The following is a 228,202-nucleotide window of genomic DNA, read 5'->3' as shown; positions in this document are numbered from 1 at the left end:
GATGCAATCTTCCAGGCTTTCCTCTTTCAGTAATTCAGCCCAGCCGTATTTCTCCGCCCAGTGATAAACAATGCGGGCAGAGGTTAAATTGAGTTCGGCGGCGATCTCTTTCGGCGTCCAGCTTTTTAAATAAAGCGAACGCGCCACCTTTTTAATTGCGTCGGGATATATAGCCATAGTCTTTATTATGCAGGGCAAGCATTTCCGACATTACAATTAAATATCGGATACATTCGGCTAATGGCTTATATCCGAACGTATCAGAAGTAAAGTTATCGCAGCATTAAAAAATATCCGCAATACTCGCTTTACTTTATTAGAGCGCAGATATTTAACCGGGATTAACCAATGGGTGGCACATCATCGCAATTAATGACTGACTGGATTTGCATTGCAACCGAAGGCGAAACCGTCGACGGTCGCGACATTCCTGCATCATGGCTTACCGAAATGGCCGAAACTTATGATCTGGAATTGTACACCGCATTAATCTGGCCGGAGCATGAACGCTATTGGGGTAATTCTGGCGAAGTGCTGGAACTGAAAGCAGAAGTCAATGACGCCGGGTTAACCAAGCTTTACGCCCGCCTGTGCCCTACCGACGATCTGATCTACTCGAACCGCCGCAATCAACTGTTGTTTGCCTCAATTGAGCCTGTCGAGAATTTCCGCAATTCGGGTAAAGCCTATTTGAAAGGCCTGGGCGTAACAAATACCCCGGCCAGCATCGGTACCGACCGCATGCGCTTTAACGCTGAACAGAATAACGCTATCTACGGTGCTCCGGTGCCGTTTGTAATCGATATGGTCACAACACGGCCGGGAGATAAAAAGATGTCTGAAGAAAAGAAACCATTATGGCAAAGCCTTTTCGGTGCGAAGCAACCAGAGCCGACACCAAAGCCAGCGCCTGCCCCGTTGCCACAAGGTGACAATAAGGAATTTACCGAAGCTTTATCGGGTATGGCGCAAGCCATCGTAGATTTGCAGCAGAAATTTAATGCCATTAACAGCGGCGCAGAAAAAATCACTCAGTTGGAAAAGACTGTCGGCGACATTAAAACGCAGATCACCGAAATCACTCAGCTGTTCAGCACTGAGCAGGCCAAAGAATTGTTTACCGCCCTGCCTGACCTGATGCCGAAATTTAAAAAGCTGGATGAAACCTTCAGCAAATTACCAGACCCGAATCCAGGCGAAAAAGATAACACCGCCGCCCCGATGATTGTTTAACCGTTCATCGCATCGATTAATAGCGCTGCCAACGGCGGCGGGAAGAAGGAATAAAATATGTTGCAACAATTATCCGTGCTGAGCGATGGCGCCCGCAAGGCGATGGAAACGTATTACAGCACGCTGCTGAAAAATATCGGCCAGCCAGAAACTGCCGACCGCACCAAATATTATGCGGTCACGCCACCGATGGAAACCGCCATCCGCAAGGCGCTGCAGGAGTCGCTCGATTTCTTGTCATTCATCACCATGAAAGACGTGGATCAGATGACCGGCCAGGTTGTCGATGTGGGCGCCTCCCGCCTGCATACTGGCCGAACAGCCGGCGCACGTTTCCACCGCAATATCGGCGTAAGCGGTAACACCTATAGCCTGGCGCCGACGGACTCCGCTGTCGATCTGGATTGGGAAACCCTGTCGAACTGGGCGAACAGCGGTGACGCCAACGAATTCATGCAGTTGGTGAATGCGTTCACCATGCAGGCTTTCTCGCTGGATATTCTGCGCATCGGCTTCAACGGCACCAGCGTAGCCCCAACCACCGACCCGATCGCCAACCCGTTGGGCCAGGACGTGAACAAAGGCTGGCACCAGCTTGCCAAAGAGTTCAACGGCGGCTCCCAAATCATCACCGACCCGGTCACCATCGGGCCGAGCGGTGATTACAAATCGCTGGACGCGGCGGCAGCCGACATCATCAACACCAAGATTCCGCAGGAATTCCGTAATGATCCACGCCTCACGATCATGGTTGGCGCTGACCTGGTGGCTGCTGAGCAATTCCGCCTGTATGGCAAAGCCGACAAGCCAACCGAGAAGATCGCCGCGCAGCTGCTGGCTGATTCTGTTGCCGGCCGTCGCGCTGCCATCCCACCGTTTATGCCTGGCAAGCGCTTAGCCGTCACTATTCCGGCAAACCTGCAGGTACTGACGCAGCGCAATACCCGCCAGCGCAAGGTCGAATTTGTAGAAGACCGCGCGCAGTACGAAAACAAATACCTGCGTAACGAAGGCTATGCCCTGGGCTATCGCGAGCTGTACGGCGCGATCGATGAATCTGCCGTCACCATCGTAGGCGAAGAAGCAGTCGTCCCACCGACTGAGGGCTAACCATGAGCATGTCACCCGGTCTGAGGCATAACGCCCGGATTGCCGCACAGCACACGCTGAACCAGGGCCAGGCGCTGAGCGCCAACCCTGACAGCCTTCACATTCAGTTGCGTGAGTTGCGGCTGGACGTTGAACGCCTGCGCCAATTGCCGACTATCCGCGACCGGGTAGACATGAAACGCCGCAAGCTGCTGCCTAAGTGGGCGCCCACCGTAGAGCGCTACCTGAGCAGCGGCGAGCAGTACACCAACCAGGTGTTTTCCTACTGTGTGATCTGGTTGTTCGACATTGGCGAGTTTGATCAGGCGCTTGATTGGGCTGACCTCGCTATCGAACAACACCAGCCCACCCCGGATAACGTCAAACGCACCTTCTCGGCCTTTGTAGCCGATACCGTGCTGGCCTGGGCCGAAAGCGAAGCTGAAGCCGGGCACAGTGTTGAGCCGTATTTTTCCCGCACCTTTGCGAACGTGCGGGATAACTGGCGGCTTCACGAAGAGATTAACGCGAAGTGGTTCAAGTTTGCCGGCCTGTTGAAATTACGCGACAGGAACGGCAGACCGATACCGTCAGCGGTCGAGGACATTAGCGTCCTGCAGGCGGCAGATGAACTACTGGCGCAAGCGCAAGCCTTCCATGCCCCGGTTGGGGTGAAGACGTTGCGAGAAAAAATTGAGATGCGCATTCGTGCGCTGAACAAACGACTGCCGCACGGCGGAGCGGACGCAGCGGAGGGTGACGCCGATTTGGCTAATCACGCCGTGGATGCTGGTCAGTCCGCTTCTTTAACAACAGGGGGTGAGCGGTGAGTTCTCTCGGTTTCAGCGGGAAAAGCCTCGACTACCAGGACGAAGCTATCACTCAGGGGCCGGGCAGCTTTTGGCCTGACCTGAACCTGGGCGAATTTCAGCTACAGCGAAAAGTGCCGCCACAGTTGCAGGGTGATACCGCGATCCAGGCCTTACTCGCCGCGATCGGCGACATCAACCGCCGCCTGACCAGCTTTGAAACATCGAAGCGGGCCGCAGGTTTTGCCACTGCGAAAGACTTGCCAGGCGCTCGCGCCGGCGACGAAAACCAGACAACCGCGCAGTACAAAAAAGCGGTATATGCCCTGGCAAAAGCCGACCTGGTCAGCGAAGTGACCAGCGTCAGCCGCGTAGGCAAGGCAACGGCGCCGGAGGGAACCAGTAGCGACGCCGCAGAATCCTTCACCCGTAGCGGGTTGTTGACCGAAGCCAGCCAGGCAGTGCGCGCCATCCTCGGATTGGGCCGCGCCTCGGTGTCGCTGTCATGAGCCAGTTATCTGAACTGACGGCATTCATGACCGAGCGTTTACCGCCACGGGTGAGAGGGTTCGACAGTTGGATGGACAACCAGAAGCTGACGCCCGCGCTGAAAAACCTCGGCAAAGGGCAGCGCCGTATTGGGATAACCACCTATGACGGCGTGCTGGAGTGGGACAAGTTCCCTTATCGCGAGCTTGATCCGGCGGTGTTGTTTGCGCTGGTGCTGTCCTGGTTGATGGAGGGTGCAAATGACGCCCGCAGCGATTTAAACCTGGACAACCCAGACGTTGAGGTCGAGCTGTACGACGAAGAGTCTGCCCTGGTCACGATCACCGTGCCGTTGGTCGACGAAATTGTCTTGTTACCCAATAGCAATGGAGAAATCCCGCTGGATGGGGAGTCATGGGGCGTTGTCGATCCGACCTATGACCATGCCGAAGAGGCAGTAATTTTCGGAGCGGACGCCACCGGCGCGCCGGTGAAAGATGGCGAAAATCATTGATGGCGAACTGAATAAAACCCAGCTGCGCGCGCTCAAGCAGGCGCTGAAAGAAAACGAAATGCCCAGAGCAAAGCGCCAACGGCTGCTGTGGCGAATTGCCAAGCGCGGGATCATCACGGCGTCAAAGCGAAACGCCCGTAACCAAATGGCGCCTGATGGTACACCTTGGGTGCCACGCAAACGCGGCCGCCGCAAGATGCTGCGCCAGTTACCGAAACTGATGAAAGTGCGAGAAATGCCCGAGATCGAAGCGGTACGTATTTACCTTCAGGGGGGCGATTACCGCAGCGGGGAACGCCGCATGCCGGCCGGCACTATCGGCGCCATCCATCAGGACGGCGCGCAGATAACCGTAAGGGCGTCAAGTTACCAGGGCCAGACAAGCCAGGAAGGCAAACCGGCAACCCGCCGCCAGGCTAAGCGCCTGCGTGACCTCGGTTACAAAGTGTGGTGGAACGGAAAGTATGTAAAGCCGGCGGTGAGTTACATCATCGCGGAACTGTCGATGAAAAAAGCCGGCTTTCTGATTAAAAAGCTGGCACCCAAGTCGAGCAAGGAGACGTGGACGATTGACCTACCCGCCCGCGCTTTTCTCGGCGTCAGTGACGAAGAATTTAACATGATCCTGGCCCGCCAGCTGCAAGGCATCGGGTTCGGCTGGGAAGTCAAAGCACAGGATATCAAGGGGAAACTATGACCTGGCCGAGTGTAGAAATTAACCAGCTAAACCAGTATCAGGGCACGCCTACCGAGATCGAGCGGGTTGTCCTGTTTGTCGGCATCGGCGCCACCCATGCCGGCACGCTGCAACCACTTAACAGCAACACCAATCTGGACACCGTACTGGGTGCCGCTGACAGCGTGCTGAAAAGCAACATCGCTGCCGCCCGCAGAAACGCCGGCAGTAACTGGTTCGCCTATGTCGCCATTTTGGCCGCTGATGCTGAAACCGCCGACTGGGTGGACGCCGTCAAAAGCGCCCAGCAGACGGCATCGGTTGAGGGGTTTGTCCTGTGCATGGACATCAGCACCAAGGCAGACATTAACGCCGCGGTGACGTTGCGCGCCGATCTTATCGGCAAAAACAGCCGCTGGCTGTGGGCGATCCTGTCCGTTGCCGGCCCTGATGAAACTGAAACCTGGGCGCAATACAACACGAAATTGGCAACGCTGCAGGAAGGCATCGCCGGGCCGAGCGTCCAACTGGTGCCGCGCCTGTGGGGCAATGATCCGGGTGTCCTGGCTGGCCGTCTGTGCAACCGTTCGGTAACCATTGCTGACAGTCCCGCCCGTGTTCGCACCGGCGCCCTGGTCGATATGGGCCGCGATGAATTGCCCGTCGACAGCACCGGCGCACCGTTGGATCTGGCTGTGCTGCAGGCGCTGAACGCCAATCGTTACAGCGTGCCAATGTGGTATGTCGATTACGACGGCCTTTACTGGTCTGACGGTCTGACGTTGGAAGTTGACGGCGGTGATTACTCAGTGATCGAGTACCTGCGCACCGTCGATAAAGCCGCGCGCCGGGTTCGTCTGCTGTCTATTCCTAAAATCGCTGACCGGTCGCTGAATTCCTCGGACAGCAGCATCGCCGCACATGAAACCTTTTTCAGCAAACCACTGCGAGAAATGGCGATTTCATCCCAAATCAACGGGGTGACCTTCCCCGGTGAAGTGAAGCCGCCGAAGGATGGCGATGTGGTGATCACCTGGTTGAACAGCACCAAGGTGCAAATTTTCATGACTGCGCGACCGTATGCCAGCCCGAAAGAAATTTCGATCGGCATCCTGCTCGACACCAGCCTGACGGAGTAACGCCCCATGAGTAAACGCATTTCAGGCATGAGCTTTGATTTCGATATGGAAGGCGTCGCCATCCATGCGGAAAGCATCTCGCTGAACATCACCGATAACACCGCCGTGACCAAAACCCGCGGCGTGCCGGATGGCTATACCGACGGCGATGTCGAGGCCGACGGCGAGATCGAACTGGACAGCAAAAACCTGATTGCCGCCCAGGCTTCAGCACGCAGTGCCGGCAGCTGGCGCGGTATTCCGCCGAAAGATTTCCTGTTCTACGCCAAGGCCGGCGACGAGGAAATGAAGGTCGAGGCATTTGGTTGCAAGATCATGATTTCCGATCTGCTGAACATCGATCCGACCAGCGCGGACAAAACAAAACACAAAATCAAGTACATCGTGACATCGCCTAACTTTGTGCGCCTTAACGGCATTCCGTATCTGTCCGCAGACGATACGCGCGATCTGCTGGGGTAACGCGATGCAAGACCATGAGAAAAAGATTTTAACGCTGGCGCTGATTGGCGCCGCCATTGCCATCGGGAAGGTACTCAGCAGCAACGAGCCGCTAACCCCGCGCCTGTTTTTCGGGCGCATGATCCTGGGCGCCGGTGTGTCGATGATTGCTGGCGCCGCGCTGGTGCAATTCCCTGACCTGTCGCCGGTGGCGATTAACGGCATCGGGGCTGCGCTGGGCATCGCGGGGTACCAGGTTGTTGAGCGCTGGCTGCGTCACCGTGGTAGCAAATTTGTGCAAGGGGATAGCAATCATGACGTTAAGTGAAAAACAGCAACTGTTTACCAAGCTGATCGCCCAGCTGATTTTATGGGCCGATGAGAAAGGCATGCGCGTGACGTTCGGTGAAGCCTACCGCACGCCAGAACAGGCCGCGCTCAATGCCAAAAAAGGCAGCGGCATCAGCAACAGCCTGCACACCAAACGCCTGGCCGTTGACCTGAATCTGTTCATCAATGGCAAGTACCAGACCGACAGCGCTGCCTATGTGGAGCTGGGTAAATTCTGGGAAAGTCTCGGCGGAAGTTGGGGCGGTCGATTTAAAACCAACCCCGACGGCAATCACTTCAGCCTTGAGCATGAAGGCGTGCGCTGATGGCCCAGGCGAAACCGTTCATCGTGCTGGCCCTGCTGGCCGCCGTGTTCTGTGCCGGCTGGTTCACCGCTGGCCTGTACAGCGACAGCCAGCAGCTGGTCATTGAACGGGCCGCCACCGCCGGTGCCGAGCAGTCGCGCCGGTATACAGAAAACATGGCGGGCGAGTCTGCCCGTCTGTTGGAAAGCAAATTAGCGGAGCTGAGCGCCAATGAAACGCACACCGAGCGGGTTATTCGCACTGAAGTGGTTAAGCCAGTTTTCAGTAACGTGTGCGCTACTGCTGACTATGTCCGGCTGTTCAACGCCGCCACCGACCGCGCCGAACGTACCCTATCAGGCCAATTTGTTGGCCCGATGCCCGGTAACGCTACCGCGTCTCAGCAGTAACACCGGCGAAGCGATGGCCGCAGCGCTGGAAGAATACCGCAAGATTTACCCCCCGTGCGCAGCCAGACATAACCAGTTGGCTGCTGAAATAGAGCAGAGAGAAAAAGGATTAAACCCATGAGCGACAAAGTAAAAATCGAAATCAAAGTTAACGGTCTGGATCTGGTCTTTGAGCCGAACATCACCGCTTACAACAAGTTTATCAATGAGATGTCGACCGACAATAAAGTCGCGCCGGCAACCAACTTTCTGCGTCGCATTGTTCACCCTGACAGCAAAGTCGAGCTGGACAAGATCCTCACCCTGCCAGGCGGCGCGGTGAAGCTGGTCGGCAAGGTTGTTGAAATTTACTCCCCTGATCTGGAGTTTGAAGTAAAAAACTAGCCCGCCGCGCGCAGGCGATCGACGACAACCAGATAGAACAGTTGTTAACCCTGCGCCGGCGATATCTGCCGGGCGAGCCGGACGATAGCGAGTCACTCGCCCGCGCGATGTGGCTGGATAATCGATATTGGCAAAACATGGCGATCGCAGTGAATAACGGGATCGGCAAAGCGTTCAAGGGTACAGGATGAAACAACTTGAGGTGATGCTCTCACTGGTCGATAAATTCTCTCAGCCATTAAAACAGGCTGGCGCAGGGATTAATCGATTTGCGAACCAGACCAAAGCCGGGCTAATGCAAGTTGGCGCCGGCGCTGCCGGTTTATGGGGCGCGGGGCAAGCCATCAAGGGATTTCTGGGGCCAGCTTATGACATGAATCGCGCGCTTGGCGAGGTTCGCTCTCTGGGCGTGGCAGAAAAATCATTGTCCAACCTGTCTGACGCCGCGCTGATGTTTTCCATGCAGTACGGCGGCAGCGCGGCGGATGTCGTGCGTTCGTCCTATGATATCCAATCCGCGATCGCTGGCCTGCAGGGCAATGAGCTAAGCGATTTTACTGTCGCATCTGGTGTGTTGGCAAAGGCCACCAAAGCCGATACCGCTGTGATCACAAAGTACATGGGCACCATGTACGGTATTTTCCAGAATACCGCTGACGCGATGGGCCGTTCGAACTGGGTGAAACAAATCGCCGGGCAGACGGCTGAAGCCGTTCGCGTGTTTAAAACGTCCGGTAATGATATGTCTGCCGCGTTCACCACGTTAGGCGCGGCGGCCACATCCAGCAAAATTGACATCGCCGAACAGATGGCCGTGCTTGGTATGCTGCAAGCTACCATGAGCGGCAGCGAGGCGGGCACCAAATACAAGGCATTCTTAGCCGGTGTGGGTAGCGCACAGAAAGCCCTCGGCCTGTCATTTACCAATACTGACGGCTCAATGAAAAGTGTCGTCGACATCATGGGACTAATCCAAAAGAAATACGGCGACCTGTCAAAAGTTGCGGATTCAGATCTGATTAAAAAAGCCTTTGGCAGTGATGAAGCTGTCGCCATGGTGAAATTACTGGCGACAAATACTGCAGGCCTGAAGGAAAATATCGACTCACTGGGCCGTATTACCGGCATGAAAAATGCCGAAAACATGGCTAAATCGATGGTGGATATCTGGGATCGCCTGAATGCCATTTGGAAAGGCTCCCGCATCATCATCGGCAGCACCCTGCTGCCCGTTCTCGATCCGCTGCTACAGAAGGCGGCTGCCGCGGGCATGCAATTCGCTAAATGGATGACGATGTTTCCAAATATCGCCCGCTGGCTAGGCTATATCACCCTGGCGATCCTGAGCCTAACGGCTGTCGGCGCGTTGGCAACGATGATGGTCGGAATAGCGCGCGTCGCCTGGGGTGGCTTCATTGTTGTGCTGAAATTGTTACGTCCACTTCTTTTGCTGCTGCGCCTTTCATTCTTCCTTACCGGCCTGGCGATCAATTTCATGTCCTGGCCGCTGTTGCTGATTATCGGGGTAATTGCCCTGTTGGCTGCTGGCGTCTGGGCAATGATCACATATTGGGATGAACTGAAAGCCGCCATCATGAACACCGCCGCTTTTCAGTGGTTGATGGGTATTGTTACCCAGGTCGGCGCCCTTTTCGCTTCCACCTGGGCAATGGTGACCGAAGGCTGGCAGAACGTGGTCAACTTCTTCATGGGACTGTCGCCTGTGCAGGCGTTCACCGATTTTAAAAACACCATTACCGATGTATTTAAGGGGCTGTGGGACTACCTGAAAAACAGCTTTGCGCAGACCTATAACTGGATTGTGGACAAGCTGAACATGATCCCCGGCGTCGACATCGAAATGAAAAACGTGGCGCCAGAAGTGACCCCTACCGGAAGCCAGCCAGGTAGCGCGCCGTTACTGACAGGCAGCAATCTGCAATCAACGGGCCGCGGCGGCATCATGGGCCAGGTTAGCCAGTCGACCAATAACAACAGCAGTGCGCGAACCCAGACGATCGGCACCGTGCAATATAACGTGACGCAACCACTGACCCCGCAGGCACTGCAAGAAAACATGGAGTTATACGGTCATGGCTGATGAAAAACTGTATATCGACCTGCTGATCACTGACCGCGACTTTACGCTGAATGCCGGCTTTGAGCCGGTACTCTGCAATAACCTGGTTAGCATCGGCCAGGACATCAAACACGCCATCATGGAAAGCGGCCTCGCGACGTTGCTGGTTGCCGAACGTAGCCCAACGCTGCGCGCTGACATCATTTTGCAAATCACTTTGTTGGTTGAAGATGACGAACGGCTGATCCCCAGCACTATCTATGTGACTGAGGAAGCCAGCGGCCACCTGCTAATTACCGCCGATACCTATGATTTTGGCCCACTCAGCACCGGGGTGACCTATGACGAGTAAACCAACCGTTGATTTTGAGGCCGCACTACGTGCCGGCGGCATGCCAACCACCGAGGCCGAAGTCAAAGCTGAATTCCAGAAGGTTGTCGACGACGAGGGCATGATCACCAACACCTCGAAAATGTCGCCATTCTGGCGCCTGATCACAGCCATCGTGACCAAACCCGTGATCTGGCTAAAAGACATCCTGGTCACTGTGGTGATGGCAAACATGTACCTCGCCACCGCAACAGGTGCCTATCTGGACTTGTTCGCCTGGGCGGTCAACCTGTCGCGTAAAGACCCAACCTTTACCCAGGGCGTGATCAGTTTCTTCAAATCTGACCCGACACTGTTGATCACCATTCCCGCAGGCACTGTGATCCAAACAGAACGCATCGACGACAAAGTTTACCGGGTAATGACCGTCGCTGAAGTGGTGATCCCCGCCGGAACGGCCAGTCAGGCGATCGCCGTGAAAGCCGAGGAAAGCGGTACCGCCTACAACCTGGCACCAGGATATTTCCGCATCTTGCCGACCGATATCCCCGGCATTTCACGGGTTGAGAACCTCGACAACTGGCTAACCCAGCCCGGCGCTGACAAAGAATCTGATGACGAGCTGCGCGACCGCAGCCGGAACCAGTACAACCTCGTTGGCTCCTATCACATCGATGCGGTTTACCGCAGCATGATCGCCAGCGTTGCCGGCCTCAGTACCGACCGCGTTTATTTTGAGCATGACGCCCCACGCGGCCCAGGCACAGCAAACGCTTATCTGTTACTTGATACCGGCGTACCGGCGGATTCTTTTATCGCAGCAGTCAATGATCACATCATGGTTCAGGGCTACCACGGTCACGGCGATGATATGCGCTGTTTTGCCATGCCAGAAACGCAGCATGATTTGACCGTTACCGCCTACATGTTTGCCACGCTGAACTTGACCGACGACGAGCAGGCCGATTTAAAGCAGGACATTGAAAACTTTATCCGCTGCGCATTCCGCGACAACGCGACCTATGAGGTTACAAAGACCTGGCCGCACAGCCGTTTTAGTTTTTCTCGTCTGGGCGAAGAGTTACACCTGGAATTTTCAGCCATTGAATCTATCAAGTTCTCACTGGACGACATCATCAGCGGCCTATCGGTGCCGCGCCTGGCATCGTTAAACGTGGTGCTGACCAATGGCTAAACCCGTGATCACCCTGCCGAGCTGGATGAACAAAGGCGAGCCAAAGAAATTGGCTACCGCCTGCGCCACGTTCTGGGAGAAGGTCAAAGGTTGGATCTCGTTTCCACTGGAACAGACCGACCCGGAAACTTGCACGGTTCAAATTCTGAACTTGCTGGCGTACCAGCGCGATATCGATCGCTTTGAGGGGGAACCGCTTTGGTTGTACCGGCTGCGCATTAAGCACGCCTTTATTAATGCCCAGGACAGCGGCAGTTTTATCGGCTTCAAGCGCATTTTTGATCGTCTGAAAATCGGCGATATGCAGCAGTTAGAGCGACAGCCTGGCATCGACTGGGACGTCATCATTATTCGCGTTAATGACAACCAGCTGGCCGCTAACGCCACGCTGATGAACGAAATCATCAGGAAATACGGCCGCACCTGCCGCCGGTACCGGTTCGAGGTGCTGAACGTCGCCCCGCTGGGTATGCGCGCCGGTTGGTTTGATAACGATCACCAGCTTATCAGCGCCAGGCCGGGCAAAGACGCCGCCATCATCACCGAAAGCCGGCTGTATATCATGACCGAAGCCGGCGAGATTTTGACAGTTTAACCATGTGGCATAGCGGGATCTGTCTGTAATGGCCAGCCCGAGTACAGACAATTACAGCGATGCTGCAGCACAACAAAAGGGGCCGACATGTCAGCCATTATCACCAGAAAATACGAACAATGGGCGGCAAGCCAAGCGGCCCAAAATCTGCCGGCGCGTCCGGATACGTTCGTTTTTGCCTATATCCCAGGACAAGACTCTGAAGCCGAGATAAGCCGCGATGAACCCTTGCCGGCAGCGGCCAGTATTGTGCACACCGCACCGGTGATGCAATACGGCATGCTCAATACTGACGCGGTAGTCTTTTCTGTGGTGCTCGACACTACCGTCGGGGATTTTGACTACAACTGGATCGGGCTACTCGACCAGGCCAGTAACACGCTATGCATGGTAGTGCATACACGCACCCAGCGAAAAATCGCAACCAGCGGCCAGGAACAGGGAAACACGCTGACCCGTACCCTGGCGATGGAGTTCAACGGCGCCGCCGGTGCTACTCAGATTAATGTTACCCCTCAGACCTGGCAAATCGACTTCTCGGCCCGCCTGGCCGGAGTCGATGAACGCCAACGCCTGGCCGGTCTGGATATCTACGGCCCTGGCGCATTTTTTGGCGATGGCTTTCTGGTCACCCGCACCGGTGCCAATTACCAGGCCGCCGCGGGGCTGGGTTATGTGGGAGGGTTGCGCGGCGCGCTGCCAGCACTGACGCCGATCGCCGTTGACCATACCCCGACACTGATCTGGGCTGATATCAGCCTGCAGGGCCAGGTGACCAGCCGTTGGGAAACAACGGTAAAACTCACCGCCGCCGACGCATTGCAGGATTACATCGACCCGCAGGGCTTCCCGCATCACGTCACACAGCTGGCCCGCATCAATGAAGACGGAAGCGTCACCGATCTGCGTCCGAAAGGTTCCCAGGGCGAGCAAGAAGCCAGCAGGCTATTTTTGCGTAAAAGCGCCAATCTGTCCGACGTCGTGAACGTTGAAGCCAGCCGCGACAATTTGGGGTTGGGTGATCTAGCGATAAAAGACGTGCTTTACGCCCACGATGTCGGGGCATATACCCAGGGCGAGGTCGATCAGAAATTTTTCCCCCGTACAGGAGGAACGATCGCCGGCCCGATAAACACCCTTGGCGACGTTGGCACCCAGGGCGGCGGATTTATCATCCGCAATTCAGACGGTGTGCAGATCGGGGCCGCCACCGCCGACAGTGGCGGGAACCTCACTCTTACATCAAATGTTTCAGGCGGAAATTTCGGTCTGGGCTTGGGCGGGAATTTTGGCACGTCGCCAGGTGTTGAAATTTACGAATCAGGACAGCGGGTTTACAGCCCGAATAACAAGCCGGAAGAGTTGCACGTCGACGGCCCTAACTGGTGGTCACGCGACGCCAGCGGGAAGATCACGCAAGGCGGCATCGTCAACAGGTCGGATAGCTCCAACCCCGTCACGTTTAATCTTCCGTTCCCTAACGCTGTATTGAGTATTCACTTAACTCTGTGCGAAGTCGCAAATAGTGGTGGTTCAACCGACAACATTATCGCTCAAGGTGCCAATAATGACGGATTTAATGTCTGGATGAATGCAAACGAACTTTCAGCCTACTGGCTGGCCGTGGGGTATTGATCATGTGGCAGCGCGTCACCCTGGGCTTTCCCGATAACCTTGCGCCGATCAGTTGTTCTTTACTGACCGTGAATCCGTGGACTTATGGCGCCGGCCAGGTGACGCCGTCCGGCAATTACTTGAGCCCTGAGAACGCCGTTAAATTCCTTGCCGGTAAGCTGAAAACCGCCGGCGGCACACCGGGCGCGGTCGGCTTTTTGATTACGGCGACGCAAAGCGATCGCTTTCTGTCTGACCTGGCCGCATTTGCTGCCCTGCTGCCATTACCAGACTTACAGAAAACTGCCCGCAAGGCCGTGGCCGAGGCCGAACTCGCCGCCACTAAAATTCAGTTACCAGGGCTGCAGGGTACAGGGTTGCCCGATGTTACCCCGCTGTCACTAAGCACCACTCGCGCCGCCCAGAATGCACAACGCATCCGGGCCGCGGCAGAGTCAGCCGCCGGCGGTATGTCGTTTGATGCCATTACGGACGCACTGCAGAGCTTGGAAGATGCCGCCAGTCAGGCACAACAAGCAGCGGAACAGGCGCTAACAGAACTGAAAAGCCGCCGCGTTGATGCCTGGATGTTCAGCGACCAGGGACACCCGGCCAACATGGCAAACAATCTGCTAAACGGCATCCCAGAACCTGACGCGATTTACACACTCGGCGCCCTGTTCGTGGGTGACGTTGGCGAGCTGTTAAGGATGGTGAAACCATGACGATCATACTGCTGGCGCTGGATGGCGAAGCTATCCCGATGAAGTCAATTAAGGTTTCCCCCAAAATGACTATCGAAACGAAAGACAAGTCGGGGCAATCATCAAGCACCACCCAATCAGAGAACGGCGTCAAGGCCAAAGAGCTGAGCGTGTCCGGCCTCGTCGACTTCAAAGACAAAACCTTACTGTCACGCATCTTTACCCTGGCCGAAGCCAAGGGCAGCGGCGGAGAAGGTCGACGCTATCGCATTGCTAACCCTGTCGCCCAGGCGATCAATATGCGGCAAGGGATGTTTACCGGCAGCATCGAAGCCACCGAACAAACCGATAAACTGGCATGGCAGGTGAGTTTCACCCTGACCGAACAGCTGAGTACCGCGGAAAAATCCAAGGGCCGTAAAGCGGCCAATGCGCCAGGCAACACCACGAAAACTCAAGGCGCCAGCGGCACCGCTGCGGCCCCGTCTGATGATGCCGTCGAGCAAGAAAAAGAGCTGACCGGTTTTGAGAAGATATTGAAAAATGTCGATGACAAACTGGGGGCGCTATGAAGCCCATAGTTACCTTGAAGATTGGCGCGGTAGATGCACCAGTATCAGCCTATGAAGTGGTGACCGACCTCAACGACACCGGCCGCGGCTTCATCACAGCCAAAATTGCAGACGACGCCACCGGGGCTATCGTCCGCCTCGATCTGGGTTACAACAACACTGCATACCGCTGGTTTACCGGGTATGTTGAACGCGATCAGCAATCTGATAACGGTTTCCGCCGGTTGTTCGTGCGTGAAATGACCGGGGTATTTGAAAGACGTTGGCCACTGTCACTACAGCACCCTACTCTGCGCCAGGTCACCCAGGCATTAAATGCGGCAAGCGGCATTGAATTCATTTTGCCGGCAGCGGATTACACCGACACACCGATCCCGCACTTTGTGCACAGCGGCACCGGTTGGCAGTTACTAAACACCCTCGGCCGGGCCTTTGGCATCGATGATTATATTTGGCAACAGCTACCTGACGGTTCCGTCTGGCTCGGCCGTTGGCAAGATTCGCGCTTTGCTGATCTGCCGGTTGAGATCCCGACAGAGTACGCATCCAGCACCGGAGCCGGTAATTCTGTTACCCTGCCGCTGATCCCCTCGGTGCGTCCGGGTGCAATGGTCAACGGCCAACGCATAACCCGCGTTGCCATCAAAGACGGTGACATGACGCTGACCTGGACACCACTAAATGCCAACGGCCAACCAAAGGTAAAGCCAGCGTTTCAGCGTCAGCTTGAGCAACTCAACCCTGAGATCGCCGCTGGCCTGCACCTGCCGAAGCTAGCGCGCGTAGAAAACTACACCGAGTCGGCAGAGCTGGGCGACATTGCCGACCCATTCCGCCCAAAATATGCCGTCGGGGTGCAGTTGCTTGACGAGAACGGCCAGGACAGCAAGGGTACCCCGTCTTATCCTGCAGTACAGCTACCTGTGACGATGGGCGGTGACGAAAGCGGCTTCATGCAGTACCCACCGCCTGGCACATTGGTAGAACTGGCGTTTCAAGACGGACGCCAGGACAAGCCCTTTATTCGCCAAGTATTATCAAGCAATGCCAGCCTGCCAGAGATAAAGCCGGGCGAACAGCTGCAGCAGCAGCGCGCCGGCGTCTTTCAGCGCGTCACGGCGCCAGGTGACTGGCACCGGGAAACTGACCAGGCTATCCGGGAGGTATCAACATCCCGCACAGTCGAAGCGGACAAGGAAACCCGCAAGGTTATCGACCGCGAGATCACCGTCCAGGCTGATGACAGCAAGACTGTGCTGGGCACGGCGAGAACCACCGCCGGCGCCGTAACGCATATTGCCCGCGGCGACTACACCGTCGGCACCAGTGCCAACCTGAAGACCGCAGCCAAGGCCGCAGACGAGAACATCGCACAGGGTAAAACCGTGAATATCGGCGGCACGCTCACCGAACGTATTGCCGGCATTCGTCAAAGCATATCCGCTGCGCTACAGCTGCAGGCGGGTACCACCACGATCGGCGATGGCGTGACTAACATCCTCACCCTGTTGACCGAAACCCTCGACCTGGTCGACACGCTGGCACAACGAACGGCAGAACACACCCACAGCAACACCGGCACCCCAACAAATGCCACTGAGATATCGCAGACATCGACCACGGTCACCGCGCTGAAAGGCAAGTACGGCCCCCTGATCGGCTAGACTAGCCACCTCGAAACCAAACCAGCCATTTAAACGCAACCAGCGGCCCATCACGGGCTGCTGCTGCATCTGCTCGCCCGCACCGGGCGGAACTCGAAACGACTCACGACGGCCCACGGAACGCACGGAAACCCACGGCACGGAGCCGCCGCGCCACGGAAACCGGACTACACCGCACCCGCCTGCCCGTTTCGCGTTGAGAAATTTTTGCAAAGGATCTTTTCTGCAATTGATACCGCCAGCCCGCGCCGTGCCTGGGGCTTTGCGAAAGAAACGCCATTGCACGCATTGCAATGATTTTCAACGATTTGCAGCGCCAGCACCGAGCGCAGTGAAGGCCGAAAAAGTTAACTCGATGAAATAAAAGGATCTCTTTTGCTTTCCGTGAGGATCTAAGCGAGCAGAAGACATAGAAGGGAATTCATCAGAGAGTGCCTTGCGTCCAGACGTGGCGGGGCTTCGGGGGGTATTTGATATCTTTGGAAGTTTTGCAAAGTTGCAACAATAGGATCTATAGACGACGCGAGCGGAAAACCAAGCGGCAAAGCCTCCGCAAAGTGGGTGCCATAACCAAATTAAGCGCTAAACCTTTCCACCGAGGTAACAATGTGGACAGGAAAAATAAAAAACCGTTATAAATCAATATATAAACCAATAAAAAAGGGAGGCTTTCGCCTCCCTTTGAAACTCCCCTACCTGAATTAATGATTACGGATGTATTCGTCCATATCCGTTTTCAGGTTGTCAGATTTGGTACCAAAGATAGCCTGAACCCCCGAGCCTGCGACGACTACGCCGGCAGCACCCAGTTTTTTCAGGCCAGCCTGGTCAACCTTGCTCACGTCCGCCACGCTAACGCGCAGACGGGTGATGCAGGCATCCAGGTTGGTGATGTTGTCTTTACCGCCGAAAGCCTGTACCAGCGCCGCAGACATTTCAGAACCACCCTGTGCAACTTGCTCAGAGATCGTGTCTTCACGACCTGGGGTTTTCAGATCCAGCTTGGCAATCAGCACGCGGAAGATGGTGTAGTACACCAGACCGTAGATGATACCGACGATTGGGAACAGCCAGATTTTGCTGCTGTTGCCGCTCAGAACGATAAAGTCGATCAGACCGTGTGAGAAGCTGGTGCCGTCACGCATCCCCAACAGGATACAGATCGGGAACGCCAGGCCAGCCAGGATGGCATGGATTGCGTACAGGATCGGCGCAACGAACATGAAGGAGAACTCGATCGGTTCGGTGATACCGGTCAGGAACGAGGTCAGCGCAGCGGAGATCATGATACCGCCGACTTTTGCGCGGTTTTCCGGCTTGGCTGAGTGCCAGATGGCAATCGCAGCAGCAGGCAGACCGTACATTTTAAACAGGAAACCACCGGACAGTTTACCCGCAGTTGGGTCACCCGCCATATAACGTGGAATATCACCGTGGAACACCTGACCCGCTGCGTTGGTGTATTCACCAATCTGCATTTGGAACGGCACGTTCCAGATATGGTGCAGACCGAACGGCACCAGCGCACGTTCAACCACGCCGTAAATACCAAACGCCACTACCGGGTTCTGATAAGCCGCCCACTGGGAGAAGGTCTGGATAGCCGTACCGATTGGAGGCCAGATAAAGGACAGTACTACGCCCAGAACGATTGCCGCCAGGCCGGAAATAATCGGCACAAAACGCTTACCGGCAAAGAAGCCCAGATATTCCGGCAATTGAATGCGGAAGAAGCGGTTAAACATATAGGCAGCGATGGAGCCGGAGATAATCCCCCCGAGCACACCGGTATCCGCCAGGTGTTTGGCCGCAATCTCTTCAGCCGGCAGGTGCAGCACCAGCGGCGCAACCACCGCCATGGTTTTCACCATGATGCCGTAAGCCACTACTGCGGCTAACGCGGAGACACCGTCGTTATTGGTGAAGCCCAGGGCAACACCGATGGCAAAAATCAGCGGCATGTTGGCGAAAACGGAACCGCCGGCTTCCGCCATCACGTGTGAGACTACCGCAGGTAGCCAGCTAAAGTTGGCGGAACCGACGCCCAGCAGGATACCTGCGATAGGCAATACGGATACCGGCAGCATTAGCGACTTACCTACTTTTTGCAGGTTTGCAAATGCGTTCTTGAACATAGTTGAGTGTGCTCCTGAGTAATAGTGCTTTGCTACTTTTCGCGATTCTTCGCGTTGCAAGGGGGGGAGAAAAAACCCCTGCAATTCAGGGTGTCTGAGCACCCCTTGAATTATTACGCAGAGTAAAATAAATAGGCTGCGCAATGTTTGATGACAGTCACGTTTCGATGAACAAAACCGGGTATTTTTCTTATATCGCTTATTTCTTGTTAAAAATGAGCAAAAAACGCCCGTAGCTCGCCCGAAAACGGGTGGGAACATTACCCGTTTCGGCGATTAATTACGAGCTTAAAAAAAATTCAGATTTCGTTAACCCCAGCTATAGCCTAGGCCAAAGATCAGAGTTCGATGTGAAATAAGCGTGAAAAGTTGGCGGTGGTGGTTTCGGCCAGCGTTTCCAGGCTCACGCCCTTCAATACCGCCATGTATTCAGCCACATCGCGCACATAGGCAGGTTGGTTTTCTTTACCGCGATGCGGCACCGGAGCCAGATACGGCGAGTCGGTTTCCACCAAAATACGATCCAGCGGCACGTAGCGCGCTACCTCACGCAGTTGATCTGCATTGCGGAAGGTCAAAATGCCGGAGAAGGAAATGTAGAACCCCAGATCCAGCAAGGCCTCCGCAGTAGCACAATCCTCAGTAAAACAATGCAACACACCGCCGCAGTCCTGGGCATTTTCTTCACGCAGGATCGCCAGCGTGTCTTCACGCGCATCGCGGGTATGCACGATCACCGGTTTGTTCAGATCGCGGCCGATACGGATATGTTCACGAAACGACGCTTGTTGCAGTTCGAGATTATCTTTCTGATAGAAGTAATCCAGCCCGGTTTCACCCAGTGCCACTACCTGCTCTGCCGCCGCCAGACGGCGCAGCTCAGCGTAATCGTAACCCCCTTCCAGATTGAGTGGATGTACCCCACAGGAGAACGCCACGTCGTCGCGAGAGCCAATCAGCTGGGTCATCGCCTGATAGCCCGGTAAGGTGGTAGCGACCGCCAGTACGTAACCCACATCGCGCGCCTTGGCCTTCGCCAGGGCATCATCCACGTTTTGGTGCAGCGTTTGGTAATCCAGGCCGTCAAGGTGACAATGAGAATCTACTAACAACATAATATTTAACTCTTTTACAGCGAATGAGGGTGGGAATAGCCGGTAGCGCCAAGCATCTGCTCCCAGCCAAGTAACTGTTCGGTCAGCAGCAGTTCACGGTTAACGCCGACGACGCTCAGCAACTGATGACGGCAATGAAGCCATTGCTGCAACCCTTGCTGCAGAGAAGTGCTGCTCAGGCGACTGGCCAGTTGGTGCACCAGCGGCTGCTGATCCTGATTCAACACAAAGCTGGCGGCCCCCTGCTGCCACTTCATGGCGTCCATCAATAACGCGCATAACCAGTGTAGCCGTTCAGCAACGTCTTCGTGATTCAACACCGGCAACAAGGACAGCATGTCATGCTGCGGCAATGCGGCACTCAGGGCGCTGCACAGCGCGCTGCGCTGCTGCCAACGTTCTGGCTGCAGCAACTGTTCAGCAGCCAGCGGGGCGCCATCGTGCAGGCGCAAGGCCGTCAGGAGATCAACCTGATTACCCGGCGTTTGACGGTTCAACCATTGCAGGCTGAGCTGCTCATCCGGGCTGGCAAGGTGCCAATATAAACAACGGCTACGCAGCGTCGCCAACAAACGTGAAGGCTCACGGCAACTCAACAGGAAAAAAGTTTTTTCTGGCGGTTCTTCCAGCGTTTTCAACAAAGCGTTGGCGGCGGCCTCGGTCAGCAACTCCGCCTGTGGCAGCCAAATCACCTTGGCGCCGCCCTGCTGCGCATGCGTATAAAGGATTTCAATCACCTGACGAATGGGTTCCACCCCCAGGCTGCTTTTGCCTTTTTCCGGCGTCAGCACGTGATAATCCGGATGGTTACCCGCCAGCATCAATCGACAGCTATGACATTCACCGCAGCTTTTCTCACCGTTGCGGCGCTGGCAGATCAGCCAGCGACTCAGCCCATAGGCCAGCGCATCCTCACCATTGCCCGCAGCGGCATGCAACAGCAGTGCGTGATGACCGCGACCGGTCGCATATTGTCCGACCAATTGCCGATAAGGGGTGTTCAGCCACGGATACCAGTTCATTACACGCCTTCCTGCTGCTGCAGCCATTGGCTGACGCTACGGCGGATCGCCGCCGTCACCTGCTCCAGCGATTGAGAAGCGTCAACGGTGACGATAGAGTCATCCTGTGCCGCCAACTCCAGGTAACGCGCGCGGGTGCGTTCAAAGAATGGCAGTGCCTCTTGCTCGATGCGATCCAGTTCGCCGCGCGCACGAGCCCGCTGCAGGCCCACTAACGGCGGCAAATCCAGGTAAAGCGTCAGGTTCGGCCGAAAATCTCCCAGTACCGTGTCACGCAGCGACGCCATCAGTTGTTGATCCACACCCCGGCCACCACCCTGATAGGCTTGAGAAGACAAGTCGTGACGATCGCCAACTACCCAGGCACCGCGCTCCAATGCCGGTTTGATCACCGTTTCCACCAGCTGTACGCGGGCTGCATACAGCATCAGCACCTCGGCCTTGATGGTCGGCAGTTCGCCATCCACGCCGCGCTTGAACAGGTCACGCAGTTTTTCTGCCAGCGGCGTGCCACCCGGTTCACGGGTAAAAGTAATATCGTTGATGCCATGCTCGCGTAGTACGTTGACCACGGTATCGCGTGCGGTAGTTTTACCCGCACCTTCAAGCCCTTCGATAACCACGAATTTACTTTTCATTCTTTTCCTTTAACGCCTGTCGATAGGCGCGCACTGCCTGATTATGGCTGGCCAGGTTAGTGGTAAATTGATGCCCACCCTTGCCGTCGGCAACAAAGTACAAATAAGGCGTTTTCGCCGGATTGGCAGCAGCTTCCAGCGAGGCCTGACCCGGCATGGCAATCGGCGTTGGCGGCAGACCGTTGATCACATAAGTGTTGTACGGCGTCGGTGTTTCCAAATCTTTGCGGGTAATGTTGCCATTATAACTGTCACCCATGCCGTAGATCACAGTCGGGTCGGTCTGCAAACGCATGCCAATACGCAGGCGGTTAATGAATACCGACGCCACTTTAGTGCGCTCCTCCGGCACTGCGGTCTCTTTCTCAATGATCGAGGCCATGGTCAGCAACTGTTCCGGCGTCTTGTACGGCAGGTCTGCCTCACGGCCCTGCCAGGCGCTCTCAAGCGCTTTTATCATACGCAGGTGGGCTCGTTTCAACAGCGCCATATCGCTCATGCCTGCCGTGTACAGATAGGTATCCGGGTACAGGCGCCCTTCCGGGCTGGTGCCTTCCGGCAGGCCCAGCGCCTCGGCGATTTCCGCCTCGCTTTTACCGGCTAGCGTATGTTTGAGGTATTTCGACTGTTGCAGCACCATCAGCCAGTCACTCAGACGGGAACCTTCAATAAACCGCGCGCTGAATTGGGCTTCTTTACCGCTGGCCAACAGTTTAAGCATTTGACGCACCGTCATGCCCGGCGTAAAGCGGTAGGTCCCGGCCTTAAACTCCGCCAATTGCGGCTCCAGGCGCAGCAGCCATGGGAACCACTTACCGTTGCGGATCAGCTTGTCGCGTACCAGCAGCCCTTCCAGCGCCACTCGTCCGGTCCCTGCCGGCAGTTTAAAAATGGCTTCCTGCTGGATCGCCAATGGCGTATCCGCAAAGCGCTCAACCTTCTGGTAACCCCAAAACAGCAGGCCCAATACCAGAACAACAATAATAGAAACGAACTTCAGCTTTCTTTTCTTCATCAATCAGCCATCGTTAACAGTGTGGGCGCAAAAAATCATACAGTTGGCGCGAAGGGTAACGCCATGATTGCGCAGTATTGACCGGCAGCAACGGCATTAACGCATTGCTCACCAGCACTTCTTCGGCATCGGCCAGCGTCTCCAGCGGCTCACTGACGCAATGCAGCGAGTATTCGCTGCCCGTCAGCAGCTCAATCACCCGACGACGCATCAACCCGGCCACCCCGGCCTGACCCAAGTCCGGCGTAAAAACCGCTTTTCCCTTACGCCAGAACAAATTAGCCGCACAGCATTCCACCAGCATACCGGCAGTGTCAAGCACCAGCGCCTCGTCGGCGGCCGTCTGGTCAAGATGCGTGCGGATCAACACCTGCTCCAAACGGTTCAAATGCTTCAGCCCAGCCAACAGGGGATTACGCCCCAGCGCTACCGGACTGACCGTCAGGCTGATGCCCCGTTCACGCCATGGCAGATAGTGCATCGGGTAGCTGCTGCGAGAGACAATGCGGGTAGGAGCCTCACAGCCTTTCGGGCTGTAACCCCTGCCACCGCTGCCGCGCGTCAATATCGCTTTGACCACGCCCAGAGGGATAGATTCTGCCGCGTGCACCATTTCATCTTCCAAAGCGCTCCAGTCACAGGCTGGCAGCATCAGCCGTTGTGCCGCCAACTGCAGTCGCTCGATATGCCAGGGCAACAGGTCGATTTTACCCTCGGTCACCCGGGCGGTAGTGAAACAACCGTCGCCAAACTGCAAACCGCGATCGCTTGGCGCGAGTGCATTATGCTGATACCCATTAATCCAGTACATAGACTCCCCCTGACCGCTTTGGTATCACTACAGAATAACAGGCGCAGGTGCCATTAGCAGCAGCTTGCCGTTTGGCTATAACACCGGCAAGCAGAGCTTTCCGAGTCACGGGTCAACGCCATAAAAAAAGCCCGGTTTAAAAAACCGGGCTTTTATAGCATCTGCCAACTGAGGTATTACACCTTGCGGAAGATCAGTGAACCGTTGGTACCACCGAAGCCGAAGGAGTTACACAGTGTGTACTGCATATCACTCACCTGGCGCGCTTCGTGCGGAACAAAGTCCAGATCGCAACCTTCATCCGGATTATCCAGGTTGATGGTTGGCGGAACGGCTTGGTCACGCAATGCCAATACGGTGAAGATCGATTCGATCGCGCCCGCAGCACCCAACAGGTGGCCGGTCATCGATTTGGTCGAACTGACCATCACGCGCTGCGCATCGCTGCCAAATACCGACTTCACCGCCTGCGTTTCGGCTTTGTCACCGGCCGGCGTTGAGGTGCCGTGCGCATTGATATAACCGATTTGTGACGTAGTCACACCGGCATCACGCAACGCATTTTCCATCGCCAGCGCTGCGCCCGCCCCATTATCAGGAGGGGACGTCATGTGATAAGCATCGCTGCTCATCCCAAAGCCGACAACTTCAGCATAAATCTTGGCGCCGCGTTTTTTAGCGTGCTCGTACTCTTCCAGTACCATCATGCCGGCACCGTCACCCAGAACAAAACCGTCACGGTCTTTGTCCCATGGGCGGCTGGCCGCTTGCGGGTTTTCGTTACGGGTCGACAATGCGCGTGCTGCGCCAAAGCCACCGACACCCAACGGGGTACTGGCTTTCTCTGCCCCACCGGCCAGCATGACGTCAGCATCATTGTAAGCAATGATACGCGCGGCATGGCCAATGTTGTGCACACCTGAAGTACAGGCGGTGGCGATCGAAATGCTCGGGCCACGCATGCCGTACATGATGGTCAGGTGGCCTGCAATCATGTTAACGATGGTTGACGGCACAAAGAACGGACTGATTTTCCGTGGGCCACCGTTAACCAGTGAACTGTGGTTTTCTTCAATCAAACCCAGGCCGCCAATACCGGAGCCGATAGCGGCACCAATGCGGCTGGCGTTAGCCTCGGTGATATCCAATTGCGCATCCTGCATAGCTTGCATGCCGGCCGCGATACCGTATTGGATGAAGGCGTCCATCTTGCGCGCATCTTTGCGTGAGATGAAATCCTCTGAATTAAAATCCTTTACCAGGCCAGCAAACTTGGTCGCATAGGCTGTGGTATCGAAATGGTCGATCAGGCTGATGCCACTCTGACCGGCAAGAAGAGCTGTCCATGTGGACTCTACCGTATTGCCGACAGGAGACAACATGCCCAGTCCGGTCACAACTACTCGACGCTTAGACACGTTTGTCCTCCAAGGAGGGAAAATATGACACTAGGGATAGAAAAAACTTAGGCGGTCGAGTGACCGCCTAGATATGTTCTCTTACTGCTGGCTGGCGTTGATGAAATCAATAGCTGCCTGAACAGTAGTGATTTTCTCAGCTTCTTCGTCTGGAATCTCTGTGTCGAACTCTTCTTCCAGAGCCATTACCAGCTCAACGGTGTCAAGAGAATCAGCACCCAGATCTTCAACGAAAGAAGCGTTATTTAAAACTTCTTCCTGTTTAACACCCAACTGCTCAACAATGATTTTCTTAACGCGTTCTTCGATAGTGCTCATACTCTTAAATTTCCTATCAAAACTCGCTTTCGCGATGGTTTTCGTAGTGTATAAAATGTTGAAAAAGATGCAACTAAATCCCGGCTGGTCAAACCACGATTTTACGCTATTCTGCGGTTTTTACCCCAAATAACGCAAATAGTTTTCGCATTTTTTAAATCATGTACATGCCGCCATTGACATGCAACGTTTCACCGGTGATGTAGCCAGCCTCATCAGAGGCTAAAAATGCAACAGCGCTGGCGATTTCTTTAGCATCCCCCAGCCGATTGGCTGGAACTGATGACAAAATGCCTGCACGCTGATCATCTGTCAACGCCCGTGTCATGTCCGTCTCAATAAAGCCAGGTGCCACGACGTTGACCGTAATGCCACGCGAAGCAACTTCACGTGCCAAAGACTTACTAAAACCAATCAAACCGGCTTTAGCCGCCGCGTAATTAGCCTGCCCTGCGTTCCCCATGGTTCCGACTACAGAACCGATGGTGATGATACGGCCAAACCGCTTTTTCATCATAGCTCGCATTACCGCTTTTGACAGACGGAATACCGAAGTCAGATTGGTGTTCAGGATATCCTGCCACTCATCGTCCTTCATACGCATCAGGAGGTTATCACGCGTAATACCGGCATTATTCACTAAAATGTCGATTTCGCCAAATTCAGCACGAATAGATGCCAGAACGCTGTCGATAGATTGAGCATCGACCACATTCAACGCAAACCCTTTGCCGCTTGCACCCAGGTAGCTGCTGATAGCCTCAGCGCCGCTTTCACTGGTGGCGGTGCCGATAACTTTAGCACCACGTGCTACAAACGTTTCTGCAATAGCCCGGCCAATACCCCGGCTAGCGCCGGTGACCAGAACAACTTTACCTTCGAAGCTCATTGTTTTCCTCTTTATTGTTCAAGCGCCGCTGTCAGGCTGGCTGCGTCATTAACCGCCGCCGCCGTCAGGGTATCAACAATACGTTTAGTCAGACCGGTCAGAACTTTACCCGGACCAACCTCTAGCAGCAGCGTAACGCCCTGTGCTGCCATAAACTCTACGCTCTCGGTCCAACGCACCGGGCTGTACAACTGACGCACCAGCGCACTGCGGATCGCTTCTGGATCGGTTTCGGTGCGCACGTCGACATTATTCACCACCGGCACCTGTGGCGCACTGAAGGTGATTTCCTGCAACGCGATGGCCAGCTTGTCTGCAGCCGGTTTCATCAGTGCGCAGTGCGAAGGCACGCTCACCGGCAACGGCAGCGCACGCTTGGCACCTGCGGCTTTACAGGCCGCGCCTGCACGTTCAACCGCTTCTTTATTGCCGGCGATCACTACCTGGCCTGGTGAATTGAAGTTCACCGGCGAAACAACCTGCCCCTGGGCAGATTCTTCACAAGCCTTGGCGATAGCCGCGTTGTCCAGGCCGATAATGGCGGACATCGCGCCAGTACCTTCCGGCACAGCTTCCTGCATCAGTTTGCCGCGCAGCTCAACCAGACGGATTGCCGCCTGGAAATCCAGCACGCCCGCACACACCAGCGCCGAGTATTCACCCAGGCTATGGCCGGCCATGATTGCAGGCGCTTTACCGCCCTGCTGCTGCCAGACGCGGAAAATCGCTACGGAAGCCGCCAGCAATGCCGGCTGCGTCTGCCAGGTTTTGTTCAGCTCTTCCGCCGGCCCTTGCTGCACCAGTTGCCACAGGTCGTAACCCAGAACGGAAGAGGCTTCGCTGAAGGTCGCTTCAACGATCGGATATTGAGTGGCCAAATCGGCCAGCATGCCCAGAGTCTGTGACCCCTGGCCTGGAAAAACAAAAGCAAATTGCGTCATTTTTTCTTCCTGTTAATCAGAAACGAACCAGCGCCGAGCCCCAGGTAAAGCCGCCGCCAAAGGCTTCCAGCAGCACCAGTTGGCCGCGTTGAATTCGCCCATCACGCACCGCTTCATCGAACGCTGCGGGGACCGAGGCGGCCGAAGTGTTACCGTGACGGTCGAGCGTCACTACCACTTTATCCAGCCCCATACCCAATTTTTTCGCCGTCGCGCTGATAATACGCAGATTGGCCTGGTGTGGCACCAGCCAGTCCAGCGAGCTGCGGTCCAGATTGTTGGCCTGCAAGGTTTCATCAACGATGTGAGCCAGTTCGGTAACCGCAACCTTGAAGACTTCATTACCCGCCATGGTGACATAGGCCGGTTTGTCTTGATCCTGACGATCTTTGAACGGCAAGGTCAACAAACCGCCGTAGCTGCCATCGGCATGCAGATGGGTCGACAGGATGCCGGGTTCTTCAGAAGCACCCAACAGCACGGCGCCTGCACCATCACCAAACAGAATGATAGTGCCGCGATCTTCCGGATCCAGCGTGCGTGACAATACGTCAGCACCAATCACCAGAGCATGCTTCACCGCGCCGTTTTTAACATACTGATCGGCGACGCTCAACGCATAGGTGAAACCGGCGCAGGCCGCAGCCAGATCGAATGCCGCACAGTCCTTAATACCCAGCAACTGCTGCACCTGGCAGGCAGAACTTGGGAATGCGTGGCTCGAGGTGGTGGTAGCCACCACGATCAGCCCGATGTCTTCTTTAGCCACACCCGCCATTTCCAGCGCTTTTTCAGCAGCATGGAAGCCCATCGTCGCAACGGTTTCATCCGCGGCGGCAATACGGCGTTCACGGATACCGGTACGAGAGACGATCCACTCGTCAGAGGTATCCACCATTTTTTCCAGGTCAGCGTTGGTGCGCACTTGTACGGGTAAATAACTCCCCGTACCGAGAATCTTTGTATACATGTACGATCAGTCACTCTTAGGTAATACAGCTTCAAGGCGCGCAGCAATCCTGTCAGGGACTTGCCGCTGCACCGCCTGCACAGCCTGTTCGATTGCAACTGCAAACGCGTGCGGGTTCGCAGCGCCGTGGCTCTTGATTACGGTGCTGCGCAATCCTAACAGACATGCGCCATTATACTGGTCGGGGTTCAGGTGGCCGAACCGCTTTACCACCCGTTTTTGCAACCAACGGCCCAACAATTTTAACCACCACGCCTGCTTGCCACCGTCTCCGGATGATTTCAGCAGCGATAAAAATACTCTTACCACCCCTTCCATGGTTTTCAGGGTGACGTTACCCACAAAGCCGTCGCAGACCAACACATCGGTTTTACCGGTGAGGAGATCGTTGCCCTCCAGGTAACCAATATAGTTGATTGCCGGAGTATTTTTTAGCACGGCGGCCGCTTCGCGGATGTTATCCAGGCCTTTGGTTTCTTCTTCACCAATATTCAGCAGCGCCACGCGTGGTTGCGCAATCCCCACCACCTCTTCGGCCATCACCGCGCCCATCACCGCAAACTGTACCAGCATGGTACTGTCGCATTCGACGTTGGCGCCCAGATCCAGCACCACGGTTTTGCCACCCAGCTGATTCGGGATCACCGTCATCAACGCCGGCCGTTCAATACCTTCCAGCGGCTTAATCAGCATTTTCGCCAACCCCATCAACGCGCCGGTATTGCCTGCGCTGACGCAGCCCTGCGCATCACCGTTTTTAGTCAGTTCCAGTGCAATGCGCATGGAGGTACCACGGCTGGCACGTATCGCTTGTGAGGGTTTGGCGTCGCCGGCAATCACTGATTCAGCGGGCACAACTTGCAAACGTTCCAGAAGAACCGGATCGGCTTTGGCAAGTAAGGGAGAGAGGGTGTCGGGATTGCCGACCAGCAGAAGATGAAGCTGTAAATTAGAGGCCAGTGCCTGCAATGAAGCAGGCACTGTGACGCAGGGACCGAAGTCCCCGCCCATTGCATCTAACGCCAGGGTTAGACGAGTCAAGGTACCGCTACTTAGCCGATAACCTTGCGACCGCGGTAGAAACCGTCGGCAGTGATATGGTGACGCAGGTGAGTCTCGCCAGATGCTTTATCTACAGACAAAGTGGCGGTGGTCAGAGCATCGTGTGAACGACGCATGCCACGTTTGGAACGGGTTGGTTTATTTTGTTGTACGGCCATGGACCTTACTCCTTAATTACTTACGCTTTAAACTGGCTAATACGGCAAATGGATTTGGTTTCTCCGCCTCTGCAGGCAGTTTGCCAAATACCATGTCCGCTTCGGACACTTCACAGTGTTCAGATTCATGTACCGGGACGACAGGCAGTGAAAGAATAATTTCATCTTCAATCATTGCCAGCAGATCGACTTCGCCAAACTCATCGACTTCGATCGGCTCGTACGCCCCCGGTAATGCCTCAGCCTGCTCATCATTGACGACCGGGCTAAAACAATATGTTGTGTGAACATGATGTTCAAACGGCACTCCACAGCGTTGGCACATCAGCATTACCTGGACGTCCGCATGCCCTGTTATTACCGCGAGGCGCTGGTTATCAATATCAAAGGATAACGAGACCTCAACATCACTGTCCACACTGACCACAGAGGCGGCAACACGTGTAACCTGCTCAGGCGCATAGGAACCAACATAGTCCAGGCGTTTCTGAGCGGTACGTACCGCATCAATGGTCAAGGGTAATTTTACCTTTTGCATAGGGCGCGCATATTAACTTTGTAACGACTTAGAGTCAAAGAAAAAGGCCGTAAAACGGCACCTTTCACCAATATTCGCTTCCTCAGCGGCGGACAGTTTAAAATGCCCACTCTATTTACGCTACGGTTTACGAAAAAAATTATGCAAAGACTGCTCCTTGCCTCCACCTCGACCTACCGCAAGACGCTGCTGGAAAAGCTGCATCTGCCTTTTATCTGTGCCGTTCCGCAGGTCGATGAAGCCCCGCTGGCCGGGGAAAACGCCGAAGCGCTGGTGCTACGACTGGCAGCGGCGAAGGCCCAGGCATTGGCCAGCGCCTACCCCGACCACCTGATTATCGGCTCAGATCAGGTCTGCGTGATTGACGGTAAAATCACCGGAAAACCACACACCGAAGAAAATGCCCGCGCGCAATTGCGTCAGGCCAGCGGCCAAAAGGTCACTTTTTATACCGGCCTGGCGTTATACAACAGCCATAGCCAACACCTGCAACTGCTTTGCGAACCTTTTCACGTGCATTTCCGTGTGTTGAATGAGGCTGAAATCGACGCCTATGTTCGCCTTGAGCAACCGCTCAACTGCGCAGGCAGCTTTAAAAGTGAAGGTTTGGGCATTGCGTTATTCGACAAGCTGGAGGGGCGGGATCCGAATGCGTTGATCGGTCTGCCGCTGATTGCGCTACTGGAGATGCTGCGGGCTGAAGGCATCAACCCGCTGGCATGAAGGTACGGCTTACTGTTCTTTAGACTGCTTGCGCAATACCTGCAGGCAGTGGCGCAACTCTGCGTCCATCGGCGCTTCGATACGCATCGTTTCGCCAGTGCCTGGGTGTTCAAAGCGCAGCGCTGCCGCATGCAGGAACAAACGTTTGAGCCCGGTTCCCGCCAATTGGCGATCAAATTCACGATCGCCATAGCGGTCGTCAAAGGCTATTGGATGTCCGGCGTGCAGGGCGTGAACGCGAATCTGGTGAGTACGTCCGGTGATCGGACTGGCCTTGACCAGCGTCGCATGCTCAAAGCGCTCTTCCACCTTGAAGCGGGTTTCCGACGGTTTGCCCTCGCTGTTAACGCGCACAATACGTTCACCGCTCTGCAGAATATTTTTCAGCAGCGGCGCCTGTACCGCTTTGCAATGCGACTGCCATTGACCGCGAACCAGTGCCAGATAATCCTTCTGCATCCCTTTCATCCGCAGTTGCTCATGCAAGGAGCGCAGCGCGGAACGCTTTTTCGCCACCAACAGCACGCCAGAAGTGTCGCGGTCCAGGCGATGCACCAACTCCAGGAAGCGGGCTTCCGGACGCAACGCACGCAAAGCTTCGATCACGCCAAAACTCAGACCGCTGCCACCATGCACCGCAGTGCCTGAAGGTTTGTTCAGCAGCAGCAGGTGATCGTCTTCATACAGAATGCAATTGGCCAGCGCGGCCACTTTATCCAGCTTGGCAGAGACCGGTGCCTCTTCACGCTCGGCAACGCGTACCGGCGGCACACGCACCACGTCACCGGGCGCCAGCTTGTATTCCGCCTTGATGCGTCCTTTATTAACGCGCACCTCGCCTTTACGTACGATGCGATAAATCATGCTCTTCGGCACGCCTTTCAGGCGGGCAAGCAGAAAGTTGTCGATTCGCTGACCGGCTTCGTCGTCAGAAATCGTGATTAGTTGTACTGCAGGAATGTTCGTTTTCATGGGGCAGGATTCTAAATAGAGCGCGTAAATAGCGCCACTTCTTTTTATGTGCTTAACTGTCTCTCTGACTGCAGGCGAAACTCCAGCGGACAATAAGGCAGCAAGCCGGTTTGAACGTTTGCGATTTCTTCCGCAGTTAAGGAAAAGTCACCTTGCTATAACAGTATCAGCAGTGGAATAATGCGTTTACTTTCCACGTTGATTCTCGTTAAACAGGGAAAACTGTGGAATTATAAAATTTGTCTGATGGCACAAAAACGCAGCAATGGCGTAAGACGTAATGTGAAATCAAACAATTAGCGGGCTGCGGGTTGCAGCTTGGCCGGCAAACGGAATCAGATCTGTCGACGTAAATCAGAGGCTATTCCCCTAGTAAAAGTGCTGTTTTTCACAAAGAAATACAGGCTTACCGAGATAATGCGCCCCTATGCAGGCGACAACCGTGAGGTTGACGGCTTTGCGAGAAGACACGGGGTTTTCGGTTTTAATCCGGCCATGAGGTTATTTTGCCCGCAGCTTTGTCGATAATGTAAAAATAACGAGTAAGTTAAGATGAAAAGAATGTTGATTAACGCAACTCAGCAGGAAGAGTTGCGTGTTGCCTTGGTAGATGGACAGCGGCTGTATGATTTGGATATTGAAAGTCCAGGTCATGAACAGAAAAAAGCGAATATTTACAAAGGCAAAATCACTCGTATAGAACCAAGTCTTGAAGCAGCGTTTGTTGATTACGGCGCCGAACGACATGGTTTCCTCCCTCTTAAAGAAATCGCTCGCGAATACTTCCCAAGTAACTACTCTTCCCATGGTCGCCCAAACATCAAAGATGTGCTGCGCGAAGGCCAGGAAGTGATCGTTCAGGTTGATAAAGAAGAACGTGGTAACAAAGGCGCTGCCTTGACCACCTTCATCAGCCTGGCCGGCAGTTATCTGGTGCTGATGCCGAACAACCCACGTGCCGGTGGTATTTCACGCCGCATTGAGGGTGACGACCGCACCGAACTGAAAGAAGCGCTTTCTTCCCTGCAACTGCCAGACGGCATGGGTCTGATTGTTCGTACCGCCGGCGTTGGCAAATCTGCCGATGCGCTGCAGTGGGATCTGTCATTCCGCCTGAAGCACTGGGAAGCGATTAAAAAAGCCGCTGAAGGCCGCGCTGCGCCATTCCTGATCCATCAGGAAAGCAACGTTATCGTGCGTGCATTCCGCGACTATCTGCGCCCGGACATCGGCGAAATCCTGATCGACAATCCAAAAGTTCTCGATCTGGCCAAAGAGCACATTTCTGCCCTGGGCCGTCCGGATTTCAGCAGCAAAATCAAACTGTACAGCGGCGAAATCCCTCTGTTCAGCCACTACCAAATCGAATCCCAAATTGAATCCGCTTTCCAGCGTGAAGTTCGCCTGCCTTCCGGTGGCTCGATCGTTATCGACTCCACCGAAGCGCTGACCGCTATCGACATCAACTCCGCGCGGGCAACTCGCGGCGGCGATATCGAAGAGACGGCGTTCAACACCAACCTGGAAGCGGCAGACGAGATCGCTCGTCAGCTGCGCCTGCGCGACCTTGGCGGCCTGATCGTTATCGACTTTATCGATATGACCCCGGTTCGCCATCAACGTGAAGTGGAAAACCGCCTGCGTGACGCCGTTCGTCAGGACCGCGCACGTATCCAAATCGGTCGCATTTCCCGTTTCGGCCTGCTTGAGATGTCACGTCAGCGCCTCAGCCCATCACTGGGTGAGTCCAGCCATCACGTCTGTCCGCGCTGTAACGGCACCGGCACTATCCGTGATAACGAATCGCTGGCACTTTCCATTCTTCGTCTGATCGAAGAAGAAGCGCTGAAAGAAAATACCAAAGAAGTTCACGCCATCGTGCCGGTTCAGGTTGCTTCTTACCTGCTGAACGAAAAACGTGACTCGGTGAGCGCGATCGAAAAACGTCAGGGTGGCGTGAAAGCGATCATCGTGCCGAACGATCAGATGCAAACCCCACACTACTCTGTACTGCGCGTGCGTAAGGGCGAAGAAACACCGACCCTGAGCTACCTGCTGCCGAAACTGCACGAAGAAGAAATGGCCCAGCCGCTGGAAGATGCGCCGATGGAGCGCAAGCGTCCTGAACAACCGGCTCTGGCTTCGTTCTCTCTGGCTGCGGACGCCCCACCACCGGCAGAAGAGCCGGTTGTGGCTCAAGCTACCGTCACTGCTACTGCGACCAAGCAAACCGCACCTGCTGCCGCTGCCAAACCGGGCCTGTTGGGCCGTCTGTTCGGTGGTCTGAAAGCGCTGTTTGCCGGTGAAGAACAGCCGGTAGTCGAAGCCAAACCTGTAGTGGAAGCGCCGAAGTCTGAAGGCAACGGTGAAAACCGCCGTCAGGATCGTCGTGGCCAACGCCGTCAGGGCACCGGTCGTAAAGATCGCGGTGAGCGCGGAGAACGTGGTGAGCGTAGCGATCGTCCAGAACGCGGTGAGCGTAAAGAGCGCGGTGAAGGCCGTGACAATCGCGAAAATCGTGAGCCGCGTGAAAATCGCGAACCTCGTGACAACCGCGAAGGCCGTGAAACACGTGAAGTACGCGATGAACAGCGTCGTAACCGCCGCAATGCGCCACAAGCCACTGCAGCCGTAGTCGAAGAGCCGCTGTCTGAAGAAGCCGCCAAGGCACAGCGCGAAGAACAGCAACAGCGCCGTGACCAGCGTGCCGATCGTCAGCGTCGTCGCCAGGAAGAAAAACGTCAGGCTCAGCAGGAAGTGGCCGCGCTGGAAAGCGTAGAAACCGCAACCACGACCACAACCAATGTCAGCGTTGACGAAGATCTCGAAGAACGTCAGATGCAGAACATGCAGCGTCGTCAGCGTCGTCCTCTGACGCAGAAAGTTCGGGTGCTGTCTGCGGAAGAAGAACTGCATCGTGCAGCGGAAGAACTGCTGGCGCCAAAAGCACCGGTAGCGAAAGTCCAGGACGTGCAGCCTGCTCAGGTTGAAGACAGCGTTAAACTGCTGCCGGAAACCCTTGAGGCACAGACTGAGGATGATGCACAGGACAATCGCGCTAATGGCGAAAACGGCATGCCACGCCGCTCACGTCGTTCACCGCGTCACCTGCGTGTTAGCGGTCAACGTCGCCGCCGCTACCGTGACGAGCGTTATCCTACCCAGTCACCAATGCCACTGGCAGGGGCTTTCGCCTCTCCGGAAATGGCTTCGGGCAAGGTATGGGTAAGTTACCCTGTCACACAAACCGCGCAACTGATGGAAGAAGCAGAAGTTCAGACTGAAGCTGTCGAAATCGCTGCTGATAATGTCATGGCACAGGAAGCCGTCAGCGTTGCCGCTCCGGTGATTGCTGAAGTCGCGGTGCAAGCCGTTGCGCCAGTGAGCGAGCCGGAAGTGGTGGCCACCGCAGTAGAACCCGTCCAACCGGTTGTTGAAACCGTTGAACCGGCGATCGCTACCCAGGCCGAAGAAACCACACCAGCCCCTGTAGCTGAAGCTCCAACAGTTGAAGAAACTGCGGTAGTTGAAGCTGCACCGGTGTTAGAGGAAGCCCCTGCGGTTGAACCTGCCCCTGTGGTTGAAGAAACACCGGTAGTGGCTGCAGCAACCGTTGCTGAAGAAACTGTCGCTGAACCAACACCGGCGTTCGTTGAGCCGGCAGTTGAAGTCGCCCCCGTGCAGGAAGTTGCTGCGCCGGTGGTGGTTGAAGAAAAAGCGCCGGTTGTGCAACAGCAGCCAGCGCCGGTGCAAGAGGTGCTGTATAAACACATCGCCACTGCGCCAATGACCAAGGCTCCTGCACCGGACTATGTAGCGGATCAGCAGCAGCAAAGTGATTGGCAGCGCCCTTCCTTCAACTTCGAAGGCAAAGGTTCAGCAGGTGGCCATGCGGCGGCAAATCAAGCCACCGCTCCGGCAACCAAACCACAGCCAATTAACGACTAAGTTAATCTGCTTCGATAAAAAAACCCGCCATTTGGCGGGTTTTTTATTGCCGATAAATCGGCTCAGGCAATTTTCTTCAACTGTTTGATATCCAGCAAATCCAGTTTGCCCTCTATCTGGCTAACGAAATGCTTAAAATGCTCGGTGGCATTGTGTTTTTCCAGCGCCTCGGCGCTTGCCCAACGCTCAAAGAATACGAAAGTGCCCGGCTTTTCGAGATCGCGGTGCAAATCATATTGCAGATTACCCAGCTCCTGACGGCTTGGATCGATAATCTCATGCACCGCATCGCTGACGGCGGACACAAATTCAGGTTTCGCCTGTAAGGTGGCAATAACACGTACTTCCATTTCTCTCTCCCATTCCACATGATTAATGTTGATAACCCGGCAGTTATCGCGCAGGCATCATTAAAATCTCTGACACTATGCGCCTGATAGCCAATTGATTTCAACTTGCCGTGAACAAACAGATGCATCGGGAGCGCTTTCCGCTTATCCTTACACCCCGGCGTGAATAACCCCCATTATTCGCTTTTATGTAGACCCGTATCTAACCGCCGGAGCCTTGCAACATGACTGCACAACCTCAAGCCCTGAAAATCCGCCGCCCTGACGACTGGCACATCCATCTGCGTGACGACGACATGCTGAAAACGGTTCTGCCCTATACCAGTCAGGTCTTTGGCCGGGCGATTGTGATGCCGAACCTGGCTCCGCCAATTACTACCGTCGCCGCCGCTCGCGCTTACCGTGACCGTATTCTGGCAGCGGTCCCTCAGGGGCATGATTTCACCCCGCTGATGACCTGTTATCTGACCAATTCACTGGATGCTGCTGAACTGGTTAACGGGTTCGAGCAAGGGGTGTTCACCGCCGCCAAGCTCTATCCGGCCAACGCCACCACCAACTCCAGCCATGGCGTCAGCGATGTCAAAGCCATCTATCCGCTGTTCGAACAAATGCAGAAAATGGGTATGCCGCTGTTGATTCATGGGGAAGTAACCGATGCCGCCGTCGATATTTTCGACCGTGAAGCACGCTTTATCGAGCAGGTTATGGAGCCGATTCGCCGGCAGTTCCCGGAGCTGAAAATTGTCTTCGAGCACATCACCACCAAAGAAGCGGCGCAGTACGTGCAGGAAGGCAATCGTTTTCTTGGCGCGACCATCACCCCCCAGCATCTGATGTTTAACCGTAACCATATGCTGGTTGGCGGCATCCGTCCGCACCTGTTCTGCTTGCCGATCCTCAAGCGTAATATTCACCAGGACGCGCTGCGTAAGGCCGTTGCCAGTGGTTCAGATCGCTTCTTCCTCGGTACCGACTCCGCCCCCCATGCCAAACACCGCAAGGAATCAAGCTGTGGCTGCGCCGGCGTATTCAACGCTCCCAATGCTATCCCGGCTTACGCCAGCGTTTTCGAACAGTTGGGTGCACTGGAGCATCTGGAAGGCTTCTGCTCGCTGAACGGCCCGCGTTTTTACGGCCTGCCGGTTAATACCGACTTCATCGAGCTGCAGCGCATACCCACTAGCCAACCGGAAGAGATCGTCATGGGCAGCGAAACGGTAGTGCCATTCCTGGCCGGAGAGAGCCTGAGCTGGTCAGTGACAGCAGAATAATCTTTTTTTAACCTAGCCTCTTGCCCCCGCGCACGCTTAACTGTATAAATATCCAGTAAATCGCTTCGGGGGCAATTATGCGTGTTGAAGTCACTATAGATAAAACCAAACCGCTACCGTCAGGAGCCATCGAGGCTCTGACCGGCGAGCTGAGCAAGCGGGTAAACCGCCAATTTCCAGACACCCTGGTGCAGGTGCGTTATGCCGGTTCCAACGGGCTCTCGGTATTGGGCGGCCTGAAAACAGATAAAGATCTGATCGCGGACATCCTCCAGGAAACCTGGGAAAGTGCTGACGATTGGTTTAGCGCAGAATAATACTGCAATGTAGTTTTTGCCGGGGGTCGCTCTCCGGCTTTTTTGTATTTAAAGCCCGGCACAACGCAGTTTAATTTTCTGCTGGAAGAAAAGCTTTATCTGGTCTGTACTGAATGCTTTAACAGGAGGTATTTGACATGGCCCCGGACAAGGTAAAAACCGAAGAAGCGATGACCTTTGGCGAACTACTGGCGCTGATTGCCGATCAAAAGCGACGTTTGAGCGTGCTGGAAGTGGCATTTTCCTATCTGGCCTTTGGCCTGGATGACAAAGCCAATCAATTATTAATTCACAGTCTGAAGCTCGAATCGCAAAATCAAAGTCGTGATGCCGAAACCCAACAGCACTTTGCCCATCTGGCCGCCGAGCTGGAAAAACGGCTACAGGGTACTCCGCGGCCCCCTGATGTTGAATGAATCTAATCTCGTTCCTCCGCATGGTTTTGCGAGTCGACGTGTAGAATAATCACTCAATTAAATAATTATTTTACAAAAGAAGGTGGGAAACTCTCCACCGCCGTAGCCAGATGCGTATACTGTAATTGCTCACATGATGATGGGCCGCATTGATCCTCGTTAGTCACTCACGGTAGTCACTACTCAATAAGGGGTCTTTATGGACAGAAATGATGAAGTAATTCAGACACACCCGCTTGTTGGTTGGGATATCAGTACTGTCGACGCTTATGACGCCATGATGATACGCCTTCATTACCTGTCTTCACGAGATCAGACACCCGAAGACGCCCAAGTAGACAGAACGCTTTGGCTAACCACAGATGTCGCACGTCAATTAATCAATATATTAGAAGCCGGCATCGCCAAGATTGAAGCAACGGATTACCAGGACCTTGATCGTAAAAAGCACTAATTCACTGTACCAAAATGCCTAAGGCGCCAGCGATTATCTCTGGCGCCTTTTTCTTTGCCTGCGAACCGCGCAACGGGTGCATTGCAGCGCCCAACCTTTTATCATAAAGAAATAAGAAACCTATAACAGAGAGGGGATGGCACGTGGAATATGACTTAATTGTTGTGGGCAGCGGCTCGGTAGGCGCGGCGGCAGGTTACTATGCAACACGGTCCGGCCTGAAAGTATTAATGATCGACAGCTCGATGCCCCCACACCGTAACGGCAGCCACCACGGCGATACCCGCATCATCCGTCATGCCTACGGCGAAGGCGAAAAATATGTGCCGTTGATCCTGCGCGCTCAGGCTTTATGGAACGGCCTGATTAAACAAACCGGTGAAGAGTTGTTCCAGGACTGCGGCGTTCTGAACATGGGGCCGCAGAATTCTGAGTTTATCAACAACGCCCAACACAGCGCGCAAAAATTCCACCTCAATACGCAAAACCTTAACGCAGAACAGATTAACCAGCGGTGGCCAGAATTCAATGCACCGGAAGGTTACGTCGGCGTATTTGAGCCAGACGCCGGGTTCCTGCGCTCTGAGCAGGCCATTGCCTGCCTGATTAAATTGGCTAAAGATGCCGGCTGCGGACAATTATTCAATTGCCCTGTCAGCGCAGTGCAACCGATCGAGGGTGGTGTTGAAGTGGTCACCCCTGAAGGCCGTTTTCAGGGCCGTAAAGCGGTGGTCACCGCCGGAACCTGGGTAAAAGCGCTGCTGCCAGAGTTACCGATAGCCCCACTGCGTAAGGTATTTTCCTGGCATCAGGCGGATGGTCGTTACAGCGTCAACAACCGTTTCCCGGCATTTACCGTTGAAGCGCAGGACGGCAACCATTATTACGGTTTCCCTGCCGATAAAGACGGGTTGAAAATAGGCAAACACGATGGTGGCCAACCGATGGAGACACCGGAGCAACGCAAACCATTTGGCAGTTTCACCACTGATGGAACCGAAGTTTTCCACTTCCTGCGCCAATTTTTGCCGGGTGTAGGGGTATGTTTACACGGTGAAGCATGCAGTTATGATATGAGTCCAGATGAAGATTTCATTATCGATACTCTGCCAGAATGCGATCGCTTAATGGTCATCAGCGGTCTGAGCGGCCATGGTTTCAAGTTTGCCAGTGTGTTAGGTGAGATCGCTGCGCTGTTTGCTGAAGATAAAACCCCACCGGTGGACATCGCTCCCTTCTCTCTGAAACGCTTTGCTTAACCCCTTCCCGTTAACTTAATCGCACCCGCCCACCCGCGCGGGTTGCGGTTACATTTTTTAGTTACATGACAAAACTATCATAACGATCTGAAATATATTGTTAAAAATATTTCAACGGAAATTTCTGGGGTAAGTATCCGGATTTCCGAATTGATCCCCCCTGGTGTAAGTTCTATTTTACAGCTGATATGCCCCTGCTATTTCTTCGAACAACAAGGACGTCACCATGAAACTGCTTGTCGTGGACGAATGCTGCTTCACTCGGGTCGGTATCGATAACTATTTTACTGACAATGTTTTCGCCCAGGTAAAATGTTGCCACAGCCTGGAACAGGCAACCCCCCTGCTGGACCACTACCGACCAAGTCACATTCTGGTAAACCTGACCAAACATTGCCGTCATAGTGAAGATGATGCTCAACTGCAGGCCTTTATTGAGGCCACCTCATCGGCACTGTTGTTTATTTATCTGGATACGCCTTACCCCTACAGCGAAACGCCAATGCGCATCGCCGATCATGCTTTCCTGTTCAATAAAGCCACTTTGCCGGTGACGTTGCGCATGATGCGCGAAAAACCGGTGTCACTGATGGATTGCAGCGTTGAACATTCACTGTTCAGCCCGCAAGAACTGACGGTGATGAAGCACTGGATGGCAGAAATGCCCAATTACCGCATCGCGAAAAAGCTGCAAATCAGTTCGCATACGGTTTATGTTCACAAACGTCATATCACCGAAAAAATCAACGCCCGCAATCGGCTGGAGTTTTATTCGCTGTATAACGTGCTGCGGTACTTCTATCCGCCAAGCGTCCCCACCAGCCCATTGTCACTGTCCCTGCTGGCGGTATAATCCAAAGCCTGCGCCAAAGCAGGCTGATTTTTCCTTTTAATTTGCCTCTGCTGCACGCTTTGCCCTCTCGACGGTATTAACGCCGCCCGCAAAAATCTATACTCTGCCTGTCCTTATCTTTTGGCTGCTGAGAATGCTAAACAAAATACTGTCGGCGATCGTCAACAATGTACGTGAACATCTGGTGCTGTATATCTGCCTGTGGCTGGTGTTGTTAGCGCTGGACGTCTATTTCTTCTTTATCCCTTAATTCATGTCGCCCACTTTTCCCCGTTTACGCTTTAGCCGTTTTGGCCTCCCGGAACAGGTCATTGCCCTGGAACAGACCGACCTTCCCAGGCCGCAATCCCATCAACTGCTGCTGCAGATGCGCTATGCCCCTATCAATCCATCCGATCTGATCCCTATCTACGGTCAGTATGCACACCGTATCGCCCTGCCCCAGGTCCCAGGCTATGAAGGCATTGGCGTGGTGGTAGATCCCCGTGGGCAACCGACCGGCAGACGCGCACTGGCTGTCAGGGGGAATGGCAGTTGGCAAACCTTTATCACGCTCGACCAGGATAAAGTCATTTGGCTACCGGACGATATTGATGACGTCAGCGCGGCGCAAATCTACATCAATCCACTCACCTGCTGGGTATTGTTGACGCAGTGGCTACCGCTAGAGGTTGGCGACATTCTGCTGATTAACGGTGGAGGATCGGCGATTAGCCTGCTTTTCTGTCAGTTGGCGGCGCTGCGCGGAATTAAATTGGCCGTGGTAGTACGTAATACAGCCCATCGACAGGCGCTGTTGAATGCCGGTGCCTGGCGGGTTCTTCCTGGGGATTTACTGCAACAGTATAGCCTGCAACAACTCACAGGCCATGCGGCACGGGCGGCGATTGACTGTGTCGGCGGAGAAGAGGGTTTGCATCTGGCGCGTTCAGTCAGCGCCAATGGTGACTTTGTTGCCCTGGGATTACTGAGTAACCAACAGGTTGACTGGCAGTACATTGCTCAGCAACTGCGCTTGCGTACTTCACTGTTCCACCTGCGCAAATGGAATGCACAGGCAACGCCAGCTCAGTGGCAGGCGGCGTTCCAACAGCTTTTCCACTTGCTGAGGCGTGGACAACTGGAGTTACGTCCCCCGGCAGCCATCTACCCACTGCGGCACTATAAATTGGCGCTGCAACATGCCGCCGCCAGCAAGACCCAGGGGAAAGTGTTCTTTACTCCGGAGTAACCTGTTTGCCCGGCTGACCGTCACCGAGGATCACCGCCAGTTTATGCCCACCCTCGGTGGTCTCCAGCGCGATACGGGTAATAATGGTCAGGGGAACCGACAACAACATCCCCACCGGCCCCATCAGCCAGCCCCAGAAAATCAATGACAGAAATACCACCAGCGTCGACAACCCCAGTCCGCGCCCCATCACCCGCGGTTCCAGCATGTTGCCAATCACCAGATTGATAGTGATAAAGCCCGCAGCCACCACCAGTGCATCGCCAAAACCGTTGAACAACAGGGCCTGAACCAACGGAGGAACGGCAGCGATCACCGAGCCAATATTGGGAATATAATTCAGCAAAAACGCCAGCAGCCCCCAGATAAAGGCAAAGCGCACGTCCACAACAGCCAGGAATGCCCAGACAATGATGCCGGTCGCCAGGCTGATCGCCGTTTTGATCAACAGATAACGAGTGACCCCATCCAGCGCGCGTTGAATGTTGGCAATGCCTTCACTCGGTTTATCCAGCGCCTGCTGCAATTTGTAGGGCAGCAGTTGTACTTCAAACAGCATAAATACCACGGTCATCAGCAGCAGGAAGATATTGGTCATCGCGCCGGAGAATCGGCTCAACAGGCGAGTGATCAGGTTCATCGCCGCGCTGGGATCGACATACTGCAACATCGCCTCGGTGGAAATGGTGATTTTGAAGCGATCGGCGTAATGCTGCAGTTCACTCAGCTTTTCCAGCATCATGCCGCGGTACTGCGGCAGCGAGCGCGCAAACTCGTTCAGTGATGCTCCCAACACGCCGACAAACAACATCACCACCACCACCACGGCCACCACCAACAAAGTCACGCCCAGTGCGCGAGGTATTCGCCAGCGTTCGAGCTGTGTCACCAGCGGATTCAGCACCATGGCCAGGAACAGCGCCAACAAGAAAGGCACCACAACATCCACCGCCGCTTTAACACCGGCAAGAATAATCACCAACATCGCCAGCATAATCGCCAGGCGCAGGCTGCGATCGGTCAACAGGGTTCGGCCCATACATGTCCTTTGCGTTAATAGCGCTGGCCCAGCGGGCCATCAGATGAATGGTATGTTAGCAAACTCTGAGGTCACGTCGCAGAGCTATTACCGGGAGAATAAAAATCGCCGTTTTACTGAACCTCGGCTGGAAATAATCGGCAATCTTGACTAGGGTTTATTTGTGAAAAAACTCAGGGTATTTACGTAAAATGACAAAAGCTGACACTAATAAATAAAACCTTTTTATTTCAATCAATAAGATAAAATCAATAATCGTCCCGCAGTCATCAATTCGACGATTTCACTGACTAACTTACCGCTATCTCGGCCAAATTCTCTGATTAATATTATTAAGAAGTAACATAGTTAAATTTATTATTGATTTTATGTTTCTTAAAGTTTAATTATTGCAGCCAGAAAATCAGGAAGGTAAGGAAACAGGATGCTTTGGAAAAATACCGCCAACCGTTTTGGTCATATTTCAGTGCTGATCCACTGGCTGGTTGCACTGACGGTGTACGGCATGTTTGCCCTGGGCCTATGGATGGTCACACTGGGATATTACGATGTCTGGTATCACCAGGCACCAGAGATACATAAAAGCATCGGCACGCTGCTGTTTATCGTCATGGTGGTCCGGGTCGTCTGGCGTTTTGTTTCGCCGCCGCCCAAACCTTTGGCCAGCTACAGCCGGTTTACCCGCGTGAGCGCAATCCTCGCCCATCTGGCGTTGTATGTCGTGCTGTTCAGTATCCTGATCAGCGGCTACCTGATTTCGACCGCCGACGGTCAACCGATCAGCGTTTTCGGCTGGTTCGATATCCCCGCTACCGTCACCGGTATGGCGGAACAGGCCGATACGGCCGGTACCATCCACCTTTACCTGGCCTGGGTCGTGGTAGTGCTTTCGGTATTGCACGGTCTGGCTGCGCTTAAACATCACTTTGTTGATCGTGATGTTACTTTGAAACGGATGCTGGGTAGCAGCGCCGATTAACCTTTGGATTTATGGAGATTGCTATGTTGAAGAAAACCGTACTGGGCCTGACCGCAGGCGCACTGCTGCTGAGCGCTGGTTCCGCGCTGGCTGCTGACTACAAGATCGACAAACAGGGTCAACACGCCTTTATCGAGTTCCGCATCCAACACCTGGGTTACAGCTGGCTGTACGGCACCTTCAAGGATTTTGACGGCGGCTTCACCTTCGACGAAAAAGATCCGTCCAAGGACAAGGTTAACGTCACGATCAACACCGCCAGCGTCGATACCAACCACGCTGAGCGTGACAAACACCTGCGCAGCGCCGAATTCCTGAACGTGGAAAAGAACAAGCAGGCTACATTTGAATCCACTGAAGTGAAAAAGAACGGCGAAGGCTATGCGGTGGTCGGTAACCTGACGCTGAACGGCGTGACCAAACCGGTCACGCTGGACGCCAAACTGATCGGCCAGGGCAATGATCCATGGGGCGGCTACCGTGCCGGCTTTGAAGCCAACGGCAAAATCAAGTTGAAAGACTTTGGCATCACCACCGATCTCGGCCCGGCATCGCAGGACGTGGAGCTGATTATTTCTGTGGAAGGCGTTCGCGCGAAGTAATATCAAAGCGCGGCGGCAAGGCTGCCGCGCTTACTGTTGGCTCAGCTTGCCGGGCCTTCATCTTCCGGTGCCGGAATGTGCATCGTGGTCTGCAATAACCCTTTCGACTTATTGAAAATCTTGACGCCATTTTCGCGGCCGGCACGGCGCGCACGCTGTTCTTCACGCGGCAACTTCAACTCTTCGCGGCAGATCTCGCTGCAACAGCCTTCAAATTTGGCCGCACAGCTCGGACACTGAATAAACAGCAGGTGACAGCCGTCATTCAGGCAGTTGGTGTGAGTATCGCAAGGCGCACCGCACTGGTGGCAATTGGCGATCACGTCGTCGGAAATCCGCTCGCCCATACGCTCATCAAACACAAAGTTTTTGCCGACAAACTTCAGCGGCAATCCCTGCTCTTTGGCCTTACGCGCATACTCGATAATCCCGCCTTCCACGTGATAGACGTTCTTGAAGCCGTTATGCAACATATAGGCACTGGCTTTTTCACAGCGGATACCGCCGGTGCAGTACATGACAATATTCTTGTCTTTATTGTCCTGCAGCATTTCAACCGCCATCGGCAGTTGGTCACGGAAAGTGTCTGAAGGCACTTCGATAGCGTTTTCAAAGTGGCCGACTTCATACTCGTAATGGTTACGCATATCGACAAACAGCGTATCCGGATCGTCAATCATCTGGTTAACGCGATCGGCCTGCAGATACTCACCGACGTTTGCCGGGTTGAAGCTCTCATCATCCAGACCGTCGGCAACGATGCGTTCGCGCACCTTCAGGCGCAGCACCCAGAAGGATTTTCCATCGTCTTCCAGAGCGATATTCAGACGCACCTGATCCAGCGCCGGATGCGAGGCAAACAGCGCGGCTTTGAACGCCTCAAACTTATTCTGCGGCACGCTGATTTGCGCGTTGATGCCCTCTTTCGCCACATAAATGCGGCCAAACACCTTCAGCTTGTCGAACTGAACGTACAGGCTGTCGCGAAACGCTTTGGGATCTTCGATGGTGAAATATTTATAAAAAGAAACTGTGGTGCGCGGCTCGGTTTCCGCCAGCATGCGCGCCTTCAGTTCCTCATTAGAAATTCGGTTATGTAACACTGGCATGGTGTACTTTCCTGTCTTTCGGGAGGTGACTGATTTGAACACGCGCCGACCGCCGGCCCACGCGCGGCCCACATGATACCCGAAAATGTGGCTCAAAACAGCAATAACCCGTCGATGAGGCGATGCGCTGGAAACTTGACGCTGTTCACAAATCCCGATACTCCTAGTGGGAGCTTATCCCCTATTGGCCACGGATCTGGAGGACGTCATGAGTCAGCTATTTACCCCGATAACGCTGGGAAAACTGAGTTTACCCAACCGTATTATTATCGCACCCATGTGCCAATATTCCGCCGAACACGGCAAAGCCACCGAATGGCATACCCTGCATCTTGGGCACCTGTCATTGTCCGGTGCCGGTTTGCTGATTGTAGAGGCCACCTCGGTGGCGCCTGAAGGGCGTATTACCCCCAACGATCTCGGCCTGTGGGACGACACAACCGAACAGGCGTTAGCGGATGTGGTACAGGCAGTGAAAAAACACGCCACCATGCCACTGGGTATTCAACTGGGCCATGCCGGGCGCAAAGCCTCCTGCGCTGTCCCTTGGGCAGGCGGTGGTCAACTTGATGCCGCCAACGGTGGCTGGCAGACGCTCTCCGCCTCCGCGATCCCCTTCGCCCAGCAGGATGAGTCTCCCGCGGCAATGAGCCTGGAACAGATTGAACGCTTGAAAGCCCAGTTTGTTGACGCAGCAAAACGCGCCGATCGGCTCGGTTTTGAATTGATTGAGTTACATGGCGCGCACGGCTATCTGCTGCACCAGTTCCTTTCACCGTTGGCTAACCAGCGCAACGACCAGTACGGCGGCTCATTGCAAAACCGCATGCGCCTGCTGCTGGAAATTTACACTGAAGTGCGTGCCGTGTTCCCGGCGCACAAGGCACTCGGCGTACGTATTTCCGCCAGTGACTGGGTCGAGGGGGGTTGGGATGAGCAGCAGTCGGTTGCGCTGGCAAAAACGCTGAAACAGCTGGGCTGCGACTATATTCACGTTTCCAGCGGCGGCCTTTCACCACAGCAGAAGATCCCGGTGGGCCCTAATTATCAGGTACCGTTCGCCGAAACCATCAAGCGGGAAAGCGGGCTGCCCACCATCGCGGTCGGGCTGATTACCGAGCCGGAGCAGGCGGAAGCGATTGTCGCCACCGGGCAGGCGGATATGATCGCGCTGGCTCGCGGCATCCTATACAACCCACGCTGGCCTTGGCACGCCGCCGCTAAACTGGGTGAAAAGGTCAGTGCACCGCCGCAATATTGGCGCTCTGAACCGCACGTATTAAAAGGCTTGTTTAAAAACGGCTGAGGAAACCGGGGTGAGGCTCAGCGCCCGCCCCGGCATTCGGTAAAACCGGAAATCACGATCCCCGCCAACAGGGCGACGCCCGACACCGCCAGCAACGGATTAAATTGCAGGTGGGCCCCCAGGCTGCCCAGCAATGCCCCGGTAACCAATAGTCCCGCACTTAACCATGATGCCAACATAAAACCCCCTGAATAATTGCGCGGTATAATACGCGTCTGTCGCTTACGGATTTTATCCTTTAGAGCGGTTCTGTCGAATTATTGGCCAACTTATATCCGTTTATCATTAAAAATGATGTTTTAATGCGGTGCCTTTTCACGTTGTGCGATAAAAATGCCACAATAGTCGGTTATAAACGGCAGAAAATCGTGCAGGGTCAAGGCTCCGGTGCAGAACTGGCCCTCCCATCATTCTGTTATTATCATTAAATGACTGCTTCTAAGCTGAGAACACATGACTCAAGTTCCTTCTTTTAATCGCTCTTTACTGCATCCGCGTTACTGGCTTACCTGGATCGGCATCGGTTTGCTCTATCTGCTGGTCTTGCTGCCTTACCCGATTATCTATCGCCTTGGCACCTCGCTGGGTCGTTTTTCCATGCGTTTTCTCAGACGCCGCGTGGAGATTGCCCAGCGTAACCTGATGCTGTGCTTCCCTGATATGCCACAGGCCGAGCGTGATGCACTGGTGGTTCAGAACTTTGAGTCCGTCGGCATGGGGTTATTTGAAACCGGCATGGCGTGGTTTTGGCCAAACTGGCGTATCGAGCGCTGGTTCCAGGTCAGCGGGCTGGAACATATTCAGAAGGCTCGAGACAACCATCAGGGTGTACTGCTGATCGGCCTGCACTTCCTGACGCTGGAGCTCGGTGCCCGGATCTTTGGCATTCATAACCCAGGTATCGGCGTTTACCGGCCGCACGACAACAAGCTGATGGACTGGCTGCAAACCTGGGGTCGCATGCGTTCCAACAAATCGATGCTGGACCGTAAAGACGTTAAAGGCATGATCCGCGCATTGAAACAGGGCGACATCATCTGGTACGCCCCGGATCACGACTACGGTCCGCGCAGCAGCGTGTTCGCCCCGCTGTTCGCCGTGGAGAAAGCCGCCACCACCACCGGCAGCTACATACTGGCGAGAATGGGTAAACCCGCGATTATTCCTTTTACCCCACGCCGCCTGCCGGACGCCAAAGGGTACGAACTGATCATGCAGCCGGCGGTGGAAAACTTCCCGCTGGATAATGAGTTCGAGGCCGCAGCCTTTATGAACAAGGTGGTGGAGAAGGAGATCCTGATGGCACCGGATCAGTACATGTGGCTGCATCGCCGCTTTAAAACTCGTCCGGAAGGCGAACCCTCACTGTACTGACCGCTAACCCGCCGCACGGCGGGTTTTTTATTCCGCTGATCTTGAGAATCGGCGGTAACGGTGGGATGGTAAAGCCTTCGTCGCTAATCCTGGAGTTGTTATGTACATCGTTAACCTGACCTACCACCGCCCGATAGCAGAAGTCGACGGCCACCTTGAAGGGCACATTGCCTGGCTGAAGAAATATTTCCAGGACGGCACCTTCATCGCCTCCGGCCGTAAGAATCCGCGCACCGGCGGTGTGATCCTGGTGAAGGGCATAGATCGCGCCCAACTGGACGCCATTGTCGCGCAGGATCCCTTCAACGCCGTAGCGCACTATGAGATTACCGATGTCGCCCTCTCCACCACCGCCAGTGGTTTTGAACTGCTCGCCGGGCTTTAAATCTGCCGATTTTCCGCGCGCACAGCGCGGAATACTGCCAATATTCTATTTTTAAAACTTTATTTCATTTTCCGTCTATCCCTCCCCACATCAATTGATGCCGCCTATAATTAAGCGCATACTTATCAGGCTAACTTTTTTGCTTTGCCCCCTTGCTTGTGCACGTCCGCAAAGCGCCCCACCTTATGCAGCAGGAAAATATGGCTTCGGCACCAGAACCCATCAACTGGAAACGCAATCTTTTTGTCACCTGGCTGGGGTGTTTCCTCACCGGTGCCGCCTTCAGCCTGATCATGCCATTCCTGCCGCTTTATGTAGAAACCCTTGGCGTCACCGGCCACCAGGCGCTGAACATGTGGTCTGGCCTGGTTTTCAGTATCACCTTCCTGTTTTCTGCGATTGCCTCCCCATTCTGGGGCGGGCTGGCTGACCGGCGCGGACGTAAGCTGATGCTGTTGCGCTCGGCACTGGGTATGGCGATTGTGATGCTGCTGATGGGCATGGCGCAGAATATCTGGCAATTTTTGGCGCTGCGCGCGGTACTGGGCCTGCTCGGCGGTTTTATCCCCAACGCCAACGCGCTGATCGCCACTCAGGTGCCGCGCAATCGCAGCGGCTGGGCGCTGGGTACCCTGTCCACCGGCGGGGTCAGTGGTGCCTTGATTGGGCCACTGATTGGTGGCCTGCTAGCCGACCAATATGGCCTGCGTCCGGTGTTCTACATTACCGCCGGTGTGCTGCTGGCCTGCTTTGTTCTGACGCTGCTGTATGTCAAAGAACAATTCACCCCGGTGCAGAAAAAAGACATGCTGCACGCCCGTCAGGTGTTTGCGGCGCTCAAGAGCCCCAAGCTGATCCTCAGTCTGTTTGTCACCACCATGATTATTCAAGTCGCTACCGGATCCATAGCGCCGATCCTGACGCTGTACGTGCGTGATCTGGCCGGTAATATTCATAATCTGGCCTTTGTCAGTGGCCTGATCGCCTCGGTGCCGGGCGTCGCCGCGCTAATGAGTGCGCCACGGCTGGGCAAGCTGGGCGACAGGATCGGCCCGGAGCGCATTTTGGTGTTTATGCTGATCGTATCGGTGCTATTGCTGATCCCGATGGCCTTTGTGCAAACCCCGTGGCAACTCGGCGTACTGCGCTTCCTGCTGGGTGCGGCCGACGGTGCGCTGTTGCCGGCGGTACAAACCTTGCTGATCTATAACTGCACCAATCAGGTAGCCGGGCGGATTTTCAGCTATAACCAATCATTCCGCGATATAGGCAACGTCAGTGGCCCATTGATGGGTGCCGCCGTCTCCGCCAGCTATGGCTTTCGCGCGGTATTCTGCGTCACCGCCGTGGTGGTGCTGTTCAACGCGATTTATTCCTGGTGGTGTTTGCAACGCCGACCGGCGCGGATGAGGGAAGACACCCTGCAGGAAGAGTAATAGCCGTATTTATCACCAGTTCCCTCACTTAAATGGGCTGACGGCCCGTTTACCCTACTTTTAGTATTGATACCCCTCAGTATCCCTCAGCCAGTGCTCATCAGATAATTCTTAATGCAATTGCTTGTTTTTAAAAAAGTTATTAACTTTTAGTGCAATAAACCACCTGTCAATAACATTCCCGCCGTAACCAACATAAAAACCAGGAAAGGAGATGTTTGTCGACTTTTCATCTAAAAAATGGGATACAGGGACTAGACAAAACCACCATCCAGTTATCAAATGGTTAAATAATATCACGCCCAATGTAAAGCATTGGCCAAGTGAAAAAAGGCCGACGCGCTTTCCACGGTTAACGGGCGCTGCGGCTGCGGTTTTGTCGGGTAATCCGCACTGGGTGGATCACCTTCCTTAAATACACATACATACCACAATATAAGCTGCATCAATGCGGCGCATTTTATTGGGAAGACGTTATGCAATCCTCTGTTAATAACCAAGAAAGCCGGACCTTCTTCGGCCATCCTTATCCGCTGGGATCCCTGTTCTTTACCGAAATGTGGGAGCGGTTCTCGTTTTACGGCATTCGCCCATTACTGATCCTGTTTATGGCCGCCACGGTCTACGACGGCGGCATGGGGTTGGCACGTGAAAATGCTTCGGCGATTGTCGGTATTTTTGCCGGCAGCATGTATCTGGCTGCCCTGCCGGGCGGCTGGTTGGCAGATAACTGGCTGGGTCAGCAAAAGGCGGTTTGGTACGGCTCAATTCTGATCGCCCTCGGCCACCTGTCGATCGCGCTGTCTGCCTTTATGGGCAACAACCTGTTCTTCATCGGCCTGATGTTTATCGTGCTGGGTTCCGGCCTGTTCAAAACCTGTATCTCGGTGATGGTCGGTACGCTGTACAAGAAAGGCGACAACCGCCGTGACGGTGGTTTCTCGCTGTTCTATATGGGCATCAACATGGGCTCGTTTATCGCCCCGTTGATCTCCGGCTGGTTGATCCGTTCCCACGGCTGGCACTGGGGCTTCGGTATCGGGGGTATCGGCATGCTGGTGGCGCTGGTGATCTTCCGCGTCTTTGCCGTCCCGGCGATGAAACGCTATGACAGCGAAGTGGGCCTGGACTCCACCTGGAACAGCCCGGTCGCCAAGAAAAACGGCGTCGGTGCCTGGCTGATTGCGCTGGCCGTCGGTGCGGCGGTGATTATCACCCTGATTGCCCAGGGCATCATCGTGATTAACCCGGTCGCTGTGGCCAGTACGCTGGTTTACGTGATTGCCGCCTCGGTCACCCTGTACTTCATTTACCTGTTCGTGTTTGCCGGCCTGAGCCGTAAAGAACGCGCCCGCCTGTTGGTCTGCTTCATCCTGCTGGTGTCCGCGGCCTTCTTCTGGTCAGCCTTCGAACAGAAACCGACCTCGTTCAACCTGTTTGCCAACGACTATACCAACCGTATGATTGGCGACTTCGAGATCCCGGCGGTGTGGTTCCAGTCGATCAACGCCCTGTTTATCATCCTGCTGGCACCGGTATTTAGCTGGGCATGGCCGGCACTGGCGCGTAACAAAATCCGTCTGAGCAGCATCACCAAGTTCGTTATCGGTATTCTGTTTGCCGCTGCGGGCTTCGGGCTGATGATGCTGGCTGCGCAGAACGTGCTGAGCAACGGCGGCGCGGGCGTGTCTCCGCTGTGGCTGGTCGGCAGTATTTTAATGCTGACGCTGGGTGAGCTGTGCCTTAGCCCTATCGGCCTGGCGACCATGACCCTGTTGGCGCCGGAAAGAATGCGTGGCCAGATGATGGGCCTGTGGTTCTGCGCCAGCGCGCTGGGTAACCTGGCGGCCGGTCTGATCGGTGGCCATGTGAAAGCCGACCAACTGGGTATGCTGCCTGATCTGTTCGCACGCTGCTCAATTGCGCTGTTGATCTGCGCCGCAGTATTGACCCTGCTGATCGTCCCGATCCGCCGCATGATGGAAAACACTCAGGGCAAAAGCGCACAGAAACCGGCTGCCAACGCCTGATTACTGTTTCGTTTACCCTTCAGCCAGCGCCCGGTGCGCTGGCTTTTTTATGCCTCCCAGGCCCTCGGTTACTCCATCGCGTTAGCTATTGGCATTACGTCTCCGCATCATAATGATTTCATACAGTGCCATGCCCACCAGCATCGCCGCCACGAACAGCCAGCCCGCCGAAGAGCCCGCCCCGGCGAGTACCCAGGCCGGCCCAGGGCAAATGCCCGCCATGCCCCAGCCAATGCCAAACAACGCGCTGCCTGCCAGTAAACGACCATCGAGACGACGGTTGGTTGGGATCTGCATCTCCTCCCCCAACAAACTGCGCTGTCGGTGGCGAGCCCAAAGAAACGCCGGTGCCGCCACCGCAATTGCCCCCACCATCACCAATGCCAGCGACGGATCCCAATGGCCGGTAATATCGAGAAACGCCAAGACCTTGGCCGGATTGGCCATACCGGCAACGATCAGGCCAAGGCCAAAAATCGCACCGCTCAGTAAAGCAAACAGGTATCTGAACATGGTGTTAGCCTCCCACCCAGTGACGAACTGCCCAGACCGTGGCAAAGCCCAGCAGCATGAATACCGCCGTGGCCGCCAGCGAACGCGGTGCCAGTCTTGCCGTACCGCAAACGCCATGGCCGCTGGTACAGCCGCCGCCCAACCGGGTACCCAACCCCACCAACAATCCGGCCACGATCAGCCACAGGCTGCTGCCACTCACTGGCATTGCCGGTAAGGGTGCGCCAATACCATACAGCCAGGGCGATACCAACAGCCCGACAAGAAATGCGGCCCGCCAGGCTTTCTCCTTGCCCCGCGGCGTCAGCAAACCCCCGGTAATCCCACTGATGCCGGCGATACGGCCGTTAAACACCAGTAGCAGCGTGACCGCGATACCAATAATCCCTCCGCCAGCCAGGGCCGATAACGGCGTAAAATGCAGCCAGTCAATGGTCATTGTGTCTCTCCCGGTTTTGGACAGTAGAGTTGATACAGGATGCCCAGTATTGCCAGCGCCTTTTCATCGCTGACCGCGTAGTAAATTTGCTTGCCGTCACGGCGTGTGGCTACCAACCCTTCCTGACGTAACACGCCAAGCTGTTGTGAAAGTGTCGGCTGGCGGATCGCCAACGCCTGAGCCAATTCCCCTACCGACATCTCGCCCTGGCTGAGCTGACACAGCAACAGTAAGCGATCCTCATTGCCCAGCGTCCGCAGTAATGTTCCGGCCTGCGCTGCCGCCTGCCGCATGCTGTCGATATCCATCACCCCTCCATATAGTTTATAAAATAATATATTGTATATTTATAAACTATATTCCCCCACCGCACCATAGGCTGGTACGAAAGGTTTCAGCATGGCATGCTGCCGTTATAACTTTCCGCGGACTGGGGATGCCCCAAACAATGCTGCTTTTCCATGACGCTGTGCCCGCCAACCGGTCGATTGTACCGATTGCCAAAGATTACCAGCACGGCGACTTCGAGCCGCCCCACTACCATGACTGCGCGCAATTGATTCATAGCCTCAGTGGCGTGGTGCAGGTCAATACCCGTCTGGGCAGTTGGGTGGTACCGCCAGGGCGCGGCGTCTGGCTGCCGGCACGGGTTGAGCACAGCCTGCGCATCACCGGCAAGGTCGCGGCAAGAGCTCTGCTGGTCGATCCGCTGGCGCGCGCCGATCTGCCGGCACGTTGTGAAGTGGTGCAGGTTTCCCCGTTGCTGCGCGAACTGATTATCTGTGCGATGGATATTACGGCGGACTACCCCACCGGAGGACGTGAAGAGCGGATCATGGAGCTGATCCTGGATGAGCTGCGCGTGCTGCCTATTTTGCCACTGAATCTACCCGAGCCGCGCACTGAGGCGCTGCTGACACTGTGTCGGCATATTCAGCAATCGCTGGCACACCCTTGGGAGTTGGAGCAGGCGGCCCGTTACATCAACGTCAGTGGCCGCACGCTGTCACGGCGCTTTCAGCGTGAGACCGGGCTGCGCTTTGGTGACTGGGTGCGACGTGCCCGGTTACTGGCGGCATTGAATGCGCTGGCCGCCGGGCATTCGGTGTTGGAAGTGGCGCTGGATCTGGGTTACGACAGCCCCAGTGCTTTCAGCGCCATGTTCCGTCGCCTGCTCGGCGTCGCGCCCAGTGCTTATTTCGCCAAATAACGTGCGGCAACGTTGAACAGTGCCTGCAACGAGGCACTGGCGGAATCGACGTCGATGCCCACGCCATAAGCCGCCTCACCGTGCGCCAGCGTACAGCGAATGTAGGCTACGGCGCGGCTGTGGCTCTGATGCCCTAATGTATGCTCGTGGTAGTCCTCTATCGCCAGATTCAGTCCAAAACTCTGACGCAGCGCATCCACGGCACTGGACAACAGGCCGTTCCCTACGCCCAGCAACCGCTGCTGTTGCCCTTCGAACAACACCCGGGCACTGAAGCTGTAGGCCTCGACGCTGTGACTCTCGGTCTGATAGCTCAGCAATTGCAAGCGCGGTTGCTCGACCAGGCCATAACTGAGGCGAAACAGTCGCCACAACTCGGCGGTGGTCATCTCTTTGCCGCTGCCGTCGGTCGATCGCTGCACTACCTTGCTGAAATCAATCTGCAGCCCGCGGGGTAACGACAATCCATGGTTCTGTTCCAGCAGCCAGGCCGCCCCACTTTTACCCGACTGGCTGTTAACCCGGATCACCGCTTCATAACTGCAGCCGACGTCCGCCGGATCGAGCGGCAGATAAGGCACCTGCCACAGGCCATCCTGTCGCTGCTGCTGGGCGGCGAACCCCTTTTTGATCGCATCCTGATGCGAGCCGGAAAAGGCGGTGAAAACCAGTTCACCAGCATAAGGATGACGTGGGTGCACCGGCAGTTGGTTGCATTGCTCGACCACCTCCACCAGCTGCTTCAACTGGCTAAAGTCCAGCCCCGGCGCAATACCCTGGGTATACAGATTGAGCGCCAGCGTCACCAGGTCAACATTGCCGGTGCGCTCACCATTACCGAACAGGCAGCCTTCCACCCGATCGGCGCCGGCCAGCATCGCCAGTTCGGCGCAGGCGACTCCGGTACCGCGATCGTTATGCGGATGCACGCTGATGGTCACCCGATTTCGCTGACTGAAGCGACGGCAAAACCATTCAATCTGGTCGGCGTAAACGTTCGGTGTACTGACTTCTACCGTCGCCGGCAGGTTGATGATCATCGGCCGCCCGGGGCCAGGCTGCCAGACATCCGCTACCGCTTCGCAAATTTCCAACGCAAACTCCAGCTCGGTAAAGCAGAAGGTCTCCGGCGAATACTCAAAGGTCCAGGCAGTCTCCGGCTGCTGCTCGCACTGCTGGCGAATACGCAGCGCCCCGTTGACTGCCAGCGCCACCGTTGCCGCCTTATCCTGCTTAAACACAATTTCACGGAACATCGGCGCGGTGGCGTTATACAAATGCACAATAGCTCGTGGCGCCCCCCGCAATGCCTCAAAGGTGCGATCGATCAGGTCATCACGCGACTGGGTCAAGACCTGAATGCTGACGTCGTTCGGGATCAGTTGCTCATCAATCAATGAGCGAACAAAATCAAAATCGGTTTGCGACGCCGAAGGAAACGCCACCTCAATCTCTTTAAACCCACACTGCAACAGCAGTTGGTAGAACTGGCGCTTACGGTCGTTATCCATCGGCTCTGCCAGCGCCTGATTGCCATCACGAAGATCGCTGGAGCACCAACGCGGCGCCTGCTGCAGGGTACGACCGGGCCATTGACGCTCCGGCAATACCACCGGCGGGAAAGGACGATATTTGATTGAAGGGTTGGCTAACATGGCGATCTCCTGGGCTGTCATAAGCGATGCCTTATTATTTCCTGCCGGAAGATGACCTGCTCCCGCTTGGCGGACAACCATCGTCGCGAAACGGACAACAAAAAAATTTGCATCCTGCGCCAGTGCAGCAACAATTACTTTTGATGTCAGTCATGGCGTTTTGGCACGGCCAAAATCCTTTCGTTACCCTCACTACTGGAGATAACCATGAGCCTGTATGCAACCCTGGAAGAAGCAATTGAAGCAGCGCGCGAGGAATTTATTGAGTCCGCCGAAAGCGGTAACGATGATCAACCGCCGGTGCCACAACAGTTCAATCTGCAAAAGTACGTGATGCAGGATGGTGATATCCTGTGGCAGGCCGAGTTCTTTGAGCAAGAAGGGGAATCGGTCGAGTGTCTGACGTTACGCAGCGGTGCCGCCGCACTGGCCATTTTCGACGGTGATTATGACGAAGTCGAAATCAGCGCCGAATGGATCGAGGAAAACACGCTGCACGAGTGGGAAGAAGGGGATTTCCAACTCGATCCCCCACTGGATACCGAAGAGGGCCAAACCGCCGCCGACGAGTGGGATGAACGTTGAATGATAGCGGGCGGGAGCGAAACTTCCCGCCCATAAACTCCCCATCATTTTCAGAGAGGCATCATGATTATCCGCCAGGCACGCCCCGAGGATTACCCCGCCATTCTGCAGCTGCAAACACAAAATACCCCGGCCAATTTAAGCGACAGCCAGAAACGTCAGGGTTTTATCGTTTCGAGTATGAACGAAGCCCAATTAACCCGCATTAACCAGGGTCTGGGTATTCTGGTGGCAGTTGAAGATCAGGCGTTGGCCGGTTTTGTTTGCCTGATGACCACGGACGCGCAGCCCCGCCCGCCGGTGGTGGATGCCATGCTGGAAAAACTTGCCTGCGAGTCGTTCAACGGGCAACCGTTGAATGAACAGCGGGTGTTTATGTATGGCCCGGTGTGTCTGGATACCGCCTGGCGTGGCAAAGGCGTGCTGAAGCAACTGTTCGCCGCCGTCAAGGCACACACCCGGGAGGAATTTGACGTTGGCGCTCTGTTTATTGACGACAGCAACCCGCACTCACTGGCGGCCCATCAGCAGGGGTTGAAGATGACGGTGCTGGCCCCCTTCCACTGCGGCCCGCATGGATACCAACTGCTGGTGTTTGCCACCCGGGACCAGGCTTATTCGTAAGGCCCGTGCTGCGCATCAAACGGCAGCATAAAGGTATCTACCACCATCGACAGCGGCACATCGATCACCGTGACATAACGCCAGGGCGTATCGCGCAGATCCCATTGCACACCAGGGTAATATTGATGGCCGTGGCCGGCACCCGGTACTGTGCGGCTGATAATACTGCCGCAGCCGGTTAACAGCGTCACGCCTGCTGCCAATAATGCCAGCCGAAGAAAAGCAGAAAGATTCACCAAATTGACTCTTGACCCTGGTTGTTCTGAAAGTAAACAACGCCCGGCGCGAATGTTAACATAGTTTTTTCCATTCAGATTGTCAGCATAGCGTAAGCGAAGCGCCAAAAAAAAACGGGGAACACGCAATGCGCATTCCCCGTTTCAGCTACCCGGTCAAGGCTTAACGTTGACCTTGCGGATGAGCCCGTTCATTGTGCGGCAGTTGCTGGTAGTGCTCGCGCCAGGCGGCCCCTTCCGGCAGTAACCAAACACGCTGATGCAAGCGCGATAACGCAACGGGATCGCTTAACAGCTCCAGGCGTTTGCCCTTCACCAGCTTCTCCGGCCCCAGTTGCAATGCCTCGTTCACCCGCTCTTCACGGTTGTGCTCGATAGCACCCCGCAGGTGGTGACGCGCGGTCGCCAGCGCAGCCGCCAAAGCATTGAACGACGGGTTAACCACCGCGTGCATAAAGCCATTGGCCAGAGCACGTTCACGGTTAAGCTGCAAATACTCTTCGGTCGCCAGCAGTTCACGCGGCGGAGAGTACTCTTCCGGGATCAGGAACAGTTTGGCTCGCTTGCTTTTGATACCCAGCGTCGCCCGGCTCGACAGAGACGAAACGATCGGTGACAGGATCAGCGAGAACACGATCGGCGATAACCACCACAGGAAGCGCAGATCCAGCCAGGCCATACCACCGGCCCAGACCAGACCGAGCAGCATCTGTGAACCGTGGCGTTTAAAGGCTTCGCTCCATGGCGTGTCATCGTCGTCACGCTGCGGAGAGTTCCACACCACTTCCCAACCGAGGAAGGCGCTGACCACGAACACCGTATGGAATAGCATACGTACCGGTGCCAACAGCACCGAGAACAGCATTTCCAGCAGCATTGACAGGAACAGACGCACGCCACCGCCGTATTCCTTGGCACCTTTCGCCCAGATCAGCACGATACTGAGCAGCTTAGGCAGGAACAACAGCACCAGAGTGGTAGAGAACAGTGCTATCGCCAGTTCAGGACGCCACTGCGGCCAGACCGGGAACAGCTGACGTGGCTGCAGGAAGTACTGCGGCTCCATCAGGGTATGCACCACCTGCAACGCAGTGGACAACGCCAGGAACATAAACCACAGCGGTGCAGACAGGTATGACATCACGCCGGTCAGGAACACCGCACGGTGCACCGGGTGCATGCCTTTCACCAGGAACAGGCGGAAGTTCATCAGGTTACCGTGGCACCAGCGACGGTCACGCTTCAGTTCGTCCAGCAGGTTCGGCGGCAATTCTTCATAGCTGCCCGGCAGATCATAAGCAATCCACACGCCCCAACCGGCACGGCGCATCAGCGCGGCTTCCACAAAGTCATGCGACAAGATGGAACCGGCAAAGGAGCCTTCGCCCGGCAGCGGTGCCAGCGCACAGTGTTCGATAAACGGCTTCACGCGGATAATCGCGTTGTGGCCCCAGTAGTGCGACTCACCCAACTGCCAGAAGTGCAGACCGGCGGTAAACAGCGGCCCGTAAACGCGGGTAGCAAACTGCTGCACGCGAGCATACAACGTATCCATACCCGAGGCTTTCGGCGCAGACTGGATGATACCGGCGTTCGGGTTGGCTTCCATCAGGCGTACCAGACCGGTGAGACACTCACCGCTCATCACGCTGTCGGCATCCAGGATCACCATGTAGCTGTACTCGCCACCCCAGCGACGGCAGAAGTCGTCGATGTTGCCGCTTTTACGTTTCACACGGCGGCGACGGCGGCGATAGAAGATACGGCCATGGCCTTCTACGTCACGGCACAGTTCCATCCAGGCCTTCTGTTCCGCCATGCAAATATCCGGGTCGTAGCTGTCGCTCAGCACGTAGATATCGAAATGTTCGAGTTGACCGGTGGCGGCAACCGACTCATAGGTCGCGCGCAGGCCGGCGAACACCCGTTCGACGTCTTCGTTACAGATCGGCATGATCAACGCGGTGCGGTGCGCCGGATTGATTGGCTCATCGCCCTTGATGGTGGAAGAAATACTGTATTTGTCTTTGCCGATCAGCAACTGCAGGAAGCCCATCAGCGCGGTCCAGAACCCGGCCGATACCCAACAGAACAGAATGGCGAACAGGATCAGAATGCCGGTTTGCAACACGTAAGGCAGCAGTTGCAGCACCGATTGCATCAGATCCTGGTCCAGCATCGCCAGCGGATCGATCAGCGCCCAGCCCTGATATGGCAAGATGGTTTTCATGTACCAGGTAGCGATACCGGTCTGCACCAGCATCAGCACCAACAGCACATAACGGCGCATCGAACCGACCACGCGCCAGCGGTTTTCCGCGGCGGCTTCCTCTTTGGAAGCATGACGGTTGTGCGGCGAGCGCCCCAGCAGAGAATCCCAGAAGCGCGCCACCGGGTTGGTGCGCCAGGCTTCCGGGAACATGCTGGTGCGTTTAATCGGCGGCGTGGCCTTCAGAATACTGCGGCCTTCCACGTCATTGTCAAAATCGTCGTCGCTGACCGCATCCGGCCAGGCGCTTTCGATACGCGCCTTGACCGAGGCCAGCGCCACGTCATCCGCCGACAGCGTATTGACGTTGGCATCGGCGGCGCCCATCTTGCGATGCAGCGCCTCCAGTGCCTGGGCGTCATCCGCTCCCGGCTGGGGTTTAAGCGCCTCTGACTGCTGAGCAGTCAGAGGCATTGCCGCAAGATAATCCTGGGCAAGTTGAGTAGGCTTATTCATTGGCAGGTAGCTGATAGCTCCAGGTTTCCGACAGGGTCTTATCACCATTGACCAGCGCTGCGCGCATTTCTACCGGCTTCTTGTCGTCTTTCACTTTCAGACGCACCGTCAGACGCCAGCCTTTGGTCACTGGATTATAGCGGACATTGTTTTCTACCATTTCACCGTTGTCACCGATGCTCACCTGAGCGGCAACCGGTGTCGCCGCGTCCAGACCTTTCAGTACCGGGCCAACGAAGTCAACCAGGAATGCCACGCTGCCGTCTGGCTCGCGGATCAGGTTAGACTGCTTCACATCACCGGTAGAACGCATGGTCTGGCTGACGTAGGCAATGTCCTGCGAATGCAGTTTGTCTTCGTCACGGGTGAAATGCAGGCGATAGTTTAGTGCCAGCGGCGTTTTGGCATCCGGCAACACGTCCGGAGTCCAGAAGGCCACGATGTTGTCATTGGTTTCATCCGCCGTTGGGATCTCCACCAGCTCAACTTTCCCCTTGCCCCAGTCGCCACGCGGTTCGATCCAGGCGCTTGGACGCAGATCGTAACGGTCGTCCAGATCTTCGTAATCCTTGAAGTTACGGCCGCGCTGCAGCAGACCGAAACCTTTCGGATTCTCGACCTGATAGGTGCTGACGGACAGGTGCTTCGGATTATTCAGCGGACGCCAGATCCATTCGCCGTTGCCGGCATGGATAGACAGACCGTTAGAGTCATGCAGCGCCGGACGGTAGTTCAGCGTCGGCGAAGGCTGGTTTGGCCCGAACAGGTACATGCTGGTCAGCGGTGCCATACCCAGTTTGCCGACCTTGTCGCGCAGGAACACTTTAGACTCGACGTCCACCGTGGTATCGCGGCCCGGATAGACCACAAAACGGTAAGCCCCGGTAGCACGCGGTGAATCCAGCAGCGCGTAAATCACCAGATGTTTGTCGCCCTGCTTCGGACGTTCAACCCAGAATTCGCGGAAACGCGGGAACTCTTCACCGGACGGCAATGCAGTATCAATCGCCAGGCCACGTGCGGAAATACCGTAAACCTGCCCTTTACCCACCACGCGGAAGTAACTCGCGCCCAGCAGGCTCATAATTTCGTCGTTCTTGTCCGCACTGTTGATCGGATAAATCACCTTGAAACCGGCAAAGCCGAGGTTTTTTACCGAATCCGGATCGTGCTTCACCGAACCAAAGTTGAAGTAGTCCGGGTTGTACTTGATCTGCTTCACGGTGGTCGAGGTGACTTCATTGATTTTCACCGGCGTGTCGAAGTACATCCCCTGATGATAAAACTCAAGCTTGAATGGGGTTTTCAGCTTGCTCCAATAGGCTTTATCGTGATTGAACTGAATTTGCTGATAGTCCGCGAATTTCATCTCACGGAATTGAGAAGGAAGGTTGCTCTTCGGAGCCTCAAAGCCTTTTCCTGCCAGATCCTGTGCCTGCTTGGCCACATCATCAATAGAAAAAGCCCATGCCGGCGAAGTAAACAGCGTGAACAATACGGTCGCACCTAACCAACGTACGCTCGCGGCGCGTGGTTTCTTGGATAATATATTAACTAGCACATCCCCCCCTATTCGTGTGCTCAAATCATTTAAATCCATATTAATGGATTATTCAGCTTTCCGACAACATGATAAATGGATGGTTCATGTTTATGGCTCATAGTTTAAGCAGCTGACTAAACACCAGCGTAGCAAGCCCCGCAACAAGACGCTATGGAAAAATGTGAAACGCTATAGTAGGGTTTGAGGTTCGATTTAACCATTGCCGACTTATTAAGCGTGTTAATGACCATTCGATAAAATCACCAGCGGTAACCTATGACTAAAGGCAGCAACCAACGCGAGTTTTTCCTCGATTCGATCCGGGCTTATTTGATGTTGCTCGGCATCCCTTTTCATCTGTCCCTGATCTATTCCAGCCACGCCTGGGCGGTAAACAGCGCTACGCCTTCCTTCTCGCTAACGGTGCTGAACGACTTCATCCATGCCTTCCGCATGCAGGTGTTCTTCGTGATTTCCGGCTACTTCTCGTACATGCTCTACGAGCGCTATGAGCGCCATAAGTGGTTGAAGGTCAGGCTGGAACGAGTGGCGATCCCGCTGCTGAGTTCGATCCCGTTAATTACGGTGCCACAGTTTTTCATGCTGAAATACTTCACCGATAAATTGAACGGCTGGGAAAATTTTTCGCTCTATCAGAAAATAAATGTCACAGTTTGGGAACTGGTTTCTCATCTGTGGTTTTTATTAACCCTGACATTGCTGACCACCCTTTGTTTTTATCTGTTCAAAAAAATCAAGGCGATTAAAAGCAATACCCTTCCCTATCCAATAAATAAAATGACTGGATTAGGAAATATCTCACTGTTCTTTCTTATTTATGCTTTATTCTATTCGGCCGCGCACCGCATTATTTTAATTTTCGCACCGCATTTACTCTCCAATGGCCTGTTCAATTTCGTGGTGATGGAGACCATGTTCTACCTGCCGTTCTTCATCCTGGGTGCTTACGCCTTTAAGTATGTGTGGCTGAAAGAGATTTTTCTCAAGCCCTCACTCTGGTCGCTGCTCGGCTCGCTGCTGTTGTTCATTGCCTACATGCTAAATCAGAAGTATCTGGCCCACAGCAGCTATATGTTCGAGCTGGAAGTGGTGATCAAAACCCTGCTGGGGATCCTGATGGCGAACGTGGTTTTCTCATTCGGACATAACCTGCTGAACTATCACTCACCCCGAATCACTTATCTGGTCAATGCATCGCTCTTTATATATCTGGTGCACCACCCACTGACCTTGATATATGGCGCTTTTGTGACGCCGTATATCGACAATAATCTGCTGGGTTTCGTGCTCGGCCTGGTGTTTGTCTTCTCCTGTGCCTTCGTCTTATATGAGCTGCACAAACGCATTCCCCTGCTGCGGTTCCTGTTCTCCGGAAAACCGCAATAAGCCAATGGCCCAGTATGCTGGGCCGTTTGCTGTCATACGTCTGTACGCCTTAACCGATATCATGATTTCGCATACCCGTACCTCAGCCTATTTGAGCCACTGAGCACACATTGCTCACCCCGTTGGCGAAAGTTAAGGCAAAGTTATGCTGGAGCATATTGCCGCTAGTTGTTATAACTACAACGCATAAGTGGAAATCCACATCCCTGCCTTACGGTAGCGATTGGGCTCAATGAACCCTGAGGGACGGCGTTGTCGCTATCATTACGACAATGTTTGCAGTATCTCCCTTCCGTCACGACAGAGAGGATTTTTAATGACTGATAAAGACACTTCGGCTCCGGAAGCCGTACCAGAAAACGCCACCCTGCTAAAAATTCTTGGCCGATTGCTGTCCGCACTGGATGCGTCGATCGGCGGCAAGGACCGCAGTATTCTGGTCACCGAGCTTTCCAGCCTTAACCTTGACGGTATTTCGGAGTCAGAACGCAAACTGGCTGCCGAGCTGATCAAGCGGGCTTTGCAATCACTCGATCATTAATCACACCACGCCTGCAAACCATTAAGCCTCCTGACGGGGGTTTAATGGTTTTTCCTCCACCATCGCAATGGAAATTGAGATTTATTGTCAGGACAGAACCACAGCAAGCTGATAAATATAGATAAAAGTAAGAAGTTCACCGATTTATCCCCACTTCCTCACGCTTTCCTTCTTAAATGACAATAAATGCCAAACTGTTTTGTAAATCAGCCTTGGCGTTTTACCTAAAAAACAGGCTATCATCATGGGGTATCTGCGCCCGCGCGCAACGCCTTTCCCCCAGCCTGCAGGAGAACGTTATTTTGGATGCCAGCACCATTAACAGTTTGTTCATCATCGGTGCCGTGTTGGTGGGAGCAAGTATTCTTCTCAGTTCATTTTCCTCACGCCTGGGGATCCCCATTCTGGTGATCTTCCTGGCTATCGGCATGTTGGCGGGGGTCGATGGCCCTGGCGGTATCGTTTTCAGCAATTACCCTGTGGCCTATCTGGTCAGTAACCTGGCACTGGCCGTGATCCTGCTGGACGGTGGTATGCGCACCCGTGTCAGCTCATTCCGCGTGGCACTCTGGCCGGCACTTTCCCTCGCCACCGTCGGCGTGGTGATCACCGCCGGGCTTACCGGGCTGGCGGCCGCCTGGCTGTTCAACCTCGACTTGCTGCAGGGCATGCTGATTGGCGCCATTATCGGTTCCACCGACGCCGCCGCGGTATTTTCACTGCTGGGCGGTAAAGGGCTTAACGACCGCGTCAGCGCCACGCTGGAAATCGAATCCGGTAGCAACGATCCGATGGCGGTGTTTCTTACCATCACCCTGATTGCGATGATCTCCGCCGGCGAAACCACGCTGAGCTGGATGTTCCCGCTCCATTTGCTGCAGCAGTTCGGCATGGGGATTGTCTTTGGCCTCGGCGGCGGTTGGCTGCTGTTGACGCTAATCAACCACATAAAACTGGCGGAAGGCCTGTATCCGCTGTTGGCCGTCAGCGGTGGCATTTTGATTTTTGCCCTGACCACCGCGCTGGACGGCAGCGGCATTCTGGCGGTCTACCTGTGCGGCCTGATGCTGGGCAATCGCCCGATCCGCAACCGGCACGGGATTGTCCAGACCTTCGACGGACTGGCCTGGCTGAGCCAAATCGGCATGTTCCTGGTGCTGGGGCTGCTGCTCAATCCGCACGAGTTGTTGCCTATCGCCATCCCTGCCCTGCTGCTGTCGCTGTGGATGATTTTGTTCGCCCGACCGCTTTCGGTGTTTATCGGGCTGTTGCCGTTCCGCAGTTTTACCCTGCGTGAACGCAGCTTTATCTCATGGGTTGGCCTGCGCGGTGCCGTGCCGGTCATTCTGGCCGTCTTCCCGATGATGGCCGGATTGCCGAATGCTCAGCTGTTCTTCAACGTGGCCTTCTTTGTGGTACTGGTCTCACTGTTACTGCAAGGCACCACGCTGTCGTTCGCCGCGAAGAAAGCCAAGGTAATCGTGCCGCCGGCACTGGCGCCAATTTCGCGGGTTGGGTTGGACGTACACCCTGAAAACCAATGGGAACAGTTTGTTTATCAGCTGTCGTCAGAAAACTGGTGTGTGGGTGCTGCACTGCGTGAGCTGAAAATGCCGCCGGGCACGCGCATTGCCGCATTGTTCCGTGGCAAAGAGTTGTTGCACCCCAGCGGTAGTACGCGACTGCGTGAAGATGACATTCTGTGCGTTATCGGCCACGAACATGACTTACCGGTGCTGGGCAAACTGTTTAGCCAGGCGCCGGTGGTCACCATGGATGAGCGTTTCTTCGGTGACTTTATCCTGCAGTCGGACGCACGCCTGAGCGATATTTCACAGGTGTATGGGCTTAACCTGCAGGAAGGCGTGGACGAACAACAAACACTGGGGCAATTCGTCCTTAAACTGATTGGCGGCGAGCCCGTGGTCGGCGACCAGGTAGAATGGGATGGTCTGACCTGGACCATCGCCGAAATGGATGGCAACGCCATCAGTAAAATTGGCGTAAGAATTGTTACTGACTGATTTTTCCGCATCACCAGCCGCTGCGGAGCAACACACGCAGCGGCCCCCTCAAAACAGACGGAACTTATGGTCCTGGAAAGGTTCTTAAACTCTGTAATTATCAAAAGCGGGCGTTCAGCCCCGGCGGTTTAACCTTTACTCTGGGAACACTGCATCGCGGTGATGGGTATTGATTTGAACAGTAAAACTCGATTTCTATCAGCCATGCTGGGGATTGCACTGACGGTCATAGTGCTGGATCTGGGTATCGCCGATTTGGTCCACAGGCTCTTAATTGGATAATTTTAACGTGGCACAGCAGCAACAAGAAAAAGACATTCTGGGAAAAATACTGATAACCGTCTCCACGCTCTGCCTGGTTACCGTGGCGGCGCTGCTGATTTGGGGATTTGTGCTGGATTAAGCGTTGACCTGTGGGCGTAACACGGGAACACAACAACAACTATTTTGTTACAATACGCCCACATCTCTTGCCGACCATTACGCGTATGCTAAGCGCAGTCGGTAATAAAAATAAACCCTCATACTACTTAAGTGTTGGCCCGCCTGAAACGGGCTTTTTTTTTTGCCTGAAACACGGATTTTGGGCATAAAAAAACCGCCGCAGCGGTTCTTTATTAACGATGGCAATCAGATCTTGCAGCCTTCGCAGTCCGCCTCATCCTCAAGGATTTCTGGCAGTTCTTTGACTTTCTGCGCCGCTTTCTCTTCTGCTTGCGCCAATTCGGCATCGATATCAAAATCGAAAATGTCATCACTCATCGTAAATTCCTCACGCTTAACGGGCTTCAATGCGTGAGTATAATCGACAACCGCGCAGGCGGAAACCCTTCAGTTAAGCACCGCCACCTGCGGCTGCTCATCCTGTGGCTTCTTTGAATACGCCAGATCGTAAACGTCATAGAAATCAATCTCGCCCTTATTGGCGATGATTTCCTGCATCCGGGTTTTCATCGCAGCACCGATCGACGGCTCATCCAAAAGCGCCTTCACCGACTGCGGCGACAATGCGCGAGTGAAATACCACTCGCCGTTATAACATACGCGCAGATCCAGCACGCCGATGTCCTCGAAACGATACACCGGTTTGATTTCAATCAGCAGCATGGCGAACATGAACAACACGAAGGCGGTAAAAGCCAAAAAGGAGATGAAACCCATGTAGGGGACCTGATACATCACGGCGATCACGGCAAAATAGCCGGCAAACATGGCGAGGCACAGGTAACGGTGATCGCGGGCAAATTCGCTGTTAAAACGCAGCTTGCCGTCGCGCCCTTCCTGCCGATTGATCCGCTCGATTTCTTTTACCAAGATGCTTTTAATCGCGTCCATCGCTACAACCTTATGCCTGGGGGACATTATTGCTATCAATAATCATTCCTCAAACTAACACAGGTACAGTTTGCCCAGGTAGATCAGTTATGCAATTTAAAATCGACAACTGTTATACCTGTGCTGGCTAACGTTGCAGGGAGTTTTTACCTTGGGCAAACATAAACATCCGCTGAGCGATATCGTCAGCCTGTTTGATTTTTTGCTTTTGCGGCTCATTGCAGCGCTGAATGGCGCGAGCATAGGCAAGTTCATGCGCCTGGTCGATCATCGCAATAATCTTGTCACGGTCCTGTTTCTCCAGGTTGCCGAGCATGGTAGTGATAATCGCCTGATAGGCATTGGAGGCGGCGGTCAGCGACTGTTCGCGGGCTTCAAGTGCCGCTACGCGTTGCAATAATTCCTGCAGTTGATCGGACTCAGACATAGCGATCTCCTGTTGCCGGGCAGCATACCTGCCTGATTACAGTTTAGCAAAGATCGATGGAACAGAAGAAAACATAAAGAAAGGAGAGGAAACGGTTACGGCAAAGCACACCCGAAAAACCCAATAAGGAGCCGATAGTGCAAATCAACCCGGGTGCACTTTACGGTAACAGTTCACGAAAGGAAGCTGGCGCGCTATGCAGGACTCGAACCCGCGTCTATCAATTTTGTAGCCAAAAAAGCATTTTAAAACCAACCACTCTGCCAACTGAGTTAATAGCGCATTCCGTTGCTTCGGGTTGGTATTATCCATATTAATGCTACGGGTTCAAGTTATTGACCTATGAATGGCTGATTTTGCAGAGAAATCTTATATTTTCGCCTATTTAACCTGCAGCGTGGGATTGCTTTCAGATAGTGATCATTAACCATCGCCATTTTATCGCCCGTCTGCAGCGTGTTTATTGTTAGTTAAAGCGCTGGATGCCACTATAGCGCCTTCTGGGATCATCGTTTTCTGTTATGGATAACACTATGAAAGTCACTCCGCGCCGTTTGGCGTTTATCCTGGCCGGCGCCTTGCTGGTCATACTTGCCCTGGTGGCCGTGTTCTCTTTGCAAAGCCCCTCTCAGACCGCCTCGGTCACGGCACCGGCTCGTCTGGGCGATATAGAAAATGCTGTACTGGCCACCGGCAAGCTTGATGCAATAGAACGGGTCAATGTCGGGGCGCAGGTTTCCGGCCAGGTCAAATCCCTGAAGGTTAAACTGGGCGACCGGGTCACCAAGGGCCAGCCTATCGCCGACATCGACGATCTGCCGCAACGTAACGATCTGCGTAATGCCGAAGCGGCGCTGAACGTCGCCAAGGCGGATTTACAGGCTAAACAGGCGCTATTGAAACAGGCCGAGTCTCGCTTTAAGCGCCAGAAACGCATGTTGAGTGATGAAGCCGGCTCCCGCGAAGATTTTGAGGCGGCGGAAGCCACACTCGCCGCCACCCGCGCCGAACTGATCGCGTTAAATGCACGCATCGTGCAAGCGCAGATTGAGGTGGACAAGAAAAAGGTCGACCTGAGTTACACCCGAATCCTGGCTCCGATGGACGGCATCGTCATTGCGGTGATTACTCAACAGGGCCAAACGGTGAATGCCAACCAGAGCGCCCCCACCATCGTCAAACTGGCGCAGTTGGATGTGATGACCATTAAGGCGCAGATTTCCGAGGCCGACATTACCCGCGTTTCGCAGGGGCAAAAAGCCTACTTCACCATTTTCTCCGAACCGGACAAACGTTACGACGCCACGCTGCGCACCGTCGAGCTAGCGCCGGAATCGGTGATGAAAGACGACTCAATCTCCGGCGGCAGTTCGTCCTCTGGCTCCGGCACCTCCAACGCCTCGGTGTATTACAACGCACTGCTGGACGTACCTAACCCGGATAATCGCTTGCGGATCGCCATGACGGCTCAGGTTTCATTACTGCTCGGTGAGGCAAAAAACGCGCTGTTAGTACCGATCCAGGCGGTGCATAAAACCGCAGATAAAAAGCAGCAGGTGCAGGTGCTGACCGCGGACAATCGGTTGGAAATGCGCGAGGTGAAAACCGGCATCACCAATAACGTCGATATTCAAATCCTGTCCGGGTTGAAGGCGGGTGAAAACGTGGTGCTGGTGCAGGAAAGTGCCAGGCCAAGCGAGGAAGGCCTCTCATTGTGAACACTATCATTGAGCTGAAAGGCATCGGCCGCACCTACACCAACAGCAGCCAGCCGCTGACCGTGTTGAAAAACATCAACCTGAGCATCGCTGCCGGGGAGTTGGTCGCTATCATAGGCGCTTCAGGCTCTGGAAAATCCACGCTGATGAACATCATCGGCTGTCTGGACGTACCGGACCAGGGTGACTATTACATCAACGGCCAAAATGCGGCTCACCTGTCGCCGGATCAATTGGCCAGGCTACGTCGTGAGCATATCGGTTTTATCTTCCAGCGTTATCATCTGATGCCGGATATCAGTGCGCTGGGCAACGTCGAAATCCCCGCGATTTACGCCAACAGCAAGCGTGATAAACGCCGTCTGCACGCGGCGCAACTGTTGGCCCGACTGGGGCTGGAAGGCCGTGAGCACCATAAACCTGGGCAGCTCTCCGGTGGCCAGCAACAGCGCGTCAGTATCGCTCGTTCGCTAATCAACGGTGCTGAAATCATCCTGGCGGATGAGCCCACCGGTGCCCTGGACTCCCGTTCCGGCCAGGAAGTACTGGAGATCCTCAGCGAACTTAATCAGCGTGGCCATACCGTCGTGATCGTCACCCACGATATGAAGGTGGCGCAGCACGCACAACGCATCATCGAACTGCAGGACGGTGAGATCGTCGCCGACAGCGGCCGTCAAACGACGGCCCCACTGCCGAAGATGCAAAAGACCCCACCGGCGGCACAAGGCTACTGGCAGAGTCTGCTCGATCGTACCCGTGAGTCGCTGCAAATGGCGCTGAAAGCCATGAATGCCCACCGCCTGCGTACCGCTCTGACCATGACCGGCATTATTTTCGGCATTGCTGCGGTCGTGACGGTGGTCGCGCTGGGCGAAGGCGCCAAACAACGCACGCTGGAGAGTATTAAAAGTCTCGGCACCAACGTGGTCAGCATCTACCCCGGCCGTGATTTCTTTGATGATGCCATCGACAGCATCCGTACTCTGGTTCCGGCAGATGCCGACGCGCTGGCCAGTCAAAGCTTTGTCGACAGCGTCAGCCCTGAAGTCACGGCCTCGGACAGCATTCACTTTCGCAGCAAGTCAGCCAATGCGTCGATCAGCGGCGTTGGACGCGATTATTTACGTGTTAACGGTTTCACGCTGGTGCAAGGTCGCAACTTCCGGGATGACCGTAATGCGTTACAGGAAGTGATCATTGACGAAAACGCCCGTCAGTCATTGTTCGGTGATTTCGGCGTAGAGCCGCTGGGCCAAATTGTGTTTCTTGGTGCCGTGCCGGCCCGGGTGATTGGCGTGGTGCAAAGTAACCAGGACTCGGCCCCCAACCGAATCAGAGTGTGGATGCCCTATAGCACCGTGATGTATCGCATGGTGGGCAAAACCACGCTGAGCAGCATCAGCGTCCGGTTGAAAGATGACGTCGCCAACGAGGCTGCCGTCGCCGCCATTAACCAGTTGCTGACCCAGCGCCACGGCGTTAAAGACTTTATGCTGTTCAACCTCGACAAGTACCGTAAATCGATCGAACACACCTCAATGACCCTCAGCCTGCTGATCCTGATGGTGGCCTCAATTTCTCTGATTATCGGCAGCCTTGGCGTGATGAACATCATGCTGGTCTCGGTGACCGAACGGACGCATGAAATTGGCGTGCGTATGGCTGTAGGCGCACGTCGCAGCGACATTATGCAGCAATTTATGATTGAGGCCGTGCTGGTCTGCCTGATCGGCGGGGTGCTGGGCATTTTGCTGTCCTTCGCCGCCGGTTCGCTGTTTACCCTGCTGGCGGGCGGCATGCTCACCGCCATCTATTCCTGGCAGGCCGCCGCGGTAGCCTTCTTCTGCTCCACCTTGATCGGTATGATCTTCGGTTATCTCCCGGCCCGCAAAGCGGCGCGGATGGATCCGGTCATTTCACTGGCCAGCGAGTAACTTATGAAAATTTTATCCCCCCTGGCGTTATGCCTCGCCGCCCTGCTCAGTACCGGCTGCGGCAACGCGCTGAAAAGCGAATATCAGCCAGTGAAGGTAGACTACCCTTCCCAGTGGCCGGACAGCAGCGATGCCGCCGCTACGCCGGTGCCTTTTGACTGGCACGATTTCCACGATCCCCAGTTAGACCGTTGGTTGCAACAGGTCATGCTGGCCAATAACGACCTGGCCGCTGCCGCGCTGCGCGTTTACCGCGCCCAATTGACGGCACAACAGACCGATATCGCCACCGAGCCAAGCGTCAATGCTACGCTCAATAGCCAAGCCAGCAACGCCCTTGCCAATTCATCACCCTGGAATAAAAGCAGCAGCGCCAACCTTGGCGTCAGCTACGAGGTCGATCTGTGGGGCAAACTGGCGCGACAACGTGACGCCGCAGAATGGGCCAGTCAGGCCACCCAACAGGATTTGCAAAGTGCGCGTTTGGCCTTGCTCGCCAACGCCAGCAAAAATTACTGGCGCATAGGCTTTATCAACCAACGGATCAGCGTCAGTCAGCAAAATATCGCTTACACCCGGCAGACCTTACAGTTGGTCAATGCCCGCTATCGTGCCGGCAGCATCTCTTCACTGGACGTGGTGGATGCCGAGCAAAATCTGATCAATCAGGAAAGCAGTCATCTGGCTCTGCTGCGTGAGCGTCAGCAGGCGTTGAACGAACAGACGGTATTACTGGGCGCCCCCCCGGGCAATGCGCTGGTGGAACCCGGTGGTTTGCCGACCGGTCCGCTGCCGCAAATCAACGCTGGTATACCGGCCAGCGTGCTGCGCCACCGCCCGGATATCAACGCCAAAGAACTGCGATTGCGCGAAGCACTGGCCAACGTCGATGTGAAACGCACTCAGTACTATCCAGCCTTTAGCCTGACAGGTTCATTGGGTAGCAGCAGTAGCGCATTGCTGGAATTTCTGCGCAATCCGTTGGCCTCGGTGAGCGCAGGACTAACGTTACCGTTCCTTGAGTGGCGGAAAATGGACGTTGATATCAAAATCGCCCGCAGCGACTACGATCTGCAGGTGCTGGAATTCAAACAGGCGCTGTATAAAGCCATGGCCGATGTAGACGATGCCTTGTCGTTGCGTACGCAACTGATGGCACAGGAAAAACACTTGCAGGCTTCGTTGGCGTTGGCACGCAAATCTGAGCGCTTAAATGAGAGCCGTTACCGGCAAGGTGCCGTCCCTATCACCTTCTGGCTGGATGCACAAAACCGTCGCAGGCAGGCGGAGCAGGCGCTGGATGAAAATCGCTTTAGCCAATACCAAAATCTGGCACAACTCTATTTAGAATTTGGCGGTTCCCCGCAATAATTCGCCGGCCTGGCGTCTGCGTCAGGCCTTTTTCTTCACCCGAAAAATGCATTAATTTTGCCGTTTTTTGCTGCAGTTGTTCCTATACTTAACGCATCCCCCACCAGACAAAAAACCAGCAAAATGCACAATAGTTAACCTGTTTATGCGCTAAATTGGTGCAAATCCATAAGATAAACTGCTAAATTTGATCGCCATCAGATATAACGTTAAGCTATAGATGCAAAATAATTAGTCACCTAAATGACATATTCCCGGTGAAAATTGAAACATTACGTGATTCGCATCACACAAAAAATGGCAATGGGGGATCTCTGCGCATAGCGTTTAGATTAACCAAACTGATAACTGGGCAGAAGGATCGCGAATTCACGTACGACTAGAATTGATTAAGGGATGATTATATGAAGTTAAGAAAAAAACGACATAAGCCGATGTTGATTAATGACATCACCATTATTGACGACAGCAAACTGAAAAAGGCGATCACCGCGGCTGCATTGGGCAACGCAATGGAATGGTTCGACTTTGGTGTTTACGGCTTTGTCGCCTACGCCCTTGGGCAAGTCTTTTTCCCTGGCGCCACTCCCGGCGTACAGATGATTGCCGCACTGGCAACCTTTTCCGTTCCCTTCCTGGTACGTCCGTTAGGTGGCATCTTCTTTGGTTCGATGGGCGATAAGTTCGGTCGACAAAAAGTCCTTTCCATCACCATTATTATTATGGCGGTGAGCACCTTCTGTATCGGTCTGATCCCCTCTTATGCGTCGATCGGTATTTGGGCACCGGTGCTGCTGTTGGTAGCCAAGCTGGCACAGGGCTTCTCGGTCGGTGGCGAATACTCCGGCGCAGCCATCTTTGTCGCCGAATACTCCCCGGACCGAAAGCGTGGCTTTATGGGCAGTTGGCTTGATTTCGGCTCGATTGCCGGCTTCGTGCTGGGTGCGGGCGTCGTGGTGCTGATTTCCAGTATCGTCGGTGAAGCTAACTTCCTCGACTGGGGCTGGCGTATTCCGTTCTTCATCGCCGCACCATTAGGCCTGATCGGCCTGTACCTGCGTCATGCGCTGGAAGAAACTCCGGCGTTCCAGCAGCACGTGGAAAAGATGGAGAAAGAAGACCGCAACGCCATCGAAAATCCGCCGAGAACCTCGTTTAAAGAGATCGCGGCCAAGCACTGGAGAAGCCTGCTGGTGTGCGTCGGTATCGTGATTTCGACCAACGTGACCTATTACATGTTGCTGACCTACATGCCGAGCTACCTGTCGCATAACCTGCACTACTCGGAAGATCACGGCGTCCTGATCATTATCGCCGTCATGATCGGCATGTTGTTTGTGCAACCGGTCATCGGCCTGACCAGTGACCGTATCGGCCGTAAGCCGTTTATTATTGGCGGCAGTATCGGCCTGCTGGCGCTGGCTATTCCGTGCTTTATTTTGATCAACAGTAATGTGATCGGCCTGATCTTCGTCGGCCTGTTGGTGCTGGCGGTGCTGTTGAACTGCTTCACCGGCGTCATGGCTTCGATCCTGCCGGCGATGTTCCCAACACACATTCGTTACAGCGCGTTGGCAATTTCGTTTAACATCTCGGTACTGGTTGCCGGTGCGACACCCACGGTAGCCGCCTGGTTGGTCGAATCCTCCGGGAACCTGTATATGCCGGCCTACTACCTGATGGTGGTCGCCGTGATCGGTTTGATCACCGGCCTGTATATGAAGGAAACCGCCAATAAGCCGCTGCGTGGTGCTACCCCGGCCGCCTCGGATCGCTCGGAAGCCAAAGAACTGCTGCAGGAAAACTACGATAACATCGAACAGAAAGTCGATGACATCAACGAGCAGATTTCCGAGTTGGAAAAGAAAAAACAGACGTTGATCGACCAGCATCCAAAACTGGACTAAACAACGTTCTGACGACAAGCCACCTGCGGGTGGCTTTTTTTTGGCTATCAACGCCGAAGGGTTACTCTGCGTGCCGTGGGTTAATCAACGAGGTCAATACGTGATCTTGCCAGCGGCCGGCAATTTTAAGATAGGATTTCGCGTAACCTTCTTTCTCAAACCCCAGGCGCAACAACAGCTTTTCGCTGCGAGCATTGGTCGGAATATAAGCGGCCATAATGCGATGCAGATCCAGTTCAGCCAACATGTAGTCAAGGGCCGTAGTGAGCGCCAGGGTCATTATCCCCTTGCCTTGATGGCAGGCAGCTATTGAATACCCCAGATGGCAGGCCTGAAAGGGACCACGAGCTATATTGGAAAAGTTGCAGGCGCCCAACATCTCCGTGCCGGTGCCATTGATAATGCCAAACTGATAAGCCACTCCCTGCTCGGCATCCCGCTGCGCATGCCACAACCGCTGGTGGATCACCTCTGCACTGTAAAAATCGGCAGGTCGCTTCGGCTCCCAGGGGGAAAGGTGCTGCTGGTTCTCCTGGAAGTAACGATGAACGATATCCGTATTCGCGTCCGTCAGGATCTTTAGACGTAGGTCATTTCCCACGATAGTTAATGCTTTCACCGTCATACCTCACTTTTAACCCGACCTCAGCATAGCTTAGCCAATAAAAACCGGCCTTATTCAAATGTAAAAAAACCGCCTTGCGGCGGTTAGTCATTCTGCAATGGGCTCAGTTAACCTGACACCAGTTGTGCTGTTTCACAATGCCGCCGTCCGGTGAGGTATAACCGATGCAGCCGAGAATACTGTCGAACAGCTTCTCGTGGAAAACCGGCGTTTTTGCCTGCTGTAGCGCTTTCAACTGATTAAAGGCCGCCTGATGATCGGGTTGGCTGAGAAACTTGTCAGATGCCCAAACCATGATCGGAATGGTACGTTGCGCCTTTGGTGCATGATCACGCGGGGTACCGTGAAAATGCATATTTTCCGAGATCGACTCACCGTGATCCGAAGCGTAGAACACGATGGCATTACGATTACGCAACTGATTGAAAACCTGCTCAAGGACGTAATCGGTATACAGCAGGCTGTTGTCGTAAGAGTTAACCATCGATTGCGTAGAGCAAGTGTCGTCAATACCTTGGCATTCCGGCTGGTAGCGGGCGAAAGCGCGAGGGTAGCGCTCGGTGTACATATAGTGCGAGCCTTTGGTATGCAGGATCACCAAGTGCTTGCCCTGCGGGTGACGATCTAACGAATCCCGCAACTCATCAATCAACGCAATATCATCCACAGGTTTGCCGGCATTGCGTTTTTCCGCCTGAATACTTTCTCTGAGCGCGTAATCATCCGCCTGGGTTTTGTTATAAAACCAGGCTTCACTCTGCATCGAGAATAGCTCTGAGGAAAAGCCCTGCTTTTTCAGCACTGAGAACACGTTCATTTCCTTCAGCGTCCGCTCGGGGGCTTCCGACGCACCGCCTTCTCGCACGAACATGCAACGTAGCGAGAGTTTGGTCGAGGTGTCGCAGGAATACCCTTGCAACACCGCAAGGTTGGTTTCCTTATCCAGATTCGGCGTGTTGTCACGCTGGTAACCGTAAATGCCCATATGGTCACGTCTGGCGCTTTCGCCGATCACAAACACCACATACAGATCATTCACGTCTTTTGGCGCTTGATAGGTAAAATGTGCTGCCGGATCAAACAGATTACGGCTGTCCTCTGCCTGGCTGTATGAGCTGTAGGTCAACAGCCCCAACGCCGAGAGCCAGTTGGACGGTGAATAACTGCCGGCCACCACGCCACCATAGCTGGCCATCATTTGATTATTATCCCGATCGTGGCGGTCCTGCACCTGGCCCATGAGTTTCAGTGGTAACCAGCACAGCAGTGCAGCGCTCAGCATCACGCCGCCCTTTTTGAACCAAGCCAGGTGGTTACCGCGCTTATAACTGGCCTCATGCATCGGCACCAACCAAATCAGCAGCAACGGCAACAGGCTAACCAGCACCACCCACACGCCAAAATGCCAGCCCACCGACTCCCTGGACAAGTCAACGTCAGTGGTCATCACCGCCGCCAGAATGCCGTAACCAATATCAACATGGAATAGCACCATGTAGTAGCTGGCAGCAACCGAACTCAATACCAATAACGAAGCCAAAATACGGAACAGTCTGCGCCCCAAAAACGAGATCAGTAGCGTGATGAAACACACCAGGCAGAAGGCGGCGACCACTTCAATGCCGATCGACAATAAATTGTCATAATGAAGTTGCTGATACCGGCGGTAAAATATGGGGATATTGAGCAACACACCGAGATAGAAAGCGATAAAGAAAGAGACCTGTAACTGGGTCCAGCGTCGGAACTTCTGCATTGTTGATACCATTCTTGCCAAAGTGAATTCATAACCGTTTGCCAGATACAGGTTATTGTTGAGAGTTTTCTCTCTCCTGCTGCTGGATGGTTATCTGACAGGCAATTTAGGCGGGCGTTGCTGCGGTGGCAAAAATTAACGTTGTTATAATGTAACAAGTCGTGTGTAAACCCTTTTTCCTTCCCTTGCTGCGACGGCGATCTGTACGATCACCGCCGCAGAAAGTGCCTATTTTATGGTGTCTGCGGTTGCTCATCAGCCACGGCGTTTGGTACTGGCACCGCCACCTCATTTTCTTCACGGTATTTTTGCTTATCCCAGGCACGGAAGAAGGGATAATAAATTGCCATTGAAATCAATAAATTGACCACCTGGATCACCGTTCCCGAAATATGACCACCGGTCGCCAGATAGCCACTGATGAAAATCGGTGTGGTGAACGGCAAGGCAATCCCCACTGGAGGTGTTACCAATCCGGTGGCCATCGCGCTGTAGGTCACGATCACCAGCACCACCGGGGTCAGGATAAACGGCAGGAAGAAGTACGGGTTCATCACCAGCGGGATCCCGAACACCATAGGTTCGCTGATATTAAACAGACAACCCGGTGCGGCGATTTTCCCCAACTGTTTCATCTGTGCACTACGGCTGCGCAACAGCATAAAGATCACCAACCCCAACAGAGCACCCGTGCCGCCGGGCGCAATCCACAGGTCGTAAAATTGCTGGGTAATAATGTGTGGGATCGGCTGATTGCTCTGAAACGCCACCAGGTTTTCTGACATATTCGCCAGCCACACCGGTTGAATAAACACCAGTACAATGGCGTCACCATGCAGCCCCAGCGTCCACAGCAGGCCGATCAGGATCACCGAGAAAATCATCCCCGGCAGCGTTCCCCCCACGTGATGCATTGGAATGCCGATCAGGGTGGCGATCATGGTATTGATATCGCCAAACGGCGTGGCCTCAACGATCAAACGCAACAACAAGATCACTGCCAGCACGCAGAACCCCGGGATCAGCGCCAGGAAAGATTTCGCCACCGCCGGCGGTACCCCTTCCGGCATGTTGATCACCAGATTGCGGTTATGCACAAAACGGTAGATTTCCGTCGACAGTAGTGCCACAACGATTGCCACAAACAGTCCCTGACTACCGATAAAATTCATCGGCAGCACGCCTTTAACAATTTGCTCCGCAGCCCCTTTCACCGGCGCAAACAGCGTATGCTGGGGAATGGTCATGATAAACGCCACCAGCGAAACTGCACCGGTACTGAGCGGATCCATCCCGCGGTATTTCTCCGCCAGCCGATAGGCAATACCAAAGCTGGAGATAATCGCCATGATGTCGTAAGTCGCCTTGACCGGATACAGCAACTTGTCCCGCCATGCTGCACCAAACACCTCGCCCATCAGATTGGCGTAGCTGGGGATCGGTAAATAAGCGAAGATCAGGAAAAATGACCCGATTAACATAAACGGCATGTTGAGAATTATGCCGTCCCGCACTGACAAAATATGTTTTTGCCCGGCGATTTTTAACGCCGTCGGCAACACGTAACGTTCCAGAATGCTATTTAGACCCGCCATCATCCCCCCTGCCCGGCAAAGCCGGCTGTCGTGATTGTTATTATGGAATATCGACTTAATTAAACTGCGGTAAATAGGCCTGGTTAAGGCTCAACACTTCGTCCAGCAAGGGTTGTGCGATGCCGGCACCGCCAATCAGCGGGTTCACCACCAGCGCCAACAGCGCACTCTGGCGATCGCCATGCACCGCCGCCTCTATGGTCAGCCGTTCAAAATCTTTAACCTGCTGGGTCAAGTCGTTCATGGCCAGTGGCAACGGGCCGAAACTCAGCGGGTGAGCGCCTTGCGCATCGATCACACAGTTGGTTTCAATCACTGCATCATCCGGCAGGCCCTGAATGGCGCCGTTATTACGGGTATTCACCACCAGCACCTTGCCGCTGTTATTGTGAATGGCGCGGATCAATTCGACCGCCACCTCAGAATAGAAGGCACCGCCGCGAAAACTCAGTTGCTCCGGTTTTTTATCCAGTGTCGGGTCGGCATACAAGGCAAACAGCTCCGCCTCAACCTTCATTACCTGTTCGGCGCGAGTGCCCTGAGCCGCGGCCGCTTCCATCTCTTCTTCCAGCATGCCGGCGGTTTGATAAAAATAGCGGTGATACGGACAAGGGATCGCCCCCAACGCCTGCAAAAATGCCGGTGGCCACGGCAGGTCTTTGATGTTGTTCATTGACAGCGTTTCGCCATTGCTCAGCATCTCCAGCACTTTGGCGGTCACATCCTTACCGCTTTGTGTGACCTGATGCACCCACACCATATGGTTCAGCCCGGCGAAACGCAGATCCACCTGATCGTGCGGTGCTTTCAACATATCGGCGATCATGTGGTGCATGGTGATCGGCACGTTACACAGACCAATAATCTTCGCCTTGCTGTAACGTGAGACCGCTTCGGTGACGATCCCGGCCGGATTGGTAAAGTTGATAATCCAGGCATCCGGCGCCACAGTTTCTACCACGCGCGCCACTTCCAGCATGACCGGAATGGTACGCAGTGCCTTGGCGAAGCCGCCGATGCCGGTGGTTTCCTGCCCCAGCCGCTGGTATTTCAGCCCCAGACGCTCATCGGCAGCACGGGCGGCCAACTGCCCCACCCGCAGTTGGGTCAGTACAAAACTGGCGCCGCGAATAGCCGGCTCCAGTGTGAAATGCACCGAAACCACTACCTGCTCCAGCCCGTTGCGCTTGAGCATTCTTTTGGTCAATTCGGCAATGATGCTCACTTTCTCACGGCCGGATTCCACGTCGACCAGTGCCAGCTCGGTTAACGGAACATCCTGATAATGCGCGATCAATCCTTCGACCAGCTCCGGCGTGTAGCTGCTGCCCCCGCCGATTACGGTGATTTTAGTCATTGCCTGTCCCCTGGGGTAAACGACGATAAAGTTCGATCATGTCGGTGGCCAGATCCTGGATCAGCATCGCATTCATCAAATGATCCTGCGCATGCACCAGAATTAAACTGACCGGTACCTTTCCACAGCCTTCATCCATACCAATCAGCTCCGTCTGCATGCCATGTGCCCGGCCGATAGCGGCCTTCGCCTCTTCCAGCCTGTCGCCAGCGGCCTCAAATTCACCGCGACGCGCTAATTGCAATGCAGAAAGCAGCGAACTTCGCGCACTGCCGGCATGAACCAGCAATTCCATCACGCTAGTTTCCAAATCCATCATTCCCTCCCCCGCCTGATGACAGGCACGGTGATCCCACTACGGGTCAGTGATATAACCCGCAATAAATCAATAAATAAACGAATGTGAGAAGCCTGGTTCCCGAAGGATTTTCAGGCCAGCAGGCCGAGCGCCTTGTCCAGTACCTTGTCGCCGCGCATGGTGCCGTAATCCATCATGTCGATAACCGCCACGGTTTTGCCCAAGGGCGCCGCCAGTTCAGCAAGCCGCGCATGTTCATATTTAACCTGCGGCCCCAACAGGACGATATCCGCCCGGCCGACGATACGTTCAAAATCCGCTACCGGTACAGCTTCAATCTCGATATCCAGCGCCCGTTTTTGGGCTTCGATTTTCATTTTTTGTACCAGCATGCTGGTAGACATTCCTGCGGCGCAGCATAAGACGATTGTTTGCATTTTTCAGTGTCCCGGTTGTTAGCCACCACGGCTGTTCAAATATAAAACAGCTATGTAACACGCTTGTAAATACCTTAGATCCATACGATTTGATTATGATTTTTATTTAATTGTTTAAAAACATACCATTATAGAAAAATCGTCATGAAAATTTTTTTCAACACTGTGATCTGCGATCGAGTTATGCCCGACTAGAAATTTCAATTTAGAGTTTTATCGTTTAAAAACAGCAGGATAAATAACCAGCGAATAAACATTGAGAGCAGCATCGTGTTTTCCAATAGGGCATATTGAAAATTATTTTCATTGGCTTATTCTGCGGGTTATCGCTTTATGCCGTGCGAAAAACAGGCTAGCTTGAAGCACAGGTGCCGGTTGGCATAACAGAAGGGACACTGCAGTCATGGATCTCGTTTACCACATTCAGTTTCGCCAGAGTCCGTTCAGCCGCCAGGAGGCGAAAATTGCCCGGACTATCCTGGACAACCTCAGCTTCACTTCAACGGCGACCATTGAACAGTTGGCGGAGCGAGCGGGCGTCAGTACCGAGATCGTCGCTCATTTTGCTAAAACCCTGGGCTGCCAGGATCTTAACGACTTTATCTCGCTGATGCGTACCCAACCTGTGCCGGCAAACCAGCCGGCAGCAGTAGCACAACCCGTGCTGGGCGGCATGGATATCGCCTTCGCCTCAGCCGCCGGTATTGGCAAGCTGCCCGGCGTCAGCCCCACGACTTTGAGTCGCTTTGCCAAATCCATCGGCTGTGAAGATATCGGCGACATCGTCTATCAGATCCGCGCGCGGCAAAACCAATTCAGTCAGCAGGAAGCCAAGGTCGCACAGACCATTCTGGACGATATCGCCTTCGCCTCTTCCGCCACTATAGAGCTACTGGCCAGTCAGGCTGGGGTCAGTCCGGCGACCATCACCCGCTTCGCCAAAACCATCGGTTGTGATGATATTCGCGATCTGCGTATGAAGCTGGCGCAGGCCAGCGTCAGTGGCTCACGCTATTTGAGCACCCAATCCACGCCCAATGGGCCTCCGCGTTTGTGGCTGCAACGCGTCAACGACGTGGAGACTACGCTGCATCAACAGCTGCAACAGGTAGAGCATTCGGCGTTAATCGACGCCAGCCAACAGGTGAGCCAGTCCAAAAGTGTGCATATTTTTGGCGTAAACAGCATGGCGCTGTACGTCAACGAGCTGCAACAACGCCTGGTGGGTTTGGGCTACCCTGCCTTTGCCTGCCAGGATGCGGCACTGATGCGCATGACCGCCTCTACTCTGAGCACACAGCAGTGCGTGATATTGCTGTCGATGAGTGGGGAAAATACCGATTTGCTCAATGCCGCCAGGCTGGCCGGCGCCACGGGGGCTTATCGCATCGCCCTGACCCCGGCAGGTAGCACGCTGGCGACGCTGGCAGAAAAGGTATTGCCGCTCAGTGGCGGCAGCGCTGCTCGCTACGGGCTGATGCTGACCCTGGACCTGCTGCTGGCACAGCTGCTGCCCGAGAGTTTGGGCGCACAAACAGAAGATTAAATCCGCACTGCCGCACCGTTCAGGTTTCCTCAGGATCTGCACGTCAGGCCAGGGCAACGACCTGAGGATTTTCCTAATTAGCCATCCAGATTGCCGCTGCCTATTGATAGGAATATTCTTACTACGCTATCGTTAACCTCCCACCTGGATATCACCCTAAGTGGAATTTGCACGATTTTATTTTTTATATGGCTTCTCTGCCAGCTTCGGCTGGCGCTTTAAATTTCATCAGCGGTAAAATTCCATGATCGATTACACCCTTTACGGTCTCAACGATAAAGATATCGAGACGTACCGTGAACAAATCTACAACTTGCTCGGTAAGGGCATTATTCAGGTGCTCTCCGCCAATCAACCCATCAGCAAGCAAAACATTCTCGCTTATCTGATCAAAGAGATCGAAAGACAACCCGATGACTACGGCCAAAAGCTGCACCGAGCGGCAATCGAAGTCATTGGCGTCACTGGCCGCTAAGGAACGGCATATGCAGTACCATCATCTCCATCACCGCCGCAGATAAGCACAGCCCCGGCTCAACGGCCGGGTAGTTTCGCCAGGCCAGAATGATGATTGTCGTTTGGCCGTCAGGGAATGATTTGGCGTTTGAATAGGGTAAAGGGATATCAGGAGGGTATGGCGAAGGGAGGGTCAGAAACAAAAAAACCGCCTCACGGCGGCTACGACATTACTACTTATTGCTTTGTTATTCTTGAATTTATTTTCCTGGTACCCGGGGCGGGACTTGAACCCGCACAGCCATAAGCCGAGGGATTTTAAATAATACAAGCCTTTCATATAAAACAATAAGTTACGAATAATCATCATGTTATCGAACCACCATCATTGCTCGTTATGACGCATTGTTTGTTTTTGCTGCCATTTACACGTCAATCCTTCTTGATGTCCTTCAAGTCTAAATACGCTAAAAAATCCCGCCCCTTTTGGCTCAAGATACAGCGTCTGCGGGATAATCCGGTTACCTTTTCCATTTCTGCCAACCCGTGAGTTATATAAACAGGGAATACAAAGTTCATAATATAATCAAACATTTTCGTCCCGTGGGCCCCCTCCATTACTCCTTTAATGAAATAACTCCTGTATGAAGTAAGGATTTGCAACGCAGTTCTATTAAGATCGTCTGGAATGTTATAAGTTTCTTCATCAAACTTATATTTTTTCTCACTTAACAAATTAGATATTAACTCAAACGAGTTTTTCTCTTTACCATCACCTCTATTTCTTATTTTTAACTTATCATTCTCTTTTCTTAGAGCGCCTATTTCTTCATTTAATTTACTTACTTCGTAAATTAAACCATTGGCATCAGGAACTTCATCTCCTGATACCCAGCCGGATAAATTCTCACGCTTGGCAAGCTCAGGCAAGCTCTCTAAAACAGCTAGGCGAATATCTTTTTCATCGCTAAAGTAACTAACCATATACGATGTTACTTTTTCTTTAAAATCAACCCACTTTTGATAATTAACTCTCTCGGCAAAATCAATATCTTCATTGACTTTTTCTTTTAACAATTCATCTTTTATAACAACTGAGAAAAGTGGTTTACCGCTTGTTACCGCGTAATCAAACTCTAATTCAGTATAGCACTTTCCGGATTTTGGCTCGATGGAGCCATATCGTCCACCGAGGATAAGCATATAAATATCAGACTCATCTATCCATTTCTGGATTGTATCCCATTGATTTTTATCCCCTGCGGTAAAAAGTTCCATCCCCGCAGGGATATGTCCACTTTTGAGAATAGCAGATACTGCCGCTTGACGTTCCTTCTTCAAATCTACATATGTGGAAGATATAAAAACTTGATATTTTTTCATGTTATTACTGCCCCTAACTATTTTAGCCACATATAATTAATCTAAAAAATCACACATCCATTTAACTTTACTAAGCATAAAAATTCAGTTACTTACACTCACCATTAAAAATCATAAAGTAATATGTGTTTGCGTTGCCATTGGGAAAGGAGTGTGTCACTTTCCTTTCCCTCATTTTAAGATTTTTTTTCTAGGTCATGATTTTTAGTTAGATGTTTAATGTAACCTAACCCTTTTGGTGTCATCACCACTCTCCGGCTCTGTGTACCAGCCATCTTTTCATATGTGGCTAATCCATAAGTTACTAGTATCGGGATAACATTATCAACAATAAAATTGACACTATCATATTGACTAAATTTGGTGGTAAATCCTGCCACTAATTTTTCTTTTAGGTGATTAACAATAGTTAGCAAGTCTGTTTCTGTATCCTTTTCTTTATTAAATGCTTCTGCATTCAGTATTAATTTTTTCTTAGAGAATTCTTTATCAATATCCTTGAACTCATCTTCATCATTATGAATTGACGCACGCTTTAATTTCGTTTCAAAAGCATCCCTTTCCTTTCTCAGTTTTCTATTTTCCTCATTCAACTTAGTAATTTCAGTTGTGAGCTGAGTAGTGTCTGGCGCATCAGCACCGGAAATCCATCCCGTAAGAAGCCTTTCGCTGGCTATTCTTGGTAGGCTTTCCATAACGGCAAGCTTAATATCTTTCGTGTCTTCGAAAAAACAAACCATATTGGACGTTACTTTTTTCTTAAACTCTGAGTATAAAGTCCTGTTGTCCAGCTCCATGACACTTTGCCCTAGGGCTTTAACTTTACTTTCAAGCGCATGATCGTAAATAACAATAGAGAAAAGTGGCTTGTTAGTTTCTAGCGCATAATTGTATTCAAGTTCGGTGTAGCTAAGCCCGGACTCTGGTTCTATTGAACCATACCGCCCACCTAGAATAAGAATATAAACATCAGACTCATCAATCCAGCGCTTTATTATATCCCATTGACTTTTATCGCTAGCGGTAAACAACTCCATACCAGCTGGTATGTCGCCATTTTTCAATATTGAAGAAACTGCCGCTTGTCTTTCTTCGATTAAATCAGTAAAAGTTGAAGATATAAATACTTGTAATCTCTTTCTCATATAGCATCCTAACTATTTATGTTAATGAAGATAATTTATCAAATGGATTTAATTTTAAAGCCGCATCTAAATGATCGGGGGCAAAGTGAGCATAACGCATTGTCATCATGATCGTACTATGTCCAAGAATCTGTTGCAGTACCAAAATATTTCCGCCACCCATCATGAAATGACTGGCGAAAGTATGGCGCAACACATGCGTACGCTGTCCGGTTGGCAGTTCGATACCAGCCCTTTTTAGGGCATGTTTGAAAGCGTCGTAGGATGTAGTGAAAAGCGAACCGCGTGTTTTCGGCAACAAGCTCTGCAATAGTTTTGATATGGGAACCGTTCTGTTCTTGTTGCTCTTGGTGTTAATAAACGACACGCGCCCAGGCAATACCTGAGATTGTCGCATTGACTCAGCCTCACCCCACCTCGCGCCCGTAGCCAAGCAAAGGCGAACTATAATGCCGAGGCTTTTATTTTCCGAATCATCACAGGCCGCCAATAGCCGCTTAATTTCATCAGGGTAAAGGAATGACAACTCCTGATCACCCTCTTTAAATTGGCGGATACCGTCCAGCGGGTTATTGCCCTCCCACTCCCCCAGGCGTTTCAGCTCCGAATAAACGGCATGTAAGTATGACTGTTCGCGATTAACAGTTGCCTCTTTTATCGTTTTTCGACCTTTTGCAAGCCATTCTCCTGCCAGCCGGCGCTCACGGTAAACGGCAAACATATTTTTATCGACCTCATGCGCCATAGGGTCGCCTAATCGTTCGCAAATGGCTTGAAGTTTCGAAAGTCGCGATTCCCCGGACGTCAGCGTTTTACCGTGCATGTCATACCAACGTTGGATCAGGTCGGCCAATTTAACCGCACCGTTTGCAACTTCGACGGCTTTTTTATTGGCCATGAGGCGGCGCTCATGCGAAAGCGCCTCTCCTTTCGTGGCGAACTGCTTTCGAACACGCTTCCCGTCACGCCCGTATGGGAAGCACTGGCACAACCATTTCCCCGACGGAAGTTTGCTGACAGCCATTAATTTTGTACCCACTTCATCATGACCATGAGCATCATTGCTGTTGATTTGACAGTTTGGTTAGTAAACATTTTCTTATTCTGAGCCGGGTCTGGTTCTGGTGCAAAAGCAGCATCAAGTTGTTTTACTAATTCAGAAGCATAAGGTTTGAAATCATCGACTGATTTCATTTTTTCGCTTATTTCCGGCACCAACAAATCTTTGCTATACAACCCAGCAATGAAATCAGCGCAGGTTGCAAGCTTGTCTTGCTGCGTTGCCTTTTGCCAAGTAATAGCATTAGCCTCATGCAGCGTTCCTCCTTGATACCAGCCTTTAGCTTGCACGCTATTAGCACTAAACACCAACAGAGTTATAAATATAAAAATTACGTTCTTAAATAAAAGTGCTAAGTGGGTGTTAAATCCTTTCATTGTCCCTCAACCTTTTTGATTGGTTTTGAATGCGCGAACGAATCGCCAACCGCCTGTATGTTTAAGCGTGCCGCGTCATCCATTGCGCGGTAATTTTCAATTAATTTTTGTTCTTCGACAGATATATCAGGTTGAGGGGTTTTGATTCCGGTAACAACATAAAGTATGTCAACCCCATGCTCAGCAATCGCAGAAAGGTATTTAGAGTCCGGGGACTTAACATCATTCTCATAGTTACCTTGAGAGTTTTTATGAATCCCACCGATTTCAGCTAGTTCGGCCTGAGTTAACCCTAACCGTCCCCTTTCTTCACGCAAGCGCGCACCCAAAGTACACATTATTTTGTGACCCTCTATTTACAAGACACAAAATTTTGTGTCTAATGAATGTCATGGATAACTAGTGGATCACAATATAACACTATGAAACAAGTCAATCATGCGCCGCGCTCGCGTTTGCCGGGCGGAATCGCTGCAAAAAATCCGATCCCTATGCGCCTATCAGACTCTGAGCGTGCGGATTTGGAAGCCATTGCAGCTAAAGAAAGCCGTTCAATTTCAAGCATGGCGCGCCTGGTATACCTGCGCGGCATCGAATCAATCCTGGCTGAGTGACGAGGTAAGTCATGGGGAACACCACGATAAACATCACCGTTCCTACCGGCTACGTTTCCCTTGATGCCTATGCGGAAATGACGCAGTTACCGATCGGCACCTGTCGGCGCATGGTTAGGGATGGCCGAATAATCATCCGTCCGAAGGTGAATCCGAAGGACAAGATCGAAGTTAATCTCGTCGCCATGCTGAAAGATGCAATAGCCAACAGTTGAGGCGGAAAAATGCAGCCAATTGAATACGCTATCACCAAAATAAGCCGCAATTCATCACGCTATCGCGGTTTTGTCATTACTTACCGCCCACGCACGGCTGTAACACCGTCTGCCAGGTATGAAGTCAGCCAGGGTGATCAGTCTTACGGCTTGTTCGATGCGCAAGCGCAGGCAACCGGCTATATCGACCAACTTTACGCACAACACCAGGTGGCAGCATGAAACAGGCTTATATCATTTTGGTTAACGACCTGCTTACGCAATATCACGGCAAGGCACAAAATATTAATGCGGCCAGTGCAATAGCTCCAGCAGTCCGCGCCGTCTCATTGAATGACCACGCATTCCGCCTAAGTATTGGACTCACCGGATTATTGAGCGCCGCAGAAGCATCAGGCGACGGCGTAGCCGCTGCTGTTATTGATGGATTGGTGTCACGCTGCAATAACGGTGATATCCCCTTTCCACGCGAAGCACCGCGTTTCATCTGATTGCCGGGAAAGCCCGGCCCTATCTGGTAGCGCACCTTTCCATTAATGGTGGGTGATTGGCGTCACAGGGTGCGCTACCAAATAGGCAATAAAGTATGAGGTATTTTTATGAGCATGACGGCAGAACAAGTTAAATCGGCTGGAAAGTTCGTTAATAACGCCAAGCAATTGCTTGCTAACGCAAGGAATAAAAATCATACAGCCTGTTTTTATGACAAGTTAATGAAGGCAGAAAAAAAAGCCATCTGCACATTGGCAAATACAAATAGCCGCGTAGAGCTAACAGCACAGCACATAAATATGAAGTTTGAAGATATGAGCATTGCTGAACGTCGGGCTATTTATCGCGGTATTAAAGCACTCCAAAAATTAAGCCTTACCATTCCCACATTAATGCATCTGGGCGATTGCGACTAATAAACCACGCCTAATTAATGAATGAAAATCAATGCTGCCTCTACGGTGGCGGGTTTCTCACACCCTGAATTAAGGATGGGCTATGAACGATGTTGAACTAATGGAGCTACTAACAGAAGCCCGCCGCGCCTCGCGGTTGCAACTTCTTGAGCTGTTAAGCACACGGATTGAGCGTTTGGAAGCCGACAACGCTACCCGTGAACAAATTATTTCCATGCTGAAAAGCTGGATAAGTGCCCGTCAAAATGTTGGGGCCAGTAAATCCCAGGGGGCTGCACTGTGATAACACTTGCTGGCACCGCTACCAATCCAGACATCTACCGCAAAGCCATTTCTTTATTAACTCAGTTTCGCCGAGGCAATCGAGTATTTCGCCGTATTAAGCCACACGGCTACCTGAAAATAGATATTGGCTATCGCTGGCGCTTGCTGAGTAAAAACGGCGGCAAGGATTGGCGGTTAATGACTCACGAAACATACAACGTGGAATACCGGAAATGACAGGTTTCACAGTTGCATTTGCCCTAGCCACCTTCTGGGCCGTCATAGCTTTCGGGCTTGTCGGTCTGTTTGCCTACCGTTACTGCAAGTTCTGCCGGGCTTTTAATCGGAAGTTTTTGCAGCCCGAAGAACGTAATTACGACTAAGGACGCCTGATGGCTGATCAAATCGACATGGCGCAGGAACGGCACCAGCTAATCCTTGACGCACAAATCAAAAACGCCCGCCCGCAGCCTTGCGGGCCTTCTGCATTCCGCTGCGAAGAATGTGGCACAGCCATTCCTGAGCCGCGCCGCCGCCTGATACATGGTGTCACTACCTGCGTGCACTGCCAGGAACATCGCGAAGCCAAATCACGACACATGAAGGGGTAAGTTATGACGCCACAATTTTACGCAAATAAATGGATTGCTGAGAACAGCGTGATCTTGGATACAGAGACAACCGGCCTTGGTGAAGATGCCGAGATCGTAGAAATCTGCCTTATCGATTGTACTGGAAAAGTTTTGCTTAATACGCTGGTAAAACCCAAATATCCCATCCCTCAAGGGGCGACCGATATCCACGGCATTACCAACGACATGGTAGAAAATGCACCAACTTGGCCAATGGTTTGTGCGCAGTTTTGCACCTTGGTTGGTGGCAAAACGGTTGTAATTTATAACAAAGACTACGATCTCCGCCTGCTTATCCAGACCGATAAAGTATGGGGTGTGACGCCAAGATTTGATGTCAAAGGCCATCCTGATTTTGCTTGCGCAATGATCGCGTATGCAGAGTTTTACGGCGTTACAGATGAGCGTCGTGGCACTTACAAATGGCAAAGGCTGACCGCAGCAGCGGATCAGCAGGGCGTCAAAATTGAAGGAACGGCACACCGCGCACTTTCCGATTGCCTGACCACGCTCGGCGTTATCAAGGCAATGGCCATAGGCGGCAAAGCCTCTACAAAGCTAAACGCGCAGTCAGCCGTCAATACCCTTCAACAGTTATTTAAGGCAGACACCGACGCCATCACCGCGTTGGTCGATCATCGCGTTGAATGCTCTGAATACTTCGCTGGAATGACTACGGCTACCGTTGGCCAGCATGCTGATGGCGCTTATATCGTCGGCCTGATCGGTATTATCAATGCGCTAATTTTCCCTGATGTACTCGCAGCGGTGTACGAAGGTAACGAACTCACAGGTTTCACCGTTGCTGACATTTCAGCGAAAGCAGGTGACGCATGAGGCCCGCGCTGAAATGGCTCGGCAGCAAAGCCAGTATCATCAACACACTGCGCCAGCATCTGCCAGAGGGTAAGCGCCTGGTTGAGCCGTTCGTTGGCTCCGCCGCGGTGTTCCTCAATACCGATTACGACAGCTATCTGCTTTGTGACATCAACAGCGATCTGATCAACTTCCACAACGTCGCCAAAAACCAGCCTGTTGCACTGATTAGGGAGGCTCGGAATCTGTTTAAACAACAGGCCGACGAAGTTGGTTATTACGCAGTCCGTGCTGATTTTAACCTGCGTTGTGACAGCAACTTCCTGTATCGCGCGGCGCAGTTCCTTTATCTGAATCGCCACGGTTATAACGGTGTTTGCCGCTATAACCTTAGCGGTGATTTCAATGTGCCGTTCGGTCATCGAAAAGCGCCCTATTTCCCCGAAGACGAAATCCACGCATTCGCTGAGAAAGCGCAGGCTAAGAAAGCCATTTTCCTGTGCTGCACGTTCCAAGAGACGATCCGAATGGCACAGGCTGGTGATGTCATTTATTGCGATCCGCCCTACATCCCTGCATCAAAATCCGCCAATTTTACCAGTTACCACACCGACGGTTTTACCAGCGAACAGCAGCGAAAGCTGGCCCGCATGCTGCGCATTGCCGCCCGCCGTGGCCGCCACGTTGTGGCATCAAACAGCGAAACAGCCGCTGCTCTTGCGCTGTATTCCGATTTCAATATCACCACTACAACCGCCCGCCGTTCAGTCAGCGCCAATGCCGCTGGCCGCACTCGCGCCGGTGAGATCATCGCAACTATGGGGGCATCAGTATGAATGCAGTTATCAATGTTATTACCGATAAAATCAGCAAGTTATTCCTTGGTAGACCAGCAGTAAAAGTTGGCGATGTGACCGTATGGGGGGATTTCACCAATGCCGAAAAAGAGCGCCTTTGCCTCGTTCTTGTGGGTAATCAAAAAATAAGAGAATTGGAGGAAAAAGATAAGCGCATAACTGCACTCGAAAACAAATTGGCAGTACCGGTAAAGCTGCCGAGGCGCTCGAAACTAGGATCAACTGAAGATTGGTACCAAGGTTTTGCTGCTGCTGAGGAAGGAACAATAAACGACTGTGCGACTGCCATCCGCGATGCCGGTTTTAACGTTGAGGTTGATGGGAGCGCTGAACAATGACCGATTACAGCCAGTTAAGCGACTTCGAAATAAATAAACGTGTGGCTAACACCCTTGGCTATACCTTCCAAGGCGTTGGCTGGGTCGATGGCCTCGACGGCACTTATAACTACATCGCCAAAACAAAAGACGGCCACCGAGAGGTTTTGCCGGAATATTGTAAATCTCCGGCGTACTCATGGGAGATCGTCGTTAGGCACAAAATTAATATCAAGTTCGCCAGCAACGGCATCAAAGAATGGTGCAAAGCACAGGCCCCAACTGGGCATGAGTTTACCAGCTTGGCAGATCGCCCACTACGTGCGGCTATGATCGTCTTCCTGATGATGCGGGAATCGTCGGCACGAATTGATGATGTCAACATCGGCTGGATAGAAAAAATAATGCCAGGTAATGCCGAGTGACGCGTAAGCACACCGGACGCATAGCACCATCCCCGCCGCTGCCATACCCTGGCAGCGGCGCACCTGCTTTTGAATGGGCCTATTCATGGAACGCGCCGCGCCCGGAGATCGACCCGTCGCTCAACCGCCCAGCCGAAATAGACAGCCAGAGCGAAGAACAGATCGCCGCCACCCTGCGCGCTCATCATCTGCTAGAACTGCAACCACAGCTGATCCAACGTGATGTGCGCTACCACATCAGCAAGCTGGAAGAATCCCAAGGCATCCGCCGGGGTAATACATACTTAACGAAAAACTTTGTTGAACGTGTATTGCCACGGCTTGATCTCGTCAGTGAAAAATACCGCGTTTCCGATAACAACAGCGATGCAGCACTATGCCACCGCTTTAATCGTCTTCCGGACTCCGGGCGATCTGACATTGAACTACTGGCGAAAGATATCGCCGCTGTCATCAAACAAGAGCTGAGCGTAGTAGATGAGGAGACTGGCCAATCTTCTGAATTATTGAGCGTGATGGCGCTATATAAAGGGGCCGCCGCACTTACCCGCCGGTTTAAGCAAAAGCCGCCACTGTGGGAAACCTACCTGTCTGACCGGTCGAAGATGACCGTTGAAAATACCAAGCCGGAAGTCATGCGCATGATGTCAGAGGAATGGTGGCTGCGCCGTTTGCGACGCCATGCCGACCGCTGGAAAGAGCACCTGCATATTGCCATTGGCCACGTCAGCAAAAAAGCCACCCCCTACGCCAGTCGGCCAACCGTCAGCGATTGGAGGGAACAGAAGCGGCGCACCCGTGAATTCTTAAAATCAATGAATCTGGAAGACGAAGAAGGCAATCGCTTTTCGCTGATCGACAAGTACGATCACAGCGTTGCAAATCCGGCCATCCGTCGTTGCGAATTGATGAACCGCATTCGTGGTTTTGAGGATATTTGTAATGAAATGGGATTCATAGGTGAGTTTTACACCATCACGGCTCCTTCCCGCTTCCATGCCACCAACAGACATGGCCACCGCAATCGCAAATGGTGCGGAGCCAGCCCGGACGAAACTCAACGTTATCTGCGTAATGTGTGGGAGCGCGCCCGCGCTAAGCTGCACCGTAAAGGGATCCGTATCTTCGGGATCCGCGTAGCAGAGCCACACGGCGACGGCACACCGCACTGGCACATGCTGTTATTCATGCGCCCAGAGGTAGTTGGCCAGGTGCGCGACATCCTGCGCGCCTATGCTTGCGTAGAAGATGCCGACGAACTGTATAGCGAGCGGTCAAGAAAAGCCCGTTTCCACGCCGAGGCCATTGATCCAGAAAAAGGCAGCGCCACCGGTTACATAGCTAAATATATATCAAAGAATATCGACGGATATGCGCTTGATGGCGAACTGGACGACGACAGCGGCAAGGAATTGAAGGAGGTCGCCCCGGCAGTTTCCGCCTGGGCAGCCCGGTGGCGCATTCGTCAATTCCAGTTTATTGGCGGCGCGCCGGTAACGGTGTTCCGTGAATTGCGAAAGATGTCAGATCATGAAACTGCCGTTGGCCTTAGCGTCGACTTTGCCGCCGTGCATGATGCTGCCGACTATGGCCACTGGGCTGAATACGTCAACGCCCAGGGCGGCCCATTCGTCCGCCGTGATGATCTGATTGTCCGCACCTATTATGAACCGGCAGAAACCACCAACGACTATGGCGAAGATGTGATCCGAATTCGGGGCGTATTTTCCCCGCAGGTCGGCATCGACACGCCGATCATCACCCGCACAAAGGAATGGAAGTTTGTTCCGGCCCGAGCCGTTGACCTGGCCGTTGACCTTAAGGGCGCGCCCGCGCCCTCTCGGAGTTCTGTCAATAACTGTACGGTGCAGCCGGGAAGGTTAAAAACCAAACAGCTTAAGGAGCCGCCGCCATCGCCTGAAAACATCGATTTTGAGCGAATAACCGACAAAGAACGGCGGTTGATGCTCCGGCGGATACGCAGCGCACCGCAAGAACCAGTGAAAAAACCATTTATGGCAGTCGCCGAGGGGTTCTCTTTGCCAGATGAGGGGCAGTATTTGCCACCAATAAGGTCGGTACTGCCAGATCCAGCCAGCAATAAGCGGTGGCGGGAACAAGTGCGCCACGAGCAAGAGCAACGTGCCCTGGCTTATTTCAGTTTGGATGATGGCCAGGAGGCTGAAAATCACCGGCCATCCACGGCCAGCGCTGGCATTAACACAATCAAGCGACCACTCAGCAAGCTGGAGCGCCAGATTGACAGCTTCGCCGAGTCCGTCGGTTTCAGCCTGGACGCCTGCATTTTGAAATCGCTCGCCAATGGAGCAACGGTAATTATTGATGGTCAACGCTACCGGGCACGGGCTGACGGTTGCTTGTACCCGCAACCAGCACCAGCCGTCTCTACTGCATTAACGCGTCTTAATGCGCTATGGCATCAACAGATACCAGAACAAACACGCATTGTTGGCAACTACTTGAGAAAAGAAGCAATAAAACAGGAGTCGGAGGAATAGCATGACCACATCCGCAGAACGTAAACGCACCCAACGCCAGCGCGATAAAGCGCAAGGTATCACCACGATCACCCTGCGCGTGGACAGTCAGGAAATGGCGATGATTTTGGAAGGCTGCGAGCAACGCAGGATTGCACGAGAACCCTATGAGGTAACGGAATACTTGATCGGCCTTATCCGCCAGGACAATAAGCTGTTGCATAAGCAGGTGGCAGAACTGCGCAAAAGCAGTTGCGGGAAGTGTGGCGATATGCTGCCAGGTGATCCAGGTGGCTGCTGCATGCAGGGTGATTCCCAGTGTTGGCAGACCACCGGTTACAAAAAGCTGATGCTGACAACGCTGTAGAACTTTCGCCAGTCGAGAATAGCAGCGCCGGAGAAATGACGCAATCAAAATGAATTAATATTCACAAAAATGAATAACGCCAGCCCGGAGACATAAAAACCTGCATATTACCGCTCCCACCAAAGCGCCTCTACGCCACGTAGCGAGGCGCTTTTTCTTTGCATCATCGTTCACACCACGAAACCGATCGCCGCCCACGATTGCAACCATGCAACGGGGGCGGTCTTTTGCGGCCATAACGAAGGGAAACGATCTCCATCGATCCCCTAATCCGTGCCGTCCCCCCCGCCCCCGCGCTGCATACTTAAGAATTCACTTTTCATGCAGTAGGAAAAAAGTGATAAAGCCTTGCATGCTGCGGCTTTGAGGGGTGATTAGGTATGCAGGGAACTATGCAGATTGTTGCACTTAGGATATGCGGCGTTTTTTTGGCAAAGAATCACTTTCGATCTCTGCAAAAACCGCTATTGCGGGTTGAGTGCCGACATAGAGCACGCCGGGCGACTTGACGTTATCCTGCCACGTCACATTTTTATTTTCAACAGTCGTGTGACATGTCATTTTAATCAAAATAAAATGCCTGTGACATGTCACACCTTCCAGCAATCAGGAAGCTAGATATGAATAATTTTGCATAAGAACGCAAAAAACCGCCTTTCGGCGGTTAAGGTGGTAACATGTTAATTTACTAACTTATTAAGCTAGTAAATTAAGCGTCAGGCTTCAACAACTCATAGGGTTTGAAGCTGATCACTTCTTCCCCTGCCCATTCGTTAAGTTCGCATAGCCGTTCCTGCAATGGGGCCAGCTCGTTAATCGCGAAAACCCGTGCGGCTTTCTCTACATCCCCAAAACCACCGGTATTGTTCGGCAAAATCCCCATCAATTGCGGCGGTGTGCGCTGGGCGGCAAGCTGATCATCGCGGGTCACGTTTTTGATGTTCAAAAACTCGTCCTTTGCCGCGACCTCGGCCAGAGGGATCAGTTGTAACCCGTCCGGCTTACCTCCAGGGGCATACATAAACAGGTTTCGGAAGTTACCCGGCCCTTTTGACTCTTTCAACGCTTTGCGCAGGTTATCGATATCCTCCTGCTTGTGCGCCGCATCGTTCATGTACAGGATAAACCCGGCATGACTGCCGTTGAGGTAGTATTTCCGGCGGAACAGCGTCGCCGCCTCGTTCAGCCAGATAGAGTTAAGTGAGGAAAGGTATTCAGGAACGCCGTAAATCTCCTGGTTAATATCAGGATCCATCAGGTGAAAAATAGAACCCTCCGCAAACTGATGCGGCTCCATCCATGATTGCACGAACCAGTAAGAGTCAGTTTCAACACCACGGCGGGTGTATTTCGCCAGGCTGGGGGCCAGCTTCATCAGGCCGCCCAACCGGTTATAGCGCCCCTCAATAAAGCTGTTGCCGAACACCATAAAATCCTGCGCATAGCGGCTAAAATCCTGCTTTGACAGCAGCCGGTGAGGCTTGAACATGCTTACCAAAATATTGCGCTTCATGGTGATCGGTGAACTGTGATGCACTGCTGCGCGGAACGTTTTCGCCAGGCCACTGAAAGAGATCGGCGGCTCATACCAACGGTCAACAATGCTGCACTCCAGATAGTCCAGGATTTCACGCCGATCCAGCATCGGGATCGGGTCGCCGAAGGTGAAGGCCTCTACATGCTGCGCGCCGCTTTGTTTCTGCGTGATCGGCTGGGTATTTTTGTGGCCCCGGTTGCGTTTGCTCATTTAAAAAATCTCCATAAAACCTGTATTGCTACCGGTTGCCCCTTCGAGCGGTTCATTGAATAAGGCGTGCATGACCGCCCAGGCCACATCACCGTGGCTGACGCCTTCGGCGCGGCTGGTGACGTAGGTTGCCCGCCGGCCCGTTGCGGTCATCTGCTTGCGGATGGACATAAACGCCTGGGCGATATCCAGCGCACCGGCGTCAAACTCCAGGCGGCCAGAGCGGATCACATCGCGGGCTTTCAGCACCAGGTCGGTTTTCATTTCAAGGCTGTAGTTGATGGCGTTAACCGCCGGGAAGAACTGGCGCACCAGTTGCGACACTGCACGGCCAAGGCCGGTGTTATCGATGCCGATATAGGTCACGTTGTAGCGCTCTGTCAGCGCCTTGATATTTTTGGCCTGGGCGGAAAAATCCATGCCGCGCCATTGATGGCGCTCCAGCACGCGGAACTTGCCGCCCGCAATCAGCGGCGGCAGGATAACCGCACAACCTGCGCTATCGCCGTTTTCAGAACTGGCCGGGTCATAACCGATCCAGACTTCCCGCGCCGCCACCGGGCGTAATGCGAAGGGTTTGACGTCAGTCCAGTGCTCCCAACTGTCGACCATGCAACGCTGCATTTCCCCCATCGGGAACACCGACGCGGTATCGTCAATGAAGTTACACATGAACAGGTTTTCAAAGTCTTCATCACTGTTCTCTTCGCGCAATTCATCCAGATCAAACAGGTCACAGCCACCGCGTAACGCATCCTCAATGGTGACAATCTGGCGAAACTGCTTATCTTCACAGAGCAGGCCACTGGCCAGGCGTTTATAACTAACGTCAATTTCCCGGCGTCTGTCCTTCGATTTCCCCTTGTTAAACAGCGTGCCATTCCAGAATGAATAGGCTTCATGGGTCATGCTGGACGGGGTAGAAAAGTACGTTGAGCGGTAGCGCGTTTGCGACGCCATACCCGATGCGGCCCGGCGCAACTTCTTAAAGCCCGGGATCCAGAAATATTCATCCAGATACAGGTTGCCCGGTCGCCCCTGGGCGGTGTTGGAGTTGGTGCCTAAGAAGTGCATTTCCGCCGCGTTTGGCAGAATGATCGTTTCTCCGCGCAGCTCAACATCAACCTCCTGCGCAAAGGCCATGATGTAGTTTTTGAACTGGTGCGCCTGCGCTTTCGAGGCAGAAACAAACATCTGATTGCGGCCCGTGTCCAGGGCGTCGATCAGGGCTTCACGGGCAAAATAGTAGGTTGCGCCAATCTGGCGACTTTTCAGGATATTGCGGATACGGAATTCTTTCGACAGTCCAGCCCGGTACCAACTGCGTTGATACTCAAACATCTGTTCAAGAAAGATTTCTTTCAGCCGGGCGTGTTGCTCATCCGTAAAGGCATTTTTCTGCGTGCGTTTGCGCGGGCCAGCGTTACGGGCGGCAATGTTGGGGTTAAGATCGGCCTCATTCCCGCCGCCGTTGTATTTCCCTATGCGGGCGTGTCGCTCCGCCTGGCGGGCCAGCAGGTCAATTTCTTTGAGGTCGCGCCCTTCCTTCTCCGGCTTTAGGATCAGTTGGCAATACCGGGCGGCGGTCGTGATTTGCATCTGGTCGAGCGGGCCGTAATCGTCCCACTTGTCGCGACGTTTCCAACTGTGTACCGTGACGGGATTCTCCCCGATCATCTCGGCGATGCGGGTCACTCGCAGCCCCTGCCAGTAGAGATACATCGCTTGACGACGGGGATCCAAATCGGCACTGATAGTAATAGCACTCATGCGTAATCAGCCTGAATTTCAACGTTTCAATGCCGAAAGGCTACCTACCCGCTACCGCCAACACCCTTAATGCACCTTGTGCCATTGACCACACAAGGCCGCCGCGTTGTCCCCATTCCAGCCCCCCGCCAACATAAGCCAAACACGGCCAACACCGGCCACATTCGCTTACATGATCGGGGCTTATCCAATGCCAATTTCAAAATCTTTCCGTGTCGCCGTCGAGGGGGCAACCAGTGATGGCCGTCAGATCCAGCGCCAGCACATCAAAGAGATGGCCGAAACCTATAACCAGCAATTCAAAGCGGCGCGCGTCAATCTTGAGCATTACCTGAGCATTTTTCCTGACAGCACCTTCTGTGCTTATGGCGATGTGCTATCCCTGAGTGCCGATGAAATCAGCGATGGCCCGCTAAAAGGCAAATTGGCGCTCTACGCCCAGGTTGACGCGACGGATGGCCTGGTGCAGTTGAACAATAAACGCCAGAAGATTTTCACCAGCATTGAGTATTACGAAAAATTCGCTGATACCAACAAAGCCTATCTGACCGGCCTCGCGTTCACGGATAACCCGGCATCACTCGGCAGTGAAGCGATGAAATTCAGCTCAAATCACCTGGCACAGCAAGGCCTGTTTTTCTCTGCCGCCGAAGAAACCACCCTCGAATTCGAAACGCCGGAAACCGACAAACCGAACCTGCTCGCCAGCATTAAAGCCATGTTCAGCAAACGGCAGGCCTCTGATGATGCGCGCTTTATCGATGTTCATCAGGCCGTGGAGTTGGTCGCCGAAAGGCAGCAGCAGGCCGAGGAAAAACTTTCCGGTCTGGATGGCATGAAAGACACCATTCAAAAGCTGACAGACCGACTAACCGCCAGCGAGACGGCATTTTCTGGTCTGGAAACCAAACTCAGCACCACCGACCGCAGCGACAAGCGTCGCGATCTGTCAACGGGTGGCGAAAGCGCAGAGCTAACCGACTGTTAAGCAACCAATTACAGGCGGTGATAGCACCGTTCTAGCCGATTAAAGGAAAAGAGAAATGAGAAAGGTAACCCGTGAGCAGTACAAGAAGTATGTGAACCAGATTGCAAACATCAACGGCATTGATGCCCTGGATGTGGCGGCAAAGTTCACCGTTGAGCCGTCCGTCAGCCAAACCCTGGAAGAAAAAATCCAGGAAAGCAGCGGTTTCCTGAAAACAATCAATATTGTCCCGGTTGATGAGCAAAGCGGTGACAAAATCGGCCTGGGGATTGATCGCCCGGTTGCCAGCACCACCAACACCGATGAAAAAGACCGTGAACCCATCGATCCAACCAGCCTGGATGAACAAGGCTACATGTGTACCCAGACCAACTTTGACACCGCATTGAAGTATTCAAAACTGGATTCATGGGCCAAGTTCAAGGATTTTCAGGTCAAAATTCGCAACCAGATTGTGAAACGCCAGGCGCTGGATCGCATCATGATCGGTTGGAACGGTGTGAAGCGTGCGAAAACGTCAGATTTCACCGTCAACAAGCTGTTGCAGGACGTGAATATTGGCTGGCTGGAAAAAATCCGCAAAGGCGCGCCGGATCAGGTGATGTCAAAAATTCTGGATGAGGCTGGCGCTGTCGTGTCAGAAAAAATCCGCATCGGCAAAACTGGCGACTATCACAACCTGGACGCCCTCGTTATGGATGCCGTTAACGAGTTGATCGCCGCCTGGTTCCAGGACGATACCGAGTTGGTCGCCATCGTGGGCCGCTCTCTGCTGGCGGATAAATACTTCCCGATCGTCAACAAAGAGCAGGAAAACAGCGAAATGCTGGCGGCGGACGTCATTATCTCGCAAAAACGCATTGGTGGGTTGCAGGCGGTGCGCGTCCCTTCCTTCCCGGATAACACCATTCTGATCACCCGTCTGGATAACCTGTCGATTTACTGGCAGGACGGCACCCGCCGCCGCCATATCATCGACAACCCGAAGCGCGATCGCATTGAAAACTACGAATCGGTCAACGAGGCGTATGTGGTGGAAGATTACCAATGCGCCGCGCTGATCGAAAACATCGAAATGCTGAAACCTGCGGCTGTACCGCCAGTATCTCAGCAAGAACCGGCGAACCCAGAGGGATAATCCATGACCAGTCCGGCACGCAGGCATAAGCAATATATCGCTGCGCAGCAATCCTCCTCGCTGAGTGAGGCGGCCAGCCTGAGTCACCTGGGCAACTATGACCTGCTGCTGTTCAAGATGCAGCAGGACTTAGCCAGGCTGAGCGGTGTTGAGTCCCACGACACCAAGGCGGAACTGAAACGCAGCATGATCCCCACTTACATGCCGTGGGTGGCCGGTGTGCTGCAAAGTGATGCCGGCAGGCAGGACGCCATTCTGATGCGCGTGCTGGTCTGGTTGCTGGACGTGGGCGACATGGAAACCGCGCTGAATATCGGCGAATACGCGGTCAAGCATGATTTGGTCGCCCCGGACGGCTTCGAACGTTCTACCGGCTGCCTGATTGCCGAAGAGTTGGCCGCCGCCGCACAACGCAGCATGACGGCCAATAAGCCGCTGGATACCGCGCAGTTACTCCGCGCTCAGCAGTTGCTCACAGGACAGGATATGCCGGACAAGGTCAAAGCCCGGCTGTATAAATTCGCAGGGTATGCCCTGCGTCAAGACGGTGACAACGTGCTTGCCCTGGACACATTAAAAAAAGCCCTGCTGAAAGATGAAAACTCTGGCGTGAAAACAGATATCAAGCAGTTGGAAAAAATCATTCAGGCAGGAAGTTAACGAATCGCCCCCGGCGAGGGCGGCACGGGAGCCGCGACAGGTTTTAACCGCATCAACGCTCCCGTCCACCGCCCGACTCACAGAGAAAAAACCATGGTCAGCATAGCGATTGAACCCGCACCGGGCGACCAGAACCCCGGCAACAATCTGGAAATTGATGTAACACCGGCTCCCGTGCCACCGGCCAGCACAGTGATCAAAAATACGGGATTCTGGCCGGATATCGACCTGAAACAGTACCGGGAAGATATGCGCCAGGACGGCACGATCACACAGCCGCGCCTGCTGGAAGCTGCCCGCAATGCCATCAATGAAGTTAACGATCGCCTGGCCAACTGGCGAAAACAGCAACAAAGCGCGGGATATAGCGCGCTGGATCAGGTTCCTGCCGACCGTCTGGATGATGAGAGCACCCGCGTACAGCTTTACCGCCGCGCAGTGTTTTGTCTGACACAGGCCAGCCTTACCGAGCGCTTTCGCAGCTTTGACGCCACCAATTCAGGCAACAAGCGGGCCGAATCGCTGGAGCCAACCGTTGATGACCTGCGCCGGGATGCGGATTGGGCCATTAATGATTGCCAGGCACTGCCGCGCATGACGATTGAGTTGATCTGATGAAAGTCTATGCGCACCAGGGTGACACCGTTGATGCACTGTGCCAGCGCTATTACGGCAAAACACAGGGTGTCACCGAGCAGGTATTGCTGAGCAATCCGGGCCTGGCCGATCGGGGGCCAATTCTGCCCCACGGTTGCCCGGTAGACATGCCGGATATCATTCAGGCCGCATCGGTGCAAACCCTTCAATTATGGGATTAACCCCCTGCGGGCGGGAGGTGGAGAATGAAAATTATGACGGAAAAACTTGCCGCCGGTCTTAACTACTGCATTGCCGGCGGACTCTGCACCGGCGGCCTTGTCGACTGGTTCCGCCATGTGGACTGGAATCAGGTTGCAGTGATCGGCGGTTTTATCCTGGGCCTGATCACCTATCTCACACAGACCTATTTTGACTGGCGTCGCACCAAAGCCTATGAGAAAGGGGTGAGCGCCGGGATCATCACCGAACCGCCGGTAAAGCGCCGTCTGTTCCGTAAGGAGACCGAATAATGACGATGTCATCTACCTTGCGGAAAAGTTTACTTGGCGCTGCCGGTACTGGCGCGCTGGCGATCGCCACATTGATGATCCCCGAACTGGAAGGCGTCAGGCTGGAACCTTACCGCGACGTTGCCGGCGTGTTGACAGTCTGCTACGGCCACACCGGCCCCGACATTATCCCCGGCAAGCGCTACAGCCTGGCGCAATGCAAGTCCATGCTGGATAAAGACCTGATCCCCTTTTCCCGTTCGGTTGAGCGGTCGGTAAAGGTTCCGGCGACGGAGTACCAAAAAGCCGCGCTGATCAGTTTCAGCTACAACGTGGGTGTTTACGCTTTTGAGCATTCTTCCCTGCTGCGCAAGCTGAACGCAGGCGACGCAGCCGGCGCGTGTACTGGCCTTCGCCAGTGGATTTACGCCGGCGGAAAACCGTGGAAAGGCCTGATGAACCGCCGCGATATAGAGCATGAGGTCTGCACCTGGGGGCAAAAATGACCCGTCTGATTGCCGTCGTCGTCCTGATCCTGATCTGCCTGCTGGCCTTTCTGTTCTACAGCAATCAGGGACTGCGCCAGGTTCGCGACACATTGCAGGATGCCAACGGTAAGCTGACACGCCAGATTAATTGGCAAAACAAGACGCAGCGTGCTGTTGCTGCCATAGACGAAAACCGAAGCCGGGAATTAACCGATGCGAAAAGTAAAATTGATGATTTGCAGCGTGATGTTGCCGATGGTCGTCGCCGGCTGCGGCTCAGCGCCACATGCCCAACCGCCACCGCCGCCGGCCTGGCTGATGCAGACGGCCCCCGACTTACTGACGCCGCTCAGCGGGATTATTACACCCTCAGAAGTCGAATCGAAACCGCCAGCAGCCAAATAGCCGGCCTGCAAGATTACATCCGCAACGTCTGCCTGGCGCAACCGTAGGAGCGATCATGTTAAAACCGGACTCACTTCGCGCAGCCCTGAGCGGTTCCGTAAAGTATGTGAAGCAAAATCCCGATTGCCTGCACATTTTCATTGATAAAGGGGTAATTTATTCCACCCTGGCCCCGTCGCTGTCTTTTGAATATCAGTACACGCTGAACCTTATCGTGACCAGCTATGCCGATGACGCCAATCTGTTGATCGTGCCCATCCTGCATTGGTTGCGTACCCATCAGCCCGACATCATGGCCAACCCGGATAAACGCGGCGATGGCTTCACCTTTGAAGCCGATTTCCTGAATAATGCCGCGCGGGATATCAGCATTGATCTGAAACTGACCGAACGTGTGATCGTCAGCGAGGACAATGGCAAGCTGAACGTCAGGCATGTGGATGAGCCAGCACCGCCGCCGAGTGATCTCAGCAGTTATGAGATCTGGATGGAAGGCCGCAAGGTTGCAGCATGGGCAGCTTAAGCGACTTCCAGGCGCTGGACGAAACGCTGTCTGTATTGCTCCAGCAGCTTTCCCCGCAGTCCCGCCAGGTATTTACCCGTCAGGTGGCCAAAGAGCTGCGCCAGCGCCAGCAAAAACACATTCAGGAACAGAAGAACCCGGACGGTTCGCCGTACATACCGCGTAAAAACAAACGGCGGGACAAACACGGGCGCATCCGCCGCAAGATGTTTACCCGGCTGCGCACCGCACGTTTTATGAAAACCGAATCCAATACCGATGAAGCCGCCGTAACGTTTGCCCCCGGTGTGACCAATTTATCCGTCGTCCACCATTATGGCCTGCGGGATAAAGTCAGCCCAGACGGCCCCACCGTGCGCTATGCACGCCGGCAGTTACTGGGCTTCACCGATGCCGATATTGAATGGATTAAGGATCTGGCGTTAACGCACATCGCCAAATAATCACCCCGCCTTACTGACCACGCTACCGCCTTGTGCCATCGCTGGCACAAAGCACACAAAATGCCCCACGCGCCCGCACGCGGCACACTGGCAGCATGAAAGCATCCATCGCCGAACTAAAACGCCTCCTGGCTAACATTGTGCGCATTGGCACCGTCTCCGAAGTGGACACGGCCAAAGGCCTCTGCCGCGTGAAGATCGGGAAAAATGAAACCGACTGGCTGAACTGGTTGACGCTGCGTGCCGGTCGCGTGCGCTTCTGGTCTGCTCCGTCGGTTGGTGAACAGGTGATCGTGCTGAGCATCTTCGGTGATTTGACCACCGGTTTTGTACTGCCGGGCGTATTTTCAGATCAGTATCCCGCCGCCTCGGCGTCACCCGATGCTGTTCGCCTGGATTTCCCCGACGGCGCTGTTATTGAGTACGAGCCTGATAACGGCACCCTGACAGCAATAGGCATGAAGCACGCCGATATTCAGGCATCTGAAAAAATCAGCGCCACCGCCAACGTCGTGATGGTGACGGCCAGACAGATGATCACCCTGGATGCGCCCGTGGTGGAATGCACCAATAAATTGATTGCCGGCTCACTGTTGCTCAAATACGGCGGCGAAATGTACGGAAATATCACCCACACCGGCGGCAGCTTTAATTCCAACGGCGTGATCATCCACATCCATTATCACGGCAACGTGCAGAACGGCGGCGGTAACACCGGGGGGCCAGCATCATGATGTATCTCGGCATGAACCGTAACGATGGCCAGGCTATCAGCGAGATCGAACACATCCGCCAGTCGGTCAGCGATATTTTGATCACACCTGTCGGTAGTCGTGTCATGCGTCGTGACTACGGTTCGCAGCTATCGACCCTGATTGACCAGCCACAAAACCCCGCGTTGAACCTCCAAATGATGGCCGCCATTTATGGCGCAGTTCTGCGCTGGGAAACCCGCATTTCCCTCACTGCGATCAATCTCGCTTCCAGCGTTGACGGGGAAATGGTGGTTGATTTGGTCGGCAACCGGACGGACACCGCCGGGCGTATCCAGTTCTCATTACCTGTCAGGGGGCAATAATGGCCACCATTGATTTGAGCCAACTCCCCCGTCCCAATGTCATTGAGGCATTGGATTTTGAGACGCTATTTTCCGAACGAAAAGAGCGGTTAATCAGCCTGTATCCCGAAGAAGAACGGGAGGCGGTACGCCGTACCCTGGCTTTTGAGTCAGAGCCGATCGTCAAAATCCTGCAAGAGTCAGCTTATCGGGAGATGTTATTGCGCCAGCGCGTCAACGAAGCTGCGCAGGCGGTCATGGTGGCCTACGCCATCGGCAATGATCTTGAACAGCTTGGTGCAAACAACAACACGCCAAGATTAACGATCGTCCCGGCAGATGACGAAGCTATCCCGCCGGTTGAGGAAGTGAAGGAGTCGGACGCCGATTACCGCCAGCGCATCCCAGCGGCCTTTGAAGGGATGAGCGTCGCCGGCCCGACCGGGGCGTATGAGTTTCATGCACAAAGTGCGGACGGCAAAGTTGCGGATGCCTCCGCCATCAGTCCGGCACCGGCAGAAGTCACAATCAGCGTATTGTCTCGCGACGGTGACGGCACCGCATCCCCCGAACTGTTGGCCACCGTCAGCGCTGCGTTGAATGACGAGGCAGTCCGTCCGGTAGCCGACCGGCTGACCGTGCAATCTGCCCAAATCGTCAATTACCAGATCGACGCCACGCTGTACGTCTACCCCGGCCCGGCAATCGAACCCATTATGGCCGATGCTGAACTGCGCCTTAAAAGCTACATCAACGAGCAGCGCCGGTTAGGCCGCGATATTCGCCTGTCGGCCATCTATGCGGCACTGCATACGCAGGGCGTACAACGCGTTGAACTGGCTGCACCGCTGGCTGACGTGGTGTTAGACCGCACCCAGGCGGCCAACTGTACCGATTATCGCATCAGGATTGGCGGTTCCGATGAATAGCCTGTTGCCGTCCGGTTCTTCCCCGCTTGAACGACGCGCGGCAGAAGCCTGCGCCGGCATCAGTGATCTGGCCGTCCCCTTGCGTGACCTGTGGAACCCAGACCGGTGCCCGGTCAAGTTCCTGCCCTATCTGGCCTGGGCCTTTTCGGTCGATCGCTGGGATGAGAAATGGACGCCAGCGGAAAAGCGCAAAGCGGTCAAAGACGCCTTTTATATCCATCGCCGCAAGGGAACGATAGCCGCCATCCGGCGCGTGATTGAGGCGATGGGCTATTCAATGTCAATCGCGGAATGGTGGCAGGTCGCAGACCCGCGCGGCACGTTCCGTCTCACTATCGACGTGAACGACGTCGGGATCACAGAGGAAATTGTCCGTGAGCTTGAACGGCTTATCGGTGATGCCAGACCCGTCAGCCGACACATTGCACAATTAAGTATCACGACGAAGGTCAGCGGCTTTATCTATTCCGCCGTCTCAGTGCATGACGGCGATATCGTCACTGTCTACCCTGCCGATTACGAGCCGGACGACAGCGTTAAATATAACGGCGTTGCAAGTTTCAGCGGCGATTACCACTATTCCGGGGATTAAAATGTCAAATATTACAGAAGGCAAAGAGTGGGCAGATAATATTTACCAGATACAGAGAAACGACGATGTATCTGGCGGGCTATCTGGTGTAGCCAATATTCAGGCAAAACAATTGGCCGCACGCACTCAATACCTAAAGGGATCCGTCGAAGGGTTGCGCCTCGGTGAAAATCCGTACCCGTCAATTGAGCAGGCGCAAGTCGCCGCTGACGCAGGGGCAATACCGGAAGGCGCATTGATTACGGTCAGAACCGGCAATGCAGATTATTGGTTTATCGAGTGTGTTAATAATGGCGGGATTATCCAGGCTACGGGGAAAACGCTATTCTCCGGTGAGTTGGTTTCACGCGTTATTAACGAAATGCGAAATACATTTCAAGACTCGCCTGATTCGCTCTTTGATATCGTTTCGTCTAACGGCATCCGACCGTTCCGCATTCGTGATAATGACGGCACTATCGAATTCGAAATGGTCGCCAAGTTGGTCACGGGCAACGCGGGGTTAAACTTCGCCGGCAGTTCGGTGGACTATTTTGCGCCGTCAGGCTGGCTGTTTGTGATTTATTCCGCGAATGGCCTGGTCATTGCTGGGGTCAAAGACGACGGTACGAAAGTCGGCTGGGGTGACGGTTCCGGCGGTGGCGGCCAGTCCGGCGAAATTATTCCCGGCGATACGGCGGTGAGCTATGACGCCATCCGGCAGTATGACGGCGAGGCCACGGTCAAGGACGTGGTGGGAAACCGCATCGCCGGGCGCTTTGTTGTCGATGCCGGGGATACTACATCACCCGACGATGCGGGCGGCTGTCTTGTTGATGCCCTCGGCCGCCGCTGGAAGCGCAACGCGGATTATGTCTCGTTCGACATGTTTGGTGCACCGCGCATCCCCGAATCGGTGTACCGATCTTTCGCCAGCCTGGCAGAGCAGGGAGACCATCCGGGTGCAGCGGCGGTGATAGCAGACCAGATACCGGCTGATGCAGCCATTAAAGCCTGTTTTGCCTTTGCTAATGCGCTGAATATTCCCGTGCGTCAGGATGATGGCCGTTTTCTGTGGAAAGACACGGAAATTGAAGTCAAGGTGAATGCTTTCCTGTCCGGTGCCACAATTGTGACAACCGACATTTCCGGCGTGAACCAAGATCGCTGGGGGCCTATACCTGGCATTGACGACAATGCGCCGGAGCCGGTGCGGATGTTCACTATTCGCGGACGCAAACCGGTGATTGAGCTGACGCCTGCGCAGATTAACCTGCTCAACACCACCTATGCACCGTACCTGAAGGCCGGTAGCGGCCAATTACCAATGCCTGATTTGTACCGCTATCGCGGCGGGCAGTTGTTCATTTTGTCCAGTGCCGTCGAGTATTACCGCAGCGGCAGCACAACCAACCCGCGCGCCAAGGTGTTGTATCGCGACTTTGCCCGCCTCGGCAAGAACGGGGCGCTGACCGATATGCTGGTGAAAGACATTCCGGCGGGCACGGTGACCTACGCCAAAATCGTACAGAAGGAAGATTCGTACCTGACGTTCGAGCCGCCGTTCTTCCACGAATCCGGCAACAGCCGCCGTTTTGTCAGTATCGAGGTGTACCGGCCCCAGACCATCATCGGCAAAATGGTGTTGCGCACCGACGCTTACGGCGAGGCAGCCGCCTGGGTGAAGATTTCCGCCCATGAGACCTTTGATGTGGAGTTTAAAGGCGGCCAGTGTGATGCGTCGTTTGGCTACTCCGGGGCGTATGTGGTCTCGTATCGCGACTGCATCAACATGTACATGCACGATTTCACCGGCATGTACGGCTGGGGCGTGAACGGCCACCACGGCACCAAAAAGATGCACTTTGAACGCTGCGTGTTCAACCGCATCGACTGGCACACCTTTGGTTACGACATCAGCGGCCGCGACCTGGAGTTTAAGGGGTTGGGTATCAACATGCAGGGCGGCGGCACCTGGGATTTCCGTAATATCTCTGTGATTGTTCCCGTCGGTGATACTGCTGGCCGTGGCGAGCCGATGCAAAACTGGTTCGTCGAGCTGCGCGGTGATTATGCCAGCGATTGCTACGGCTCACTGTCTATCGACGGGCTGACTATCAAGTTTGACGTGACCAACCCGAGCAACCTCGGCGCGTCTGTCCGCTCCTATGAAGTAGTGCGCCTGGTCGGCGTGGATGGCACCAACGCCCGCCATGACACCCGCACACCTAACCGCATCGACCTGCGCAACGTCACAGCAGACCTGCAAGGCTCGATGGCGTTCGCGGCTGACCCTAACCGGTTTGTCTTTGCCGCCGTTCGCACCGTGCGCAGCGAAAAGACCGACCACACGGTGACCGGTTATAAAACGCTGCTGCCTGAGTTTATTCGGGTGGAGGGCATGACCGCCATCAACGTGCCGGTCGATAAAAATGCCTGGATGTGCGGGCTGATGACCAGTAACGACATGCACAAAAACACCGTGGGTTCGCGAGTAAAGAAGCGCGCTGACGGCACCAACGCCGATGTGGTGCTGCGTGATATTCGCAGCGTGGTCAACAACCCGGTCAGCGACGGCAGCAGCAACAACACCATCACGATGGCGGGGACGGTATCCTGGTGGACGGCGGAATACCTGGACTCGGACTATTCGTGGATACCGCGAATTGTCATGGATAACTGCGCCCCCGCCATGATTGATATTACCGGCACCCTGGCCGTGGTAGATATTCACGGCGGTTGTGTGGCGCGCCTGCAAAACGGTAACGCGCAAAGCCGGGTGCGCATCAACGGCGCCGATATTCAGCTTATCCCCGATGCCAACGGCAGCACGGCCTTTGACAGCACCAACAGCATCGCCATCGGCAGTACCTGGCTGAACCCCGCCGGTGCGGCAGTCTATTCCGGCACCCTGCGCGGGGCCGCAAACGAAAACCGGGGCGATGCCGAAAAAGCCCCGAACATTCCTTCATCTGTATTCATCTGAGGCCAACACTATGAGCGGCGTGCGCATTTTTTGTAACTCCTACATCCCGGTGGACAATTGGGATCATGAATTTGTTGTGGTCAACTCCCGCCTTGTCAGCGAAAACCCGCTGCCGGCGCTGGTGTCGTTTGACTTGCTGAATCCGCTGGACAACAGCGGCAACGGCCACAAGGTCACAAAAGCGGGCGGCATCATCAAGCCCTATGGGCTGGACTTCAACCGCGATAACGGCGGCTCAACCACCGACTTTATCGCCAATAAAGAAAGCATTTCGGTGCTGTGCGCGGTGAAGGTGAACGGTACAGATGCCTATAACACCTTCCTCGACTCGCGCACCATCAACAGCAGCACATCGAGCGGGTTTGCGGTGGACTTTTCGAGTGCCACCCAAAAGCTGCGCCTGAATCTGACCTACCCGTCAGGGGCTAACGAAGTGGTGCAGTTCCCGACGTTCGTCGCGGGTGAGTGGAATATTTTGTGTTTCACGCTGTCGCCAACGGTTATCCGTGGTGAGAACCAACTGGGCGAAATCATCACCAAGGACTTTTCCAGCCCTATCAACGTCGGGCAGTGGGCCAGCCCGCTGCTGCTGGGCAAGTCAGCAACCAACGGCACATGCGATGGCTCAGTGGGGTTTGTCGCGGTTTATGACGGCTACTGGACGCCAGAACAGCGCAAGGCCGTGATTAAAACTGGCATTGACGTAATGGCATCACGAGAGGGCTAAACATGGCCGACAATGCGTTCTATGTCATCACGACAAATAAAGGTAATGAAAAAATAGTTCAGGCGGCCATAACGGGTCATCCCGTAGAGATCTCTCACATGGCCGTCGGGGATGGCGACGGCAGTTTGCCAAATCCAAGCCCTGATTGGGCAGAATTAATTAATGAAGTCTACCGCGGAAAACTGAACAAGCTGGTCATTGCCGACAACAATGCCAGCGTCATCGAAGCCGAAATGATCATGCCGCCGCAGATCGGTGGTTTTTGGCTGCGCGAGCTGGCGCTTTACGCCGACGATGGCGAATGCATCGCCGTCGGCAACATGCCGGAAACCTATAAGCCACTCCTGACTGAAGGCTCCGGCCGCTTCCAGATCATCAGGATGCAGTTGAAGGTTAGCAGCACGGCCGACGTGGAGCTGATTGCCGATCCGTCTGTTATCCTGGCAACCGCCGAGGACATCAAGAGCGCGGAAGACGCGGCCAAGGACTACACGGACGAAGCGATCGGCGAGCTGGGAGAAAGCGTAAACAAGGCGATCGCCGCCGCAGTAAAAAATGCAATCCGCGACGGCTGGGAGCAGGACAACCCTGTCGGAACATCACGCCTGTTCAACCAAAATGTGAATCCTAACGAGCACTGGCCGTGGTCAACATGGGAGTATGCCGGCGAACACCTGACGATCAGAACGGCGAAGGCGGACGGTTCTGACGTGGGAACGCAAGGTGGCAGCGACACTGTGAGCATCGGGCGGAACAATCTGCCGGCGGAAAGCCTGGGGGTGGAGGGCTTCACAGATGAAATGGACTTTGGCGTCATGCGTACAGAACCAGGCGGGGCACACGATCATGACGGGGGGATGGGCGCACCAGGAGAAGCATGGGACGGCGACTACATTGTGGGTTCGGATAATGATAGCCATCGCACCCGCAACAAAACATCACGGGCAAACGACCACGTTCACACGTTCGTCATCCCAACCCACAACCACGCGCTGCAAGGCAAAACTGATAATTTGGGCCAAGGCCAGGCGATCACCATCGTCGAAAAGCACAAGCTGCAAATGCTGTGGCACCGTGTAGCATAAGCCCCGTCTGGGGCTTTCATTTTTAGTTAAACGCAGTCATTGTTAGGTATTCTTGCCACTTAAGCGCCCAGCACGCACCTTGTGCCATCCCTCACACAAAGCCCACTACATGCATTACCCGCCAGCCGCAGACACCATAGGGGAACACCGTTACAGGAGATCCACCTAATGGCTCAAGACTACCACCACGGCGTGCGCGTGCAGGAAATCAACGAAGGCACCCGCACCATCACCACCGTCAGCACGGCTATTGTTGGGCTGGTCTGTACCGGTGATGACGCCGACGCGAAAACCTTCCCGTTAAACACGCCCGTATTACTCACCGACGTATTGACCGCCAGCGGTAAAGCCGGAGAATCAGGCACCCTGGCCCGTTCACTCGACGCCATCGGCGATCAGACAAAGCCCGTTACCATCGTTGTGCGTGTCGCCCAGGGTGAAACCGAAGCGGAAACCACTACCAACATCATCGGCGGCGTGACCACCGAAGGCAAAAAAACCGGCATGAAAGCCTTGTTGGCCGCGCAAAGCCAGCTTGGCGTAAAACCCCGCATTTTGGGTGTGCCTGGTCATGATAATGAGGCCGTAGCCTCCGAATTACTGGCTATCGCGCAAAGTCTGCGCGGTTTCGCGTACCTGAGTGCCTACGGCTGTAAAACCGTGGCCGAATCCATCGACTACCGTAAAAATTTCAGCCAGCGTGAAGCCATGCTGATTTGGCCAGACTTCCTGAGCTGGGATAACGTGACCAACGCATCAGCAACCGCCTACGCAACGGCCCGCGCGTTGGGGCTACGCGCCAAGATTGATGAGCAAACCGGTTGGCACAAAACCCTGTCAAACGTGGGCGTCAACGGCGTGACCGGCATCAGTGCTGACGTGTATTGGGATTTGCAGGATACGGCCACCGACGCCAATCTGCTGAACCAAAACGACGTCACCACGTTGATCCGCAAAGATGGATTCCGTTTCTGGGGTTCCCGCACCTGCTCAGATGATCCGCTGTTCCAGTTTGAGAACTACACCCGCACCGCGCAGGTGTTGGCTGACACCATGGCCGAAGCGCAAATGTGGGCCGTTGATCAGCCGATGCACCCTTCCCTGGCCAAAGACATTATCGAAGGTATCAAGGCCAAATTCCGTGAGCTGAAATCCGGCGGCTACATTATCGACGGCGATTGCTGGATGGATGATGCGGCCAACGATAAAGACACGTTGAAGGCGGGCAAGCTGATCCTGGACTACAACTACACGCCCGTGCCGCCGCTGGAAAATCTGCTGCTGCGCCAGCGTATCACCGACCAGTATCTGATGAATTTCACTCAGAACGTGAACAGCTAAGGGGGACGCGATGGCCTTACCACGCAAACTGAAATTCCTGAACTTATTCAACGACGCCAACAACTATCAAGGCGTAGTTGAAGAAATCACCCTGCCGAAACTGACGCGAAAGCTTGAACAGTATCGCGGTGGCGGCATGAACGGCAGTGCCGGCGTTGATCTGGGGATCGATGATGGCGCGCTGGACGCAGAAATCACCCTTGGCGGCATTGAGGCTCAGCTTTATAAGCAATGGGGGATCGCCAAGGTTGATGGCGTACTGCTGCGTTTTGTTGGTTCTTTCCAGCGCGATGACACCGGCGAAATTGTCGCCGTGGAAGTGGTCATGCGCGGTCGTTTTTCTGAGTTTGATTTTGGCAACTACAAGCAGGGTGACAACACACAAACCAAACTCAGCGCCAAGAATACCTATTACAAGCTGACGATGGACGGCGCTGTCTTGCTTGAAATCGACGTGGTGAACATGATCGAAATCGTGGATGGCGTCGATCGGCTGGCAGAACATCGCCGCGCTATCGGCCTGTAACCGTTCTGCCCACTTGCACAGGTGTTTCCGTGGCCCCGGTCTGGGGCCGGTAAACCAGACAAAATGAAGGTTAAACAATGAAAAGCGACAAAACTGTAAACACTGAAATTGATGATGGCCAGGGCAATGCCGTTACCGAATTGTTGAACAAACCGGTGATCCTGGACGTCCCAGTCCTGCGCGGCACCACGCAGATCACCGAAGTGACCGTCAACAAGCCAAATGCTGGCGCATTGCGTGGTACCCGTTTGCAGGCTTTGATTGATACTGATGTCAATTCACTGATCACCGTGTTACCGCGTATCACTTCCCCGGCCCTGACGGCTAACGAAGTCTCCAGCCTGGATCCGGCAGACCTGTATCAGTTGTCCCAAGCGTTGGCACTTTTTTTCTTACCGAGTTCGGTCAGATCCGATTTCCTCAACAGCTAACCGTCGAAGACCTGACGGCGGACATTGCCGCCGTTTTCCACTGGCCGCCAACCGTTACCGACCTGATGCCGCTGGCCGAGCTGTTGGAATGGCGGCACAGAGCCATTATCCGCAGCGGGGCAAGTGATGAGTGACAAAAACCTCCGATTGCAGGTTTTACTGAGTGCGGTCGATAAAATCACCCGCCCGTTTAAATCCATGCAGGCCAGCAATAAAGCGCTGGCCGCGTCGGTTAAAGCCACAAAAGACCAGTTAAAACAGCTTGATACTCAAGCCGGGAAAATTGACGGTTTCCGCAAGACAAAAAACCAGGTTGCCGCCGCCGCGCAGGCGTTGAACACGGCCCGCGATAAAGCGCGCGATCTGGCCATTGCATTGAAATCCACTGACGGCCCGACCGCCAAGCAGGCCCGCCAATTTCAGAAAGCGAGGGAAGAAGCGGCCAAGCTTCAACAGAAATTCGCGGATTTACGGCTTTCACTGCAAAACCAGCGTACCGCCCTGCAAAACAGCGGCGTGGCAACAAATCGATTGGGTGAGGCTCAGCGTTCTCTGCGGTCAAACATCACCGGGGTGACGGGTGCATTAGCCGCACAGCAGAAACGATTAGACCAGCAGGCCCAGCAGCAAAAGCGGCTGAATGCCGCGCGCCACCAGTTTGATGAAAGCAATCAGCGCAAAGTGATGGCCGCCGGGGTGGGCTATACATCAATGGCCACCGGGCGCGCCATGGGCCGGGGACTGGTTGACGCCCTGCATGTGGGCTATGACTTCGATGCGATGATGAGTAAAACCCAGGCAGTGACGCGCATCCCAACCAAAGCCGATCCGCAAATGCAGTCATTAAGGCACCAGGCGCGAACCTTGCCGCTATCGTCAAAATTCACCGATCTCCAGGTTGCCGAGGGGCAATATTTCCTTGGCAGAACAGGCTATTCACCCCAGCAAGTTTTAAAAGCGATGCCGGGGATGTTGAATCTGGCCGCTGCCGGTGACATTGACCTTGGCACCACCGCCGATATTGCGTCAAACATCCAAACCGCCATGGGGATCCCTGCGGAAAAAATGGACAGGGTGGCCGACGTGCTAACCGCCCTGTTTACCCGTAACAACGTTGATATTCCCATGCTGGGCGAATCACTGAAATATTCCGCCAGTGTGGGGCGTGAGTACGGGCAAAGCCTGGAAACCGTATCCGCTGCCACGGCCATTATGGGTAATGCCGGCATTCAGGGGAGCCAGGCGGGTACAGCGATGCGTGCCATTCTAAGCCGTATCGGTAACAGCCCCACGGTTAAAAAGCTGGGCGTAACAACCAAAGATAGAGACGGCAACATGCGTGATTTGGTCGATATTCTAAAAGATATCGACAAAAAAACGTCAAAAATGGGGAACGTCGATCGCGGCAAGATTTTTAAAGACATTGCCGGCATGTATGCCGTCACCGGATTTGGTGAGCTGATGCGGGCAGTGTCAGACGGCAAGCTGCAACAGATGCGCGGCGCGCCAGGTGAGTACGACGGGGAGGCCCGGCGGGTTTCCAATACCATGCTGGATAACATGAAAGGCGACATGACGATGTTACATGCCGCTCTGGAAAATATCAGCGTTGAATTATTTGAAAAAAATGACGCCTGGCTGCGCAAAACAGCAAAAGGCATCAGCAACTTTTTACATGGCGTTGCTGAGTTCCTGAAAGCACATCCAAAAATCAGCGCCGCCCTCGTAAAGCTTGGCGCAGCGGCCGCCATTTCAACCACCGTTTTCGGTACGTTGGCCATCGCCGTTGTCGGTCTGTTGGGGCCGTTCGCCCTACTCCGATTCAGCACACGCATGTTGGGGATCCGCCTGCTGCCCAACCTGTCACTCAGCATGCTGAAATTTGCCAGCACCACCCCGATCACCACAAAACAGGTTGGTAGTTTCAGCCGTTCACTGCTGGAAGCGGGAAAGAATGCACTGACATTTTCTAAACAGCACCTTGGCAGCGCCGGGCGCGCCGTCGCGTCTTTCGCATCATCACCGCTACAAACTGCAACCAAAGGAATTAAGGGGATTGGCCGCGTGTTTACCTGGCTGGCAACATCCCCGTTACGGTTCCTGCGTTTTGCCCTGGGCGGTCTGGGGAGCATGTTCGGTATTTTGGTTAGCCCACTTGGGTTAATTGCTGCTGCCATCGTCGGCGCGGGCCTGTTGATTTATAAATATTGGAATCCGATCAAAGCATTCCTGGGCGGCGTGGTTGACGGTTTCAAAGCGGCGGCGGCCCCCATCAAAGACGCCTTTGCGCCACTGATGCCGGTATTCACCTGGATTGGCGACAAGATTAAGGCCCTGTGGGGCTGGTTTACCGATCTGCTAACCCCGGTGAAGTCGACAAAAGACAACCTGAACAGTGCCGCATCGGCGGGGAAAAAGTTCGGCGAGTTTCTGGCATCAGGCATTGAATTAGCGCTTACACCACTAAAATTACTCACAGATTCAATTAAGTGGGTTTTAGACAAGCTGGATGAAGTTAAAACCAAATCGGATAAAACCCGCCTATTAGCACAGACAAACCCCGGCGTTGCCGATGCTGCCCGCCGGGCCGGTGTGGTCATGACGCCAGGCCCACAAGGCAATTCAGCGGCAGCAATACGCAATAGGTATACCGGTGAGCACGATAACGGCGGCAGGATCCCTCTGGGGAAATTTGGCGTGGTGGGTGAGTATGGCCCGGAAATTGTCAACGGGCCGGCGAATGTCACCAGTCGCAAGAATACCGCCGCCATGGCGGCAGTTGCCGCGTTATTTATGGGTGGCCCTGCCACCGCTGCGGACGCCCCCTTGCATCCCTACAGCCTACCGGGGAGCCAATACCCGCGCGGGGCAACTTCATCGCATCACCAGGGCGGTGATACCTACATCGACATTCACGCCCCTATTCAGATTATCGCTCAGGCCCACCACACCCCGCAGGACATTGCGCGGGAAGTCGCTCGGCAATTGGATGCACGAGAACGGCAGGCAAGATCCAGAGCGAACAGCAGTTTTAATGATATCGAGTGAGGACGATCATTATGATGATGGCATTAGGCATGTTTGTGTTCATGCTACAAACCGTTCCATACCAGGAGTTTCAGCACCAGATGGCCTGGCGGCATCCGACCAATAGCCGCGTCGGGCTTCGTCCACAAAGCCAGTTTTTGGGGCCGGATGATGAAACCATCACACTGAGCGGCGTTTTGCTGCCGGCATTAACCGGGGGCCGGGTTTCCCTGATGGCTATCCAATTAATGGCGGAAACCGGCAAGGCCTGGTCATTGATTGAGGGGAGCGGTGCAATACATGGCATGTTTGTGATCGAGAGCCTGAGCCGCACCAAAACTGTATTCTTTGCGGATGGCTCCGCCCGTCGTATTGAGTTCACTATCACGCTCAAGCGAACTGATGAAGGACTAAAAGACATGTTCGGCGATTTGTCTCAGCAATTTGAAGACCTGGCCGAGCAGGTTTCCGATACCGTCGGCGGGTACCTGTCATGAGCCTGATCGATACGTTAGACAAACTCGGCGGCGACAATACCCCGGCATACTCGCTTAGCATTGAGGGCGTTGATATCTCCGGGGAGGTGAAAGAAAAATTAATCAACCTGACGCTAACGGATAACCGGGGCTTTGAGGCTGACCAGATCAATATTGAGCTTGACGATAGCGAAGGCAATTTGAAGCTGCCCCGCCGTGGTGTCAGTCTGGCTGTTGCACTTGGCTGGAAAGATACCGGGGTGATCGATAAAGGGACGTTTGTCGTTGATGAAATCGGCCATGCTGGCGCACCTGACGTATTGACCATAACAGCCCGCAGTGCCGATTTTCGGCAAACATTGAACGTGCAGCGCGATGCCTCTTATCATAAAAAAACTATAGGGGACATTGTCCGAACCATTGCAGGCCGCAACAAGCTGGCGGCGGTCATCAATAAGAATGTGGCAGACATTCAGATCGGACATATCGACCAAACTACCGAGTCAGACGGGAGTTTTATCACCCGACTGGCAAAAGAGAATGGCGCTGTGGCCGCCATAAAAAACGGCAATCTGCTGTTTTTTAAGCAGGGGCAAAACATGACCGCCGGGGGGAAACCGATCCCGGCAATCATCATTAATCGTCAGTCAGGTGATAGCCATCAATTCACGCTAACCGATCGGGGAGCTTATACCGGCGTTGTGGCCAACTGGCTGAATACCCGCACAGCGAAAAGCGAACAGGTGAAGGTTAAACGCCGTCGCGTAAAAAAACCGGCTGTTATTGATGAAAAACAGGGGGAATACCTGATCGGCAGTGATGAAAATGTGTTGGTACTGCGTCACACCTACGCATCAAAATATAATGCACAGCGCGCGGCAAAGGCCAACTGGGAACGTATTCAGCGTGGTGTTGCGACCTTCTCTATTCAGCTTGCGCGTGGACGTGCAGACATTTACCCGGAAGCACCGGTCACTGTTTCAGGTTTTAAAAAAGAGATTGATGAGGCCAATTGGACGTTGGTTAAGGTTACTCATGCGCTGAACAACAGCGGATTTACAACCGCTCTCGATTTGGAGGTCAAGATTGATGATCTGGAAATGGAGTGATGCAAAACAGCAATAATTGTGCATAATTATTAGCAATACTGACCATAGTCAGGGCATCTCGGAGAATCCCGCCATGATGCATTGCCCGCTTTGCGGCCAGGCCGCACACACCCGATCATCAAGCTATATCACCTCAACCACCAAAGAACGTTACAACCAGTGCACCAACATCAATTGTGGGGGCACATTCGTAAGTCATGAAACTTTTACCCGCATGATTTCCCAACCGCAAACAGTGGATCCCGTCCAACCTCACCCACAAAGCAGCGGCCAAACTGCATTAGTATTTGGTTAAATGCCTCAAACAAAAACGCCCGCAAATGCGGGCGTTAATGTGTGATAAATAAAGTCACTTAATAGAAAGTGCAGGCAGGACATGCTGCGGATCTCGCTCAATCGCACGCAGCAATGCTTTGGCCGGGCCGGTAGGTTCCCGTCTGCCCTGCTCCCAATTTTTAAGCGTACCCACGCTGACAGAAATCAGCGCGGCAAAAACAGGCTGGGATAAACCGGTAGCCTGGCGGATATTTTTTACTTGGACGGCGCTGACATTAAATTCACGGGAAGGCACGCGCTCCCCATCAAGGATTTCATTCATTTGCGTCATGCTTTCTTTCAAGCGATCGAACAGTTTAACGTCCATAGTTACCACCTCTCATTCAATGCGCGAAGGGCGCGTTTTTCATCCGCAGACAAATCATCTTTAATGCCCTTTTTGTAGATCAACAACAGACGGATCTGAGATTCGGACAACTTATAATAATAAATGACCCGCACACCGCCACGCTTCCCTTTGCCACCGCTAGCCCAACGAACCTTGCGTAATCCGCCGGTTTCTTTGATCACATCGCCTGCGGTTGGGTTCTCGGCAAGATGAAGCTGAAACTCTCGATACTCTTCATCACTGAGTAGCGTCAGAACATCCTCTGTAAAAATCGGGGTTTCTATAAATATCATCTTATATGCGTCAGTGGCGTATACCGTAAACACATATTATCACCAGCGCGGTGTAAGTCAATGGCGCATAGTTAGATGTTAACCGGGGAGGGATGAAAATATTTGCTGCCATCGTGCTGCCATTTTGCTGCCACTTGACGTTTTTCAGGCACAAAAAAACCGCCTTCCGGCGGTCACGACATTACTACTTATTGCTTGTTATTCTTGAATTTATTTTCCTGGTACCCGGGGCGGGACTTGAACCCGCACAGCCATAAGCCGAGGGATTTTAAATCCCTTGTGTCTACCGATTTCACCACCCGGGCTCGGGAAAATTGGAGGCGCGTTCCGGAGTCGAACCGGACTAGACGGATTTGCAATCCGCTACATAACCGCTTTGTTAACGCGCCTAAATTCTATTTGCCTTTTACAGGCTAAAGCTCGTAAAACACCAGCTTTATTAAATTTGGAGCGGGAAACGAGACTCGAACTCGCGACCCCGACCTTGGCAAGGTCGTGCTCTACCAACTGAGCTATTCCCGCATTAATCAGAACTTACTGATTTTTTTGCTATCTTTCGGCAAATCACTGCTGCCGTCTGATGCGATGCATTCTACTTACCTGACGTAATGAGTCAATAAAATTGTTGGCTCATTACGTTTGTTTGACGATTTTTGCAGCGCTTTGATCAGGGTTCCAGCAAATCTTTGCGGGCAGCGTTCAAATATTGGAACATTGACCAGAAAGTCAGCACCGCCGCGATGTACAACAAACCAAAGGACACATACTCAACGGTCCGGTCCGGGCGCCACAGCAACCCGACCAGCGACATCATTTGCGCCATGGTTTTCACTTTACCAATCCAGGACACCGCCACGCTGCTGCGCTTACCGATCTCCGCCATCCACTCACGCAGTGACGAGATGATAATTTCACGGGCAATCATGGTCGCCGCAGGCAGGGTAATCCACCAGACATGGTAGTGTTCTGCCACCAGTACCAGCGCCACAGCCACCATCACCTTGTCCGCCACCGGGTCGAGGAACGCCCCAAAACGGGTAGTTTGCTTCCAGCGACGGGCGAGGAAACCATCAAACCAGTCGGTTATGGCAGCAAACACAAAGATGACGGCGCAAACCATCGGAGCCCAGGTGAACGGCAGATAAAATGCCAGAACAAAGAATGGGATCAGAACTACGCGAAACAGAGTAAGCCAAGTCGGTATATTCAATTGCATAATGCTACGGTAACTATCTGGCTGGAGTGGGAATTAAGAGTATGTTGCTACATTGCCCTCAGTGTTTCAATGCATTGTAGATCTTTTCTGCCAATGCTTGTGAAATACCCGGCACTTTTGCAATTTCCTCAACGCTGGCGTTCAATAATGGTTGAAGTCCGCCCATATACTTCAACAGCACCTGTCGCCGTTTTGGTCCAACGCCGTCGATCAGTTCCAACGCGCTGGTATTTCTTACTTTTGCCCTTCTCTGACGGTGCCCGGTGATCGCGTGGTTATGTGAATCATCGCGGATATGCTGGATCAGATGCAGCGCCGGTGAATCCGACGGCAGGGCAATGCCCTCACCTTCCGGCACAAAGAACAACGTCTCCAACCCGGCTTTGCGGTCAGCGCCTTTGGCGATACCAATCAGCAAAGGTTTGTTTTTATCCCAGCTCACGTTCAGCGAATTAAACACATCAATCGCCATACCTAGCTGCCCTTTACCACCATCAATAAAGATAACGTCAGGGATTTTTTTCTCTTCCAGAGCCTTACCATAGCGGCGTTTCAACACTTGCGCCATCGCCGCATAGTCATCCCCCGGTGTAATACCGGTGATATTATAGCGCCGATATTCAGAACGCAGCGGCCCATTCGCGTCAAACACCACGCAAGAAGCGACGGTTTGCTCCCCCATGGTATGGCTGATGTCGAAACACTCCATGCGGTTAATCTCGGAAAGATTCAGTACCTTCGTCAATTCCGCTAACCGCTGATGAATGGTCGACTGCTGGGAAAGCTTGGTGGTCAAGGCAGTCGCTGCATTGGTACGCGCCAGTTTAAGGTAGCGTGCGCGATCCCCTCGCGGTTTGCTCTGGATCTGGATTTTACGACCGGCCAGTTCAGAGAGCGACTCGGCCAACAGGTCTTTCTCCGGCAAGGTGAAATCCAACAGGATTTCTGCCGGCAAGGTACGCATCTGGCTGCCCTGTAGATAGAACTGACCGACAAATGTCTGTACCACTTCGCTCATTTCGGTGCCGCCCGGCACTTTGGGGAAGTAACTGCGGCTGCCCAACACTTTACCCTGGCGAATAAACAATACGTGCAGGCAGGCCATACCAGACTCGAATGCCACACCGATCACATCCAGATCGTCGCTGTTACCGGACACGAACTGACGCTCCGTCACTCTGCGTACTGCCTGGATCTGATCGCGTATCCGCGCGGCCTCTTCAAAGTTCAATGTCTTGCTGGCGTTTTCCATCCGTTCAATCAACTGATGCAGCACCTGTTGATCCTTGCCGGACAGAAACAGGCGCACATAATCCACCTGCTGGCGATACTCATCTTCACTCACCAACCCGGCGACACAGGGCCCCAGGCAACGACCGATCTGGTATTGCAAACAGGGGCGCGAGCGGTTGCGATACACGCTGTTCTCACACTGACGTATCGGGAACAGTTTCTGCAGCAGCGCCAGCGTCTCACGCACGGCATAGGAATTGGGGAATGGGCCGAAATACTCCCCCTTGGCGTGTTTGGCACCACGATGTACGGCCAGCCGTGGGTGGCTGTCCGCACTGAGGAAAATCAGCGGATAAGATTTATCGTCTCGCAAAAGAACATTGTATCGCGGCTGGTATAACTTTATGTAGTTATGTTCCAGTAATAGCGCCTCTGTTTCGGTATGCGTAACAGTTACGTCTATTTGTGCGATATTTTTAACCAACGTCTCGGTTTTACGGCTACCCACCTGCTGGCGGAAATAGCTGGCGAGGCGTTTTTTCAGATCTTTGGCTTTACCGACGTAGATAACCGTGCCAGTAGCGTCGTACATTCTGTAGACGCCAGGCTGGCTGGTTACGGTGCTTAGAAATGCTTTGGCATCAAAACGGTCACTCACTGCTTAACAACGTCTCCGCATTGAACAATCCGTGTCGGATAGCCAGGTGGGTCAATTCAACATCACCGCTGATATTCAGCTTGCTGAACATACGGTAGCGATAACTGTTCACCGTTTTAGGGCTGAGACTCAGTTGTTCCGAGATCTCGTTAACCTTTTTACCTTTGGTGATCATCAGCATAATCTGCAGCTCGCGCTCAGAAAGGCAGCTAAACGGCGTTTCCGTCTGCGGCTCCAGCTGGCTCAACGCCATTTGCTGGGCAATATCGGACGCGATATAGCGCTGTCCGGCCTGTACCGCACGAATGGCATTGACCACATCCTGTGGTGCAGCGCCCTTACTCAGGTAGCCCGCGGCCCCAGCCTGCATCACTTTGGCAGGCAATGGGTTCTCGGTATGAATAGTCAGCATGATAACTTTCACGTCGGGCGCATAACGCACAATCTTGCGCGTGGCTTCCAGCCCGCCAATACCCGGCATGTTCATATCCATAAGAACGATATCTACAGCATTGCCACGGCACCATTTCACGGCGTCTTCACCGCACTGGGCCTCCCCGACAACTTTTATACCTTTGATATCTTCAAGAATGCGTCGTATCCCTGCGCGCACCAGTTCGTGGTCATCAACAAGAAGAACGCTAATCAAGGAAAAATCTCCAAAAAGAAGGGAGTAACGCAATCAGCCTCTGTTATAGCCTGAGATATTACTTGTTTTTCAGACAAGAATGAACACAGATTAATACTTACTCCCGATTAACTTTGCGGAATGGGCCTGATTTTTGAATTTTAGCCGCCCAATGCAGCCCGATAAAACCATGGATTGCAGAGGAAAAGCCGACGATGGAAATATTACCATGTGCAGTCCTGACCTTATGATAGTGCGTCTACCCTAAACCGCAGGTAAAATCAGTGTAAGCAATCGCAACACAAATAATAGTAATGCCACTCAATGTGATTGTAATCCATTGAAACAAAACAATATGGTAACTTTGCCTTTATCTCACAGGGCTAAAACCATTGCAAAAGAAATTATTCACCCCGCGTCCGGGCACGTCAGGCAAGGGGCTAATGTTGATCATTTAAATAATCGGAACAAGTAAACAATAAACAGGCGGACAAATACTTATTAACACAGAAAAAATAACCTGGCGGTATTGTTTGGCAAGCTGATTAATTAATCAATAGTGAGTATGCACTATAATGTGAAATCGGTTAAATCCCGGATAGATACCAGGTTAACCACCACGGTCCCCGATCCAGCGCTATCAGTGCAGATGGATACCTGGATGCTATGCTATACTCCGCGCCCAGTTAAATACGCATCTGCAGGTCCGAGTGAATGACATCGGTGTGGGTGCGCATAAAAATGTACATTGCTTCAGGCTTCGGCCTCAAAAATCAGGAGAGAAAATGAGCAACGTTGATTTCACTACGTCTGCAAACCCGGAAACGCTGGCGACAGAAGTTGCCTGCCTTAAAGCCACACTGACGCTGATCCTGAAATCGATCGGTCAGGCCGATGCCGGGAAAGTCATTATCAACATGGAACGCTTTATCGCACAGATTGAAGATCCGGCCCAGGCCGAAATCTTTAAAAACAGCATCCAACAGATTAAGCACGCTTACCGTCAATAATCTGTCGCCCTTCCGGCCTGCCGTCATTGCGGGCCCGTTTCCTCAGCAGTCCCTCCCGAGTCATTGAACCCACTGGTTATTTCAGGCAATGTATTTTTATTTACGCCAGAGAGCACTATGGGCATCCTCGTTAAAGCACTGATCGGCGCGTTCGTGGTGATATTAATCGGTCTGCTTGCCAAAAGCCGCAGTTACTATATCGCCGGCCTGGTCCCTCTGTTCCCGACGTTTGCCCTGATCGCCCATTACATTGTCGGCAGCGAACGTTCAATAGAGGCACTGAGAACCACGCTGATTTTCGGTATGTGGGCCGTTTTGCCTTACCTGGTGTATCTGATCTCGCTGTATTTCTTTATCAACAGCATGAGATTGTCCTGGGCGTTGGCGGCCGCAGTGCTGTGCTGGATTGCCGCGGCGTGGCTCTTGATTACGCTATGGGGATGGTGGCAAGGGCGTTGATTGCGCCCCGCCTGAATTACGGCTTACCGGCCTGCAACACAAAGCCGCGCTGCATATCACCCGCAATGCGGAAATAGCGACTCTCACCGGCGCGCAGCGTCATTGGCAAGCGCCCGCTGGTATCACGCCAGATGCACAGGCTATTTTCGATCATATCCTGCCCAATGCTAATTTCATTATTGCCTACCGGCACCCGGAACTCGGCCTTTTCTTTGGATGCCAGCGATGCGGCAAATTCTCCGTTGATATAAACCCCGGTCCGGCAACTTCCTGCCAGCATCCCACTGTCGCGCACTACCACTACCGTGGCAAAAGGCGTTTGCGGGACATTCTGATACAGCATCAACCGGCTGGGAGGCGGTGATTCAGCCTGCTGTAAGGGAACCGCCTGAGTGGCACAGCCAGACAACAGCACGGTGGTAACGAATAACGCAGCGTAATGCTTCATCCTGAACTCCTGAAATAAACCCATCCTCATACTAGCAAGAGAACTGCCACTGACTGTAGCATCGGGACATCATCAATGAAAAATTAGGATAACTTCCAGTGAACTGGAGAAATTCTGGGAGGTAACAATACCTCGGTGCCGACCGCCTTGCCTGTCAGGCAAGGCAACCGACCACCATAAGAAGATTCTGTGGTTAGCGTATTGAAATGAGTAAGATTTTTATGATTTCTTAAAACTTAACCATGCGTTTTTTGATGTCATCACGAAATACACTGCCCACATAGTTAAAGCCATCCTCAGTCACATAGACCCGCGAGTAGCCGTTTTCTGACAGCGTCGTCACCATATAACCGGCGTTAATCATCTCCGTAGAAGGTGCATTCATAAGGGTAAGAAAACCGCGTCCTCGGCACCATTGATAAAAGCGAGTGCGGCCATAGCCAAATGAATCACCGACATCAGAAAGGTTTCTCAACCTGTCACAATCATCTGATAATGAAGGTAAATCACCACTGTCTTTAGGTATCTCTGATTTATTCGCCAAAATAAAACTCCCTTTAATTTCTTCATCATCATGATGAATCACTCATCCTTGCTGAATCTAAAAAATTTGTACATAAATTGCAATCGTATTACCGGCGAATTCAATAATGGCTTTAATTGTGATTATTTTGAAAAAGCAATATAAACATCCCAACTTTAATTCCCCACTGAATAAATATCCTTTTGCAGCCAATAATAAGAAAAAATCCTTAGGTAAATATCTTAAGGAATAAGTCGGATATATCATCAGAAAAAACTTAGCACGAATATGATAACAAATAAGTATTATTTCACTTCCAGATACTCATCCTTGCTACCCGTCACCTCAACCTTTTCTAAACAATAACTATTATCATTTCCAATTTTTGCCTCAGTTTATTACACTCACGCCCCACCTCGCCTAGGAAGATTCTTAGCGAGTGCTTTTAGGATGAAATGAAGAGTTAGGGATATCATGAAGACGTATAGATTTTTGATTTTATTACCATTAGTTACATTGACGGCCTGCACTCAATGGGAGAGAGCCGGTGCCGGGAACGCCACACGCGAGGCGGAATATGCGGAGTGCAAGGGACGAGGCTACGAACGTTTCCCCCCCGATGTGGTGAGAGATTTCGAGTTTAGCTACGAAAACCAATACCATAGCTGTGAGAAAGACAAGAAAGACTGCCCGAAAGGCTACCGTTACGATAAACAACCTTCGTTTAAAACGGTGCAAAATGATCGCAATGAAGGTGCCCGTTCGGCGACCATCGAAGCCTGTATGTATGGCAAAGGCTGGCATGAGAAAACCTATTACTGGCCACAGTAACAGGAGCAACAACGGACTTGGTGTCTGGGCCCGTTAGCACAACTTGCCGCCGGAGATGACTCATCATCACCGTGCGGCGTGCCTGAGTGCAGTTAGTTGGCTTATCCGTCAGTCTCGCTGCGCCCCAAACGGGCCAGAGTGGCGACCCTGACTGGCGTCAGCGGGACCCTCGGAGCCGGCAGTGGCCAGTCGAGTAAATGGCGTGCCGCTGTCGCACAGATTTTGCCCTGGCAAGCGCCCATACCGCAGCGGCTGCTCAACTTGGCCGCTGTCCAATCTGCAAATTCACTGCACTGATGCAAAGACACATCCTCACAACGACACAAGAGCGTTTCCGGTGTCGCCAGCGTTTTCAGCACTGGATTGAGCGCAAAGGTTCGCGCCACCGCACCGGCAAATCGCCGCCACTTATCGCATTGCGCCATCAAGGCTTGTGCCTGCGCCAGGTTGCCGGTTGCGGCATAGCCGGCAATCGCCCCCTCCGTCAACGCCAACTCGCTGCCGCCGATCCCAGTACATTCACCGGCTGCATAAATCTGTGGCTGACTGGTTTGCTGGTAAAGATCCACGGCAACCGCGTCATTTTGGATACGGCACCCCAACAACATCGCCAGTTCGATATTCGCCACCAACCCAAAACCGCAGGCCAGACGATCGCAATCTAGCGTGACCTCACGAGCCCCTTTTTGGATATGAATCGCCGTCAGTCGCTGTTCGCCCAACGCTTCCAGCACGTAGCTGTCAGGACGATAATGCCGGTTGAACAGGCTAAAGGACTGACGCAGTTTCACCGGCCAGCGCCACAAACCACCGGCAAAGGCCGCCAACCGAGCGACAGGGGCCTGTTCCGCCAACATCACCACTTCGCCACCAGCTTTCACTACGCTGGCAGCCACGGCCAACAACAGTGGCCCACTACCGGCAATGACGACCCGCTCCCCTTTGATAGACAACCCTTGCTTAATCTGCGCCTGCAATCCACCGGCCCCGGTCACCCCTGGCAGTGTCCAGCCGGGAAATGGCAGCAGAAGTTCCCGGGCACCACAGCACAGGATCAACGCTTGATAATCCACCGTCCCGCTGCCCGCCGCATCTTCATAGAGAATTTTCTGCGGCCCGCACTGGGCGACAATCTTCACGCCGTTAAGCAGCGTCACATTATCCAGCCCCCCGACAACCTGCCGATATTGCAGAGCCAGTGCCGGCAATGCCACGTTCGGCCCGTCACGCCAGATCTGCCCACCGGGGCGCAGGTTATCGTCGAGCACCAACACCGACTGACCACTCTCTGCCGCAGCACCGGCTGCCGCCAACCCTGCCGGGCCGGCTCCGATAATCAGCACATCGCACGCGAGATCACTCATTTTCTGTCCTCTCAATACGCATGCCAGGCTGGCACAACGTCTGGCACGCCAAACGCCGCACACCATTCACCGTGACGCGGCATTCCTGGCAGATGCCCATGCCGCAAAACGGCGCGCGGGGTTGCCCATTGACCGAGATGCGGCAGCTATCCCGCCCGCTCAGACTGAGCGCCGCGGCCACGCTGGAACCCTCAGGTACGCAGAGGCTTTCACCGTCAAGGGTCAATGTCAGTAAATTCTGTTTTTGGCTCATACCGGCAAGGCCTCCTTACGGAACATTCGTGCCGCCAGATAAGGGGTATCGTCAATCGCCGGTCGATGGTTATGGATCTGCGCCGTAATCAGCGCAGCACTGCCCAGCGCGGTGGTGACGCCCAGGCCTTCATGCCCCAAGGCCAGCCACAGCCAGCGATGTTGTGGATGCGGCCCGAGTAACGGCAAACCGTCTGCAGACGCGGCGCGCTGGCCGGTCCAGCAGCGGATAATGTTCATCTGCGCCAATGTGGGCAAAAAAGTGGTAGCCCGTGCCAGCATGGCGGCCAGTAACGGCATATCGATGCTGCTGTCGGGGGCATCAAACTGGCGGGAAGAGCCGATCAACAGTTGGCCTGTTGGCCTGGCCTGAACGTTAAATGCCACCGAGGTACCGTCGCTGGCGTGAGCACTGGCACCATACCCCAGCTCGACCAACTGGTGACGTACCCGTTGCGGATAGCGATCGGTGATCGCCAGATGCCCTTTCTTGGCGCGTAGCAAGGGTTGTTCCAGTAACTTGTCAGCCTGTAACCCACAGGCCACCACCACCACCGGTGCCGTCAACCGTTCGCCTCCCGTCAGCGCCACCGCCTGCTGTTCCAACGCGGTAACATCACCCACAACCACCCTGACCGCCGGTCCGGCGTCGGCCACTAACCAGCGGGCGACATTGGGCGCATAAACAATGCCGTCGCCTGGTACACGCAAGCCACCGGCCAGTCCGGGCCGCAGCATGGGTTCATGAGCAGCAACCTGCGCGGCGCTCAGTGCTTCGCTCGCCACACCGTATTCCGCCATGCGTTGCAGTTTACCTTCGGCAATCGCCATTTCATCGTCCCGCTCCGCCAGCCACAGCGTACCGCAGCCGCGCCAGGCACAGTTTTCCGGCATGCGAGTCACCAGGTTGCGCCACAGTTGCAATGAATAGGCGCTTAAAGCCAACTCGGCGGGATTATCGTCCATGCAAACCAGGTGCCCCATACCCGCCGCCGTCGCCCCGGCACGCTGGTTGTCCACCAGCAGCACTTGTAACCCTTGCTGCACCAGTTGCCAGGCGCAGGCGGCACCGATGATACCGGCGCCCACCACTATCGCATCTGCCCGTCTGTCGGCAACCATCAGCGGATCCCCCAAACGAAGGGATCGCGCTCGTCCAGCAGCAGTTGGCTGTCGGCGCAAACGTAAGCTTGCCCACGAATAAATGGAGTCACGCGATCGCCACTGCGTTGGTAATAGCCGCTGAACTGGCTGCCAATCACGCTCGCCTGGTGCCATATCTCACCCGGCTGCAATTTGCCGTCGGCCGCCAGACAGGCCAGTTTGGCGCTGGTGCCGGTACCGCAAGGCGAGCGATCATAAGCTTTGCCAGGACACAGCACGAAGTTGCGACTGTCGGCCTGCGCGTCGTCAGCAAAGAGTTCGATATGATCGATTACGCCGCCGTCTTCCCCATAAATCCCTGCGCTCTCGAGCGCCTGACGCACCGCCCAGCTAAAGGCGGTGAGCGCCTCCAGACTTTGCGTATTGATCGCCAGATGATGCTCGCCGATCAGGAAAAACCAGTTACCGCCCCAGGCGATATCCCCCACCACCGGCCCATAGCCGCTGACCTCAACCCTGACCTGTTGGCGATACCGATAGGCCGGGACGTTTTCCACCGTCACGCTGCCATCCTGATGCAAGGTGGCGTTCACCGTACCCACCGGGGTTTCTATCAGGTGCTCACCGACGCCAATTCGCCCCAGGTAGGCCAGTGAGGCCACCAGACCTATGGTGCCATGACCGCACATCCCCAAATAACCGCTGTTGTTGAAGAAAATCACCCCGGCGGCGGCCTGCGGTGAGCAAGGCTGACACAGCAAGGCTCCCACCAGCACGTCGTTACCGCGAGGTTCCAGAATGATCGCGCTACGCCAGTCGTCATACTGCTGTGCAAACAGCGCCTTGCGCTCAGCCATGCTGCCGGTGCCCAAATCGGGGAATCCTTCGACAATCAGTCGGGTGGGTTCCCCGGCGGTATGGGAATCGATCGCCCGCAGCGCGGTGAAATGCGAAGAAAGTGCCATCGGAGTCTCCTGGGTTAATGAAATGTTACCGATGGGGCTAGACTGACCGAATATGCTGACGGCGGCTTGATGGATTTCGGCGTGGCGAATGCAGAAATCAGCACAATCCTCCAGACGGGATGGTGCCGGGCCGGTACACCTCAGGGAACAAAAGTATGCAGTCATCCGCATAATTGGCAGCTAAGCTTGAAAAGTTATAAGAAAGTTAATATTGATTAAGCGCACCAAAAACGGCCTGTCCGGCCGCCTCAGACTCTGAGTCACCCAGCGGGAAAAGGTAATGCTATGCGTTTAGCCCAGGATCATCAGGTTGTTACGGCTCCTCTCCCCCTTATCGAGGAACCGGAAGAGGACATTTTTGCCGTAGAACAACTGTCCCGCTGGTGTGATGGACTGGCGCAACAACGTCCGAACACCCTGCACGATCTGCTAAATTCACTGGCTTTGATTGCACCGCTGCTCAACGCCATTCCCAACGTGGTGTTCTTCATCAAAGACCTGCAAGCGCGTTACCTGCTGGCCAACCTGACGCTGGCCAAACGTTGCGGCTTTAAAACCGTCACCCCCCTGCTGGGGAAAACCTCGGCGGACGTGTTTCCGACCCAATTAGGGTCAGGTTATACCGAGCAGGATCTGCGCGTGCTGCGCAACGGCGTACTGATCCAGGACCAACTGGAGATGCACCTGTACAGTGGGCGCGAGACCGGCTGGTGCCTGACGCAAAAGCTGGCGTTGTTCGATGCGCAGGGCAAAATCATCGGCATGGCGGGCATCTCGCACGATTTGCAGGAGGCCAAAGCCAACCACCCTGCCTATCAGCGGCTGGCGGCGATCGACGTCTATATTCGTCAACATTACGCCCGACCGATTACCCTTGAGGAATTAACCGCACTCACTGCCCTTTCCGTGGCGCAGATCGAACGTTACTGCAAACGTATTTTTCACCTCACGCCACGCCAGATGATCCACAAGGTTCGGCTGGAAAAAGCCACCGAACTGCTGGCAAGCGACTTGCCGATTACCGACATTGCCCTGCAGTGTGGCTACACCGATCACAGCGCATTCAGCCGCCAATTCAAAGCCATGACCGGGTCTACACCGCGCGACTTCCGCACCACCCTATCACCTTAACCCTATGATTTAATTTATTAACAGACTTCACTTCGGCGCTTTTAAGGTCAGGCTTTTCGCCGCCTGATGCGTGGCGCCACTGTGCCAATTTCGTCATGGCATTCGGAGAAAACCGTCAAGCCCCTGCGAACAATACAGGTCAATCTGTGATTGGATTTTACCAATAATTCACCATTGATTAACAAACTTGGACGACAGGATAAACACTATGAGCCATAAAGCCATTAGCTGGAGCGGCGTATTCCCGGCGGTCAGCACTCAGTTTCGTAGCGATTTCTCTCTGGATCTCGACGCCACCCATACGGTGATCAAAAACCTGGTCAAAGACGGCGTTTCTGGCCTGGTGGTGTGCGGCACCGTGGGCGAAAACACTTCGATGACCGTTCAGGAAAAACTCTCGGTGATTGAAGTGGCGCGCGATGCGGCGCAAGGCAAGGTCCCGGTGATTGCCGGCATTGCCGAATTCACCACTGCCTTTGCCCGTGACATGGCGCGTGAAGCGCAAAAGGTCGGCGTTGACGGCATCATGGTCATGCCTGCGCTGGTCTACTCCGCCAAACCTCACGAAACGGCCGCCCACTTTCGCAGCGTCGCCAGTGCCACCGATCTGCCAATCATGGTCTACAACAACCCGCCGATTTACAAAAACGACGTGACGCCGGACATTCTGACGTCGTTGGTCGACTGCGAAAATATCGTGTGCTTCAAGGACTCTTCCGGCGATACCCGCCGCTTTATCGACCTGCGTAACGAGGTCGGCGATCGCTTTGTGCTGTTCGCCGGGCTCGATGACGTGGTGCTGGAAAGCATTGCCGTCGGCGCCGAAGGCTGGATCTCCGGCATGTCCAACGCCTTCCCGCGTGAAGGCGAAACCCTGTTCCGCCTGGCGAAGCAAAAACGCTTTGAGGAAGCACTGGCGCTGTATAGCTGGTTTATGCCGTTGCTGCATCTGGATGCGCGGCCGGACCTGGTGCAGTGCATCAAGCTGTGTGAAGAGCTGGTAGGTCGCGGCAGCGCCATCACCCGTCCACCCCGCCTGGCGTTGCAGGGCGATACGCTGGCCGAAGTCACCGCCGTGGTTAAAAAAGCGCTGGCAAACCGCCCTGCGCTGCCGGACGTCGGCCTGTAATTGCCACTCTCGCCCGGCCACCTGCCGGGCCCAGCCACTTGCCTATTGGGGGAACCCATGCCCAACGCCCATACCATCAGCGGTCAACAGTTTATTGGCGGCCAACGCCGCGCCAGCGGTGAGGCCGAACTGGTCAGCCTGCGCGCCGATAACGGCCAGCCGACCGGCCACCGTTTTTTCTCGGCCAGCATCGCAGAAACCGCCGCCGCCGCCGATGCCGCCGCACAGGCGTTCACCGCCTATTCTCAACTCAGTGCCGAACGCCGGGCTGACTTTCTTGAGGCGATTGCCGAACAGTTGGATGCACTGGATGAGGAATTCTTTACCTTCGCCATGCAGGAAACCGCCCTGCCATTAGCGCGGCTGAGCGGCGAACGTGCCAGAACCAGTGGCCAGATGCGGTTATTTGCCACCCTGTTACGCCGTGGCGATGTGCATGCTGTGCGTATCGATTGTGCGTTACCCCAGCGGATGCCGCTACCCCGTCCGGATCTACGCCAATACCGCACGGCACTCGGTCCGGTGGCGGTGTTTGGCGCCAGCAATTTTCCACTGGCCTTCTCTACCGCGGGCGGTGATACCGCCGCCGCACTGGCCGCAGGTTGCCCGGTGGTGTTCAAAGCGCACGGTGGCCATATGATCACCGCCGAGCTGACCGCACAGGCGATTGAACGGGCCAGAGAACAGCAACAGATCCCGGCCGGGGTATTCAACATGATTTACGGCGACCGCATTGGCGCGGAACTGGTACAGCACCCGGCCATTCAGGCGGTGGGCTTTACCGGCTCGCTGCGCGGCGGCAGAGCCTTGTTCGATCTGGCCATGCGCCGTCCGCACCCCATCCCGGTCTTTGCCGAGATGTCGAGCATCAACCCGCTGATCATCATGCCGCAGGCGTTAGCCCGTCGTGGGCAGCAGATCGCACGCGATCTGGTGGCCTCTTTCACGCTGGGTTGCGGCCAGTTCTGTACCAAGCCGGGGCTGATCATCGGCCAACGCGGCGAAGCATTCAGCCAGTTTATCCGTGAATTAACCGAGCGGGTGAACGCCGCCGCCCCGCAACCGATGCTCAATGCCGGCACGCTGGCACATTATCGCAGCGGATTGGCGGCACTGGATCAGCGCCAGGGCATTTGCCATCTGGCCGGTGATCCTGAGGATCGGCCTCATCTGGCGGCGCCACAACTGTATCAGGCCGACAGTCATTTACTGCTCAGCGGGGATCCGCTGTTGCAGGAAGAAGTGTTTGGCCCGGCAGCCATTGTGGTGACGGTAGAAAACCACCAGCAACTGACCGCCGCGTTGGAAAGCCTGCAAGGGCAACTGACCGCCACGCTGCTGACCGACGCTGACGATCTGGCCGACGCCGTGCCGCTGGCGCAACTGCTGACCCGTAAAGCCGGACGAGTGCTGTTCAACGGCTACCCAACCGGAGTGGAAGTGTGCGACGCCATGGTTCACGGCGGCCCTTATCCGGCCACCAGCGATGCCCGTGGCACCTCGGTCGGTACGTTGGCCATTGAGCGTTTCCTGCGCCCGGTCTGCCTGCAAAATTACCCGGCTGCGTTATTGCCGCCACCGTTGCAAGACAGTAATCCGCTTGGCCTGCTGAGGCTGGTTAACGGTATTTACACCCGAGATCCGATCCACTCACCTGCCAGCAACTAGCCCGGCCGCATCTGCATGCCACCGAATAACAAAAGGGTAAACCCATGACAACCCAAGGCAAATTCAAGAAGCAGCTTACGCTCACCGATTTGACGTTTATCGGCCTGGGCGCAATTTTTGGTTCCGGCTGGCTGTTCGCTGCCAGTCACGTCTCTTCCATCGCCGGTCCCGCCGGCATCTACTCCTGGCTGATCGGCGGTTTAGCCGTGCTGTTGCTGGGCATTGTTTACTGTGAACTGGGTGCGGCGCTGCCCCGCGCTGGCGGTATTATCCGCTACCCGGTGTTCTCCCACGGCGAACTGATGGGCTATCTGCTGGGGTTTATTACCCTGATCGCCTTCTCCAGCCTGATATCGATTGAGATCGTCGCGGCCCGCCAGTACGCCGCCGCCTGGTTTCCCTTTCTGAGCCAGCCCGGCTCCGGTAACCCGACGCTGATCGGCTGGCTGGTCCAGCTCCTGCTACTGTGCTTTTTCTTCGCCCTGAATTACTACAGTGTCAAAACTTTTGCCAAATCCAACAATCTGATCAGCGTGATTAAATTCGTGGTACCGCTGTTGGTGATTGTGGTGTTGTTCAGCTTCTTCAAACCCGAAAATCTGCACAGTCAGGGGTTTGCGCCCTTTGGCTCCGCCGGGGTGGAAGCGGCCATTTCCGCCGGGGGGATTATCTTCGCCTATCTGGGTCTGACGCCGATCATCTCGGTCGCCAGCGAAGTGCAAAATCCGCAGCGCACCATTCCTATCGCGCTGATCCTGTCGGTGGTGTTGTCCACCATCATTTACGTGCTGTTGCAAGTGGCCTTCCTCGGCAGTATCCCCAGCGAAATGCTGAGCGGCGGCTGGGCCGGTATCAGCCAGCAATTTTCCCTGCCTTATCGTGACATCGCCATCACCCTGGGTATGGGCTGGCTGGCGTTTCTGGTGGTGAGCGATGCGATTATCTCACCGAGCGGCACCGGCAATATTTACATGAACGCCACCCCACGCGTGGTGTACGGCTGGGCCCGCGCAGGTACCTTCTTCAAGATTTTTACCCGCGTCGACGGTGAATCCGGTATTCCACGCCCTGCACTGTGGCTGACCTTTGCACTGTCGATCTTCTGGACGCTGCCCTTCCCCTCCTGGGAGAAGCTGATCGGCGTGGTGTCCGCCGCGCTGGTGCTGAGTTACGCCATTGCACCGGTCACCGCTGCCGGTCTGCGGCGCAATGCACCAGATCTGCCGCGTCCCTTCTTCGTGCGCGGGTTCTGCGTACTCGGGCCGGTATCATTTATCATTTCAGCGCTGATCGTTTACTGGTCCGGCTGGAATACCGTGTCCTGGCTGCTCGGCCTGCAGATCCTGATGTTTGTGGTTTATATCCTGTTCAAAAATAAGGTACCGACCCACGCCGTCAGCCTGAAGCAACAGATTTGGTCGTCGCTGTGGCTGATTGCCTTCTACGCCTTGATCATTGTCGCGTCCTACCTCGGCAGTTTTGGTGGCATTAATGCCATTGGCCACCCGTGGGACACCATCACGGTGGCGGTCATTGCGTTGGCAATCTATTACTGGGGAGCCTATACCTGTTTACCTCAGGCGAATTTTGCCGGTGATGAAGAAGAGTAACCGCAGAGGAGATAGCTGATGACACAAACCCAGAGCCTGAGCTTGAAAGAGGCCTATGATCTTGCGCTACGCGCACTGCGCAGCAACGGTTTCAGTGCCGAACATGCCGATGCCGTTGCGCAGAATGTGACGGCCGGTGAACGCGACGGCTGCGCCTCGCACGGTCTGTACCGGGTGCTTGGCTGCGTGCGCTCGCTGCTGGCCGGCAAGGTGTCCGCCGATGCGCGCCCGACGCTGGTCGATCAAGCCCCGGCCATCCTGCGGGTAGATGCCCACGACGCCTTTTCGCTGCTGGCCTACCATACCGCGCTACCGGCGTTTATTGATAAGGTGCGCACTAACGGCATCGCCGCGTTGGCGATTAATCACTGCGTACATTACTCCGCGCTGTGGGCCGATATCGAGCCTCTGACCGATCGGGGATTGGTGGCACTGGCCTGTACTCCGAGCCATGCCTGGGTGACACCGGCGGGGGGAACCCGGCCGCTGTTTGGCACCAATCCGATTGCCTTCGGCTGGCCGCGTCCGCAGCTTCCACCCTTTATTTTCGATATGGCCACCAGCGCGGCGGCACGCGGCGAGATTGAGCTGCATCGCCGCGCAGGGACACCACTGCCGCCGGGTTGGGGCATCGATCAACAGGGGGAACCTTCTACCGATGCCGCCAGCGTGTTGCAGGGGGCGATGCTGACCTTTGGCGGTCATAAGGGGTCGGCACTGGCGGCCATGGTTGAGCTGATCGCCGGGCCGTTGATTGGCGATATGACCAGTAAGGAATCGCTGGCCTACGATCGGCAAACCGGCTCCTCCCCTTACGGTGGCGAGCTGATCATCGCGATGGATCCCGATCGTTTCCTGGGGGCGGACAAAGCGCTGCATTTGGCCAGGGCGGAAGCCTTATTTGCGGATATGAGCGAGCAAGGGGCGCGTATTCCGGGAGAACGCCGTTTTCAGCGGCGGCAGTACAGCGAGCAGCACGGTATTAGCTTACCGCAGACGCTGTATGACGAGATTGTGGCTCTCTGCCGCTAATAGTCCCCCTCTCCTGTGGGAGAGGGGGACTCTCACCTAAGCTACGCCTAAAAGATTACCTGACCACCATCACCGAGATATTGGCGTGACGCACAATGGCTGCGGCGTTGGAGCCCAGCAGGTAGGTTTTCACACTCGGGCGGCGTGAGCCGATGATGATCAGATCGGCCTCGATTTCCTCTGCCAGCACCAGCACTTCATCGCGCGGCGAACCAAAGCTGACGGTGTAATCCAGGCGATCCAGCGGAATGTCGATTTCTGACATGATCTTCTTGAGTTTATCCACCGCCTTCACTTCCGCCTGATTCTCAAACTCCTTGATACCGAAAGAATAAGCGGTAACGAATGCCGAGGCATCCGGCAACGCATGGAAGAAATGCACTTTGGCACCGGATATTTTCGCCAGGTACTCAACATGTTCCAGCGCATGCTCGGTCAACAGATCTTCTTCAATATCTATCGGCACTAATATGGTCTTGTACATATCACATCCCTTCTATGTCACCTTGGTGACTACAGGGTACTGCCGGGAAGGATAAGGGTGAACCGCTTTCTCGCGCTTTTGTGATCGGCGGTAAATACTGGTTAGGATAATTCCTTATTTAACAAAATATAAACATCACATGTCTAACGGCTAGCCGCTTAATTATTTCAAACCGGGTTAAATAAGCTGTAAATACACCGCTTTCGCCGTGGCGGCAGTTTTATTGGCCACCGACAGCTTTTTAATCGAATTGCCAATGTGGAAATTCACCGTCCGCTCACTCAGCCCCATTAACAGAGCGGTTTCTTCTGAGGTTTTGCCTTCGCTGCACCAACGTAAAATATCCTTCTCGCGCAGTGTCAGCACATCTTTGATCGCCTCGTCGTTCACCGATATTAATGCTTCACGCAGCGTTTTATGAACAATCTGCGCCAGCCACAAGAAGAAAGTTTCGTTACGTGCGCTGGCCTGTGGTGACTGAACGGGAATACTTTTGCCGGCAAAGGTGAGGATCCCCAGCCGGCCATAGCAATCCTTGATTGACTGCGACCAGCCTTCACGGATGCCAAACTGCGCCATGCGCCACCACAGCTCCGGCTTGTCCTGGTAGAAGCGTTCATCCCAATGAAATTGCAGCGTAGAGTGATGGGCCTGCTCAATCACCGGATCCTGCAGGTAGACCCGCAGCTTGCGGTAGTCCTCCAGGTAGGACTCGGGGAAATTCCCCTCTATCAGCATTTTGGGGCGGCTGGCCGGGTAGCAGGAAAAGACTGTGTAAGAAAAGTATTCAAAACCCAACGCCTGGGCACAAGGTTCCAGTTGGCTTAAAAAAGCCTCGCGGTCTGGCAGACGGGTCAGTAAGGCTTCCATCAAAGGCTGAAGGTGGGTGTCCATAAAACAGGTTCTCCAGAAAGCCGCACCGGGTTATCGATAAGTAAGATTAACTATAGTGGAGGGCTCAGGGTGACAACAGCCGTTTCATAGTATAAAAAATTCCATGGCTATAACAAAAACAGCTATTCCCCCTCGATTATGAATAAATAACGCCCTTTAAATGGCGTTAATTCCAGAAATTACGCGAATAACATAAAGCCGATTTATTGTAAACCTGTCACTTCTACCGTTAGACACTGACAGCGCCGCCCATTACCTTCGCCATAGGCACCTGGTGCTTTTTAAATCCGAATAAATAATAAGCAATTGCGAATTTCGCAAAGCAGAAAAATACTCACGGGGATTTTTATGGCAGAGAATAATTCGGCAATCCATTCGGTCGCTGTTATTGGTGCCGGAACCATGGGCAGAGGTATTGCCTATCTTCTGGCGCAGAACGGCATACGAACCCTGCTTTATAATCGTAGCGGTAATAATCTGGATCAGGCCCGCGACTATATTATCCGTGACCTGGATAAGAAAATAGACAACGGGAAAATAAGCCCACAGAAAAAAGGCGAAGTATTGGCCAACCTGGTTTTCTCTCCCATTTTCGACGCTATCGCCGACAGCGACCTGGTGATTGAAACCATCGCGGAGCATGAGACCACCAAGCATGAAATCCTCGCGGCGATTGCGGCCACGGTGAAACAAGAGGCCATTATCGCCACCAACACCTCATCGCTGTCGTTGAATAAGCTGGCGGCAGGCGTCGAAAACAACGCCCGTTTTATCGGCCTGCACTTCTTCAATCCGGCCCCGCTGATGAAACTGATCGAGATTATTCCGTCCTATTTTACCAGCCGGGCCACCAGCCTGCGCTGCCAGCAGTTGGTGACGGCGCTAGGCAAACAGTTTGTGGTCTGCAAAGCCACACCGGGTTTTATCGTCAACCGGATGGCACGGCCTTTTTATCTGGAAGGATTCCGGCTGTTGGAAGAAAACGTAGCATTGGCACCGCAGATCGACCGCGCCCTCAAGGCCGGTGGCCACTTTCGCATGGGCCCTTTAGAGTTGACCGACTTTATCGGCCAGGATATTAACTATCAGGTCAGCAGCCAGATTTGGCAGGACATGCAGTACGACCCTCGCTATACCCCCGGCCATTTGCAACGTTCGCTGGTGGATGCCGGGTTGCTGGGGAAGAAAAACGGCCGATCCTTTTTTGCTGCCCCTTCTTCCGAATCGAACCCCCTCGACGCAGGCAACGGCACGCTGACTTCCCTGCATTTTTATGGCGAACATACCCTGTTTGACCTGCTGCAACAGCGCGCCTTGGCTATCTGGCCAACGCTGCAGATTATTCACCAGCCGGAACGGCCGACGCTGGGACGCTTTATCCGGGTGAATGACGCATTGGCCGTCAAAATCACCGATGGTCGCACCGCCAATCTGCTCGCTGAATTGACCGATCTCGACACCTTTGTGATCGACGCCGCACTGAATTACAGCGATACCGCCTATCTGGTGGCCGCCCACAATCAGGACGCCGCCGAGGCCAATAAAGCGCTGTTTCTGTCGCTGCTGCAAACGTTGATCCCGCAGGTGGAGTTTATTAAAGACTCTCCAGGCCTGATCGTCGCCCGGGTTCTGAGCAGTCTGATCAATGAGTCGGTGATCATGGTGGAGAGCGGGGTTTGCAGCCGGGCAGATATCGATATTGCCGCCGTGGCGGGCGTTAACTATGCCGATGGCATCTTTGCCTGGCTGACGCAGCTCGGGCAAAAAAACGTGAAATCAACGCTGGATAATATGGCGCAACTGCTGCATTCCGCCCGCTATTACCCGCATTACTCATTGCTGAATGCCCCCCGGCCCGAACTGGCCGTCGCGCCGTAAGGAAAAATGATGACGATTAAAGACGATGGGGTCTATCTGATCGACGGCACCCGCACGGCAATCGGTGCCTATGGCGGCAGCCTGGCGTTAACCCGTCCGGACGACATGGCGGCCTCTATTATCCGGGCGCTGCTGCAACGGCATCCTGAAACCGAGCCGGATATTGATGAAGTGATCCTCGGCTGCGCCAATCAGGCCGGTGAAGACAACCGCAACGTTGCCCGCATGGCGGCGCTGCTTTCCGGCCTGGATCAGGCAGTGCCGGCGATTACCCTTAACCGCCTGTGCGCTTCCGGGCTGGATGCGGTGATCTACGCCAGTGCAAAAATAAAAAGCGGCCTCAGCGATCTGGTGCTGGCCGGTGGTGTGGAGAGCATGAGCCGCGCGCCCTACGTGATGGGCAAAAGCGAAACGGCTTTCGACAAGGGAGTCAAACTGTACGACACCACGCTGGGCTGGCGTTTTGTCAATCCGCAGTTGGCGCAGCGCTATGGCAGCGATCCGCTGGGCATAACGGCGGAGAACGTCGCACAGCAGTACAGGATTTCCCGCGAAGATCAGGATGCCTTTGCCCTGGCCTCGCAGCAGAAGGCCTGGCGGGCGATTGAAAATGGCCGTTTAGCCAGGGAGATAACCCCGCTTGAGGTGCAGGCCGATCGTAAAACCCGCAAAACCTTCGAACAGGATGAGTTCCCACGACAGACCACGCTGCAAAAATTGCAGGCGCTGAAGCCGGCCTTTACCGCAGAGGGTTCGGTCACCGCCGGTAATGCCTCCGGCATCAATGACGGTGCCGCGGTGTTGCTGCTGGCCAGCGGCCGCTATGTGAAACGCAAGTCGCTGCAACCGCTGGCGGAGATTGGCGACAGCGCCAGCGCCGGCGTCGCCCCTTCACTGATGGGCATTGGGCCGCTCGCCGCTACTGACCGGCTGCTGGCACGAACCGGCTTTACCCTGAATGATTTTGACGTAATTGAAATTAATGAGGCGTTTGCCGCACAGGTGCTGGCGACGCTGCAAGGCTGGCGTATCGACTTCAACGATACGCGGGTCAATCCGAACGGTGGCGCCATCGCCCTCGGGCATCCGCTGGGCATGTCCGGCGCGCGGCTGGTGCTTTCCAGCGCGCTGGAGCTACATGCCCGGCAATTAAACAATGCGCTGGTGACCATGTGTGTCGGTGTCGGCCAGGGTGTTTCATTGGTTATTAAAGCCCTCTAATGCAAGGAACTTCGTATGAGCGTATTGAACATTCTTGAAGAAAAACTGGCCGAAACCAAAAAACAGGGCCGGTTCCGTGAGTTCCTTAATCTGGAACGCAGCGTGTTGGATAAACCCTGGGCCACCAGCCACGGTCAGGATGGGGAACGCCGTCTGAACGTCTGGTGCTCCAACGACTATCTGGCGATGAGCCATCATCCCAAAGTCATTCTGGCCACCACTGAGGCGGTAAACCGCGTCGGTCTGGGCACCTGCGGCGCACGCAGTATTTCCGGCACCTCGATCTACCACAGCGAGCTGGAAACTCTGCTGGCCAGCGCCTATGGCAAAGAGTCCGCGCTGCTGTTTACCACCGGTTTCGGTGCCAATGACGCCACATTGTCCACCCTGTGTGACGCCATTCCCGATCTGATTGTGTTTTCCGATGAGCTGAACCACGCCTCGATGATTTACGGTATCCGCTACAGCAAGGCGGAGAAAAAAATCTTCCGCCACAATGACGTTGCGCATCTGGCTGAACTGCTGCAGGCGGCGGATCCGCATCGGCCCAAACTGATCGCCTTCGAGTCGCTCTATTCGATGGACGGTGACTTTGCGCCGCTGGCGCAAATTGTGGAACTGGCTGAGCAATATCAGGCGCTGACCTATCTGGACGAGATCCACTCCGCCGGCGTTTACGGTCATCGCGGGCTGGGCTATGCCGAACAGCTTGGCCTGTTGGACAAAATCACCATTATCCAGGGCGGCTTTGGCAAATCTTACGGCGCGGCCGGTGGCTACATCGCCGCCCCCCGCGTGGTGGTTGAGGCGGTGCGTAGCTGGTCGCCGGCGTTTGTCTTCAGCACCTCATCCCCTGCACCGGTGGTGGCGGCCGCGCTGGCCAGCTTCAAATACAACCTGGAGCATGACAACCAACGCAAACACCTGCTGGCGATTATCGACCATTTGAAATCCGGTCTGCGCGCCGCCGGCATTCCGCTGGTCTCGGAGGACAGCCATATTCTGCCGATACTGGTCGGCGATCCGCACCGTAACAAGCACATCAGCAAGCAGCTGCTCGATGAATACGATATTTACGTACAGCCGGTGAACGCCCCAACGGTTCCGGCCGGTAGCGAGCGTTTGCGCGTTACGCCGACCTCTGCCCATACTCATGAGGACGTGGAATATTTCCTGGCGGCATTAAGCAAAGTCTGGACCGCCAACCAGTTACGGAGAGCGGGATGAAGTTGACGGACTATAACGGCCATTTTCTTACGCTGTGTCTGATGGCGACCGGCACCTTCGCCATCGGTACCGATGCGTTTATCGTCGCCGGCATACTCGACGAGATTTCCGGCACCTTTGCCGTCAGCCCCGCGCAGGCAGGGCAGTTAATCTCAATCTTTGCCCTGGCCTATATGCTGTTTGCTCCGCTAACTGCCTGGCTGCTGGGTAATCTCAACCGCAAGCATATTTTGCAGTTGGCCCTGGTGTTATTTATCGCCGGGAATCTGGTCTGTGCCTACGCCGACAGCTTTTTGCAAATGTCTGCCGGGCGCGTGCTGGCGGCACTGGGCGCGGCTTGCTATACGCCACAGGCCGCGGCGGCAGCGGTTGGATTGGTAGCGGAAAAACGCCGCGGGCTGGCGATATCGATTGTTTACGGTGGCATGACGTTGGCCATCGCCCTCGGTATTCCCTTCGGCACCTTCCTGGCCAGGTTGATTGGCTGGCGGGAAATCTTTTTGCTGATTGCCCTGTTAGGCGCGGTCTCACTGCTGGGGCTTTCGCTGGCGCTGAGCGCCATCGCGGCACCGGGTAAACATACGCTGAAAGAGCGGCTTGCCCCGCTGCGGCAAAAAGCGGTGCTGACCACTTTGTTGATCACCTTTTTCGCCGTCTGCTCCGAGCATATTGTTTACAGCTATGTGAGCGTACTGCTGAAAAATACCCAGTTTGGCCCGGAGGCTATTTTGCCGATCGCGCTGCTGGTGTTCGGTATCGGTGCCGTGATCGGCAACTTCGTTTCCGGCCTGCTCACCGATACCTTCGGCAGCAAGTTTGTTTTGCTGTTTTCGGTGTCGATTCAAACCGTTTCGCTGTTCCTGCTGACTTTTTACGTCAGTTCCCCCTGGTGGGTACTGGCAATCTTTCTGGTCTGGGGCATTACCGGCTGGATGTATCTGGTGCCGATCCAGCACCACTTATTGTCACTGTCAAAGCGCTTTGGCGCGCTGACCGTTTCACTCAACAGCTCGGTACTCTATGCCGGCATCGCCGCGGGTGGCATGCTCGGTGGCCTGACGCTGTACAGCCTGCCGGCGTTTTATCTCCCGCTGTTTTCGCTGCCGTTGGGAGCCATCGCCCTGCTGCTGACGCTGTTCTTTTTCCAGGGAGAAAAAGCCAATGACTGACCAGCTACTCCCCGTGCAGTATCAGCAAGATGACGCCATTGCCGTGATCACCCTGAACCGGCCGGAAAAAAAGAACGCCATCAATCTGGCGATGGCGCAACTGATCCAGAGCTATCTGCTACGGGCCGAACAGGATGAGCAAATTCGGGTAATAGTACTGACCGGCCTGCCGCAGGTGTTCTCCGCCGGCATGGACATCAGGGCCTTCCAGCAGGGTGAACTGCCGGTGGTCGAACCGGGGGGATTTGGCGGGCTGGTGCATGCCCAACTCACCAAGGTCATTATTGCCGCGGTGGATGGCATCGCCTTCGGCGGCGGTTTCGAGATAGCGCTGGCCTGCGACCTGATCGTCGCCAGCCGTAACGCACAGTTCAGTTTCCCGGAAACCGGGCTGGGGCTGGTTGCCGCGCAAGGAGGCTGTTCACGGCTGCCGGCGCGGATCTCCCCCTATATCGCTCTCGACTGGTTACTCACCGGCCGAATCATCACCGCACAGGAAGCCTGGCAACAGGGTGCCATTTCCCGCATCAGCGAGGGCAGCGCATATGAGGAGTCGCTGAATCTCGCCCGGCAGATTGCGCAGAAAAATCCGCTGGCAAGTCAGGCGGTGAAGGCCATCGTCCACCATGGATTAAACCGACACGAAGCCCCCACCTTTGACTACCAACAAAGTTGGGTAGACCGGGTGCGTCAGGCGGCAATATCCTTTTAAGAACATTCTTAATGAATGGTAATCATTCGCAGTCTAATTTTTAATCACTACAAGACAGTGTTTGAGAAGCCATTAACCCCGCTCTGCGGGGGTTTTTTTGCTCCCTTAACCCTTCACCGAGGCAAATGGCTGCATAAACAGGAAGGTGCAGGGTTTACTTTGATGCTGGTTGATTAACGGCACCAAACGCCTGAAATGTTCCGTCTGGCAATGTGCGTCCAGCGCGGCGCGATCGGGCCACTCTTCGACAAAAATAAAATGCCCCGCGTCCTGATGATCGATAAACAGCTCATAGGAGAGACAAAGCGGCTCCTGCCGGGTTTTCTCCACCAGTTCCTGATACAACGGCATCACCGTTTCAACGCAATCGAGCTTGATAAAATCTTCAGCAATCACTTTTAACATTGTTAGCTTCCCTGTTTGTTTTACCAAGTGTCGCGCGACGCTCGGTCGCGGCCTCTCAGCATGATGAACCTATTCAGCTAATAAAACCTAATTGACCATTTATTGAAGTTACGAATGGGACACTGGTCACCTGACGACAAATTTTTCAAGGTGGCCGATGGAACAACTCACACAAATGATCGCCAAATACAGTCCGGAACCTGAATTCCTGTTGTTGATTATCTTCTTATTTTCGCTGGGCAAGTCAGTGATTTTCATTTCCTCGCTGCTGCCACCAGCATCGGTCACACTGATGCTGGGTATCGTTGCCGGTAAACCGGTACTTTCCGACATCCATGTTTGGGCGGCGATTACCCTGGGCGCCCTGCTTGGCTCCGTTTTATCCTTCCATTGCGGCGCGCTGTTCTGCCGTCGGGGATCGCTCAAAAGGTTGCCGATCCGATTTCAGGCCCCTCTGCACCGGGCACAAACCGCACTGCAGAAGAAAGGCATGCCACTGCTGTTTATGTCACGTTTTTTGGCAGTGATGCGCTACACCGTGCCCTTGGTCGCCGGTATCATTGCACTGCCGCTCAAGCAGGTTTATTGCGCCAGCGCGCTGTCCGCCGGGATTTGGGCCATGGCTTTGATGTGGGTTAGCCGGGTATTTTGAATCGCCAGCATCGGGTTATTGGGGGCGAAACACCAATACGGCATTTTTAAAATCACCATACACAACCTGTGACGGCGGTTTGGGAAAGCGGGCGTTTGTGGTTGCTTTTATCGCTGCGCGGCAAAGAGCAGGATCACCACCTTCCGCACGGACGGCGATAAGCATGCCATCCGGAGCCAGCGTGATCCTTAAAGAGCATTCTTTACCGGCGTATAAACCGGCATCGTGCAAATGACTTTGAATAGCAGACATGATCTGCATGGCATACGTATTGACCCCGTCCGCAGGTGCAGGCGCTGTTTTGCCTTCCAAAGTAGCAAAAAGATCATCAACACCCTCTCCAGACGCCCCTGACTTTATCTCTGAATGGGTCTTCGAGCACCCCGCCAGCATCATCACGCCCAGAGCAACTATTAGCGATTTACGCATATCTATATCCCTATAGGTAAAACTTAAAAAAATAACAAATCTCAATGACGAGATTACGAGATAAAGCAGGAGTCTGAAAGCAAAAACAGACCTTGTGGACCGGGGTCGAAAAGCGTCAGAGGCCTGTTTGATAACTACCGTGAAGTTAAGCGAATACGCTTTGCAGTGAATTTTGGCATTACCCGGCAGGCTGATGCGGCTTATAATAAGAAAATATTATCTTTGGCGGGATCCGCCACGTCTCCAAAAGCCATGAGTTTCTGATAGTCCATGTATCAATACCCTGAACATCTGACCGGAGAGGTCGCCAACCTGCCGCAGACCTGCGGGGTCTATCTCTTTCACGGGGAGAACTGTGCCCACCCGCTATACATCGGTAAGAGCGTCAACATTCGCCGCCGGGTACAGTCTCACCTGCGTAATCCACGTGAAGCTCGGTTGCTTTCCGCCACCCGTCGCATCACCTTCATCGAGACGGTGGGTGAGATTGGCGCGCTACTGCTTGAATCATCCCTGGTTAAACAACAAAGCCCGCTTTACAACAAGCGACTACGTAAAATTCGTCGGCTCTGTGCCTTGCAGGTTCAGGACTCCCAAACGCGTATCGTCTACAGCGACGCGCTGGATTTCTCGCGAACACCGGACTTGTACGGCCTGTTTCTACGGCGCGCGGCGGCCGTCGACTTTCTACTCGACATTGCCGATCGGGAACGGCTCTGCCTGACGTATCTGGATATTGAAAAGGGCCGTCCGGGACAACCCTGTTTTCGCCACCAGTTAGGCAAGTGCGCCGGAGTCTGCTGCGGGAAGGAGACCCCACAAGCACACCAAACCAGACTGCTTGGTGCCCTGACACAGGCCCAGGTGCGACACTGGCCCTTCCCCGGCAGGATCGCCATCGAGGAACGACAGGGCCAACTTAAGGCCTTCCACGTCATCAGTAATTGGTTCTACCTTGGTACCGCCCCCTCTCTGCATGCAGCAGAAGCACTCAGTCTCCCGGCCGATGAGTTCGACCGCGACTGTTACCGTATTCTTTGTCGACGGCTATTCCATGAAAACCGTGAGCACATTCACCTGATTGATACACCCTGACCCGTACGTAAGCATATTCATGCCTTAAGGTACGGCTGAGTCCGTTGGTTCATCCCGCCAAAAGTCCCATTACCAATTTTGTAGGAAATCTACGTTTAGAGTTCGAGATAAATCGGCTGTCGGTAGGCTCAGTTTGCGCCAGATCACTTAACTGAATATTCACGCGGGGGAATGCATTTTTTGTGGGGTGGGTCTCAATCAGGTATTAATCTTAAAAAACCATCAAGAAAAAATAACCGCTAACACATTGATTTAGTTAATAGAAAACGCTGCTTTCGTCCCTGTAATCAATTGAATAAGCGTCAGCAACTCTGCCCGTTGAACTAACGCTCCAGGGAGTTAGCGTTTTTGTTTCCGCCCCCTGAATGTCAAACGCTTACACTCATTAGTTTTTCTCATGCGGTATTTTTAACACCCTGTTTTATCAATAAGATAAGCCGCAGCAGGGCTATTAATCTGCCAGAACCCAGAGTAATCTTCCGCCCCCAAGACGTCCGATTTGCCTCCGCAGTGTAAAGAACAATCGACTTTTATCCCTCGCATAAATGTTGTAAACATGTTGCACAAAGGTGGCGTTATTGCTCTACCTTACTAAATCTGGCAAGACCGGATAATCGTATAAAAAAGAGCCACTTCAGAGCTCGCTATTTCACTCATGACAGGTAAAACAGGACATCATAAGATGGTAGATCACTCTAAAATAGCCGCAGAGGCGTCGCCCGAATCAGAAGATCATCTACGTAGAAACCTCACTAACCGACATATTCAACTGATCGCCATCGGCGGTGCTATTGGTACAGGTCTGTTTATGGGGTCTGGCAAAACCATCAGCCTGGCCGGCCCCTCCATTATCTTCGTGTACATGATCATCGGCTTTATGCTGTTCTTCGTGATGCGCGCCATGGGCGAGCTGCTGCTCTCTAATCTGGAATACAAATCCTTCAGCGATTTTGCCGCCGATCTGCTCGGCCCCTGGGCCGGATTTTTCACCGGCTGGACCTACTGGTTCTGTTGGGTGGTCACCGGTATTGCCGACGTGGTGGCGATAACCGCCTATGCGCAGTTCTGGTTCCCCGGGCTGTCGCAGTGGATCGCCTCGTTGCTGTGCATTTTGCTGTTGCTGGGCCTGAACCTGGCGACGGTGAAGATGTTTGGTGAGATGGAGTTCTGGTTCGCGATGATCAAAATCGTCGCCATTGTCGGGCTGATCATCGCCGGGCTGGTGATGATCGCCATGCAGTTCCAGTCGCCTACCGGTACCGTCGCGTCGTTCTCACATCTGTGGAATGACGGCGGTATGTTCCCGAAAGGCATCAGCGGCTTCTTCGCCGGCTTCCAGATTGCAGTGTTCGCCTTTGTCGGCATTGAGCTGGTAGGCACCACTGCGGCTGAAACCAAAGATCCGGAAAAAGTGCTGCCACGCGCCATTAACTCGATTCCTATCCGCATCATCATGTTCTACGTGTTCGCCCTGATCGTGATTATGTCGGTCACGCCATGGAGTTCAGTGGTCGCCGACAAGAGCCCGTTCGTGGAACTGTTCGTGCTGATTGGCCTGCCTGCCGCAGCCAGCGTGATCAACTTTGTGGTACTGACTTCCGCCGCCTCTTCCGCCAACAGTGGCGTATTCTCTACCAGCCGTATGCTGTTCGGTCTGGCGCAGGAAGGCGATGCACCCAAGTCGTTCGCCCACCTGTCCAAGCGGGCAGTACCGGCTAATGGCCTGACCTTCTCCTGTATCTGTCTGTTGGGTGGGGTGGTGCTGATTTACCTGATCCCGAACGTGATGACAGTCTTCACGCTGGTGACCACCGTCTCGGCGATCCTGTTTATGTTTGTCTGGACCATCATCCTGTGCTCGTATCTGGTTTACCGTAAGCAACGCCCGGCGCTGCACCAGAAATCGATCTACAAGATGCCGGCCGGCAAACTGATGTGCTGGGTCTGTATGGCGTTCTTCGCCTTTGTGTTGGTGCTGCTGACGCTGCGCGAAGATACCCGCCAGGCGCTGATCGTCACGCCACTGTGGTTTGTGGTGCTCGGCCTGTCCTACGTGTTCCTGCGCAAGAAGAAAACCGCTTAATATGCTGCTGGGGGATAGTCCGCTATCCCCCTTCCCACTCCTGGCGCTTAGCGCGGCCGAATACCCTCGATAATCACCCGCTGCACGTTCTCCACTGTCTGCTGAAAAAACGCCTCATCGTCTAGGGTCTTGCCGGTCACCGCTTCCACCTGCACCCAAAAATCAGCGTAATGCTGAGTGGTTGCCCACAGCATGAAGATCAGATGGTGTGGCTCTACCGCCGCGATATGACCTTCGGCAATCCAGCGCTCGATCATGGCGGACTTCTCGTCCACCAGCGCCTTCAATCCGCCCTGCAGCTCCAGTTTCAACAAGGGTGCCCCCTGGATCATCTCCAGACAAAACAGCCGTGAAGCCTGCGGATGATGACGGGATACCTCAAGCTTCAGCCGAATATACTCGCGAATGGCCTGCAAGGGTTCCTGATCGGCACGCAGCGCTTTAAGCGGTGCCAGCCACACTTCAAGAATGCCTTTCAGCACCGCCACGTACAGCTCTTCTTTGGAAGGAAAGTAATACAGCAGATTGGTTTTGGAGACGTCGGCGCGTTCCGCCACCTGATCCAGACTGGTGCCATGAATACCGTACAGCGAGAAAAATTCCAGCGCCGCATCCATGATGGTGCTGCGTTTTGCAGCCACCGCACGCGAGCGGCGCGTGGGGGGTTTAACGGCTTGTGGCTTCACTGCGACTCCTTGGCGCAACCTGATTCGAGCCAGCATAACAAAGCCATTGGGTGAAACCCACGCTTTTGCCTACCCCTTCCGAGTGATTCTTTGCACCTTTAACGCGCAGTCGCGCCTGTTTTTTGTGCAGCCATTTTTGACCAAATGGTCTGTTTTGGACCATTCACTCAACAAAAAAATTACACCTCAAAAACAATTTGTTGATAAATAAGCCATTTTAAAAACTGGCACTCCACTTGCAATAGCCGTCGTATCCAGCGCTGTCCGGCGAGAAGCATTCAGGCAGCACATGAACCGTCCCATTCGCAGACCCGAGGTGTTCAAATGAAAATTGGCGTATTTATTCCTATCGGCAACAACGGCTGGCTGATTTCCAGCAATGCCCCGCAGTACCAACCGACGTTTGAACTCAACAAAACCATCGTGCAGAAGGCCGAGCACTACAACTTCGACTTCGCGCTGTCGATGATCAAACTGCGCGGCTTCGGCGGCAAAACCGAGTTCTGGGACCACAACCTGGAATCCTTCACCCTGATGGCCGGGTTGGCGGCCGTCACCTCACGCATCAAGATCTACGCCACGGCGGCCACGTTGACCATGCCACCGGCGATCGTCGCCCGTATGGCCTCCACCATCGACTCCATTTCCAACGGTCGCTTTGGCCTGAACGTGGTCACCGGCTGGCAAAAACCGGAATACGAGCAAATGGGCATGTGGCCGGGTGACGATTACTTCGGTCGCCGTTACGACTATCTGGCGGAGTACGTCAATGTGCTGCGCGATCTCTGGGGCACCGGTAAATCCGATTTCAAAGGCGAGTTCTTCCAGATGGACGACTGTCGCGTCAGCCCGCAGCCGCAGGCGGACATCAAGGTGATCTGCGCCGGGCAGAGTGACGCAGGCATGGCCTTCTCGGCCAAATATGCCGATTACAACTTCTGCTTTGGCAAGGGCGTCAACACCCCGACCGCCTTTGCACCGACGGCGGCTCGCCTGAAAATTGCGGCGGATAGCGAAGGCCGCAGCGTGGCCTGCTACGTGCTGTTTATGATCATTGCCGATGAAACTGACGAGGCCGCCCGCGCCAAATGGGAAAGCTATAAAGCGGGGGCCGATACCGAAGCCCTGGCCTGGCTGACCGAACAAAGCGGCAAGGACACCAAATCCGGCGCCGACACCAACGTGCGCCAGATGGCGGATCCCACCTCAGCCGTCAACATCAACATGGGTACGCTGGTCGGCTCCTATGCCAACGTGGCGCGCATGATGGATGAAATCGCCACCGTCCCCGGTACCGAAGGCGTGCTGCTGACCTTCGATGACTTTGTCAAAGGGGTGGAAGACTTTGGCGAACGCATCCAGCCGCTGATGAAAAGCCGCGCCGACGTTTGCCCGCAAACCGCTGCAAGCCGCGAGGTCGCATGATGAAAATTGTTGAAAACCAAGCGGTGGTGCGCCGTCAGTCACCGCAGGCCGGCGCCACCGTCACCCTTCCCGCCCGTCCGGAGGCTATCGCCTTTGCGCCGCAGGAAACCGCCTTGATCGTGGTCGATATGCAAAATGCCTACGCTTCGCAGGGCGGCTATCTGGATCTCGCCGGTTTTGATGTTTCGGCCACCGCCCCGGTGATCGCCAACATCAAACGCGCTATCAACGCTGCCCGTGCCGCCGGTATCAAAGTGATCTTCTTCCAGAACGGTTGGGACAACCAGTACGTCGAGGCCGGCGGCCAGGGTTCCCCCAACTGGCATAAATCCAACGCGCTGAAAACCATGCGTAAACGCCCGGAACTGATGGGCAAGCTGCTGGCCAAGGGCGACTGGGATTACGATCTGGTGGACGAACTGCAGCCACAACCCGGCGATATCGTGATCCCGAAACCGCGCTACAGCGGCTTCTTTAACACCCAGCTCGACAGCCTGCTGCGCTCGTATGGCATTCATCATCTGGTGTTTACCGGCATCGCTACCAACGTCTGTGTCGAGTCCACGCTACGCGACGGTTTTTTCCTCGAGTATTTCGGCATCGTGCTGGCCGACGCCACTCACCAGGCCGGGCCGCAGTTCGCCCAGCAGGCGGCGCTGTACAACATCGAAACCTTCTTTGGCTGGGTGTCGGACGTTGACAGCTTCTGTGACGTGCTAGCCGCCCCACTCAGCCAGACGGCATGAGTTTTGCTTTTATTCACCAAATATTAAATTTTCACCAGGAGCATCACTATGCCAAAAACAATCATTACTCCGCCGGGCACCGGCAAACCACTGGCCCCTTTCGTGCCCGGCACCCTGGCCGATGGCGTGGTTTACGTCTCGGGCACGCTGGCATTCGATAAAGACAATAACGTGGTACACGTCGGTGACGCGGCGGCGCAAACCCGCCACGTGCTGGAAACCATCAAAAGCGTGATCGAAACCGCCGGTGGCAACATGGACGACGTGACCTTTAACTCGATCTTCCTCACCGACTGGCAAAACTATGCCGCCGTCAATCAGGTGTATGCGGAGTATTTCCCCGGAGACAAACCGGCACGCTACTGCATTCAGTGCGGGTTGGTGAAGCCGGACGCTCTGATTGAAATCGCCACCGTGGCCCATATCGGCCGCTGAGTCATTATTCGCTGAGGATCGAGCATGTATTTTGAGATTTTGGGGGAAGACACACCGCTGGCACCCACGCTGGTACTCTCCGCCGGGCTGGGTGGCGCAGGCAGTTTTTGGCAACCGCAGATTAACGCGCTGAGCGAGCATTTCCGGGTAGTGGTTTACGATCACGTCGGTACCGCACACAGCAAAGGTGAGGTACCGGACGGCTACAGCATGGCCGATATGGCCGATGAGGTAGCGCAGTTGCTGAATTCACTCAGCGTAGAACGCTGTTATTTCGTCGGCCATGCCCTTGGCGGCATGATTGGCCTGCAATTGGCGCTCACGCACCCGCAGTTGATCGAAAAACTGGTGGTGGTCAACGGTTGGCCGACGCTGGACAGCCAGACCCAGCGCTGCTTCAAAGTGCGTCAGGATCTGTTGCTCAACAGCGGCGTGGAAGCCTACGTGCGTGCCCAACCGCTGTTCCTGTTCCCCGCCGACTGGCTGTCGCAACACCAGGCCTTGCTCGATGAAGAACTGCAGCACCAGACCGCGCATTTTCAGGGTACCGAAAACCTGCTGCGCCGTCTGAATGCGCTGATGAATACTGATTTCCGTCCGCATTTGGCGGACATCACCACGCCGACCCTGGCGCTGTGCTCCCGCGACGATCTGCTGGTGCCCTATCACTGCTCACATCAGTTGGCGGCCGGTCTGCCGAACGGCGAACTGGCAGAGATGGCGTACGGCGGCCATGCCATGAGCGTGACCGACACAGAGAACTTTAACCGCATTTTGCTGGGCTGGCTGTTGAAAACACCGCACGCCAACACCCGTCTTGCATCCTAGACCCGGAGACACCTCATGCAAAGCCAAACGCTGCTTGCCGATGCACCACTAGCGCCACCGTACGTAGAAAAACAGGACTTCCGCGACGCCATGGCGCGCCTGGGTTCGGCGGTCAATATCATCACCACCGATGGGCCCGCCGGCCGTGCCGGCTTTACCGCCTCGGCGGTATGCAGCGTCACCGATACGCCGCCAACGCTGTTGGTGTGCCTGAATCGATCCGCCTCGGTCTATTCGGTGTTTAAGCAAAACCAGACGCTGTGCGTCAATACCCTGGCGGCGGAGCACGAGTCGCTGTCGAATCTGTTTGGCGGAAAAACGCCGATGGACCTGCGTTTCTCTGCCGCGCGCTGGTCTACGCTGGCGACCGGCTCCCCCATTTTGCACGGTGCGGTGGTCTCGTTCGACTGCCAGATCAGTCAGATTGTCAGCGTCGGCACCCACGACATTCTGTTCTGTCAGGCGGTAGCGCTGACGCGTAATGACGACAGCCATGGCCTGGCCTACTTCGACCGACGCTATCACGCGTTGCCAAAGCAGGCAGCGACGGATAATCGCTAACCACGCACTCACCAGTCACCCTAACCTGCACTCAACATTTTGGAGATAACGATGGCGAATACCTGGTTTCCCCAATGGCGTATGAAACAAGGCAATCTGGATGGCGCGATCGTCGCGCCCGATGAACGATTGCCACTGGCGCAGACGCTGGTGATGGGTTTGCAACATGCAGTGGCGATGTTTGGTGCCACGGTACTGATGCCGCTGCTGATGGGCTTTGACGCCAATCTGGCTATTCTGATGTCCGGCATCGGCACGCTGCTGTTTTTCCTGGTGGTTGGCGGCCGGGTACCGAGTTACCTCGGCTCCAGCGCGGCGTTTGTCGGGCTGGTGATCACCCTGACCGGTTACAGTGGCCAGGGCGCTAACCCGAATATCGCGCTGGCGCTCGGCGGCATCATCGCCTGCGGCCTGGTGTATCTGCTGATCGGCTTTGTGGTGATGAGCGTAGGTACCCGCTGGATCGAACGTCTGATGCCGCCGGTGGTGACCGGTGCCGTGGTGATGGCGATCGGCCTGAACCTGGCCCCGATCGCCGTACGCAGCGTCTCGGCATCCAACTTCGACAGTTGGATGGCGGTGGTCACCATCCTGTGTATTGGCTCGGTAGCGGTATTCACCCGTGGGCTGATGCAGCGGCTGTTGATCCTGGTGGGATTGATTGCCGCCTATTTGATTTACGTGGTGGCGACCAATGGCCTGGGGCTTGGCAAACCGGTGGATTACAGCGCACTGAGCCAGGCGGCCTGGTTCGGTCTGCCGCAGTTCACCGCGCCGGTGTTTAACCTGCACGCCATGCTGCTGATTGCCCCGGTGGCGATTATTTTGGTGGCGGAAAACCTCGGGCATGTCAAAGCGGTGGCGGGCATGACCGGCCGCGATCTCGACCCTTATATCGGCCGCGCCTTCGTCGGGGACGGTCTGGCGACCATGCTCTCCGGCTCGGTGGGCGGTACCGGAGTGACCACCTATGCTGAGAATATCGGCGTGATGGCGGTGACCAAGATTTACTCTACGCTGGTGTTTATCGCGGCGGCGGTGGTGGCGATTGTATTGGGCTTTTCACCGAAGTTCGGTGCGTTGATCCACACCATTCCCGGCCCGGTGCTGGGCGGTGCCTCGGTAGTGGTGTTCGGTTTGATCGCCGTCGCCGGAGCGCGCATTTGGGTGCAGAACAAGGTGGATCTGGGTGATAACGGCAACCTGATTATGGTGGCGGTCACGCTGGTACTGGGTGCGGGGGATTTTGCACTGACCATTGGCAACTTCACCATGGGCGGGATCGGCACCGCCACTTTCGGTGCCATTATCCTCAATGCCCTGCTGCGCAAGCGCAAAGCCCTGCCGCTGGCAGACAGTCCCGTACGTTAAGATATCGCGATGGCCCGGTAACCGGGCCTTATTCGGCCAGCGCCGCCGCTTTTCCCTTGCGACGGATGCGCAGTTCGCTAACCAGCACTCCCAACACGATTAGCGCACAGCCTAACAGGGCTACGCCGGGCAAACGTTCGCCGGCAATACGCCCGACCAACCCGGCCCAGACCGGCTCACCGGCATAGATAACCGTGGCGCGCGTCGGTGAAACACTGCGTTGCGCCCAGTTCATCGTTACCTGGATAATGGCGCTGGCCATCCCCAGACCGATTGCGCTGTACAACAGATAGCTGCTGTACGGCGGCACCGACTCACCGGTCGGCACCATCATCAGGAACGAGGCCAGCGAGGCGGTCGCCAGTTGCACCAACGTCACCCGCTTAACATTCACCTTACCCGCATAAGCGCCAATCAAAATGATCTCGGCGGCCATACCCAGCGTACCAATCAGCGTCAGTATCTCACCCACGCTGAGCGTCATATCGGTGCTGCTCGGCGCCGCCAGCAGCATCAGGCCGCTGAATGCCAGCAACACGCCGACCCAGGCCATCACGCCGGGAAAACGCCCCAATACCAGCCACTGCAGCAGCGGCACCATAGGCACATACATGGCGGTAATAAACGCCGACTGGCTGCTGCTGATGGTTTGTAGCCCCACGGTTTGCAGACCATAGCCGAACATAATGGCCACGCCGATAAACACGCCTGCTTTCAGTTCATACCAGGTCAGCCCGCGCAGACTGCGCAACGAGAACAACATCAGCACCAGCGTGGCGGCGGCGAAGCGCAAACCAACGAAAAAGAACGGCCCGCTGACCTGCATGGCAAGATGTACCGCCAAAAAGGTGCCGCCCCAGATCATGGTGATGAAAATCAACACCGCTTCCTGTCGCTTGATCCTGGGAATGAAGGTGGAAATAAAGGATTTTTTTACTGCGGACACCGGCTTGCCCTTCCTGCTGGGTGCAATATAATGCACAGATCCTGCCAGTATGAGGTAAAGCCTGCGGATGAGCAATACAGTGAACAGCGGCAAACATGAAGCGCCCAAGGTGCTGCAATACCTGAGCAGCAACCTGCGCGGCTATCGCCAACAGGCGGGGCTCAGTCAGGTGGCGCTGGCACAAAGATCCGGCGTCAGTCGCCGCATGCTGGCCGGCATTGAAGCCGGTGACCGTAACGTCAGCCTGGCGGTGCTGGACAAACTGGCCGATGCGTTGAATATCGCCTTCACCGATCTTATCCAGGCACCCGAAGCGCGTGGCAACCATTTGGTGGGTGAACTGGCCTGGCAAGGGGTTCAACCGGCAAGTCAGGCACTGTTCGCTGCCAGCGTGCCTGCGCGCCAGCGGGTTGAACTCTGGGAATGGACGCTGATGCCGGGCGAGCACTACGACTCGGTGCCGGATGCCGAAGGCTGGAGCGAAATTATCTACGTCATCGCCGGGAGCCTGACGCTGGTACTGGAACAACAAACCTTGACGCTGGAAGCTGGCCAAACCCAGGTGTTCAACAGCGATCAACACTACGCTTACGCTAACCACAGCCAGCAACCCTTACGTTTTATCCGCAACGTCACCTTCTAGTCGCCACAACAGCCCGCATTTTCAGTGGGCTGTCACCCGTCTGTCGTGCACATGTCATGCTAGTGTCGTGGCGGTCGACGCTGCCAGCCCCTACACTTTGTGTCATTGAGGGTTCATTTTGGAGAACGCAATGCAAACTTACCGCATCAGGCCATTACGGCTGGAAAAGGGCTGGTCACAAGAGCAATTGGCCACCATTGCCGGCCTCAGTACCCGCACGGTTCAACGTATTGAAAATGGTGAACAGGCCAGTCTGGAGACCCTGACCGCCATTGCCGCAGCCATGGGGCTGCAGGTCAGCGATCTTTACCAGCCGACACAGCAGGAAAAAGCTGACAATAATCATCAGGCAGAACAGGCCATTCGCCGGCAGGTCGCGGCGGAAACCAAGCTGTTGGGTATGGCGGTACGGTTTGCCTGCATCGGCCTGATGTTGTTTGCCATCAACTGGTTTACCCATCCGCAATATCTGTGGTCGCTGTGGGCCATCGGCGGCATGAGCATCGCACTGGTCATGCGTGCCACCCGTACTCTGCTGTTGCGTGATTTTTTCAGTCGCTGGCAACAACAACGCCTGGCAGAAAAACTCAGGCGCATGCCGTAAGCTGTCGACGGAGCCTTCGGCACATTGCTGGCGATGGCCGGAATAAAATAAAACCGCGAGGATAAGTTCTTCATTCACTCCTATGCTTAGGGGGGCATATCTTGCAATCACCAGAGCGGAGAATGGAACATGGCGAAAATACTGGTCCTTTATTACTCAATGTACGGACATATTGAAACCCTGGCAGAGGCGGTAGCAGAAGGCGCTCGCCGGGTCAGTGGCGTTGAAGTGACCCTGAAACGCGTGCCGGAAACCATACCGGCAGAGGCCTTTGCCAAAGCCGGCGGTAAACAAGATCAAAAAGCACCGGTAGCCAGCCCGCAGGAGTTGGCCGATTACGACGGCATTATCTTCGGCACCCCGACCCGCTTTGGCAATATGGCCGGCCAAATGCGTACCTTCCTCGACCAAACCGGTGGGCTGTGGGCTTCCGGTGCACTGTACGGCAAAGTGGGCAGCGTCTTCTCCTCGACCGGAACCGGCGGCGGTCAGGAGCACACCATCACCTCCACCTGGACCACGCTGGCGCACCACGGCTTTATTATTGTGCCGATCGGCTATGCCACCCCGGAACTGTTTGATGTCTCGCAAACCCGCGGCGGTACCCCTTATGGCGCAACCACCATCGCCGGCGGCGACGGTTCACGCCAACCCAGCCCGGAAGAGCTGACCATTGCCCGTTATCAGGGTGAGCACGTGGCGAAAATCACCGCCAAGCTGAAAAGTTAAGCGATAACCTTCAGTTACCTGCTCTCTGGGGCCGTTGATTCCTTCGGCCCCATCTTGTTGCCAACCCGCAGCAAGGTTAAAATGCCGCTCAGCCTGCCATTCACTACCTGAACGTCACGGTCGAAATTCGTTCTGCCCGTCAATCACCGGCCTGTGCCCTGATGACGGGCGTTCTGTTTTTGCGCATAGCGAAGGGAAATAAGTCAGTGTCTAAAGATTTTGATGAACTAATAAGAGACCTGGATCTTATTATTGAAAATGTAGACAGTTTCAAGGCTATGGCCCCGCGCGCACCCGAGCCACCCGCGGCGGCGCCGGCGGTCCATCACTACGATTCGTTCTGCGAGAATGTGGCGCTGAAAGTGGTGTTGAAGGTACTGCTCTCGTCGGTGGATAAAATCGTCAAGGTGCAGATTGCCAATAAGGTCGAGCAGGAAATTGCCCAGATTGAACGGCAGGTCGTCCATGCCGGTGGCGGACCGGTGTCACCCGAGGACCTGGCGCAGATGACGCAATACGTGCGTCGCACCGTAAACAATCTGTTGGAATAATCACCACCACGGTTAAAAAACGTGCCAACCTTCGCAGACGATATGAATTTTTACGCTTTTTTTATATCGTCTGCCTTATTCTTTATATACTTAAAGAATAAATTGACTCATTGCCGACTGGCAACTCGGGCGCAAGTATGGTCAAGAATAAACAGATCCTGGTCGTTATTCATCTTTGCAGTTTTTTAGTTTTCCTTTACAGCCTGTCAATGATTCCCCCCCTGTTGGTGGCGTTGTTGTATAAAGAAAAAAGCGTTTTTTCCTTCTTCTATACGCTGGTGATTGCCGGCTCTCTCGGCGGATTGGGCTGGTTCAGCACGCGGCAGTCCAAGGTGCAGCTTCGCACACAGGACGGTTTTCTGATTATTGTGTTGTTCTGGCTGCTGTTTTCTATGGTCAGCGCCCTGCCGTTGTGGATGGATGACACGCTTAATATCAGCCTGACCGATGCCATGTTCGAAGGCGTTTCCGGCATCACTACCACCGGCGCATCGGTACTTAATGATGTCTCCGGTTTACCTAAGTCTTTTCTCTACTACCGCTCCCAACTCAATTTTATCGGCGGCCTCGGCGTCATTGTGTTGGCCGTCGCGGTGCTGCCGCTGCTGGGCATTGGTGGCGCCAAACTTTATCAGTCGGAAATGCCGGGACCGTTCAAAGAAGAACGTCTGACTCCGCGGCTGGCCGACACCTCGAAAAACCTGTGGCTGATTTATCTTGGCCTGGGGTTGGCCTGTACGGTGGCGTTCCGTATTGCGGGCATGCCGTGGTTTGATGCGCTCTGCCATGGGATATCCACCGTTTCGCTCGGGGGTTTTTCCACCCGCAATGAGAGCCTGGGCTTTTACGATAGCTCGGCGGTGGAAATGGTCGGCGGGATCTTCTCGATTCTGGCCGCAGTGAATTTCACCCTGTATTTCGTCGCCGTGGGCCGCCGCAGCCTGAAGCCGCTGTATAGAAACCCGGAACTGCGTTTTTTCCTGTTGGTGCTGGCGATTATCGTGGCCATTGTCTGTTTCGAGCTGTACCGCTCCGGCATGTACGGTGCCAAAAACTCCTTCGTACACGGTTTTTTCCTCACCAGTTCGATGATGACCGATAACGGGCTGGCCACCGCTGACTATGCCAAAATGCCCTCCCACACCATTATGCTGCTGTTGGCGGCGAGCTTTTTTGGTGGCTGCGTCGGTTCAACCTGCGGCGGTATCAAGGCACTGCGTTTTCTGATCATGTACAAGCAGAGCCGACATGAGATCAACCAACTGGTCCATCCCAACGCCATTTTCACCATCAAGGTCGGCAACGCGCCGATTCAGGATCGGGTGTTGCGTTCGGTCTGGAGCTTCTTCTTTCTCTACGTCTTCTTCAGCTGTTTTTTTGTCTGGCTGCTGAATCTGATGGGCTATGACCTGGTAACTTCCTTCGCGACCGTTGCCGCCTGTATCAATAATATGGGGCTGGGGTTCGGTGAAACCGCCGCCGGTTTTGGCACGCTCAGCGATGCGGCCAAATGGTTGATGTGCTCAGCAATGCTGCTTGGCCGTCTTGAGATCTACCCCATGCTGATCCTGTGCTCACGCGCTTTTTGGCGTTTTTAAAGCCTGCGCTGCCCTTGCACGGCACAGGCTCTTTTTACTCCGCTTTGCTGTACCACTGCTGACACATTCGTAACGTGAATGTGTTGCATTGTTGTATTCGTTTCATTGCGATAAGTTGACGTCACTGTAAATACATACAGTACTTTTAGCTTATTGAGGATATGAATATGCGCTTTAACAAGATGTTAGTTCTGGCCACTTTGTTGTTTACCGCTCAGGCTTCGGCCGAAGCACTGGAGTCCATCGACAACTGTGCGGTCGGCTGCCCAACCGGCGGCAGCAGCAACGTGTCGATCGTTCGCCACGCTTATACGCTGAACAACAACAGCACCACCAAGTTTGCCAACTGGGTGGCTTATCACATCACCAAAGACACACCGGCCAGCGGTAAAACCCGCAACTGGAAGACCGATCCGGCGCTGAACCCGGCGGATACCCTGATCCCGGCAGACTACACCGGTGCCAATGCGGCGCTGAAGGTTGACCGTGGGCATCAGGCACCGCTGGCCTCACTGGCGGGCGTGTCTGACTGGGAGTCGCTGAACTACCTTTCCAACATCACGCCTCAGATGGCCGACCTGAACCAGGGCTCCTGGGCGCGATTGGAAGATCAGGAACGCAAGCTGATTGACCGCGCAGACATCAGTTCGGTGTATACCGTGACCGGGCCGTTGTACGAACGCAATATGGGCAAATTGCCAGGCACCCAAAAAGCGCACACCATTCCCAGCGCTTACTGGAAGGTGATTTTTATTAACAACAGCCCGGAAGTGAACCACTATGCGGCGTTTCTGTTTGATCAAAACACCCCGAAAAGCGCCGATTTCTGTCAGTACCGCGTAACGGTCAGTGAAATCGAGAAACGCACCGGGTTGATTATCTGGGCGGGTCTGCCAGAGGACGTCCAGGCGTCGCTGAAGGCTAAACCGGGCGTGCTGCCGGAATTGATGGGTTGCAAGAGTTAATGCATAAACCGGAAACCCGCTGCGGCGGGTTTTTTATTCTTTACGTGCTGTTTTGTCAGGATACCTAAGCAAGTTTATTGCCGGAAAGTTATCGCCAAGTTAATATCCCGCCAAATTATTATAAACAAAACCATAAGCAATGGAGTTATTCCATTGTTGATTATTTTTTATCCCTCTTTACCCGCTCCCTTTTGCCTTATTCGGCACTAACACCTGTTGTGAGAAAAACACATGGAAAATTTGTTATCAGACGATGGTGGGCTACCAGCCAAAAATGGAACCGGTTTCAGTCGACGTGAAGTACTGCTGGGGCTGGCCTCAACCCTGCTGGCCGGCTCGCTGCTCAGTTATCCTTTCCTCAGCCTGGCTGAACAACAAACCGCTGCAGCCAACCCTTTGCAGTTTGCTCGCTTCTTCAAAATATCTCAGACATTGACCGAACATCAGGATATCGATCAGGGAATGTCGGCGCGTATTTTTACTGCGCTGCATAATCAGAATGCCCAGTTCACTGCACAGGTTGAGCAACTCGGAGGTCTGTTACAAGCGGGCCAAAGTGCGCAACAGTTGCAGCAGCAGGCGATCCAGGCCGGCTTGCAGGAAGTGGTCACCGCGATTATCACCGCCTGGTATACCGGCACCGTCGGCCATGGCCAAACGGCGCAGCTGATTGCCTACAAAGATGCGTTGATGTATCGCCCCGCCAGCGACGCACTGATCGTTCCCACTTACTGCGGCAATGGCCCGCTGTGGTGGACCGCGGTTCCGCCTGCCGTCAATGTTTCCCTGTGATCTGAGAGCCTTCTGATGAAAAAACCTGTATTTACCGCCGATGGCAACGCCTCGGCCGATATTGTGATCGTGGGTTCCGGCATTGTCGGCGGCATGATGGCCGATCAATTGGTCAGCCAGGGGTATTCTGTGCTGGTACTGGAGGCAGGCCTGCGCATCGAACGCGGCCAGGCGGTAGAGAACTGGCGCAATATGCCTTTTGACAACCGCGCCGGCTCTGATTACCAGGGGCTGTATCCGCAATCGGAGTTCGCCACCGCACCGCTCTACTTCCCGGAAAACAACTATGTGGCCCTGAGTGGCCCCAGCGCAGGCAGTTTCAAGCAGGGTTATCTGCGTACCGTCGGCGGCACCACCTGGCACTGGGCCGCTTCCTGCTGGCGTCACCTGCCCAGCGATTTCCAAATGAAAACCCTGTATGGCGTGGGTCGCGACTGGCCGATCTCCTACGACGAGCTGGAACCCTACTATTGCCGGGCCGAAGAAGAAATTGGCGTGGCCGGCCCTAACGATCCGCAACAGCAGTCCCCGGTTGAACGCAGTAAACCCTACCCAATGGATATGGTGCCCTGGGCTCACGGCGACATTCGCTTTGCCGAAGTGGTCAACCCGCACGGCTACCGGTCGGTTCCGATCCCGCAGGGGCGCAGTACCCATCCGTGGAAAGGCCGTCCGACCTGCTGTGGTAACAACAATTGCCAGCCCATCTGCCCGATAGGCGCCATGTACAACGGTATTCATCACGTTGAACGCGCAGAGATGAAAGGCGCGGTCGTGCTGGCGGAAGCGGTGGTGTACAAAATCGACACCGATGAACAGAATCAGGTGACTGCGGTACATTGGCTGGACAGCAAAAAACAGTCCCATCAGGCCACGGCCAAGGCTTTTGCGCTGGCCTGTAATGGCATAGAAACCCCACGCCTGCTGCTGATGGCCGCCAATGAGCGCAATCCGAACGGCATCGCCAACGCTTCCGATCAGGTGGGCCGCAACATGATGGACCATTCAGGTTTTCACTGCACTTTCCTGGCGAAAGAACCTCTGTGGCTGGGCCGTGGTCCGGCGCAAAGCAGCTGTCTGGTTGGCCCGCGTGATGGCGAGTTCCGTAAAGACTACTCGGCCAATAAAATGATCCTCAACAACATCAACCGGGTGGTACCTGCAACCCAACAGGCATTGGAAAAAGGATTGGTCGGCAAAGCGTTAGATGCCGAGATCCGCCGTCGCGCCGCCTATGGCGTCGATTTGTCCATTAGTCTGGAACCGTTACCAGACCCGAATAACCGCCTGACGCTGAGTAAAACCCGCAAAGATGCCCATGGCCTGCCTTGCCCGGACATCCACTACGACGTTGGCGACTACGTGCGTAAAGGTGCAGAGGCCGCGCACAAACAACTGGAGCACATTGGTCAGCTGTTTGACGCCGATGAGTTTAATATCACCACCAGCCTGAACGCCAACAACCATATTATGGGCGGCACCATCATGGGCCACAGCCCTGAAGATTCGGTGGTGGACGGTAACTGCCGGACTCATGACCATGCCAATCTTTGGTTGCCGGGCGGCGGTGCCATTCCTTCCGCCAGCGTGGTGAACAGTACCCTGACCATGGCGGCGTTGGGCATCAAGGCCGCCGATGACATTGCGCGCAAGCTGGCGGTGAAGTCATGAGAAAACAGGCGAGACTGACGCTGCTATCCCTGCTGTTACTCGGCAGCAGCGCCGCACAGGCGGCAAACGAAGCTGACCTGAGCGGCGTGGCGTTGATTAAGAAAGGCGAACAGATTGCCATCGCCTCCGACTGCCAGGCCTGCCATACCAAACCGGAAGGCGGTACGCCGTTTGCCGGCGGCTATGGTATCAGTTCCCCCATGGGGGTGATTTACGCCACTAATATCACCCCGTCCAACGTCGAGGGTATTGGCAGTTATAGCGAACAGCAGTTTGCCCGCGCGGTCAGGGACGGTATTCGTGCCGATGGCACCCACCTCTACCCCGCCATGCCCTATACCTCTTACACCCGGTTGAGCGACGCGGATATCACGGCGCTGTATGCCTACTTTATGCACGGCGTGAAACCGGTCGATCAGAAAAATACGCTGACTAACCTGCCATTCCCGTTCAACCTGCGCTTTAGCATGGCCGCCTGGAATCTGTTGTTCCTGAAAGACGGTCGCTTTGCGCCCGATGCCAACAAGAGCGAACAATGGAACCGCGGGGCCTATCTGGTCAATGGTCCGGGGCACTGCGACACCTGCCACACCCCACGCAACCTGCTGATGGCTGAAGACGATAGCCAGGCGCTGGCAGGCGGTATGGTGGGCAGTTGGTATGCCCCCAACATCACTTCAGATCCGATCAGCGGCATCGGCGGTTGGAGCCAGCAGCAATTGGTCCAGTACCTGAAAACGGGCCAGGTGGCCGGCAAGAATCAGGCGGCGGGCGGTATGGCGGAGGCTATCGAAAACAGCCTGCAGTATTTTTCCGCTGAGGATCTATCGGCCATCGCCGTTTATCTGAAAAGCACCACGCCGATCCGCGACTTCAACGACAGCCAGGCTGCCGACAGCTATGGCAAGCCATCGAGCGTTGAGCCTCAATTGCGCGGGTTACACCCTGCTACCGCCAATAATACCCTGACCGACGGCGCCGCACTGTTCAGCGGTAACTGCGCCAGTTGCCATCAGCCGGACGGCAGCGGCAGTAAAAATCAGGCTTACCCTTCGTTGTTCAACAATACCGCCACCGGTGCCGGCAACCCGGCTAACCTGATTTCGGCCATGCTGTTTGGCGTCGAGCGAAGGGTCGGTAGTCAACACGTGCTGATGCCGAACTTTGGCCCACAGTCGTATGTGAATCCACTGAACGATCAACAGATCGCCGCTATCAGCAACTTTGTCCTGCAACAGTATGGCAACCCGGCGGTTAAAGTCAGCGCCGCGGACGTCGCCATATTGCGCCAAGGTGGCCCGATCCCACTGCTGGCGCGGTTGCAGCCTTATATGGCTCCGGCAATCGGCATTGCGGTACTGGCGTTGCTGATTCTGGTATGGCGGGTAGGGAGAAAACGGCGTTAAATACTGTGACTGCAGGCTGGGGAGCTACCCCTGGCCTGCAGGCATGGCCGCAAGTCGCACAGGGATAGTTTCTGCATTTATTCCGCCGTAGGGTGCGGTTATTGAGTTTGATTCTCCACACGGGTGATGCCGTGTTTCTTCATCACTTCTTCCATGGTCAGATTGTCATCATCCGGCGTTTCGTCAATGACAACATCTTGCGGGCGAACGTAAGGTTTAGTGGCACGTTTGAACATCCACCACCAAACGAACACCAGAAACGCACCGGACTTCAGAAAAATCATGGTCCACAATGCTATTTGATACCAGCTCATCTCTATCTCCATGAAAGCGTTAAGCACGATCGCGTCGCTCTATTTTACCCTCTGTATAACTCTGATCAAGCGCCAACGGCACATCCCTCTGGTTCGAGCCGCTGTTATAGGGGTTTCTCTCATGATCTGCTCTACCCCGCCGCTAAAAGCTCCTTTCCTACCGCTGACGCCCGACAGCCGCAGTCTGCTGCGGTGTTGATGTACATACAGGCATTACTCGGCCAGGCTGTCTTATCCCTTCGAAAAGAGTGAATTGTCTTTTCTGAGCGCTCTCTTTTCATATAGCTAAAACATCTAACAAAACCACTTAAAATAGCCGTTTTAACCAAAAAATGTCAATTACCTCGTTTTTTCGCTATACTCGCCGAGTTAAATTTCTCGGGCAACTGTTCGCCCACTTTTTATGGAGCTGTTTTAAAGGATTAACCCCCATTCCCTAACGGACTAGCTAGAAGGTATTCTATGAGCCAAAACGACACTGAAATTGTGGCACGTCGTAGCCATATCAATCCTCCGGTATTTTTTATCTCTGCCGCTTTAATCATCATCCTGGTGGCCTTTGCCGCCCTGTACCCGGAGTTAGCCGATCGCAAATTCAAAGCGTTGCAACAGGGTATTTTCACCAACGCCAGCTGGTTTTACATTCTGGCGGTCGCACTGATCCTGCTGAGCGTGACCTATCTGGGTTTGTCGCGTTACGGCAATATCAAGCTTGGGCCGGATCACGCCCAACCCGACTTTAGTTATGTTTCATGGTTCGCCATGCTATTTTCCGCCGGGATGGGCATCGGTCTGATGTTCTTTGGTGTCGCCGAACCGGTGATGCATTACCTTTCTCCCCCTGTCGGAACGCCGGAAACAGTGGAAGCGGCTAAACAGGCCATGCGCCTAACCTTCTTCCACTGGGGCCTGCATGCCTGGGCGATTTATGCCATCGTGGCGTTGATTCTGGCCTTCTTCAGCTATCGTCACGGCCTGCCGCTGACGCTGCGTTCCGCGCTGTACCCGATTATTGGCGATCGCATCTATGGGCCGATTGGCCACGCGGTAGATATTTTTGCGGTGATCGGCACCGTGTTCGGCGTCGCCACCTCATTGGGCTACGGCGTCTTACAGGTTAATGCCGGTCTTAACCACCTATTTGGCTTGCCGATCAACGCCACGGTACAGGTGGTGCTGATCGTGGTGATCACCGGCCTGGCGACGCTGTCAGTGGTGTCCGGGCTGGATAAAGGCATCCGCATTCTGTCCGAATTGAACCTCGGCCTGGCGGTGCTGCTGCTGGTCCTGGTGGCTGCACTCGGCCCAACCGTGCTGTTGCTAAAATCCTTTGTAGAAAATACCGGCGGTTATCTTTCTGACATCGTCAGCAAGACTTTTAACCTGTATGCCTACGAGCCGAAATCCAGTAACTGGCTGGGCGGGTGGACGCTATTGTATTGGGGCTGGTGGTTGTCCTGGTCGCCTTTCGTCGGCATGTTTATCGCCCGCGTTTCACGCGGACGTACCATCCGTGAATTCGTCACCGGTGTGCTGTTCGTTCCCGCAGGTTTCACACTGCTGTGGATGACAGTGTTCGGCAACAGTGCCATTAATCTGATCATGGCCGAAGGGGCGCGCGATCTGGCTGACACGGTGCAAAATGACGTAGCACTGGCGTTGTTCAACTTCCTGGAACATTTCCCGTTCTCTAATATTTTGTCATTTATCGCCATGGCGATGGTGGTGGTATTCTTCGTCACGTCGGCAGATTCGGGGGCGATGGTAGTAGATACCCTGGCTTCCGGTGGTACCGACCAAACGCCGGTCTGGCAGAGGATTTTCTGGGCCGCCATGATGGGTCTGGTCGCTATTGCCCTGCTGCTCGCCGGTGGGCTAAGCGCGCTGCAAACCGTGACCATCGCCAGTGCCCTGCCGTTCTCGATAATCTTGCTGGTGTCGATCTACGGGCTATTAAAGGCCTTGCGTATCGACGCCTATAAGCGCGACAGCCAGGTGATGACCACTATTGCACCGACTGCCGCACGCAATCCGATCTCATGGCAACGGCGCTTACGTAATATCGCCTACTTCCCTAAACGCTCTCAGGTAAAACGGTTTGTCGGTGAAGTGGTTCAACCGGCCATGACGCTGGTAGAAGCAGAATTAGCCAAGCAAAACACCACGTCCTCGATTGATGATTCGCAGGACGATCGCATCCGTTTCGAAGTCGATTTGGGTGAAGACCTGAACTTTGTCTATGAGGTGCGCCTGCGGGCTTACATTCAACCGGCCTTTGCCCTGGCCGGGTTGAAAGACGAAGAACGTGATGAAGAACATAAGTACTACCGGGGTGAAGTCCACCTGAAGGAAGGGGGCCAGGATTACGATGTGATGGGTTGGACGCAAGAACAGATCATCCACGATATTCTCGACCAGTACGAGAAACACCTGCACTTCCTGCATTTGGTACGCTAGTTCCCTGCGCTACTGTTCTATTCAGCCGCCCCATCCGGGGCGGTTTTTTTATGCCATAAGCACTATGACATCAGCGCAACAAGCCATTTTTAGGACATAAAAAAACCCCGCGCTCTAAGAGCACGGGGTCATAATTTATGGCGGAGGAGCAGAGATTCGAACTCTGGAACGGTTTCCCGTCGACGGTTTTCAAGACCGTTGCCTTCAGCCACTCGGCCACCCCTCCGCAACGAGCCGAACTATAAACACAGCTGATCCGCTTGTAAAGCCCATTACCGTCCAATCGAGCGAAAAAGCAGCAACTGACGTGCAAGCGTTGAAGAAACCACCAACGCCGGTTCAATGTTGCAGCAATGATGACTAAGGGTAAAGATTGGTAAACAAACTTTAATCAAATGCTTGCGCTGCCTATCATCGTCACTAATTTTGTGATGACCTGATAAGAGAGATCATTATGGACCGTATTGTCGTCTCATCCTCCTCGCGTGACTCGTTACTGAGTACACATAAGGTTCTGCGTAACACCTATTTCCTGCTTTCGCTGACGCTGGCTTTCTCTGCGCTTACCGCAACGGCCAGCACCATGCTGGGGCTGCCGGCGCCGGGCCTGTTGCTGATGCTGGTCGGTTTCTATGGGCTGATGTTCCTGACACATAAGCTGGCGAACAGCCCAGCGGGCATTCTGGCGGCCTTCGCGCTGACCGGTTTTATGGGTTACGCCCTGGGGCCGATCCTCAGCTCGTTCATTAATACCGGAGCCGGCGACCTGATCATGCTGGCACTGGGTGGCACCGCGGTGGTGTTCTTCTGCTGTTCGGCCTACGTGCTGACCACGCGCAAGGATATGTCGTTCCTGTCCGGGATGATGATGGCCGGTTTTGTGGTGCTGCTCGTTGCCGTCATCGCCAACCTGTTCCTGCAGATCCCTGCCCTGCATCTGGCCATTAGCGCGCTGTTTATCCTGTTCTCCGCCGGTGCCATCCTGTGGGAAACCAGCAACATTATCCACGGCGGCGAAACTAACTACATTCGCGCCACCGTCAGTCTGTACGTGTCGCTGTACAACATGTTCATCAGCCTGTTGAGCATTCTGGGCTTCGCGCGCAGCAACTGATTCAACGTCTGAGAAATACCCAAAGCCCCGCTCCGGCGGGGCTTTATTTTTTGCAGCGACAAAAGTTTGCTAAACTGGCGGCCGTTCTGAATTACCCGTTACCGAGGCAGTATGTTGGAGTATGAAGGTCAGGTTATTGAAACCGACGCACAGGGTTACCTGAAAAACAGCGCGGACTGGCATGAGGCCCTGGCGCCGCTGCTGGCCGCACAGGAAGAGATAATACTGACCGAGGCACATTGGGAAGTGGTGCGTTTCGTCCGCAGCTTTTACCTGGAATTTAATACTTCACCGGCGATCCGCATGCTGGTCAAAGCCATGGCACAGAAATACGGCAAAGAGAAAGGCAACAGCCGTTATCTCTACCGCCTGTTCCCCAAAGGTCCGGCCAAGCAGGCCACCAAAATTGCCGGCCTGCCGAAACCGGTAAAATGCATCTGATACCCGGCTAATAGCGAATGCTGAAGCCTTGATAATCGGCGGTGCCTCGCGGTTCCACCAGCACGCGATCAACACGTGCGCTGCGCGGGCCGCCATTTTTCAGCCATTCCACCAGTTGATCCACCTGAGGTTGTTCGCCGCAGGCCACCACTTCTACGCTGCCGTCATCAAGATTACGTGCGTAACCGCTCAATCCCAACGCCGTCGCATGATGCTGGGTGTTATAGCGAAACCCAACCCCTTGCACTACGCCATAGACATACGCAGCAATGCAAACTTGTGTCATAATCGCCCCCTTATCGACTTACATTTATGGTATTGCCTGTGCGTTTGCACGGCGATGTCACTCTTTTTATCTAGCTGGCAGCATTCTTAATTATGACCGTACGCCTGTATCTCGCCAAAGGACGTGAAAAGTCCTTACTCCGTCGCCACCCATGGGTATTTTCCGGCGCTGTTCAACGTATTGAAGGTAAAGCCCTTTCTGGCGAAACCATCGATATTCACGACGCCCAGGGCAAATGGCTGGCACGCGGTGCCTACTCGCCGGAGTCGCAAATCCGCGCCCGCGTCTGGACTTTCCAGCAAGAAGAAGAGATTAACATCGAATTCTTCATCCGCCGTTTACAACAGGCGCAAACCTGGCGTGATTGGGTTGCCAAACGTGATGGGCTGGACAGCTACCGTCTGATTGCCGGTGAATCCGACGGTATGCCGGGCATCACTATCGATCGCTTCCAGAACTTCCTGGTGCTGCAGTTACTGTCCGCCGGTGCTGAATATCAGCGTGCCGCGTTGATTACCGCTTTGCAGCATTGTTACCCGGAATGTGCCATCTACGATCGTTCAGACGTAGCAGTGCGTAAAAAAGAAGGTTTACCGTTAGCCCAAGGCCAGGTGCTGGGCGATCTACCCCCTGCTCTGCTGCCGATTACCGAACATGGCATGAAACTGCTGGTAGATATTCAGCAAGGCCATAAGACCGGTTTTTACCTCGACCAGCGCGACAGCCGTCTGGCAGCACGTAATTACTCCGCCGGCCGTCGCGTACTGAACTGCTTCTCCTATACCGGTGCCTTCGCCGTGTCTGCCCTGATGGGTGGCTGTACGCAGGTGATCAGCGTTGATACGTCGCAAGCCGCATTGGATATCGCCAAACAGAACGTCGAGCTGAACAAGTTAGACCTGAGCAAAGCCGAATTTGTCCGTGATGACGTGTTCCAACTGCTGCGCGCCTACCGTACTCAGGGTGAGAAATTCGACCTGATCATTATGGATCCGCCGAAGTTCGTCGAAAACAAGAACCAACTGGCCGGTGCTTGCCGCGGCTACAAAGATATCAACATGTTGGCGCTGCAATTGCTGAACCCGGGCGGTATTTTACTCAGCTTCTCTTGTTCCGGCCTGATGCCAACCGATTTATTCCAGAAAATTTTAGCCGATGCCGCTGTAGATGCCGGGCGTGATGTACAATTTATAGAGCAGTATCGTCAGGCTGCCGATCACCCGGTTATCGCGACTTATCCTGAAGGGCTGTATTTGAAAGGGTTTGCGTGTCGGGTGATGTAACTTGAAATACGCTGTTTTGCCCTCATATAGAGAGCAAGGCACTGTTTCTCAGGAGGTCATCATGATTGCCAGCAAATTCGGTATCGGACAACAGGTTCGGCATAAGCTGCTGGGGTATTTGGGGGTGGTGATTGATATCGACCCTGAATACTCTATGGACCAGCCTAAAGCTGACGAAATAGCGGCGAATACCGATCTACGGTTCGCTCCTTGGTACCACGTGGTGATGGAAGACGAAGAAGGCCAACCGGTGCATACCTATCTGGCGGAAGCACAGTTAGATGGGGAAGCCCAGGACGCTCATCCTGAACAACCATCGCTGGACGAATTGGCGGAGTCTATCCGACACCAGCTACAAGCCCCACGCCTGCGCAACTGATGCGCCAGGCCTGAGAAACACCCGATAAGAGCCTGGCACTATGCCAGGCTTTTTATTTTTCAGCGCTCCAGCCCCAGACGCGGGATTTCGATTTTAGGACAGCGATCCATCACCACCTTCAACCCCGCTTCGCTTGCCAATGCCGCTGCCTGTTCATTAATAACGCCGATTTGCAGCCACAGAGCCTTGGCACCGATCGCAATGGCCTCCTGCGCTACCGCGTATGCCGCTTCTGAATTACGGAACACGTCAACCATGTCCACCGGATGCGGAATATCTTTCAATGTGCCATAGGCCTGCTGACCTAGCAGCGTTTTTCCGGCCAGTTTTGGGCTGACCGGCGTAACCTGATATCCCTGTGCAAGCAGATAGGCCATCACACCAAAACTGGGTCGTGCCGGATTGTCACTGGCACCCACCAGCGCAATGGTTTTCACCTGCTGCAACAGACCGGCAATCTCGTTGTCTTGCATTTTCCGCTCCCAATGATCAACGGGGGATTTCCCTATTTCGAGTGTAACCCATTGACCTTAAATCGGCTAAACCTGGGGTCCCGGAAACTCCCGGCGACTTTTGCGGTCTGATGCTGTCACTGCCAGCATATGCCGGTTTAAAAGGTGTCAAAATGAATATAAGTATGTACATTTGTAACTTAAACCATGATGCTGAAAAACTTTGACACAACCTGTGGCGTGTTCAACACTGATAGCGATGCTACTTATAAGGAGATAACAATGAAATTTGGTCTGATGGTTGCGGGGCTGCTCAGCATCAGTATCAGCATGCCTGCCGTGGCTACGACCCTGAAACTCTCCCCTGACATCGACCTGCTGGTGGTCGACGGCAAGAAAATGACAGGATCGTTGTTAAAAGGCGCCGACAGCCTGGAGCTGGATGGCGGGCAACATCAGTTGCTGTTTAAAGTGGTCAAATCTGTACGCTCAGGGCAAAACGATCAAACGGCCTATACTTCACCACCGCTGATCGCCACCTTCAATACGCAAAATGTCAGCTCCGTCGCCATTGAGCTGCCGCGCATTGAAAATGTTCGGGACGGTCAGCGATTTGACAAGACGCTAAATTATCAGGTGATTGATAAAAACGGCAACGCGCTGGTGATGAAACACGATGTATTGCACCCCGATGGCGTCACGCTCAGCGTCGATCTGGAAAAGGTAATGGCGGATTATAACAGTCAGAAGCGCCCTGCATCCGTACCGGCCTTCACCCACGCACGCTCCACTGCCTCCTCCTCACTGGGTAGCGCAGTGTTAAACTCCCCCACGGTGACGCTGAAAGGTGAAAACGTTTCCGAACAGATGCTGCAATACTGGTATCAGCAGGCGGACAAAGAAACGCAGAAGCGTTTTCTCCACTGGGCCAATAAACAGGCAGTGCGTTAAGTAAGATTGCCGACGCCTTTATTTAAAGGCGCGCTTTCTTCGCATTTTCAGGTGTAAACGCTAGGCAGTGAAAAGCAGTTTCAGTAATCTGTCGCACATCCCCTGATTAGCGAAGGAAATCCAGATGGAATTTACCACCCGCACTATCGCCGCGCGCAAACACATTGCGCTGGTGGCGCACGATCACCGTAAACAAGCCCTGCTGGCATGGGTAGAAGACAATAAGGCCGTGCTGGAACAACACCAACTTTATGCCACCGGCACCACCGGTAACCTGGTGCAACAAGCCAGTGGTATTCCGGTGCATAGCATGCTGAGCGGGCCGATGGGGGGCGACCAGCAGGTTGGTGCACTGATTGCCGAAGGCAAAATCGATATGTTGATCTTCTTCTGGGATCCCTTGAACGCGGTCCCCCATGATCCTGATGTGAAAGCCCTGCTGCGCCTGGCGACCGTGTGGAATATCCCCGTCGCCACCAACCGCTCAACCGCAGATTTCCTGATTGGCTCTTCACTGTTCAAAAGCGAAGTAGAAATCGCCATCCCTGACTACCAACGCTATTTGCAGGATCGCCTGAAATAACCCTTTAGGCCTGGTTTCCACCAGGCCTAAAGCTTAGGGTTTTTTCTGCGACGGTACGCCAAGATCCTGAAGTTGTTCCACGAACACCGACGGACGCTCGCGATCCTGTAAGAGCCATACCTGATGCTTGGCGCGAGTCAGCGCCACATACAGCAAGCGTCGCTCCTCTGCATCCGGGAAATCTTCCGGTTGCGGCAACAGCACATCTTCCAATACCGACTCACGCGCAACCGCGGGGAAGCCGTCGTTGCCATCGTGCAAACCAGCGATAATCACATACTCAGCCTGCTGCCCTTTGCTGGCGTGGATGGTCATAAACTCAATGGTCAATTTAGGCCAGCGGGTCGCCGCTTTTGACAACACTTGCGGTTTCAGATGATGGTAACGCGCCAGCACCAGGATCCTTTCTTCCGGCTTGGCATAACCGCTTAGCTTATCCAACAAATTTTCAAGCTGTTCATGCGGTAACAGAACTACCGATTTCTTATTACCTTTACTCAAGCTGTTCAACGGTTTTTTCAACTGATGCGGGTTCTGCTGTACAAAGCGGTTTGCCACCTCACCGATGCGCTCATTGAAGCGGTAAGTCGTATCAAGCGCGCACTGGGCACCTTCGCCAAAGTTATCGGCAAACGCCGTGGTTAACGTCAGTTCGGCACCGCTGAAGCGGTAAATGGCCTGCCAGTCGTCACCCACCGCAAACAAACAGGTTTGCTTGTTTTGTTTACGCAGCGCCGCCAGCAATTGCGCACGCTGTGGTGAGATATCCTGAAACTCATCCACCAGAATGTGCTTCCACGGGCTGACAAAACGCCCTTTCTCCAGAATATTGACCGCCTGGTGGATCAGACCGGAGAAATCAACCGCCCCTTCCTCTTTCAGCGCGCCTTTCCAGGCCTTGAGCAAGGGTGCCATCAGCCGGATACGTTTTGAGAACAGGTCACGGATCTCTTCATCCGCCTGTTCGATCATTTCCGCCTGGCTACCGCCGTGCATCCTCATCAGCCCCAGCCAGCGTTCGAGACGACCTGCCAACCGTTCAGCCAGGCGTTTGTCTTGCCAAAAGTCGCCTTCCGGCACTTCCCATTCCAGCTCTTCAGTCAGCCATTGCCGCCACCCTTTGGCCTGGGCTTTTTTCTCGGCACACTGCTGCTGCCAATGCGCTATCAACAAAGCTCGTCGAGCCTTGCTGTCTGTTTCCAGCTTACTGATCGCCGGCACTTTACGGTTACCCTGCTGAATAATTTGCAGCGCCAGCGCGTGGAAAGTTTTGGCCTGAATCGCCACGCTACCCAAGCGCTCCTGAATACGCTCGTTCATCTCTTCCGCCGCCTGACGACCAAATGCCAGCAACAGTATTTGCCCGGGTTCAGCCTCCTGACGACGCAGCAGCCAGCCGGCTCGCGCCACCAGCACCGAGGTTTTACCGCTACCAGCCCCAGCCAGCACCAGCACCGAGTCTTCGCCATTGACCACTGCGCGGCTTTGCGAGTCGTTCAGCGGTGAGGTTTCGATGCTCTGGAAGAAATCATGGTAGGTCTCCAGCATACGTTCGGTCCATTGCTGATTACGCTGCCCTACGCTGCGCAACCCCTGCTGCAGCCATTGCTGGCAAAGCTGATAATCATCCCGGCAATTGTCGAATTGATCCAACCGTGCCACCGGCATGGGTAAGGCGCCGAAAGACTCGCGGATTTGTTGCTGCAACTTGCCCAGTTCGGATTTTTTAAACCACTTATCCTGCTGTTCAATACGCTGAATATGTTCAACCTGCTGGCGCAACACGCCGGCGCTGACTTCGCTCATCTCGGCGCTCCACTGTTGCCAGGCCTGCTGGAGATGATGATAGAAGCGCTGAGTTTCCTGCCATTCGGTACCGTGCAAGCGCACCACTTTTTCATCCGGCAGCTCAAACTCCAGCTCGCCCCAGACGATGCCTCGCTTACACCTGACATGAATCAACTGATTGAAAGGAATGAGATATTCATGTTTTTCACCGCTCACCTCGACACCGGCGTGCAGCAACCGCACACGGTTATAAGGATGCTGAGCCAGGTGTTTCCCCAGCGATGTCGCTTTAAGTTCCATATCTTCGCGCCATGACTATGTTGAGATTAAATAACGGATATCTGCCAGTTTACCTGTGATAAGCAGTGACACTCTAGCGCTAAAAAAAGGGTAGAATAGATTTTGCGTTTTGATAGCAAACGCAACCGCATCGCGGTTTGGCCATCATTAGAGCAGAATGACGACTATGCGTACTGTACTGAATATTCTTAATTTTGTGTTAGGCGGCTTTTTCACCACCCTTGGCTGGCTGGTCGCAACGGTGTTTAGCGTGCTGCTGATCATCACCCTACCGTTAACCCGCTCCTGCTGGGAAATCACCAAACTATCGTTACTGCCTTTCGGCAACGAAGCTATTCACGTTAATGAATTGTACCCGGAAAAAAGCAACGCGCTGCTTTCCGCCAGCGGTTCACTGCTGAATATTGTCTGGCTGATCCTGTTCGGCTGGTGGCTGTGCCTGTCACATATTGCTGCCGGTATTGTGCAGTGCGTGACGATTATTGGCATTCCGGTAGGCATAGCCAATTTCAAAATCGCCGCTATTGCCCTGTGGCCGGTTGGACGCCGTGTGGTGTCCGTTGAGATGGCGCAACAGGCCAGAACTGAAAATGCCCGACGTCAGTACCAGCAGCGTTAATTTTTTCTCCGCCTGAGGAGTTTTTCGTGCTCTCTTTTGCACCAGCAATACGCCGTTATGCCTACAACAGCAATCTGCTTTATGACCTGCGTATTTTTATTGCGCTGGCTGGCGCAGCCGCCGTACCCTGGTGGCTCGCCATTCCCAAGCTCACCATTCCCCTGACTCTGGGGGTGGTGGCAGCGGCATTGACCGATCTGGATGATCGCCTGACTGGCAGACTGCGCAATCTGCTGATCACGTTGGTGTGTTTTTTTGTCGCCTCCGCCTCCATTGAACTGCTATTCCCTTATCCCTGGCTGTTCGCGCTCGGCCTGACCACTTCCACCTGCGGTTTTATTTTGCTGGGTGCGCTCGGGCAACGCTACGCCACCATTGCGTTTGGTGCTCTGCTGATCGCGGTCTATACCATGCTCGGCACTTCAATGTACGACGCCTGGTATCAACAACCGATGCTACTGATCATCGGTGCCCTGTGGTACAACCTGCTGACGCTGATTGGACACCTGATCTTCCCTATCCGCCCATTGCAGGAAAACCTGGCACGTTGTTACAATCAGTTGGCGAATTATCTGGATGCCAAAGCCAACCTGTTTGATCCCGACGTCGAGCATGATGCAGACCTGCCGTGGATGGATGTTGCCATGGCCAACAGTGCGCTGGTGACCATTCTGAACCAGACCAAAGTTTCATTGCTGACGCGGTTAAAAGGCGATCGAGGTCAACGCGGTACCCGCCGCACGTTGCATTATTATTTCGTTGCCCAGGATATCCATGAGCGCGCCAGTTCCTCTCACGTTCAATATCAAGCCCTGAGCCGACAATTCCGCCACAGTGATATTCTGTTCCGATTCCAGCGTTTGCTCAGCATGCAAGCACGCGCCTGTCAGCAGTTGGCACAGTCGATTTTGCTGCGGCAGAAGTATCAGCACAACCCTCGCTTTGAACCGGCCTTTGCCCGTATTGAAGAAGCTCTGACTCGCATCGCCATCACCCCGGAAAATCGTGAGTTAACCAAAGCGCTGTCACACCTGTTAAAAAACTTACGCGCGATTGACGCACAATTGGCGAATATTGAGTCCGAACAGGCATTGGCCAACGGTCAGGTGGAAGAGAATAGCCTGTCGGATGACCGGATCACCGGCTGGAGCGACATCCGCTTGCGTATCAGCCGCCATCTGACACCTCAGTCGGCCTTATTCCGCCACGCCATCCGCATGTCAGCGGTGTTGTGCGTGGGTTATGCCTTTATTCAGTTTACCGGCATGCAGCACGGTTATTGGATCCTGTTAACCAGTCTGTTTGTCTGCCAACCGAATTACAATGCCACGCGTCGCCGGCTGGCGCTTCGAATTATCGGCACGCTTGCTGGTATTCTTATCGGTCTGCCGATCCTCTATTTTGTGCCTTCACTGGAAGGCCAGATGGTGCTGATTGTTATCAGCGGCGTGCTGTTTTTTGCTTTTCGAACCGTGCAATATGCACACGCCACCATGTTTATTACCCTACTGGTATTGCTGTGCTTTAACCTGCTGGGTGAAGGTTTTGAAGTCGCCGCGCCTCGCGTTTACGACACGATTTTAGGGTGTGCCATCGCTTGGGCGGCAGTCAGTTTTATCTGGCCAGACTGGAAATTCCGCCAACTGCCGGCAGTCGTCAGCAAAACGCTGAACGCCAACTGCCGTTATCTGGATGCCATTCTGGTGCAATACCATCAGGGCAAAGATAATGGCCTTCCTTATCGTATCGCTCGTCGGGATGCACACAACAGTGATGCAGAGTTGGCTTCGGTGATATCCAACATGTCTGCCGACCCAAAAGCCAATAAGGAAGTTCAGGAAGCCGCCTTTCGCCTGCTGTGTTTAAACCACACCTTATTGAGTTATATCTCTGCGCTGGGCGCCCACCGTGAGCGCCTGAACAACCCTGCTACGTTGGATCTGCTGAATGATGCAGTTTGTTATGTCGATGGCGCCCTGCATTGGGAAGAACAGGACGAACAACGCATCACTCAGGCGTTGGAAAGTCTGGCAGAACGTATTCAGCACGCAGCGCCGGAACCGGAAAGCAAAGATCAATTGGTATTACAGCAGATTGGATTGGTGATTGAATTGCTTCCGGAACTCACGATGCTCAATGCGCAAATTGGCAAATCGGCCTAATCACCCGGGGCCTTTTATCAGGCCCCGAACTCCCGGGTTATGTCCGTGGCTAAGCAACGACATGGTTCGCTCAAACCAATGAGTCAGCTCACTACGCATTTCCGAGGGTAAGGCAGCATGATGATAACCGGCAATGGCTCCCCCCAGAGAAAGCAGTACCCGTAGGCCCAAATTGTGTTGCTGCTGCAACAAACGGAGATAGCTGCGCTTGGCACCGTTCAGACGTAAATCATAAACATTGCGAATGCCCGCCCGCCAGAGTAAGCGTTCCATATTGATGTCAATATTCGGCAAGGCCTTCAGACGCCCCTGGTTATCCGTTTTCACCTTAAGTTCCCGGCGTGCTTCCCGAATTGCCTGCCAGGCTAACCCTACAAGTTCTCCACGATCCCGCCATAGCGTTTCATCAACCCAGTAATAACGCATGGTTATGGGTACTCCACGCTTGGAGTAAACCATATTAACCATTCCGCGTTCGCGGAAGGCTGGCTCCAGGCTATCCGTCGCGCGAAGATACAGCTCCCCTTCGGCAATCACAGCGAACATGACGCCATCGGCCAGTATCCCGTACCCACCGAATTGTGAGCGTGTAGTGATGCCACCTAATGCGTAAAAATAAGCTTTGGCCTGTACGATCCTTCCCGTTGATGTCCCTTTCATAGCGTTCTCCTGGTGTAGGTTACCCTTCTATTATTCCTCGCATCAATGAAATAAAGGTAACGTGAACAAGTAATTAGAAAAATACGCACTATCCGCAGTCATGCCAATCACAAAAGCCCGTCGTATAAAAAATAATCGCAATTATGCGAGGTACCACGAAGATTTGGGTTGATCTTAATCACAACAGGATGTACTGTATAAACATACAGTGACACTACGGGCGGGATACTTTATGCGTACTCAATCACTCTACAAAACCAATTTCAGCCACAGCTCTTTTGCGGTGAATAATGCTGCAGAAAGCACGGATGCCGGCAAAGAGAATGGCCTTATCAGTGAACTTGTTTACAACGAGCATCAGCCCGCAGTGGCGCAACTATTGCTGCCACTGTTGCAGCAGTTGGGTATGCAGTCACGCTGGCTGTTATGGCTGACCCCACAGCAAAAACTGAGTAAGTTGTGGCTACAGCAATCCGGTTTGCCGGTGGGGAAAGTGGTGCAACTGAGTCAAATTCATCCGTTGGACACGGTTGAAGCGATGGAAAAAGCGCTGCTGACGGGTAACTACAGTGTAGTTCTTGGATGGCTGCCCGATCTTACAGAAGAAGATCGTCTAAAATTAAGGCGTGCGGCAGAATTAGGTAACGCTTATGGGTTCATAATGCGTCCTCAACGTGACATAAACCCGATTCACGGACACTGTTCCACCCTAAAAATTCACTCTTCTTTGTATCATTAAGTAAATTTAGGATTTTTCCCATCATTTTCATCTCCCTGCAAGGGAACCTTTATGGGATCAGGGACAAAGCGAGTGCGGCTGCGGTTCCGCGACCTAAATCCAAGGTCAAAATGCTCGCTTTTTTGCCGGTTAATGTTAGTAAATATGTATGTTTCTGCGTTTTTTTTTAGAGCTTTATCACATCACACTTGTAACTTTCGCGCCACGTTGTAGACTTTACATCGCCAAGGTTGCTCTATAACGCCAGATAAACTGGCCGAGTAACAAACGAGGGCTCAAACCTTGGCGAAGGAATTTAACCAAGGGCTTAAACAGCTTTAAAGCTCATTGCCTATTTGGATGATAACGAGGCGCAAAATGAAAAAGACAGCTATCGCATTAGCAGTGGCACTGGCAGGTTTCGCAACAGTAGCGCAAGCCGCCCCAAAAGATAATACCTGGTACACTGGTGCTAAACTGGGCTGGTCCCAGTACCATGACACTGGTTTCTACGGCAACGGTTACCAGAATGGTATCGGCAATGGTCCGACCCATAAAGATCAACTGGGTGCTGGCGCGTTCCTGGGTTACCAGGCGAACCAATACCTGGGCTTCGAGCTGGGCTATGACTGGCTTGGCCGTATGCCTTACAAAGGCAGCGTGAACAACGGTGCTTTCAAAGCGCAGGGCGTTCAACTGGCCGCTAAACTGAGCTACCCAATCATGGACGATCTGGACATCTACACTCGTCTGGGCGGCATGGTATGGCGTGCTGATTCCAAAGCTAACTACGGTAATGGCACTCGTCTGAGCGACCACGACACCGGCGTTTCTCCTTTGGCAGCAGTTGGTGTTGAATACGCACTGACCAAAAACTGGGCTACTCGCCTGGACTACCAATTCGTTAGCAACATCGGTGATGCAGGTACTGTCGGCGCACGTCCAGACAACACCATGCTGAGCCTGGGTGTTTCTTACCGTTTCGGTCAGGATGATGTTGTTGCTCCAGCACCAGTTCCAGCTCCGGCTCCAGTTGTTGAAACCAAGCGTTTCACTCTGAAGTCTGACGTGCTGTTCAACTTCAACAAATCTACTCTGAAAACAGAAGGCCAACAGGCTCTGGACCAGCTGTACACTCAGCTGAGCTCCATGGATCCTAAAGATGGTTCTGTTGTAGTTCTGGGTTACACCGACGCCGTTGGTTCTGACCAGTACAACCAGAAACTGTCTGAAAAACGCGCTCAAAGCGTTGTTGATTACCTGGTATCTAAAGGTATTCCTTCAGACAAAATCTCTGCACGTGGTATGGGCGAAGCTGATTCAGTCACTGGTAACACCTGTGGCTACAAAGCTGGCCGTGCTACCAAAGCACAGATCGATTGCCTGGCACCAGATCGTCGCGTAGAGATCGAAGTTAAAGGTATCAAAGACGTTGTAACTCAGCCACAAGGCTAAGCTACCACTCTTAGTAAAAAACCCCGCAATGCGGGGTTTTTTTTCGGCCAAATTAAGTGACGTTGGCATTAGCAACAAAGAGCCCCTTACAAAGTCGGGGCTGGCTGGTAGGTTTACTCTTTGTCTTTACCGAGAATGGCTTTTAAATCCTGCTTGAGTGACGACATCTGGCTGTCGTACTTCTCTTTACGTTCTGCGTCTTCGATCAACTGCACCACGGTTTCTGACAGCGTCACCCCACGACGACGGGCAAGCGCAGCCAACCGCTGCCAAACCAGAAACTCCAGATCGATAGATTTTTTACGCGTATGTTGGTGTTCTGCGTTAAAATGACGTTTACGCCGTGCGCGGATAGTTTGCTTCATCCGGTTATCCAGTTCCGGATTCATATGATGGCTTATCCACGTCAGCACTTTTACCGGCTCATTTTCCAGCTTCAGCAGCTCGTCAATGGCTTCCTGAGCGACGCTGTTTTCAATGTGGCGGGTAATAGCTTCCCCTTCCCGGTGCTTTTTCACCAGGTACTTCCATTTCCAACCGCTCTCCAGATTTTCCAGTTGCTGATATTTCATCGTGAGCTCTTCAGTGACCGCGTAACTTTATTAAGCATAACAGCTTTACGCCGAATTTCCCCGCCAATTACACCCCGTTTTAGACTGTTTTTTGCACAGTCATCGCGCGATGTCAAACTCCCTGACATCAACTGTTACTCTGCATCTATCAAGCTGCCGTTATTCTTGTATAATCGCCCTTTCCCTTTTTGACGATTGCATCTAACACTTTGACCAATAACCGACTTGAATGGCAATCACTGTTGCCGGACGTTACGCCTTATCAAGCGATATTTGATACCGCCGCGCAGTTGGCACCCGTGTCCTTTGCCTCTATTCAGCCTCGACTGGAAAACGCACTGACGCTGTTTTGCCATCCACAGTCACCACCGCGTTTCATGTTATTGAAAGCGCAGGAAACGCGTGAGTATCTGGCGCTGATCGCCCATGCAGTTGAACAACTGCAGCCGCAGAATACCGCGTTCAAGGGCAGTCATTATGTGATCCAGGGCAGCAAGGTCAGCGTAGAACCCGCCAACCAGGGTGATGAACCCTTTGCCGCCGGTGGTGCCTGTGTGTTTCAAGAGTGGGTTGAACCAGAACAGCTGTTTGGCTGCGTCCGGATCCACAATGATGAGATCAACCTGCAGCCCGGTCTGGTACATCAGGCCAACGGGGGCGTACTGATCCTGTCTGCGCGTTCTCTGCTGGCTCAGCCGCTGCTGTGGCTGCGCCTGAAGCAGATGATCACCCAACGTCAGTTCCACTGGGTTTCCCCGGATGAAACACGTCCTCTGCCGATCACTATTCCAGCCATGCCGCTGGAGTTGCGACTGATCGTCGTGGGCGATCGTCACGGTCTTGCCGATTTCCATGATATTGAGCCGGAACTGTGTGAACAGGCGGTCTACGGCGAATACGAAGAAGATCTGCAACTCACCGAAATCGATGACATGGTGCAATGGTGTGGCTACGTCAATACTCTTATTGATGAGAAGCAACTGCCGCCATTGGCAGCCGATGCCTGGTACCCGTTAATGATCCAGGCGGTCCGTCACAGTGGTGATCAGGGCAACCTGCCGTTGTCCCCACTCTGGCTCGGCCAGCAACTTTCTGAAGCCGCGCTGTATGTCGAAGAAGAAAGCATCACCGCCAAAGCGTTTGAAGCGGCACTGAATGCTCGCGAATGGCGTGAAAGCTACCTTGCCGAACGGATGCAGGATGAGATTGAACTGGGCCAAATCCTGATTGAAACCGAAGGCGAAGTCGTCGGTCAGATCAACGGCCTGTCTGTGTTGGAATACCCAGGTCATCCGCGCAGCTTCGGCGAGCCCTCCCGTATCAGCTGTGTCGTGCATCTTGGCGATGGTGAATTCACCGACGTTGAACGCAAGGCCGAGCTTGGCGGTAATCTGCATGCCAAAGGCATGATGATTATGCAGGCGTTCCTGATTTCCGAACTGGAACTGGACCAGCCGCTGCCCTTCTCCGCTTCCATCGTGTTTGAGCAATCTTATGGCGAAGTGGACGGTGACAGCGCCTCATTGGCTGAGCTCTGTGCACTCATCAGCGCACTGTCGCTGCAGCCGATCACCCAGCAGATTGCGGTAACCGGCTCCGTTGACCAATTCGGTAATGTACAGCCGATTGGTGGCGTCAACGAGAAGATCGAAGGCTTTTTTGAAGTTTGCCAACGTCGCGGTTTGACGGGTAAACAGGGCATCATTCTGCCCGCCACCAACGTGCGCCACCTGTGTCTGCGTCAGGACGTGGTCGATGCGGTGCGCGAGGGGCAATTCCATCTGTGGGCCGTCAACAGCGCCGCAGAGGCCTTGCCATTACTCACCGGTTATCCCTACTCTGATGAACAGCAGCCGAACTTGTTAGCTGCCATTCAGGAACGGATTGCACTGGTGAATCCGCAGGAACGCCGGCGCTGGCCGTGGCCACTTCGTTGGCTCAACTGATTCAGCCACGGCTGATCGGACTTGTTCAGCGTACACGTGTAAGCTAAGATGCGCCCTTCAATAAAATAAGGTTTACTGAGAACATGGTAGAAAAACGCGACTCCTATACGAAAGAAGACCTCGAAGCATCCGGCCGTGGCGAACTGTTTGGCGCCGGTGGCCCGCCGTTGCCGGCAGGTAACATGTTGATGATGGACCGCGTGGTCAAAATGACCGAAGACGGTGGTACCCACAACAAGGGTTATGTGGAAGCGGAACTGGATATCAATCCGGACCTATGGTTCTTTGGTTGCCACTTTATCGGCGATCCAGTGATGCCGGGCTGCCTGGGCCTGGATGCGATGTGGCAGTTGGTAGGTTTCTACCTCGGCTGGCTGGGTGGCGAAGGTAAAGGTCGTGCGCTGGGCGTGGGTGAAGTCAAGTTCACCGGCCAGGTACTGCCAACCGCGAAGAAAGTCACCTACCGCATTAACTTCAAGCGTGTGATCATCCGTAAACTGATTATGGGTGTGGCTGACGGTGAAGTCCTGGTCGATGGTCAGGTCATTTACACCGCCAGCGATCTGAAAGTGGGCCTGTTCAAGGACACTGCTGCGTTCTAACTGCAGCCACGGCGACCTTTCCGGTCGCCGTTTATTTTTCCCCGCCGTTATTCTGTCGTGCCTGTAATACTCAGGTTCATAGCGGCTAAAAAGTGACTACAATTATTGTAGTCACCAAGAGGTGTGTCATGCAAAAAACCCGTTTTGATAACATGCCATGCCCGGTAGCTCGCTCACTGGACCGCGTCGGAGAATGGTGGAGCATCCTGATACTTCGCGATGCGTTTCATGGCTTGTCCAGGTTTGATCAGTTCCAGCAAAGCCTGGGGCTTTCGCCCACCATATTGACCCGTCGCCTGAAGTATCTGGTAGAAAGCGGCATTTTGCATAAACAGCGCTATCAAACACGGCCGGCACGCTACGAGTATTTGCTCACTGAGCGTGGCAAAGATTTTTTCCCGGTACTTGCGGCCCTCTTTCACTGGGGTAATACCCACCTGGCCGATGACGGCATTAGCGCCGAATTGGTCGATCGTCGTACCGGGCAAGTTATACGCCCGCAACTGATCGACAGCATTACTCAGCAACCCATCGCGTTGCATAATATTACGTTAGCACCAGGGCCGGCAGCGACCGACGGTATGCGCCAGCGTGCAGCCCTGATGCAGCAGAACCTTTCTGCATTTCCCCCTGAATCATCCAAGGAGTCACTATGAACACTCGTCGTATAGTCATTACCGGCATGGGCGCCGTTTCGCCACTGGGATGCGGCGTAGAGGCTATCTGGCAGCGTCTGCTGAACGGCCAGTCCGGCATTCGTCCATTGCCAGAAGAGATCGTTGCCGACCTGCAGGTGAAAATCGGTGGTCAGGTACCTACATTGGAACAGGATGCCGAAGCGGGTTTCGATCCCGATCTTTCGGTTGCCCCCAAAGACCAGAAGAAAATGGACCGCTTTATCCTGCTCGCCATGGCTGCAGCCGATGAGGCCATCCGCCAGGCCGGCTGGGTCGCAGATACGGAAGATAAACAGGAACGCACCGCAACCGTGGTCGCTTCCGGTATTGGCGGTTTCCCGGCTATCGCTCATGCGGTACGCACCACCGACAGCCGCGGTGCCAAACGCCTGTCACCTTTCACCATCCCCTCTTTCCTGGTTAATCTGGCCGCCGGTCATGTATCGATTAAACACCAGTTCAAGGGCCCGATTGGCGCCCCCGTGACGGCCTGTGCCGCAGGCGTACAAGCCATCGGCGATGCCGTGCGCATGATTCGTAACGATGAGGCAGATATCGTACTGTGTGGCGGTACAGAAGCGGCTATCGACACTGTTAGTCTGGGTGGCTTTGCGGCAGCACGCGCCATGTCCACGACGCCGGCAGAGGCCGCGGCAACAGCCTCACGGCCTTTTGACAGCGCACGTAACGGGTTCGTTATGGGTGAAGGTGCCGGTATGCTGGTGATTGAGACACTGGAGCATGCTCTGGCCCGTGGGGCAACGCCACTGGCGGAAATTGTGGGTTATGGCACCAGCGCAGACGCTTACCACATGACCTCGGGTGCCGAGGATGGCGACGGTGCCTATCGTGCCATGAAGATTGCCCTTAAACAGGCTGGCGTAACCCCAGAGCAGGTACAACACCTGAACGCCCATGCGACATCGACACCCGTAGGTGACCTGGGGGAAATTAATGCCATCAAGCATCTGTTTGGTACCAACGGGGGCGTAGCGGTGACGTCGACCAAATCAGCGACCGGCCATTTACTGGGTGCCGCCGGCGGGCTGGAAACCATCTTTACCGCACTGGCGCTGCGCGATCAGATTGCACCGGCCACGCTGAATTTGGAGAGTCCGGATCCGGCGGCCGAAGGGCTGCACCTGGTAGCGAACAAAGCTGAGCCTATGACCATAAACTATGCACTGTCGAACGGTTTTGGTTTTGGCGGTGTCAATGCGAGTATTTTGCTGAAACGCTGGCAGGGGTAGTCGTACAGCCTTAAACAAAAACCTCCGCGCTGGGCGGAGGTTATTCCTTTTTTTGACAGGGAGCCGCTTAAGCGGTCACAGCCCTGTCCTCCATGGCTTCTCGCCAACCTCCCAGCCACTGAGACCGGGCGTCCACTGATGATTGGTAGGGACAATATTCCCTGGAACGCCCTATAATACCTGCCTGATAACCTCTTGAATGCGCCCTTTCCAGACGATCGCGTTTCTGTCTCTTCATGCCTCGTTTCCCTCATTTTTTGGTCTGGTGGAAAGAAAACAATGGCTGCTTTTTGTGCAGCCACATTTAAGCAATAGCGCTAAATGGCGGGAAGATCAATGCGCAAAATTCACGCCAATGTCATATTTGTGAGCTACGCCCGAAGAATTTGCTAAGTGGCTGATAGGCAGGAGATAAGTTAACTTATTGAAATTAAATAAAAACCCCTTTCGACGAGAAATTTTACTGTTTCTCACCGGAAGGGGTTAGATCGTTTTAGTACAAATTATTTCTAAAAACGCCCCGCCTGTGCGGCAATGTCCTGGGCTTCTTGCTGCCACCCTTGTGCCAATGTCCGCACCAAAGCATCGTAGCCGTCTTCACCCTGCTTAAGTTCCAGGCTGAACGGCCGTTTGGTCAGATTGCCCTGATGATTCAGCACCCACTCGCCGCGAATGATCGCCTTGCCGTCAAAGCGGCCATGGAAGCCGCTGATGGTGACGTTCAGTACATCCTGCTCGCTGCTCATCGGCTGCGAGGACACCACCCAACCCGGCAGCGCACTGCTCAGGTTGGTGACCAGCGTCTGCTGCAACTGTTGATCAAGCGGGCTGGCCCACAGGTTGTTCTGGGCAATAACGTACTGCACGTCATTGGTCTGATAAACCACACCGCTTTGCGCCAGGTAGTCCGCCACGCTAACGTGCTCCAGCCAAAGCTGGCGCGACGTAGTGCTGCCGCTGACCTGCGCCGGCGTGCCCAACGCCGGCAGTTGATAGTAGGTCTTCTGTGGGGTGCTGCTACAGGCGCTGAGTAACAGCGCCAGGGCTACCGGAATCCATTTCATCATTTATTGGCCTTCTTCGGCTGAGGATCGTTACTGCCCGCGGCTTCAAATACCAGCGCGTTGCTCTTTTCGTTCAGGGTACGCAGCACCGGCTGCAGTTCACGCAGTACCTGATCGAGACGTTGCATATCGCCAACCATCTTGTTGTAGGCCGGAGAACCAGGCTGGAACCCTTTCATGCTGCGGTTCAGTTCCTGCAAGGTTTTCTGCATATCCTGCGGCAGCGCCTTCATCTCTCTGCTGGCAATGATGTCATTCAGCGACTGCATGGTTTTCTGCGTCGTCTGCATGGTCTTCTGACTTTCTGCCAGCGTTTTGGTCGCTTCATTGATCATCGGATTCAGCGGCATCGAGTTGATTTTATCCAGCGTCTGCATCAGTTTCTGCTGGATCTGCGCCAAACCGCCACTGGTGGTTGGCATCAGACGATAACCAAACAACTCACGTGGCCCTTTGTAAGGTTTCTCTTGCGGATAGAAATCCAGATCGATATACAGCGAACCCGTAAGCAGATTGGCGGATTTCAAAGCGGCACGCATGCCACGCGACTCAGCGTCTTTCAAATGACTCTCAAAGTCGAAGCTGCCACCCAACTGCTTCTGGAAGCGATCGGGTTCGATGCGGATCAGCACCGGAATACGGTAGTCATTGTCCAGACGCTGTATCATGCCTTTTTTATAGAACGGCACCTGCGATACCGTACCCAGACGGATACCACGGAACTCCACCGGCGCGCCAGGCTGCAGGCCGCGAATCGAATCGGAGAAGAACATCAGGTAATCCTGGTGAACGGTATACAGCGAATCCTGGATACTGCGCTGGTTGTCGAACAGGTGATATTCCGCTTTCGGTTTCGCCAGTTCGCCGCGCTCCCAGCCTTCCGGTACGTCAAAGCTGACGCCGCCGCTGAACAAGGTCGCCAACGAGCCCATTTCCACCCGCATTCCTTGCGCCGACATGTCGAATGCCACACCGCTGTCTTTCCAGAATCGAATGTTGTTGGTCACTAGCTGATCGTAAGGCGCGGAGATAAACAACTGATAACGCATCGCGCGCATCTTCGGATCAAAATAGCTGGTTTCTACCGAACCGACGCGGTAACCGCGGAACAGCACCGGATCGCCGGCATTCAACTGGCCGGACTTTTCGCTGTCCAGCACAATGCGTAGCCCTTTGGCATCCGGAGAGGCCAGTGGCGGTGCATCCAGCAGTTGATAGTCGCCCTTGCCTGTTTTGCCTTTGTTACCCGGCTGCAGTTCGATATAGGCACCGGAAAGCAGCGTACCCAATCCGGAAACGCCCCCACGGCCAATCTGCGGCTTCACGACCCAGAAGGCAGAGTCCTGACGCAACAGCTTCTCCATGCCGGTGTTAAGGCGCGCCTCTACCACCACCTTGCTCAAGTCTTCGCTCAGAGTCACCGTTTCCACGACCCCGACGTCAACACTGCGGCTTTTGATTTTGGTTTTACCCGCTTCCAGCCCTTCTGCGGTGGTGGTCACCAGGGTGACTACCGGCCCCTGGTGGCTGAAATGGTAAAACAGGATCCAGGCGCCGATCAGTGCGGTGACAATCGGGATGATCCACACTGGCGACCAGCGTTTGATCTTCTCAACGTCCGCGACGCTATGATTATTTTCCGTCACCTTGCGGCTCCTTTTTTATTGTTTCGTTTACGCGATCCCAGGTTAGCCGGGGATCAAACGTCATGGCTGCAAACATAGTGAGGATCACTACCATGGCGAACAACAGCGCGCCAATGTCAGGATAAATGCTCATCAATTGTCCCATCCGTACCAATGCCGAAAGCACGGCAATAACAAACACATCAATCATTGACCAGCGGCCAACAAATTCAACCACTTCATAAATCAGGTGCATACGTTCGCTGTCAGCCCGGGCTTTACCGGTGCCGTTAGCATCCCAACACAGCCAGCCAATCGCCATCATTTTCAGCGAAGGCACCATAATACTGGCGATGAAGATCACCATCGCCACCGGGTAAGATCCTTCCCCCCACAGCAGGATCACCCCGGCCATGATGGTGGAAGTCAATTTATTGCCCAGTGCCTCGGTGACCATGATAGGCATCAGGTTAGCCGGAATATACAGCAGGATAGAGGTGAGCAGCAGCGCCAACGTCCATTGCAGGCTGTGACGGCGGCGCACATAACCACGGGAATGACAGCGCGGACACCGGGTCAGTTCCGCCGGCAAAATCGCCGTACAGCATTGGCAGGAGCGCAGCCCCTGACGCAACCCGGTACGCCCTACTTGCATGGGACGATCCAGGCGCGGGGCCGGTTCAATGTCATTCCACAGCCAGCGGCGATCGACACACTGGAAGGCGCGCACCTGCAGCAGGCAAAACAGGCAGTACGGCACAAAGCTGCTGCCGACACCAATATCGCCATAAGCCATCAGCTTAACGAAGCTGACCAGTACGCCGGCCAGGAAAATCTCCACCATGCACCAGGTTTTAAACTGGAACAGCATTTTGGCCATCCACTCTTTCAGCCCCTTGGGGATGGGCACTTTAGCGCACAGCAGAATAATGGCCAGCATGCAGAATGCCGGGATCAGTTGAACAAACACCATAAACAGCGTGGCCATGCTGGCGTAGTCTTCCGCCACCATCACCTGCGGGATTTGGATCAGTTTGATTTCGTTACCGAGTCCGGCAACGCGCATATTGATAAACGGGAAAATATTCGCCAGCAGCAGCATAAACAGGGCGCTGAGGGCGTAACCGATCGGCCGCTTACGCGGTTCTTCCCAGCGGGAGCTGAGGGTCGTTTTACAACGCGGGCATACCGCTTTTGAACCATATGCCAGCGGCGGCAATGCCACCAGCATGTCGCACTGCGGACACAACATCAGATTGTCCTGTTGCTGTGTTGCGTGCGTTGCATGACTGTGCTGCTCGTGATTCTCGTGGGAACACACCATATTCCTCCTTAACAACGTTGCTCACCGGTACGGCAATACCGCCCGCAGCAGCGCGCGGGCGGTATTCTCAACGGTTAGCCGTTTTTCATCGCTTCCAACTCTTCCCAACGGGCAAAGGCTTCTTCCAATGCCCCTTCGGCTGTGGCCAGCGCAGTCAGCACCTGTTGCGTTTCACTGTGAGGACGCGTGAAGAACTCAGCATCACTCATTTGCGCCTGCAGCGCCGTAATTTCCGCTTCCAACTGCTCAAGACGTTGCGGCAACTGCTCCAGCTCACGTAACAGGTTATAGCTCAGTTTAGCCGCTGTTTTCTTTGGCTGTTCAGCCTTTTTTTCTACTGCAGGCTTGTTCTGATCGGCCGCTGCCTGACGGATCGGTTTTGCCGTCGCGCGCTGATGATGCGCATCGTAGTAACCGCCGACGAAGGTGCTGATCGCACCGTTGCCTTCAAAGATCCAGCACTCGGTCACCGAGTTATCGACGAACTGACGATCGTGGCTCACCAACAGCACGGTACCCTGATAGCCGTCGATCAGCTCTTCCAGCAATTCCAGCGTTTCGACGTCAAGATCGTTGGTCGGTTCATCGAGGATCAATAAGTTACTCGGTTTCAGGAACAGCTTAGCCAGCAACAGGCGATTACGCTCACCGCCTGACAAGGCTTTCACCGGCGTCATCGCCCGTTTAGGGTGGAACAGGAAGTCCTGCAGATAACCCAGCACGTGACGGGAACGGCCGTTGACCAACACTTCCTGCTTACCTTCCGCCAGGTTGTCCATCACGGTACGTTCCGGATCCAGATCGGCGCGGTGCTGGTCGAAATAGGCCACTTCCAGCTTGGTACCACAATGCACGCGGCCGCTGTCGGCTTTCAACTGGCTGAGCATCAATTTCAGCAGCGTCGTTTTACCGCAGCCGTTCGGGCCGACCAAGGCAATTTTGTCGCCACGCTGAACCTGGGCGGAAAAATCGCGCACCAGCACTTTGCCGCCAACCTGATAGTTAACGTCTTCCATCTCAAACACGATCTTGCCGGAGCGTACGGCTTCTTCCACCTGCATCTTGGCGGTGCCCATCACTTCACGGCGTTCCGAACGCTCGTTACGCAATGCCTTAAGGGCACGCACACGGCCTTCGTTACGGGTACGGCGCGCCTTGATGCCCTGGCGGATCCACACTTCTTCCTGCGCCAGCTTGCGGTCGAATTCGGCGTTTTGCAGCTCTTCCACCCGCAGCGCTTCTTCCTTGCTCAGCAGGTACAGATCGTAGTTACCCGGCCAGGACACCAGCTTGCCGCGGTCGAGATCGACAATGCGCGTCGCCATGTTGCGGATAAAGGAACGGTCGTGGGAAATGAACACGATGCTGCCCTGGAACTCTTTCAGGAAGCCTTCCAGCCAGTCGATGGTTGAAATATCCAGGTGGTTGGTCGGTTCGTCGAGCAGCAATACGCGCGGAGAACTGACCAGCGCGCGGCCCAGTGCCGCTTTACGCAACCAGCCGCCGGAGAGCGAGGAAAGCTCTGCATCTCCGTTCAGGCCCAACTGCAACAACACTTCGCTGATGCGGCTATCGAGCTGCCACAGACCCTGGTGATCGAGGATCTCCATAATCTGCGCCATGCGCGTCAGGTTTCTTTCGCTTGGGTCGGTTTCCACCAGATGCGAAATCGCGTGATACGCTTTCAGGTGTTCTGCCTGTTCGGCTACCCCTTCGGCCACAAAATCAAACACCGTACCGCCGATATTGCGCGGGGGATCCTGTTGCAGACGCGCCACAATCAGATCTTGCTCGTAAGTCACCCGGCCATCATCCAACGGAATTTCTTTACCGAGGATCTTCAGCAGCGTGGATTTACCGGCGCCATTGCGCCCAACCAGACAAACGCGTTCGTTGTCTTCGATATGAATTTCGGTGTTGTCTAAAAGTGGTGCATCGCTGAAGGACAGCCAGGCACCGGACATGCTAATTAACGACATAGTAATTATTTTCCTTCGCCGGCGTGGGTGACCAGCCAGCAGTTATGAATTTGACGGTTACGGGCAAAGTCCTGTGACTGCGTCTGGGCGGTGATTTCTTTCGCCTCCAGACCCAATGCGCTCAGGCCGGCCATATCCATCTGGAAACCGCGCTTGTTGTTCGAGAACATGATGGTCCCGTTACGACGCAGCAACCGTTTCAAATCTTGCATCAGCGCCAGGTGATCGCGCTGAACATCAAAAGTGTTCTCCATACGCTTGGAGTTGGAGAAAGTCGGCGGATCGATAAAGATCACGTCGAATTGTTCGTCGGCATTTTGCATCCATGACAGACAGTCCGCATGGATCAATCTGTGCTGTTTGCCCGTCAAACCGTTAACTCGCAAGTTTTTCTCCGCCCATTCCAGATAGGTACGCGACATATCCACGGTAGTGGTACTACGCGCGCCCCCCAGCCCGGCATGCACACTGGCGGTACCGGTATAGGCGAACAGGTTGAGGAAATCTTTGCCTTTGCTCATTTCACCCAGCATGCGACGGGCAATGCGGTGATCAAGGAACAGACCGGTATCGAGATAATCGGTCAGGTTAACCCACAGCTTGGCGTTAAATTCTTCCACCAGCAGGAACTCGCCCTTCTGCGCCAGTTTTTCGTACTGGTTTTTGCCTTTCTGGCGCTCACGGGTTTTCAGGATCAGCTGGTTGGACGGCAATTCCAGCACCGCCAGCGTGGCGTTGATCACGTCGAAAAGACGTTGACGAGCCTTCTGTGCATCAATGGTTTTCGGCGGCGCATATTCCTGTACCACCACCTTGCTGCCGTAGCGATCCACCGCCACGTTATAGTCCGGCAGGTCGGCATCGTACAAACGGTAGCACTCAATGCCCTGCTGCTTGGCCCACTTATCAAGCTTCTTCAGGTTTTTGCGCAGGCGGTTGGCAAAATCTTCCGCCACCTGTACACCACCGGCACCCAGCGGGTTTTCCGCCAATTGGTAGTTTTTCTGCACGCAGTCCAACGGACCGTTTTTGGCTTTGAACTGGCGATCGGCACGCAACTGCAAGCAGCTAAGCAACTCCGGTGAGGCGCTGAACAACGACAACTGCCAGCCACCAAAAGCGCTCTTCATGATACGGCCCAGCATATTATGCAAGGCAATCAGCGCCGGTTCACTTTCCAGACGCTCACCGTACGGCGGGTTACAAACTACGGTACCCGTCGGGCCTTCCGGCAGTGGGTTGGTCAGTTTGGCAACGTCGTTGACGTTAAAGGTAATCAGTTCGGCGACGCCGGCACGACGGGCGTTACCGCGTGCCATTTCAATCACCCGACGATCAATATCAGAACCAAAGAAACGCGAGGTGGTTTCCTGCAGGCCGCTGCGGGCACGTTCCTGTGCTTCGGTGATCACTTCACGCCACAGATCGACGTTGTGACCATTCCAGGCGGTAAAGCCCCAGTGTTGACGGTGCAGGCCCGGTGCACGGTCAGAAGCAATCATCGCCGCTTCGATCAACAGGGTGCCCGAACCACACATTGGATCCAGCATTGGCGTCCCCGGCTGCCAGCCAGAACGCTGCACAATCGCCGCTGCCAGACTTTCTTTCAACGGTGCCTGACCGGTCAGGTCACGGTAACCGCGCTGGTGCAGGCCTTCACCGCTGAGATCAAGCGCTACGCTGGCCATATCGCGCTGCAGGAACACATTAACGCGAATGTCCGGTTGCTGCTTCGCCACCGTCGGGCGCTGTTCGATCTTGCGGGTAAAGCTGTCGACAATGGCGTCCTTGACCTTCAGCGCGCCATACTGGCTGTTGCGGATCTCTTCGTTAACACCACTGAAGTGTACGGCGAAGGTTTTATCCACACCAAAGATACTGGTCCAGTCGATCGCCTGTACACCCAGGTACAGATCCAGATCGCTGTGTACGCGGAATTCGTTCAGCGGCAGCAAGATACGTGAGGCCAAACGGCTCCACAGCAAGCTTTGGTACAGAAGACGATCGTCACCCTGAAAATGTACCCCACCCTGTACGACTTTACAGGCGTGAGCGCCCAGCGCTTCGAGTTCGCTTTTTAACAGTTCTTCCAGTCCACGCGCCGTGCTGGCAAACAGAGAGTTCATATCGTACTTATCACCAAAAAGAAAATTGTTGCGCATTATAGCTAATCCAGACCGCTTGTCATAAAGTTGCTCCCTTCTATTTAATATTCGCGCGGAGATCAGGGTGATTACGCTTGCCAAACTTTACGTTCATCCGGTTAAATCGCTTCGGGGTTTGCAACTTTCTCACGCTCAGGTTTCCAGTAGTGGCCTGGCTTTCGATCGTACCTTTATGATCACCGAACCGGATGGCACCTTTATTACTGCGCGCCAATATCCACAAATGGTGCTGTTCACCCCGGCACTGTTGGCAGACGGTTTGTTTCTGACCGCGCCGGACGGAGAAAGCGCCGCCATCCGCTTCAGCGATTTCGCCGCCGAGGCGCAACCAACCGAAGTTTGGGGCAATCATTTTACCGCCCTGATTGCACCGCAGGCGATTAATAGCTGGCTGAGCGGCTATTTCCAGCGTGAAGTACAATTGCGTTGGCTCGGCCCGGAACTGACCCGTCGCGTTAAAAAGCACCCGGAAATTCCCCTGTCTTTCGCCGACGGCTACCCTTATCTGCTGATTAACGAAGCCTCATTCAATGACTTGCAGCAACGCTGCCCTGGCAGTATCAAACTGGAACAATTCCGGCCTAATCTGGTGGTAACCGGTGCCAGCGCCTGGGCCGAAGATGGCTGGCAGGTGATCCGTGTCGGTGACGTGATGTTTGACCTGGTGAAGCCCTGCAGCCGCTGTGTGCTGACCACCGTCAGCACCGAACGTGGACGCAAGCACCCGAGTGGCGAACCGCTGAGCACCCTGCAGAAATTCCGCACCGCCGATAACGGTGATGTCGATTTTGGCCAGAATATGGTGGCACGTAACAGCGGGATTATCCGCGTTGGCGATGCAGTGGAAGTGTTATCCACCAAGCCGCCACGCCCTTATAGCGCAGGCAAAGTGGTTGAGAGCGTGCAGGCACCGCAGGACAGTACGCAAAGCGTGACCATCGACTACGCGGGAACGGTGTTTACCGGCAATAATCAGCAGATTTTGTTGGAGCAGTTGGAACAGCAAGGGCTCCGTGTGCCTTATTCGTGCCGTGCGGGGATTTGCGGAAGCTGTCGCATAACCTTGGTCAGTGGCGAAGTGGCGCCGCTGAAGAAAAGTGCAGTGGCCAACAATGGCACCATCCTCTCCTGCAGCTGTATTCCAAAAAGCGATTTGACGCTGGCGTAACGAGCCTTACATCGCCCTGTCGTAAGCCGGGGCAGAGGCTTCATCTTGCGCACAGGGTTTAAGGCGATCGTGCATCACTTTGATCGCATCACCCAGCACCATGGTGCGGCCAGCCAGTGAAAGCTGATTTTGCGCCAACAGGCAAAGGCTGGCGTTATCGCCGGCTTCCACCACCAGCAAACGGGCTTCAATCCCGCTTTCCATCACCTTTACCGCCGCCAGTTCGCCGTTCTTCGGCTGCAACGGATAATGTTGCTGAGAGAAATGCCAGCTTTTCGGCATCAGCGGTTTCAGGAAGCGATAGGCCACCAGGGCATTTAATACCAGTTCAGCGCGTTGCTCATGGCTAAGTTTTATCTGTTTGCACTGCTCTTCATAATTAAAATAAAGCGCCGCGTCATCCACACAGAAAGAGCATTCATCAAAAGCATCCGGGGTTAACATTTTGGCTGGGAAACGCGAGCGAAAGATCATCCCATTGGCTAAATCCAGCATTAGCCGATCGTGTTCAGCGTCAAAATACCAACGCCAATTATCGTCAGGTTTTATCTTCATCTCTTATCCTTCTCGCTGCCCATGCCATGCAATATTTACCCTAAAAGGTGATTTTATCACCACTAAAGTCGCTTAAACATCGGATAATTCCGCGAACGATATTTATGCTAGTGGACAAAATATAGACGAGCCGGGGGAAGAAATAAACCCCCGGCGGAAAATGAAAGGAAAAATATTAGATGTAGTTAACGATATCTTTAATCAGGCGCGGACCTTTGAAGATAAATCCGGAATAAATTTGCACCAATGAAGCCCCGGCCGCCATTTTTTCCCGCGCCGCCATCAGGGAATCAATTCCGCCGACGCCGATAATCGGCAAGCGCCCTTGCAGCTCCAGCGACAGACGGCGGATCACTTCGGTGCTGCTTGCCTGCAACGGACGACCACTCAGGCCCCCCATTTGCTCACAATAATTCAGCCCCTGGATCAATTTACGATCCAGCGTGGTATTGGTCGCGATCACGCCATCTATATTATGACGCACCAGGCTGTCGGCTATTTGGATCAATTCTTCTTCTGAAAGATCCGGCGCGATCTTTACTGCTACCGGCACATATTTGTGATGACGCTCATGTAATTCCTGCTGCTTATTTTTAATCGCAGCCAGAAGATCGTCCAACGCCTCACCATACTGTAAGGATCGTAATCCCGGAGTATTAGGTGACGAAATGTTAATCGCGATATAACCGGCATACGGATAAACTTTATCCATGCAGATCAGATAATCGTCTTTTCCTTGCTCAACCGGGGTATCTTTATTCTTGCCGATATTAATCCCCAGAATACCGCCGAAATGGGATTTCTTAACGTTTTCAACCAGATTATCCACGCCCAGGTTGTTAAAGCCCATGCGGTTGATCAGACCTTCGGCTTCCACAATACGGAACAGACGCGGTTTGTCATTGCCCGACTGCGGGCGCGGCGTCACGGTGCCCACTTCGACAGAGCCGAAACCCATGGCGCCAAACGCATCGATGCACTCGCCGTCTTTATCCAGACCGGCGGCCAAACCCAATGGGTTTTTAAAAGAGAGCCCCATACAGCTTACCGGCTTGGTCGGCACAGACTGACGAATGAGAAATTCTAACGGGGTGCCGCTGACACGGCGGAGCTGCTGAAAAGTCAATTCATGCGCACGCTCGGGATCGAGCTGGAACAACGCTTTTCTGATGAGGGGGTAGTACATGTACTCTCCTGATTTCCCGGTTGCAAACCGGGGGCGTATTATCCGGTATCCCCTGACCAATTGGAATTGATTAAAAGCAAAAAAAGCGTTTTTTACGCAATCGTTTCCCCCTGCCTGGGCTCAAACCGCCGCCAATCCGCATTTGCGCATATCAAAATCGAAAAATGAGATTTAAGTAACCCGCCTCTTTGCTGATAGGTTTAAAACACTTCTCGACCATTTTCTGATTAAACCTAACTTTTAGTTATAAGGAGTGGTAATGCGCGTTATATCACTGGCCGGTAGCCCTCGTATCCCATCGCGCTCAGCGGCGCTGCTTTCCCTGAGTAAAAACTGGTTGCAGCAGCAAGGCGTGGAAGTGATTTCCTATACCTTGCATGACTTTGATGCCGAAGATTTGCTGTACGCCAATTTTAACAGCTCGGCGATCAAGGCCTTTACCGAACAACTGGCCCAGGCCGATGGCCTGCTGGTCTCTACGCCGGTGTATAAAGCCTCGTTTTCCGGCGCGCTGAAGACCCTGCTGGATCTACTACCCGAACGAGCGCTGGATCATAAGGTGGTGTTACCGCTGGCCACCGGCGGCTCCATTGGTCATATGCTGGCGGTGGACTACGCCCTCAAGCCAGTCCTGGCAGCATTGAAAGCGCAGGAAGTCCTGCACGGGGTGTTTGCCGATGACAGCCAGGTGGTGCTGGACGGGGAAGCCATCACGCTGTCCGACAACCTGGCCGGCCGGCTGGAAGAGGCTTTAGAAAGCTTCTACCTGGCGCTAGGCCGCCGTAAACCGCCGAGAGCCACCACCACCCCATCTCTGTTTGCCCGCCAAACCGCCTGACGGCACAGCTATAAGGAGATAAGCATGAAACGACCTTCTTTACTAAGACGTTGGTTGGGTGCCAGCGCATTGGCGGGCATCATCTCGCTGGTGTGGATCAATACCGCCAGCGCACAGGATCCGGCGCAGTTTCGCATTGGCTACCAAAAAGGATCGATCAGTCTGGTCCTGGCAAAAACCCACCGGCTGCTTGAACAGCGTTTTCCCAATACCAAAATCAGCTGGATCGAATTCCCAGCAGGCCCACAAATGCTTGAAGCGCTGAACGTCGGCAGTATCGATCTGGGCAGCACCGGTGATATTCCGCCGATCTTCGCTCAGGCTGCCGGGGCGGATCTGTTGTATGTCGGTGTAGAACCCCCCAAACCCAGGGCGGAAGTGATCCTGGTGCCGGAAAACAGCCCGATCAAAACCGTCGCTGAGCTAAAAGGCCACAAGGTTGCCTTCCAGAAAGGTTCCAGCTCGCACAACCTGCTGCTGCGCTCGCTGCAAAAAGCGGGGCTGAAATTCACCGATATTCAACCGATCTATCTGACCCCGGCCGATGCCCGCGCCGCCTTCCAGCAGGGTAATGTCGATGCCTGGACTATTTGGGATCCCTACTATTCCGCGGCATTGTTGCAGGGCGGCGTGCGGGTGCTGGGTGACGGCACCGATCTGAACCAAACCGGCTCCTTCTATCTGGCGGTGCGCCCCTATGCCGAGGCCAATGGGCCATTTATTCAACAGGTGCTCGATACCCTGACACAGGCCGATGCGTTAACCCTGAGCGACCGCGCGCAAAGCGTCACACTGCTGGCGAATGCCATGGGCTTGCCGGAGAAAGTGATCTCGACCTATCTGGATCATCGCCCGCCGACGGCCATTAAACCTTTAGACGCACACACCATTGCCGCTCAGCAGGAAACTGCCGATCTGTTTTATGCCAATCGTCTGGTGCCGGTGAAGGTCGATATCTCACAACGCATCTGGCACCCGAGCGCCCCCTAATTTTGGAGAACTGACGATGAGCCTGAACGTATTCTGGTTTTTACCCACTCACGGTGACGGCCACTATCTTGGCAGTACCGAAGGGGCCCGCAGCGTCGATTACGGCTATTTACAGCAAATCGCCCAGGCTGCCGATCGGCTGGGTTTCGGTGGTGTGTTGATCCCCACCGGTCGTTCATGTGAAGACTCCTGGCTGGTGGCCGCCTCGCTGATCCCGGTCACCCAGCGGTTGAAATTCCTGGTAGCCCTGCGTCCCGGGATTATTTCACCCACACTGGCAGCTCGCCAGGCGGCAACGCTGGATCGTCTTTCCAACGGCCGGGCGTTATTTAATCTGGTCACCGGTGGCGATCCTGAAGAGTTAGCGGCGGAAGGCCTGCATTTGAACCACGAAGAACGTTACGAGGCCTCGGCGGAATTCACCCACGTCTGGCGCAAGGTGCTGGAAGGGGAAACCGTCGACTTCGACGGCAAACATATCAAGGTGAAGGGAGCAAAGCTGCTGTACCCGCCAGTGCAACAGCCACGCCCACCGCTGTATTTTGGCGGATCCTCCGCCGCCGCACAGGATCTGGCTGCCGAACAGGTTGAAATGTATCTCACCTGGGGCGAGCCGCCGGCACAGGTAAAAGAAAAAATTGCCGAGGTGCGCGCTAAAGCGGCCGCCAAAGGTCGCCAGGTACGCTTCGGGATCCGCCTGCACGTGATTGTGCGTGAAACCACAGAAGAAGCCTGGCGAGCTGCCGACCGGCTAATCGCCAATCTGGATGAAAAGACCATCGCCGATGCACAGAAGGCCTTTGCCCGCTTTGATTCCGTTGGGCAACGGCGAATGGCGGCGCTGCACGGCGGTAAGAAAGATAACCTGGAGATCAGCCCCAACCTGTGGGCCGGGGTGGGCCTGGTCCGTGGCGGTGCCGGTACCGCCCTGGTTGGCGATGGCCCGACAGTGGCAGCCCGCATGCAGGAATATGCCGACCTGGGCATCGATACCTTTATTTTGTCCGGCTACCCGCATCTTGAAGAAGCCTATCGCGTTGGCGAGCTGTTGTTCCCCCATCTTGACCTGGTGGAAAACGAAGCGCCGGTTCAGCGGCGACCGGTCAAAGCACAGGGCGAAGTGGTGGCCAATATTTATATTCCGCAACAAGCGTCGCAAAGCTGAGGAGTCGCACTATGGCAAAGGGGACACAACGGATCCTGCACCGGTTAGCGCCCTGGGCATTGCCGGTAGCGCTGGTGATTATCTGGCAGATCTCTGTGGAGGCCGGCTGGCTATCGAACCGTATTCTGCCGGCCCCGAGCGCGGTGGTGACCGCCTTCTGGACACTGACCAAAAGCGGCGAACTGTGGCAACACCTGACGATCAGCAGTTGGCGCGCGCTGATCGGTTTTAGCATCGGCGGCAGCATTGGGCTGGCGTTGGGCTTTATCACCGGCCTGTCACGCTGGGGTGAGCGTCTGCTGGACAGTTCCATGCAGATGATCCGCAACGTGCCGCATTTGGCGCTGATCCCACTGGTGATCCTGTGGTTTGGCATTGACGAATCCGCCAAGATTTTTCTGGTGGCGTTGGGCACCTTGTTCCCTATCTATCTGAATACCTACCACGGCATCAAGAATATCGATCCCGACCTGCTTGAAATGGCGCGCAGCTACGGACTCAGTGGTTTCCAGTTATTTGCCCAGGTGGTGTTGCCGGGCGCCCTCCCCTCGATCATGGTCGGCGTACGCTTTGCGTTGGGCTTTATGTGGCTAACGCTGATCGTGGCCGAAACCATTTCTGCCAATTCGGGGATCGGTTATCTGGCGATGAATGCCCGTGAATTCCTGCAGACCGACGTGGTGGTGGTGGCGATTGTGCTGTACGCGCTGCTCGGCAAGCTGGCGGACGTCAGCGCCCGGTTGCTGGAGCGAGTCTGGCTGCGCTGGCATCCGGCCTATCAACTGAAACAAGGAGAAGCGCTATGACGGCTCCCGCACGTATTCCCCAGGGTACCCCGGTCACGCTGGAGTCGATTGCCAAGCGATACGGTAACCGCACGGTACTCGACAATATCCAGTTACGCATCAGCGCCGGGCAGTTTGTCGCCGTGGTCGGCCGCAGTGGCTGCGGCAAAAGCACCTTGCTGCGTCTGATGGCCGGGCTGGAACATGCCAGCAGCGGCGCGTTATTAAGCGGAAATGCCCCTCTCGCCAGTGCCAGAGACGATACTCGCCTGATGTTTCAGGATGCACGCCTGCTGCCGTGGAAGAAGGTGATCGACAATGTCGGCCTCGGTCTGTGCGGTCATTGGCGTGCCGATGCCTTGCAAGCGCTGGAAGCTGTCGGGCTGGCCGATCGCGCCAATGAGTGGCCTGCGGCGTTGTCCGGCGGGCAAAAACAGCGGGTGGCGCTGGCACGCGCGCTGATCCATCGGCCACGCTTACTGCTGCTGGATGAACCCCTGGGGGCGCTTGATGCATTAACGCGGATTGAAATGCAGGGGCTTATCGAAGGGCTGTGGCAACAGCATGGTTTTACCGTACTGCTGGTGACCCACGATGTCAGTGAGGCTATTGCGCTGGCGGATCGGGTGATCCTGATTGAGGAAGGCCGTATCGGATTGGACCTGACCATTGACCTGCCGCGGCCACGCCGGAAGGGATCAACCAAACTGGCGGAACTGGAAGCCGAGGTGCTGGACAGGGTACTGTCTCCGCCCCCGCCACAGGCTGAAGCCTCACGTCGGGTAGCGAATTAAACAAGGGACGGCATGCCGTCCCTTTTTAGGTTTACGCGTCGAGCGCTTTGGTGATTTTCTCGAACAGGTCACCGGACAGATTCTCCAGCCCTTTCAACTGTTCCAATGCTTTACGCATCAACGCCTGACGCGAAGCATCATAACGTTTCAGGCGGATCAGCGGCTCGATCAGACGAGCAGCAATTTGTGGGTTGCGCTGGTTCAGATCGCTGAGGATCTCCGCCAGGAACTGATAACCACTGCCGTCTGCTGCGTGGAACGCTGCCGGGTTAGCGGAAGCGAAACCACCGATCAACGAACGTGTGCGGTTGGGATTACTCAGGCTGAATGAGCGATGTTTCAGCAAGCTACGCACCTTGGTCAACACGTCTGCCGCCGGGCTGGTCGCCTGCAGCACGAACCATTTGTCCATCACCAGGCCATCCCGGTGCCAACGCTCATCGAAGGCCGTCAGCAGCGCGTCGCGACAAGGCAACTGTGCCGCTACCGCTGCCGCCAGCGCCGCCAGAGAATCGGTCATATTGTCTGCCTGACGGAACTGCTCGGTCACCAGGCGATCGGCCAGCGCTTCGTCGCCGAAGGCCAGATAGCCCAGGCACACATTGCGCAGCGAACGTTTGGCGATATCCGCGTGTTCCACCCGGTAACCGTCGGTTTTGTTGGCGTTATAAACCGCCAGCCACTCGTCGGCCATTTCCTTCGCCAGGCAGCGGACAATCGCTTCGTGCACCGCGGCGATAGCTTCGGGATCGATGGTGGCGAACAGCTCGGCAATTTCGCCTTCTGAAGGCAACGTCAGGATCTGTGCGGCCAACGCCGGATCCAGCGTCTCGTCCAACAGCACCGCGCGGAACGCATCGGCAACGTGCAGCGGCAGCGACAACGGCTGTTTCTGCTGATGTTTGGCCACGTTCAGTTTGATATAGGTGGCCAGCAAACTCTGGGCCGCATCCCAACGGGCAAATTCATTGCGCGCATGCTGCATCAGGAAAGTCAGTTGCTGATCGCTGTACGGATAGTCCAGCTTCACTGGCGCAGAGAATTCACGCAACAGGGACGGTACCGGCTTGTGCGCCACGCCGTCGAACACGAAAGTCTGCTCCGCTTCGGTGACGTTCAGCACGTTATTGACCGCTGAACCGTTCTTCTGCAGCGCAATCACATTACCTTGTGCGTCGTACAGTTCGATATCCAGCGGAATATGCAGTGGCAGCTTCTCGGGTTGATCGGCGGTCGGCTCGGTTTTCTGGCTGACGTGCAGGCGATACTGCTGGTGCTCGGCGTCGTATTCGTCGCGAACGGTGAGTAACGGCGTACCGGACTGGCTGTACCAGCGGCGGAACAATGACAAGTCGACGTTGGAAGCATCCTCCATCGCCTGAACGAAATCGTCGCAGGTGGCCGCGCTACCGTCATGACGTTCGAAATACAGCTGAATACCTTTCTGGAACAGTTCTTCACCCAGCAGCGTGTGCATCATGCGGATCACTTCAGACCCTTTCTCATACACCGTCAGGGTATAGAAGTTGTTCATTTCGATCACTTTGTCCGGGCGAATGGCGTGTGCCATCGGGCTGGCATCTTCGGCGAACTGCGCGCCGCGCATAACGCGCACGTTATCGATGCGGTTAACCGGGCGTGAACCCAAATCTGAACTGAACTCCTGATCGCGGAATACCGTCAGCCCTTCTTTCAGGCTGAGCTGGAACCAGTCGCGGCAGGTCACGCGGTTACCGGTCCAGTTGTGGAAATATTCGTGGCCAATCACCGCTTCGATGTTCAGGTAATCCTTGTCGGTGGCGGTTTCGGCTTTTGCCAGCACGTATTTGGAGTTAAAAATATTTAACCCTTTATTCTCCATCGCCCCCATGTTGAAGAAGTCGACCGCCACGATCATATAAATATCGAGATCGTATTCCAGCCCAAAACGGGTTTCGTCCCATTTCATCGAATTCTTCAGCGAGGTCATCGCCCAATCGGCGCGATCCAGGTTACCGCGGTCAACGAACAGCTCCAGCGCTACGTCACGGCCGGAACGGGTGGTGAAACTGTCGCGCAACACATCGAAGTCACCGGCCACCAGCGCAAACAGGTAGCAAGGTTTTGGGAACGGATCTTGCCACTGTACCCAATGACGCCCGTCTTCCAGCTCGCCCTGGCCTACACGGTTACCGTTCGACAACAGGAACGGGTAACGCGCCTTGTCAGCCACGATGCGAGTGGTAAAGCGGGCCAGCACGTCCGGGCGATCCAGATAATAGGTAATGTGGCGGAAGCCTTCGGCCTCACACTGGGTGCACAGCGCTTCGCCAGACAGGTACAGCCCTTCCAGCGCGGTATTTTTCGCCGGGTGGATATCGTTAACCAGGGTCATGGTAAATTGTGCCGGCAGTTTCTCGATAACCAGTTTGTTATCCTGCAACTGATAGGCCGTCCACGGCTGACCGTCGATCTCAATACTTACCAGCGTCAGATCTTCACCGTTCAGCACCAGTGCCGCATCGGCAGCGCCCTGGCGTTTGATCTTGCTAACGGCGGTGACGCGAGTTGTCTCTGCGTCCAGCTCAAAATCCAGGTCAATGTCAGTGATGGTGTAATCTGGCGCGCGATAATCGTGGCGATACTTCGCCTGTGGCTGTTGTGTCATAAAAACCCTTTGACGTCTCAGTGAGTTACAGGTGCCAGGCTTTCATCATGGGCTTATTTCGCCGTGGGGAAAGAGCAGAAATTTCGATGAGCCTGATTGTAAATAAACTGTATCACAGCTACAAAAAAAACCCAGAGATGCCGGGCCTCCAGAGCGGAGAAATCGGAGGTGGATCCTAATATTGTCGACGAATTGCCCACCCAGTCAGGCTCCTTCACCTGATGCAGCGTAGAAATCAGCATTTAATGCTAAAAAATACCTTTCGTAGGACTCCTGTTCCCAGGCTTCATACCTGGATAAAAAGTGCGATCTTCTCAGAGCCTGCGGGCTGTTAGCTGCTGCTCAGCAACGTTTTTGGGCCGCCAGGCCTCACCGGGTATTGTTAAGACAGCCTGGGAGGCGCAATGATATAATTAACCATTCTGGTTCAAGGACTCGCGGCGCATATGAAAGTAAAATATCTGATCTATTTTTTTACCTTTGCCCTGATGTCCTCGTTCGCCCTGTTCATTTCCGATGAGTTGCTTGAGGCCAATACTGACTATCGAGACAACCAGCTTAACCTGTACAAAATTACCCGCGCCAAAGAGATTTCCGAAGCTTTTCAGGCCACCTTATTGGCCCACCGCTTAAAGCGCCTGAGCCAGATAGACTCGAAAATTACCCCACAGCAGTGGCAGGACGCCGATCGACTGGCCCGGGAGAAAATTGCCCGCTTTCGGCCGCATATAGAAAGTGAAATATCGCAACAACTGGGCATTCGACAAAAAATCGCGGCGCTTTCCATGCTCAGTCTGATGGAGCAATTACTCAATAACGACAACCTGCAGCTTTCGCATGTTACCGACGCCAATGCCAATCTGTTTAATATCAATAGCGCCTACTATATTTCTCAGGCCAGCAAAAGTTATTATCGCTATAGCTACGATAACCGTATGGTCGATGCTGATTCGTTTTTGTTTCTGGAAGCCGTGCGGTTAAATAACCGACTGAATATGTCCGTTACTGAACTGATCGATCAGGTTATCGACGTCAATACCAACCCGCTGGAGCGTAAAGCTGCCTATCTGAAAGCCGTTCAGCTCACCGGAGTATTGAGCGCGCTGAGCACCCGGCTGATATTTATAAAGCTGACCTACAATGATGTGCAAACCACCTTCCTGGTGAATGAGGTCCTTGAGCAATTGTCGACCAGGCAGATCAGCCTTATTACTAGCGGGCTGTATACCGCCGTGGATACCCATACCGCCTACCCGACCGATTCAATTTATCAATATGGTAGAAACCTCAGCGAGCTGTCACAACGGCTTTTTCAGCGCAGTTTTGAGATGGAAGTCGCCGCCTCTCAACATAAAATCTATAACAGCCAGACGGCCATTTACGGCATGATTTCCCTGGGTGGTCTGATCGCGCTGTTTATTTTTCTGCCAACGCTGGTTTATTGTTCAAATATCAGCCGCTGGCTGACGAAAACCCATAATAATATTTTGCGACTGTCGCGCGGGAATATGAACATCGATCGCAATGAGGTGTTCTACAGCCAGGAGTTAATGGCCATCAGCGATGCGATTAAGCAGCTCAAACAGTATCAGATGGAAAAGGTGACACTGGAAAATGAAAAACATCTGCTGATCAAAGAGCTGGAAGCCTCCTCATTTCTTGACCCTTTAACCAACATCTATAACCGCCGCAAATTTTTCCGCGAGTGCGAATCGCTGGCCGCCAGTCACTATCCGCTGGCCTTCTGCCTGATTGATATCGATAATTTTAAGAACCTCAATGACACCTACGGCCACCACATCGGTGACCTTGTATTGGTAGCATTCGGTAAACTGCTGCAGAGTGCCTTCCGTTCCAGTGATATTTTCTGTCGTTATGGTGGTGAAGAATTCGCCGTGATCCTCGGCAACTGCACGCTGGAAAATGCACGCGAAGTGATGTCCAAGCTACGCGAACGAACTCACCAATTAACCCTGACCGTAGCCGATGGGCAAAACGTGCGTTTCACCACCAGTTGCGGCATTGCCCAGGTGAGTGACATCCAGTTGTTGCCAACGGCAATCAAACAGGCGGATGAAGCGCTCTATTTCTGCAAGAATAACGGCAAGGACCGGATCGGCATTCACACGCCGCTCGGTTTTATCTGAATTGCTGTTTAAAATAATTAACATTATAATTTTTATGACTAATTAACCTAAGTCATTCACCTTACAGGCTTATCTGGCTTTTCTGCCGCTCCCCTGATGCCAAGCCGAGATAAAGGCACGTTTAATCCTCGACCCGCTCCGATGAATTGTGGTGTGATGCAGCTTCAATAACAGGATAATCCGGGTATACTCCCCCCACTTTTTTTGATTATCCGGATTTGGACACGCGCCTGACGAGGATGCAGTAACGCGCTATGACTCAATACGCCTCCCCGATTTTGACATCACTGCTTGATACTGATGCCTACAAGCTTCATATGCAGCAAGCAGTGTTTCATCGCTATCCCGCTATCAGCGTGGCGGCGGAATTCCGCTGCCGTGGTGATGAGCTGCTTGGTGAATATGCCGACGAGATTGGTGCGCAAATCGCACTGATGAGCCAGTTGGCGCTGACAGACGCTGAGTTCCAATATCTCTCAGGACTGCCCTTCTTCCGTGAAGATTATCTGAACTGGCTGCGCGGTTTCCGCTACGACCCAAAACAGGTTCAAATCGAAAACCGCGCGGGCAAACTGCATATCCGTATCGCCGGCCCATGGCGCGAAGTGATCATGTGGGAAGTCCCTCTGCTGGCGGTAATTAGCGAAGTGGTACACCGCCACCGCTCGCCGGATGTCACACCAGACATGGCGGTAACCCACCTGCGCAACAAGCTCGCACAGTTTAAAGCCATGAGTGCCGACGTGGATATTTCGCGCTTTAAGCTGATGGACTTCGGCACCCGTCGTCGTTTTTCGCAGGATGTGCAGCAAACGATCGTTAGCACACTGAAAAACGAATTCCCGTATCTGGTAGGCACCAGCAATTACGATCTGGCGCATCAGCTTGGCCTTGCGCCGGTCGGCACCCAGGCCCATGAATGGTTCCAGGCACATCAGCAGATCAGCCCAGTGCTGGCCAATAGCCAGCGGGCGGCGTTACAGGCCTGGTTGGATGAATATCCGGATCAGCTCGGCATCGCCCTGACCGACTGCATCACCATGGATGCCTTCCTGCGTGATTTTGGTCCGCAGTTTGCCCAGCGCTATCAGGGCCTGCGCCACGATTCGGGCGATCCGTTCGAATGGGGCGAGAAAGCCATCGCACATTACCAGAAGCTGGGTATCGATCCGATGAGCAAAACGCTGGTGTTCTCCGATAATCTGGATCTGGACAAAGCGCTGGCGCTTTACCGTCACTTCTACCAACGCGTTAACCTGGTGTTCGGCATAGGTACGCGTCTGACCTGTGATATTCCCGGTGTCAAACCGCTGAACATCGTTATCAAGCTGGTCGAATGCAAAGGCAAACCGGTGGCTAAACTCTCCGACAGCCCAGGCAAAACCATCTGCCAGGATCAGGCCTTTGTCAAAGCGTTACGCAAAGCCTTCGATCTGCCGTTGGTAAAAAAAGCGAGCTAAGCCCCCCGCCCTGCGAACGCCAAAAAGCCGGCTGAAATCTTCACGCCGGCTTTTTTCTTCTTTATAAGACACTTCCCGCAGCCCCCTTTTCACTCTGCCCCAAGAAATGTTGCACCAATCCGGCGATTTCTGCTTGTGCTCTGCACCGCGGCAAGTAACATAGCAACATCCCCATATTCTTGGGTTGTAAGCTATTTCTAAACCAAATTATTAAAGAGAGAAATCTATGAGCGTTGTGCCTGTAGTCGACGTACTGCAAGGCCGTGCTGCGGTTGACAGTGAAGTCACCGTACGCGGTTGGGTGCGTACCCGGAGAGATTCTAAAGCTGGTATCTCCTTCCTGGCCGTCTATGACGGTTCCTGCTTTGATCCGTTACAGGCCGTCGTTAATAATTCTCTGCCGAATTATCAGGATGAAGTGCTGCATCTGACCACGGGCTGTTCAATTGAAGTCACCGGCAAAGTGGTGGCCTCTCCGGGCGATGGCCAGAGTTTCGAGCTGCAGGCAACTGCGATTAAAGTGGTGGGTTGGGTTGACGATCCAGATACCTACCCAATGGCGGCCAAACGCCACAGCATCGAATACCTGCGCGAGGTCGCTCACCTGCGCCCACGTACCAACCTGATTGGTGCCGTTGCCCGCGTGCGTCATACGCTGGCGCAGGCCATTCACCGTTTCTATCATGAGAACGGCTTCTTCTGGGTTTCCACCCCACTGATCACCGCCTCCGATACCGAAGGCGCCGGCGAGATGTTCCGCGTTTCGACGCTGGATCTGGAAAACCTGCCGCGTACCGATAAAGGCACTGTCGATTTCAGCGAAGACTTTTTCGGTAAAGAAGCCTTCCTGACCGTTTCCGGTCAGTTGAACGGCGAGACCTATGCCTGTGCCCTGTCGAAAATTTATACTTTCGGCCCAACGTTCCGTGCCGAGAACTCCAACACCAGCCGCCACCTGGCGGAGTTTTGGATGATCGAACCGGAAGTGGCGTTTGCCGATCTCGAAGATATCGCCGAGTTGGCGGAAAAAATGCTGAAGTATGTGTTCCAGGCCGTGTTGAACGAGCGTATGGATGACATGCAGTTCTTCGCCGAGCGCGTAGACAAGGATGCGATTGATCGCCTGCAGCGTTTTGTTTCTTCCGATTTTGCTCAGGTTGATTATACCGAAGCGGTGGAAATCCTGATCGCCTCCGGCCAGACGTTCGAAAACCCGGTTTCCTGGGGTATCGACCTGTCTTCCGAGCACGAGCGTTATCTGGCCGAAAAACACTTCAAAGCGCCGGTGGTGGTGAAAAACTACCCGAAAGACATCAAAGCCTTCTATATGCGTATGAACGAAGACGGCAAGACCGTTGCGGCGATGGACGTGCTGGCCCCGGGCATCGGCGAGATCATCGGCGGCGCTCAGCGTGAAGAACGCCTGGACGTGTTGGATCAGCGTCTGGAAGCGATGGGTCTGAATAAAGAAGATTACTGGTGGTACCGTGACCTGCGTCGTTACGGCACCGTGCCACATGCCGGCTTCGGCTTGGGCTTTGAGCGTTTAATCGCCTATGTGACCGGTGTGCAAAACGTGCGTGATGTTATTCCATTCCCACGTACGCCACGTAATGCAAGCTTTTAATTAATCAGATAATCCATTTTCCAATTAATTTAGTTACAAAACCAAGGCCAGCTTTGCTGGCCTTTCGCATTTTTTAATATTGACGCACGTCACAAAGTTCCCCGAATATTACATATTGTTACAAATACTTTCTTTTTGAAACCTAATTAGGACATTGGTAGCATTTTCGTTCTAGATTAACCCGGCGACGAATGGAACACTGCGTGCAGACACAGGACGACACCAATCTATCAACAATAGTTCAAAAGAATTATTGGCGGCAGTGGCAAAGGTGTCCGAATAACACCAATGAGGGTAATATAATGATGAAGCGCAACATTCTTGCAGTGGTAATCCCAGCTCTGTTAGCAGCTGGTGCAGCAAACGCTGCTGAAATCTACAACAAAGACGGCAACAAACTGGATCTGTACGGTAAAGTTGACGGTCTGCACTACTTCTCAGACGACAAAGGCAATGATGGCGATCAGACCTATGTTCGTTTCGGCTTCAAAGGTGAAACCCAGATTACTGACCAACTGACCGGTTACGGCCAGTGGGAATACAACGTTCAAGCTAACCACGCTGAATCTCAAGGCACCGAAGGCACCAAGACTCGTCTGGGCTTCGCAGGTCTGAAATTCGCTGACTATGGTTCATTCGACTACGGCCGTAACTACGGCGTACTGTACGACGTGGAAGGCTGGACAGATATGCTGCCAGAGTTCGGTGGCGATACTTACACCTACACCGACAACTTCATGACTGGCCGTACCAACGGCGTTGCTACTTACCGTAACAACAACTTCTTCGGTCTGGTTGACGGTCTGAACTTCGCCGTTCAGTACCAGGGCAAAAACCAGAACGATGATCGTGATCTGAAGAAACAAAATGGCGATGGTTGGGGCCTGTCTTCTACTTATGACATCGGCGAAGGCGTAAGCTTCGGTGCTGCGTATGCATCTTCCAACCGTACCGACGATCAGAAACTGAATGCTACCGCCAAAGGCGACAAGGCTGACGCATGGACCGTGGGCGCGAAATACGACGCCAACAACGTTTACCTGGCAGCCATGTACTCAGAAACCCGTAACATGACTCCATACGGCGAATCTGACTTCACTATCGCTGACAAAACTCAGAACTTCGAAGTGACTGCACAGTACCAGTTCGACTTCGGTCTGCGTCCAGAAGTTTCTTACCTGCAGTCTAAAGGTAAAAACCTGTCTAGCCGCACTGCGAACGGTTCTAGCTTCGGCGGCGGCGATGCCGACCTGGTTAAATATGTTTCTGTTGGTACCACTTACTACTTCAACAAAAACATGTCTACCTATGTTGATTACAAAATCAACCTGCTGGACGACAACGAATTCACCAAAGCCAACGCCATCGCTACCGATGACATCGTTGGTGTAGGCCTGGTTTACCAGTTCTAAGTTGTCACACTTAACGACGGTTCACCGTCGGACAAGTTAAAAAACAGGGCTTCGGCCCTGTTTTTGTTTTTGCATTCTCCTGAATTTTTATCCTGCCAATCCCCCCTTCTCCCTCATTTTTTATGCTGAATATGCGTCCTTCACAAGATCGAGGTGTTTTTCTCGCAAACGGTTGGCAAAGGGCATAACTGGCGCTACCCTGATGCTTCTGTCTGCTTAACTCCGAGCCATGGAAGCACCTGACATGTTTGAAAAAATCACTGCTGCACCTGCCGATCCGATCCTGGGTCTGACCGACATTTTCCGCGCTGACGCCCGCCCTAACAAAATCAACCTGGGGATTGGGGTTTATAAAGATGAAACCGGTAAGACTCCGGTGCTGACCAGCGTTAAAAAAGCTGAGCAGTATCTGCTGGAAAATGAAACCACCAAAAACTACCTCGGCATTGAAGGCATCCCGGCGTTCGCCAACTGCACGCAAGAGTTGCTGTTCGGCAAACAAAGCCCAATCATCGCCGACAAGCGTGCGCGCACCGCACAAACTCCTGGTGGCACCGGCGCTCTGCGTGTAGCAGCTGACTTCATCGCCAACCAGACCAGCGCAAAACGCATCTGGATCAGCAACCCAAGTTGGCCGAACCACAACAATGTGTTCGGGGCTGTCGGTCTGGAAGTACTGGAATATGACTACTACGACGCGGCCAATCATGCGCTGGACTTCGATGGCCTGCTGAACAGCCTGAAACAGGCTCAGGCGGGCGATGTGGTACTGTTCCACGGCTGCTGCCATAACCCAACCGGTATTGACCCAACGGCTGAGCAATGGGCCCAGTTGGCCGAGCTGTCTGTGGCTAACGGCTGGTTGCCGCTGTTTGACTTTGCTTACCAGGGTTTCGCGAAAGGACTGGAAGAAGATGCTCAGGGCCTGCGTATTTTTGCCGCCAAACACCAGGAACTGATCGTTGCCAGCTCTTACTCGAAGAACTTCGGTCTATACAACGAACGTGTAGGTGCCTGTACTGTGGTTGCCGCAGATGCAGAGACTGCCGATCGTGCCTTCAGCCAGGTGAAAGCCGCCATTCGCGCCAACTACTCCAACCCACCGTCACACGGCGCTGCCATTGTAGCGACCATCCTGGGTGACGAAGCATTACGTGCGCTGTGGGAGCAGGAACTGACCGACATGCGTCAACGCATTCACCGCATGCGTCAGCTGTTCGTGAATACCCTGCAGGAGAAAGGAGCTGAGCAGGACTTCAGCTTTATCATCAATCAGAACGGCATGTTCTCGTTCAGCGGGCTGACCAAAGAACAGGTGCTGCGCCTGCGTGATGAGTTTGGCGTCTACGCCGTTAACTCTGGCCGCGTTAACGTTGCCGGCATGACGCCGGACAATATGGCGCCGTTGTGCGAAGCCATCGTCGCCGTGCTGTAAAACCGGCACGCGACACGTAGCAAAAGGGGCGCTCAATGCGCCCCTTAGTTATTTCTGCCGGAAATAACCTTACCAGATGGCCGGCTCTTCACGCAGGAACGGGTTGGTTTCACGTTCCTGACCGAAGGTAGACATCGGCCCATGGCCTGGAATGAACGCCATGTCATCACCCTGCGGTAATAACTTGGTACGGATCGAGTTGATTAACGCCTGGTGATCGCCTTGTGGGAAATCACTGCGTCCAACACCGCCGTTAAACAGCACGTCGCCCACCAGCGCCAATCTCGCCTGTTCGTTAATAAAGACGATATGGCCAGGAGTATGGCCCGGGCAATGCAGCACCTTGAGCGTCATCTCGCCCACCTGCACGCTATCCCCTTCTTCCAGCCACTGGGTTGGCGTCAGCGGTGCGCACTCTTCCAGCCCAAACATGCGGCTCTGCGCAGGCAAGCCGTCCAGCCAAAAAGCATCTCTCTTATCCGGGCCGTAGATCGGCACCTGATAATGCTCTGCCAGCTCAGCCGCTGCGCCAACATGATCGAGATGACCATGGGTCAGCAGGATCTGCGTAACCGTCACGCCCTGGCTGGCTATTTCGGCCTTCAGTTTTTCAGGCTCGCCACCGGGATCGACCAACGCCGCCTGTTGGGTGCTCTCACACCAGATCAGGCTACAGTTCTGACTGAAAGCGGTAACGGGAATAATATGGTATTTCATAAGGCTCCAACGACAACAGCGCCATACCCTGACGGGCTGGCGCTACTCACTTATGGTGCACAGCGATTACCAGGTCCGCACCGGGCCGGTATCGATGTGTACAAAGTTGCTACGTGGGTAATATCCTACACCACCGGCGCTCATTTTTAACGCCGCTTTGCGGATATTACTCAACTGGATGCCTTCAATATGGAAGTCCATCGCCTGGCCCTTGGTGTGGTAGCTGTGCTTGGCCACACCGCGGCTGCGCCCACGCAGCTCATTGTTGGTATCCAGCGAGCGGTAGCCTGAAACCAACTGTACCGGCTTGTTGGTACCCAACAGGCCTTGCAAGCGATAGAGATGATCAAACAGACGAGGGTCAATCGACTTAATCTTATTAGCGCGATAATCACGGAAGAGATGATTAAGACGGACTAACTCGTCTTTATTATATCCCTTACCGTCGAAGAATTCGGCTTTCAACGATTCGCCCGTATGCATGTTATTTACAACCAGAATACGAGGGCGTGAAGTAGAAAGACTGGCAAAGGCTTGCCCAGGGAGCAGCGCTATGCCCACAGCGGCGCTACCTAACGCCAGCCATTTACGGCGATGATGATCAATTTTGTCCATGTTTCTGTTAAACCCGGCAAGAATATCAAAATATATGCACAAAACAGCGCACTGCCCGAACCATAACCGCCCACACTGGCTGAGTCAACCCGTGATGTCCCGCGGTTTGCAGGCACTCACGTAATGAGTGCCTGCATCATGGCCCGATATTCAGACCGTTATTTATTTATAATTACTGCATTTATTGCATTAATTTTTCGGCCTGAGCCAAAATTTGTGCACCCGATCTCACCGTATCATCATAATTGTAAATATCTGTACGGAATTGTGGCTTTCCATCATCAGAGACCCAGGCGGTTAAATAATACAATTTAACCGGAATATGTTGGCGGATATTGACGAAGGTGGTATTCCCTTGTTTAAGGGTGGACGAAACGCGGGTGTTATTCCAACCGGCATCCTGCAATAGCATATTCGCCAAATCCGATGCCTTGTTGACTCGCACGCAGCCGGAGCTTAATGCACGAATGTCCTTCTGGAACAGATTATGGTTAGGCGTATCGTGCAGATAGATAGCGTCCGAACTCGGCATGTTGAACTTAAAACGCCCCAGCGAGTTGGTAGCGCCCGGTGCCTGACGGATCCGGTACGGGAAATTACGGGCAGAGACCATGTTCCAGTCGATCATCGCCGGATTGATCACTTCGGCATCGTTGCTCCAGCCGGAAAGTACGGTATAGCCATGCTTCTGGAAGTAGCTGCCGTCACGCATCGCCTTCGGCACGATATCTTCGCGCACCAGCGTGGTCGGCACGTTCCACGGAGGATTCACCACCACATTGTTCAGAGCACTACTCATCAACGGCGTCTTGCGACTAGGTCGACCGACAATCACCCGCGAGGAAAGCACCTCATTACCGTTCTGATAGTAGGTCAATGAGTAGTTGGGAATGTTAACCATAATGCCGGTATCGACATGACCGGGCAGAATACGTAAACGCTGAATATTCAGCGCCAACAGCGAGGCGCGCATTTGCGGCGTCACGTTGAGCCATTCGCGAGTGCGCACGCCGATCACCCCGTCTGCGCTCAGCCCCTGCCATTGCTGGAAGCGCTTAACCCCCTCCACCAGATCGGGGGTATAACGATTATCGATGACGGTAACCGGGTTTTCCGGCTGCTGTGAAAATGGCGATTGCGGTGAAGGAGCCAGATCTTTCACCGGCGCGGCGGCCGGACTGACCACGACACTCTGGCTCTCACGACTTTTTTCTTCATCGACCGACAGGCCGCCATCGTCGGGCTCATTGCGCGAGCCGGTCAATACCGCAGGGGGATCTTGTGCTTCCACCGGTGCCGTCGCAGTGGACAGCATGCCGTTACGCGCCAGGATCTCGCGTAAGGCCGGAATGTCATCACTCAGTTGATCTGGACGCAGGCTAGGGCCATTGGCCATCTGCGGCCACGGATGGCCGTCGGCCAGCATGTCCCGCAGGGCCTGATGCATCTTGGCGTACTGCGGGTGCTGCGGTGCCAACGTGTTGACATAAGCCAGAGTCTTGCCCTGACGCACCGCCAACTGCCACTGGTTAATTACCGTATTCGGCGGCAAGCCGAGCTTGTAAGGAATATTGCTGTACAACCAATTATTACCGTTGGCTCCGATGGACGAAACGAACTGTAAATATCCCAGCATCGCATCAGACAGCACCACATCACGCGCCACGTCGGTAATCGCCGGATTGGTCAGCAGTTTCACCCATTGGGTGAACTGTGGCTGTACGCCGGACATCGCCAATTCGGCCAGTTGCTGCTGGAATTGCTGAACCGCGTCGCGATCTTGCCACATCAATTGCATACGGTTCGCCGCGTACAAAGGAGCCAGCGTCGAAAGGTAATTCGGTGTGATACCCTTCGGCAAGGCCGCCAGTATTTCCGAACGGCTTTGCGCCACTGACATGCCGGATGACGCTACCGGAAACGCAGGAACGGTTGCCCATACGGGTAACGACGACGCAAGACCACATGCGATTGCGCAACTTAACGCCAGCCGCCGTACAGTGTTTCCATTTCTAAGCAACATCCATTGCCCCCTGTATGCTCACAAAAAATATAACCAAGACAGCTTATTAGTTTCAGTATACGAACAGAAAAGCCATTTTGCCTTTTGGCACTTATGAATAACTGTATTTCATCAGGCTACTCGGTTTCCCGCGCAGAAAAAAGCACGACTATCATCCACTCGCACAAAAAAATAGCCACCCCAGGGCGGCTATTTTCAGATTATTAGCGGGCTTTTTTCACCTTTAAGGTGTTTCTGCCGCCGTAATCCCCAGTACCGGGGGTTCGTTAGCGAAACCACGCAGGCCCACGACGTGTACGTGTTCATGGTTCTGGAACACCTTACGTACCAGCTTATAAGTCGTGCCTTTTTCCGGACTGATATTTTCCGGTGCCGCGATGATCAGCTGCATTTCCAGACGATCACACAGTTCGAACAGCGTGGCGATGGATTTGGCATCCAGTCGCGCCGCTTCATCAAGGAACAACAGACGGCATGGGGAGATATCTTTGCCGCGCAGACGGCGCGACTCTTCTTCCCAGCTCTGCACCACCATCACCAGAATCGACATCCCGGTACCGATCGCTTCCCCGGTAGACAGCGCGCCACTCTCGGCACGCAACCAACCGTCAGAGCCGCGGAAGACTTCCACTTCCAGCTCCAGGTAGTTACGGTAATCCAGCAACTCTTCGCCGATGGTCTGTGGCGTGCGTTGCCCCATATCAATCTGCGGGTTCAGGCGCTGATACAGCTTGGCCAGAGCCTCTGAGAAGGTCAGTCGGTTGCTGTTGAACAGATCCTGATGTTGTTCCTGCTGCTCGGAGAGCACGTCCAACAGAGTCGCATGCGCTTCGCGCACGTTGACGTTCAATCGCACGCTCTTCACCTGACCGAAGGAAACCGCCTGCAGGCCCTGGTTGAGCATGCGGATACGGTTCTGTTCGCGCTGGATGGTTTTGCGAATGATGTTCGCCACGCTCTTGGAACTGATCGCCAGCTTCTGCTCACGCGCAGTCAGCTCTTCGGTCAGACGGCCCAGTTCGATCTCCATCTGTTCGATGGCCTCAACCGGGTCATCGGTGCGAATGATATCCTGACGAATACGCTCACGCAGATGCTGATAGACCGCAATATAGAACTGGATCTTGCGTTCCGGACGCTTCGGATCTTCCGACAGGCGCAGTACGTCGCGCAGGTGTTCGTTATCCGATACCGCCAGACGCAACGCACCGAGCGCCTTATCCGACATTGAGCGCAGTTCATCACCGTCCATATAGGCCAGCTCACGGCGATGCAGACGACGCTCAACCCCGTTGTCTTTCACCAGGCGCATCACTGCGCACCAGCCCGCTTTGGCGGTAACCACCTGCTCACGCAGCTGATAATAATCACGTTCCAGCTTGCGCAGTTTCTTCTGCAGGCCGTCCATTTCCGCTTCGCAGAAGGTCAGCTGTTTTTCCAACTGGTTACGGCGTGCGCGATTGGTGCTCAGACCCGCATGCAATTCATCACGACGAGTACGCGCGCGGGCTTCGGCATTGGCATCCGCCTGTACGCCGATGTCTACCAGTTCCTGGCTCAGTTCTTTCAGCATGTCGCGCTTGGCGTCATACGAACTTTTCAGCGATGCCAACACCTGACTGTACTGGGTAAACTGGGTTTGATACTGGCGCAGTTGCTCGCGGGCACGGGTACGTTCCGCTTCCGCATGCTCCAGACGCTGGCGCAGCTTGTCGTTCAGATCGTTATTGGCATTTTGCATACCGGCGGAATCGGTATAGCTGAAGTGAGCACGACGTTGCACCACTTCAATCAGGGCAAACGCCTGCTGTTTAGCCTGACGCTGCACGCTCTGCGCCTGAGAGTAGTCCTGTTGCAGCTGCTCATGTTGCTGCGGATCGCTCTGCAGCACCGACAACAGCGGCTCAAGTTTGGTCAGGGAAACGCCGTGCTGCTGAATATGACGCGCGGCATCCTGCGCCTCCTCCAGCTCTTCACGGATTTCTTCCACGCGATCCTGCAGGGTTTCATCGTTTAACAATGAAACCAGCGGCATCAGGCGGTTCAGCGCAGAGATGCCCTCTTTCGCCTGATCGTACTGCTGACGCTGCTGCTGGTTCTGCGCTTCATGGTTATTCAGAGCACGTTCGATTTCACCGCGGCGGGTATTGAGGCCACGGATTTCGGCTTCTGGATCGGCGTCAAACGCTACTGCCAGATGGTTGCCGATAAAGCGGCTGAAGGCCTGATGCGAACGCTGGGTTTTCTGCACGTCGAACGACAGCGTGGCATAACGTTCTGCCAGCTTTTCCCGCTCGGCATGCAGTATTTCCAGGCGGTTCTCACGCGCGGCACGACCAAACAAAGGCACTGCCGGATAACGGGAGTAACGCCACTGGCGCTCAGCGGTTTTGACCAACACCGCCCGGTCTTGTTCTTCGACGGCGAATACGCTGTCATCGAACGACTGCGGATCCCCCTCAATCAGATAGAGATCTTCCGGGCAGTCTTCCAACCCTTCCAGCATCTCGCGCACCAACGACAGGTCCGGCACCACAATCGCGTGGCGCGACGGGCCGTACAGGGCGGAGAAGTACGGCGCATCGTCGATGGTGACGTCATCGTAGATTTCGGACAGCAGCACGCCACCAAAACGTTCGGCCAGCGTGACCAGGCGCTGATCCTCGGCACCCCCAGGCTGGCTGAGACGTTCGATTTGCGCTTCCACGGCACGTTTACCGGCAGCCACTTCGTCACGCTCAACGGTAGTTTCACGTTCGCGCTCCAGCAGTTGCTGCATGTACTCAGTCACCTGCTGGCTGCTTTCAAGCGCTTCACCGCTTTGCTCACCAAGCTGGCTCAGCGAATCCTGCGCCGCCAACCAGACAGGTGCACGGGTGGTCAGTTCGCGGATGCGTTGCTGAATTTGCTCCAGTTCCTGGCGCATTTCCATCCGACGCTCGCCGGCATCGCTGACGCTTTGTGACAGCGATTCCAGACGCTCTTCCAGCTCTTGTTGCAGGGCATCGAGTTCATCCGGCTGATACTGCTGGCCGTGGCGTTTGCAGAATTCCTGCAGCAGACGCTCGGCGTCCTGCTGGGAGCGCAGACGCTGTTCCAGCTCGCTCAGGCGCATACGCAAAGGCTGCACGCGCTCGGCAAGGTGTTGCTGTGATGGCCAGTCACGCAGCAATTCGCGCGCACACTGCCAGGCTTCACTGCGGCTGACCTGACCGGCGATTTTACCCACCAGCTGATAAGCCTGTTCAAACTGACCGTGCGCGGCATCGGCCACGCTCAGTTTTTGTTCCAACATCAGCAAGGCTTCGGTCGCTTCCTGCTCACGCGCCTGGAATGTATCCAGCCAATGCTCGGCATTTTCGGCAGTCAGTTCCGGCAGTTGGCACAGCGCACGCGCACGTTCCAATGCTTGCAACGCCTGCTGATATTGAATGGCACGGGTTTGCTGCACGTCGAGCGCTTGCTGGTAGTCGGCAAGCTGGCTTTTCAGCTCATCCACTTCCAGTTCGGCCGCTTCGGCGCGTGCTTCGTTTTCGGCCTGCTGTTCACTGGCCTCCGCAACCACTTCATTCTGTTCTTCCAGTCGGTAGGTCAGCTCTTCCAGATCGCCTTCATAGCGCTCGATCTTTTCCTGCTGGCGCATCGCCGTCTGAACCAGATTCAGGTGATCGCTGGCGGCCTGATAGTCGGTTTCCAGATCGGATTCCGCCCCACTCTGCTCCGCCAGCTCACGCGCCATTTCTACATGGCGGTATTGCTCGGCAGCCAACTGTTTGCGGCTACCCAGCAGATCGTTGCGCAGGGCCAGTGCCCCGTCCAAATGAATGCGTCGCTCATTGGCATGGCGCATGTAGTCCGCCGCCACGTAAGAGGTGGCCTCGGAAATCAGGTGTTTGAACAGGTCACGGTCGGATTGGGTAACGCGGATCGCTTCCAGCGTCATGCGGTTTTCACGCAGCGCCGCTTCCATATCCTGGAATGCCTTGCGCACGCCGCTGTTTTCCGGCAACAGGTAGTCACGCAATGAGCGGGTGATGGCGCTGGAGATACCGCCGTACAGTGAGGCTTCGATCAGGCGGTAGAACTTGCTGCGATCGGACGATGAACGCAGGCGTTTTGGGATCACGCCCAGATCGAACATTAATGAGTGGTAATCGGTAATGGAGTTAAACTGCTTGAACTGCACCCCTTCCATCTCTTCAACGCGATCTTTCAGTTCTTGCAGCGACAATACACGTGCCTGGCGCTCACCCACCGTTTGGGTCAAAAGTTCCGTCGGCTGCACTGCGGTCGGCAGGCCCTGAATAACGAACGGCTTGATGTCCACCTTGCGGTCACGGCCGGCCACCTGCTGCAGACGGACACCCACCACCACGCGCTGGTGACGCGAGTTGAGCACGTCGAGAGTCGAATAACACACCCCGGCGCGCAGCTTACCGTGCAGGCCCTTGTCGCGCGAGCCACTGGTGGCACCGGCTTCAGTAGTGTTACGAAAGTGCAGCAGCGTCAAATCGGGGATCAACGCAGTGACGAAGGCCGCCATGGTGGTGGATTTCCCTGCCCCGTTACCGCCGGACAGCGTGGTCACCAGCTCATCGAGATCAAAGGTGCGGGCAAAGAAGCCGTTCCAGTTAACCAGTGTCAGCGAGCGAAATTTACCGCGTTCAATCATTCCTGTTCATCCTCTGCACTGTCCGGTGTGGTATCAAGCGGCGAATCTTCTGCATCGCTCTCATCATTCAGCAACAGGCTGTTTTCAACCGGCATGGCTTCGCCGTCGCGGATCATACGCAACTGCGCTTCACGCGGGTCGTCACCGCTGCGCACGTCGGCGCCAAAGCGGAACACCGCCTCGGTGATACGGAACTTGCTGCTGTCGTTGCCCATGAAGTAGACCATGCCCAAACGACGCAGACGGTTCAGTGAAGTACGCACTTTTTCGTGCAGCTTCTGACGATCGAGATCCGAGCCGGTAGAACGCTGATTAACGAACTTCAGCAATTTGCTCTCGTCCGCCAGGCTCAGCAGTTCGTCATACAGCTCCTGTTGGCTGAAGATCCCTTCGTGAGCCAGACGCTCTGGACTGAGGTACAGATAGCACAGGATTTTCCCCACCATCATGTCCAGTTCAGACAGCACCGAACGCGGGATCAGCGTGGTAGAGCGCGGGCGCAGGTAGAAAAAACCTTCCGGCGCGCGGATCAGCTCTACGCTGTAGCGGGTGTAAAATTCTTCCAGTTCATCCTGGAAGTCCATTAAGAAAGCGTGGTTGTCCAGCTCATCGATACCGATGTGGCGACCCGCACGCAGTTGGCTGTCCAGCGCCGGGAACAGCGCGTTAGACAATGCCTTGGCCAGCTTGACTGGCATTACTTGTTCAATATTTGTCGATGACATGGGCCTGGACCTTGGCTCCGTAATCATTGATTGCCTGCCATTGTGCCGGCAACCCTGAAAAATCTGCTTCAGCCACACCAAGGCGCACTGCCTGGTCGACCACTAAACGTGCCACGTCGAAATGACGAGCACGCGGATATTGCGCCAGATAATCGCGCATTACCGCCCCTAAGTTGAGCGGCATCTGTTGTTCCTGATAAATCTTCAGTGCCTGTTCGATCATCAATGCCAGCTGTTCACGGATTTCGCTGAACTCTTCGAACTCCAGATCCGGCGGCAGTTCCCCGGTCACTTCCTCACTGCGCAGCGCCAGTTCTTCGTCTCGCATATCCAGCAGACGGTCGGCGTTGGCATGGGTCAGTGTCCATGGATTGTCGAAATAGTTTTGCACCGACTGACGCAAACGCTGGGCAAACACCCGGTTTTTGTCCATGTCGATAGCGGTACGGATAAATTTATGCACGTGACGGTCGTAGCCAATCCACAGGTCAATCGCCTGCTGGCCCCAACTGATAATGCGGTCGAGCTTGCTTTGCAGATCAAACACCAGCTTGTCGACGAAGCCCAGTTCTGCCCCACCCAGCGTGGCATCCTGAATACGCAGCAGGTTGGCCTGCAGTTTATCGCCCGCCGCCTCCAGCGTATCCTGCAACTCACGCAGGGTGCCCGAAGTTTCGGACAGCAGCATCTCACAGCTGGAGATCGCCGCACGCCAGTCTTTGTTCAGCAATGCGGCGATGTCGTCCTTCACGCCTTGCTGTTGTTCATCCATAATCCGCTGAGTCAAATCGATACTGTCGAAGATTTCCGCCACCGAATATTTCAGCGGTGCAAACACATTACGGTGCCAGTGGAAATCATCACCGCCTTCATCGGCAGCGTCGGCAGCACGCTTGAGCTCCTGCGCCACGATCGACAACTGCATCGACAGACGCAGCGTGGAGAATTCGCGCTGACGGATATAGTAATCGGTGATACCGATGCCCAGCGGCGTCAGACGGTAAATCGCGTTACCGTCCGCCAGTTCGCTGATAAAACGGTTTAACAGGCGCTGGCGCACCATGTCATTAATCGCATTGTTGGCGCGGACGGCCACCGTTTCATGCGTCTGTTCGAAACCCTTGCTGACATGGCGAAATGCATCAACCAGCTCACCTTCGCTCATCTCGCCGTCCAGCCGCTCGCCGTTTAACGTGGCGATAGCGAGCAAAAACGCGAGACGCTCCGTAGGGAGCGAAATAGAGAAATCATTTTTCCGTGCCCAGGCGACCAGTTCGGGTACTGTCTGGGAAAATTCACTCATAGTTCGTCCTTCAGGTTTGGTTTATGCGCCATGACGTGAATATAGCGCCCCAAACTCACGTACGGCTCCTGCCGGCAATAGTGCTGTTCAAGCGCCAGTAACTCTTCAAATTTTTGTGTCTGTAGCTGCCTGCTCTGCAGATAATCGTGGAACACCCGCACGCCGGTTTTCCCGCTGATGCGCATGCCCAGTTGCTCCAACCAGCCATACACCTGCGGCGGGCTATGTGGATACTGCGGCGACAACGAACGCTTTCTGCGCCTTCTGACCTCTGGGTTCACCAGTTGGAAATTACCCAACACCACGTTACGCATCAAGAGGCCATTGGCGTTAAAGAACATCAATGACAGTGCGCCACCCGGCAGCAAACAGTTAAATAACGCCTGCAGCGCGGCCTCAGGTTCGGCGATCCATTCAAGCACTGCATGGAACAATATCAGATCAACCGGCTGTTCCAAGTGTTGACCAATGTCCTGTGCTGAACTTTGTATGAATTGCATGTTCTGGCTCACACCTTTCTGCTCTGCCAGCAACGCGGCGCGTTGGATCATCTCACCAGAAAGATCGCACAACAACACCTGATGTCCTAATTCTGCCAATTGGCAGGCCATATGGCCTTCGCCGCCGCCGGCATCCAGAATGCGCAGCGGCCGCTGCGGCAACTGGGCCAACAGCGTGGTCAGATCCTGCCAAACCACAGCCTGGCGGATTTTCCCTTTGGTGGTGCCGTAAATATTACGCGCAAACTTTTCAGCAATATCGTCAAAATTGCGATCCTGCATGGACAACGGCTCCGCTGATCTTATCCGGCTGGGGCAAAGTGCCAGCCCATTCAAACCTGCTATTTTGGCACAGACTGGCTTAGAATGAATCTTCTTGCGGCCTGATTGTGCCCGGATGTCGTTTTTTCGCCCAAAAGGACCTGATTTTTGATGCTGTTTAACCTGAAAAAGTTCATTGGCGCTATTTTAATGCCGTTACCTGCGATGTTGCTACTGATGGGACTGGCGCTGTTACTGCTGTGGTTCACCCGTTGGCAAAAAAGCGGCAAGGTCATTTTCACGCTGAGCTGGCTGTTTTTACTGCTTTTCAGCCTGCAACCAGTGGCCGACAGGTTGCTGCGTCCCATCGAATCTGAGTATGTCACCTATCGTGGCAATGACCCGGTGAATTATATCGTGGTGCTGGGTGGCGGCTACACCTTTAATCCGGATTGGGCGCCAAGTTCCAACTTGATCGGCAATAGTCTGCCACGAGTCACGGAAGGCGTGCGCTTATATCTCGCTCACCCTGGGGCGAAAATGGTGTTCACCGGTGCCGGAGGCCCGAAAACGCTAAGTAACGCGGCAACGGCGGCGCGGGTGGCGGAAAGCCTGGGAGTACCAGGCAGTGACATTGTCCTGTTGGATCGCCCGATGGATACCGAGCAGGAGGCATTGCAGGTGTCGAAGCTGGTCGGCCAGCAGCCGTTTATTCTGGTAACTTCAGCCAACCATTTGCCGCGGGCCATGCGCTTCTTTGAAGCCAAGGGGCTGCACCCGATCCCGGCACCGGCCAATCAGTTGGCCATCAGTTCGCGGTTGAATATTTGGGATCGCGTGGTGCCGTCTGCGATGTTCCTTGGCCACAGCGAACGCGCCTGGTATGAAACGCTGGGCAGCCTGTGGCAATGGTTGAAAGGGGCCGATGAGGTTTCTGTCGACTAACCGGGTTAACCGGCAAGCCAGGGCAGCAGTTGTTTGGACGCATAGTCAAACGGCTGCCGCTCCAGTTTGCCGGTATGAATCAACCGCCCTACTGCTTCCCACACCACATATAACCAACGCCGCATCAGGAAAGATTCCGCTACCGGTGCCCGTTGCAAGTAATAGAACAGCAACTGGCTCGGCATTCCCGCCTCACACAGCCTGAAAAGCTCATATTCACGCGGTGCCCACAACATCATTCCCGGGTTGAGCATCGCCAGCAGTTGATCGCTTTTCGGATCTTTCAGCATGCTGCGCAATGACAAGTTGCCGTGAACCAGCACGCAGGGATCGTCGAAACCGACAAAAAAATGGGTCAGGGCTTCACGCGTGCGGTACAACAAACGGCGATCCGCCATCGTCAGCTGCGGCGAGTTGAGATTACTCAGCGTTGACCACAGCACTTCGACCCGCTGTTGATACCAACAGAACCAGTCGTTCTCCTGAGTACTGTCTACCGTGCCAACACAACCGTGGCTGTCAATGCGGTGCCAGGCCAACACGCCATCGACAATCTGCTCCATCAGGGTATTCCAGCGGTTCGGCGTACGCGTCGGCGCTTCCACCGACACACCCCGTAAACGTTCGATCAACAAGATCTCTTTATAGGGAGCCTGGTGGGTATAGACCACGCCATATACCGTCGGCAGGCGAATATCCCCTTCACGCGACAGCATCGACAGTTTGTAAGCCTCCTGCTGGGCAATGCCCTGGCAGACAAAACTTTTTGCCATCAGTGGAATAGCATGGCCCTGTTGGTCATACAGTGAATACATGTGCGCATAAGGTTGTTCGCTGACGCGTTCCAGCCGGCTGATGGACTCACCCAGCACAATACTCAGTTCGGCGCGTAACTGCTCCATAAGAAAATGGCCTCAAGAGGAAAGGAAGAGACGCTGACATCATCGAACGGGGAGCAGAAAAATTCTTCAACGCAGATCAACAAAACGGGGATATAAGAAGGGAAATCATATCGCCGGCGCGTTGCGTAACACGCCGGCGTTCAATGCTCAGCCTTGGATACTGTCGCGCACGCGCTGCAAGTCTTCCGGCGTGTCAACACCCACCGTCGGCATCGCCTTGGCCACTGCCACGTGGATTTTTTCGCCGTACCACAGCACCCGCAACTGTTCCAGCAGCTCAATTTGCTCCAGTTGGCTTGGTGCCCAGGTGACGTAACGACGCACAAAACCGGCGCGATAGGCGTAAATGCCGATGTGACGCAACAGGCTGTCGCCGATGTTTTCTTTGGATTGGGCAAAACGTTCACGATCCCATGGGATTGTGGCGCGCGAGAAATAGAGCGCATAACCCTGCGCATCCATCACCACCTTGACCGCATTGGGGTTAAAGGCTTCTTCTGCGCTTTCGATCGGCACCGCCAGGGTGGCCATACCGGCCTGACTTCCCGCCAGATTTTCAGCCACCTGGCGCACAATTACCGGTGGGATCAATGGCTCGTCACCCTGGACATTCACGATGATTTCGTCATCAGCGAAACCATAGTGCTCGATCACCTCGGCCAAACGCTCGGTGCCGGAATTGTGATCGGCCCGGGTCATGCAGACTTCACCGCCTGCCGCTTTAACCGCTTCGGCCACCGCCGGATGATCGGTCGCGACGATAACGCGGCTGGCCCCCGACTCGCGCGCACGCTCCATTACGTGCACCACCATGGGCTTACCGTGGATATCGGCCAGGGGTTTACCCGGTAAACGGGTTGATGCATAACGGGCTGGAATAATAGCGATAAAACTCATGCGTGTTTCTCATCCAATGACAGCGCTCGCGCTTCATTTTCCAACAGGACGGGAATGCCGTCACGCAGCGGATAGGCCAGACCATCCACTTTGCAGACCAATTCCTGGTTTTCTTTATTGAAATAAAGCTTACCGTTGCAGACCGGGCAGGCAACGATTTCGAGTAAACGGTGATCCATGCTTCCTCCAGGGTGGAGATTTAACGTAAGGAAAGTGCGTGAGGATAGCATAACGCTATGCGCCAGGTTAATCACCGGCTGTTTTGTCGCTGCATTTTAATCTTTCGAGGGGGATTGAATTGCCCCCGGCTCAGGCGTAGAATTTTGTGATGCAAGTCACAAAAAGACAGTTAACATGATCAAACGTCTTCACAAAATCATCGCCCTGTTTGCCAACTTCAGCAACTAAGGCATCCCCATTGTAACGAGCGGCGCTGAACATTCGTTTTACCCAAGCCGACAACGCCGTTCGTTATTCCACTTCCCAGCCAGCGCCCCACTCTATAGCCAGTGTCGCCGGAATATCACCCAAAGTAACCTGTTTGGCACCATGCCATTTTGCACTGCGGGTTATTGCTTGCCGAATATCCTGCACGCGTTGTTTACCGAAGCGTACCTTCGCCTGTGGGTGAAAGCTGATAATTTCGAAAATGCCCTGTCGGCGATGCATTTTTGCATCAATACGGCCAATCAGTTCGCCGCGCTGCAACACCGGCAATGTAAAATAGCCATACTGCCGTTTCTCTTTCGGCGTGTAACATTCCAGCCGGTAATCAAAATTGAACAGCTCCAGCGCACGACGGCGATCCCAAACCACTGGATCGAACGGAGAAAGCAACGTGGTCACGGTGGATTTTAACGCCCCTTGCTCTGCCAGCTGTAGCTCTGCCGACAACGAATGGTGCACGTAAAACTCCCCGTCCAAACCGTCGATCAGCACGGGTAGCACTTCGCCCTGCTGTTGTAACGACGTCAGTAGCGCTTTCGGCGCCACCCGCTTCAGACGGTAGTAATCCGCCAACCATTCGGCTCTGAAGATCCCAAGATAACGGCAGCTGCGGCTAAGCATTTCCTGTCGTGCATCTTCGACAGGTAACGCATGCCGGCTATCATCCCAGTGGGGTAACAATCTTTCTGTCAGGTCGTAAACGCGATGGAAATTGCGCCGTTCGGCTACCATCAGTTTGCCGGCGGTGAACAGGATTTCGAGATGGCGCTTTTCCGGTTTCCAATCCCACCAGCCACTGTTGCCCTTCTTCTCGGCGCTGAAATCCGCCGAACGTACCGGCCCACCGGTTTCAATGTGTTGCAGCAGGGCGTCTATTGCCACCTGATGTTCCTGCATCCACGCTTCGGAATACTTCCAGCCCATACCTTGCGGCTGCAGCATTCGGTGACGCAGCAGGCCAAAATCTTCGATGGGTAAAAAGCAGGCCTCGTGCGCCCAGTACTCGAACAACCGGCGGCTCGCCAGTGCCTGCTCCAGCCATTCAGGCTGATAGTCACCCAGGCGGCTGAACAGCACCAGATAGGGACTGCGTGCGACCACACTGATAGTATCAATTTGCAGTAAACCCATACGCCCAATAGCGGCAACCACGTCATCGGGTTTGGCTTTGCGTTTCATCGGGGATAGCAGCCCCTGTGCAGCGAGGTGAAGCGCACGGGCGGCAGTAAGAGAAATAACTGGGGTGTTCATCCTGACATCCGAAGTGATTGAGCAATCGCTTGATAGTAGTGGATATCGGGAGATTTATCTTCGCCAGTGCTTGGGGTGGCGGCACCGGCACTGGCGAGGAAGGGGTGGGTCAGAACGCGATAACGTCTGCCGCTGACAGCCCGTGGGAGCTGCGATAGATCGAGAACTCAACGTTCTGACCTTCGTTTAACGATTTATTTTTAGTATTGGCGATAGAACGACGGCTTACATAGATTTCGTCGCTACCATCTACCGGTGAAATAAAACCATAGCCTGCAGCCTGATCAAACCATTTCACACGGCCCATTTGTAACACAGTATTTTTAAACATAACTTATATCCTTTTACTTGAGCATCCTTAACAACGTCATTTTTATTATTGTTGGACGCTACCAGCCCATCCTAAAGTTTTTCGTAAGAAACCTCTCGTGAGCAAAAAATAAAAAACCCGCACTCTGGCGGGCTTGTTGAAATTAATATCTTCCGCAATGAATCAGCGTAAATGCGTCATCATGGTTGTATTAATATCTCTTTACGTTATTCCCTGTTTATTTACAGAGCAACAACGTTAGCTGCAGCCGGCCCGCGCTGGCTGTCTTCTACGGTGTACTCAACACGCTGGCCTTCAGCCAAAGTTTTGAAACCGTCGGTCGCGATTGCGGAGAAGTGTACGAATACATCTTTACCACCGTCGTTCTGTTCAATAAAACCAAAACCTTTGCTTTCATTGAACCACTTCACTTGACCCGTCTTCTTAGACATTACTCATTTACCTTTTAAATATATATACAAAACCTGCCATAAGGCAATTTTGGCCGTTCTTAGAAACATTACTTATGGGAGATACTTAGAAGGTTCGTCTTTGAAGCGGAATCAGATGATAACGTTTTTGGAGGAACTGCTTAACTCTAAACTCGAACATAAATAGGTCTGTATCACAGGCCGACTTGCATTTACTCATAAATCTATCTTTTGCACAAGAGGTTTATTGCCTTATTTTTATCATAAGGCCGCATTTGTTTTTATATCTATGATTGCTAATGAATTTATTTATCTTTTTTTACGAGAATCGCTTGGCGTCATTGCCTTCCGGACGGCCGTACTTTCCGTTATTTCCTGTTCAAATGAGAGCTAACGCATAAAAATCTAATATGCTTGCCCTAGCTATAACAAAACCTAATCGACATAGCTAAACTTGAGGTGAAAACAAGGCTAATGGCCTTTCAGCCAGCACTTTTGCCGCCAAGAATGATATTTTTCAGATTATACTGAATAAAGGAGCTATGCGCATGACCGCCCAGCAGTTCGTCTCACCGAATGAAATCCGCGCCAGATTCTCCCACGCCATGTCAGAAATGTACCAAAACGAGGTACCTCTGTATGGCGATTTGCTGGAATTGGTGGCGGAAACCAACCGACAGGTCCTGCGCGAAGATGCCGCACTGGCTCATCAATTACAAATTACCGGCGAAATCGAACGTCTGGCCATGGAACGCCATGGGGCAATTCGGGTGGGTACCTCAGAAGAATTGGCCACCCTGCGGCGGCTGTTTAATGTGATGGGCATGTCTCCGGTCGGCTACTACGACCTGGCCGTCGCAGGTGTCCCGGTACACTCCACCGCGTTTCGGGCAGTACACGAAGATGCGCTGCAAATCAGTCCATTTCGGGTGTTCACCTCATTATTACGGCTTGAGCTGATTGAAAACCCAGAGTTACGCGAACTGGCACAACGCCTGTTGGCCCGTCGCCGTATTTTTACCGAACGGGCACTGGAGCTGATCGTATTGCAGGAAGCTCAGGGCGGGCTGGATGACAGCCAGG

Annotated in this window: 239 protein-coding genes and 5 tRNA genes (2 of these 244 cut by a window edge); 149 read left to right on the top strand and 95 right to left on the bottom strand. The window is 54.3% G+C overall.

The genetic code is table 11. The features are described from left to right. A protein-coding gene (locus NHG65_RS09815) for a terminase large subunit domain-containing protein (RefSeq protein WP_499183233.1) crosses the window boundary here: on the bottom strand, nt 1–177 show its 5' end (the start). 1,623 nt of this gene lie to the left of the window's left edge; only the first 177 of its 1,800 coding nucleotides appear in the window; it begins with the start codon at nt 175–177; its stop codon lies beyond the left edge, outside the window. 171 nt (nt 178–348) lie between these two features. Here NHG65_RS09815 and NHG65_RS09810 point away from each other — a divergent pair, with 171 nt between their 5' ends. The 21 genes from NHG65_RS09810 to NHG65_RS09710 all read left to right on the top strand — a co-directional run bounded on the left by NHG65_RS09810 (nt 349) and on the right by NHG65_RS09710 (nt 16,574). Beyond that, the gene (locus NHG65_RS09810) at nt 349–1,233 is read left to right on the top strand and encodes a GPO family capsid scaffolding protein (RefSeq protein ID WP_499183232.1); all 885 of its coding nucleotides are present in this window, start codon (nt 349–351) and stop codon (nt 1,231–1,233) included. Between the two features lie 57 nt (nt 1,234–1,290). After that, complete coding sequence (locus NHG65_RS09805; RefSeq protein ID WP_153859484.1) at nt 1,291–2,343, top strand: phage major capsid protein, P2 family; 1,053 nt, start codon at nt 1,291–1,293, stop codon at nt 2,341–2,343. Between the two features lie 2 nt (nt 2,344–2,345). Beyond that, nucleotides 2,346–3,152: a phage terminase small subunit gene (gpM, locus tag NHG65_RS09800; RefSeq protein ID WP_499183231.1), complete on the top strand. Its 807-nt coding sequence runs from the start codon at nt 2,346–2,348 to the stop codon at nt 3,150–3,152. Further along, nucleotides 3,149–3,640, top strand: coding sequence for a head completion/stabilization protein (locus NHG65_RS09795; protein ID WP_499183230.1), 492 nt, complete (start codon nt 3,149–3,151; stop codon nt 3,638–3,640). Before gpM (NHG65_RS09800) ends, NHG65_RS09795 begins: the two co-directional genes overlap by 4 nt. Further along, nucleotides 3,637–4,134, top strand: coding sequence for a phage tail protein (locus tag NHG65_RS09790; RefSeq protein WP_368453264.1), 498 nt, complete (start codon nt 3,637–3,639; stop codon nt 4,132–4,134). The genes NHG65_RS09795 and NHG65_RS09790 overlap by 4 nt, the downstream gene beginning before the upstream one ends. After that, complete coding sequence (locus NHG65_RS09785; RefSeq protein ID WP_499183229.1) at nt 4,118–4,831, top strand: hypothetical protein; 714 nt, start codon at nt 4,118–4,120, stop codon at nt 4,829–4,831. Before NHG65_RS09790 ends, NHG65_RS09785 begins: the two co-directional genes overlap by 17 nt. After that, nucleotides 4,828–5,949: a DUF2586 domain-containing protein gene (locus NHG65_RS09780; protein WP_499183228.1), complete on the top strand. Its 1,122-nt coding sequence runs from the start codon at nt 4,828–4,830 to the stop codon at nt 5,947–5,949. Before NHG65_RS09785 ends, NHG65_RS09780 begins: the two co-directional genes overlap by 4 nt. 6 nt (nt 5,950–5,955) lie before the next feature. Next, nucleotides 5,956–6,411, top strand: coding sequence for a phage protein (locus NHG65_RS09775; protein ID WP_044550297.1), 456 nt, complete (start codon nt 5,956–5,958; stop codon nt 6,409–6,411). 4 nt (nt 6,412–6,415) lie between these two features. Beyond that, nucleotides 6,416–6,718 (top strand): phage holin family protein, encoded by a 303-nt coding sequence (locus NHG65_RS09770; RefSeq protein WP_044550294.1) that lies wholly within the window; start codon nt 6,416–6,418, stop codon nt 6,716–6,718. After that, nucleotides 6,705–7,046: a M15 family metallopeptidase gene (locus NHG65_RS09765; RefSeq protein WP_044550291.1), complete on the top strand. Its 342-nt coding sequence runs from the start codon at nt 6,705–6,707 to the stop codon at nt 7,044–7,046. Before NHG65_RS09770 ends, NHG65_RS09765 begins: the two co-directional genes overlap by 14 nt. After that, nucleotides 7,046–7,435, top strand: a complete 390-nt coding sequence (locus tag NHG65_RS09760) for a hypothetical protein (RefSeq protein WP_499183227.1) — start codon at nt 7,046–7,048, stop codon at nt 7,433–7,435. Before NHG65_RS09765 ends, NHG65_RS09760 begins: the two co-directional genes overlap by 1 nt. A 117-nt stretch (nt 7,436–7,552) precedes the next feature. Continuing rightward, nucleotides 7,553–7,819, top strand: coding sequence for a putative phage tail assembly chaperone (locus NHG65_RS09755; RefSeq protein ID WP_400825652.1), 267 nt, complete (start codon nt 7,553–7,555; stop codon nt 7,817–7,819). A gap of 107 nt (nt 7,820–7,926) precedes the next feature. Then, complete coding sequence (locus NHG65_RS09750) at nt 7,927–8,010, top strand: DUF6890 family protein (protein ID WP_499183470.1); 84 nt, start codon at nt 7,927–7,929, stop codon at nt 8,008–8,010. Beyond that, entirely contained in the window at nt 8,007–9,920 is a 1,914-nt protein-coding gene (locus NHG65_RS09745) for a phage tail tape measure protein (protein ID WP_499183226.1), read from the top strand. Before NHG65_RS09750 ends, NHG65_RS09745 begins: the two co-directional genes overlap by 4 nt. Beyond that, nucleotides 9,913–10,251 (top strand): DUF2590 family protein, encoded by a 339-nt coding sequence (locus NHG65_RS09740; RefSeq protein ID WP_499183225.1) that lies wholly within the window; start codon nt 9,913–9,915, stop codon nt 10,249–10,251. Before NHG65_RS09745 ends, NHG65_RS09740 begins: the two co-directional genes overlap by 8 nt. After that, nucleotides 10,241–11,425, top strand: coding sequence for a baseplate J/gp47 family protein (locus tag NHG65_RS09735; protein WP_499183224.1), 1,185 nt, complete (start codon nt 10,241–10,243; stop codon nt 11,423–11,425). Before NHG65_RS09740 ends, NHG65_RS09735 begins: the two co-directional genes overlap by 11 nt. Continuing rightward, on the top strand, nt 11,418–12,020 hold the full coding sequence (locus tag NHG65_RS09730) for a hypothetical protein (RefSeq protein ID WP_499183223.1): 603 nt from the start codon (nt 11,418–11,420) through the stop codon (nt 12,018–12,020). The genes NHG65_RS09735 and NHG65_RS09730 overlap by 8 nt, the downstream gene beginning before the upstream one ends. Before the next feature lie 87 nt (nt 12,021–12,107). Continuing rightward, nucleotides 12,108–13,655, top strand: coding sequence for a phage tail-collar fiber domain-containing protein (locus tag NHG65_RS09725; RefSeq protein WP_499183222.1), 1,548 nt, complete (start codon nt 12,108–12,110; stop codon nt 13,653–13,655). Nucleotides 13,656–13,657: 2 nt separating this feature from the next. Next, complete coding sequence (locus tag NHG65_RS09720) at nt 13,658–14,359, top strand: hypothetical protein (RefSeq protein WP_499183221.1); 702 nt, start codon at nt 13,658–13,660, stop codon at nt 14,357–14,359. Next, entirely contained in the window at nt 14,356–14,910 is a 555-nt protein-coding gene (locus NHG65_RS09715; RefSeq protein ID WP_044550267.1) for a baseplate complex protein, read from the top strand. The genes NHG65_RS09720 and NHG65_RS09715 overlap by 4 nt, the downstream gene beginning before the upstream one ends. Next, nucleotides 14,907–16,574, top strand: a complete 1,668-nt coding sequence (locus tag NHG65_RS09710) for a hypothetical protein (protein ID WP_499183220.1) — start codon at nt 14,907–14,909, stop codon at nt 16,572–16,574. Before NHG65_RS09715 ends, NHG65_RS09710 begins: the two co-directional genes overlap by 4 nt. Before the next feature lie 701 nt (nt 16,575–17,275). Here the strand turns inward: NHG65_RS09710 and ptsG are convergent. The 14 genes from ptsG to yceD form a co-directional block, all read right to left on the bottom strand. Continuing rightward, the gene (gene ptsG, locus NHG65_RS09705; RefSeq protein ID WP_099062529.1) at nt 17,276–18,709 is read right to left on the bottom strand and encodes a PTS glucose transporter subunit IIBC; all 1,434 of its coding nucleotides are present in this window, start codon (nt 18,707–18,709) and stop codon (nt 17,276–17,278) included. A 338-nt stretch (nt 18,710–19,047) separates the two neighbouring features. Then, complete coding sequence (locus tag NHG65_RS09700) at nt 19,048–19,824, bottom strand: metal-dependent hydrolase (protein ID WP_099062530.1); 777 nt, start codon at nt 19,822–19,824, stop codon at nt 19,048–19,050. 14 nt (nt 19,825–19,838) lie between these two features. Beyond that, entirely contained in the window at nt 19,839–20,846 is a 1,008-nt protein-coding gene (gene holB, locus NHG65_RS09695) for a DNA polymerase III subunit delta' (RefSeq protein WP_085116242.1), read from the bottom strand. Continuing rightward, nucleotides 20,846–21,484 (bottom strand): dTMP kinase, encoded by a 639-nt coding sequence (gene tmk, locus NHG65_RS09690; RefSeq protein WP_099062531.1) that lies wholly within the window; start codon nt 21,482–21,484, stop codon nt 20,846–20,848. Before tmk ends, holB begins: the two co-directional genes overlap by 1 nt. Then, entirely contained in the window at nt 21,474–22,499 is a 1,026-nt protein-coding gene (mltG, locus tag NHG65_RS09685) for an endolytic transglycosylase MltG (RefSeq protein ID WP_099062532.1), read from the bottom strand. Before mltG ends, tmk begins: the two co-directional genes overlap by 11 nt. A 13-nt stretch (nt 22,500–22,512) precedes the next feature. Further along, nucleotides 22,513–23,310, bottom strand: a complete 798-nt coding sequence (gene pabC / locus NHG65_RS09680) for an aminodeoxychorismate lyase (protein ID WP_499183219.1) — start codon at nt 23,308–23,310, stop codon at nt 22,513–22,515. A 176-nt stretch (nt 23,311–23,486) separates the two neighbouring features. Then, nucleotides 23,487–24,728 (bottom strand): beta-ketoacyl-ACP synthase II, encoded by a 1,242-nt coding sequence (gene fabF / locus NHG65_RS09675; protein WP_283602997.1) that lies wholly within the window; start codon nt 24,726–24,728, stop codon nt 23,487–23,489. 81 nt (nt 24,729–24,809) lie between these two features. Then, a complete protein-coding gene (gene acpP, locus NHG65_RS09670) occupies nt 24,810–25,046 on the bottom strand; it encodes an acyl carrier protein (RefSeq protein ID WP_004719003.1) in 237 nt (78 codons plus the stop codon). 154 nt (nt 25,047–25,200) lie between these two features. Continuing rightward, on the bottom strand, nt 25,201–25,935 hold the full coding sequence (fabG, locus tag NHG65_RS09665; protein ID WP_012006331.1) for a 3-oxoacyl-ACP reductase FabG: 735 nt from the start codon (nt 25,933–25,935) through the stop codon (nt 25,201–25,203). Between the two features lie 11 nt (nt 25,936–25,946). Further along, nucleotides 25,947–26,876 (bottom strand): ACP S-malonyltransferase, encoded by a 930-nt coding sequence (gene fabD, locus NHG65_RS09660; RefSeq protein ID WP_112348142.1) that lies wholly within the window; start codon nt 26,874–26,876, stop codon nt 25,947–25,949. Nucleotides 26,877–26,892: 16 nt separating this feature from the next. Next, nucleotides 26,893–27,846, bottom strand: coding sequence for a beta-ketoacyl-ACP synthase III (locus NHG65_RS09655; protein WP_207977732.1), 954 nt, complete (start codon nt 27,844–27,846; stop codon nt 26,893–26,895). A gap of 6 nt (nt 27,847–27,852) precedes the next feature. Then, the gene (plsX, locus tag NHG65_RS09650) at nt 27,853–28,887 is read right to left on the bottom strand and encodes a phosphate acyltransferase PlsX (protein WP_207977730.1); all 1,035 of its coding nucleotides are present in this window, start codon (nt 28,885–28,887) and stop codon (nt 27,853–27,855) included. A gap of 11 nt (nt 28,888–28,898) precedes the next feature. Beyond that, nucleotides 28,899–29,066: a 50S ribosomal protein L32 gene (gene rpmF / locus NHG65_RS09645; protein ID WP_012006327.1), complete on the bottom strand. Its 168-nt coding sequence runs from the start codon at nt 29,064–29,066 to the stop codon at nt 28,899–28,901. Nucleotides 29,067–29,082: 16 nt separating this feature from the next. Further along, nucleotides 29,083–29,604: a 23S rRNA accumulation protein YceD gene (gene yceD, locus NHG65_RS09640; RefSeq protein ID WP_099062537.1), complete on the bottom strand. Its 522-nt coding sequence runs from the start codon at nt 29,602–29,604 to the stop codon at nt 29,083–29,085. A 141-nt stretch (nt 29,605–29,745) separates the two neighbouring features. On the opposite strand from yceD, the gene NHG65_RS09635 reads away from it, so the two are divergent. Then, the gene (locus NHG65_RS09635) at nt 29,746–30,327 is read left to right on the top strand and encodes a Maf family protein (RefSeq protein ID WP_413502485.1); all 582 of its coding nucleotides are present in this window, start codon (nt 29,746–29,748) and stop codon (nt 30,325–30,327) included. A 9-nt stretch (nt 30,328–30,336) separates the two neighbouring features. Here the strand turns inward: NHG65_RS09635 and rluC are convergent, their stop codons facing one another. Continuing rightward, nucleotides 30,337–31,299 carry a 23S rRNA pseudouridine(955/2504/2580) synthase RluC gene (gene rluC, locus NHG65_RS09630; protein WP_085116231.1) on the bottom strand — a complete coding sequence of 321 codons (963 nt, stop codon included), beginning with the start codon at nt 31,297–31,299 and terminating at the stop codon, nt 30,337–30,339. Nucleotides 31,300–31,851: 552 nt separating this feature from the next. Between rluC and rne the strand changes: the two genes are divergently transcribed. Next, complete coding sequence (rne, locus tag NHG65_RS09625; RefSeq protein WP_413502484.1) at nt 31,852–35,247, top strand: ribonuclease E; 3,396 nt, start codon at nt 31,852–31,854, stop codon at nt 35,245–35,247. 62 nt (nt 35,248–35,309) lie between these two features. On the opposite strand, the gene NHG65_RS09620 is transcribed toward rne, so the two are convergent. After that, nucleotides 35,310–35,597: a putative quinol monooxygenase gene (locus NHG65_RS09620; RefSeq protein WP_099064834.1), complete on the bottom strand. Its 288-nt coding sequence runs from the start codon at nt 35,595–35,597 to the stop codon at nt 35,310–35,312. Between the two features lie 224 nt (nt 35,598–35,821). Here NHG65_RS09620 and pyrC point away from each other — a divergent pair, with 224 nt between their 5' ends. The 8 genes from pyrC to NHG65_RS09580 all read left to right on the top strand — a co-directional run bounded on the left by pyrC (nt 35,822) and on the right by NHG65_RS09580 (nt 41,401). Next, the gene (pyrC, locus tag NHG65_RS09615) at nt 35,822–36,871 is read left to right on the top strand and encodes a dihydroorotase (protein ID WP_413502483.1); all 1,050 of its coding nucleotides are present in this window, start codon (nt 35,822–35,824) and stop codon (nt 36,869–36,871) included. 77 nt (nt 36,872–36,948) lie between these two features. Continuing rightward, nucleotides 36,949–37,188 (top strand): DNA damage-inducible protein I, encoded by a 240-nt coding sequence (gene dinI / locus NHG65_RS09610; protein WP_099064832.1) that lies wholly within the window; start codon nt 36,949–36,951, stop codon nt 37,186–37,188. Between the two features lie 137 nt (nt 37,189–37,325). Beyond that, entirely contained in the window at nt 37,326–37,604 is a 279-nt protein-coding gene (locus NHG65_RS09605; RefSeq protein ID WP_099064831.1) for a hypothetical protein, read from the top strand. 199 nt (nt 37,605–37,803) lie between these two features. Next, nucleotides 37,804–38,058: a biofilm formation regulator BssS gene (bssS, locus tag NHG65_RS09600; RefSeq protein WP_012006318.1), complete on the top strand. Its 255-nt coding sequence runs from the start codon at nt 37,804–37,806 to the stop codon at nt 38,056–38,058. 143 nt (nt 38,059–38,201) lie between these two features. Continuing rightward, entirely contained in the window at nt 38,202–39,317 is a 1,116-nt protein-coding gene (gene solA, locus NHG65_RS09595) for an N-methyl-L-tryptophan oxidase (RefSeq protein WP_283602990.1), read from the top strand. Between the two features lie 226 nt (nt 39,318–39,543). After that, nucleotides 39,544–40,170 carry a helix-turn-helix transcriptional regulator gene (locus tag NHG65_RS09590; protein WP_099064829.1) on the top strand — a complete coding sequence of 209 codons (627 nt, stop codon included), beginning with the start codon at nt 39,544–39,546 and terminating at the stop codon, nt 40,168–40,170. 133 nt (nt 40,171–40,303) lie between these two features. Continuing rightward, nucleotides 40,304–40,420, top strand: coding sequence for a DUF2770 family protein (locus tag NHG65_RS09585; RefSeq protein WP_037423894.1), 117 nt, complete (start codon nt 40,304–40,306; stop codon nt 40,418–40,420). 3 nt (nt 40,421–40,423) lie between these two features. Next, complete coding sequence (locus NHG65_RS09580) at nt 40,424–41,401, top strand: zinc-dependent alcohol dehydrogenase family protein (protein WP_499183218.1); 978 nt, start codon at nt 40,424–40,426, stop codon at nt 41,399–41,401. Here NHG65_RS09580 and NHG65_RS09575 read toward each other — a convergent pair. Beyond that, nucleotides 41,388–42,440 carry an AI-2E family transporter gene (locus NHG65_RS09575; protein WP_499183217.1) on the bottom strand — a complete coding sequence of 351 codons (1,053 nt, stop codon included), beginning with the start codon at nt 42,438–42,440 and terminating at the stop codon, nt 41,388–41,390. The two genes, NHG65_RS09580 and NHG65_RS09575, sit on opposite strands and share 14 nt — an antisense overlap. Before the next feature lie 424 nt (nt 42,441–42,864). Here NHG65_RS09575 and NHG65_RS09570 point away from each other — a divergent pair, with 424 nt between their 5' ends. Both NHG65_RS09570 and NHG65_RS09565 read left to right on the top strand, forming a co-directional pair. Continuing rightward, on the top strand, nt 42,865–43,419 hold the full coding sequence (locus NHG65_RS09570) for a cytochrome b (protein ID WP_099064826.1): 555 nt from the start codon (nt 42,865–42,867) through the stop codon (nt 43,417–43,419). A gap of 23 nt (nt 43,420–43,442) precedes the next feature. Further along, the gene (locus NHG65_RS09565; RefSeq protein ID WP_099064825.1) at nt 43,443–44,021 is read left to right on the top strand and encodes a YceI family protein; all 579 of its coding nucleotides are present in this window, start codon (nt 43,443–43,445) and stop codon (nt 44,019–44,021) included. A 41-nt stretch (nt 44,022–44,062) separates the two neighbouring features. Here NHG65_RS09565 and trhO read toward each other — a convergent pair whose 3' ends face one another. Then, nucleotides 44,063–45,130, bottom strand: coding sequence for an oxygen-dependent tRNA uridine(34) hydroxylase TrhO (gene trhO, locus NHG65_RS09560; RefSeq protein WP_129934975.1), 1,068 nt, complete (start codon nt 45,128–45,130; stop codon nt 44,063–44,065). Nucleotides 45,131–45,338: 208 nt separating this feature from the next. Between trhO and NHG65_RS09555 the strand changes: the two genes are divergently transcribed. Continuing rightward, nucleotides 45,339–46,436: an NADH:flavin oxidoreductase/NADH oxidase gene (locus tag NHG65_RS09555; protein ID WP_499183216.1), complete on the top strand. Its 1,098-nt coding sequence runs from the start codon at nt 45,339–45,341 to the stop codon at nt 46,434–46,436. A gap of 17 nt (nt 46,437–46,453) precedes the next feature. Here NHG65_RS09555 and NHG65_RS09550 read toward each other — a convergent pair whose 3' ends face one another. Continuing rightward, complete coding sequence (locus NHG65_RS09550; RefSeq protein WP_099064822.1) at nt 46,454–46,615, bottom strand: histidine kinase; 162 nt, start codon at nt 46,613–46,615, stop codon at nt 46,454–46,456. A 274-nt stretch (nt 46,616–46,889) separates the two neighbouring features. Between NHG65_RS09550 and NHG65_RS09545 the strand changes: the two genes are divergently transcribed. The 4 genes from NHG65_RS09545 to NHG65_RS09530 all read left to right on the top strand — a co-directional run bounded on the left by NHG65_RS09545 (nt 46,890) and on the right by NHG65_RS09530 (nt 51,661). Beyond that, nucleotides 46,890–47,810 (top strand): Kdo(2)-lipid IV(A) acyltransferase, encoded by a 921-nt coding sequence (locus NHG65_RS09545; protein ID WP_099064821.1) that lies wholly within the window; start codon nt 46,890–46,892, stop codon nt 47,808–47,810. 100 nt (nt 47,811–47,910) lie between these two features. After that, nucleotides 47,911–48,195 (top strand): YciI family protein, encoded by a 285-nt coding sequence (locus tag NHG65_RS09540; RefSeq protein WP_085116217.1) that lies wholly within the window; start codon nt 47,911–47,913, stop codon nt 48,193–48,195. A 200-nt stretch (nt 48,196–48,395) separates the two neighbouring features. Continuing rightward, nucleotides 48,396–49,631, top strand: coding sequence for a multidrug efflux MFS transporter MdtG (mdtG, locus tag NHG65_RS09535; RefSeq protein WP_261415783.1), 1,236 nt, complete (start codon nt 48,396–48,398; stop codon nt 49,629–49,631). A gap of 476 nt (nt 49,632–50,107) precedes the next feature. Next, the gene (locus NHG65_RS09530) at nt 50,108–51,661 is read left to right on the top strand and encodes a peptide MFS transporter (protein ID WP_099065683.1); all 1,554 of its coding nucleotides are present in this window, start codon (nt 50,108–50,110) and stop codon (nt 51,659–51,661) included. An 81-nt stretch (nt 51,662–51,742) separates the two neighbouring features. Here NHG65_RS09530 and NHG65_RS09525 read toward each other — a convergent pair whose 3' ends face one another. The 3 genes from NHG65_RS09525 to NHG65_RS09515 are packed head-to-tail and all read right to left on the bottom strand — an operon-like array spanning nt 51,743 to nt 52,921. Further along, on the bottom strand, nt 51,743–52,174 hold the full coding sequence (locus NHG65_RS09525; RefSeq protein WP_499183215.1) for a DUF6691 family protein: 432 nt from the start codon (nt 52,172–52,174) through the stop codon (nt 51,743–51,745). A 4-nt stretch (nt 52,175–52,178) separates the two neighbouring features. After that, the gene (locus NHG65_RS09520) at nt 52,179–52,613 is read right to left on the bottom strand and encodes a YeeE/YedE family protein (RefSeq protein WP_207977709.1); all 435 of its coding nucleotides are present in this window, start codon (nt 52,611–52,613) and stop codon (nt 52,179–52,181) included. Further along, on the bottom strand, nt 52,610–52,921 hold the full coding sequence (locus tag NHG65_RS09515; protein WP_085116212.1) for an ArsR/SmtB family transcription factor: 312 nt from the start codon (nt 52,919–52,921) through the stop codon (nt 52,610–52,612). The genes NHG65_RS09520 and NHG65_RS09515 overlap by 4 nt, the downstream gene beginning before the upstream one ends. Nucleotides 52,922–53,061: 140 nt before the next feature. On the opposite strand from NHG65_RS09515, the gene NHG65_RS09510 reads away from it, so the two are divergent. Continuing rightward, nucleotides 53,062–53,823, top strand: coding sequence for an AraC family transcriptional regulator (locus tag NHG65_RS09510; RefSeq protein WP_085116211.1), 762 nt, complete (start codon nt 53,062–53,064; stop codon nt 53,821–53,823). On the opposite strand, the gene leuA is transcribed toward NHG65_RS09510, so the two are convergent. Then, entirely contained in the window at nt 53,808–55,478 is a 1,671-nt protein-coding gene (leuA, locus tag NHG65_RS09505; protein ID WP_499183214.1) for a 2-isopropylmalate synthase, read from the bottom strand. The genes NHG65_RS09510 and leuA overlap by 16 nt on opposite strands. Before the next feature lie 207 nt (nt 55,479–55,685). Between leuA and NHG65_RS09500 the strand changes: the two genes are divergently transcribed. Both NHG65_RS09500 and NHG65_RS09495 read left to right on the top strand, forming a co-directional pair. After that, nucleotides 55,686–56,063 (top strand): MysB family protein, encoded by a 378-nt coding sequence (locus NHG65_RS09500; RefSeq protein WP_499183213.1) that lies wholly within the window; start codon nt 55,686–55,688, stop codon nt 56,061–56,063. 63 nt (nt 56,064–56,126) lie between these two features. Further along, complete coding sequence (locus tag NHG65_RS09495; protein ID WP_499183212.1) at nt 56,127–56,687, top strand: GNAT family N-acetyltransferase; 561 nt, start codon at nt 56,127–56,129, stop codon at nt 56,685–56,687. On the opposite strand, the gene NHG65_RS09490 is transcribed toward NHG65_RS09495, so the two are convergent. The 3 genes from NHG65_RS09490 to NHG65_RS09480 all read right to left on the bottom strand — a co-directional run bounded on the left by NHG65_RS09490 (nt 56,678) and on the right by NHG65_RS09480 (nt 61,209). Then, nucleotides 56,678–56,923: a YceK/YidQ family lipoprotein gene (locus tag NHG65_RS09490; RefSeq protein WP_099065689.1), complete on the bottom strand. Its 246-nt coding sequence runs from the start codon at nt 56,921–56,923 to the stop codon at nt 56,678–56,680. The genes NHG65_RS09495 and NHG65_RS09490 overlap by 10 nt on opposite strands. A 163-nt stretch (nt 56,924–57,086) precedes the next feature. Beyond that, nucleotides 57,087–59,648 (bottom strand): glucans biosynthesis glucosyltransferase MdoH, encoded by a 2,562-nt coding sequence (gene mdoH / locus NHG65_RS09485; protein WP_099061645.1) that lies wholly within the window; start codon nt 59,646–59,648, stop codon nt 57,087–57,089. After that, nucleotides 59,641–61,209, bottom strand: a complete 1,569-nt coding sequence (locus NHG65_RS09480; RefSeq protein WP_176980288.1) for a glucan biosynthesis protein G — start codon at nt 61,207–61,209, stop codon at nt 59,641–59,643. Before NHG65_RS09480 ends, mdoH begins: the two co-directional genes overlap by 8 nt. 258 nt (nt 61,210–61,467) lie before the next feature. On the opposite strand from NHG65_RS09480, the gene mdoC reads away from it, so the two are divergent. The 4 genes from mdoC (at nt 61,468) to NHG65_RS09460 (ending at nt 65,566) form a co-directional block, all read left to right on the top strand. Next, nucleotides 61,468–62,598, top strand: coding sequence for a glucans biosynthesis protein MdoC (mdoC, locus tag NHG65_RS09475; RefSeq protein WP_499183211.1), 1,131 nt, complete (start codon nt 61,468–61,470; stop codon nt 62,596–62,598). A gap of 316 nt (nt 62,599–62,914) precedes the next feature. Continuing rightward, on the top strand, nt 62,915–63,139 hold the full coding sequence (locus tag NHG65_RS09470; RefSeq protein ID WP_085116203.1) for a hypothetical protein: 225 nt from the start codon (nt 62,915–62,917) through the stop codon (nt 63,137–63,139). A gap of 302 nt (nt 63,140–63,441) precedes the next feature. Continuing rightward, a complete protein-coding gene (locus tag NHG65_RS09465; protein WP_099061648.1) occupies nt 63,442–65,163 on the top strand; it encodes a potassium/proton antiporter in 1,722 nt (573 codons plus the stop codon). A gap of 274 nt (nt 65,164–65,437) precedes the next feature. Then, the gene (locus tag NHG65_RS09460) at nt 65,438–65,566 is read left to right on the top strand and encodes a hypothetical protein (RefSeq protein ID WP_255408972.1); all 129 of its coding nucleotides are present in this window, start codon (nt 65,438–65,440) and stop codon (nt 65,564–65,566) included. Nucleotides 65,567–65,793: 227 nt separating this feature from the next. Here NHG65_RS09460 and NHG65_RS09455 read toward each other — a convergent pair whose 3' ends face one another. From NHG65_RS09455 to NHG65_RS09440, 4 genes are all read right to left on the bottom strand, one after another. After that, nucleotides 65,794–65,925, bottom strand: coding sequence for a hypothetical protein (locus NHG65_RS09455; protein ID WP_012006291.1), 132 nt, complete (start codon nt 65,923–65,925; stop codon nt 65,794–65,796). A 69-nt stretch (nt 65,926–65,994) separates the two neighbouring features. Beyond that, nucleotides 65,995–66,498: a YlaC family protein gene (locus NHG65_RS09450; protein ID WP_085116201.1), complete on the bottom strand. Its 504-nt coding sequence runs from the start codon at nt 66,496–66,498 to the stop codon at nt 65,995–65,997. Nucleotides 66,499–66,625: 127 nt separating this feature from the next. Beyond that, nucleotides 66,626–66,925, bottom strand: coding sequence for a hypothetical protein (locus tag NHG65_RS09445; RefSeq protein WP_085116200.1), 300 nt, complete (start codon nt 66,923–66,925; stop codon nt 66,626–66,628). Nucleotides 66,926–67,112: 187 nt separating this feature from the next. Continuing rightward, nucleotides 67,113–67,207 (bottom strand) — tRNA-OTHER (locus NHG65_RS09440). A 251-nt stretch (nt 67,208–67,458) separates the two neighbouring features. Here NHG65_RS09440 and etsA point away from each other — a divergent pair. From etsA to proP, 4 genes are all read left to right on the top strand, one after another. Next, on the top strand, nt 67,459–68,643 hold the full coding sequence (etsA, locus tag NHG65_RS09435) for a macrolide efflux RND transporter periplasmic adaptor subunit EtsA (protein ID WP_219015899.1): 1,185 nt from the start codon (nt 67,459–67,461) through the stop codon (nt 68,641–68,643). Then, complete coding sequence (locus NHG65_RS09430; RefSeq protein ID WP_413502478.1) at nt 68,640–70,580, top strand: MacB family efflux pump subunit; 1,941 nt, start codon at nt 68,640–68,642, stop codon at nt 70,578–70,580. Before etsA ends, NHG65_RS09430 begins: the two co-directional genes overlap by 4 nt. Before the next feature lie 3 nt (nt 70,581–70,583). Further along, on the top strand, nt 70,584–71,951 hold the full coding sequence (etsC, locus tag NHG65_RS09425) for a macrolide efflux RND transporter outer membrane subunit EtsC (RefSeq protein ID WP_219015897.1): 1,368 nt from the start codon (nt 70,584–70,586) through the stop codon (nt 71,949–71,951). Between the two features lie 404 nt (nt 71,952–72,355). Continuing rightward, nucleotides 72,356–73,858 (top strand): glycine betaine/L-proline transporter ProP, encoded by a 1,503-nt coding sequence (gene proP / locus NHG65_RS09420; protein WP_129934991.1) that lies wholly within the window; start codon nt 72,356–72,358, stop codon nt 73,856–73,858. A 61-nt stretch (nt 73,859–73,919) separates the two neighbouring features. On the opposite strand, the gene NHG65_RS09415 is transcribed toward proP, so the two are convergent. The 6 genes from NHG65_RS09415 to NHG65_RS09390 all read right to left on the bottom strand — a co-directional run bounded on the left by NHG65_RS09415 (nt 73,920) and on the right by NHG65_RS09390 (nt 79,926). Continuing rightward, nucleotides 73,920–74,477 carry a GNAT family N-acetyltransferase gene (locus NHG65_RS09415; RefSeq protein ID WP_099061815.1) on the bottom strand — a complete coding sequence of 186 codons (558 nt, stop codon included), beginning with the start codon at nt 74,475–74,477 and terminating at the stop codon, nt 73,920–73,922. 109 nt (nt 74,478–74,586) lie between these two features. Beyond that, the gene (gene eptB / locus NHG65_RS09410) at nt 74,587–76,239 is read right to left on the bottom strand and encodes a kdo(2)-lipid A phosphoethanolamine 7''-transferase (protein ID WP_207977693.1); all 1,653 of its coding nucleotides are present in this window, start codon (nt 76,237–76,239) and stop codon (nt 74,587–74,589) included. A 233-nt stretch (nt 76,240–76,472) separates the two neighbouring features. Beyond that, complete coding sequence (gene celB / locus NHG65_RS09405; protein WP_499183469.1) at nt 76,473–77,834, bottom strand: PTS cellobiose transporter subunit IIC; 1,362 nt, start codon at nt 77,832–77,834, stop codon at nt 76,473–76,475. Between the two features lie 55 nt (nt 77,835–77,889). After that, nucleotides 77,890–79,191: a 6-phospho-beta-glucosidase gene (locus NHG65_RS09400; RefSeq protein WP_499183210.1), complete on the bottom strand. Its 1,302-nt coding sequence runs from the start codon at nt 79,189–79,191 to the stop codon at nt 77,890–77,892. Continuing rightward, nucleotides 79,184–79,510, bottom strand: a complete 327-nt coding sequence (locus NHG65_RS09395) for a PTS lactose/cellobiose transporter subunit IIA (protein WP_099061656.1) — start codon at nt 79,508–79,510, stop codon at nt 79,184–79,186. The genes NHG65_RS09400 and NHG65_RS09395 overlap by 8 nt, the downstream gene beginning before the upstream one ends. Before the next feature lie 110 nt (nt 79,511–79,620). Further along, a complete protein-coding gene (locus tag NHG65_RS09390) occupies nt 79,621–79,926 on the bottom strand; it encodes a PTS sugar transporter subunit IIB (protein WP_099061657.1) in 306 nt (101 codons plus the stop codon). A gap of 403 nt (nt 79,927–80,329) precedes the next feature. Between NHG65_RS09390 and NHG65_RS09385 the strand changes: the two genes are divergently transcribed. Next, nucleotides 80,330–81,472 (top strand): MurR/RpiR family transcriptional regulator, encoded by a 1,143-nt coding sequence (locus NHG65_RS09385; protein ID WP_219015894.1) that lies wholly within the window; start codon nt 80,330–80,332, stop codon nt 81,470–81,472. 244 nt (nt 81,473–81,716) lie between these two features. Continuing rightward, nucleotides 81,717–81,947, top strand: a complete 231-nt coding sequence (locus tag NHG65_RS09380) for a biofilm development regulator YmgB/AriR family protein (RefSeq protein WP_099061659.1) — start codon at nt 81,717–81,719, stop codon at nt 81,945–81,947. Here the strand turns inward: NHG65_RS09380 and NHG65_RS09375 are convergent. From NHG65_RS09375 to NHG65_RS09350, 6 genes are all read right to left on the bottom strand, one after another. Further along, nucleotides 81,934–82,131 (bottom strand): hypothetical protein, encoded by a 198-nt coding sequence (locus NHG65_RS09375; protein ID WP_499183209.1) that lies wholly within the window; start codon nt 82,129–82,131, stop codon nt 81,934–81,936. The genes NHG65_RS09380 and NHG65_RS09375 overlap by 14 nt on opposite strands. 229 nt (nt 82,132–82,360) lie before the next feature. After that, nucleotides 82,361–83,311 carry a DUF4062 domain-containing protein gene (locus NHG65_RS09370; protein WP_499183208.1) on the bottom strand — a complete coding sequence of 317 codons (951 nt, stop codon included), beginning with the start codon at nt 83,309–83,311 and terminating at the stop codon, nt 82,361–82,363. Between the two features lie 176 nt (nt 83,312–83,487). Further along, the gene (locus NHG65_RS09365) at nt 83,488–84,456 is read right to left on the bottom strand and encodes a DUF4062 domain-containing protein (protein WP_499183207.1); all 969 of its coding nucleotides are present in this window, start codon (nt 84,454–84,456) and stop codon (nt 83,488–83,490) included. 16 nt (nt 84,457–84,472) lie between these two features. Further along, nucleotides 84,473–85,480 (bottom strand): phage integrase, encoded by a 1,008-nt coding sequence (locus tag NHG65_RS09360; protein WP_261279115.1) that lies wholly within the window; start codon nt 85,478–85,480, stop codon nt 84,473–84,475. Continuing rightward, complete coding sequence (locus NHG65_RS09355) at nt 85,480–85,893, bottom strand: hypothetical protein (RefSeq protein WP_499183206.1); 414 nt, start codon at nt 85,891–85,893, stop codon at nt 85,480–85,482. The genes NHG65_RS09360 and NHG65_RS09355 overlap by 1 nt, the downstream gene beginning before the upstream one ends. Continuing rightward, on the bottom strand, nt 85,890–86,231 hold the full coding sequence (locus NHG65_RS09350; RefSeq protein WP_261279113.1) for a helix-turn-helix domain-containing protein: 342 nt from the start codon (nt 86,229–86,231) through the stop codon (nt 85,890–85,892). Before NHG65_RS09350 ends, NHG65_RS09355 begins: the two co-directional genes overlap by 4 nt. An 84-nt stretch (nt 86,232–86,315) precedes the next feature. On the opposite strand from NHG65_RS09350, the gene NHG65_RS09345 reads away from it, so the two are divergent. The 7 genes from NHG65_RS09345 (at nt 86,316) to NHG65_RS09315 (ending at nt 88,131) form a co-directional block, all read left to right on the top strand. Further along, nucleotides 86,316–86,507 carry a hypothetical protein gene (locus NHG65_RS09345; protein WP_499183205.1) on the top strand — a complete coding sequence of 64 codons (192 nt, stop codon included), beginning with the start codon at nt 86,316–86,318 and terminating at the stop codon, nt 86,505–86,507. A gap of 11 nt (nt 86,508–86,518) precedes the next feature. Beyond that, nucleotides 86,519–86,722, top strand: a complete 204-nt coding sequence (locus NHG65_RS09340; RefSeq protein WP_261279112.1) for a DNA-binding protein — start codon at nt 86,519–86,521, stop codon at nt 86,720–86,722. 9 nt (nt 86,723–86,731) lie between these two features. Continuing rightward, nucleotides 86,732–86,944 (top strand): hypothetical protein, encoded by a 213-nt coding sequence (locus tag NHG65_RS09335; RefSeq protein WP_499183204.1) that lies wholly within the window; start codon nt 86,732–86,734, stop codon nt 86,942–86,944. Further along, nucleotides 86,941–87,213, top strand: a complete 273-nt coding sequence (locus tag NHG65_RS09330; RefSeq protein WP_261279110.1) for a hypothetical protein — start codon at nt 86,941–86,943, stop codon at nt 87,211–87,213. The genes NHG65_RS09335 and NHG65_RS09330 overlap by 4 nt, the downstream gene beginning before the upstream one ends. A 108-nt stretch (nt 87,214–87,321) precedes the next feature. Continuing rightward, nucleotides 87,322–87,630, top strand: a complete 309-nt coding sequence (locus tag NHG65_RS09325) for a hypothetical protein (protein WP_261279109.1) — start codon at nt 87,322–87,324, stop codon at nt 87,628–87,630. 82 nt (nt 87,631–87,712) lie between these two features. Next, complete coding sequence (locus tag NHG65_RS09320) at nt 87,713–87,913, top strand: hypothetical protein (RefSeq protein ID WP_261279108.1); 201 nt, start codon at nt 87,713–87,715, stop codon at nt 87,911–87,913. A 32-nt stretch (nt 87,914–87,945) separates the two neighbouring features. Continuing rightward, nucleotides 87,946–88,131 (top strand): ParE family toxin-like protein, encoded by a 186-nt coding sequence (locus NHG65_RS09315; protein ID WP_390900490.1) that lies wholly within the window; start codon nt 87,946–87,948, stop codon nt 88,129–88,131. Between the two features lie 23 nt (nt 88,132–88,154). Here NHG65_RS09315 and NHG65_RS09310 read toward each other — a convergent pair whose 3' ends face one another. Further along, entirely contained in the window at nt 88,155–88,322 is a 168-nt protein-coding gene (locus tag NHG65_RS09310; RefSeq protein ID WP_499183509.1) for a hypothetical protein, read from the bottom strand. Between NHG65_RS09310 and NHG65_RS09305 the strand changes: the two genes are divergently transcribed. Genes NHG65_RS09305 through NHG65_RS09275 form a run of 7 tightly spaced genes read left to right on the top strand, consistent with a single transcriptional unit; the run spans nt 88,287 to nt 93,806 of the window. Beyond that, nucleotides 88,287–88,505, top strand: a complete 219-nt coding sequence (locus tag NHG65_RS09305; RefSeq protein WP_499183203.1) for a TraR/DksA family transcriptional regulator — start codon at nt 88,287–88,289, stop codon at nt 88,503–88,505. The genes NHG65_RS09310 and NHG65_RS09305 overlap by 36 nt on opposite strands. A gap of 3 nt (nt 88,506–88,508) precedes the next feature. Next, on the top strand, nt 88,509–89,363 hold the full coding sequence (locus NHG65_RS09300) for a 3'-5' exonuclease (protein WP_499183202.1): 855 nt from the start codon (nt 88,509–88,511) through the stop codon (nt 89,361–89,363). Then, nucleotides 89,360–90,178: a Dam family site-specific DNA-(adenine-N6)-methyltransferase gene (locus tag NHG65_RS09295; protein ID WP_499183201.1), complete on the top strand. Its 819-nt coding sequence runs from the start codon at nt 89,360–89,362 to the stop codon at nt 90,176–90,178. Before NHG65_RS09300 ends, NHG65_RS09295 begins: the two co-directional genes overlap by 4 nt. Then, nucleotides 90,175–90,537: a hypothetical protein gene (locus NHG65_RS09290; RefSeq protein WP_499183200.1), complete on the top strand. Its 363-nt coding sequence runs from the start codon at nt 90,175–90,177 to the stop codon at nt 90,535–90,537. The genes NHG65_RS09295 and NHG65_RS09290 overlap by 4 nt, the downstream gene beginning before the upstream one ends. Next, nucleotides 90,534–90,941, top strand: a complete 408-nt coding sequence (locus NHG65_RS09285; RefSeq protein WP_499183199.1) for a phage protein NinX family protein — start codon at nt 90,534–90,536, stop codon at nt 90,939–90,941. Before NHG65_RS09290 ends, NHG65_RS09285 begins: the two co-directional genes overlap by 4 nt. A gap of 38 nt (nt 90,942–90,979) precedes the next feature. After that, entirely contained in the window at nt 90,980–93,460 is a 2,481-nt protein-coding gene (locus NHG65_RS09280) for a replication endonuclease (protein ID WP_499183468.1), read from the top strand. Between the two features lies 1 nt (nt 93,461). Beyond that, nucleotides 93,462–93,806: a hypothetical protein gene (locus NHG65_RS09275; protein WP_499183198.1), complete on the top strand. Its 345-nt coding sequence runs from the start codon at nt 93,462–93,464 to the stop codon at nt 93,804–93,806. A 709-nt stretch (nt 93,807–94,515) separates the two neighbouring features. Here NHG65_RS09275 and NHG65_RS09270 read toward each other — a convergent pair. Together NHG65_RS09270 and NHG65_RS09265 are read right to left on the bottom strand one after the other, a co-directional pair. Further along, a complete protein-coding gene (locus NHG65_RS09270) occupies nt 94,516–95,553 on the bottom strand; it encodes a phage portal protein (RefSeq protein WP_499183197.1) in 1,038 nt (345 codons plus the stop codon). Further along, nucleotides 95,554–97,323, bottom strand: a complete 1,770-nt coding sequence (locus tag NHG65_RS09265; RefSeq protein WP_442477092.1) for a terminase large subunit domain-containing protein — start codon at nt 97,321–97,323, stop codon at nt 95,554–95,556. Nucleotides 97,324–97,513: 190 nt separating this feature from the next. On the opposite strand from NHG65_RS09265, the gene NHG65_RS09260 reads away from it, so the two are divergent. The 25 genes from NHG65_RS09260 (at nt 97,514) to NHG65_RS09140 (ending at nt 117,616) form a co-directional block, all read left to right on the top strand. Continuing rightward, on the top strand, nt 97,514–98,311 hold the full coding sequence (locus NHG65_RS09260; RefSeq protein ID WP_499183196.1) for a GPO family capsid scaffolding protein: 798 nt from the start codon (nt 97,514–97,516) through the stop codon (nt 98,309–98,311). Nucleotides 98,312–98,366: 55 nt separating this feature from the next. Further along, nucleotides 98,367–99,449: a phage major capsid protein, P2 family gene (locus NHG65_RS09255; protein ID WP_442477094.1), complete on the top strand. Its 1,083-nt coding sequence runs from the start codon at nt 98,367–98,369 to the stop codon at nt 99,447–99,449. Between the two features lie 3 nt (nt 99,450–99,452). Next, nucleotides 99,453–100,109: a phage terminase small subunit gene (gene gpM / locus NHG65_RS09250; protein WP_261147874.1), complete on the top strand. Its 657-nt coding sequence runs from the start codon at nt 99,453–99,455 to the stop codon at nt 100,107–100,109. 93 nt (nt 100,110–100,202) lie between these two features. Beyond that, nucleotides 100,203–100,724, top strand: a complete 522-nt coding sequence (locus NHG65_RS09245) for a head completion/stabilization protein (protein WP_499183195.1) — start codon at nt 100,203–100,205, stop codon at nt 100,722–100,724. Continuing rightward, nucleotides 100,724–100,927, top strand: coding sequence for a tail protein X (locus NHG65_RS09240; RefSeq protein WP_049211534.1), 204 nt, complete (start codon nt 100,724–100,726; stop codon nt 100,925–100,927). Before NHG65_RS09245 ends, NHG65_RS09240 begins: the two co-directional genes overlap by 1 nt. A 24-nt stretch (nt 100,928–100,951) precedes the next feature. Continuing rightward, nucleotides 100,952–101,218, top strand: coding sequence for a phage holin (locus NHG65_RS09235; RefSeq protein WP_261142646.1), 267 nt, complete (start codon nt 100,952–100,954; stop codon nt 101,216–101,218). After that, on the top strand, nt 101,218–101,703 hold the full coding sequence (locus tag NHG65_RS09230; RefSeq protein WP_499183194.1) for a lysozyme: 486 nt from the start codon (nt 101,218–101,220) through the stop codon (nt 101,701–101,703). Before NHG65_RS09235 ends, NHG65_RS09230 begins: the two co-directional genes overlap by 1 nt. Then, nucleotides 101,700–102,137, top strand: coding sequence for a lysis protein (locus tag NHG65_RS09225; protein WP_499183193.1), 438 nt, complete (start codon nt 101,700–101,702; stop codon nt 102,135–102,137). The genes NHG65_RS09230 and NHG65_RS09225 overlap by 4 nt, the downstream gene beginning before the upstream one ends. 8 nt (nt 102,138–102,145) lie before the next feature. Then, nucleotides 102,146–102,613, top strand: coding sequence for a phage tail protein (locus NHG65_RS09220; RefSeq protein ID WP_128864228.1), 468 nt, complete (start codon nt 102,146–102,148; stop codon nt 102,611–102,613). Further along, nucleotides 102,601–103,056 carry a phage virion morphogenesis protein gene (locus NHG65_RS09215; protein WP_499183192.1) on the top strand — a complete coding sequence of 152 codons (456 nt, stop codon included), beginning with the start codon at nt 102,601–102,603 and terminating at the stop codon, nt 103,054–103,056. The genes NHG65_RS09220 and NHG65_RS09215 overlap by 13 nt, the downstream gene beginning before the upstream one ends. Before the next feature lie 95 nt (nt 103,057–103,151). Continuing rightward, on the top strand, nt 103,152–103,790 hold the full coding sequence (locus tag NHG65_RS09210; RefSeq protein ID WP_499183191.1) for a phage baseplate assembly protein V: 639 nt from the start codon (nt 103,152–103,154) through the stop codon (nt 103,788–103,790). After that, a complete protein-coding gene (locus tag NHG65_RS09205) occupies nt 103,787–104,134 on the top strand; it encodes a GPW/gp25 family protein (protein WP_112362410.1) in 348 nt (115 codons plus the stop codon). Before NHG65_RS09210 ends, NHG65_RS09205 begins: the two co-directional genes overlap by 4 nt. Next, complete coding sequence (locus tag NHG65_RS09200; protein WP_499183190.1) at nt 104,134–105,042, top strand: baseplate assembly protein; 909 nt, start codon at nt 104,134–104,136, stop codon at nt 105,040–105,042. The genes NHG65_RS09205 and NHG65_RS09200 overlap by 1 nt, the downstream gene beginning before the upstream one ends. Then, nucleotides 105,035–105,634: a phage tail protein I gene (locus tag NHG65_RS09195; RefSeq protein ID WP_499183189.1), complete on the top strand. Its 600-nt coding sequence runs from the start codon at nt 105,035–105,037 to the stop codon at nt 105,632–105,634. Before NHG65_RS09200 ends, NHG65_RS09195 begins: the two co-directional genes overlap by 8 nt. Before the next feature lies 1 nt (nt 105,635). Continuing rightward, nucleotides 105,636–108,599, top strand: a complete 2,964-nt coding sequence (locus tag NHG65_RS09190) for a putative phage tail protein (RefSeq protein WP_499183188.1) — start codon at nt 105,636–105,638, stop codon at nt 108,597–108,599. A 10-nt stretch (nt 108,600–108,609) separates the two neighbouring features. Beyond that, nucleotides 108,610–109,326 carry a hypothetical protein gene (locus NHG65_RS09185; protein ID WP_499183187.1) on the top strand — a complete coding sequence of 239 codons (717 nt, stop codon included), beginning with the start codon at nt 108,610–108,612 and terminating at the stop codon, nt 109,324–109,326. A gap of 2 nt (nt 109,327–109,328) precedes the next feature. Next, nucleotides 109,329–110,411, top strand: a complete 1,083-nt coding sequence (locus NHG65_RS09180; RefSeq protein WP_499183186.1) for a phage tail protein — start codon at nt 109,329–109,331, stop codon at nt 110,409–110,411. A 168-nt stretch (nt 110,412–110,579) separates the two neighbouring features. Beyond that, nucleotides 110,580–111,752 (top strand): phage tail sheath protein, encoded by a 1,173-nt coding sequence (locus NHG65_RS09175; RefSeq protein ID WP_499183185.1) that lies wholly within the window; start codon nt 110,580–110,582, stop codon nt 111,750–111,752. Between the two features lie 10 nt (nt 111,753–111,762). Then, the gene (locus NHG65_RS09170) at nt 111,763–112,278 is read left to right on the top strand and encodes a phage major tail tube protein (protein ID WP_006322489.1); all 516 of its coding nucleotides are present in this window, start codon (nt 111,763–111,765) and stop codon (nt 112,276–112,278) included. A 77-nt stretch (nt 112,279–112,355) separates the two neighbouring features. Then, nucleotides 112,356–112,709 (top strand): phage tail assembly protein, encoded by a 354-nt coding sequence (locus NHG65_RS09165; RefSeq protein ID WP_499183184.1) that lies wholly within the window; start codon nt 112,356–112,358, stop codon nt 112,707–112,709. Nucleotides 112,710–112,720: 11 nt separating this feature from the next. Next, entirely contained in the window at nt 112,721–112,843 is a 123-nt protein-coding gene (locus NHG65_RS09160) for a GpE family phage tail protein (protein ID WP_112362424.1), read from the top strand. After that, a complete protein-coding gene (locus NHG65_RS09155) occupies nt 112,836–115,757 on the top strand; it encodes a phage tail tape measure protein (protein WP_499183183.1) in 2,922 nt (973 codons plus the stop codon). The genes NHG65_RS09160 and NHG65_RS09155 overlap by 8 nt, the downstream gene beginning before the upstream one ends. Before the next feature lie 11 nt (nt 115,758–115,768). After that, complete coding sequence (locus NHG65_RS09150; RefSeq protein WP_270101798.1) at nt 115,769–116,233, top strand: phage tail protein; 465 nt, start codon at nt 115,769–115,771, stop codon at nt 116,231–116,233. Then, the gene (locus NHG65_RS09145; protein ID WP_499183182.1) at nt 116,230–117,321 is read left to right on the top strand and encodes a phage late control D family protein; all 1,092 of its coding nucleotides are present in this window, start codon (nt 116,230–116,232) and stop codon (nt 117,319–117,321) included. The genes NHG65_RS09150 and NHG65_RS09145 overlap by 4 nt, the downstream gene beginning before the upstream one ends. Before the next feature lie 73 nt (nt 117,322–117,394). Continuing rightward, nucleotides 117,395–117,616, top strand: a complete 222-nt coding sequence (locus NHG65_RS09140; protein ID WP_261279084.1) for an ogr/Delta-like zinc finger family protein — start codon at nt 117,395–117,397, stop codon at nt 117,614–117,616. A 54-nt stretch (nt 117,617–117,670) separates the two neighbouring features. On the opposite strand, the gene NHG65_RS09135 is transcribed toward NHG65_RS09140, so the two are convergent. The 8 genes from NHG65_RS09135 to uvrY all read right to left on the bottom strand — a co-directional run bounded on the left by NHG65_RS09135 (nt 117,671) and on the right by uvrY (nt 122,034). Further along, nucleotides 117,671–117,964, bottom strand: coding sequence for a helix-turn-helix domain-containing protein (locus NHG65_RS09135; protein ID WP_261279083.1), 294 nt, complete (start codon nt 117,962–117,964; stop codon nt 117,671–117,673). A gap of 2 nt (nt 117,965–117,966) precedes the next feature. Beyond that, nucleotides 117,967–118,278 carry a type II toxin-antitoxin system RelE/ParE family toxin gene (locus tag NHG65_RS09130; protein ID WP_499183467.1) on the bottom strand — a complete coding sequence of 104 codons (312 nt, stop codon included), beginning with the start codon at nt 118,276–118,278 and terminating at the stop codon, nt 117,967–117,969. Nucleotides 118,279–118,497: 219 nt separating this feature from the next. Continuing rightward, nucleotides 118,498–118,583 (bottom strand) — tRNA-Leu (locus NHG65_RS09125). 10 nt (nt 118,584–118,593) lie between these two features. Further along, nucleotides 118,594–118,667: transfer RNA gene (locus tag NHG65_RS09120), tRNA-Cys, on the bottom strand. Nucleotides 118,668–118,724: 57 nt separating this feature from the next. Next, nucleotides 118,725–118,800 (bottom strand) — tRNA-Gly (locus tag NHG65_RS09115). A gap of 145 nt (nt 118,801–118,945) precedes the next feature. After that, nucleotides 118,946–119,494, bottom strand: coding sequence for a CDP-diacylglycerol--glycerol-3-phosphate 3-phosphatidyltransferase (pgsA, locus tag NHG65_RS09110; RefSeq protein ID WP_017892379.1), 549 nt, complete (start codon nt 119,492–119,494; stop codon nt 118,946–118,948). Between the two features lie 58 nt (nt 119,495–119,552). Continuing rightward, nucleotides 119,553–121,385, bottom strand: a complete 1,833-nt coding sequence (gene uvrC, locus NHG65_RS09105) for an excinuclease ABC subunit UvrC (protein ID WP_099061660.1) — start codon at nt 121,383–121,385, stop codon at nt 119,553–119,555. Next, nucleotides 121,378–122,034: a UvrY/SirA/GacA family response regulator transcription factor gene (gene uvrY / locus NHG65_RS09100; RefSeq protein WP_012006273.1), complete on the bottom strand. Its 657-nt coding sequence runs from the start codon at nt 122,032–122,034 to the stop codon at nt 121,378–121,380. The genes uvrC and uvrY overlap by 8 nt, the downstream gene beginning before the upstream one ends. 764 nt (nt 122,035–122,798) lie before the next feature. Between uvrY and NHG65_RS09095 the strand changes: the two genes are divergently transcribed. Then, nucleotides 122,799–123,023, top strand: coding sequence for a DUF2594 family protein (locus tag NHG65_RS09095; RefSeq protein WP_006321715.1), 225 nt, complete (start codon nt 122,799–122,801; stop codon nt 123,021–123,023). 117 nt (nt 123,024–123,140) lie between these two features. Continuing rightward, entirely contained in the window at nt 123,141–123,482 is a 342-nt protein-coding gene (locus NHG65_RS09090; RefSeq protein WP_499183181.1) for a GlpM family protein, read from the top strand. Nucleotides 123,483–123,498: 16 nt separating this feature from the next. Here the strand turns inward: NHG65_RS09090 and NHG65_RS09085 are convergent, their stop codons facing one another. Both NHG65_RS09085 and NHG65_RS09080 read right to left on the bottom strand, forming a co-directional pair. Further along, complete coding sequence (locus tag NHG65_RS09085) at nt 123,499–123,930, bottom strand: hypothetical protein (protein ID WP_207977685.1); 432 nt, start codon at nt 123,928–123,930, stop codon at nt 123,499–123,501. Nucleotides 123,931–124,159: 229 nt separating this feature from the next. Then, nucleotides 124,160–124,516 (bottom strand): hypothetical protein, encoded by a 357-nt coding sequence (locus NHG65_RS09080; RefSeq protein WP_499183180.1) that lies wholly within the window; start codon nt 124,514–124,516, stop codon nt 124,160–124,162. Between the two features lie 411 nt (nt 124,517–124,927). Here NHG65_RS09080 and NHG65_RS09075 point away from each other — a divergent pair, with 411 nt between their 5' ends. Next, nucleotides 124,928–125,284 (top strand): hypothetical protein, encoded by a 357-nt coding sequence (locus NHG65_RS09075; protein WP_085116186.1) that lies wholly within the window; start codon nt 124,928–124,930, stop codon nt 125,282–125,284. A gap of 101 nt (nt 125,285–125,385) precedes the next feature. On the opposite strand, the gene NHG65_RS09070 is transcribed toward NHG65_RS09075, so the two are convergent. The 4 genes from NHG65_RS09070 to NHG65_RS09055 are packed head-to-tail and all read right to left on the bottom strand — an operon-like array spanning nt 125,386 to nt 128,969. Next, a complete protein-coding gene (locus NHG65_RS09070; RefSeq protein WP_283602972.1) occupies nt 125,386–126,648 on the bottom strand; it encodes an NAD(P)/FAD-dependent oxidoreductase in 1,263 nt (420 codons plus the stop codon). Next, the gene (locus NHG65_RS09065) at nt 126,641–126,901 is read right to left on the bottom strand and encodes a (2Fe-2S)-binding protein (RefSeq protein ID WP_099061663.1); all 261 of its coding nucleotides are present in this window, start codon (nt 126,899–126,901) and stop codon (nt 126,641–126,643) included. The genes NHG65_RS09070 and NHG65_RS09065 overlap by 8 nt, the downstream gene beginning before the upstream one ends. After that, on the bottom strand, nt 126,898–128,022 hold the full coding sequence (locus NHG65_RS09060; protein ID WP_262260892.1) for an NAD(P)/FAD-dependent oxidoreductase: 1,125 nt from the start codon (nt 128,020–128,022) through the stop codon (nt 126,898–126,900). The genes NHG65_RS09065 and NHG65_RS09060 overlap by 4 nt, the downstream gene beginning before the upstream one ends. Further along, nucleotides 128,022–128,969, bottom strand: a complete 948-nt coding sequence (locus tag NHG65_RS09055; protein ID WP_262260894.1) for a 4-hydroxyproline epimerase — start codon at nt 128,967–128,969, stop codon at nt 128,022–128,024. The genes NHG65_RS09060 and NHG65_RS09055 overlap by 1 nt, the downstream gene beginning before the upstream one ends. Before the next feature lie 285 nt (nt 128,970–129,254). Between NHG65_RS09055 and NHG65_RS09050 the strand changes: the two genes are divergently transcribed. The 5 genes from NHG65_RS09050 (at nt 129,255) to NHG65_RS09030 (ending at nt 135,539) form a co-directional block, all read left to right on the top strand. Then, nucleotides 129,255–130,100: an AraC family transcriptional regulator gene (locus NHG65_RS09050; RefSeq protein ID WP_262260895.1), complete on the top strand. Its 846-nt coding sequence runs from the start codon at nt 129,255–129,257 to the stop codon at nt 130,098–130,100. A gap of 208 nt (nt 130,101–130,308) precedes the next feature. After that, entirely contained in the window at nt 130,309–131,229 is a 921-nt protein-coding gene (locus NHG65_RS09045; RefSeq protein ID WP_219015844.1) for a dihydrodipicolinate synthase family protein, read from the top strand. Nucleotides 131,230–131,286: 57 nt separating this feature from the next. Then, nucleotides 131,287–132,897: an aldehyde dehydrogenase (NADP(+)) gene (locus tag NHG65_RS09040; RefSeq protein ID WP_262260903.1), complete on the top strand. Its 1,611-nt coding sequence runs from the start codon at nt 131,287–131,289 to the stop codon at nt 132,895–132,897. Nucleotides 132,898–132,941: 44 nt separating this feature from the next. Next, complete coding sequence (locus tag NHG65_RS09035; protein ID WP_085116179.1) at nt 132,942–134,507, top strand: APC family permease; 1,566 nt, start codon at nt 132,942–132,944, stop codon at nt 134,505–134,507. Nucleotides 134,508–134,525: 18 nt separating this feature from the next. After that, nucleotides 134,526–135,539, top strand: a complete 1,014-nt coding sequence (locus tag NHG65_RS09030) for an Ldh family oxidoreductase (protein WP_262260905.1) — start codon at nt 134,526–134,528, stop codon at nt 135,537–135,539. Nucleotides 135,540–135,594: 55 nt separating this feature from the next. Here NHG65_RS09030 and NHG65_RS09025 read toward each other — a convergent pair whose 3' ends face one another. Then, entirely contained in the window at nt 135,595–136,023 is a 429-nt protein-coding gene (locus NHG65_RS09025; protein ID WP_085116177.1) for a universal stress protein, read from the bottom strand. A 177-nt stretch (nt 136,024–136,200) separates the two neighbouring features. Beyond that, entirely contained in the window at nt 136,201–136,917 is a 717-nt protein-coding gene (locus tag NHG65_RS09020; protein WP_099061671.1) for an autoinducer binding domain-containing protein, read from the bottom strand. 348 nt (nt 136,918–137,265) lie between these two features. Here NHG65_RS09020 and NHG65_RS09015 point away from each other — a divergent pair, with 348 nt between their 5' ends. The 5 genes from NHG65_RS09015 to NHG65_RS08995 are packed head-to-tail and all read left to right on the top strand — an operon-like array spanning nt 137,266 to nt 143,124. Then, on the top strand, nt 137,266–138,795 hold the full coding sequence (locus NHG65_RS09015) for a 3-hydroxyacyl-CoA dehydrogenase NAD-binding domain-containing protein (RefSeq protein ID WP_207977674.1): 1,530 nt from the start codon (nt 137,266–137,268) through the stop codon (nt 138,793–138,795). 9 nt (nt 138,796–138,804) lie between these two features. Further along, the gene (locus NHG65_RS09010) at nt 138,805–140,016 is read left to right on the top strand and encodes an acetyl-CoA C-acyltransferase (RefSeq protein ID WP_499183466.1); all 1,212 of its coding nucleotides are present in this window, start codon (nt 138,805–138,807) and stop codon (nt 140,014–140,016) included. A gap of 15 nt (nt 140,017–140,031) precedes the next feature. Further along, nucleotides 140,032–141,243 carry a 5-aminolevulinate synthase gene (gene hemA / locus NHG65_RS09005; RefSeq protein WP_099061674.1) on the top strand — a complete coding sequence of 404 codons (1,212 nt, stop codon included), beginning with the start codon at nt 140,032–140,034 and terminating at the stop codon, nt 141,241–141,243. Further along, nucleotides 141,240–142,412 (top strand): MFS transporter, encoded by a 1,173-nt coding sequence (locus NHG65_RS09000; RefSeq protein ID WP_099061675.1) that lies wholly within the window; start codon nt 141,240–141,242, stop codon nt 142,410–142,412. The genes hemA and NHG65_RS09000 overlap by 4 nt, the downstream gene beginning before the upstream one ends. Further along, nucleotides 142,405–143,124 carry an enoyl-CoA hydratase-related protein gene (locus NHG65_RS08995; protein WP_262260911.1) on the top strand — a complete coding sequence of 240 codons (720 nt, stop codon included), beginning with the start codon at nt 142,405–142,407 and terminating at the stop codon, nt 143,122–143,124. The genes NHG65_RS09000 and NHG65_RS08995 overlap by 8 nt, the downstream gene beginning before the upstream one ends. 105 nt (nt 143,125–143,229) lie before the next feature. Here NHG65_RS08995 and NHG65_RS08990 read toward each other — a convergent pair whose 3' ends face one another. Next, nucleotides 143,230–143,529, bottom strand: a complete 300-nt coding sequence (locus NHG65_RS08990; RefSeq protein ID WP_207977671.1) for a putative quinol monooxygenase — start codon at nt 143,527–143,529, stop codon at nt 143,230–143,232. 157 nt (nt 143,530–143,686) lie between these two features. Here NHG65_RS08990 and NHG65_RS08985 point away from each other — a divergent pair, with 157 nt between their 5' ends. After that, nucleotides 143,687–144,181: a DedA family protein gene (locus NHG65_RS08985; RefSeq protein WP_099061678.1), complete on the top strand. Its 495-nt coding sequence runs from the start codon at nt 143,687–143,689 to the stop codon at nt 144,179–144,181. A gap of 15 nt (nt 144,182–144,196) precedes the next feature. On the opposite strand, the gene tolA is transcribed toward NHG65_RS08985, so the two are convergent. After that, a complete protein-coding gene (tolA, locus tag NHG65_RS08980; protein ID WP_262260914.1) occupies nt 144,197–144,610 on the bottom strand; it encodes a cell envelope integrity protein TolA in 414 nt (137 codons plus the stop codon). Between the two features lie 270 nt (nt 144,611–144,880). Here tolA and NHG65_RS08975 point away from each other — a divergent pair, with 270 nt between their 5' ends. Together NHG65_RS08975 and cycA are read left to right on the top strand one after the other, a co-directional pair. Then, nucleotides 144,881–145,705 carry an endonuclease gene (locus tag NHG65_RS08975; protein WP_219015837.1) on the top strand — a complete coding sequence of 275 codons (825 nt, stop codon included), beginning with the start codon at nt 144,881–144,883 and terminating at the stop codon, nt 145,703–145,705. A 682-nt stretch (nt 145,706–146,387) separates the two neighbouring features. Further along, nucleotides 146,388–147,788, top strand: a complete 1,401-nt coding sequence (cycA, locus tag NHG65_RS08970) for a D-serine/D-alanine/glycine transporter (protein WP_099061681.1) — start codon at nt 146,388–146,390, stop codon at nt 147,786–147,788. A gap of 47 nt (nt 147,789–147,835) precedes the next feature. On the opposite strand, the gene rutR is transcribed toward cycA, so the two are convergent. Next, nucleotides 147,836–148,510 carry an HTH-type transcriptional regulator RutR gene (gene rutR, locus NHG65_RS08965; RefSeq protein ID WP_490655187.1) on the bottom strand — a complete coding sequence of 225 codons (675 nt, stop codon included), beginning with the start codon at nt 148,508–148,510 and terminating at the stop codon, nt 147,836–147,838. Between the two features lie 288 nt (nt 148,511–148,798). Here rutR and rutA point away from each other — a divergent pair, with 288 nt between their 5' ends. From rutA to rutG, 6 genes are read left to right on the top strand one after another with little or no spacing between them, the layout of a single operon-like run. Beyond that, a complete protein-coding gene (gene rutA / locus NHG65_RS08960) occupies nt 148,799–149,899 on the top strand; it encodes a pyrimidine utilization protein A (protein WP_085116164.1) in 1,101 nt (366 codons plus the stop codon). Beyond that, complete coding sequence (rutB, locus tag NHG65_RS08955) at nt 149,899–150,645, top strand: pyrimidine utilization protein B (protein WP_099061817.1); 747 nt, start codon at nt 149,899–149,901, stop codon at nt 150,643–150,645. The genes rutA and rutB overlap by 1 nt, the downstream gene beginning before the upstream one ends. 48 nt (nt 150,646–150,693) lie before the next feature. Further along, nucleotides 150,694–151,080, top strand: a complete 387-nt coding sequence (gene rutC / locus NHG65_RS08950; protein ID WP_112350420.1) for a pyrimidine utilization protein C — start codon at nt 150,694–150,696, stop codon at nt 151,078–151,080. Between the two features lie 24 nt (nt 151,081–151,104). Beyond that, on the top strand, nt 151,105–151,908 hold the full coding sequence (gene rutD, locus NHG65_RS08945) for a pyrimidine utilization protein D (protein ID WP_499183179.1): 804 nt from the start codon (nt 151,105–151,107) through the stop codon (nt 151,906–151,908). Between the two features lie 15 nt (nt 151,909–151,923). Further along, entirely contained in the window at nt 151,924–152,469 is a 546-nt protein-coding gene (gene rutF, locus NHG65_RS08940; RefSeq protein WP_085116160.1) for an NADH-dependent FMN reductase RutF, read from the top strand. A 51-nt stretch (nt 152,470–152,520) separates the two neighbouring features. Beyond that, nucleotides 152,521–153,840: a pyrimidine utilization transport protein G gene (gene rutG / locus NHG65_RS08935; RefSeq protein ID WP_499183178.1), complete on the top strand. Its 1,320-nt coding sequence runs from the start codon at nt 152,521–152,523 to the stop codon at nt 153,838–153,840. A gap of 28 nt (nt 153,841–153,868) precedes the next feature. On the opposite strand, the gene NHG65_RS08930 is transcribed toward rutG, so the two are convergent. After that, nucleotides 153,869–154,786: a DMT family transporter gene (locus NHG65_RS08930; RefSeq protein ID WP_499183177.1), complete on the bottom strand. Its 918-nt coding sequence runs from the start codon at nt 154,784–154,786 to the stop codon at nt 153,869–153,871. A 67-nt stretch (nt 154,787–154,853) separates the two neighbouring features. On the opposite strand from NHG65_RS08930, the gene NHG65_RS08925 reads away from it, so the two are divergent. From NHG65_RS08925 to NHG65_RS08885, 9 genes are all read left to right on the top strand, one after another. Continuing rightward, complete coding sequence (locus NHG65_RS08925; RefSeq protein ID WP_099061687.1) at nt 154,854–155,429, top strand: helix-turn-helix domain-containing protein; 576 nt, start codon at nt 154,854–154,856, stop codon at nt 155,427–155,429. A gap of 130 nt (nt 155,430–155,559) precedes the next feature. After that, the gene (locus tag NHG65_RS08920; RefSeq protein ID WP_499183176.1) at nt 155,560–156,033 is read left to right on the top strand and encodes a helix-turn-helix domain-containing protein; all 474 of its coding nucleotides are present in this window, start codon (nt 155,560–155,562) and stop codon (nt 156,031–156,033) included. A gap of 129 nt (nt 156,034–156,162) precedes the next feature. Beyond that, entirely contained in the window at nt 156,163–156,762 is a 600-nt protein-coding gene (gene wrbA, locus NHG65_RS08915; protein ID WP_085116155.1) for an NAD(P)H:quinone oxidoreductase, read from the top strand. Nucleotides 156,763–157,001: 239 nt separating this feature from the next. Then, nucleotides 157,002–157,313: a hypothetical protein gene (locus tag NHG65_RS08910; protein WP_219015850.1), complete on the top strand. Its 312-nt coding sequence runs from the start codon at nt 157,002–157,004 to the stop codon at nt 157,311–157,313. A 137-nt stretch (nt 157,314–157,450) separates the two neighbouring features. Then, complete coding sequence (locus NHG65_RS08905; protein WP_499183175.1) at nt 157,451–158,911, top strand: TrkH family potassium uptake protein; 1,461 nt, start codon at nt 157,451–157,453, stop codon at nt 158,909–158,911. A 167-nt stretch (nt 158,912–159,078) separates the two neighbouring features. After that, nucleotides 159,079–159,876 carry a DNA/RNA non-specific endonuclease gene (locus NHG65_RS08900; protein WP_207977650.1) on the top strand — a complete coding sequence of 266 codons (798 nt, stop codon included), beginning with the start codon at nt 159,079–159,081 and terminating at the stop codon, nt 159,874–159,876. A gap of 231 nt (nt 159,877–160,107) precedes the next feature. Beyond that, the gene (locus tag NHG65_RS08895; RefSeq protein ID WP_499183174.1) at nt 160,108–160,668 is read left to right on the top strand and encodes a sorbitol dehydrogenase family protein; all 561 of its coding nucleotides are present in this window, start codon (nt 160,108–160,110) and stop codon (nt 160,666–160,668) included. A 15-nt stretch (nt 160,669–160,683) separates the two neighbouring features. After that, a complete protein-coding gene (locus NHG65_RS08890; RefSeq protein ID WP_099061694.1) occupies nt 160,684–162,339 on the top strand; it encodes a GMC family oxidoreductase in 1,656 nt (551 codons plus the stop codon). Further along, the gene (locus NHG65_RS08885; protein ID WP_413503095.1) at nt 162,336–163,745 is read left to right on the top strand and encodes a c-type cytochrome; all 1,410 of its coding nucleotides are present in this window, start codon (nt 162,336–162,338) and stop codon (nt 163,743–163,745) included. The genes NHG65_RS08890 and NHG65_RS08885 overlap by 4 nt, the downstream gene beginning before the upstream one ends. A 98-nt stretch (nt 163,746–163,843) precedes the next feature. On the opposite strand, the gene NHG65_RS08880 is transcribed toward NHG65_RS08885, so the two are convergent. After that, nucleotides 163,844–164,059 carry a hypothetical protein gene (locus tag NHG65_RS08880; protein ID WP_020826186.1) on the bottom strand — a complete coding sequence of 72 codons (216 nt, stop codon included), beginning with the start codon at nt 164,057–164,059 and terminating at the stop codon, nt 163,844–163,846. A 462-nt stretch (nt 164,060–164,521) separates the two neighbouring features. Between NHG65_RS08880 and NHG65_RS08875 the strand changes: the two genes are divergently transcribed. Then, a complete protein-coding gene (locus tag NHG65_RS08875; RefSeq protein ID WP_207977647.1) occupies nt 164,522–166,516 on the top strand; it encodes a BCCT family transporter in 1,995 nt (664 codons plus the stop codon). Between the two features lie 138 nt (nt 166,517–166,654). Here NHG65_RS08875 and NHG65_RS08870 read toward each other — a convergent pair. Then, nucleotides 166,655–166,742 (bottom strand) — tRNA-Ser (locus NHG65_RS08870). A 228-nt stretch (nt 166,743–166,970) separates the two neighbouring features. Here NHG65_RS08870 and yccA point away from each other — a divergent pair. Both yccA and tusE read left to right on the top strand, forming a co-directional pair. Then, the gene (gene yccA / locus NHG65_RS08865; RefSeq protein WP_004942825.1) at nt 166,971–167,630 is read left to right on the top strand and encodes an FtsH protease modulator YccA; all 660 of its coding nucleotides are present in this window, start codon (nt 166,971–166,973) and stop codon (nt 167,628–167,630) included. 111 nt (nt 167,631–167,741) lie between these two features. Further along, nucleotides 167,742–168,071: a sulfurtransferase TusE gene (gene tusE, locus NHG65_RS08860; RefSeq protein WP_499183173.1), complete on the top strand. Its 330-nt coding sequence runs from the start codon at nt 167,742–167,744 to the stop codon at nt 168,069–168,071. A 7-nt stretch (nt 168,072–168,078) separates the two neighbouring features. Here tusE and yccX read toward each other — a convergent pair whose 3' ends face one another. Continuing rightward, nucleotides 168,079–168,357: an acylphosphatase gene (gene yccX / locus NHG65_RS08855; RefSeq protein WP_499183172.1), complete on the bottom strand. Its 279-nt coding sequence runs from the start codon at nt 168,355–168,357 to the stop codon at nt 168,079–168,081. Nucleotides 168,358–168,449: 92 nt separating this feature from the next. Between yccX and rlmI the strand changes: the two genes are divergently transcribed. Next, nucleotides 168,450–169,640, top strand: a complete 1,191-nt coding sequence (gene rlmI, locus NHG65_RS08850; RefSeq protein WP_099061699.1) for a 23S rRNA (cytosine(1962)-C(5))-methyltransferase RlmI — start codon at nt 168,450–168,452, stop codon at nt 169,638–169,640. Nucleotides 169,641–169,701: 61 nt separating this feature from the next. Further along, a complete protein-coding gene (gene hspQ, locus NHG65_RS08845; RefSeq protein WP_085116120.1) occupies nt 169,702–170,019 on the top strand; it encodes a heat shock protein HspQ in 318 nt (105 codons plus the stop codon). Nucleotides 170,020–170,078: 59 nt separating this feature from the next. Here hspQ and NHG65_RS08840 read toward each other — a convergent pair whose 3' ends face one another. Further along, on the bottom strand, nt 170,079–170,492 hold the full coding sequence (locus tag NHG65_RS08840) for a CoA-binding protein (RefSeq protein ID WP_129938439.1): 414 nt from the start codon (nt 170,490–170,492) through the stop codon (nt 170,079–170,081). A gap of 261 nt (nt 170,493–170,753) precedes the next feature. Here NHG65_RS08840 and NHG65_RS08835 point away from each other — a divergent pair, with 261 nt between their 5' ends. Further along, entirely contained in the window at nt 170,754–171,422 is a 669-nt protein-coding gene (locus NHG65_RS08835) for a DUF2057 family protein (RefSeq protein WP_099061701.1), read from the top strand. Between the two features lie 124 nt (nt 171,423–171,546). Continuing rightward, on the top strand, nt 171,547–172,005 hold the full coding sequence (locus tag NHG65_RS08830) for a methylglyoxal synthase (protein ID WP_112350356.1): 459 nt from the start codon (nt 171,547–171,549) through the stop codon (nt 172,003–172,005). Between the two features lie 33 nt (nt 172,006–172,038). Here NHG65_RS08830 and helD read toward each other — a convergent pair whose 3' ends face one another. Continuing rightward, entirely contained in the window at nt 172,039–174,093 is a 2,055-nt protein-coding gene (gene helD / locus NHG65_RS08825; RefSeq protein WP_499183171.1) for a DNA helicase IV, read from the bottom strand. 166 nt (nt 174,094–174,259) lie between these two features. Here helD and NHG65_RS08820 point away from each other — a divergent pair, with 166 nt between their 5' ends. Continuing rightward, entirely contained in the window at nt 174,260–174,712 is a 453-nt protein-coding gene (locus NHG65_RS08820) for a YccF domain-containing protein (protein ID WP_099061704.1), read from the top strand. A gap of 26 nt (nt 174,713–174,738) precedes the next feature. Further along, complete coding sequence (yccS, locus tag NHG65_RS08815) at nt 174,739–176,874, top strand: YccS family putative transporter (RefSeq protein ID WP_099061705.1); 2,136 nt, start codon at nt 174,739–174,741, stop codon at nt 176,872–176,874. Here yccS and NHG65_RS08810 read toward each other — a convergent pair whose 3' ends face one another. Beyond that, a complete protein-coding gene (locus NHG65_RS08810; protein WP_261415751.1) occupies nt 176,875–177,534 on the bottom strand; it encodes a TfoX/Sxy family DNA transformation protein in 660 nt (219 codons plus the stop codon). It abuts the gene before it with no gap. Nucleotides 177,535–177,766: 232 nt separating this feature from the next. On the opposite strand from NHG65_RS08810, the gene sulA reads away from it, so the two are divergent. Both sulA and ompA read left to right on the top strand, forming a co-directional pair. Next, the gene (gene sulA, locus NHG65_RS08805; protein WP_099061707.1) at nt 177,767–178,273 is read left to right on the top strand and encodes an SOS-induced cell division inhibitor SulA; all 507 of its coding nucleotides are present in this window, start codon (nt 177,767–177,769) and stop codon (nt 178,271–178,273) included. Between the two features lie 357 nt (nt 178,274–178,630). Then, a complete protein-coding gene (gene ompA, locus NHG65_RS08800; protein ID WP_207977639.1) occupies nt 178,631–179,707 on the top strand; it encodes a porin OmpA in 1,077 nt (358 codons plus the stop codon). Between the two features lie 113 nt (nt 179,708–179,820). On the opposite strand, the gene matP is transcribed toward ompA, so the two are convergent. Then, nucleotides 179,821–180,279: a macrodomain Ter protein MatP gene (gene matP / locus NHG65_RS08795; RefSeq protein WP_099061708.1), complete on the bottom strand. Its 459-nt coding sequence runs from the start codon at nt 180,277–180,279 to the stop codon at nt 179,821–179,823. A 209-nt stretch (nt 180,280–180,488) separates the two neighbouring features. On the opposite strand from matP, the gene NHG65_RS08790 reads away from it, so the two are divergent. The 4 genes from NHG65_RS08790 to fabF (NHG65_RS08775) all read left to right on the top strand — a co-directional run bounded on the left by NHG65_RS08790 (nt 180,489) and on the right by fabF (NHG65_RS08775) (nt 184,754). Further along, nucleotides 180,489–182,225, top strand: a complete 1,737-nt coding sequence (locus NHG65_RS08790) for an AAA family ATPase (RefSeq protein WP_499183170.1) — start codon at nt 180,489–180,491, stop codon at nt 182,223–182,225. An 83-nt stretch (nt 182,226–182,308) separates the two neighbouring features. After that, nucleotides 182,309–182,827 carry a bifunctional 3-hydroxydecanoyl-ACP dehydratase/trans-2-decenoyl-ACP isomerase gene (gene fabA, locus NHG65_RS08785; protein WP_012006178.1) on the top strand — a complete coding sequence of 173 codons (519 nt, stop codon included), beginning with the start codon at nt 182,309–182,311 and terminating at the stop codon, nt 182,825–182,827. Between the two features lie 128 nt (nt 182,828–182,955). Beyond that, nucleotides 182,956–183,483, top strand: coding sequence for a winged helix-turn-helix transcriptional regulator (locus NHG65_RS08780; RefSeq protein WP_207977636.1), 528 nt, complete (start codon nt 182,956–182,958; stop codon nt 183,481–183,483). After that, nucleotides 183,480–184,754, top strand: a complete 1,275-nt coding sequence (fabF, locus tag NHG65_RS08775; protein ID WP_499183169.1) for a beta-ketoacyl-ACP synthase II — start codon at nt 183,480–183,482, stop codon at nt 184,752–184,754. The genes NHG65_RS08780 and fabF (NHG65_RS08775) overlap by 4 nt, the downstream gene beginning before the upstream one ends. Before the next feature lie 67 nt (nt 184,755–184,821). On the opposite strand, the gene rmf is transcribed toward fabF (NHG65_RS08775), so the two are convergent. The 6 genes from rmf to rlmKL form a co-directional block, all read right to left on the bottom strand. Continuing rightward, the gene (gene rmf, locus NHG65_RS08770) at nt 184,822–184,992 is read right to left on the bottom strand and encodes a ribosome modulation factor (protein WP_085116107.1); all 171 of its coding nucleotides are present in this window, start codon (nt 184,990–184,992) and stop codon (nt 184,822–184,824) included. Nucleotides 184,993–185,263: 271 nt separating this feature from the next. Beyond that, nucleotides 185,264–185,821: a membrane integrity-associated transporter subunit PqiC gene (pqiC, locus tag NHG65_RS08765; protein ID WP_099061712.1), complete on the bottom strand. Its 558-nt coding sequence runs from the start codon at nt 185,819–185,821 to the stop codon at nt 185,264–185,266. Then, nucleotides 185,818–187,464: an intermembrane transport protein PqiB gene (gene pqiB / locus NHG65_RS08760; protein WP_099061713.1), complete on the bottom strand. Its 1,647-nt coding sequence runs from the start codon at nt 187,462–187,464 to the stop codon at nt 185,818–185,820. Before pqiB ends, pqiC begins: the two co-directional genes overlap by 4 nt. After that, nucleotides 187,451–188,767 (bottom strand): membrane integrity-associated transporter subunit PqiA, encoded by a 1,317-nt coding sequence (gene pqiA / locus NHG65_RS08755; RefSeq protein ID WP_099061714.1) that lies wholly within the window; start codon nt 188,765–188,767, stop codon nt 187,451–187,453. Before pqiA ends, pqiB begins: the two co-directional genes overlap by 14 nt. 74 nt (nt 188,768–188,841) lie before the next feature. Then, nucleotides 188,842–190,746: an ABC transporter ATP-binding protein gene (locus NHG65_RS08750; RefSeq protein ID WP_099061715.1), complete on the bottom strand. Its 1,905-nt coding sequence runs from the start codon at nt 190,744–190,746 to the stop codon at nt 188,842–188,844. A gap of 5 nt (nt 190,747–190,751) precedes the next feature. Continuing rightward, complete coding sequence (gene rlmKL / locus NHG65_RS08745; RefSeq protein WP_112350452.1) at nt 190,752–192,872, bottom strand: bifunctional 23S rRNA (guanine(2069)-N(7))-methyltransferase RlmK/23S rRNA (guanine(2445)-N(2))-methyltransferase RlmL; 2,121 nt, start codon at nt 192,870–192,872, stop codon at nt 190,752–190,754. A 103-nt stretch (nt 192,873–192,975) separates the two neighbouring features. Here rlmKL and NHG65_RS08740 point away from each other — a divergent pair, with 103 nt between their 5' ends. Further along, the gene (locus tag NHG65_RS08740; RefSeq protein WP_261415749.1) at nt 192,976–194,079 is read left to right on the top strand and encodes a YcbX family protein; all 1,104 of its coding nucleotides are present in this window, start codon (nt 192,976–192,978) and stop codon (nt 194,077–194,079) included. A gap of 6 nt (nt 194,080–194,085) precedes the next feature. Here NHG65_RS08740 and NHG65_RS08735 read toward each other — a convergent pair whose 3' ends face one another. After that, nucleotides 194,086–194,634 carry a cell division protein ZapC gene (locus NHG65_RS08735; RefSeq protein WP_012006168.1) on the bottom strand — a complete coding sequence of 183 codons (549 nt, stop codon included), beginning with the start codon at nt 194,632–194,634 and terminating at the stop codon, nt 194,086–194,088. 175 nt (nt 194,635–194,809) lie between these two features. Continuing rightward, nucleotides 194,810–195,820 carry a quinone-dependent dihydroorotate dehydrogenase gene (pyrD, locus tag NHG65_RS08730; RefSeq protein WP_099061717.1) on the bottom strand — a complete coding sequence of 337 codons (1,011 nt, stop codon included), beginning with the start codon at nt 195,818–195,820 and terminating at the stop codon, nt 194,810–194,812. Nucleotides 195,821–196,079: 259 nt separating this feature from the next. Between pyrD and ssuE the strand changes: the two genes are divergently transcribed. From ssuE to ssuB, 5 genes are read left to right on the top strand one after another with little or no spacing between them, the layout of a single operon-like run. Next, nucleotides 196,080–196,658: an NADPH-dependent FMN reductase gene (ssuE, locus tag NHG65_RS08725; protein WP_499183168.1), complete on the top strand. Its 579-nt coding sequence runs from the start codon at nt 196,080–196,082 to the stop codon at nt 196,656–196,658. Nucleotides 196,659–196,682: 24 nt separating this feature from the next. Then, the gene (locus tag NHG65_RS08720) at nt 196,683–197,648 is read left to right on the top strand and encodes a sulfonate ABC transporter substrate-binding protein (RefSeq protein ID WP_499183167.1); all 966 of its coding nucleotides are present in this window, start codon (nt 196,683–196,685) and stop codon (nt 197,646–197,648) included. 16 nt (nt 197,649–197,664) lie between these two features. Then, entirely contained in the window at nt 197,665–198,813 is a 1,149-nt protein-coding gene (gene ssuD, locus NHG65_RS08715; RefSeq protein ID WP_499183166.1) for an FMNH2-dependent alkanesulfonate monooxygenase, read from the top strand. 11 nt (nt 198,814–198,824) lie between these two features. Continuing rightward, the gene (gene ssuC, locus NHG65_RS08710) at nt 198,825–199,619 is read left to right on the top strand and encodes an aliphatic sulfonate ABC transporter permease SsuC (RefSeq protein ID WP_099061721.1); all 795 of its coding nucleotides are present in this window, start codon (nt 198,825–198,827) and stop codon (nt 199,617–199,619) included. Next, a complete protein-coding gene (ssuB, locus tag NHG65_RS08705; RefSeq protein WP_499183165.1) occupies nt 199,616–200,392 on the top strand; it encodes an aliphatic sulfonates ABC transporter ATP-binding protein in 777 nt (258 codons plus the stop codon). The genes ssuC and ssuB overlap by 4 nt, the downstream gene beginning before the upstream one ends. A 31-nt stretch (nt 200,393–200,423) precedes the next feature. Here the strand turns inward: ssuB and pepN are convergent, their stop codons facing one another. Beyond that, a complete protein-coding gene (gene pepN / locus NHG65_RS08700; protein WP_499183164.1) occupies nt 200,424–203,039 on the bottom strand; it encodes an aminopeptidase N in 2,616 nt (871 codons plus the stop codon). A gap of 446 nt (nt 203,040–203,485) precedes the next feature. On the opposite strand from pepN, the gene NHG65_RS08695 reads away from it, so the two are divergent. From NHG65_RS08695 to NHG65_RS08675, 5 genes are all read left to right on the top strand, one after another. Beyond that, on the top strand, nt 203,486–205,186 hold the full coding sequence (locus tag NHG65_RS08695; RefSeq protein WP_499183163.1) for a GGDEF domain-containing protein: 1,701 nt from the start codon (nt 203,486–203,488) through the stop codon (nt 205,184–205,186). Between the two features lie 254 nt (nt 205,187–205,440). Then, nucleotides 205,441–206,646 (top strand): nicotinate phosphoribosyltransferase, encoded by a 1,206-nt coding sequence (pncB, locus tag NHG65_RS08690; protein WP_261415745.1) that lies wholly within the window; start codon nt 205,441–205,443, stop codon nt 206,644–206,646. Between the two features lie 226 nt (nt 206,647–206,872). Next, nucleotides 206,873–208,273: an asparagine--tRNA ligase gene (gene asnS / locus NHG65_RS08685; protein ID WP_099061727.1), complete on the top strand. Its 1,401-nt coding sequence runs from the start codon at nt 206,873–206,875 to the stop codon at nt 208,271–208,273. 302 nt (nt 208,274–208,575) lie between these two features. Then, nucleotides 208,576–209,685, top strand: a complete 1,110-nt coding sequence (gene ompC / locus NHG65_RS08680) for a porin OmpC (RefSeq protein WP_272931544.1) — start codon at nt 208,576–208,578, stop codon at nt 209,683–209,685. Between the two features lie 244 nt (nt 209,686–209,929). Next, entirely contained in the window at nt 209,930–211,120 is a 1,191-nt protein-coding gene (locus NHG65_RS08675; protein WP_099061729.1) for an amino acid aminotransferase, read from the top strand. Nucleotides 211,121–211,189: 69 nt separating this feature from the next. On the opposite strand, the gene NHG65_RS08670 is transcribed toward NHG65_RS08675, so the two are convergent. The 7 genes from NHG65_RS08670 to cmoM form a co-directional block, all read right to left on the bottom strand. Then, on the bottom strand, nt 211,190–211,837 hold the full coding sequence (locus NHG65_RS08670; RefSeq protein ID WP_207977628.1) for an MBL fold metallo-hydrolase: 648 nt from the start codon (nt 211,835–211,837) through the stop codon (nt 211,190–211,192). A 66-nt stretch (nt 211,838–211,903) separates the two neighbouring features. Next, the gene (gene mepK, locus NHG65_RS08665) at nt 211,904–212,452 is read right to left on the bottom strand and encodes a peptidoglycan L,D-endopeptidase MepK (RefSeq protein WP_099061731.1); all 549 of its coding nucleotides are present in this window, start codon (nt 212,450–212,452) and stop codon (nt 211,904–211,906) included. Between the two features lie 181 nt (nt 212,453–212,633). After that, on the bottom strand, nt 212,634–214,475 hold the full coding sequence (ldtD, locus tag NHG65_RS08660; protein ID WP_099061732.1) for a L,D-transpeptidase: 1,842 nt from the start codon (nt 214,473–214,475) through the stop codon (nt 212,634–212,636). Between the two features lie 223 nt (nt 214,476–214,698). Beyond that, entirely contained in the window at nt 214,699–219,147 is a 4,449-nt protein-coding gene (gene mukB / locus NHG65_RS08655; protein WP_099061733.1) for a chromosome partition protein MukB, read from the bottom strand. Further along, nucleotides 219,144–219,872, bottom strand: coding sequence for a chromosome partition protein MukE (mukE, locus tag NHG65_RS08650; RefSeq protein WP_099061734.1), 729 nt, complete (start codon nt 219,870–219,872; stop codon nt 219,144–219,146). The genes mukB and mukE overlap by 4 nt, the downstream gene beginning before the upstream one ends. Then, nucleotides 219,853–221,175: a chromosome partition protein MukF gene (gene mukF / locus NHG65_RS08645; RefSeq protein WP_099061735.1), complete on the bottom strand. Its 1,323-nt coding sequence runs from the start codon at nt 221,173–221,175 to the stop codon at nt 219,853–219,855. Before mukF ends, mukE begins: the two co-directional genes overlap by 20 nt. Further along, a complete protein-coding gene (gene cmoM / locus NHG65_RS08640; protein WP_012006149.1) occupies nt 221,172–221,957 on the bottom strand; it encodes a tRNA uridine 5-oxyacetic acid(34) methyltransferase CmoM in 786 nt (261 codons plus the stop codon). The genes mukF and cmoM overlap by 4 nt, the downstream gene beginning before the upstream one ends. 150 nt (nt 221,958–222,107) lie before the next feature. On the opposite strand from cmoM, the gene elyC reads away from it, so the two are divergent. Continuing rightward, complete coding sequence (gene elyC / locus NHG65_RS08635) at nt 222,108–222,881, top strand: envelope biogenesis factor ElyC (protein ID WP_085116080.1); 774 nt, start codon at nt 222,108–222,110, stop codon at nt 222,879–222,881. A 5-nt stretch (nt 222,882–222,886) separates the two neighbouring features. On the opposite strand, the gene NHG65_RS08630 is transcribed toward elyC, so the two are convergent. From NHG65_RS08630 to cspE, 6 genes are all read right to left on the bottom strand, one after another. After that, nucleotides 222,887–223,783, bottom strand: coding sequence for a YcbJ family phosphotransferase (locus NHG65_RS08630; protein ID WP_085116079.1), 897 nt, complete (start codon nt 223,781–223,783; stop codon nt 222,887–222,889). A 147-nt stretch (nt 223,784–223,930) separates the two neighbouring features. Beyond that, entirely contained in the window at nt 223,931–224,680 is a 750-nt protein-coding gene (gene kdsB, locus NHG65_RS08625) for a 3-deoxy-manno-octulosonate cytidylyltransferase (protein ID WP_085116078.1), read from the bottom strand. After that, entirely contained in the window at nt 224,677–224,859 is a 183-nt protein-coding gene (locus NHG65_RS08620) for a Trm112 family protein (RefSeq protein WP_006320791.1), read from the bottom strand. Before NHG65_RS08620 ends, kdsB begins: the two co-directional genes overlap by 4 nt. 292 nt (nt 224,860–225,151) lie before the next feature. Beyond that, entirely contained in the window at nt 225,152–226,378 is a 1,227-nt protein-coding gene (locus NHG65_RS08615; RefSeq protein WP_499183162.1) for a winged helix-turn-helix domain-containing protein, read from the bottom strand. Nucleotides 226,379–226,487: 109 nt separating this feature from the next. Continuing rightward, nucleotides 226,488–226,709, bottom strand: a complete 222-nt coding sequence (locus tag NHG65_RS08610; protein ID WP_006320799.1) for a cold-shock protein — start codon at nt 226,707–226,709, stop codon at nt 226,488–226,490. A 221-nt stretch (nt 226,710–226,930) separates the two neighbouring features. Beyond that, on the bottom strand, nt 226,931–227,140 hold the full coding sequence (gene cspE, locus NHG65_RS08605) for a transcription antiterminator/RNA stability regulator CspE (RefSeq protein ID WP_085116076.1): 210 nt from the start codon (nt 227,138–227,140) through the stop codon (nt 226,931–226,933). Nucleotides 227,141–227,667: 527 nt separating this feature from the next. Between cspE and hglS the strand changes: the two genes are divergently transcribed. Further along, nucleotides 227,668–228,202, top strand: the start of a protein-coding gene (hglS, locus tag NHG65_RS08600; protein WP_499183161.1) for a 2-oxoadipate dioxygenase/decarboxylase HglS. The gene runs 872 nt beyond the window's last position; only the first 535 of its 1,407 coding nucleotides appear in the window; the start codon lies at nt 227,668–227,670; its stop codon lies off the right edge, out of view.

Source organism: Serratia myotis (genome assembly GCF_027474885.1).
In the GTDB taxonomy this organism is placed as follows: Bacteria; Pseudomonadota; Gammaproteobacteria; order Enterobacterales; family Enterobacteriaceae; genus Serratia; species Serratia proteamaculans.
The sequence above is the reverse complement of the archived record's forward strand: the minus strand, read 5'-3'. Positions and strand labels throughout refer to the sequence as shown.

Coding starts and splice junctions, on each gene's coding strand:
- NHG65_RS08835 (WP_099061701.1), top strand. CDS start 170,754: ATGAAATTTGGTCTGATGGTTGCGGGGCTGCTCAGCATCAGTATCAGC.
- pyrD (WP_099061717.1), bottom strand. CDS start 195,820: ATGTACTACCCCCTCATCAGAAAAGCGTTGTTCCAGCTCGATCCCGAG.
- rlmKL (WP_112350452.1), bottom strand. CDS start 192,872: ATGAACTCTCTGTTTGCCAGCACGGCGCGTGGACTGGAAGAACTGTTA.
- ssuD (WP_499183166.1), top strand. CDS start 197,665: ATGAGCCTGAACGTATTCTGGTTTTTACCCACTCACGGTGACGGCCAC.
- NHG65_RS09445 (WP_085116200.1), bottom strand. CDS start 66,925: ATGTCTGAGTCCGATCAACTGCAGGAATTATTGCAACGCGTAGCGGCA.
- NHG65_RS09555 (WP_499183216.1), top strand. CDS start 45,339: ATGAGTCAGCTATTTACCCCGATAACGCTGGGAAAACTGAGTTTACCC.
- NHG65_RS09635 (WP_413502485.1), top strand. CDS start 29,746: ATGCAAAGACTGCTCCTTGCCTCCACCTCGACCTACCGCAAGACGCTG.
- NHG65_RS09150 (WP_270101798.1), top strand. CDS start 115,769: ATGATGATGGCATTAGGCATGTTTGTGTTCATGCTACAAACCGTTCCA.
- NHG65_RS09775 (WP_044550297.1), top strand. CDS start 5,956: ATGAGTAAACGCATTTCAGGCATGAGCTTTGATTTCGATATGGAAGGC.
- NHG65_RS09260 (WP_499183196.1), top strand. CDS start 97,514: ATGCCAATTTCAAAATCTTTCCGTGTCGCCGTCGAGGGGGCAACCAGT.
- leuA (WP_499183214.1), bottom strand. CDS start 55,478: ATGTTAGCCAACCCTTCAATCAAATATCGTCCTTTCCCGCCGGTGGTA.
- NHG65_RS09075 (WP_085116186.1), top strand. CDS start 124,928: ATGAAGACGTATAGATTTTTGATTTTATTACCATTAGTTACATTGACG.
- NHG65_RS09365 (WP_499183207.1), bottom strand. CDS start 84,456: ATGAGAAAGAGATTACAAGTATTTATATCTTCAACTTTTACTGATTTA.
- NHG65_RS09175 (WP_499183185.1), top strand. CDS start 110,580: ATGGCTCAAGACTACCACCACGGCGTGCGCGTGCAGGAAATCAACGAA.
- NHG65_RS09715 (WP_044550267.1), top strand. CDS start 14,356: ATGACGATCATACTGCTGGCGCTGGATGGCGAAGCTATCCCGATGAAG.
- NHG65_RS09530 (WP_099065683.1), top strand. CDS start 50,108: ATGCAATCCTCTGTTAATAACCAAGAAAGCCGGACCTTCTTCGGCCAT.
- NHG65_RS09275 (WP_499183198.1), top strand. CDS start 93,462: ATGACCACATCCGCAGAACGTAAACGCACCCAACGCCAGCGCGATAAA.
- NHG65_RS09700 (WP_099062530.1), bottom strand. CDS start 19,824: ATGTTGTTAGTAGATTCTCATTGTCACCTTGACGGCCTGGATTACCAA.
- NHG65_RS09805 (WP_153859484.1), top strand. CDS start 1,291: ATGTTGCAACAATTATCCGTGCTGAGCGATGGCGCCCGCAAGGCGATG.
- NHG65_RS08620 (WP_006320791.1), bottom strand. CDS start 224,859: ATGGATCACCGTTTACTCGAAATCGTTGCCTGCCCGGTCTGCAACGGT.
- mdoC (WP_499183211.1), top strand. CDS start 61,468: ATGACTAAAGGCAGCAACCAACGCGAGTTTTTCCTCGATTCGATCCGG.
- NHG65_RS09520 (WP_207977709.1), bottom strand. CDS start 52,613: ATGACCATTGACTGGCTGCATTTTACGCCGTTATCGGCCCTGGCTGGC.
- kdsB (WP_085116078.1), bottom strand. CDS start 224,680: ATGAGTTTTATCGCTATTATTCCAGCCCGTTATGCATCAACCCGTTTA.
- NHG65_RS09450 (WP_085116201.1), bottom strand. CDS start 66,498: ATGGACGCGATTAAAAGCATCTTGGTAAAAGAAATCGAGCGGATCAAT.
- NHG65_RS09550 (WP_099064822.1), bottom strand. CDS start 46,615: ATGTTGGCATCATGGTTAAGTGCGGGACTATTGGTTACCGGGGCATTG.
- etsA (WP_219015899.1), top strand. CDS start 67,459: ATGAAAGTCACTCCGCGCCGTTTGGCGTTTATCCTGGCCGGCGCCTTG.
- NHG65_RS09240 (WP_049211534.1), top strand. CDS start 100,724: ATGAAAGTCTATGCGCACCAGGGTGACACCGTTGATGCACTGTGCCAG.
- cspE (WP_085116076.1), bottom strand. CDS start 227,140: ATGTCTAAGAAGACGGGTCAAGTGAAGTGGTTCAATGAAAGCAAAGGT.
- eptB (WP_207977693.1), bottom strand. CDS start 76,239: ATGCAGAAGTTCCGACGCTGGACCCAGTTACAGGTCTCTTTCTTTATC.
- NHG65_RS09305 (WP_499183203.1), top strand. CDS start 88,287: ATGGCTGATCAAATCGACATGGCGCAGGAACGGCACCAGCTAATCCTT.
- NHG65_RS08920 (WP_499183176.1), top strand. CDS start 155,560: ATGCAAACTTACCGCATCAGGCCATTACGGCTGGAAAAGGGCTGGTCA.
- NHG65_RS09270 (WP_499183197.1), bottom strand. CDS start 95,553: ATGAGCAAACGCAACCGGGGCCACAAAAATACCCAGCCGATCACGCAG.
- NHG65_RS09750 (WP_499183470.1), top strand. CDS start 7,927: ATGTGGCTGGATAATCGATATTGGCAAAACATGGCGATCGCAGTGAAT.
- ompA (WP_207977639.1), top strand. CDS start 178,631: ATGAAAAAGACAGCTATCGCATTAGCAGTGGCACTGGCAGGTTTCGCA.
- NHG65_RS09320 (WP_261279108.1), top strand. CDS start 87,713: ATGAACGATGTTGAACTAATGGAGCTACTAACAGAAGCCCGCCGCGCC.
- asnS (WP_099061727.1), top strand. CDS start 206,873: ATGAGCGTTGTGCCTGTAGTCGACGTACTGCAAGGCCGTGCTGCGGTT.
- NHG65_RS08875 (WP_207977647.1), top strand. CDS start 164,522: ATGAGCCAAAACGACACTGAAATTGTGGCACGTCGTAGCCATATCAAT.
- gpM (WP_261147874.1), top strand. CDS start 99,453: ATGACCAGTCCGGCACGCAGGCATAAGCAATATATCGCTGCGCAGCAA.
- cycA (WP_099061681.1), top strand. CDS start 146,388: ATGGTAGATCACTCTAAAATAGCCGCAGAGGCGTCGCCCGAATCAGAA.
- rutF (WP_085116160.1), top strand. CDS start 151,924: ATGCAAAGCCAAACGCTGCTTGCCGATGCACCACTAGCGCCACCGTAC.
- NHG65_RS09025 (WP_085116177.1), bottom strand. CDS start 136,023: ATGTACAAGACCATATTAGTGCCGATAGATATTGAAGAAGATCTGTTG.
- NHG65_RS08925 (WP_099061687.1), top strand. CDS start 154,854: ATGAGCAATACAGTGAACAGCGGCAAACATGAAGCGCCCAAGGTGCTG.
- NHG65_RS09210 (WP_499183191.1), top strand. CDS start 103,152: ATGAAAGCATCCATCGCCGAACTAAAACGCCTCCTGGCTAACATTGTG.
- NHG65_RS09030 (WP_262260905.1), top strand. CDS start 134,526: ATGACACAAACCCAGAGCCTGAGCTTGAAAGAGGCCTATGATCTTGCG.
- NHG65_RS09035 (WP_085116179.1), top strand. CDS start 132,942: ATGACAACCCAAGGCAAATTCAAGAAGCAGCTTACGCTCACCGATTTG.
- ldtD (WP_099061732.1), bottom strand. CDS start 214,475: ATGTTGCTTAGAAATGGAAACACTGTACGGCGGCTGGCGTTAAGTTGC.
- NHG65_RS09755 (WP_400825652.1), top strand. CDS start 7,553: ATGAGCGACAAAGTAAAAATCGAAATCAAAGTTAACGGTCTGGATCTG.
- NHG65_RS09570 (WP_099064826.1), top strand. CDS start 42,865: ATGCTTTGGAAAAATACCGCCAACCGTTTTGGTCATATTTCAGTGCTG.
- NHG65_RS09655 (WP_207977732.1), bottom strand. CDS start 27,846: ATGTATACAAAGATTCTCGGTACGGGGAGTTATTTACCCGTACAAGTG.
- NHG65_RS08885 (WP_413503095.1), top strand. CDS start 162,336: ATGAGAAAACAGGCGAGACTGACGCTGCTATCCCTGCTGTTACTCGGC.
- rutG (WP_499183178.1), top strand. CDS start 152,521: ATGGCGAATACCTGGTTTCCCCAATGGCGTATGAAACAAGGCAATCTG.
- NHG65_RS09355 (WP_499183206.1), bottom strand. CDS start 85,893: ATGAAAGGATTTAACACCCACTTAGCACTTTTATTTAAGAACGTAATT.
- fabF (WP_499183169.1), top strand. CDS start 183,480: ATGAACACTCGTCGTATAGTCATTACCGGCATGGGCGCCGTTTCGCCA.
- NHG65_RS08900 (WP_207977650.1), top strand. CDS start 159,079: ATGCGCTTTAACAAGATGTTAGTTCTGGCCACTTTGTTGTTTACCGCT.
- NHG65_RS09225 (WP_499183193.1), top strand. CDS start 101,700: ATGACCCGTCTGATTGCCGTCGTCGTCCTGATCCTGATCTGCCTGCTG.
- NHG65_RS08630 (WP_085116079.1), bottom strand. CDS start 223,783: ATGGAGCAGTTACGCGCCGAACTGAGTATTGTGCTGGGTGAGTCCATC.
- NHG65_RS08880 (WP_020826186.1), bottom strand. CDS start 164,059: ATGAGCTGGTATCAAATAGCATTGTGGACCATGATTTTTCTGAAGTCC.
- helD (WP_499183171.1), bottom strand. CDS start 174,093: ATGGAACTTAAAGCGACATCGCTGGGGAAACACCTGGCTCAGCATCCT.
- NHG65_RS09325 (WP_261279109.1), top strand. CDS start 87,322: ATGAGCATGACGGCAGAACAAGTTAAATCGGCTGGAAAGTTCGTTAAT.
- fabG (WP_012006331.1), bottom strand. CDS start 25,935: ATGAGCTTCGAAGGTAAAGTTGTTCTGGTCACCGGCGCTAGCCGGGGT.
- cmoM (WP_012006149.1), bottom strand. CDS start 221,957: ATGCAGGATCGCAATTTTGACGATATTGCTGAAAAGTTTGCGCGTAAT.
- NHG65_RS08610 (WP_006320799.1), bottom strand. CDS start 226,709: ATGTTTAAAAATACTGTGTTACAAATGGGCCGTGTGAAATGGTTTGAT.
- ompC (WP_272931544.1), top strand. CDS start 208,576: ATGATGAAGCGCAACATTCTTGCAGTGGTAATCCCAGCTCTGTTAGCA.
- wrbA (WP_085116155.1), top strand. CDS start 156,163: ATGGCGAAAATACTGGTCCTTTATTACTCAATGTACGGACATATTGAA.
- NHG65_RS09590 (WP_099064829.1), top strand. CDS start 39,544: ATGAAACTGCTTGTCGTGGACGAATGCTGCTTCACTCGGGTCGGTATC.
- NHG65_RS09390 (WP_099061657.1), bottom strand. CDS start 79,926: ATGCAAACAATCGTCTTATGCTGCGCCGCAGGAATGTCTACCAGCATG.
- NHG65_RS09725 (WP_499183222.1), top strand. CDS start 12,108: ATGTCAGCCATTATCACCAGAAAATACGAACAATGGGCGGCAAGCCAA.
- NHG65_RS08995 (WP_262260911.1), top strand. CDS start 142,405: ATGACTGACCAGCTACTCCCCGTGCAGTATCAGCAAGATGACGCCATT.
- NHG65_RS08695 (WP_499183163.1), top strand. CDS start 203,486: ATGAAAGTAAAATATCTGATCTATTTTTTTACCTTTGCCCTGATGTCC.
- acpP (WP_004719003.1), bottom strand. CDS start 25,046: ATGAGCACTATCGAAGAACGCGTTAAGAAAATCATTGTTGAGCAGTTG.
- NHG65_RS09140 (WP_261279084.1), top strand. CDS start 117,395: ATGATGCATTGCCCGCTTTGCGGCCAGGCCGCACACACCCGATCATCA.
- pabC (WP_499183219.1), bottom strand. CDS start 23,310: ATGTACTGGATTAATGGGTATCAGCATAATGCACTCGCGCCAAGCGAT.
- NHG65_RS09290 (WP_499183200.1), top strand. CDS start 90,175: ATGAATGCAGTTATCAATGTTATTACCGATAAAATCAGCAAGTTATTC.
- pqiC (WP_099061712.1), bottom strand. CDS start 185,821: ATGATGAAATGGATTCCGGTAGCCCTGGCGCTGTTACTCAGCGCCTGT.
- NHG65_RS09215 (WP_499183192.1), top strand. CDS start 102,601: ATGGGCAGCTTAAGCGACTTCCAGGCGCTGGACGAAACGCTGTCTGTA.
- NHG65_RS09015 (WP_207977674.1), top strand. CDS start 137,266: ATGGCAGAGAATAATTCGGCAATCCATTCGGTCGCTGTTATTGGTGCC.
- NHG65_RS09720 (WP_499183221.1), top strand. CDS start 13,658: ATGTGGCAGCGCGTCACCCTGGGCTTTCCCGATAACCTTGCGCCGATC.
- NHG65_RS09180 (WP_499183186.1), top strand. CDS start 109,329: ATGGCCGACAATGCGTTCTATGTCATCACGACAAATAAAGGTAATGAA.
- NHG65_RS09095 (WP_006321715.1), top strand. CDS start 122,799: ATGAGCAACGTTGATTTCACTACGTCTGCAAACCCGGAAACGCTGGCG.
- elyC (WP_085116080.1), top strand. CDS start 222,108: ATGCTGTTTAACCTGAAAAAGTTCATTGGCGCTATTTTAATGCCGTTA.
- NHG65_RS09565 (WP_099064825.1), top strand. CDS start 43,443: ATGTTGAAGAAAACCGTACTGGGCCTGACCGCAGGCGCACTGCTGCTG.
- mukE (WP_099061734.1), bottom strand. CDS start 219,872: ATGTCATCGACAAATATTGAACAAGTAATGCCAGTCAAGCTGGCCAAG.
- NHG65_RS09760 (WP_499183227.1), top strand. CDS start 7,046: ATGGCCCAGGCGAAACCGTTCATCGTGCTGGCCCTGCTGGCCGCCGTG.
- mepK (WP_099061731.1), bottom strand. CDS start 212,452: ATGGACAAAATTGATCATCATCGCCGTAAATGGCTGGCGTTAGGTAGC.
- NHG65_RS09040 (WP_262260903.1), top strand. CDS start 131,287: ATGCCCAACGCCCATACCATCAGCGGTCAACAGTTTATTGGCGGCCAA.
- NHG65_RS09195 (WP_499183189.1), top strand. CDS start 105,035: ATGAATAGCCTGTTGCCGTCCGGTTCTTCCCCGCTTGAACGACGCGCG.
- NHG65_RS09790 (WP_368453264.1), top strand. CDS start 3,637: ATGAGCCAGTTATCTGAACTGACGGCATTCATGACCGAGCGTTTACCG.
- ssuC (WP_099061721.1), top strand. CDS start 198,825: ATGGCAAAGGGGACACAACGGATCCTGCACCGGTTAGCGCCCTGGGCA.
- NHG65_RS08750 (WP_099061715.1), bottom strand. CDS start 190,746: ATGTCGTTAATTAGCATGTCCGGTGCCTGGCTGTCCTTCAGCGATGCA.
- NHG65_RS09190 (WP_499183188.1), top strand. CDS start 105,636: ATGTCAAATATTACAGAAGGCAAAGAGTGGGCAGATAATATTTACCAG.
- NHG65_RS09265 (WP_442477092.1), bottom strand. CDS start 97,323: ATGAGTGCTATTACTATCAGTGCCGATTTGGATCCCCGTCGTCAAGCG.
- pepN (WP_499183164.1), bottom strand. CDS start 203,039: ATGACACAACAGCCACAGGCGAAGTATCGCCACGATTATCGCGCGCCA.
- NHG65_RS09135 (WP_261279083.1), bottom strand. CDS start 117,964: ATGGACGTTAAACTGTTCGATCGCTTGAAAGAAAGCATGACGCAAATG.
- mdoH (WP_099061645.1), bottom strand. CDS start 59,648: ATGAATAAGCCTACTCAACTTGCCCAGGATTATCTTGCGGCAATGCCT.
- NHG65_RS09255 (WP_442477094.1), top strand. CDS start 98,367: ATGAGAAAGGTAACCCGTGAGCAGTACAAGAAGTATGTGAACCAGATT.
- NHG65_RS09620 (WP_099064834.1), bottom strand. CDS start 35,597: ATGGAAGTACGTGTTATTGCCACCTTACAGGCGAAACCTGAATTTGTG.
- NHG65_RS09000 (WP_099061675.1), top strand. CDS start 141,240: ATGAAGTTGACGGACTATAACGGCCATTTTCTTACGCTGTGTCTGATG.
- rutA (WP_085116164.1), top strand. CDS start 148,799: ATGAAAATTGGCGTATTTATTCCTATCGGCAACAACGGCTGGCTGATT.
- trhO (WP_129934975.1), bottom strand. CDS start 45,130: ATGCCAGTGTTACATAACCGAATTTCTAATGAGGAACTGAAGGCGCGC.
- rlmI (WP_099061699.1), top strand. CDS start 168,450: ATGACCGTACGCCTGTATCTCGCCAAAGGACGTGAAAAGTCCTTACTC.
- rutR (WP_490655187.1), bottom strand. CDS start 148,510: ATGCTGGCTCGAATCAGGTTGCGCCAAGGAGTCGCAGTGAAGCCACAA.
- NHG65_RS08975 (WP_219015837.1), top strand. CDS start 144,881: ATGTATCAATACCCTGAACATCTGACCGGAGAGGTCGCCAACCTGCCG.
- NHG65_RS09580 (WP_499183218.1), top strand. CDS start 40,424: ATGTCGCCCACTTTTCCCCGTTTACGCTTTAGCCGTTTTGGCCTCCCG.
- NHG65_RS09285 (WP_499183199.1), top strand. CDS start 90,534: ATGACCGATTACAGCCAGTTAAGCGACTTCGAAATAAATAAACGTGTG.
- fabD (WP_112348142.1), bottom strand. CDS start 26,876: ATGACGCAATTTGCTTTTGTTTTTCCAGGCCAGGGGTCACAGACTCTG.
- NHG65_RS09145 (WP_499183182.1), top strand. CDS start 116,230: ATGAGCCTGATCGATACGTTAGACAAACTCGGCGGCGACAATACCCCG.
- NHG65_RS08780 (WP_207977636.1), top strand. CDS start 182,956: ATGCAAAAAACCCGTTTTGATAACATGCCATGCCCGGTAGCTCGCTCA.
- NHG65_RS09090 (WP_499183181.1), top strand. CDS start 123,141: ATGGGCATCCTCGTTAAAGCACTGATCGGCGCGTTCGTGGTGATATTA.
- NHG65_RS08720 (WP_499183167.1), top strand. CDS start 196,683: ATGAAACGACCTTCTTTACTAAGACGTTGGTTGGGTGCCAGCGCATTG.
- rutB (WP_099061817.1), top strand. CDS start 149,899: ATGAAAATTGTTGAAAACCAAGCGGTGGTGCGCCGTCAGTCACCGCAG.
- yccA (WP_004942825.1), top strand. CDS start 166,971: ATGGACCGTATTGTCGTCTCATCCTCCTCGCGTGACTCGTTACTGAGT.
- dinI (WP_099064832.1), top strand. CDS start 36,949: ATGCGTGTTGAAGTCACTATAGATAAAACCAAACCGCTACCGTCAGGA.
- NHG65_RS09055 (WP_262260894.1), bottom strand. CDS start 128,969: ATGGCACTTTCTTCGCATTTCACCGCGCTGCGGGCGATCGATTCCCAT.
- tusE (WP_499183173.1), top strand. CDS start 167,742: ATGTTGGAGTATGAAGGTCAGGTTATTGAAACCGACGCACAGGGTTAC.
- NHG65_RS09740 (WP_499183225.1), top strand. CDS start 9,913: ATGGCTGATGAAAAACTGTATATCGACCTGCTGATCACTGACCGCGAC.
- mdtG (WP_261415783.1), top strand. CDS start 48,396: ATGGCTTCGGCACCAGAACCCATCAACTGGAAACGCAATCTTTTTGTC.
- NHG65_RS09575 (WP_499183217.1), bottom strand. CDS start 42,440: ATGGGCCGAACCCTGTTGACCGATCGCAGCCTGCGCCTGGCGATTATG.
- rpmF (WP_012006327.1), bottom strand. CDS start 29,066: ATGGCCGTACAACAAAATAAACCAACCCGTTCCAAACGTGGCATGCGT.
- NHG65_RS09500 (WP_499183213.1), top strand. CDS start 55,686: ATGAGCCTGTATGCAACCCTGGAAGAAGCAATTGAAGCAGCGCGCGAG.
- NHG65_RS09020 (WP_099061671.1), bottom strand. CDS start 136,917: ATGGACACCCACCTTCAGCCTTTGATGGAAGCCTTACTGACCCGTCTG.
- NHG65_RS09165 (WP_499183184.1), top strand. CDS start 112,356: ATGAAAAGCGACAAAACTGTAAACACTGAAATTGATGATGGCCAGGGC.
- NHG65_RS09070 (WP_283602972.1), bottom strand. CDS start 126,648: ATGAGTGATCTCGCGTGCGATGTGCTGATTATCGGAGCCGGCCCGGCA.
- NHG65_RS09470 (WP_085116203.1), top strand. CDS start 62,915: ATGACTGATAAAGACACTTCGGCTCCGGAAGCCGTACCAGAAAACGCC.
- pgsA (WP_017892379.1), bottom strand. CDS start 119,494: ATGCAATTGAATATACCGACTTGGCTTACTCTGTTTCGCGTAGTTCTG.
- NHG65_RS08820 (WP_099061704.1), top strand. CDS start 174,260: ATGCGTACTGTACTGAATATTCTTAATTTTGTGTTAGGCGGCTTTTTC.
- NHG65_RS08985 (WP_099061678.1), top strand. CDS start 143,687: ATGGAACAACTCACACAAATGATCGCCAAATACAGTCCGGAACCTGAA.
- NHG65_RS09540 (WP_085116217.1), top strand. CDS start 47,911: ATGTACATCGTTAACCTGACCTACCACCGCCCGATAGCAGAAGTCGAC.
- NHG65_RS09340 (WP_261279112.1), top strand. CDS start 86,519: ATGGGGAACACCACGATAAACATCACCGTTCCTACCGGCTACGTTTCC.
- NHG65_RS09060 (WP_262260892.1), bottom strand. CDS start 128,022: ATGGTTGCCGACAGACGGGCAGATGCGATAGTGGTGGGCGCCGGTATC.
- NHG65_RS09360 (WP_261279115.1), bottom strand. CDS start 85,480: ATGGCTGTCAGCAAACTTCCGTCGGGGAAATGGTTGTGCCAGTGCTTC.
- tmk (WP_099062531.1), bottom strand. CDS start 21,484: ATGAAAAGTAAATTCGTGGTTATCGAAGGGCTTGAAGGTGCGGGTAAA.
- NHG65_RS08990 (WP_207977671.1), bottom strand. CDS start 143,529: ATGTTAAAAGTGATTGCTGAAGATTTTATCAAGCTCGATTGCGTTGAA.
- NHG65_RS08735 (WP_012006168.1), bottom strand. CDS start 194,634: ATGAAGATAAAACCTGACGATAATTGGCGTTGGTATTTTGACGCTGAA.
- NHG65_RS09085 (WP_207977685.1), bottom strand. CDS start 123,930: ATGAAGCATTACGCTGCGTTATTCGTTACCACCGTGCTGTTGTCTGGC.
- yccX (WP_499183172.1), bottom strand. CDS start 168,357: ATGACACAAGTTTGCATTGCTGCGTATGTCTATGGCGTAGTGCAAGGG.
- NHG65_RS09010 (WP_499183466.1), top strand. CDS start 138,805: ATGACGATTAAAGACGATGGGGTCTATCTGATCGACGGCACCCGCACG.
- NHG65_RS09300 (WP_499183202.1), top strand. CDS start 88,509: ATGACGCCACAATTTTACGCAAATAAATGGATTGCTGAGAACAGCGTG.
- celB (WP_499183469.1), bottom strand. CDS start 77,834: ATGGCGGGTCTAAATAGCATTCTGGAACGTTACGTGTTGCCGACGGCG.
- NHG65_RS09525 (WP_499183215.1), bottom strand. CDS start 52,174: ATGTTCAGATACCTGTTTGCTTTACTGAGCGGTGCGATTTTTGGCCTT.
- sulA (WP_099061707.1), top strand. CDS start 177,767: ATGCGTACTCAATCACTCTACAAAACCAATTTCAGCCACAGCTCTTTT.
- NHG65_RS09605 (WP_099064831.1), top strand. CDS start 37,326: ATGGCCCCGGACAAGGTAAAAACCGAAGAAGCGATGACCTTTGGCGAA.
- NHG65_RS09780 (WP_499183228.1), top strand. CDS start 4,828: ATGACCTGGCCGAGTGTAGAAATTAACCAGCTAAACCAGTATCAGGGC.
- NHG65_RS09385 (WP_219015894.1), top strand. CDS start 80,330: ATGGATCTCGTTTACCACATTCAGTTTCGCCAGAGTCCGTTCAGCCGC.
- tolA (WP_262260914.1), bottom strand. CDS start 144,610: ATGCGTAAATCGCTAATAGTTGCTCTGGGCGTGATGATGCTGGCGGGG.
- NHG65_RS09230 (WP_499183194.1), top strand. CDS start 101,218: ATGACGATGTCATCTACCTTGCGGAAAAGTTTACTTGGCGCTGCCGGT.
- NHG65_RS08905 (WP_499183175.1), top strand. CDS start 157,451: ATGGTCAAGAATAAACAGATCCTGGTCGTTATTCATCTTTGCAGTTTT.
- hemA (WP_099061674.1), top strand. CDS start 140,032: ATGAGCGTATTGAACATTCTTGAAGAAAAACTGGCCGAAACCAAAAAA.
- NHG65_RS09295 (WP_499183201.1), top strand. CDS start 89,360: ATGAGGCCCGCGCTGAAATGGCTCGGCAGCAAAGCCAGTATCATCAAC.
- NHG65_RS09205 (WP_112362410.1), top strand. CDS start 103,787: ATGATGTATCTCGGCATGAACCGTAACGATGGCCAGGCTATCAGCGAG.
- NHG65_RS09765 (WP_044550291.1), top strand. CDS start 6,705: ATGACGTTAAGTGAAAAACAGCAACTGTTTACCAAGCTGATCGCCCAG.
- NHG65_RS09510 (WP_085116211.1), top strand. CDS start 53,062: ATGCTGCTTTTCCATGACGCTGTGCCCGCCAACCGGTCGATTGTACCG.
- NHG65_RS09545 (WP_099064821.1), top strand. CDS start 46,890: ATGACTCAAGTTCCTTCTTTTAATCGCTCTTTACTGCATCCGCGTTAC.
- NHG65_RS09065 (WP_099061663.1), bottom strand. CDS start 126,901: ATGAGCCAAAAACAGAATTTACTGACATTGACCCTTGACGGTGAAAGC.
- rutC (WP_112350420.1), top strand. CDS start 150,694: ATGCCAAAAACAATCATTACTCCGCCGGGCACCGGCAAACCACTGGCC.
- NHG65_RS09370 (WP_499183208.1), bottom strand. CDS start 83,311: ATGAAAAAATATCAAGTTTTTATATCTTCCACATATGTAGATTTGAAG.
- pncB (WP_261415745.1), top strand. CDS start 205,441: ATGACTCAATACGCCTCCCCGATTTTGACATCACTGCTTGATACTGAT.
- mltG (WP_099062532.1), bottom strand. CDS start 22,499: ATGAAGAAAAGAAAGCTGAAGTTCGTTTCTATTATTGTTGTTCTGGTA.
- NHG65_RS09710 (WP_499183220.1), top strand. CDS start 14,907: ATGAAGCCCATAGTTACCTTGAAGATTGGCGCGGTAGATGCACCAGTA.
- NHG65_RS09155 (WP_499183183.1), top strand. CDS start 112,836: ATGAGTGACAAAAACCTCCGATTGCAGGTTTTACTGAGTGCGGTCGAT.
- NHG65_RS09770 (WP_044550294.1), top strand. CDS start 6,416: ATGCAAGACCATGAGAAAAAGATTTTAACGCTGGCGCTGATTGGCGCC.
- NHG65_RS09810 (WP_499183232.1), top strand. CDS start 349: ATGGGTGGCACATCATCGCAATTAATGACTGACTGGATTTGCATTGCA.
- NHG65_RS08890 (WP_099061694.1), top strand. CDS start 160,684: ATGAAAAAACCTGTATTTACCGCCGATGGCAACGCCTCGGCCGATATT.
- NHG65_RS09130 (WP_499183467.1), bottom strand. CDS start 118,278: ATGATATTTATAGAAACCCCGATTTTTACAGAGGATGTTCTGACGCTA.
- matP (WP_099061708.1), bottom strand. CDS start 180,279: ATGAAATATCAGCAACTGGAAAATCTGGAGAGCGGTTGGAAATGGAAG.
- NHG65_RS09045 (WP_219015844.1), top strand. CDS start 130,309: ATGAGCCATAAAGCCATTAGCTGGAGCGGCGTATTCCCGGCGGTCAGC.
- NHG65_RS09345 (WP_499183205.1), top strand. CDS start 86,316: ATGAAACAAGTCAATCATGCGCCGCGCTCGCGTTTGCCGGGCGGAATC.
- NHG65_RS09245 (WP_499183195.1), top strand. CDS start 100,203: ATGGTCAGCATAGCGATTGAACCCGCACCGGGCGACCAGAACCCCGGC.
- proP (WP_129934991.1), top strand. CDS start 72,356: ATGAAGTTAAGAAAAAAACGACATAAGCCGATGTTGATTAATGACATC.
- NHG65_RS09400 (WP_499183210.1), bottom strand. CDS start 79,191: ATGACTAAAATCACCGTAATCGGCGGGGGCAGCAGCTACACGCCGGAG.
- rne (WP_413502484.1), top strand. CDS start 31,852: ATGAAAAGAATGTTGATTAACGCAACTCAGCAGGAAGAGTTGCGTGTT.
- NHG65_RS09515 (WP_085116212.1), bottom strand. CDS start 52,921: ATGGATATCGACAGCATGCGGCAGGCGGCAGCGCAGGCCGGAACATTA.
- gpM (WP_499183231.1), top strand. CDS start 2,346: ATGAGCATGTCACCCGGTCTGAGGCATAACGCCCGGATTGCCGCACAG.
- mukB (WP_099061733.1), bottom strand. CDS start 219,147: ATGATTGAACGCGGTAAATTTCGCTCGCTGACACTGGTTAACTGGAAC.
- NHG65_RS09350 (WP_261279113.1), bottom strand. CDS start 86,231: ATGTGTACTTTGGGTGCGCGCTTGCGTGAAGAAAGGGGACGGTTAGGG.
- NHG65_RS09785 (WP_499183229.1), top strand. CDS start 4,118: ATGGCGAAAATCATTGATGGCGAACTGAATAAAACCCAGCTGCGCGCG.
- etsC (WP_219015897.1), top strand. CDS start 70,584: ATGAAAATTTTATCCCCCCTGGCGTTATGCCTCGCCGCCCTGCTCAGT.
- NHG65_RS08830 (WP_112350356.1), top strand. CDS start 171,547: ATGGAATTTACCACCCGCACTATCGCCGCGCGCAAACACATTGCGCTG.
- NHG65_RS09220 (WP_128864228.1), top strand. CDS start 102,146: ATGTTAAAACCGGACTCACTTCGCGCAGCCCTGAGCGGTTCCGTAAAG.
- NHG65_RS09170 (WP_006322489.1), top strand. CDS start 111,763: ATGGCCTTACCACGCAAACTGAAATTCCTGAACTTATTCAACGACGCC.
- NHG65_RS08670 (WP_207977628.1), bottom strand. CDS start 211,837: ATGAAATACCATATTATTCCCGTTACCGCTTTCAGTCAGAACTGTAGC.
- NHG65_RS09335 (WP_499183204.1), top strand. CDS start 86,732: ATGCAGCCAATTGAATACGCTATCACCAAAATAAGCCGCAATTCATCA.
- rmf (WP_085116107.1), bottom strand. CDS start 184,992: ATGAAGAGACAGAAACGCGATCGTCTGGAAAGGGCGCATTCAAGAGGT.
- yceD (WP_099062537.1), bottom strand. CDS start 29,604: ATGCAAAAGGTAAAATTACCCTTGACCATTGATGCGGTACGTACCGCT.
- NHG65_RS09730 (WP_499183223.1), top strand. CDS start 11,418: ATGGCTAAACCCGTGATCACCCTGCCGAGCTGGATGAACAAAGGCGAG.
- NHG65_RS09235 (WP_261142646.1), top strand. CDS start 100,952: ATGAAAATTATGACGGAAAAACTTGCCGCCGGTCTTAACTACTGCATT.
- bssS (WP_012006318.1), top strand. CDS start 37,804: ATGGACAGAAATGATGAAGTAATTCAGACACACCCGCTTGTTGGTTGG.
- NHG65_RS09455 (WP_012006291.1), bottom strand. CDS start 65,925: ATGAGTGATGACATTTTCGATTTTGATATCGATGCCGAATTGGCGCAA.
- NHG65_RS09585 (WP_037423894.1), top strand. CDS start 40,304: ATGCTAAACAAAATACTGTCGGCGATCGTCAACAATGTACGTGAACAT.
- ptsG (WP_099062529.1), bottom strand. CDS start 18,709: ATGTTCAAGAACGCATTTGCAAACCTGCAAAAAGTAGGTAAGTCGCTA.
- NHG65_RS09200 (WP_499183190.1), top strand. CDS start 104,134: ATGGCCACCATTGATTTGAGCCAACTCCCCCGTCCCAATGTCATTGAG.
- NHG65_RS09745 (WP_499183226.1), top strand. CDS start 8,007: ATGAAACAACTTGAGGTGATGCTCTCACTGGTCGATAAATTCTCTCAG.
- NHG65_RS09735 (WP_499183224.1), top strand. CDS start 10,241: ATGACGAGTAAACCAACCGTTGATTTTGAGGCCGCACTACGTGCCGGC.
- NHG65_RS09495 (WP_499183212.1), top strand. CDS start 56,127: ATGATTATCCGCCAGGCACGCCCCGAGGATTACCCCGCCATTCTGCAG.
- fabA (WP_012006178.1), top strand. CDS start 182,309: ATGGTAGAAAAACGCGACTCCTATACGAAAGAAGACCTCGAAGCATCC.
- NHG65_RS09330 (WP_261279110.1), top strand. CDS start 86,941: ATGAAACAGGCTTATATCATTTTGGTTAACGACCTGCTTACGCAATAT.
- NHG65_RS09395 (WP_099061656.1), bottom strand. CDS start 79,510: ATGATGGATTTGGAAACTAGCGTGATGGAATTGCTGGTTCATGCCGGC.
- NHG65_RS09380 (WP_099061659.1), top strand. CDS start 81,717: ATGATCGATTACACCCTTTACGGTCTCAACGATAAAGATATCGAGACG.
- holB (WP_085116242.1), bottom strand. CDS start 20,846: ATGAACTGGTATCCGTGGCTGAACACCCCTTATCGGCAATTGGTCGGA.
- NHG65_RS08840 (WP_129938439.1), bottom strand. CDS start 170,492: ATGCAAGACAACGAGATTGCCGGTCTGTTGCAGCAGGTGAAAACCATT.
- NHG65_RS09050 (WP_262260895.1), top strand. CDS start 129,255: ATGCGTTTAGCCCAGGATCATCAGGTTGTTACGGCTCCTCTCCCCCTT.
- rutD (WP_499183179.1), top strand. CDS start 151,105: ATGTATTTTGAGATTTTGGGGGAAGACACACCGCTGGCACCCACGCTG.
- NHG65_RS08810 (WP_261415751.1), bottom strand. CDS start 177,534: ATGAAAGGGACATCAACGGGAAGGATCGTACAGGCCAAAGCTTATTTT.
- mukF (WP_099061735.1), bottom strand. CDS start 221,175: ATGAGTGAATTTTCCCAGACAGTACCCGAACTGGTCGCCTGGGCACGG.
- ssuB (WP_499183165.1), top strand. CDS start 199,616: ATGACGGCTCCCGCACGTATTCCCCAGGGTACCCCGGTCACGCTGGAG.
- rluC (WP_085116231.1), bottom strand. CDS start 31,299: ATGAAAACGAACATTCCTGCAGTACAACTAATCACGATTTCTGACGAC.
- NHG65_RS08895 (WP_499183174.1), top strand. CDS start 160,108: ATGGAAAATTTGTTATCAGACGATGGTGGGCTACCAGCCAAAAATGGA.
- pqiA (WP_099061714.1), bottom strand. CDS start 188,767: ATGGTGTGTTCCCACGAGAATCACGAGCAGCACAGTCATGCAACGCAC.
- pyrC (WP_413502483.1), top strand. CDS start 35,822: ATGACTGCACAACCTCAAGCCCTGAAAATCCGCCGCCCTGACGACTGG.
- NHG65_RS09185 (WP_499183187.1), top strand. CDS start 108,610: ATGAGCGGCGTGCGCATTTTTTGTAACTCCTACATCCCGGTGGACAAT.
- ssuE (WP_499183168.1), top strand. CDS start 196,080: ATGCGCGTTATATCACTGGCCGGTAGCCCTCGTATCCCATCGCGCTCA.
- NHG65_RS08615 (WP_499183162.1), bottom strand. CDS start 226,378: ATGAACACCCCAGTTATTTCTCTTACTGCCGCCCGTGCGCTTCACCTC.
- NHG65_RS08675 (WP_099061729.1), top strand. CDS start 209,930: ATGTTTGAAAAAATCACTGCTGCACCTGCCGATCCGATCCTGGGTCTG.
- hspQ (WP_085116120.1), top strand. CDS start 169,702: ATGATTGCCAGCAAATTCGGTATCGGACAACAGGTTCGGCATAAGCTG.